This is a genomic window from Streptomyces griseiscabiei, assembly GCF_020010925.1.
Taxonomy (GTDB): domain Bacteria; phylum Actinomycetota; class Actinomycetes; order Streptomycetales; family Streptomycetaceae; genus Streptomyces; species Streptomyces griseiscabiei.
In genome coordinates, this window is record NZ_JAGJBZ010000002.1 from 1,092,711 (window position 1) to 1,318,461 (window position 225,751).

General features: G+C 69.8%; 220 protein-coding genes and 3 pseudogenes (2 of these 223 only partly in view). 79 read left to right on the top strand and 144 right to left on the bottom strand.

Annotated elements, in window-relative coordinates; genetic code table 11:
* A protein-coding gene (locus tag J8M51_RS22175; RefSeq protein ID WP_267299412.1) for a bifunctional nitrate reductase/sulfite reductase flavoprotein subunit alpha crosses the window boundary here: on the bottom strand, window positions 1-126 show its start. Its footprint begins 4,143 nt before the window's first position; 126 of the gene's 4,269 nt are visible here — the first part of the coding sequence; it begins with the start codon at window positions 124-126; its stop codon lies off the left edge, out of view.
* A gap of 367 nt (window positions 127-493) precedes the next feature.
* Between J8M51_RS22175 and J8M51_RS22180 the strand changes: the two genes are divergently transcribed.
* The 4 genes from J8M51_RS22180 (at window position 494) to J8M51_RS22195 (ending at window position 3,319) form a co-directional block, all read left to right on the top strand.
* Window positions 494-883, top strand: a complete 390-nt coding sequence (locus J8M51_RS22180; protein WP_086757216.1) for a cell division protein SepF — start codon at window positions 494-496, stop codon at window positions 881-883.
* Between the two features lie 244 nt (window positions 884-1,127).
* Window positions 1,128-2,303, top strand: a complete 1,176-nt coding sequence (locus J8M51_RS22185) for an AAA family ATPase (RefSeq protein WP_086757214.1) — start codon at window positions 1,128-1,130, stop codon at window positions 2,301-2,303.
* Window positions 2,290-2,640 (top strand): nucleotide pyrophosphohydrolase, encoded by a 351-nt coding sequence (locus J8M51_RS22190; RefSeq protein ID WP_086757212.1) that lies wholly within the window; start codon window positions 2,290-2,292, stop codon window positions 2,638-2,640. Before J8M51_RS22185 ends, J8M51_RS22190 begins: the two co-directional genes overlap by 14 nt.
* A 202-nt stretch (window positions 2,641-2,842) precedes the next feature.
* Window positions 2,843-3,319 (top strand): DUF6099 family protein, encoded by a 477-nt coding sequence (locus tag J8M51_RS22195; RefSeq protein ID WP_086757210.1) that lies wholly within the window; start codon window positions 2,843-2,845, stop codon window positions 3,317-3,319.
* Between the two features lie 150 nt (window positions 3,320-3,469).
* On the opposite strand, the gene J8M51_RS22200 is transcribed toward J8M51_RS22195, so the two are convergent.
* Complete coding sequence (locus J8M51_RS22200; RefSeq protein ID WP_179203173.1) at window positions 3,470-3,637, bottom strand: hypothetical protein; 168 nt, start codon at window positions 3,635-3,637, stop codon at window positions 3,470-3,472.
* Window positions 3,638-3,876: 239 nt separating this feature from the next.
* On the opposite strand from J8M51_RS22200, the gene J8M51_RS22205 reads away from it, so the two are divergent.
* The 4 genes from J8M51_RS22205 (at window position 3,877) to uppS (ending at window position 11,160) form a co-directional block, all read left to right on the top strand.
* Window positions 3,877-4,800 carry an LLM class F420-dependent oxidoreductase gene (locus tag J8M51_RS22205; protein ID WP_086757208.1) on the top strand — a complete coding sequence of 308 codons (924 nt, stop codon included), beginning with the start codon at window positions 3,877-3,879 and terminating at the stop codon, window positions 4,798-4,800.
* Window positions 4,801-4,952: 152 nt separating this feature from the next.
* Complete coding sequence (locus J8M51_RS22210; protein WP_086757206.1) at window positions 4,953-6,539, top strand: 3' terminal RNA ribose 2'-O-methyltransferase Hen1; 1,587 nt, start codon at window positions 4,953-4,955, stop codon at window positions 6,537-6,539.
* Window positions 6,536-9,109 carry a polynucleotide kinase-phosphatase gene (locus J8M51_RS22215; protein WP_086757204.1) on the top strand — a complete coding sequence of 858 codons (2,574 nt, stop codon included), beginning with the start codon at window positions 6,536-6,538 and terminating at the stop codon, window positions 9,107-9,109. The genes J8M51_RS22210 and J8M51_RS22215 overlap by 4 nt, the downstream gene beginning before the upstream one ends.
* A 230-nt stretch (window positions 9,110-9,339) precedes the next feature.
* Window positions 9,340-11,160 carry a polyprenyl diphosphate synthase gene (gene uppS, locus J8M51_RS22220; RefSeq protein ID WP_086757202.1) on the top strand — a complete coding sequence of 607 codons (1,821 nt, stop codon included), beginning with the start codon at window positions 9,340-9,342 and terminating at the stop codon, window positions 11,158-11,160.
* A gap of 193 nt (window positions 11,161-11,353) precedes the next feature.
* On the opposite strand, the gene J8M51_RS22225 is transcribed toward uppS, so the two are convergent.
* The gene (locus J8M51_RS22225; protein ID WP_267299413.1) at window positions 11,354-12,253 is read right to left on the bottom strand and encodes an NAD(+)/NADH kinase; all 900 of its coding nucleotides are present in this window, start codon (window positions 12,251-12,253) and stop codon (window positions 11,354-11,356) included.
* The gene (locus J8M51_RS22230) at window positions 12,250-13,428 is read right to left on the bottom strand and encodes an SPFH domain-containing protein (RefSeq protein WP_216589364.1); all 1,179 of its coding nucleotides are present in this window, start codon (window positions 13,426-13,428) and stop codon (window positions 12,250-12,252) included. The genes J8M51_RS22225 and J8M51_RS22230 overlap by 4 nt, the downstream gene beginning before the upstream one ends.
* 173 nt (window positions 13,429-13,601) lie before the next feature.
* On the opposite strand from J8M51_RS22230, the gene J8M51_RS22235 reads away from it, so the two are divergent.
* Both J8M51_RS22235 and argF read left to right on the top strand, forming a co-directional pair.
* Window positions 13,602-14,825, top strand: a complete 1,224-nt coding sequence (locus J8M51_RS22235) for an arginine deiminase (protein ID WP_179202965.1) — start codon at window positions 13,602-13,604, stop codon at window positions 14,823-14,825.
* Between the two features lie 96 nt (window positions 14,826-14,921).
* The gene (gene argF, locus J8M51_RS22240; protein WP_086754104.1) at window positions 14,922-15,929 is read left to right on the top strand and encodes an ornithine carbamoyltransferase; all 1,008 of its coding nucleotides are present in this window, start codon (window positions 14,922-14,924) and stop codon (window positions 15,927-15,929) included.
* A gap of 114 nt (window positions 15,930-16,043) precedes the next feature.
* Here argF and J8M51_RS22245 read toward each other — a convergent pair whose 3' ends face one another.
* Entirely contained in the window at window positions 16,044-16,496 is a 453-nt protein-coding gene (locus J8M51_RS22245; RefSeq protein WP_398856653.1) for an ATP-binding protein, read from the bottom strand.
* A gap of 352 nt (window positions 16,497-16,848) precedes the next feature.
* On the opposite strand from J8M51_RS22245, the gene J8M51_RS22250 reads away from it, so the two are divergent.
* From J8M51_RS22250 to J8M51_RS22260, 3 genes are all read left to right on the top strand, one after another.
* Window positions 16,849-17,676: an enoyl-CoA hydratase family protein gene (locus tag J8M51_RS22250; protein WP_086754110.1), complete on the top strand. Its 828-nt coding sequence runs from the start codon at window positions 16,849-16,851 to the stop codon at window positions 17,674-17,676.
* 65 nt (window positions 17,677-17,741) lie between these two features.
* Window positions 17,742-20,066, top strand: a complete 2,325-nt coding sequence (locus J8M51_RS22255) for a bifunctional salicylyl-CoA 5-hydroxylase/oxidoreductase (RefSeq protein ID WP_179202966.1) — start codon at window positions 17,742-17,744, stop codon at window positions 20,064-20,066.
* Between the two features lie 226 nt (window positions 20,067-20,292).
* Window positions 20,293-20,820, top strand: a complete 528-nt coding sequence (locus J8M51_RS22260; RefSeq protein ID WP_179202967.1) for a DUF1062 domain-containing protein — start codon at window positions 20,293-20,295, stop codon at window positions 20,818-20,820.
* A gap of 59 nt (window positions 20,821-20,879) precedes the next feature.
* Here J8M51_RS22260 and J8M51_RS22265 read toward each other — a convergent pair whose 3' ends face one another.
* The 8 genes from J8M51_RS22265 to J8M51_RS22300 form a co-directional block, all read right to left on the bottom strand.
* The gene (locus tag J8M51_RS22265) at window positions 20,880-22,103 is read right to left on the bottom strand and encodes a sulfate adenylyltransferase subunit 1 (RefSeq protein WP_086754115.1); all 1,224 of its coding nucleotides are present in this window, start codon (window positions 22,101-22,103) and stop codon (window positions 20,880-20,882) included.
* Window positions 22,104-22,105: 2 nt separating this feature from the next.
* Window positions 22,106-23,008 carry a sulfate adenylyltransferase subunit CysD gene (gene cysD, locus J8M51_RS22270; RefSeq protein ID WP_086754117.1) on the bottom strand — a complete coding sequence of 301 codons (903 nt, stop codon included), beginning with the start codon at window positions 23,006-23,008 and terminating at the stop codon, window positions 22,106-22,108.
* Window positions 23,005-23,565: an adenylyl-sulfate kinase gene (gene cysC, locus J8M51_RS22275; protein ID WP_086754119.1), complete on the bottom strand. Its 561-nt coding sequence runs from the start codon at window positions 23,563-23,565 to the stop codon at window positions 23,005-23,007. Before cysC ends, cysD begins: the two co-directional genes overlap by 4 nt.
* Window positions 23,562-24,806: a glycosyltransferase family 4 protein gene (locus J8M51_RS22280; RefSeq protein WP_267299414.1), complete on the bottom strand. Its 1,245-nt coding sequence runs from the start codon at window positions 24,804-24,806 to the stop codon at window positions 23,562-23,564. The genes cysC and J8M51_RS22280 overlap by 4 nt, the downstream gene beginning before the upstream one ends.
* Window positions 24,803-25,228 carry a hypothetical protein gene (locus tag J8M51_RS22285; RefSeq protein WP_086754965.1) on the bottom strand — a complete coding sequence of 142 codons (426 nt, stop codon included), beginning with the start codon at window positions 25,226-25,228 and terminating at the stop codon, window positions 24,803-24,805. Before J8M51_RS22285 ends, J8M51_RS22280 begins: the two co-directional genes overlap by 4 nt.
* Window positions 25,210-26,106, bottom strand: a complete 897-nt coding sequence (locus tag J8M51_RS22290) for a sulfotransferase family protein (protein ID WP_086754964.1) — start codon at window positions 26,104-26,106, stop codon at window positions 25,210-25,212. The genes J8M51_RS22285 and J8M51_RS22290 overlap by 19 nt, the downstream gene beginning before the upstream one ends.
* A gap of 84 nt (window positions 26,107-26,190) precedes the next feature.
* A complete protein-coding gene (locus J8M51_RS22295) occupies window positions 26,191-27,009 on the bottom strand; it encodes a PaaX family transcriptional regulator (protein WP_086754963.1) in 819 nt (272 codons plus the stop codon).
* A gap of 15 nt (window positions 27,010-27,024) precedes the next feature.
* Complete coding sequence (locus J8M51_RS22300) at window positions 27,025-28,650, bottom strand: AMP-binding protein (protein ID WP_086754962.1); 1,626 nt, start codon at window positions 28,648-28,650, stop codon at window positions 27,025-27,027.
* Window positions 28,651-28,837: 187 nt separating this feature from the next.
* Between J8M51_RS22300 and J8M51_RS22305 the strand changes: the two genes are divergently transcribed.
* Both J8M51_RS22305 and J8M51_RS22310 read left to right on the top strand, forming a co-directional pair.
* Entirely contained in the window at window positions 28,838-29,989 is a 1,152-nt protein-coding gene (locus J8M51_RS22305; protein ID WP_086754961.1) for an acyl-CoA dehydrogenase family protein, read from the top strand.
* A complete protein-coding gene (locus J8M51_RS22310) occupies window positions 29,986-30,384 on the top strand; it encodes a RidA family protein (RefSeq protein WP_086754960.1) in 399 nt (132 codons plus the stop codon). Before J8M51_RS22305 ends, J8M51_RS22310 begins: the two co-directional genes overlap by 4 nt.
* A gap of 20 nt (window positions 30,385-30,404) precedes the next feature.
* On the opposite strand, the gene J8M51_RS22315 is transcribed toward J8M51_RS22310, so the two are convergent.
* The gene (locus J8M51_RS22315) at window positions 30,405-30,593 is read right to left on the bottom strand and encodes a DUF5999 family protein (protein WP_086754959.1); all 189 of its coding nucleotides are present in this window, start codon (window positions 30,591-30,593) and stop codon (window positions 30,405-30,407) included.
* 280 nt (window positions 30,594-30,873) lie between these two features.
* On the opposite strand from J8M51_RS22315, the gene J8M51_RS22320 reads away from it, so the two are divergent.
* Window positions 30,874-31,311, top strand: a complete 438-nt coding sequence (locus tag J8M51_RS22320) for a DUF6299 family protein (protein WP_086754958.1) — start codon at window positions 30,874-30,876, stop codon at window positions 31,309-31,311.
* 85 nt (window positions 31,312-31,396) lie between these two features.
* Here J8M51_RS22320 and J8M51_RS22325 read toward each other — a convergent pair whose 3' ends face one another.
* Both J8M51_RS22325 and J8M51_RS22330 read right to left on the bottom strand, forming a co-directional pair.
* Window positions 31,397-32,218 (bottom strand): carbonic anhydrase, encoded by an 822-nt coding sequence (locus J8M51_RS22325; protein ID WP_086754957.1) that lies wholly within the window; start codon window positions 32,216-32,218, stop codon window positions 31,397-31,399.
* A gap of 144 nt (window positions 32,219-32,362) precedes the next feature.
* Entirely contained in the window at window positions 32,363-33,565 is a 1,203-nt protein-coding gene (locus J8M51_RS22330; RefSeq protein ID WP_216589353.1) for a helix-turn-helix domain-containing protein, read from the bottom strand.
* Window positions 33,566-33,793: 228 nt separating this feature from the next.
* On the opposite strand from J8M51_RS22330, the gene J8M51_RS22335 reads away from it, so the two are divergent.
* Window positions 33,794-35,578: an FAD-binding dehydrogenase gene (locus J8M51_RS22335; RefSeq protein ID WP_086763404.1), complete on the top strand. Its 1,785-nt coding sequence runs from the start codon at window positions 33,794-33,796 to the stop codon at window positions 35,576-35,578.
* Between the two features lie 45 nt (window positions 35,579-35,623).
* Here J8M51_RS22335 and J8M51_RS22340 read toward each other — a convergent pair whose 3' ends face one another.
* The 5 genes from J8M51_RS22340 to J8M51_RS22360 all read right to left on the bottom strand — a co-directional run bounded on the left by J8M51_RS22340 (window position 35,624) and on the right by J8M51_RS22360 (window position 42,116).
* Complete coding sequence (locus J8M51_RS22340) at window positions 35,624-36,322, bottom strand: class F sortase (protein ID WP_267299415.1); 699 nt, start codon at window positions 36,320-36,322, stop codon at window positions 35,624-35,626.
* A gap of 155 nt (window positions 36,323-36,477) precedes the next feature.
* On the bottom strand, window positions 36,478-37,020 hold the full coding sequence (locus J8M51_RS22345; protein ID WP_267299416.1) for a hypothetical protein: 543 nt from the start codon (window positions 37,018-37,020) through the stop codon (window positions 36,478-36,480).
* A gap of 112 nt (window positions 37,021-37,132) precedes the next feature.
* Window positions 37,133-38,128, bottom strand: a complete 996-nt coding sequence (gene meaB, locus J8M51_RS22350) for a methylmalonyl Co-A mutase-associated GTPase MeaB (protein ID WP_216589350.1) — start codon at window positions 38,126-38,128, stop codon at window positions 37,133-37,135.
* On the bottom strand, window positions 38,125-40,308 hold the full coding sequence (scpA, locus tag J8M51_RS22355; protein ID WP_086764031.1) for a methylmalonyl-CoA mutase: 2,184 nt from the start codon (window positions 40,306-40,308) through the stop codon (window positions 38,125-38,127). Before scpA ends, meaB begins: the two co-directional genes overlap by 4 nt.
* On the bottom strand, window positions 40,308-42,116 hold the full coding sequence (locus tag J8M51_RS22360) for a methylmalonyl-CoA mutase subunit beta (protein ID WP_267299417.1): 1,809 nt from the start codon (window positions 42,114-42,116) through the stop codon (window positions 40,308-40,310). The genes scpA and J8M51_RS22360 overlap by 1 nt, the downstream gene beginning before the upstream one ends.
* A gap of 213 nt (window positions 42,117-42,329) precedes the next feature.
* Here J8M51_RS22360 and J8M51_RS22365 point away from each other — a divergent pair, with 213 nt between their 5' ends.
* The 12 genes from J8M51_RS22365 (at window position 42,330) to J8M51_RS22420 (ending at window position 54,631) form a co-directional block, all read left to right on the top strand.
* Window positions 42,330-42,554, top strand: coding sequence for a heavy-metal-associated domain-containing protein (locus tag J8M51_RS22365; RefSeq protein ID WP_086757410.1), 225 nt, complete (start codon window positions 42,330-42,332; stop codon window positions 42,552-42,554).
* A gap of 125 nt (window positions 42,555-42,679) precedes the next feature.
* Entirely contained in the window at window positions 42,680-43,189 is a 510-nt protein-coding gene (locus tag J8M51_RS22370) for an NfeD family protein (protein WP_086757412.1), read from the top strand.
* 89 nt (window positions 43,190-43,278) lie between these two features.
* Window positions 43,279-44,841 carry an SPFH domain-containing protein gene (locus J8M51_RS22375; protein WP_086757414.1) on the top strand — a complete coding sequence of 521 codons (1,563 nt, stop codon included), beginning with the start codon at window positions 43,279-43,281 and terminating at the stop codon, window positions 44,839-44,841.
* 504 nt (window positions 44,842-45,345) lie between these two features.
* Window positions 45,346-46,593, top strand: coding sequence for a cation:proton antiporter (locus J8M51_RS22380; protein WP_086757420.1), 1,248 nt, complete (start codon window positions 45,346-45,348; stop codon window positions 46,591-46,593).
* Between the two features lie 631 nt (window positions 46,594-47,224).
* Window positions 47,225-48,253, top strand: coding sequence for a PucR family transcriptional regulator (locus J8M51_RS22385; protein WP_086757422.1), 1,029 nt, complete (start codon window positions 47,225-47,227; stop codon window positions 48,251-48,253).
* 227 nt (window positions 48,254-48,480) lie between these two features.
* A complete protein-coding gene (locus tag J8M51_RS22390; RefSeq protein ID WP_256965146.1) occupies window positions 48,481-50,631 on the top strand; it encodes an ATP-binding protein in 2,151 nt (716 codons plus the stop codon).
* Window positions 50,632-50,759: 128 nt separating this feature from the next.
* Complete coding sequence (locus tag J8M51_RS22395) at window positions 50,760-51,164, top strand: tautomerase family protein (protein WP_086757418.1); 405 nt, start codon at window positions 50,760-50,762, stop codon at window positions 51,162-51,164.
* Window positions 51,165-51,237: 73 nt separating this feature from the next.
* Window positions 51,238-52,326, top strand: a complete 1,089-nt coding sequence (locus J8M51_RS22400) for a DUF4331 family protein (RefSeq protein ID WP_086761072.1) — start codon at window positions 51,238-51,240, stop codon at window positions 52,324-52,326.
* A gap of 12 nt (window positions 52,327-52,338) precedes the next feature.
* Window positions 52,339-52,581 carry a hexameric tyrosine-coordinated heme protein gene (locus J8M51_RS22405; RefSeq protein WP_086761074.1) on the top strand — a complete coding sequence of 81 codons (243 nt, stop codon included), beginning with the start codon at window positions 52,339-52,341 and terminating at the stop codon, window positions 52,579-52,581.
* A 39-nt stretch (window positions 52,582-52,620) separates the two neighbouring features.
* Entirely contained in the window at window positions 52,621-53,058 is a 438-nt protein-coding gene (locus J8M51_RS22410; protein WP_086761096.1) for a DUF1622 domain-containing protein, read from the top strand.
* The gene (locus J8M51_RS22415) at window positions 53,055-53,303 is read left to right on the top strand and encodes a DUF1622 domain-containing protein (protein ID WP_086761076.1); all 249 of its coding nucleotides are present in this window, start codon (window positions 53,055-53,057) and stop codon (window positions 53,301-53,303) included. The genes J8M51_RS22410 and J8M51_RS22415 overlap by 4 nt, the downstream gene beginning before the upstream one ends.
* A gap of 989 nt (window positions 53,304-54,292) precedes the next feature.
* Window positions 54,293-54,631 (top strand): thioredoxin family protein, encoded by a 339-nt coding sequence (locus J8M51_RS22420; RefSeq protein WP_086761080.1) that lies wholly within the window; start codon window positions 54,293-54,295, stop codon window positions 54,629-54,631.
* Between the two features lie 505 nt (window positions 54,632-55,136).
* Here J8M51_RS22420 and J8M51_RS22425 read toward each other — a convergent pair.
* The 6 genes from J8M51_RS22425 to J8M51_RS22450 all read right to left on the bottom strand — a co-directional run bounded on the left by J8M51_RS22425 (window position 55,137) and on the right by J8M51_RS22450 (window position 58,217).
* Window positions 55,137-55,448, bottom strand: coding sequence for an STAS domain-containing protein (locus tag J8M51_RS22425; protein ID WP_086761082.1), 312 nt, complete (start codon window positions 55,446-55,448; stop codon window positions 55,137-55,139).
* Between the two features lie 68 nt (window positions 55,449-55,516).
* Complete coding sequence (locus J8M51_RS22430) at window positions 55,517-55,792, bottom strand: hypothetical protein (protein WP_086761084.1); 276 nt, start codon at window positions 55,790-55,792, stop codon at window positions 55,517-55,519.
* A gap of 10 nt (window positions 55,793-55,802) precedes the next feature.
* On the bottom strand, window positions 55,803-56,399 hold the full coding sequence (locus J8M51_RS22435) for a DUF5994 family protein (RefSeq protein ID WP_256965998.1): 597 nt from the start codon (window positions 56,397-56,399) through the stop codon (window positions 55,803-55,805).
* 147 nt (window positions 56,400-56,546) lie between these two features.
* Window positions 56,547-56,909: a hypothetical protein gene (locus J8M51_RS22440; protein WP_317852984.1), complete on the bottom strand. Its 363-nt coding sequence runs from the start codon at window positions 56,907-56,909 to the stop codon at window positions 56,547-56,549.
* A gap of 348 nt (window positions 56,910-57,257) precedes the next feature.
* Window positions 57,258-57,809 (bottom strand): DUF5994 family protein, encoded by a 552-nt coding sequence (locus J8M51_RS22445; protein WP_256966000.1) that lies wholly within the window; start codon window positions 57,807-57,809, stop codon window positions 57,258-57,260.
* 156 nt (window positions 57,810-57,965) lie between these two features.
* Window positions 57,966-58,217 (bottom strand): hypothetical protein, encoded by a 252-nt coding sequence (locus J8M51_RS22450; protein WP_086761090.1) that lies wholly within the window; start codon window positions 58,215-58,217, stop codon window positions 57,966-57,968.
* Window positions 58,218-58,368: 151 nt separating this feature from the next.
* On the opposite strand from J8M51_RS22450, the gene J8M51_RS22455 reads away from it, so the two are divergent.
* On the top strand, window positions 58,369-58,854 hold the full coding sequence (locus J8M51_RS22455) for a DUF5994 family protein (protein WP_086761092.1): 486 nt from the start codon (window positions 58,369-58,371) through the stop codon (window positions 58,852-58,854).
* Window positions 58,855-59,768: 914 nt separating this feature from the next.
* On the opposite strand, the gene J8M51_RS22460 is transcribed toward J8M51_RS22455, so the two are convergent.
* A complete protein-coding gene (locus J8M51_RS22460; RefSeq protein WP_086761094.1) occupies window positions 59,769-60,194 on the bottom strand; it encodes a DUF5994 family protein in 426 nt (141 codons plus the stop codon).
* Between the two features lie 787 nt (window positions 60,195-60,981).
* Window positions 60,982-62,160 (bottom strand): N(5)-(carboxyethyl)ornithine synthase, encoded by a 1,179-nt coding sequence (locus tag J8M51_RS22465; RefSeq protein WP_086757986.1) that lies wholly within the window; start codon window positions 62,158-62,160, stop codon window positions 60,982-60,984.
* Between the two features lie 297 nt (window positions 62,161-62,457).
* Between J8M51_RS22465 and J8M51_RS22470 the strand changes: the two genes are divergently transcribed.
* Window positions 62,458-62,841, top strand: a complete 384-nt coding sequence (locus J8M51_RS22470; RefSeq protein ID WP_256965313.1) for an aldo/keto reductase — start codon at window positions 62,458-62,460, stop codon at window positions 62,839-62,841.
* A gap of 71 nt (window positions 62,842-62,912) precedes the next feature.
* Window positions 62,913-64,259, top strand: coding sequence for a hypothetical protein (locus J8M51_RS22475; RefSeq protein ID WP_256965315.1), 1,347 nt, complete (start codon window positions 62,913-62,915; stop codon window positions 64,257-64,259).
* Window positions 64,260-64,296: 37 nt separating this feature from the next.
* Here the strand turns inward: J8M51_RS22475 and J8M51_RS22480 are convergent, their stop codons facing one another.
* The gene (locus J8M51_RS22480; RefSeq protein ID WP_143673261.1) at window positions 64,297-65,814 is read right to left on the bottom strand and encodes a hypothetical protein; all 1,518 of its coding nucleotides are present in this window, start codon (window positions 65,812-65,814) and stop codon (window positions 64,297-64,299) included.
* Window positions 65,815-66,384: 570 nt separating this feature from the next.
* Here J8M51_RS22480 and J8M51_RS22485 point away from each other — a divergent pair.
* Window positions 66,385-67,281, top strand: coding sequence for a DUF5655 domain-containing protein (locus J8M51_RS22485; RefSeq protein WP_086757992.1), 897 nt, complete (start codon window positions 66,385-66,387; stop codon window positions 67,279-67,281).
* A gap of 362 nt (window positions 67,282-67,643) precedes the next feature.
* On the opposite strand, the gene J8M51_RS22490 is transcribed toward J8M51_RS22485, so the two are convergent.
* The 6 genes from J8M51_RS22490 to J8M51_RS22515 form a co-directional block, all read right to left on the bottom strand.
* Complete coding sequence (locus J8M51_RS22490) at window positions 67,644-68,381, bottom strand: class I SAM-dependent methyltransferase (RefSeq protein ID WP_086757994.1); 738 nt, start codon at window positions 68,379-68,381, stop codon at window positions 67,644-67,646.
* Window positions 68,382-68,442: 61 nt separating this feature from the next.
* A complete protein-coding gene (locus J8M51_RS22495; RefSeq protein ID WP_086757996.1) occupies window positions 68,443-69,837 on the bottom strand; it encodes a hypothetical protein in 1,395 nt (464 codons plus the stop codon).
* A 2-nt stretch (window positions 69,838-69,839) separates the two neighbouring features.
* Window positions 69,840-70,604: a hypothetical protein gene (locus J8M51_RS22500; protein ID WP_086757998.1), complete on the bottom strand. Its 765-nt coding sequence runs from the start codon at window positions 70,602-70,604 to the stop codon at window positions 69,840-69,842.
* A gap of 39 nt (window positions 70,605-70,643) precedes the next feature.
* On the bottom strand, window positions 70,644-71,228 hold the full coding sequence (locus tag J8M51_RS22505; RefSeq protein WP_086757999.1) for a CYTH domain-containing protein: 585 nt from the start codon (window positions 71,226-71,228) through the stop codon (window positions 70,644-70,646).
* A gap of 158 nt (window positions 71,229-71,386) precedes the next feature.
* Window positions 71,387-71,686, bottom strand: a complete 300-nt coding sequence (locus J8M51_RS22510) for a hypothetical protein (protein WP_086758001.1) — start codon at window positions 71,684-71,686, stop codon at window positions 71,387-71,389.
* Between the two features lie 80 nt (window positions 71,687-71,766).
* Window positions 71,767-72,276 carry a nucleoside-diphosphate kinase gene (locus J8M51_RS22515; RefSeq protein WP_086758003.1) on the bottom strand — a complete coding sequence of 170 codons (510 nt, stop codon included), beginning with the start codon at window positions 72,274-72,276 and terminating at the stop codon, window positions 71,767-71,769.
* A gap of 405 nt (window positions 72,277-72,681) precedes the next feature.
* On the opposite strand from J8M51_RS22515, the gene J8M51_RS22520 reads away from it, so the two are divergent.
* The 4 genes from J8M51_RS22520 to J8M51_RS22535 all read left to right on the top strand — a co-directional run bounded on the left by J8M51_RS22520 (window position 72,682) and on the right by J8M51_RS22535 (window position 76,341).
* Complete coding sequence (locus tag J8M51_RS22520) at window positions 72,682-73,341, top strand: NUDIX hydrolase (protein ID WP_086758005.1); 660 nt, start codon at window positions 72,682-72,684, stop codon at window positions 73,339-73,341.
* Window positions 73,338-73,751: an NUDIX hydrolase gene (locus J8M51_RS22525; RefSeq protein ID WP_086758007.1), complete on the top strand. Its 414-nt coding sequence runs from the start codon at window positions 73,338-73,340 to the stop codon at window positions 73,749-73,751. Before J8M51_RS22520 ends, J8M51_RS22525 begins: the two co-directional genes overlap by 4 nt.
* 237 nt (window positions 73,752-73,988) lie before the next feature.
* On the top strand, window positions 73,989-75,431 hold the full coding sequence (locus J8M51_RS22530) for a DNA phosphorothioation-associated putative methyltransferase (protein WP_086758009.1): 1,443 nt from the start codon (window positions 73,989-73,991) through the stop codon (window positions 75,429-75,431).
* A 73-nt stretch (window positions 75,432-75,504) separates the two neighbouring features.
* Window positions 75,505-76,341 (top strand): hypothetical protein, encoded by an 837-nt coding sequence (locus J8M51_RS22535; protein ID WP_256965320.1) that lies wholly within the window; start codon window positions 75,505-75,507, stop codon window positions 76,339-76,341.
* A gap of 113 nt (window positions 76,342-76,454) precedes the next feature.
* Here the strand turns inward: J8M51_RS22535 and J8M51_RS22540 are convergent, their stop codons facing one another.
* Window positions 76,455-77,255 (bottom strand): adenine nucleotide alpha hydrolase family protein, encoded by an 801-nt coding sequence (locus tag J8M51_RS22540; RefSeq protein ID WP_086758042.1) that lies wholly within the window; start codon window positions 77,253-77,255, stop codon window positions 76,455-76,457.
* 1,093 nt (window positions 77,256-78,348) lie between these two features.
* Here J8M51_RS22540 and J8M51_RS46300 point away from each other — a divergent pair.
* Window positions 78,349-78,927, top strand: a complete 579-nt coding sequence (locus J8M51_RS46300; RefSeq protein WP_086758013.1) for a helix-turn-helix domain-containing protein — start codon at window positions 78,349-78,351, stop codon at window positions 78,925-78,927.
* Between the two features lie 178 nt (window positions 78,928-79,105).
* Here J8M51_RS46300 and J8M51_RS22545 read toward each other — a convergent pair whose 3' ends face one another.
* The 4 genes from J8M51_RS22545 to J8M51_RS22560 form a co-directional block, all read right to left on the bottom strand.
* The gene (locus J8M51_RS22545; RefSeq protein WP_086758015.1) at window positions 79,106-79,753 is read right to left on the bottom strand and encodes a hypothetical protein; all 648 of its coding nucleotides are present in this window, start codon (window positions 79,751-79,753) and stop codon (window positions 79,106-79,108) included.
* 76 nt (window positions 79,754-79,829) lie between these two features.
* Entirely contained in the window at window positions 79,830-80,684 is an 855-nt protein-coding gene (locus J8M51_RS22550) for a phospholipase D family protein (protein WP_256965322.1), read from the bottom strand.
* Between the two features lie 38 nt (window positions 80,685-80,722).
* Window positions 80,723-82,615: an ATP-binding protein gene (locus J8M51_RS22555; RefSeq protein ID WP_256965323.1), complete on the bottom strand. Its 1,893-nt coding sequence runs from the start codon at window positions 82,613-82,615 to the stop codon at window positions 80,723-80,725.
* Window positions 82,612-84,237 (bottom strand): DEAD/DEAH box helicase, encoded by a 1,626-nt coding sequence (locus J8M51_RS22560; protein WP_256965325.1) that lies wholly within the window; start codon window positions 84,235-84,237, stop codon window positions 82,612-82,614. Before J8M51_RS22560 ends, J8M51_RS22555 begins: the two co-directional genes overlap by 4 nt.
* A 371-nt stretch (window positions 84,238-84,608) precedes the next feature.
* Between J8M51_RS22560 and J8M51_RS22565 the strand changes: the two genes are divergently transcribed.
* The 6 genes from J8M51_RS22565 (at window position 84,609) to J8M51_RS22590 (ending at window position 94,518) form a co-directional block, all read left to right on the top strand.
* A complete protein-coding gene (locus J8M51_RS22565) occupies window positions 84,609-85,871 on the top strand; it encodes a cysteine desulfurase family protein (protein ID WP_256965327.1) in 1,263 nt (420 codons plus the stop codon).
* A 58-nt stretch (window positions 85,872-85,929) separates the two neighbouring features.
* Complete coding sequence (locus tag J8M51_RS22570; RefSeq protein WP_086758023.1) at window positions 85,930-87,036, top strand: DUF4007 family protein; 1,107 nt, start codon at window positions 85,930-85,932, stop codon at window positions 87,034-87,036.
* On the top strand, window positions 87,033-90,608 hold the full coding sequence (locus J8M51_RS22575; protein WP_086758025.1) for a hypothetical protein: 3,576 nt from the start codon (window positions 87,033-87,035) through the stop codon (window positions 90,606-90,608). The genes J8M51_RS22570 and J8M51_RS22575 overlap by 4 nt, the downstream gene beginning before the upstream one ends.
* Window positions 90,605-91,438 (top strand): phosphoadenosine phosphosulfate reductase family protein, encoded by an 834-nt coding sequence (locus J8M51_RS22580; protein ID WP_086758027.1) that lies wholly within the window; start codon window positions 90,605-90,607, stop codon window positions 91,436-91,438. Before J8M51_RS22575 ends, J8M51_RS22580 begins: the two co-directional genes overlap by 4 nt.
* Before the next feature lie 412 nt (window positions 91,439-91,850).
* Complete coding sequence (locus tag J8M51_RS22585) at window positions 91,851-92,030, top strand: hypothetical protein (protein WP_143673262.1); 180 nt, start codon at window positions 91,851-91,853, stop codon at window positions 92,028-92,030.
* A 31-nt stretch (window positions 92,031-92,061) separates the two neighbouring features.
* Window positions 92,062-94,518 (top strand): DUF262 domain-containing protein, encoded by a 2,457-nt coding sequence (locus tag J8M51_RS22590; RefSeq protein ID WP_086758029.1) that lies wholly within the window; start codon window positions 92,062-92,064, stop codon window positions 94,516-94,518.
* A 372-nt stretch (window positions 94,519-94,890) separates the two neighbouring features.
* On the opposite strand, the gene J8M51_RS22595 is transcribed toward J8M51_RS22590, so the two are convergent.
* Window positions 94,891-95,289, bottom strand: a complete 399-nt coding sequence (locus J8M51_RS22595; RefSeq protein ID WP_267299418.1) for a DUF6292 family protein — start codon at window positions 95,287-95,289, stop codon at window positions 94,891-94,893.
* Between the two features lie 32 nt (window positions 95,290-95,321).
* Entirely contained in the window at window positions 95,322-96,356 is a 1,035-nt protein-coding gene (locus tag J8M51_RS22600; RefSeq protein ID WP_086758033.1) for a DNA polymerase Y family protein, read from the bottom strand.
* A gap of 64 nt (window positions 96,357-96,420) precedes the next feature.
* Here J8M51_RS22600 and J8M51_RS22605 point away from each other — a divergent pair, with 64 nt between their 5' ends.
* Together J8M51_RS22605 and J8M51_RS22610 are read left to right on the top strand one after the other, a co-directional pair.
* Window positions 96,421-96,759, top strand: a complete 339-nt coding sequence (locus tag J8M51_RS22605; RefSeq protein WP_256965330.1) for a DUF6233 domain-containing protein — start codon at window positions 96,421-96,423, stop codon at window positions 96,757-96,759.
* 85 nt (window positions 96,760-96,844) lie between these two features.
* Window positions 96,845-97,048, top strand: coding sequence for a hypothetical protein (locus J8M51_RS22610; RefSeq protein WP_086758034.1), 204 nt, complete (start codon window positions 96,845-96,847; stop codon window positions 97,046-97,048).
* 256 nt (window positions 97,049-97,304) lie between these two features.
* On the opposite strand, the gene J8M51_RS22615 is transcribed toward J8M51_RS22610, so the two are convergent.
* From J8M51_RS22615 to J8M51_RS22735, 25 genes are all read right to left on the bottom strand, one after another.
* Window positions 97,305-97,631 (bottom strand): hypothetical protein, encoded by a 327-nt coding sequence (locus J8M51_RS22615; RefSeq protein ID WP_086758036.1) that lies wholly within the window; start codon window positions 97,629-97,631, stop codon window positions 97,305-97,307.
* Between the two features lie 238 nt (window positions 97,632-97,869).
* Window positions 97,870-98,844 carry a non-homologous end-joining DNA ligase gene (gene ligD, locus J8M51_RS22620; protein ID WP_086758038.1) on the bottom strand — a complete coding sequence of 325 codons (975 nt, stop codon included), beginning with the start codon at window positions 98,842-98,844 and terminating at the stop codon, window positions 97,870-97,872.
* A gap of 207 nt (window positions 98,845-99,051) precedes the next feature.
* Window positions 99,052-100,413 carry a DUF317 domain-containing protein gene (locus J8M51_RS22625; protein WP_267299419.1) on the bottom strand — a complete coding sequence of 454 codons (1,362 nt, stop codon included), beginning with the start codon at window positions 100,411-100,413 and terminating at the stop codon, window positions 99,052-99,054.
* A gap of 67 nt (window positions 100,414-100,480) precedes the next feature.
* On the bottom strand, window positions 100,481-101,608 hold the full coding sequence (locus J8M51_RS22630; RefSeq protein ID WP_267299420.1) for a DnaB-like helicase N-terminal domain-containing protein: 1,128 nt from the start codon (window positions 101,606-101,608) through the stop codon (window positions 100,481-100,483).
* Window positions 101,608-102,888, bottom strand: a complete 1,281-nt coding sequence (locus J8M51_RS22635; protein ID WP_267299698.1) for a DNA cytosine methyltransferase — start codon at window positions 102,886-102,888, stop codon at window positions 101,608-101,610. Before J8M51_RS22635 ends, J8M51_RS22630 begins: the two co-directional genes overlap by 1 nt.
* A gap of 5 nt (window positions 102,889-102,893) precedes the next feature.
* Complete coding sequence (locus J8M51_RS22640; RefSeq protein ID WP_086761157.1) at window positions 102,894-103,766, bottom strand: adenine nucleotide alpha hydrolase family protein; 873 nt, start codon at window positions 103,764-103,766, stop codon at window positions 102,894-102,896.
* A gap of 279 nt (window positions 103,767-104,045) precedes the next feature.
* Entirely contained in the window at window positions 104,046-104,759 is a 714-nt protein-coding gene (locus J8M51_RS22645) for a hypothetical protein (protein ID WP_086761133.1), read from the bottom strand.
* A gap of 146 nt (window positions 104,760-104,905) precedes the next feature.
* Window positions 104,906-105,928: an alpha/beta hydrolase gene (locus J8M51_RS22650; protein WP_256966017.1), complete on the bottom strand. Its 1,023-nt coding sequence runs from the start codon at window positions 105,926-105,928 to the stop codon at window positions 104,906-104,908.
* Between the two features lie 68 nt (window positions 105,929-105,996).
* Window positions 105,997-106,848, bottom strand: a complete 852-nt coding sequence (locus J8M51_RS22655; protein ID WP_086761135.1) for a hypothetical protein — start codon at window positions 106,846-106,848, stop codon at window positions 105,997-105,999.
* Between the two features lie 39 nt (window positions 106,849-106,887).
* On the bottom strand, window positions 106,888-107,490 hold the full coding sequence (locus tag J8M51_RS22660) for a hypothetical protein (RefSeq protein WP_086761137.1): 603 nt from the start codon (window positions 107,488-107,490) through the stop codon (window positions 106,888-106,890).
* Between the two features lie 180 nt (window positions 107,491-107,670).
* Window positions 107,671-108,054 (bottom strand): hypothetical protein, encoded by a 384-nt coding sequence (locus tag J8M51_RS22665; RefSeq protein WP_086761139.1) that lies wholly within the window; start codon window positions 108,052-108,054, stop codon window positions 107,671-107,673.
* Between the two features lie 31 nt (window positions 108,055-108,085).
* Window positions 108,086-108,808, bottom strand: coding sequence for a DUF317 domain-containing protein (locus J8M51_RS22670; RefSeq protein ID WP_256966019.1), 723 nt, complete (start codon window positions 108,806-108,808; stop codon window positions 108,086-108,088).
* On the bottom strand, window positions 108,805-109,140 hold the full coding sequence (locus tag J8M51_RS22675) for a hypothetical protein (protein WP_107473820.1): 336 nt from the start codon (window positions 109,138-109,140) through the stop codon (window positions 108,805-108,807). The genes J8M51_RS22670 and J8M51_RS22675 overlap by 4 nt, the downstream gene beginning before the upstream one ends.
* Window positions 109,137-110,933, bottom strand: a complete 1,797-nt coding sequence (locus tag J8M51_RS22680) for a type IV secretory system conjugative DNA transfer family protein (RefSeq protein ID WP_398856676.1) — start codon at window positions 110,931-110,933, stop codon at window positions 109,137-109,139. The genes J8M51_RS22675 and J8M51_RS22680 overlap by 4 nt, the downstream gene beginning before the upstream one ends.
* Window positions 110,934-111,059: 126 nt before the next feature.
* A complete protein-coding gene (locus J8M51_RS22685; protein ID WP_086761143.1) occupies window positions 111,060-111,824 on the bottom strand; it encodes a DUF317 domain-containing protein in 765 nt (254 codons plus the stop codon).
* Window positions 111,825-111,945: 121 nt separating this feature from the next.
* Window positions 111,946-112,470: a hypothetical protein gene (locus J8M51_RS22690; RefSeq protein ID WP_179203368.1), complete on the bottom strand. Its 525-nt coding sequence runs from the start codon at window positions 112,468-112,470 to the stop codon at window positions 111,946-111,948.
* Between the two features lie 72 nt (window positions 112,471-112,542).
* A complete protein-coding gene (locus J8M51_RS22695; RefSeq protein ID WP_086761147.1) occupies window positions 112,543-113,373 on the bottom strand; it encodes a DUF317 domain-containing protein in 831 nt (276 codons plus the stop codon).
* On the bottom strand, window positions 113,364-113,720 hold the full coding sequence (locus J8M51_RS22700) for a hypothetical protein (RefSeq protein WP_086761149.1): 357 nt from the start codon (window positions 113,718-113,720) through the stop codon (window positions 113,364-113,366). The genes J8M51_RS22695 and J8M51_RS22700 overlap by 10 nt, the downstream gene beginning before the upstream one ends.
* 31 nt (window positions 113,721-113,751) lie before the next feature.
* Entirely contained in the window at window positions 113,752-114,552 is an 801-nt protein-coding gene (locus J8M51_RS22705; RefSeq protein ID WP_086761151.1) for a DUF317 domain-containing protein, read from the bottom strand.
* Window positions 114,549-114,911: a hypothetical protein gene (locus J8M51_RS22710; RefSeq protein ID WP_267299421.1), complete on the bottom strand. Its 363-nt coding sequence runs from the start codon at window positions 114,909-114,911 to the stop codon at window positions 114,549-114,551. Before J8M51_RS22710 ends, J8M51_RS22705 begins: the two co-directional genes overlap by 4 nt.
* Window positions 114,912-114,935: 24 nt before the next feature.
* Window positions 114,936-115,097: a hypothetical protein gene (locus tag J8M51_RS22715; RefSeq protein ID WP_179203473.1), complete on the bottom strand. Its 162-nt coding sequence runs from the start codon at window positions 115,095-115,097 to the stop codon at window positions 114,936-114,938.
* A gap of 176 nt (window positions 115,098-115,273) precedes the next feature.
* Entirely contained in the window at window positions 115,274-115,615 is a 342-nt protein-coding gene (locus J8M51_RS22720) for an SH3 domain-containing protein (protein WP_086763014.1), read from the bottom strand.
* Between the two features lie 282 nt (window positions 115,616-115,897).
* Window positions 115,898-116,656 (bottom strand): hypothetical protein, encoded by a 759-nt coding sequence (locus J8M51_RS22725; RefSeq protein ID WP_267299422.1) that lies wholly within the window; start codon window positions 116,654-116,656, stop codon window positions 115,898-115,900.
* A gap of 22 nt (window positions 116,657-116,678) precedes the next feature.
* Entirely contained in the window at window positions 116,679-117,374 is a 696-nt protein-coding gene (locus J8M51_RS22730) for a hypothetical protein (RefSeq protein ID WP_179203571.1), read from the bottom strand.
* A gap of 269 nt (window positions 117,375-117,643) precedes the next feature.
* Complete coding sequence (locus J8M51_RS22735) at window positions 117,644-118,069, bottom strand: hypothetical protein (protein WP_267299423.1); 426 nt, start codon at window positions 118,067-118,069, stop codon at window positions 117,644-117,646.
* A 442-nt stretch (window positions 118,070-118,511) separates the two neighbouring features.
* Between J8M51_RS22735 and J8M51_RS22740 the strand changes: the two genes are divergently transcribed.
* Window positions 118,512-119,189 carry an HNH endonuclease family protein gene (locus J8M51_RS22740; RefSeq protein ID WP_086763398.1) on the top strand — a complete coding sequence of 226 codons (678 nt, stop codon included), beginning with the start codon at window positions 118,512-118,514 and terminating at the stop codon, window positions 119,187-119,189.
* Window positions 119,190-119,499: 310 nt separating this feature from the next.
* Here J8M51_RS22740 and J8M51_RS22745 read toward each other — a convergent pair whose 3' ends face one another.
* The 23 genes from J8M51_RS22745 to J8M51_RS22855 form a co-directional block, all read right to left on the bottom strand.
* Window positions 119,500-119,997, bottom strand: coding sequence for a hypothetical protein (locus J8M51_RS22745; protein WP_179203493.1), 498 nt, complete (start codon window positions 119,995-119,997; stop codon window positions 119,500-119,502).
* Window positions 119,998-120,031: 34 nt separating this feature from the next.
* Window positions 120,032-121,831 carry a hypothetical protein gene (locus J8M51_RS22750; protein ID WP_267299424.1) on the bottom strand — a complete coding sequence of 600 codons (1,800 nt, stop codon included), beginning with the start codon at window positions 121,829-121,831 and terminating at the stop codon, window positions 120,032-120,034.
* On the bottom strand, window positions 121,828-122,970 hold the full coding sequence (locus J8M51_RS22755) for an AAA family ATPase (RefSeq protein ID WP_267299699.1): 1,143 nt from the start codon (window positions 122,968-122,970) through the stop codon (window positions 121,828-121,830). Before J8M51_RS22755 ends, J8M51_RS22750 begins: the two co-directional genes overlap by 4 nt.
* Before the next feature lie 194 nt (window positions 122,971-123,164).
* The gene (locus J8M51_RS22760) at window positions 123,165-123,386 is read right to left on the bottom strand and encodes a hypothetical protein (protein WP_267299700.1); all 222 of its coding nucleotides are present in this window, start codon (window positions 123,384-123,386) and stop codon (window positions 123,165-123,167) included.
* Window positions 123,387-123,553: 167 nt separating this feature from the next.
* Window positions 123,554-124,738 carry a hypothetical protein gene (locus J8M51_RS22765; RefSeq protein WP_267299425.1) on the bottom strand — a complete coding sequence of 395 codons (1,185 nt, stop codon included), beginning with the start codon at window positions 124,736-124,738 and terminating at the stop codon, window positions 123,554-123,556.
* Window positions 124,739-124,740: 2 nt separating this feature from the next.
* Entirely contained in the window at window positions 124,741-125,076 is a 336-nt protein-coding gene (locus J8M51_RS22770) for a hypothetical protein (RefSeq protein ID WP_086764604.1), read from the bottom strand.
* 436 nt (window positions 125,077-125,512) lie between these two features.
* Window positions 125,513-125,821 (bottom strand): hypothetical protein, encoded by a 309-nt coding sequence (locus J8M51_RS22775; protein ID WP_086764606.1) that lies wholly within the window; start codon window positions 125,819-125,821, stop codon window positions 125,513-125,515.
* A gap of 87 nt (window positions 125,822-125,908) precedes the next feature.
* Window positions 125,909-126,436: a hypothetical protein gene (locus tag J8M51_RS22780; protein WP_086764609.1), complete on the bottom strand. Its 528-nt coding sequence runs from the start codon at window positions 126,434-126,436 to the stop codon at window positions 125,909-125,911.
* Window positions 126,436-126,654, bottom strand: coding sequence for a hypothetical protein (locus tag J8M51_RS22785; RefSeq protein ID WP_086764612.1), 219 nt, complete (start codon window positions 126,652-126,654; stop codon window positions 126,436-126,438). Before J8M51_RS22785 ends, J8M51_RS22780 begins: the two co-directional genes overlap by 1 nt.
* Before the next feature lie 66 nt (window positions 126,655-126,720).
* Window positions 126,721-127,218, bottom strand: coding sequence for a hypothetical protein (locus tag J8M51_RS22790; protein WP_256966370.1), 498 nt, complete (start codon window positions 127,216-127,218; stop codon window positions 126,721-126,723).
* Window positions 127,219-127,290: 72 nt separating this feature from the next.
* Window positions 127,291-128,079, bottom strand: a complete 789-nt coding sequence (locus J8M51_RS22795) for a hypothetical protein (protein ID WP_179203553.1) — start codon at window positions 128,077-128,079, stop codon at window positions 127,291-127,293.
* Between the two features lie 18 nt (window positions 128,080-128,097).
* Window positions 128,098-128,526: a hypothetical protein gene (locus tag J8M51_RS22800; protein WP_267299426.1), complete on the bottom strand. Its 429-nt coding sequence runs from the start codon at window positions 128,524-128,526 to the stop codon at window positions 128,098-128,100.
* Entirely contained in the window at window positions 128,523-129,179 is a 657-nt protein-coding gene (locus J8M51_RS22805) for a hypothetical protein (protein WP_267299427.1), read from the bottom strand. The genes J8M51_RS22800 and J8M51_RS22805 overlap by 4 nt, the downstream gene beginning before the upstream one ends.
* A 203-nt stretch (window positions 129,180-129,382) precedes the next feature.
* The gene (locus tag J8M51_RS22810) at window positions 129,383-129,889 is read right to left on the bottom strand and encodes a hypothetical protein (RefSeq protein WP_086761316.1); all 507 of its coding nucleotides are present in this window, start codon (window positions 129,887-129,889) and stop codon (window positions 129,383-129,385) included.
* Window positions 129,886-130,530 carry a hypothetical protein gene (locus J8M51_RS22815; RefSeq protein ID WP_455568184.1) on the bottom strand — a complete coding sequence of 215 codons (645 nt, stop codon included), beginning with the start codon at window positions 130,528-130,530 and terminating at the stop codon, window positions 129,886-129,888. The genes J8M51_RS22810 and J8M51_RS22815 overlap by 4 nt, the downstream gene beginning before the upstream one ends.
* A 209-nt stretch (window positions 130,531-130,739) precedes the next feature.
* Window positions 130,740-132,251 carry a VirB4 family type IV secretion system protein gene (locus J8M51_RS22820; protein ID WP_086761320.1) on the bottom strand — a complete coding sequence of 504 codons (1,512 nt, stop codon included), beginning with the start codon at window positions 132,249-132,251 and terminating at the stop codon, window positions 130,740-130,742.
* 49 nt (window positions 132,252-132,300) lie between these two features.
* Window positions 132,301-132,843 carry a hypothetical protein gene (locus J8M51_RS22825; protein ID WP_086761322.1) on the bottom strand — a complete coding sequence of 181 codons (543 nt, stop codon included), beginning with the start codon at window positions 132,841-132,843 and terminating at the stop codon, window positions 132,301-132,303.
* Window positions 132,844-132,868: 25 nt separating this feature from the next.
* The gene (locus J8M51_RS22830) at window positions 132,869-133,333 is read right to left on the bottom strand and encodes a DUF6238 family protein (RefSeq protein WP_086761324.1); all 465 of its coding nucleotides are present in this window, start codon (window positions 133,331-133,333) and stop codon (window positions 132,869-132,871) included.
* Between the two features lie 76 nt (window positions 133,334-133,409).
* Window positions 133,410-134,882: an SCO6880 family protein gene (locus J8M51_RS22835; protein ID WP_267299428.1), complete on the bottom strand. Its 1,473-nt coding sequence runs from the start codon at window positions 134,880-134,882 to the stop codon at window positions 133,410-133,412.
* Between the two features lie 87 nt (window positions 134,883-134,969).
* Window positions 134,970-136,331: an SCO6881 family protein gene (locus tag J8M51_RS22840; RefSeq protein ID WP_086759065.1), complete on the bottom strand. Its 1,362-nt coding sequence runs from the start codon at window positions 136,329-136,331 to the stop codon at window positions 134,970-134,972.
* 18 nt (window positions 136,332-136,349) lie between these two features.
* Window positions 136,350-137,036: a hypothetical protein gene (locus J8M51_RS22845; RefSeq protein ID WP_086759063.1), complete on the bottom strand. Its 687-nt coding sequence runs from the start codon at window positions 137,034-137,036 to the stop codon at window positions 136,350-136,352.
* Window positions 137,036-137,347, bottom strand: coding sequence for a DUF6112 family protein (locus J8M51_RS22850; RefSeq protein ID WP_086759062.1), 312 nt, complete (start codon window positions 137,345-137,347; stop codon window positions 137,036-137,038). The genes J8M51_RS22845 and J8M51_RS22850 overlap by 1 nt, the downstream gene beginning before the upstream one ends.
* Window positions 137,348-137,446: 99 nt before the next feature.
* Window positions 137,447-138,553 (bottom strand): C40 family peptidase, encoded by a 1,107-nt coding sequence (locus J8M51_RS22855; RefSeq protein ID WP_086759060.1) that lies wholly within the window; start codon window positions 138,551-138,553, stop codon window positions 137,447-137,449.
* 522 nt (window positions 138,554-139,075) lie between these two features.
* Here J8M51_RS22855 and J8M51_RS22860 point away from each other — a divergent pair.
* The 16 genes and pseudogenes from J8M51_RS22860 (at window position 139,076) to J8M51_RS22935 (ending at window position 149,879) form a co-directional block, all read left to right on the top strand.
* On the top strand, window positions 139,076-139,831 hold the full coding sequence (locus tag J8M51_RS22860; protein ID WP_086759058.1) for a DNA-methyltransferase: 756 nt from the start codon (window positions 139,076-139,078) through the stop codon (window positions 139,829-139,831).
* A 161-nt stretch (window positions 139,832-139,992) separates the two neighbouring features.
* Window positions 139,993-140,550: a DUF4913 domain-containing protein gene (locus J8M51_RS22865; protein WP_267299701.1), complete on the top strand. Its 558-nt coding sequence runs from the start codon at window positions 139,993-139,995 to the stop codon at window positions 140,548-140,550.
* Window positions 140,547-141,026, top strand: coding sequence for a hypothetical protein (locus J8M51_RS22870; protein WP_267299429.1), 480 nt, complete (start codon window positions 140,547-140,549; stop codon window positions 141,024-141,026). The genes J8M51_RS22865 and J8M51_RS22870 overlap by 4 nt, the downstream gene beginning before the upstream one ends.
* 18 nt (window positions 141,027-141,044) lie before the next feature.
* Window positions 141,045-141,740: a hypothetical protein gene (locus J8M51_RS22875; RefSeq protein ID WP_086763290.1), complete on the top strand. Its 696-nt coding sequence runs from the start codon at window positions 141,045-141,047 to the stop codon at window positions 141,738-141,740.
* 17 nt (window positions 141,741-141,757) lie between these two features.
* Window positions 141,758-142,501 (top strand): hypothetical protein, encoded by a 744-nt coding sequence (locus J8M51_RS22880; RefSeq protein WP_086763292.1) that lies wholly within the window; start codon window positions 141,758-141,760, stop codon window positions 142,499-142,501.
* A 349-nt stretch (window positions 142,502-142,850) separates the two neighbouring features.
* Window positions 142,851-143,327 (top strand): hypothetical protein, encoded by a 477-nt coding sequence (locus J8M51_RS22885; protein WP_086763295.1) that lies wholly within the window; start codon window positions 142,851-142,853, stop codon window positions 143,325-143,327.
* Window positions 143,324-143,767 (top strand): hypothetical protein, encoded by a 444-nt coding sequence (locus J8M51_RS22890; RefSeq protein WP_179203487.1) that lies wholly within the window; start codon window positions 143,324-143,326, stop codon window positions 143,765-143,767. Before J8M51_RS22885 ends, J8M51_RS22890 begins: the two co-directional genes overlap by 4 nt.
* Before the next feature lie 19 nt (window positions 143,768-143,786).
* Window positions 143,787-144,200 (top strand): hypothetical protein, encoded by a 414-nt coding sequence (locus J8M51_RS22895; protein WP_086763297.1) that lies wholly within the window; start codon window positions 143,787-143,789, stop codon window positions 144,198-144,200.
* 42 nt (window positions 144,201-144,242) lie between these two features.
* Window positions 144,243-145,091: a winged helix-turn-helix transcriptional regulator gene (locus J8M51_RS22900; protein WP_086763299.1), complete on the top strand. Its 849-nt coding sequence runs from the start codon at window positions 144,243-144,245 to the stop codon at window positions 145,089-145,091.
* Window positions 145,088-145,570: a hypothetical protein gene (locus J8M51_RS22905; protein ID WP_086763301.1), complete on the top strand. Its 483-nt coding sequence runs from the start codon at window positions 145,088-145,090 to the stop codon at window positions 145,568-145,570. Before J8M51_RS22900 ends, J8M51_RS22905 begins: the two co-directional genes overlap by 4 nt.
* A gap of 83 nt (window positions 145,571-145,653) precedes the next feature.
* Window positions 145,654-146,790, top strand: coding sequence for an MFS transporter (locus tag J8M51_RS22910; protein WP_267299702.1), 1,137 nt, complete (start codon window positions 145,654-145,656; stop codon window positions 146,788-146,790).
* 32 nt (window positions 146,791-146,822) lie between these two features.
* On the top strand, window positions 146,823-147,146 hold the full coding sequence (locus J8M51_RS22915; RefSeq protein WP_256964991.1) for a hypothetical protein: 324 nt from the start codon (window positions 146,823-146,825) through the stop codon (window positions 147,144-147,146).
* A gap of 52 nt (window positions 147,147-147,198) precedes the next feature.
* A complete protein-coding gene (locus J8M51_RS22920) occupies window positions 147,199-147,459 on the top strand; it encodes a hypothetical protein (protein ID WP_086756817.1) in 261 nt (86 codons plus the stop codon).
* Window positions 147,456-148,613, top strand: coding sequence for an MFS transporter (locus tag J8M51_RS22925; protein WP_086756816.1), 1,158 nt, complete (start codon window positions 147,456-147,458; stop codon window positions 148,611-148,613). Before J8M51_RS22920 ends, J8M51_RS22925 begins: the two co-directional genes overlap by 4 nt.
* Window positions 148,610-149,254 (top strand): HAD family hydrolase, encoded by a 645-nt coding sequence (locus tag J8M51_RS22930; protein WP_086756814.1) that lies wholly within the window; start codon window positions 148,610-148,612, stop codon window positions 149,252-149,254. The genes J8M51_RS22925 and J8M51_RS22930 overlap by 4 nt, the downstream gene beginning before the upstream one ends.
* A 138-nt stretch (window positions 149,255-149,392) precedes the next feature.
* A pseudogene (locus J8M51_RS22935) lies at window positions 149,393-149,879 on the top strand (hypothetical protein).
* 286 nt (window positions 149,880-150,165) lie between these two features.
* Here the strand turns inward: J8M51_RS22935 and J8M51_RS22940 are convergent.
* The gene (locus tag J8M51_RS22940; RefSeq protein ID WP_086756812.1) at window positions 150,166-150,408 is read right to left on the bottom strand and encodes a hypothetical protein; all 243 of its coding nucleotides are present in this window, start codon (window positions 150,406-150,408) and stop codon (window positions 150,166-150,168) included.
* 164 nt (window positions 150,409-150,572) lie between these two features.
* On the bottom strand, window positions 150,573-151,889 hold the full coding sequence (locus J8M51_RS22945; protein ID WP_086756811.1) for a hypothetical protein: 1,317 nt from the start codon (window positions 151,887-151,889) through the stop codon (window positions 150,573-150,575).
* A 428-nt stretch (window positions 151,890-152,317) separates the two neighbouring features.
* On the opposite strand from J8M51_RS22945, the gene J8M51_RS22950 reads away from it, so the two are divergent.
* Window positions 152,318-154,234 (top strand): serine/threonine-protein kinase, encoded by a 1,917-nt coding sequence (locus J8M51_RS22950; protein WP_060880118.1) that lies wholly within the window; start codon window positions 152,318-152,320, stop codon window positions 154,232-154,234.
* A 319-nt stretch (window positions 154,235-154,553) separates the two neighbouring features.
* Window positions 154,554-154,870: pseudogene (locus tag J8M51_RS22955) on the top strand (hypothetical protein); the annotation flags it as partial.
* Between the two features lie 2 nt (window positions 154,871-154,872).
* Here the strand turns inward: J8M51_RS22955 and J8M51_RS22960 are convergent.
* The 8 genes from J8M51_RS22960 to J8M51_RS22995 all read right to left on the bottom strand — a co-directional run bounded on the left by J8M51_RS22960 (window position 154,873) and on the right by J8M51_RS22995 (window position 168,974).
* Entirely contained in the window at window positions 154,873-155,505 is a 633-nt protein-coding gene (locus tag J8M51_RS22960; protein WP_225615459.1) for a DUF2461 family protein, read from the bottom strand.
* Window positions 155,506-155,730: 225 nt separating this feature from the next.
* Complete coding sequence (locus J8M51_RS22965; protein WP_060880117.1) at window positions 155,731-157,350, bottom strand: ISL3 family transposase; 1,620 nt, start codon at window positions 157,348-157,350, stop codon at window positions 155,731-155,733.
* A gap of 560 nt (window positions 157,351-157,910) precedes the next feature.
* Window positions 157,911-158,276, bottom strand: a complete 366-nt coding sequence (locus J8M51_RS22970; RefSeq protein WP_079088877.1) for a CU044_2847 family protein — start codon at window positions 158,274-158,276, stop codon at window positions 157,911-157,913.
* A gap of 112 nt (window positions 158,277-158,388) precedes the next feature.
* Window positions 158,389-162,657 (bottom strand): nSTAND1 domain-containing NTPase, encoded by a 4,269-nt coding sequence (locus J8M51_RS22975; RefSeq protein WP_159057234.1) that lies wholly within the window; start codon window positions 162,655-162,657, stop codon window positions 158,389-158,391.
* Between the two features lie 200 nt (window positions 162,658-162,857).
* Entirely contained in the window at window positions 162,858-165,023 is a 2,166-nt protein-coding gene (locus J8M51_RS22980; protein ID WP_060880114.1) for a TniQ family protein, read from the bottom strand.
* Window positions 165,024-165,028: 5 nt separating this feature from the next.
* Entirely contained in the window at window positions 165,029-166,150 is a 1,122-nt protein-coding gene (locus tag J8M51_RS22985) for an AAA family ATPase (protein ID WP_060880113.1), read from the bottom strand.
* Window positions 166,147-168,258, bottom strand: a complete 2,112-nt coding sequence (locus J8M51_RS22990) for a helix-turn-helix domain-containing protein (RefSeq protein WP_060880112.1) — start codon at window positions 168,256-168,258, stop codon at window positions 166,147-166,149. The genes J8M51_RS22985 and J8M51_RS22990 overlap by 4 nt, the downstream gene beginning before the upstream one ends.
* The gene (locus tag J8M51_RS22995; RefSeq protein WP_060880111.1) at window positions 168,255-168,974 is read right to left on the bottom strand and encodes a TnsA-like heteromeric transposase endonuclease subunit; all 720 of its coding nucleotides are present in this window, start codon (window positions 168,972-168,974) and stop codon (window positions 168,255-168,257) included. Before J8M51_RS22995 ends, J8M51_RS22990 begins: the two co-directional genes overlap by 4 nt.
* A gap of 561 nt (window positions 168,975-169,535) precedes the next feature.
* Here J8M51_RS22995 and J8M51_RS23000 point away from each other — a divergent pair.
* The 5 genes from J8M51_RS23000 (at window position 169,536) to J8M51_RS23020 (ending at window position 171,860) form a co-directional block, all read left to right on the top strand.
* Complete coding sequence (locus tag J8M51_RS23000) at window positions 169,536-169,826, top strand: hypothetical protein (protein ID WP_267299430.1); 291 nt, start codon at window positions 169,536-169,538, stop codon at window positions 169,824-169,826.
* Window positions 169,827-169,897: 71 nt separating this feature from the next.
* Window positions 169,898-170,662 carry a DUF317 domain-containing protein gene (locus tag J8M51_RS23005; protein ID WP_267299431.1) on the top strand — a complete coding sequence of 255 codons (765 nt, stop codon included), beginning with the start codon at window positions 169,898-169,900 and terminating at the stop codon, window positions 170,660-170,662.
* 24 nt (window positions 170,663-170,686) lie between these two features.
* Window positions 170,687-170,932 carry a hypothetical protein gene (locus J8M51_RS23010; RefSeq protein WP_267299432.1) on the top strand — a complete coding sequence of 82 codons (246 nt, stop codon included), beginning with the start codon at window positions 170,687-170,689 and terminating at the stop codon, window positions 170,930-170,932.
* Window positions 170,929-171,516 carry a hypothetical protein gene (locus J8M51_RS23015; RefSeq protein ID WP_086759558.1) on the top strand — a complete coding sequence of 196 codons (588 nt, stop codon included), beginning with the start codon at window positions 170,929-170,931 and terminating at the stop codon, window positions 171,514-171,516. Before J8M51_RS23010 ends, J8M51_RS23015 begins: the two co-directional genes overlap by 4 nt.
* A 164-nt stretch (window positions 171,517-171,680) precedes the next feature.
* The gene (locus tag J8M51_RS23020) at window positions 171,681-171,860 is read left to right on the top strand and encodes a hypothetical protein (RefSeq protein WP_143673310.1); all 180 of its coding nucleotides are present in this window, start codon (window positions 171,681-171,683) and stop codon (window positions 171,858-171,860) included.
* Between the two features lie 57 nt (window positions 171,861-171,917).
* Here J8M51_RS23020 and J8M51_RS23025 read toward each other — a convergent pair.
* The 10 genes and pseudogenes from J8M51_RS23025 to J8M51_RS23070 all read right to left on the bottom strand — a co-directional run bounded on the left by J8M51_RS23025 (window position 171,918) and on the right by J8M51_RS23070 (window position 180,195).
* Window positions 171,918-172,624 (bottom strand): annotated as a pseudogene (locus J8M51_RS23025) (hypothetical protein).
* Between the two features lie 76 nt (window positions 172,625-172,700).
* Complete coding sequence (locus tag J8M51_RS23030; protein WP_179203281.1) at window positions 172,701-173,150, bottom strand: hypothetical protein; 450 nt, start codon at window positions 173,148-173,150, stop codon at window positions 172,701-172,703.
* A gap of 67 nt (window positions 173,151-173,217) precedes the next feature.
* Complete coding sequence (locus J8M51_RS23035) at window positions 173,218-174,930, bottom strand: relaxase/mobilization nuclease domain-containing protein (RefSeq protein WP_267299433.1); 1,713 nt, start codon at window positions 174,928-174,930, stop codon at window positions 173,218-173,220.
* Complete coding sequence (locus J8M51_RS23040) at window positions 174,927-175,553, bottom strand: plasmid mobilization protein (RefSeq protein ID WP_256966194.1); 627 nt, start codon at window positions 175,551-175,553, stop codon at window positions 174,927-174,929. The genes J8M51_RS23035 and J8M51_RS23040 overlap by 4 nt, the downstream gene beginning before the upstream one ends.
* Window positions 175,550-175,786, bottom strand: coding sequence for a hypothetical protein (locus tag J8M51_RS23045; protein WP_086762052.1), 237 nt, complete (start codon window positions 175,784-175,786; stop codon window positions 175,550-175,552). The genes J8M51_RS23040 and J8M51_RS23045 overlap by 4 nt, the downstream gene beginning before the upstream one ends.
* Before the next feature lie 87 nt (window positions 175,787-175,873).
* Complete coding sequence (locus tag J8M51_RS23050; RefSeq protein ID WP_086762054.1) at window positions 175,874-176,065, bottom strand: hypothetical protein; 192 nt, start codon at window positions 176,063-176,065, stop codon at window positions 175,874-175,876.
* Entirely contained in the window at window positions 176,062-177,792 is a 1,731-nt protein-coding gene (locus tag J8M51_RS23055) for a hypothetical protein (protein ID WP_267299434.1), read from the bottom strand. The genes J8M51_RS23050 and J8M51_RS23055 overlap by 4 nt, the downstream gene beginning before the upstream one ends.
* Window positions 177,789-178,430, bottom strand: a complete 642-nt coding sequence (locus J8M51_RS23060) for a WhiB family transcriptional regulator (RefSeq protein ID WP_086762058.1) — start codon at window positions 178,428-178,430, stop codon at window positions 177,789-177,791. Before J8M51_RS23060 ends, J8M51_RS23055 begins: the two co-directional genes overlap by 4 nt.
* A gap of 161 nt (window positions 178,431-178,591) precedes the next feature.
* A complete protein-coding gene (locus J8M51_RS23065) occupies window positions 178,592-179,299 on the bottom strand; it encodes a zinc finger domain-containing protein (RefSeq protein ID WP_267299435.1) in 708 nt (235 codons plus the stop codon).
* 2 nt (window positions 179,300-179,301) lie between these two features.
* The gene (locus J8M51_RS23070; RefSeq protein ID WP_267299436.1) at window positions 179,302-180,195 is read right to left on the bottom strand and encodes a helix-turn-helix domain-containing protein; all 894 of its coding nucleotides are present in this window, start codon (window positions 180,193-180,195) and stop codon (window positions 179,302-179,304) included.
* A gap of 926 nt (window positions 180,196-181,121) precedes the next feature.
* Here J8M51_RS23070 and J8M51_RS23075 point away from each other — a divergent pair.
* From J8M51_RS23075 to J8M51_RS23090, 4 genes are all read left to right on the top strand, one after another.
* Window positions 181,122-181,559 carry an XRE family transcriptional regulator gene (locus J8M51_RS23075; protein ID WP_143673070.1) on the top strand — a complete coding sequence of 146 codons (438 nt, stop codon included), beginning with the start codon at window positions 181,122-181,124 and terminating at the stop codon, window positions 181,557-181,559.
* A gap of 155 nt (window positions 181,560-181,714) precedes the next feature.
* A complete protein-coding gene (locus J8M51_RS23080) occupies window positions 181,715-182,119 on the top strand; it encodes a secondary metabolite protein (protein WP_256964022.1) in 405 nt (134 codons plus the stop codon).
* Window positions 182,116-183,315, top strand: coding sequence for an MAB_1171c family putative transporter (locus J8M51_RS23085; protein WP_086752094.1), 1,200 nt, complete (start codon window positions 182,116-182,118; stop codon window positions 183,313-183,315). Before J8M51_RS23080 ends, J8M51_RS23085 begins: the two co-directional genes overlap by 4 nt.
* A complete protein-coding gene (locus J8M51_RS23090; protein WP_086752096.1) occupies window positions 183,312-184,733 on the top strand; it encodes an amidase family protein in 1,422 nt (473 codons plus the stop codon). Before J8M51_RS23085 ends, J8M51_RS23090 begins: the two co-directional genes overlap by 4 nt.
* Here the strand turns inward: J8M51_RS23090 and J8M51_RS23095 are convergent.
* On the bottom strand, window positions 184,721-185,728 hold the full coding sequence (locus J8M51_RS23095; RefSeq protein WP_267299437.1) for a hypothetical protein: 1,008 nt from the start codon (window positions 185,726-185,728) through the stop codon (window positions 184,721-184,723). The genes J8M51_RS23090 and J8M51_RS23095 overlap by 13 nt on opposite strands.
* 253 nt (window positions 185,729-185,981) lie before the next feature.
* Between J8M51_RS23095 and J8M51_RS23100 the strand changes: the two genes are divergently transcribed.
* The 5 genes from J8M51_RS23100 (at window position 185,982) to J8M51_RS23120 (ending at window position 191,091) form a co-directional block, all read left to right on the top strand.
* Entirely contained in the window at window positions 185,982-186,470 is a 489-nt protein-coding gene (locus J8M51_RS23100; RefSeq protein ID WP_086752100.1) for a hypothetical protein, read from the top strand.
* Window positions 186,467-186,928 carry a hypothetical protein gene (locus J8M51_RS23105; protein WP_143673072.1) on the top strand — a complete coding sequence of 154 codons (462 nt, stop codon included), beginning with the start codon at window positions 186,467-186,469 and terminating at the stop codon, window positions 186,926-186,928. Before J8M51_RS23100 ends, J8M51_RS23105 begins: the two co-directional genes overlap by 4 nt.
* Window positions 186,929-187,095: 167 nt before the next feature.
* A complete protein-coding gene (locus J8M51_RS23110) occupies window positions 187,096-187,971 on the top strand; it encodes an IS5 family transposase (protein WP_086752103.1) in 876 nt (291 codons plus the stop codon).
* A 145-nt stretch (window positions 187,972-188,116) separates the two neighbouring features.
* The gene (locus tag J8M51_RS23115; RefSeq protein ID WP_256964023.1) at window positions 188,117-189,448 is read left to right on the top strand and encodes a lanthionine synthetase LanC family protein; all 1,332 of its coding nucleotides are present in this window, start codon (window positions 188,117-188,119) and stop codon (window positions 189,446-189,448) included.
* 206 nt (window positions 189,449-189,654) lie between these two features.
* Window positions 189,655-191,091 (top strand): NucA/NucB deoxyribonuclease domain-containing protein, encoded by a 1,437-nt coding sequence (locus J8M51_RS23120; RefSeq protein WP_256964024.1) that lies wholly within the window; start codon window positions 189,655-189,657, stop codon window positions 191,089-191,091.
* 58 nt (window positions 191,092-191,149) lie between these two features.
* On the opposite strand, the gene J8M51_RS23125 is transcribed toward J8M51_RS23120, so the two are convergent.
* From J8M51_RS23125 to J8M51_RS23285, 32 genes are all read right to left on the bottom strand, one after another.
* Window positions 191,150-191,617 (bottom strand): hypothetical protein, encoded by a 468-nt coding sequence (locus J8M51_RS23125; protein WP_086752107.1) that lies wholly within the window; start codon window positions 191,615-191,617, stop codon window positions 191,150-191,152.
* Window positions 191,618-191,733: 116 nt separating this feature from the next.
* The gene (locus tag J8M51_RS23130; protein WP_107473661.1) at window positions 191,734-192,378 is read right to left on the bottom strand and encodes a 2'-5' RNA ligase family protein; all 645 of its coding nucleotides are present in this window, start codon (window positions 192,376-192,378) and stop codon (window positions 191,734-191,736) included.
* 89 nt (window positions 192,379-192,467) lie between these two features.
* A complete protein-coding gene (locus J8M51_RS23135; RefSeq protein ID WP_143673073.1) occupies window positions 192,468-194,246 on the bottom strand; it encodes a hypothetical protein in 1,779 nt (592 codons plus the stop codon).
* A 53-nt stretch (window positions 194,247-194,299) separates the two neighbouring features.
* Window positions 194,300-194,944: a sigma-70 RNA polymerase sigma factor region 4 domain-containing protein gene (locus J8M51_RS23140; RefSeq protein WP_143673074.1), complete on the bottom strand. Its 645-nt coding sequence runs from the start codon at window positions 194,942-194,944 to the stop codon at window positions 194,300-194,302.
* Between the two features lie 650 nt (window positions 194,945-195,594).
* On the bottom strand, window positions 195,595-195,750 hold the full coding sequence (locus J8M51_RS23145) for an NUDIX hydrolase (protein ID WP_179202870.1): 156 nt from the start codon (window positions 195,748-195,750) through the stop codon (window positions 195,595-195,597).
* 323 nt (window positions 195,751-196,073) lie between these two features.
* Window positions 196,074-197,246: a bifunctional class I SAM-dependent methyltransferase/NUDIX hydrolase gene (locus tag J8M51_RS23150; RefSeq protein WP_086752131.1), complete on the bottom strand. Its 1,173-nt coding sequence runs from the start codon at window positions 197,244-197,246 to the stop codon at window positions 196,074-196,076.
* 165 nt (window positions 197,247-197,411) lie between these two features.
* A complete protein-coding gene (locus J8M51_RS23155) occupies window positions 197,412-199,325 on the bottom strand; it encodes an ATP-binding cassette domain-containing protein (RefSeq protein WP_086752114.1) in 1,914 nt (637 codons plus the stop codon).
* A gap of 664 nt (window positions 199,326-199,989) precedes the next feature.
* Window positions 199,990-202,542 (bottom strand): DEAD/DEAH box helicase, encoded by a 2,553-nt coding sequence (locus J8M51_RS23160; protein ID WP_143673075.1) that lies wholly within the window; start codon window positions 202,540-202,542, stop codon window positions 199,990-199,992.
* A 111-nt stretch (window positions 202,543-202,653) separates the two neighbouring features.
* Complete coding sequence (locus J8M51_RS23165; protein ID WP_086752117.1) at window positions 202,654-203,538, bottom strand: hypothetical protein; 885 nt, start codon at window positions 203,536-203,538, stop codon at window positions 202,654-202,656.
* A gap of 365 nt (window positions 203,539-203,903) precedes the next feature.
* Window positions 203,904-205,142, bottom strand: a complete 1,239-nt coding sequence (locus J8M51_RS23170) for an acyl-CoA dehydrogenase family protein (RefSeq protein ID WP_086752119.1) — start codon at window positions 205,140-205,142, stop codon at window positions 203,904-203,906.
* A 56-nt stretch (window positions 205,143-205,198) separates the two neighbouring features.
* The gene (locus J8M51_RS23175) at window positions 205,199-205,735 is read right to left on the bottom strand and encodes a GAF domain-containing protein (RefSeq protein ID WP_256964026.1); all 537 of its coding nucleotides are present in this window, start codon (window positions 205,733-205,735) and stop codon (window positions 205,199-205,201) included.
* Window positions 205,732-206,361 carry a GTP-binding protein gene (locus J8M51_RS23180; protein ID WP_086752121.1) on the bottom strand — a complete coding sequence of 210 codons (630 nt, stop codon included), beginning with the start codon at window positions 206,359-206,361 and terminating at the stop codon, window positions 205,732-205,734. Before J8M51_RS23180 ends, J8M51_RS23175 begins: the two co-directional genes overlap by 4 nt.
* Window positions 206,342-206,707 carry a DUF742 domain-containing protein gene (locus tag J8M51_RS23185; protein ID WP_143673076.1) on the bottom strand — a complete coding sequence of 122 codons (366 nt, stop codon included), beginning with the start codon at window positions 206,705-206,707 and terminating at the stop codon, window positions 206,342-206,344. The genes J8M51_RS23180 and J8M51_RS23185 overlap by 20 nt, the downstream gene beginning before the upstream one ends.
* Window position 206,708: 1 nt before the next feature.
* Entirely contained in the window at window positions 206,709-207,185 is a 477-nt protein-coding gene (locus J8M51_RS23190) for a roadblock/LC7 domain-containing protein (protein ID WP_086752125.1), read from the bottom strand.
* Window positions 207,186-207,275: 90 nt separating this feature from the next.
* Window positions 207,276-208,814 (bottom strand): ATP-binding protein, encoded by a 1,539-nt coding sequence (locus tag J8M51_RS23195; RefSeq protein WP_267299438.1) that lies wholly within the window; start codon window positions 208,812-208,814, stop codon window positions 207,276-207,278.
* A gap of 249 nt (window positions 208,815-209,063) precedes the next feature.
* On the bottom strand, window positions 209,064-209,258 hold the full coding sequence (locus J8M51_RS23200) for a hypothetical protein (protein WP_086755101.1): 195 nt from the start codon (window positions 209,256-209,258) through the stop codon (window positions 209,064-209,066).
* 550 nt (window positions 209,259-209,808) lie between these two features.
* Window positions 209,809-210,864: a phosphotransferase enzyme family protein gene (locus J8M51_RS23205; protein WP_256964375.1), complete on the bottom strand. Its 1,056-nt coding sequence runs from the start codon at window positions 210,862-210,864 to the stop codon at window positions 209,809-209,811.
* Window positions 210,865-210,943: 79 nt separating this feature from the next.
* Complete coding sequence (locus tag J8M51_RS23210; RefSeq protein ID WP_086755103.1) at window positions 210,944-211,834, bottom strand: aminoglycoside phosphotransferase family protein; 891 nt, start codon at window positions 211,832-211,834, stop codon at window positions 210,944-210,946.
* A gap of 124 nt (window positions 211,835-211,958) precedes the next feature.
* Complete coding sequence (locus J8M51_RS23215; RefSeq protein WP_179203033.1) at window positions 211,959-212,459, bottom strand: helix-turn-helix domain-containing protein; 501 nt, start codon at window positions 212,457-212,459, stop codon at window positions 211,959-211,961.
* A gap of 37 nt (window positions 212,460-212,496) precedes the next feature.
* Window positions 212,497-213,927, bottom strand: a complete 1,431-nt coding sequence (locus tag J8M51_RS23220; RefSeq protein ID WP_086755105.1) for a glutamine synthetase family protein — start codon at window positions 213,925-213,927, stop codon at window positions 212,497-212,499.
* Complete coding sequence (locus J8M51_RS23225) at window positions 213,927-215,363, bottom strand: amino acid permease (RefSeq protein ID WP_398857389.1); 1,437 nt, start codon at window positions 215,361-215,363, stop codon at window positions 213,927-213,929. The genes J8M51_RS23220 and J8M51_RS23225 overlap by 1 nt, the downstream gene beginning before the upstream one ends.
* A gap of 174 nt (window positions 215,364-215,537) precedes the next feature.
* Complete coding sequence (locus tag J8M51_RS23230; RefSeq protein ID WP_086755107.1) at window positions 215,538-216,542, bottom strand: hypothetical protein; 1,005 nt, start codon at window positions 216,540-216,542, stop codon at window positions 215,538-215,540.
* A 377-nt stretch (window positions 216,543-216,919) separates the two neighbouring features.
* Entirely contained in the window at window positions 216,920-217,360 is a 441-nt protein-coding gene (locus tag J8M51_RS23240) for a hypothetical protein (protein ID WP_086755108.1), read from the bottom strand.
* A gap of 108 nt (window positions 217,361-217,468) precedes the next feature.
* A complete protein-coding gene (locus J8M51_RS23245; RefSeq protein ID WP_086755109.1) occupies window positions 217,469-218,707 on the bottom strand; it encodes a helix-turn-helix domain-containing protein in 1,239 nt (412 codons plus the stop codon).
* A gap of 414 nt (window positions 218,708-219,121) precedes the next feature.
* Window positions 219,122-219,586, bottom strand: coding sequence for a GNAT family N-acetyltransferase (locus tag J8M51_RS23250; protein ID WP_179203034.1), 465 nt, complete (start codon window positions 219,584-219,586; stop codon window positions 219,122-219,124).
* A 166-nt stretch (window positions 219,587-219,752) separates the two neighbouring features.
* Window positions 219,753-220,220 (bottom strand): PPC domain-containing DNA-binding protein, encoded by a 468-nt coding sequence (locus J8M51_RS23255; RefSeq protein WP_086755110.1) that lies wholly within the window; start codon window positions 220,218-220,220, stop codon window positions 219,753-219,755.
* A 33-nt stretch (window positions 220,221-220,253) separates the two neighbouring features.
* Complete coding sequence (locus J8M51_RS23260; protein WP_256964381.1) at window positions 220,254-221,231, bottom strand: asparaginase; 978 nt, start codon at window positions 221,229-221,231, stop codon at window positions 220,254-220,256.
* Between the two features lie 830 nt (window positions 221,232-222,061).
* Window positions 222,062-222,877: a 3-deoxy-manno-octulosonate cytidylyltransferase gene (locus tag J8M51_RS23265; RefSeq protein WP_179203035.1), complete on the bottom strand. Its 816-nt coding sequence runs from the start codon at window positions 222,875-222,877 to the stop codon at window positions 222,062-222,064.
* A gap of 26 nt (window positions 222,878-222,903) precedes the next feature.
* On the bottom strand, window positions 222,904-223,479 hold the full coding sequence (locus J8M51_RS23270; RefSeq protein WP_086755112.1) for an NUDIX hydrolase: 576 nt from the start codon (window positions 223,477-223,479) through the stop codon (window positions 222,904-222,906).
* Window positions 223,476-224,597 carry an adenosylhomocysteinase gene (locus J8M51_RS23275; RefSeq protein ID WP_086755113.1) on the bottom strand — a complete coding sequence of 374 codons (1,122 nt, stop codon included), beginning with the start codon at window positions 224,595-224,597 and terminating at the stop codon, window positions 223,476-223,478. The genes J8M51_RS23270 and J8M51_RS23275 overlap by 4 nt, the downstream gene beginning before the upstream one ends.
* A 26-nt stretch (window positions 224,598-224,623) precedes the next feature.
* Window positions 224,624-225,625, bottom strand: coding sequence for an NAD-dependent epimerase/dehydratase family protein (locus J8M51_RS23280; protein WP_256964383.1), 1,002 nt, complete (start codon window positions 225,623-225,625; stop codon window positions 224,624-224,626).
* Between the two features lie 32 nt (window positions 225,626-225,657).
* A protein-coding gene (locus tag J8M51_RS23285; RefSeq protein WP_086755114.1) for an aminoglycoside phosphotransferase/kinase family protein crosses the window boundary here: on the bottom strand, window positions 225,658-225,751 show its 3' portion. 743 nt of this gene lie beyond the right edge of the window; 94 of the gene's 837 nt are visible here — the last part of the coding sequence; its start codon lies beyond the right edge, outside the window — the gene reads right to left on this strand; it ends in the stop codon at window positions 225,658-225,660.

The window sequence follows — 225,751 nt, forward strand, 5'->3', positions numbered from 1 at the left end:
CCTCAGGACCGTCCGCCGGCCGTCGGGGCCCATCCCGACGTCCAGGAGCATGCCGCAGCCGACACCGCAGTACGAGCACACGGTCCGCACCCGGGTCGTGGTGCTCTGCGGGCCCTGTGCGGCCACGGGCGGCCCCTCTCTGTCGGCGTCCGGGGTCTCCGGTCGGTCGTCCTGGCGGTCCTCTCGGCGGTCTTCCCGGCGGTCGGTGCCCTGTGTGGTACGGCCGACGGTCGGCTTCCGCTCAGTGCCCGGGGCGCCGCCCGGCACGATCGATCGTACGAATTGCCCGTTACGCCTGTGTCACATGACCTGATCATGGAGCGTTACGCCCGCCACACACGGCGGCGCAAGGGGCTGTGAGGGCGGGTTCCGGCCGTTGTGCGGGACAGGGGCGTCGCGGTCCGTGTCGCTGTTGGGCCGAACGGGTGACCATGCGTAAGAATTGGCTGATGCAGTCATTCAGTGCGAGCCAGGGGGAGGGCCGGTGAACAGGGTGAACAGCCACGATGTCACCGACGAACAGTGGGAGGGGCTCGCCCAGGTCGTGCCGCTGCGGGGCCGGGACGCCTGGCCGTCCGCGGTCGGCCACCGGACCATACCCGAAGCCGAGACCGAGGCCCGGCGGCGCTTCGTGGTGCTGCGCGTCAACGTGTTCGCGGACGCCCGCGAGGTGGCGGAAACGCTGATGGCGGGCATCCCGGTCCTGCTCGACCTCTCCGGCGCGGAGACCGACACGGCCAAGCGCGTCCTCGACTTCAGCACAGGAGTCGTTTTCGGCCTCGCCAGCGGAATGCACCGCGTCGACCGAAACGTGTTCCTTCTCACGCCTCCGGGGACCGAGGTGCGGGGGCTGATGGAGGGCGCGGGGGTTCCCGGGGTGTGACCGGCGGTGCGCCCGGTATCCGGTCGGGTTCGGCGTGGTGGTGGTCGGCGTCCTGTGGCTTCGGCCGGTTCGCGGTGCGGGGGGTCGGCGTCCGGTGAATCCGCCCTTTCCGGGGCGCTCGTTCGGTCCTCGGCGCTCCTGGCCTGCCAGGGGCGCCCTCGTCTCGGCCGGGCGCTCCCTCGATAGCGGGAAGATCCACTCGGCGGAACGGTTTGCCTGAGACACGGGCGCCTAGTGTCCGCATATGACCGTGTCATCCCTGTCGCCGACGGTGCCCGGCGCGGACGCCGGGGCGCGTCCGGAGCGGCCCAGCGTCACCGAACTGCGGCTGTCGGCCTTCGCGGGACACCGGGGGGCCTACCTTCCGCTGGGGCCGCTGACCCTTCTCGCGGGGCGGAGCGGCAGTGGCAAGACCACCGCGCTGCGGGCGTACGAGGCGCTGGCGAGACTCGGTGGCGGCGTCCCGCTCGACGAGGTCTTCCCCGACCCGCTGAGCTGTGTCCCCGAACGGGCCCGTCCCGACGCCGGGCGGCGGCGCGGCTTCCGCATCGGCTGCACGGCGGACGGACCGGAGGGCCCGGTGCAGCTGGACGTCGCTGTCCAGGCCGAGCCCGAACTCCGCATCGTGGGCGAGCGGTTGAGGTGCGGCGGGCTCACCCTGCTGGAGACGGCGCTCGTCGACCCGAGCCGCCCCGTAGTCCAGGCCTCCTGGCACACCGCCGGCACCTCCCCGGTCACCCGAGGCCCCCTGCCGGACGACCGCCTCGGCACCGCACTGCTCCCGCTGCGCGTCGCCGGCAAGACGGACGGCCAGCGTCAGGTCCTCGCCGCCGTCGAGCAGATGGTGGTCGCCCTCCGCTCGGTCTACGTCTGCGACCCGCGCCCCCGCCGGATGCGCGCCGCCGTGCCCCTCGGCTCCGGCCGGCTGCTCCCGGGCTGCGACAACCTCGCCGACGTGCTGTGGCGTACGCGCACGGAGTGCGGCCGGCGCCACGCGCTGCTCGTCGACGCCGTACGCGACGGCTGCGCGGGACCGGTCCTCGACCTCCTCGCCGAACCGCTGCGCGACGGCGCGGTACGGGCGGTGCTGGACCGGGGCGACGGCGTACGGACGGCCCTGGGGCTGCTCGGGGACGGGGAGTTGAGGTATCTGGCGCTCGCCCTCGTGCTGTTCACCGGGCCCGGCGTGCTGGAGATCGACCCGGTCGTGGAGGTGCCCGCCGCCCTGCAGACCCTCACGGTCCTCGCCGACGGCTTCGACCGCGCCCTCGACCCCGGGCAAGCCCTGGAGTTGGTGCGGCTGGCGGCCCGGATGTGCGAGCGGGGGCACATCCGGCTGGTCGGCGCGGTGAGCGACGCGTCCTGGGCCGCCGGGACGGCGGGTGTGACGGTGGTAGACCTGAACCGTGAACGATCCTGAATCCGGGCGCGCGCCCGACCTGGCGGCCTTGCAGCGGCGGCTCGTCGAGTTCGCCGCCGCGCGTGACTGGCAGCCGTACCACACGCCCAAGAACCTGGTCTCCGCGCTGAGCGTCGAGGTGTCCGAACTCGTCGAGATCTTCCAGTGGTTGACACCGGAGGAGTCCGCGCGCGTGATGGCGGACCCGGAGACCGCGCACCGGGTCGCGGACGAGGTGGCCGACGTCCTCGCCTATCTGCTCCAGTTCTGCGCGGTGCTGGGCGTCGATCCGTTGTCGGCGCTGGATGCGAAGATCGACCGCAACGAACGGAGATTTCCGGCGCCGGGGACGTCCTGACCGTGTTTCACCGCCCTTGATGGTGACCCCGATCCTCCGTTTGTCACTCTCCGGAGTTGAAATGTTGTCCACAGCCGACTTGTTATCCACAGATTTCCGGCTTCCTCTGGCTTTCTGTCTCAGCGGCCCTCACTGTGGGTAATGAACAGGCAGGAGTTCGGGCGGACGTGTGAGAGCGCGTCGGGACAGTCGGGGGCAGCGCATGGATGCGGTGCGGCTCATCATGGCGAGCAGGCGTGCTCTGGCGGGCAGCGCCGAAGGACCTCAGCTCATGGCGGAGGCGTGGCAGTCCTATGCCCTCGCCCAGGCGATCGGCAGTCGTCTCGCGGTCTCGGGGCCACCCGAACTACGCGGTGAGGCACTGGGGTTGACCGAGCTGGCCGGCAGCGGCTGCGGCATACTCGGCGCCCCGCCGCTCGGCGTGGGCGACTTACGCGCCGCCCAGCTCACGGAGTTGGGTGACGCCCACGACTCCCTCGTGCGCCTCGGCATCCTCCTCGGCGAGGTCGGCATCGCGCTCGTGGGGCTGGCGAGCGGAGCGGACGACGAGGCGACCTACTGGCAGTGCATGGAGGCGATCGACGCGGCGGACGAGGCCCGTGACCGGGTCCTGGAGATGCTGCGCCGCCTGGCCGTGAGAGACCAGGTCCTGTCGGAGAGGGACGCGGCGACGGGCTGAGTCGACGAGGGCCGGGGCGGGGGCTGGGGCTGGGCGCGGCCCCGGTTTCCCGAGGGGTGCGCGGACCGGGCGAGCGGCCCCCGCCGGGCCCGCGTATGACGAACGCCCGGCCGGAAGGGCCGGGCGTCGGGCTTCATGGCTCAGGGAAGGTCAGGCTGTGTCGCTCTCCTCCGCGACAGCGGTACGCGGTGCCGACAGATCCGCGTCGAGCTGGGACAGGTCCGCGTTCAGCGCGGCCATCAGCTCCTCCATCTGCTGGAGCAGACCCTTCGGCTGCGCAGGCACGGCAGCCTGCTCCGGCACGGCTTCCTGGGACATGTGACGGCCTCCTCGGCCCTCGCCCCCCGAGGGGGCACGTGGTGCGGGCGTCCCGGCAGCGGCCGCCGGCGACGGGTGCCGGGCGGTCCGGCTCCTCCCGAGCAACGATCATCGTTCCGGCCGGTCACTGGCCCGAGCCCGCCCCATGCGCCGGATTGACGGATTTCACCCGACCGTGGGCCCGTGGCGCCGATGGGACCGGTGCCGTTGACCGGCGGGTGAGCGTGCAGGATGGAGGCATGGATCTTCGCATCTTCACCGAGCCCCAGCAGGGGGCGTCCTACGACACGCTCCTCACCGTCGCCAAGGCCACCGAGGACCTCGGTTTCGACGCCTTCTTCCGCTCCGACCACTATCTCCGCATGGGTTCGTCGGACGGCCTGCCCGGCCCCACCGACGCCTGGATCACCCTGGCCGGACTCGCCCGTGAGACCAAGCGCATCCGCCTCGGCACCCTGATGACCGCCGGCACCTTCCGGCTGCCCGGTGTGCTCGCCATCCAGGTCGCCCAGATCGACCAGATGTCCGGCGGCCGTGTCGAACTCGGCCTGGGCGCGGGCTGGTTCGAGGAGGAGCACAAGGCGTACGGCATCCCCTTCCCCAAGGAGAAGTTCGGCCGCCTGGAGGAGCAGCTCGCCATCGTCACCGGCCTGTGGGCCACCGAGGTCGGCAAGACCTTCTCCTACGAGGGCACCCACTACCAGCTGACGGACTCGCCCGCGCTGCCCAAGCCCGCACAGGCCAAGGTGCCGGTGCTCGTCGGCGGTCACGGCGCGGTCCGTACTCCCCGGCTGGCCGCGCGCTACGCCGACGAGTTCAACATGCCGTTCGCCTCCATCGAGGACAGTGAGCGCCAGTTCGGCCGGGTCCGCAAGGCCGCGGAGGAGGCCGGCCGCAAGGGCGACGACCTGGTGTACTCCAACGCCCTGGTCGTCTGCGTCGGCAAGGACGACGCCGAGGTCGCCCGCCGCGCCGCCGCGATCGGCCGTGAGGTCGACGAGCTGAAGGCCAACGGCCTCGCCGGTTCCCCCGCCGAGGTCGTCGACAAGATCGCCCGCTACCAGGCCGTCGGCTCCCAGCGCCTCTACCTCCAGATCCTCGACCTCGACGATCTGGACCACCTGGAACTGATCTCCGCCCAGGTGCAGTCGCAGCTGTCGTAGACCGGGTCGCGCCCCGCGCCCCTCACAAGGCGCGGGGTGCGCAACCCCGAGGGAGAAGGGGCGGCGGGGGCGGAAAAGCCCGGGTGCACCCGCCCCCTGCCCCTGTACGTTGGGATCTCCGCAGCTCAAACACTTACTACGAGGCACCCACCGTGTTCCTGACGATCAGTACCACCGGTACCCAAGAACGCCCCGCGACCGATCTCGGCTGGCTGCTGCACAAGCATCCCGACAACGCGCAGGCGTTCTCCACCTCCTACGGCAGGGCGCACGTCCTCTACCCCGAGGCGGACGCCGAGCGGTGCACGGCCGCGCTGCTGCTGGAGGTGGACGCGGTGGCGCTGGTCCGGCGCGGCAAGGGCAAGGGCCGCGGCGGAGCACCGGACGCGGCACTCGCCCAGTACGTCAACGACCGCCCGTACGCGGCCTCGTCGCTGCTCGCCGTCGCGCTGAACGACGTGTTCTCCAGCGCGATGCGCGGTCACTGCAAGGCCCGGCCCGAACTCCCTGAAAAGGTCCGCCCGTTGCGCGTCGAGATACCGGCGCTGCCCGCACGCGGCGGCCCGGACCTCGTCGTCAAGCTCTTCGAGCCGCTCGGCTGGACGGTCACCGCCGAACCGGTGGCGCTGGACACCGCGTTCCCGGAATGGGGCGCCTCCCGCTATGTCCGGCTGGTGCTGGAGTCGGAGTCGCTGACCCTGGCCGAGGCGCTGCGCCACCTGTACGTCCTGCTGCCGGTGCTCGACGACGCCAAGCACTACTGGGTGTCGTCCGACGAGGTCGACAAGCTGCTGCGGGCGGGCGAGGGCTGGCTCCCGGCCCACCCGGAGCACCAGCTGATCACCAGCCGCTATCTCTCCCGCCGCTGGTCGCTGACCCGGCAGGTCATGGAGCGCCTGGAACTCGTACGTCTGGCCGAGGCCGACGACAGCGAGGTCGAGGAGATCGACAACGCCGTCGAGGACACCGAAGAGCCCGAAGAGCCCGAAGAGACTGAAGCGACCGAGGGGGCCGGGGGAGCCGGGAACGGCGGGGACGGGACCGCGAACCGTCACGAGGGCGAGACGAAGGCCGAGGAGAAGGCCAAGGAGAAGGCCGTACCGCTCGCGGTCCAGCGCCGGGACGCGATCATCGCCGCCCTCAAGGAGTCCGGGGCGTCCCGGGTCCTCGATCTCGGCTGCGGGCAGGGCCAGTTGGTGCAGGCGCTGCTGGGGGACGTCCGGTTCACCGAGATCGTCGGCACGGACGTGTCGATGCGCGCGCTCACCATCGCCTCCCGCCGGCTCAAGCTCGACCGCATGGGCGAGCGCCAGGCCTCCCGCGTCCAGCTCTTCCAGAGCTCCCTCGCCTACACCGACAAGCGGCTCAAGGGCTACGACGCCGCCGTGCTCTCCGAGGTCGTCGAGCACCTCGACCTGCCCCGGCTGCCCGCCCTGGAGTACGCGGTCTTCGGCTCGGCCCGCCCCCGGACCGTGCTCGTGACCACCCCGAACGTCGAGTACAACGTCCGCTGGGAGACCCTCCCCGCCGGGCACGCCCGGCACAGCGACCACCGCTTCGAGTGGACCCGCGAGGAGTTCCGCGGCTGGGCGGCCACGGTCGCCGAACGGCACGGCTACGACGTGGAGTTCGTGCCCGTCGGCCCGGACGACCCCGAGGTGGGACCGCCCACCCAGATGGGCGTGTTCACCCGCCGCGACCCCGACACGACCAGCGAGAAGGAGGCGAAGGCAGCATGAGCGAGACGAACGAGACCACCGAGGGCATCGTCGAGCACACCCCGAGGGGCCGCACCCTGCCCGTCACCGACCTCTCCCTCGTCGTGCTGGTCGGCGCCTCCGGCTCCGGCAAGTCGACGTTCGCCCGACGTCACTTCAAGCCCACGGAGATCATCTCCTCCGACTTCTGCCGGGGCCTGGTCTCCGACGACGAGAACGACCAGAGCGCGACGAAGGACGCCTTCGACGTGCTCCACTACATCGCGGGCAAGCGCCTCGCGGCCGGCCGCCGTACCGTCGTCGACGCGACCAGCGTGCAGCAGGAGTCCCGCAAGCAGTTGATCGAACTGGCGCGCAAGCACGACGTGCTGCCGATCGCGATCGTGCTCGACGTGCCGGAGGAGGTGTGCGCCGCACGCAACGCGGGCCGCACCGACCGCGCCGACATGCCGCGCCGTGTCATCCAGCGACACACCCGCGAACTCCGCCGCTCCCTGCGGCACCTGGAGCGCGAGGGCTTCCGCAAGGTGCACGTCCTGCGGGGTGTCGAGGACGTCGAGAACGCCACCATCGTCACCGAGAAGCGGTTCAACGACCTCACCCACCTCACCGGCCCGTTCGACATCGTGGGTGACATCCACGGCTGCGCGAGCGAACTGGAGGCGCTGCTCGGCACGTTGGGCTACGTCGACGGCGTCCACCCGCAGGGCCGTACGGCCGTCTTCGTCGGCGACCTCGTCGACCGCGGCCCGGACAGTCCCGGTGTGCTGCGGCGCGTGATGTCCATGGTCGGCTCCGGCCACGCCCTGTGCGTACCCGGCAACCACGAGAACAAGTACGGCCGCTACCTCAAGGGCCGCAACGTCCAGCACACGCACGGACTCGCCGAGACCATCGAGCAGATGGAGGGCGAGAGCGAGGAGTTCAAGAAGGAGGTACGGGAGTTCATCGACGGGCTCGTCAGCCACTACGTCCTCGACGGCGGCCGGCTGGTCGTCTGCCACGCCGGGCTGCCGGAGAAGTACCACGGCCGTACCTCCGGCCGGGTCCGCAGCCACGCCCTGTACGGCGACACCACCGGCGAGACCGACGAGTTCGGGCTGCCCGTGCGCTACCCGTGGGCCGAGGACTACCGGGGCCGCGCGGCCGTCGTCTACGGTCACACCCCGGTGCCCACCGCCACCTGGCTGAACAACACCATCTGCCTCGACACGGGTGCCGTGTTCGGCGGCAGGCTGACCGCGCTGCGCTGGCCGGAGCGGGAGCTGGTCGACGTACCGGCCGAGAAGGTCTGGTACGAGCCGGCCAGGCCGCTGGCCACCGAGGCGCCCGGCGGGCACGAGGGACGGCCGCTGGATCTGGCGGACGTGTACGGACGCCGGGTCGTGGAGACCCGGCACGCGGGCCGGGTGGCGGTCCGCGAGGAGAACGCGGCGGCGGCCCTGGAGGTCATGAGCCGTTTCGCGGTCGACCCCCGTCTGCTGCCGTACCTGCCGCCGACCATGGCTCCCACGGCCACCTCGCACGTCGAGGGCTACCTGGAGCACCCGGCGGAGGCGTTCGCGCAGTACAAGGAGGACGGTGTCGCGCGGGTCGTGTGCGAGGAGAAGCACATGGGCTCGCGGGCGGTCGCCCTGGTCTGCCGTGACGCGGACGCGGCCCGCGAACGCTTCGGCGTCGACGGGCCCACCGGCTCCCTCTACACCCGCACGGGCCGCCCGTTCTTCGACGACGAGGCCCGTACCGAACTGGTCCTCGGCCGCATCCGGGAAGCCGTCACGGCGGCCGGGCTCTGGGACGAGCTGGACACCGACTGGGTGCTGCTGGACGCCGAGTTGATGCCCTGGTCGCTGAAGGCGTCCGGGCTGCTGCGCACCCAGTACGCGGCCGTCGGCGCCGCCTCCGGCGCGGTGTTCCCGGGCGCGCTGGCCGCCCTGGAGGGCGCGGCGGCACGCGGTGTCGATGTGGGGGACCTGCTGGGCAAGCAGCGGGACCGGGCGGCCGACGCCGCCGCGTTCACCGAGGCGTACCGCCGCTACTGCTGGCCCACGCAGGGCCTGGACGGCGTCCGGCTCGCCCCCTTCCAGATCCTCGCCGTCCGGGGCCGCAGCCTCGCCGCGCTCCCGCACGACGAGCAGCTGGCCCTCATCGACCGGCTCGTCGAGTTCGACGGCAGCGGTCTGCTGCAGACCACCCGGCGCCTCTTCGTCGACACCGCCGACGAGGCGTCCGTACGGGCGGGCACCGACTGGTGGCTGGAGATGACCGGCCGGGGCGGCGAGGGCATGGTCGTCAAGCCCGTCGGGGCGGTGGTGCGGGACGGCAAGGGGCGGATGGTCCAGCCGGGCATCAAGTGCCGGGGCCGGGAGTACCTGCGGATCATCTACGGCCCGGAGTACACGCGGCCGGAGAACCTCGCCCGGCTGCGCGGCCGGTTCCTCAACCACAAGCGGTCCCTCGCCCTGCGCGAGTACGCCCTCGGTCTGGAGGCCCTGGACCGGCTCGCCGAGGGGGAGCCGCTGTGGCGGGTGCACGAGGCGGTGTTCGGGGTGCTGGCCCTGGAGTCGGAGCCGGTCGACCCCCGGCTGTGAGCCGGTGGGCCCCCGGCCGCGAGCCGGTGGACCCGCGCCTGTGACGTGACAATGCGGCTGATAATGTCGCGGACAGGCGTGGCCGCGCACTGCGTTCGAACGGTGCCCATGGTTCCGGCGGTTCCGGCAGTGCTCGGGGACAGTGGTCGCAGATGATCGCTGTCACCCGGGTCGGTCCCATCCGTCCCGTCGGTCCTGTCGGTCCCATTCGAAGGTATGTGGGGTTCCCCATGCGTCGCAGCACCACGCGGTCCGTCACCCGGTCCGTCTCGCGGTCCGGGCGAGAGCGATCGGCACTCGACGCCGCGTACGACGAGTGCCGCCGCCTGGTCCGTACGACGCGTCCCACCGAGCACGCCCTCATGGCGCTCATGCCTCCCGCCGCCCAGCCCGTGTGCTGGGCGCTGTACGCCGCCTTCGGTCACGCCGACGATCTGCTGGACCGCTCCGAGGAGGCCCCCGAGGAGCGGGGCCGGCTGCTGCGGGAGTGGCGGGCCGCGCTGGAGGCGGACCTGGCGAGCGGGACCAGCGACGACCCGATCCGGCTGGCGGTCACCGACGCCGTGTGGCACTGGGGCCTGGACCTCGGGGATCTGCTGGGCGCGCTGGACGCCGTCCAGCGGGACGACGACCGCAAGGGCGTCGCGACCTGGGAGGAGTGGCGAGAGCGGGCGCACGCCCAGAACGTCAGCTGGCCCGAGCAGCTGATGCGGATGCTGGTGCGCTCGGGGCTGCCCGTCCCCGTACGTCTGCGGGACCTGCCCGGCTTCACCCGTTTCGTCGAGGGCCTGTTCCTCACCGACATGCTGCGCGACCTCCCCGAGGACCTCGACAGCGGGCATGTGTGGTTCCCCACCGAGGTCCTCGACCGTTTCCAGGTCACCGAGGACGATCTGCTCGCCCGGCGGCGGACCCCCGCCGTCCGGGACCTGATCGGCCACCTCGTCGGCGAGGCCCGCTCCTGGCTGGAGGCCTCGCGCCGGGCCCTGCGCCACTCGCTGCCGCTGGGTCCCGCCATCGTGCTGGACGCCACCGTGGAACTGTTCGGCGCGGAGCTGGACGCGATCCTGCGGGCCGGACCGGCGGTCCTGCACCGACAGATCCAGGTCCCCGCGCGCACCCGGCTGCGCATCCTCGGTCCGGCCCGCGCCCAGGCCGCCCTGGTGTGGCGGCTGACGCTGCCGCCCGAACGCCCGGCGGCCGGCGCGCCCGCGAGGACGGCCGCCCCGGACCGTACGGCCGCTCCCGCGCCCACCGGCCCCGAGCAGCACATCCCGAAGATCGCCGAGCCGCCCCTGCCGCCCCGCCCGCACCGCGACGGGGCCCGCCCGCCGGCCATAGCCGGGGACCATCTCCCGCAGCACGTGGCGATCGTCATGGACGGCAACGGCCGCTGGGCCACCGGCCTCGGGCTGCCCCGCGACGAGGGCCATCGCGCCGGCGCGGTCGCCCTGCGGGACGTCGTCCAGGGCGCCCTGGAGATCGGCCTCGCCCATCTGACCGTCTACGCCTTCTCCACCGAGAACTGGAAGCGGTCGCCCGACGAGGTCTCCAAACTCTTCGCGATCATGCGCGCGGAACTCCTCGACGGGGAACTGCTCGACCACGACGTACGGCTGCGGTGGGTGGGCTCGCCCGACGGTCTCCCGGACGACGTGGTGGAGGTCCTCAGCGCCCAGGAGCACGCCACCCGCCACCGCACCGGCCTCACGCTCAATGTCTGCGTCAACTACGGCGGCCGTGCGGAGCTCGCCCGGGCGGGCGCGGCGTTGGCGCGGGCCGCGGTGGCGGGTGAGGTCGACCCCGCGCGGGTCTCCGAGCAGCTCTTCGCCGCGTACCTGCCCCACCACGCGCTGCCGGACGTCGACCTGCTGTGGCGCACCAGCGGGGAGATCCGGACCTCCAACTTCCTGCCCTGGCACGCGCATTACGCCGAACTCCACTTCACCGACCAGCCGTGGCCCGAGGTGGACCGTCGTGATCTGTGGGAGGCGGTGGTGGCGTACACCCACCGCAAGCGGCGCAAGGGGGCGGCGTCGGTTTCGGAGTGACATGGGGTGGGTCGTCGGGTGCGGGTCCGGTGGGGGCTGGTCGCGCAGTTCCCCGCGCCCCTGAAAAGCAGGGGCTGCGCCCCGTGCTTCTCAGGCCCGCAGGGGCCTGGGCTCTTAGGGGCGCGGGGAACTGCGCGAGAAGCCCCACGCACCCGCACCCGACAACGCACCCCCACTCACCCCCGGCACCCCCTCACCCCACCAACCGCAACCGAACCCCCGCCACCCCCACCCGCACCGTCTGCCCCCACGTCAGCTCCAGCGCATCCCCCTCCATCCCGTCCCCGAAGACGATGAGCCGATCCGACTCGACGGTGAGCGACAACCCCCCGTCCCCCGCGAGCACCCCCGCCACCAACGACGTCCCCGTGGCCGGCGACGGCCACGCCTCCCGTACGAACCACAGCAGCCGCGCCTCCGTGGCCCCCGGCAGCACCAGCTCGCTGGCCCGCTCCTGCCACACCGACCGGATCCACCCGCTCGCCCCGGTCCCGGTCCCGACGAGCACCCCGGACGAGGCCTGGGACTCGACGGCACCCCTGTCGCCGTCGAGCCCCAGGCGGTACCGGGCCGTCTGGTGCCCCGCCGCGCCGAGGTAGACCTCGTTGAGCGCCACCAGCCGCTGGGTGTCGTCGGCGACGGCCTCGACCATGGTCAACTCATCCGCCCCGGAACCCTGTCGCAGCGAGGAGGTGAGCAACTTCCCCGCCTGGTCGGGCCGGTGGCGCACCAGCACCCCCGGATTGCGCCGGGGATCGGGGTTGATCCCCACCACCGGCTGCCCCGCGAGGTACTTCGCGGCATTGGCCACCAGCCCGTCCTGCCCGACGACCACCACGACGTCCTCGGGGGCGAAGAGGAACCGGTCCAGGTCGGCCCGCTCCACCCGCGCCTGACGCCACGTCAGCGGCACCGACGACGTGACCTCGGCCAGTGCCCCGCGCTCGCGGCGGTGCCGCTCGGCCACGTCCTCGATGTCCCGCCGCCGGGACCGCAGGAAGAAGGCGGCCTGCCCGTGCGTACCGTGCCGGGCCACCAACTCCTCGTACTCAGTGGTGCGATGGACCAGCACCACCCGGGGCGCGAGGCTCACGTCGCGTCCCCGCCCGCCGCCGCCCCGGTGCCGGTGGCCGCCCCGCCGCCGGCCCCGCCGAGCTTCGCCAGCAGCCCGGTCAGCACGTCCGGCGACACGGTCACGCTCTCGATCCGCGGCAGGTTCTCCGCGAGCCGGGTCCCGGTCAGCGCGTGCAGCGTCGCCGTGTCCACCTCGGCGTGCACCCGCAGCCAGGCCGCCTGAGCCTCGGCCCGTGCCTCGCCCACCACCCGCGCGGCCCGCGCCTCGGCCTCGGCCAGCTTCACCTGCCGCACCGCCTCGGCCTCGGCGAGTCTCACCTTCCGCTCGGCCGCGGCCCCGGCGAGACGGACATCGCGTGCCGCCTCGGCCTCCGCGAGCTTGACGGTCCGCTCGGCCTCCGCCTCGGTCAGCCGGACCGTCCGGGCCGCCTCCGCGCCCGCCTTCACCGCGTCCGCGGCGGCCCTCTCCTCCGCCTCCCGCCGGGCGTTGGTACCCCGCTGCTCGACCAACTGCTCCTCGCGCCGGGCGAGTTCGATCTGGCTGGCCAGCTCGTTCTCCGCGATGGCCCGCTCCCGCTCGACGGCCACCGCCCGGCGCTCGTACGTCGCCCGGTCCGCCTCCTGCTGGATCTGCTCCCGGGCCGGTGTGCGCAGCGCCCGCTCCACCTCGGGTTCGGGTCGCAGCGCCACCACGCGGACGGCCACGATCTCGATGCCGGTGGCCGGCAGCCGGGGCTCGGCCGCCAGGCCGCTCGCCACCCGCTCCCGGACCGCCGCGACCCCGTCGACGAGGGCCGACGCCAGAGTCGTACGGGCCAGGACGTCCAGTGCGTGCTGCTGGGCCGTCTCCGTCAGCAGGGTCGACAACTGCTCCAGGGGAGCGCCGCGCCAGACCCCTGTGTCGGGGTCGATGGAGAAGTCGAGGCGGGCGGCTGCGATCGCCGGGTCGCTCACCCGGTAGGTCACCGTCGCCTGCACCGCCACGTCCTGGAAGTCGGACGTACGGGCATGGAAGGTCATCGCCAACTCCCGGTCGTCCACCGGGACTTCGGAGAGGGCGGCGCTCAGCGACCGGTACCAGAAGCTCAGCCCCGGGCCGTCGTGCGCGAGCCGCCCGGAACGGTGGTGGCGGATGTGCGCGGTGGGCGCGCCGCGCAGATGCCGCCAGCCGAGCCGTCTGGTGATGTCGGCCATGGATGATCCCCCTCGTGCACGTCTGGGCGACACCGATTAGTGTCACTCAGACGATAAGAGGTCGGACTCGTTATCGTCAAGGGGACGAGATGAGGTCTTCCGGGGTGGGGTCGAAGCGTTCCGATTCGGTCGACCGGCGGGTGAACACGCGCCCGAATGGTCAGGATGAGGACATGGGATTCCATGTCGACTCCGAGGCCGGGCGCCTGCGCCGCGTCATCCTGCACCGGCCCGATCTTGAGCTCAAGAGGCTCACCCCCAGCAACAAGGACGCGCTGCTCTTCGACGACGTGCTGTGGGTGCGCCGGGCGCGCGCCGAGCACGACGGATTCGCCGATGTGCTGCGCGACAGGGGCGTCGCCGTCCACCTCTTCGGCGACCTCCTCACCGACGTGATGCGCGTCCCCCAGGCCCGGGAGCTCGTCCTCGACCGCGTCTTCGACGAGAAGGAGTACGGCCCGCTCGCCACGGACCACCTCCGGGCCGCCTTCGAATCGCTGCCCCTGGCCGAGCTGGTCGAGGCGCTGATCGGCGGCATGACCAAGCGCGAGTTCCTCGCCGCCCACATGGAGCCGGCCTCCGTCCGCTTCCATGTCATGGAACTCGACGAGTTCCTCCTCGACCCGCTCCCCAACCACCTCTTCACCCGCGACACCTCCGCCTGGATCTACGACGGGGTCTCCATCAACGCCATGCGCTGGCCCGCCCGTCAGCGTGAGACGGTCCACTTCGAGGCGATCTACCGTCACCACCCGCTCTTCCGCGCCGAGACGTTCCATGTCTGGTCGGAGGGGCAGGCCGACTATCCGTCCACCATCGAGGGCGGCGACGTCCTCGTCATCGGCAACGGCGCCGTCCTCATCGGCATGAGCGAGCGCACCACGCCCCAGGCCGTCGAGATGCTCGCCCACAAGCTCTTCGCCGCAGGCTCCGCGCAGACCATCGTGGCCCTCGACATGCCGAAGCGCCGGGCCTTCATGCACCTCGACACCGTCATGACCATGGTCAACGGCGACACCTTCACCCAGTACGCCGGACTCGGCATGCTCCGCTCGTACACCATCGAACCCGGCGTCGGCGAGAAGGAGCTCAAGGTCACCGACCATCCGCCGGAGCACATGTACCGCGCGATCGCCGCCGCGCTCGGCCTCGACTCCATCCGGGTGCTGACCGCCACGCAGGACGTGCACGCCGCCGAGCGGGAGCAGTGGGACGACGGCTGCAACGTCCTGGCCGTCGAGCCCGGCGTCGTCGTCGCCTACGAGCGCAACGCCACCACCAACACGCATCTGCGCAAACAGGGCATCGAGGTGATCGAGATCCCCGGGAGCGAGCTGGGCCGGGGGAGGGGTGGTCCGCGCTGTATGAGCTGCCCGGTGGAGAGAGCGCCGGTGTGACCGTATGAACGATGCGACCGTATAGAAATGTGGAACATCGTATAGACTTCCAGCCTTCCCGATGCTGTCCCTGTCCCGCCGACCCAGGAGCGCCCCATGGCGACCGTTCCCCACGCCCTCGCCGGGCGCCACTTCCTCAAGGAGCTGGACTTCACCGCGGAGGAGTTCCGCGGGCTGATCGAGCTCGCCGTGGAGCTGAAGGCGGCGAAGAAGGCCGGGACGGAGACCCAGCGGCTGCGGGGCCGGAACATCGCGCTCGTCTTCGAGAAGACCTCGACGCGCACCCGCTGCGCGTTCGAGGTCGCCGCGGCCGACCAGGGCGCCCGGACGGTGTACCTGGACCCGTCCGGCTCGCAGATGGGCCACAAGGAGTCGGTGAAGGACACCGCACGGGTGCTCGGCCGGATGTTCGACGCGATCGAGTACCGCGGCGACAGCCAGGCGAACGTCGAGGAGCTGGCCGCGTACGCCGGTGTGCCGGTCTACAACGGCCTCACCGACGACTGGCACCCCACCCAGATGCTGGCCGACATGATGACCATGACCGAGCACAGCGACAAGCCGCTCGGCGCGATGGCCTTCGCGTACCTCGGTGACGCCCGCTTCAACATGGGTAACTCGTACCTGGTCACCGGGGCCCTGCTCGGCATGGACGTCCGGATCGTCGCCCCGCGGGCCTACTGGCCGGCCGAGGAGATCGTGACCCACGCGCGCAAGCTCGCGGAGATCAGCGGGGCGCGGATCACGCTCACCGAGCACATCCACGACGGCGTCGAGGGCGCCGACTTCGTTGCCACCGACGTCTGGGTGTCGATGGGGGAGCCCAAGGAGGTCTGGGACGAGCGGATCGGGGCGCTGTCCCCGTACGCGGTGACCATGGACGTGCTGCGGGCCACCGGCAACCCGGACGTGAAGTTCCTGCACTGCCTGCCGGCCTTCCACGACCTCGGCACGAAGGTGGGGCGCGAGATCCATGAGCTGCACGGGCTGGACTCGCTGGAGGTGACGGACGAGGTGTTCGAGTCGGCGCACTCCGTCGTCTTCGACGAGTCGGAGAACCGTCTGCACACGATCAAGGCGGTCCTGGTGGCGACGCTGGCGTGAGCCCTGGGTCTGAGGCTCCGGAGGTGCCTGCGGCAGAGGCTCCGGCGGTGCCTGCGGCGTCCGATGCGCCCGGTGTGCCCGTCGCGCCTGCCGTGCCCGGTGCGTCCGCCGCGCCTACGCGTGCCGGCGCTGCGGCGGCACCGTCGGCAGCCTGAACCACACCGCCTTGCCGGAGTCCGTGGGCCGGTGCCCGCAGGCGGAGCTGAGGGCCCGGATCAGCAGCAGGCCGCGGCCGTGCTCCTGCCAGGGGTCGGGGTCGATGTGACCCGGGGTGGTGAGGTCGCCCGGCGGCGCCGGGTCCGGGTCGTGGACCTCCACCTTGCAGCCGGTCGGCACCAGCTCCACGACCAGCTCTATGGGCCCGTCACCGGCCGCGTGCTCGATCGCGTTCGCGACCAGTTCCGCCGTGAGCAGCTCCGCCGTGTCGCAGTCCGCCCCGTGCTCCAGCTCGGTCAGCGCCGTACGCACCAGGGCACGGGCCACGGGCACGGCCGCGGCGGTCTGCGGCAGCGCGATGCGCCAGGAGGCGGGGGCGGAGGGTTCTTGCAAGGCGGCGGATCCGTTCATGGAGCAGGTCATGGGTCGTCCTGCTTTCAACGTGACGAATGGTACGGCGAGGACCGGCGAAGTCGCGCGGCGGGAGCCGTGGGGGACCGTCGGCCCCGTTGCGGGCGGTCTACCCAGGGCAACGCCGCGCCGCGCCCGGCCGATCCCGTCGTTACCGGCTTGTCGAACGTCCGTGACCGAGTCACGGGCGCCTGCTCACCGCGAACAGTCCGTGCGGTGCCGTGAACCGTCCTATCGCGCACTCGTGACGACAGTCAGATATCAGTGATAACTTCGAGGGGCAGGGAAGCAAGGCCAGCAGAGGCAGGGAAGTAGCCGCAGCGCAGCGGCAGCCCCGAGGAGGCCGCCCGTCATGAGTCCCTTCACCGGCTCCGCCGCCCGCACCCCCGACTGGCGACATCTGCGGTGCGCGATCACCGACGGTGTCGCCACCGTCACCCTCGCCCGCCCCGAGAAGCTCAACGCCCTCACCTTCGGCTCCTACGCCGATCTGCGCGACCTGCTCGCCGAGCTGTCCCGGGAACGGTCCGTACGGGCGCTGGTGCTGGCCGGTGACGGCCGGGGCTTCTGCTCCGGCGGGGACGTCGACGAGATCATCGGCGCCACCCTCGCCATGGACACCGCCCAGCTGCTCGACTTCAACCGGATGACCGGCCAGGTCGTCCGGGCCGTACGCGAATGCCCGTTCCCGGTGATCGCCGCCGTGCACGGCGTGGCCGCGGGCGCCGGCGCGGTCCTCGCCCTGGCGGCCGACTTCCGGGTGGCCGACCCGACCGCCCGCTTCTCCTTCCTCTTCACCCGCGTCGGCCTCTCCGGCGGCGACATGGGCGCCGCCTACCTCCTGCCCCGCGTCGTCGGCCTCGGCCACGCCACCCGCCTCCTCATGCTCGGCGAACCCGTCCGCGCCCCCGAGGCCGAACGCATCGGCCTCATCAGCCGGCTCACCGACGAGGGCGGCGCCGACGAGGCCGCCCACGCCCTGGCCCGCCGCCTGGCCGAGGGCCCGGCCCTGGCATACGCCCAGACCAAGGCGCTGCTGACCGCTGAACTGGACATGCCGCTGTCGGCCGCCGTCGAACTGGACGCGGCCACCCAGGCGTTGCTGATGAACGGCGACGACTACGCCGAATTCCACGCCGCGTTCACCGAAAAACGCCCCCCGAAGTGGCAGGGCCACTGATGCGGCCCTCACTTCACGGGCAGAGCCCAGAAGCACCGGAGTCAGGGGCGCGGGGCGTTGTCGATATGCGGCTCCGCCGCGGGGCGCGACCAGCCCCCACGGACCCGCAGCCGCCGACGAACCCCACCCGTATCGCGATCATCGGCGGCGGCCCCGCCGGCCTCTACGCCGCGGCCCTCCTCAAACGCCTCGACCCCACCCGCGAGATAACCCTCTGGGAACGCAACCCCCCGGACCACACCTTCGGCTTCGGCGTGGTCCTCTCCGACGAGACCCTCGGCGGCATAGAACACGCCGACCCGACCGCCTACGACGCTCTGCGGCCCCACTTCACCCGCTGGGACGACATCACCATCGTCCACCGGAACACCCGCCACACCTCGGGAGGCCACGGCTTCGCCGCCCTCGGCCGCCACCGCCTCCTCCGCATCCTGCAAGACCGCTGCCGCACCCTCGGCGTGGAACTCCGCTTCGGCACCGAGGCCCCCTACCCCGCCTGGCTCTGCGAGACGTACGACCTGGTCATCGCGGCCGACGGGGTGCACAGCGCGACCCGCGAGGCGTACGCGCAGGCGTTCCGGCCGACGGTCGAGGAACACCGGTGCCGCTACATCTGGCTCGCCGCCGACTTCGCCTTCGAGGCGTTCCGCTTCGAGATCGCCGAGACCGAGCACGGCGTGATGCAACTGCACGGCTACCCGTATGCGCCGGACGCCTCCACCGTCATCGTGGAGATGCGCGAGGAGGTGTGGCGGGCCGCCGGGCTGGACCTCGCGGACGAGCGGGAGTCGGTCGAGCGGTGCGCGAAGCTCTTCGCGGACGTGCTCGGCGGCAGGCCGCTGCGCTCCAACAACTCCACCTGGACCACCTTCCGCACGGTCGTCAACGAGCGCTGGTCGCACGGCAATCTGGTGCTGCTCGGCGACGCCGCGCACACCGCGCACTTCTCCATCGGCTCCGGTACCAAGCTGGCCGTCGAGGACGCCCTGGCGCTCGCCGCCTGCCTGGAGGAACAGCCCGACCTGGCGACGGCGTTGACGGCGTACGAGGCGGAACGGCGCCCGGTGGTCGCCTCGACGCAGCGGGCGGCGCGGGCCAGCCTGGAGTGGTTCGAGAACATCGGGCTCCATCTCGACCAGCCCGCCCGGCAGTTCGCCTTCAACCTGCTCACCCGCAGCCGCCGCGTCACCCACGACAACCTGCGGATGCGCGACCCGCACTTCACGGACGCGGTGGAGCGCGAGTTCGGCTGCCCGCCGGGAACGCCCCCGATGTTCACCCCGTTCCGGCTGCGCGGGCTGACCCTGCGCAACCGGGTCGTCGTCTCCCCGATGGACATGTACTCGGCGACCGACGGCGTCCCCGGCGACTTCCACCTCGTCCACCTCGGCGCCCGTGCCCTCGGCGGCGCCGGGCTCGTGATGACGGAGATGGTGTGCGTGAGCCCCGAGGGGCGGATCACCCCGGGCTGCGCGGGACTGTGGAACTCCCGGCAGGCCGAGGCATGGCGCCGCACGGTGGCGTTCGTGCACGAGCGGGCGCCGGGCACGGCCATCGGCGTCCAGCTGGGCCACTCCGGCCGCAAGGGTTCGACCAGGCTGATGTGGGAGGGCATGGACGAGCCGCTCGACGCGGACAACTGGCCCCTGGCGGCGGCCTCCCCGATCCCCTACAAGCCCGGCAGCCAGACGCCACGCGCCCTCTCCCGTGCTCAACTCACCGACATCCGGGAGCAGTTCACCGCGGCCGCCGTGCGCGCCGCCCGCAGCGGCTTCGATCTCCTCGAACTCCACTGCGCCCACGGCTACTTGCTCTCCGGCTTCCTCTCCCCGCTGACGAACCACCGCACCGACCGCTACGGCGGCCCGCTCGACCACCGGCTGCGCTACCCCCTGGAGGTCTTCGACGCCGTACGGGCGGTGTGGCCGGAGGACCGCCCCATGACCGTCCGGGTCTCGGCCACGGACTGGGCCGCCGGCGGGACGACGGCCGAGGACGCCGTGGCGATCGCCCGTGCCTTCGCCGCGCACGGCGCCGACGCGATCGACGTCTCGACCGGGCAGGTCGTCGCCGACGAGCACCCCGAGTACGGCCGCTCGTACCAGACCCCGTTCGCGGACCGGATCCGGCACGAGGCGGGCGTCCCGGTGATCGCCGTCGGCGCCATCTCCTCCTGGGACGACGTCAACTCCCTGATCCTGGCGGGCCGTACGGACCTCTGCGCCCTCGGCCGCCCCCACCTGTACGACCCGCACTGGACCCTCCACGCGGCGGCGGAACAGTCCTACGAGGGCCCGGGCGTGACCTGGCCCGCCCCCTACCGCGCCGGCAGCCGCCGCCCCAACACAGGCCGCACGGACGCCCCCAAGCCACGGCTGACCCTGTCCTAGGGCCTGGGCGGGCCGTCGGCGGGCCCGAAATCCGGTGGAGCGGCACCGCCGTGCGCCACTACCGTGCTGCCGAACCGAGTCGTCTGGGCAAGGACGTGCCGTTGTACACCGTGTGAGACCCCCCGAGCGCTGATCTGTCGCGCGCCGCACCTGTGCGCCGCGCTGCTTCCTGCTGCGGACTTCTCACTGAAACCGGTGTACTTCTGTGCTCACCACCTGGGTGGTCATGCCCACCTGCCTGCCGCTCGTCCGGCGTCGCTGCCACACATGCGGGTCCGACCGCTTCCGGGCCGACGGCAGGTTTCGCGTCAACGCCCACCACAAACTCCTCGACGCCTGGCTCCTCGTCCTGTGCGCCGGGTGCGGGGAGACGGCGAAACTCACGGTCCTGGAGCGCGCGAACGTACGCTCCGTACGGCCCGGACTGCTGGACCGCATGCACGCCAACGACCCTTCCCTGGCGGCCGAACTGCTCCGGCATCCGGTCCTGCTGCGGCGCAACCGTGTCGCCCTGGACTGGGGCGGCGCCTGGCGTCTGGACACCGGCGGAACGGATCAGCTGGACCATGAGGTGCTCGACGTCTCGGTCCGCTTCGCGGCGCGGATCCCGGTCCGCCCGGTGCGCCTGATCGCCGAAGGCTGCGGACTGCGACGGGCCGACGTCGAGCGACTGATCACGGACGGGAGACTCGTCTCGACGGTCCGGCTGAACGGCCGGGTCTCCGGCGACTTCACCTTCACGCTCAAGCGCTGAGCCCTCCCCGCGACGCCCTGTCCGGGGAGGGCGTCGCGGGGAGGTGGAGGGCGTGACCGCTACGGCAGTTCCGCCATCCCCGCCGTCAGCGTCGCCCCGTCCGCCGGGTCGACCAGGATGAACGCGCCCGTCCGCCGCACCGCCGCGTAGGCGTCCAGCGCCAGCGGCTCCGCCGTGCGCAGCACGATCCGGCCCAGGTCGTTCGTGGTCAGCTCGGGGGACGCGCCGAGGTCCCTGACGATCGCCTTCACGGTGCGGGTGGTGTGGCGGAGCAGGACGCGGTCGCCCACCCGGAGGGGCCGCTCCGCGAGATGGCAGACCGCCGCCCGGACGTCCCGCGTCAGCGTCGGCGCGTCCGGCGCGTCCGGTCCGCCCGCCGTGATCATGTCCCCGCGGGAGATGTCCCGCTGGTCCGCCAGCCGCACACTGATCGACTGCGGCGCGTACGCGGCCCGCGCCGCCTCGCCCAGGACGTCGATCCCCGTGATCTCGGAGGTCTCCCCGGACGGCTGCACGGTCACCCGGTCACCCACCCGCAGCGCCCCCGACACCAACTGCCCCGCGTAGTGCCGGACTTCACCGTGCCGGATCACATACTGCACCGGGAAGCGGACCGGCGCGTCGGCCGCCGCCACGCCCACCGGCACGGTCTCCAGGAACTCGAGAAGCGCCGGGCCGTCGTACCAGTCCGTCCGCCCGGACCGCTCGACGACGTTGTCACCGGCCAGCGCCGAGACCGGGATCGGTGTGAAGCCGGGCAGCCCCAGCTCGTCCGCGTGGCGCCCGAAGTCCTCGACGATCCGCCGGAACTCCTTCTCCTCGTACCCGACGAGGTCCATCTTGTTGACCGCGAGGACCACGTGCGGCACCCGCAGCAGCGCGGCGACGCCCGCGTGCCGCAGCGTCTGCTCGACCACGCCGTTGCGGGCGTCGACCAGGATGATCGCCAGCTCGGCGGTGGAGGCGCCGGTGACCATGTTGCGGGTGTACTGCACATGGCCGGGGGTGTCGGCGAGGATGAACCGGCGCTTGGCGGTGGCGAAGTAGCGGTAGGCCACGTCGATGGTGATGCCCTGCTCGCGCTCGGCCCGCAGCCCGTCGGTGAGCAGGGCGAGGTCCGGGGTGTCCTGGCCACGGCTCGCCGAGGCCCGCTCCACGGCCTCCAACTGGTCCGCCAGCACCGACTTGGAGTCGTGCAGCAGCCGCCCGACGAGGGTGGACTTGCCGTCGTCGACCGAACCGGCGGTCGCGAAGCGCAGGGTGTCGATGGTCATCGTGCTCATGCCTAGAAATACCCCTCGCGCTTACGGTCCTCCATCGCGGCCTCGGACATCTTGTCGTCCGCGCGCGTCGCGCCCCGCTCGGTCAGCCGGGAGGCCGCGATCTCGGCGATGACCTGGTCCAGCGTCACCGCGTCCGAGTCCACGGCGCCCGTGCAGGACATGTCACCGACCGTCCGGTACCGCACCTGCCGCTTCTCGACCGTCTCGCCGCCCTTCGGGCCGCCCCACTCACCGGCGGTCAGCCACATCCCGCCCCGCATGAACACCTCGCGGTGATGGGCGAAGTAGATCTCCGGCAGCTCGATGCCCTCACGGGCGATGTACTGCCAGACGTCCAGCTCGGTCCAGTTGGAGAGCGGGAAGACACGCACATGCTCACCGGGAGCGTGCCGCCCGTTGTACAGGTTCCACAACTCCGGCCGCTGCCGCCGCGGGTCCCACTGCGAGAACTCGTCCCGCAGCGAGAACACCCGCTCCTTGGCGCGCGCCTTCTCCTCGTCCCGGCGCCCGCCGCCGAAGACCGCGTCGAACCGCTCCGCCTGGATCCTCTCCGTCAACGGCACGGTCTGCAGCGGATTCCGCGTCCCGTCCGGCCGCTCCCGCAGCACCCCCCGGTCGATGTAGTCCTGCACCGAGGCGACATGCAGCCGCAGCCCGTGCGCGGCCACCGTACGGTCGCGGTACTCCAGCACCTCGGGGAAGTTGTGCCCGGTGTCCACGTGCAGCAGCGAGAACGGCACGGGCGCGGGCGTGAACGCCTTCAGTGCCAGGTGCAGCATGACGATGGAGTCCTTGCCGCCGGAGAAGAGGATCACCGGCCGCTCGAACTCACCCGCCACCTCACGGAAGATATGGACCGCCTCCGACTCCAGCGCGTCCAGATGGGACAGGACGGGGGCGGTCATACGAGGCCCCGTCCGGCCAGCAGCGCGTACACGGAAGCGGCCGACTCGTCGGGCGTCCGGTCCTGCGTGGGGAGGACGAGCGCGGGGTCGGCCGGCGGCTCGTACGGGTCGTCGACACCGGTCAGGCCCTTGAGCTGTCCGGCGGCCTGGCGGGCGTAGAGACCCTTCACGTCGCGTTCGCTGCACACCTCGACGGGGGTGGCGACATGCACCTCGAAGTACGGGGTGCCGCTCACGTCGTGGCGTTTGCGGACGGCCTCGCGGCTGTCGGCGTACGGCGCGATGACGGGGACGAGGGAGAGCACGCCGTTGCGGGCGAGGACCTCGGCGACCAGCCCGATGCGCTGCACGTTGGTGTTGCGGTCCTCGCGGGAGAAGCCGAGACCGGCGGAGAGGAAGCGGCGGATCTCGTCACCGTCGAGCACCTCCACCCGGTGCCCCTCGGAGCGCAGCCGGCCGGCGAGGACGCGGGCGATCGTGGTCTTGCCCGCGCTCGGCAGTCCGGTGAGCCAGACCGTGGCTCCCTGGGCCCTGGGAGCCCTGGACGAGGTGGTCATGCGTGGGTTCCTTTCGCGGCGCCGGCGGCGATGCCGTGCCGTTGTTCGTGGAGGGAGGTGAAGAGGGACTCCCAGCGGTGGTGCACGGAGTCCGGACCGTAGGAGGCGGCGGTGAGGACCGCGGCCACGCCCATGTCGGCGCGCAGCACCTCGTCGGCCATCAGCCCGGCCATCGCGTCGGCGAGCGCGTCGGGGTCCTCGGGTGCGACGAGCAGCCCGTCCACGCCGTGCGTGAGCACGTCGGCGGGGCCGGTCGGGCAGTCGAAGCTGACCACGGGCAGGGCGTGGCTCATCGCCTCGATCATCACCATCGGCAGTCCCTCGAAGCGTGAACTGAGCACGTAGAAGGAGGCCTTGGCGAGTTCGTCGTCCAGGCGGTCGGTGTGTCCCATGAGGAAGACGTGATTGTAGAGATGGTGTTCTTCGATGAGATGACGGAGTTCCGACTTCTTCTCGCCGCTGCCGTAGATTCTGAGGCGCCAGTCGGGGTAGGTCTCGACGAGCTTCGCCCAGGCCGGGATCAGCAGGTCGAAGCCCTTCTGCGGGAAGAGCCGGCCGGCCGCCACCGCGATTTTCGACCGGGGGTCGGCGGGGATCTGGTCCAGGGAGTGCACGGCGTTGGGGATGCGCACGACCTCGGTCCCGGGCAGGAGTTCGGCGTACTCCTCGCGGTCCCGTTCGGTGAGCACGGCGACGGTGGCGAAGCTCGGGTAGGTCTCCCGGATGCGCTGCCGCACGTCCCGTTTGTGGGTGCCGAGGTTCATGTGCTCCTGGGCGATCCGGACGACCCCGCCCGTGGCGTGCTCGGCGGCCAGGAAGTTCAGCGCGGGCCGGGTGGTGACCAGGACGCCGTCGGTCAGCGACCGCAGATAGGCGATGAGCCGGTCCTCGACGTACCGGTTGAAGTAGCGGTAGCCGAACTCGCCCTTCGGGATGTGCCGGGCGGGCGCCTCCAGCAGTTCGCCGCGCCTGCGGTCGCGCCAGCGGGCGAGAAGGCCGGACGGCGGGGTGTGGGCGCCCTCGCGCATGTCCACGACCGTGGAGACCCTCACCCGGGGGTCGAGCGGGAACTGGATGTCGTCGCGGCGGCGCAGCGCGCTGACGATCTCCACGGTCCAGCCCGCCGCGACCAGGGAGTTGGCCTGGTTCATCACCGTGCGGATGGTGCCGCCCCGCCCGTAGGCGTGGAGCAGCAGATAGCGGATGCGGGGGCGCTGGGGGAGCGGGCGGCGGTCGGTCATGCGGAGCCTCCCGTGCGGCACTCCAGAGACAGGTTGTCCTTGATCGTGTAGTAGGGGCGCACCCGGAGGTCCCCGGTGCGCTGCTCCGGATACACGAAGATCTTCTTCTTGCCGCGTACGTCGTCGAGGTGCTTCCCGGCGCGCAGTTCGACCTCGCCGTCGGTGAGGTGGATGTCCCACTCCTCGACGGCCGCGTGGCCGGGGGCGGCGAGGTCGGCGACGGGCAGTTCGCTCTCGAAGCGGTCGTCCCTGACGTCGGCGGCGTAGCGCAGGGTGTGGCCGGCCCGCGCGCGGCGGGTGAGGACCAGCTGCCAGGTGCCGTCCGCCGGGACCCCGTGGATGCGTCCGATGAGTCTGATGCGTCCGTCGCGCGGCCAGACCTCGGTCATCTCGGCGTGCGGCTTCACTTGCTGTAGCCCCATGCCTCGCACATCGGCCGCAGGAGATCGGGGATGTCGTCCTCGGCGGGCAGCGCCCGTCCGGCCTGCACCTGACCGGTCCTGATCTTGTCCCGCCAGTCGCCGAGGCCCTTCACGACCTGGGCGTCGTCCTTGCGGCCGTAGTCGAGCATGGCCGGTTCGAAGTCGATGCCGAGGAAGTCGCACAGGCCCCGCATCTGCTTCTCGGGATCGGCGGTGATGTCCTCGTAGCGCACGGTGTGCCCGCCGGTGAGCCCCTCACGTGCCTTCTCGACGGCCTTCATGTAGCGCAGCGCGTCGGCGGCGGCCTCGTCGTAGTCGCGCTTGTCGGGGTCGCCCTCGTGCCAGGACTGGGCGATGGAGACCGGGTGGCGCAGCAGGAAGACGAAGCGGGCGTCGGGCCAGCAGTCCCGGATGCGCTCGTACACGAAGGCGTTGCTGGGGGTCTTCTCGACGACGAAGTCCTTGCCCGATTTCACCAGTTCGCGGTGCATGACCCGGTCCCACAGCAGATGCTCCAGGTCGCCGCGCTCCAGGTCGAGGGCGCTCATCGCCTTCTGCGACAGCTTGCTGCCGTAGCCGACCTCCAGCCTGCGTATGTGCAGTTCGTGCGGGGAGTGCAGCCGCGAGTGCGCGTTCATGAGCATCCGCAGCAGGGTGGAGCCCGACCGCACGGGCGACATGATGAAGACCGGCTGCCTGAGCAACCGGTCCGTGGCGAGGTCCTCGGGAGCCGGACATCGGTACACCGCCGTGGGCTTCTTCGCGGCCGGCTTCGGCGCCGTCGCCCTGGGCGCGGCGGGCGCCGCCGTGGGCGCCTTGCGTACGTGCAGACCGGTGGTGGCGGTGAGTGCACGGTTCAGGTTGCGCATGAGGCTCATGCGTCAGGATGGTAAGTAAGGATTCTGAGAAGATTGAAGGAGAACCCTGAGGGTTCCCTAAGTGAACGAGATTGTTACAGGTCTTTACGATCCGGTGCCCGCGAACCCCGCCCCCGCGTCCCGCAGCCGCCCGTGCAGCGCCCGGAACACCGCGGCGGACCGCACCCCCGGCCAGTCCGCCGGAAGCAGCGCGGAGGGCAGCCCGGGGTCCACGTACGGCAGGTGCCGCCAGGAGTCCAGGGCCAGCAGATAGTCCCGGTACGCCTCCTCCGAGGGGGTGTCCTCGCGGCGCTCCCAGTCGTGCAGCACGGGCGCGTGCCGGTCGAGGAAGGCCTCGTGCTGCTTGGCGATCCCGGCCAGGTCCCACCACCGCGCCACCGCCTCGGCGGTCGCGGCGAACCCCAGGTGCTCGCCCCGGAAGAGGTCCACGTACGGGTCGAGGCGCAGCCGGACCAGGGTGTGCCGGGTCTCCTCGTACAGCCGGGCCGGCGCGATCCACACGCCCGGGGCGGCCGTGCCGAAGCCGAGCCCGGCCAGCCGGGAGCGCAGCACGTGCCGCTTCTGCCGCTCCGACTCCGGCACCGAGAACACGGCGAGCACCCAGCCCTCGTCCTCCTCGGGCGCCGTCGCGTAGATCCGCCGGTCGCCGTCCTCCAGGAGCTGCCGGGCGTCGCCCGACAGCGCGTACCCGGCCGCCCCCGCCGCCGTACGGGCCGGCAGCAGCAGGCCGCGCCGTTTCAGCCGGGACACGGAGGAGCGGACGGAGGGCGCGTCGACACCCACCGCGGCGAGCAGCCGGATCAGCTCGGAGACGGGCACCGGGCCCGGCACCGAACGTCCGTACGCGCCGTAGAAGGTGACGATGAGCGAACGGGGTGCGTGCTGTTCGGACACGTTGATCATTTTAGGTCTTCGGCATCACTGCTGGTCACCCGGTGTGCGCAGTCGGAACCGCTGGAGTTTGCCGGTGGCCGTGCGCGGCAGGGCGTCCAGGAACACGATCTCGCGCGGGCACTTGTACGGTGCCAGCTCCGCCTTGAGGAAGGCGCGCAGCGCCTCGCTGTCCCGGCGCGCGCCCGCCGCGACCACCACATGGGCGACGACGACCTGGCCGCGCGCCTCGTCGGGCCGTCCCACCACCGCCGTCTCCACCACGTCCGGATGGCGCATCAGGGCCTCCTCGACCTCGGGTCCCGCGATGTTGTACCCGGCCGAGATGATCATGTCGTCGGCGCGGGCGACGAAGCGGAAGTACCCGTCCGGCTCGCGGACATACGTGTCCCCGGTGACGTTCCAGCCGTCGCGGACGTACTCCCGCTGCCGCGCGTCCGCCAGATAGCGGCAGCCCACCGGACCGCGCACCGCGAGCAGCCCCTGCCGTCCGTCCGGCACCGGCCGCCCGTCCTCGTCCTGCACCCGCGCCCGCCAGCCCGGTACGGGCACTCCCGTCGTCCCCGGCCGTATGCCGTCGTCGGCCGCCGAGATGAAGATGTGCAGCAGCTCGGTCGCGCCGATGCCGTTGATGATCCGCAGCCCGGTCCGCTCGTGCCAGGCCCGCCAGGTCGCCTCGGGCAGGTTCTCGCCCGCCGACACACACCGCCGCAGCGACGAGACGTCGTGTCCCTCCGCCCCTCCGGACCCGTTCAGCTCGCCCAGCATCGCCCGGTACGCGGTCGGCGCGGTGAACAGCACCGACACCCGGTGTTCGGCGACCGCGGGCAGCAGCTGTTTCGGCCCCGCCTGTTCGAGCAGCAGCGCGCTGGCCCCGGCCCGCATCGGGAAGACGACGAGACCGCCGAGACCGAAGGTGAAGCCGAGCGGGGGAGACCCGGCGAAGACGTCGTCGGCGCGGGGCCGCAGCACATGCTTCGAGAAGGTGTCCGCGATCGCCAGCAGATCCCGGTGGAAGTGCACGCACCCCTTCGGCCGCCCGGTCGTCCCGGACGTGAACGCGATCAGCGCCACGTCGTCGCCCGCCGTGTCCACCGCCTCGTACGGCCCCCGCGCCCCGTCCGCCGACGGCAGCCCGACCAGATCGCCGGACCCGTCCCCGCCGAAGGTCGCGATCCGCAGCCCCGGTACGTCCGCCTTCACGAGGTCGTCCACATGCCGGGCGTCGCACAGCGCGTACGACACCCGGGCCAGCTCGCAGACCGTCGCCAGCTCCTGGGGCCGCTGCTGCGCCAGCACCGTCACCGCGACCGCCCCCGCCTTCAGCACCGCCAGCCAGCACGCGGCCAGCCAGGGGGTGGTGGGCCCGCGCAGCAGCACCCGGTTGCCGGGGACCACCCCGAGGCCGGAGGTGAGCGCGTGGGCGACCCGGTCGACCCGGGCGCGCAGTTCGCCGTACGTCCAGACCTCCCCGGCGGGCGTACGGAAGACGGGCCGGCCGGGAGCGCCGCCGTCCAGCAGCGCGGCGGCGGCGTTGAGCCGGTCCGGATAGCGCAGCTCGGGCAGGTCGAACGACAGCTCGGGCCACTGTTCCGGCGGCGGGAGACAGTCCCGGGCGAAGGTGTCGACATGGGCGGTGACCCTGGAGTTCATGATGTTCGCCCCCTGCTGTGGTCCCTGTCGAGGTGGACGCGCACGTGGTGGTGGGCTCGCATGCCGTGGGTGCCCGGCTCAGCGAGCGTATCGCCTTGGTGACGGCAGTCAACAGTTCGCGATAACCTCGGTGAGGGTCCCGGGGGCCTGTCGTGGCGGCAGGTCGCCGGGGGAGAAGGGACGGGCAATGACCGCATTCTCACTCGAACCGGAGCAACTCGCCTGGCGTGCCGAACTGCGTGCCCAGGCCGTCGAACGGCTGCGCCCCCTCGCCGACAAGGGCGAGCCCGGCCGGGTCAACCGCCCCCTCCTCGCCGAGCTGGGCCGTATGGGGCTCCTCGCCCGGCTCTTCACCTCGGGCGCGCTCGACCTGTGTCTGATGCGCGAGTCCCTGGCGTACGTCTGCACGGAGGCCGAGACGGCACTGGCCCTCCAGGGCCTCGGCGCCCATCCGGTGCATGCCCATGGCACGCCCGCCCAGCGCGCCCGCTGGCTGCCCCGGGTCGGCGACGGCGACGCGGTCGCGGCCTTCGCGCTCAGCGAGCCGGGCGCCGGCTCCGACGCGGCGGCCCTCGCCCTGCGCGCCGAGCCCGACGGCCCCGGCCGCTGGCGGCTGACCGGCGAGAAGTGCTGGATCTCCAACGCCCCCGAGGCCGACCTCTACACCGTCTTCGCCCGCACCACCCCCGACGCCGGCTCGCGCGGGGTGACCGCCTTCCTGGTCCCGGCCGACCGCCCCGGTCTCACCGGCACCCCGCTCGACATGCTCTCCCCGCACCCCATCGGCGCCCTCGGCCTCGACGCCGTCCCCGTCACGGCCGACGACGTCCTCGGCGCCCCCGACCGGGGCTTCCGTGTCGCCATGGCCACCCTCAACCTGTTCCGCCCGAGTGTCGGCGCGTTCGCGGTCGGCATGGCCGAGGCGGCTCTGGACGCGACCCTCGCCCACACCGCCGAACGGGACGCGTTCGGCGGCAAGTTGAGCGACCTCCAGACCGTCGCCCACCAGGTCGCCGAGATGGCGCTGCGCACGGAGGCGGCCCGGCTGATGGTCTACGTGGCGGCAGCGGCGTACGACTCCGGCGATCCGGACGTGCCCCGGCGGGCCGCGATGGCGAAGCTGCTGGCCACGGAGACCGCCCAGTACGTCGTGGACGCGGCCGTGCAACTGCACGGGGCGCGGGCGCTGCGCCGCGGCCATCTGCTCGAACACCTCTACCGGGAGGTGCGGGCGCCGCGTATCTACGAGGGGGCGAGCGAGGTGCAACGGGCGGTCATCGCGAAGGAGTTGTACCGGCGGGCCGCGTCGCGGCAGTCGCGGGAAGGGCGGTCGTCATGAGCGTCGAGCGGGTGAACCCCGCCGGGCTGTCACCGCCCACCGGCTTCTCGCACGCGGTGGTCGCCACCGGCACGCGGGTCGTGTTCCTGGCGGGCCAGACCGCGCTCGACGCGGACGGCAAGGTCGTGGGGGAGACGCTGGAGGAGCAGTTCGAGCGGGCGCTCGGCAATCTGCTGACCGCGCTGGAGGCCGCCGGCGGCACACCGGCCGACCTCGCCCGGGTCACCGTCTACGCGACGGATGTCGCCGACTACCGGCTCCGGGCCCCCGAACTCGGCCGTACATGGCGGAGGTTGGCGGGCCGGGACTTTCCCGCGATGGCGGTGATCGGCGTCGTACGGCTGTGGGACGAGCGGGCGTTGGTGGAGCTGGACGGCTTCGCGGTGCTGCCGTAGCCGTACCTGCCCGTCGGGTGTCAGGCGGCGACGGCGAGACGGCTCGGCGCGACGACGCTGCCGTCGGGCAGGATCTCACCGGTGTCGTCGAAGACGATCGCCCCGTTGCACAGCAGGTTCCAGCCCTGCTCGGGGTGGAAGGCGACGACATGCGCGGCGCCGCGGTCGGAGTTGTCTGCCGAGGGGCACAGGGGCTGGTGTGAACACATGGCGCGCCTCCACGTCGTTGTCGAGATCCGGCGGTGTGTCACCGCCTCGCACTACTGACGATGCCCGCGCCCGGAACTCATCGCCACACCGTTTCCGGAGACGTGACAGCACCCGGACGTCCTGTGACAGGACGCGGACATAACCCCCGGTGCGCGGGTCGTACCCGGTAGTGAGGACGGCGGAACCGACGCGCCGACGATGGGGTGATGATCACCTGAACGGACAGGCGCGCCCGGTACCCCTGGAACCTCATGAACCCCAGTTCAAGGAGGTCGACGGATGTTCCGTACCCCTGTTCCCCGGGCCGCCGGCGCGGTCCTCGGCGCCGCGCTGTTCCTGCTCGCCGCCGTCCCGTCCGCCGGTGCCGCCACCGAGCCGTCCGAGACGGTGACCATCGACCCGACCGGGACCGTCGCCCCGGACGGCAGGCTCACCCTCTCCGGCACCTATCGCTGCCTCGGCGGCAACGGCCCCGTCTTCGTGTCGTCCTCGCTCCAGCAGGGCGACAGCCGGGTCCGCAAGGGCGTCGGTGGCTCGACGGCGGTCTGCGACGGGGCGGTGCACACCTGGACCAACACCGACCGGGCGCAGCCGGGCCGTTTCCTGCCGGGCACGGCACGGGTGGAGGCCACGATCACGGAGCTGTCGGGCAGCGGTCTGCCGCTTCCCAGGTTCCACGCGATGCGGCAGCAGGACATCACCCTCGTCGAGGGCTGAGCCCGGCGCACGCCATGACACACACGAAGGCGGCCCCGGTGGTGGGTGGTTCACCGGAGCCGCCTTCCCCTTGCCAGGGCCTGTGTTACTTCAGCAGGTGCACACGCTGCGTCGTCAGGTCGTAGCGGGCTCCGACGATCGAGACCTCGCCCGCCTTCAGCTTGGCGGCGAGATCGGAGTCGGCGGCCAGCTTGGAGCGGACCAGCCGGACGTTGGCGTCGATGGTCGCCGCGACCCGGGCGTCACCGGTGACACGGTGGTCGATGGCCGGGGCGATCTCGTCGGCGATGTACTGGATGCCGCTGGGCAGTTCCTCACCGCTCTCGTCCACCGCGACGGCCGCCTTCACGGCGCCGCAGGACTGGTGACCGAGCACCACGACCAGCGGGATGTCCAGTTCGAGGACGCCGTACTTGACGCTGCCGAGCACCGACTGGTCCAGCACCTCGCCCGCGCTGCGCACGTCCATCAGATCGCCGATGCCCTGGTCGAAGACCAGCTCCGGGGGGACCCGGGAGTCGATGCAGCCGAGGATCAGGGCGAAGGGCTGCTGACCGGCCGCCGCGGCCTTGCGGGCCGCGGGGCCCTCGTTCGGGTGCTGCTGGCGAAGGGTCCGCCAGCGGCGGTTGCCCTTCGACAGCTCCTTCAGCGCCTCGTCCGCCGTGCTCGGCCGCGTGCGGGTGGCGGCGGAGGGCTTGGAGGTGGCGCGGGTGGAGCGGGAGACGGTCTCGGCGTCGGCCGGGAAGGCGCCGACCGCGAGGCCGCCGCCGATGACGGCCGTACCGGCCAGCGCGGCGCGCAGGAGTGAGCGCCGGCCGCGCGGCTTCGCGTGGGCTATCGGGGCGTCGGCGTCGGCGGCGGTCGCCTCGGCGCCGTCACCTCTGGGGGGTGTCGCGTCAGAGTTCACGGGCAGGAACGTACGTCCGGCTAAACGCTCAAACGTTCAAGTTGCCCAATCATGGACGAGCGTTGATCAAACATGGCTGTCCCTTGAAGGGTTCTTGGCCACTTCGGGGAAGGTTTTTGGACAGCCGGTCCCCTGTTGTTCGCTTTACGGCGTGGGAGCGCTCTCTGCGCCCGTGTCCAGCCAGGTCGTCAGCGCCCACCACCAGTGCAGCGTCGCCAGCGTCCCGGACGGACCGTCGAGCGAGCCGTCGGTGAGCGAGGTACCGGTGAGGTGGTGCAGCCGGCCGAGGCGGTAGCGGACGGTGTTGGGGTGGGTGAACAACGCCGTCGCGGTCCGGTCGAGCCGTCGGCCGCTGTCTAGGAACGCCAGTGCCGTGAGCGCCAGTTGACGGTGGAAGCCGTCCGCCGGATCGAGTCCGCCGAGGTACCGGCCGCTGAGCGCCGCGCCCAGCACGGAGTGGTCCGCCATCGCGATCTCCCCGGCCAGATCGGTCAGTTCACGCACCCCGCGCAGTCCCCGCCGCCCACCGACCTCCAACCCCCTTACGCACAGCCGGTACAGCGGACGCAGCCGCTCCGGCGTGGCGACCGGGGACGCGACGACGAGCGCCGTCCCGTCCCCGCCCCACCCGGTCAGCTCCTCGTGCCCCGGCAGCCGGGGACACAGCCCCACCGCCCGGCCGTCGACGACCCCGAAGACCCCGGGCAGTGCGGAGAGCCGGGCGGCGAGCGCGCGGGCGTGCGCCGGATCGCCGGGGTCCGCCACGAGACAGCGGTACCGGCCGTGCGCCCGAAGCCCCTCCCGCGCCAGCTCCTCACGGGACGGTACGGGGCTGTCGTCGCCCTCGGTCAGCAGTCGCCGCAACAGCCGGGCGCGGGCCTCGCCCGCCCCGCGCGGGGTACCCGACTCGGCGGCGCGGTAGCCGCCCACGACATGCCGCTCCACGGCGTCGCCGTACTCCTTCAGCCGCAGGACGACGGTGAGCAGATCGGCGTCGGACACCCCGGCCGAGCGGCTGCGCTCCACGGTGATCTCCACGACCCGGGTGAGGGCGGCCTGCACCCCGCGCAGCACGGCGGTCATCGGGATGCCCTGGGCCGCGCGGTCGGCGCCGAGCAGCAGCGCGGCGGCGAAGTCATGGTCCTCGACCCGGCCGAGCGTGGTGAGCCAGGTCTCCGCGGCGCCGATCAGGGCGTTGACATGGGAGAGGGTCTCCGTCTCGCCGAGCCGGGCCAGTTCGGGGGAGCGGCTGCGGGCCGCGCGGACCAGTTCCGCGCAGACGTCCGTGTCGGCGGCCATGGCCCGCAGGACGCCGGTGACCGGCTCGCGCTCGTGGACGACCGTCATGGGCGCTTCTCCCCTCCCGTGCCCACCCTTCCGTTCCGTCCCCGGTGCTGTCGCCGGGCCACAACGAAGGGTGGATGTGTTGATCCCCGGCCACTACCCCACGGCTGTGTCGAGCTGGTTTCCTTGAGGGCTACCGACGGTAACAGCGCTGATGTCGCAGGAACAGCCCCCGTCCCGCGCGTACTTCCCGTCCCTCCCCTCGGAAGGTCCACGCCTGTGTCCATTTCCATGGAGAACTCCGCCTCCCCGGACGGGGTCAGCCGTCGCCGGGTCCTGACGACGACCGGTGGCGTGCTCGCCGGCGCCGCCCTCGCCGCGCAGGCGGGGACCGCCTTCGCCGCGACGTCGTACGACGCGGACGCGATCGTGGTCGGCCACGGCCTCGCCGGTCTCGTCGCCACCGCCGAACTCGCGGCCGCCGGCCGCAAGGTGCTGCTGCTCGACCAGGAACCGGAGGCGAGCCTCGGCGGCCAGGCCTTCTGGTCCTTCGGCGGACTGTTCCTCGTCAACTCCGACGAACAGCGCCTGATGGGCATCAAGGACAACAAGGCCCTGGCCTGGCAGGACTGGCTGGGCACGGCCGGCTTCGACCGGGGCGTCGACGACGCGTCCGGCCAGGACCACTGGGCCTACAAGTGGGCCGAGGCGTATGTGGACTTCGCCTCCGGCGAGAAGCGGTCCTGGCTCGCCGGGATGGGCATGCAGTGGTTCCCGATCGTCGGCTGGGCCGAGCGCGGCGGTGGCCTCGCGGACGGCCACGGCAACTCGGTGCCCCGCTTCCACGTCACCTGGGGCACCGGCCCGGCCGTGGTCGAGCCCTTCGAGAAGAAGGTACGGGCGGCCGTGTCGGCCGGGAACGTCACCTTCAAGTTCCGCCACCGCGTCGACGGCCTGGTGACCACCAACGGCACCGTCACCGGTGTCCAGGGCGCGATCCTGGAGCCGAGCAGTGTCTCGCGCGGCAAGCCCAGCTCCCGCACGGTCGTCGGCTCCTTCGAACTGAAGGCCCCGGTCGTCGTCGTCACCTCCGGCGGCATCGGCGCCAACCACGACCTGGTCCGCGCCAACTGGCCCGCCCGGATGGGCGCCGCGCCCAAGACGATGATCACCGGTGTGCCCGCGCACGTGGACGGCCGGATGCTCGCCATCACCGAGAAGGCGGGCGGCCGGATCGTCAACCCCGACCGGATGTGGCACTACACCGAGGGCCTGCGCAACTACGACCCGATCTGGCCCGGCCACGGCATCCGCATCCTGCCCGGCCCGTCCTCCATGTGGTTCTCCGCCACCGGCAAGCGCTTCAACACCCCCGACATCCCGGGCTACGACACCCTCCACACCCTCAAGACGATCACCGACACCGGGTACGACTACTCCTGGTTCGTGACCACGCAGAAGATCCTCGCCAAGGAGTTCGCGCTCTCCGGCTCCGAGCAGAACCCGGACCTCACCGAGAAGAACATCTGGATGCTCCTCTCGCGCATCTGGCAGACCCCGGAGCCGATCGAGAAGTTCAAGAAGAACGGTGTGGACTTCGTCGTCGCCTCGTCCCTGTCCGAGATGGTCCGCGGCATGAACAAGCTGACGGGGGAGAACCTGATCGACCTCGCCGACCTGACCCGGCAGATCGAGGCCCGCGACCGCGAGATCGACAACGAGTACACCAAGGACGTCCAGGTCATGGGCATCCGCAACGCCCTCAAGTACCCGGGCGACACGCTCAGCCGCACGGCCTCCGCCCACAAGATCATGGACACGGGCGCCCACCCGCTGATCGCCGTACGCCTCAACATCCTGACCCGCAAGACCCTCGGCGGCCTCCAGACCGACCTCTCCGGCCGTGTCCTGAACGCCTCCGGCAACCCGGTCCCCGGTCTCTACGCGGCCGGAGAGGTCGCCGGCTTCGGCGGCGGCGGGGTCCACGGCTACCGCTCCCTGGAGGGCACCTTCCTCGGCGGCTGCCTCTTCTCGGGCCGCCAGTCGGGCAAGGCGGCGGCGGAGGCCACCGGCTGATCCCACGACGGAGGTGAGGGCGTGCCCGCGCGCGCCCTCATGCCGTCACACCCGGTGCGCGAACACCACCAGGTTCTCCGTGTAGTCCTTGACCTTGCGGTCGTAGGCGCCGGCGCAGGTGATCAGCCGGACCTCGGGGCGGGACGCGTCGGCGTACACCCGCTCGTCGGGGAAGTCGTCCTTCTCGAACGTCTCCACGTCGTCGACCACGAAGGACACCCGGCTGCCGTCCGCCCGCGCGACGCGGAAGACGTCCCCCTCCTCCAGTTCGCTCAGCCCCGCGAAGACGGCCGGCGCGGTCGCCGTGTCGACGTGCCCGGCGATGATCGAGGTGCCCCGCTCCCCGGGCGCGGCGCCGTCGGCGTGCCAGCCGACGAGGTTGGTGTCGTCGGCTGGCGGGGCGTCGAGCTGCCCGTCGCGGCCGACGGCGAGGGGGACGAAGGGGGCGCTCACACCGATCTTCGGGATGAGCAGCCGGATCGGTCTGGCCCCGGGGTCGCGCGGCCGTCGCTCCCGCGGCCGTTCGGCGGGGGCGGTCTCCTCGGCGGGGGAGGAGGCGGGGGCGGCCTGCGGGGCGTGCCGGGCGTTCGGCGGGCGGGAGGCGTCGGACGAGGAGTCCTCGCCGCCGAACAGACTCACCGCCAGGATCATCAGCACCACGCCGCACAGCACGGTCAGATTGACGCGGGCGCCGGGGCGGGCCGGCACCGGGTCGGTGCCGGGAGGAGGAGTGTGGGCTGCCATCGGAACCACCTCACCAGGTACGGCAGCGGAACGGGCGCGGCCCCTGCTTCTCAGGGGCGCGAGGCACTGCGCGACCAGCCCCCACCGGGCCGCCGCACGACACACGGTGCGGCGGCCCGGTGGCTATCGGGCCAGGTATCGCGCTCGGCACGGGATCAGGCCACGCTTCCCGCGGTCTTCTTGCGGCGCAGGGCGTACATCCCCGTGCCGGCCACCGCGAGGACGGCCATACCGCCCGCGGTCGCCGTCGGCGAGGCGAGGGCGCCGCCCCCGGTGTGCATCCCGCCGCGCGGCTTGTCGTGGTCGGCCTTCCAGCCGCCCTCTTCCTCCTGCTCGTCCTTCCAGGAACCCTTGTCGCTCTCGCCCTTCCACGACTCCTTGCCGCTCTCGCCCTTCCAGGACTCCTTGGACTCCTTGGACTCCTTGGTGGATTCCTCCGCCTGGTCGTAGCCCCCGGCGTCGGGCTTGGCGCCCCGCTCGGAGTCCCACTCCTGCGCGTCGGTGAGCGAGGTCAGCGCACCGCCACCCGTGTGAACCCCGCCGCGCGGTCCGTCGTGGCTGCCGTCCTTGTCGTGCTCCTTGCTGTAGCCATTGTCCTTGTGCTCCCACGCGTCACCGTCGGCGAACGCGCCGGGCGCGGTGACGCCGAGGACGGCGGTGGCCGCCGCGGTAACGAGCAGCATGCGGGCGATACGCATCTGATGGTCCTTCCGCCGCAGCGCGGGCAGCTGGTGCTTCGTCAGCTGACGTGACCCGGCTCCGACGTGATCCACCGTCAGCCGGATCGCACTCCACCACCACTCAGGGCGCTCAGCCGGGTGAACCGGGGGCCTGCTCCCCGAAGGCCTCCAGGATGCGTTCCGCGGCCCGCGTCGCCGTCAGCTCGCCCTCCCTGACCTGTTGTTCGAGTCCGGGCGCGAGGGAGCGGACGCCGGGGTGGGTGCGCAGCCGGTCGAGGAGTTCGTCGCGGACCATCGACCAGGTCCAGTCGATCTGCTGGTCCCGCCGCCGCGCGGCGAGCCGGCCGGTGGAGTCCAGGAGCGCGCGGTGCTGCTCCAGCCGCTCCCAGACCGTGTCCAGGCCGGTCGACTCGCGGGCGCTGCAGCTCAGCACCGGCGGTGCCCAGGCCGCGTCCCTGCCGTGCATCAGCCGCAGGGCGCCCGCCAGCTCACGGGCCGCCGTCCGGGCGTCGCGTTCGTGCGGGCCGTCCGCCTTGTTGACGGCGAGCACGTCGGCCAGCTCCAGGACGCCCTTCTTGATGCCCTGGAGCTGGTCGCCGGTCCGGGCCAGGGTGAGGAGCAGGAAGGAGTCGACCATGTTCGCGACGGCCGTCTCGGACTGGCCGACGCCGACGGTCTCCACCAGCACCACGTCGTAGCCCGCCGCCTCCATCACCACGATCGACTCCCGGGTGGCCTTCGCGACCCCGCCGAGCGTCCCGGCCGTGGGCGAGGGCCGTACGAAGGCCGCCGGGTCGACGGCCAGCCGCTCCATACGGGTCTTGTCGCCGAGGATCGAACCGCCCGTACGGCTCGACGAAGGGTCCACCGCCAGCACCGCCACCCGGTGCCCGAGCGAGGTCAGCATCGTGCCGAACGCGTCGATGAACGTCGACTTGCCGACCCCCGGTACCCCGCTGACCCCGATCCGCCGCGCCCGTCCGCTGTGCGGCAGCAGCGCGGTCAGCAACTCCTGGGCCAGCGCCCGGTGCTGGGGCCGGGTGGACTCGACGAGGGTGATGGCGCGGGCGATGACCGCCCGCTTCCCGTCGAGGACACCCTTGGCGTAGGCGTCGACATCGATCACCGGGCGTGCCCGAGGTCGTCCGACAGCCGCTCCACCAGGTCGTACGCCGCGTCCGGGATGACCGTGCCCGGCGGGAAGACGGCCGCCGCGCCCATCTCCAGGAGCGTCGGCACGTCCTGCGGCGGGATCACCCCGCCGACCACGATCATGATGTCCTCGCGGCCCTCCTCGGCCAGCTGCTCCTTCAGCGCCGGGACGAGGGTGAGATGCCCGGCTGCCAGCGACGACACCCCGACGATGTGCACATCCGCCTCGACGGCCTGGCGGGCCACCTCGGCCGGGGTCTGGAAGAGCGGGCCGACGTCCACGTCGAAGCCCAGGTCGGCGAAGGCGGTCGCGATCACCTTCTGGCCCCGGTCGTGGCCGTCCTGCCCCATCTTGGCGACCAGGATGCGCGGGCGGCGGCCCTCGGCCTCGGCGAAGCCGTCCACCAGACTCCGGGTGCGCTCCACGTTCGGGGACTCGCCTGCTTCGTTGCGGTACACCCCGGAGATCGTACGGATCTGGCTCGCGTGCCGGCCGTAGACCTTCTCCAGGGCGTCGGAGATCTCGCCGACGGTGGCCTTGGCGCGGGCCGCGTTCACGGCCAGCTCCAGCAGGTTGCCCTCGCCGCCGGCCGCGCGGGTCAGCGCGTCCAGCGAGTCCTGGCAGGCCCGCTCGTCGCGCTCCGCGCGCAGCCGCCGCAGCTTCTCGATCTGCTGGGCGCGGACGGAGGAGTTGTCGACCTTGAGGACGTCGATCTGCTCGTCGCTGTCGACCCGGTACTTGTTGACACCGATGACCGGCTGCCGTCCGGAGTCGATCCGGGCCTGGGTACGGGCGGCGGCCTCCTCCACGCGCAGCTTGGGGATGCCGGCGTCGATGGCCTGGGCCATGCCGCCCGCCGCCTCGACCTCCTGGATGTGCTGCCAGGCGCGGCGGGCGAGGTCGTACGTCAGCTTCTCGACGTAGGCGCTGCCGCCCCACGGGTCGATGGCCCGGGTGGTGCCGGACTCCTGCTGGATGAGGAGCTGGGTGTTGCGGGCGATGCGCGCCGAGAAGTCGGTGGGCAGCGCGAGGGCCTCGTCGAGGGCGTTGGTGTGCAGCGACTGGGTGTGGCCCTGGGTGGCCGCCATCGCCTCCACACACGTACGGGTGACGTTGTTGAAGACGTCCTGCGCGGTCAGCGACCAGCCCGAGGTCTGCGAATGGGTGCGCAGGGAGAGCGACTTGGAGTTCTTGGGGTCGAACTGCCTCACCAGCTTGGCCCACAGCAGACGGGCCGCGCGCAGCTTGGCGACCTCCATGAAGAAGTTCATGCCGATCGCCCAGAAGAACGACAGCCGGGGTGCGAACGCGTCCACGTCCAGGCCCGCCTCACGGCCCGCGCGGATGTACTCGACACCGTCCGCGAGGGTGTACGCCAGCTCCAGGTCGGCCGTCGCCCCGGCCTCCTGGATGTGGTAGCCGGAGATGGAGATCGAGTTGTAGCGGGGCATCTTCTGCGAGGTGAAGGCGAAGATGTCGGAGATGATCCGCATCGACGGCTTCGGCGGATAGATGTAGGTGTTGCGGACCATGAACTCCTTGAGGATGTCGTTCTGGATGGTCCCCGCCAGCTTCTCCGCCGGCACCCCCTGCTCCTCGGCCGCCACGATGTAGAGCGCGAGCACGGGCAGCACCGCGCCGTTCATCGTCATGGACACGGTCATCTTGTCGAGGGGGATGCCGTCGAAGAGCTGCCGCATGTCGAGGATCGAGTCGATCGCCACGCCCGCCATGCCGACGTCACCGGTCACGCGCGGGTGGTCGCTGTCGTAGCCCCGGTGGGTCGGCAGGTCGAAGGCGACGGACAGGCCCTTCTGACCGGCCGCCAGATTGCGGCGGTAGAAGGCGTTGGACTCCTCGGCCGTGGAGAAGCCCGCGTACTGGCGGATCGTCCAGGGCTGGTTGACGTACATCGTCGGGTACGGGCCGCGCAGATACGGGGCCACGCCCGGGTACGTGCCCAGGAAATCCAGGCCCTCCAGGTCCTGCCCGGTGTACAGCGGCTTGACCGGGATGCCCTCCGGGGTCTCCCAGAGCAGATCATCCCCGTCGGACGCCTTCTTGACGGCCGCACGCCAGTCGTCGGCGCCGCCGTCGAGGGCCGGGGAGCCCAGCTCGATCCCGGAGAAGTCGGGGATGGAGGGGACGGTCATCAGGACACTCCCATGCGGTCGAGGGTCGCGGAGAGCACGGCCACGGCGTCGCAGCCCGCGAAGACATGGGCGTCGACATCGGTGTACTGCCCGGGACGGCCGGCGAGGAACACATGCGCGGCCCCGGCGGCTTTCAGCTCGGCGGCCACGGTCGCGGCCCGCTCCTCGTAGAGCGCGTCGCTGGAGCACAGACAGACCTCCGAGGCGCCGCTCTCCTCGAAGGTGCCCTCGGCGACCGGCTCGATGCCGCCCGCCTGGAAGAGGTTGGCGGCGAAGGTGGTCCGGGCGGTGTGGGCGGCGGCGGGGCCGAGGGAGGCCAGGAAGACCCGGGGCCGGGAGCCGGTGGCGGCCAGATGGGCGTCCGAGCGGGCGCGCAGCGCCTCGTACGCCTCGTCGCGGGTGACACGGGGGAGACCGCCGGACAGCGGTTCGGGGGCGGGCTCGCGGAGCACCGGCTTCTCGGCCAGATGCGGGAACTCGCTGACGCCGGTGACCGGTTCGCGGCGCTTGGCCAGCTTCGCGCCGCGGGCCGCCCAGGTCTCGGCGAGGTCCTGGCCGAGCCGCCCCGAGCGCAACGCGGCCGACAGCCCGCCGTGTCGCTCGATCCGCCGGAAGAAATCCCAGCCCGCGTGGGCGAGTTCGTCCGTCAGCCGTTCCACGTACCAGGAGCCGCCCGCCGGGTCGATGACCCGGGCCAGGTGGGACTCCTCGATGAGGATCGTGGAGGTGTTGCGGGCGATACGCCGGGCGAACGCGTCCGGCAGCCCCAGCGCGTGGTCGAAGGGCAGCACGGTGACCGAGTCGGCGCCGCCCGCCCCGGCGGCCAGGGTGGCGATGGTGGTGCGCAGCATGTTCACCCACGGGTCGCGGCGCGTCATCATCACCGGCGAGGTCACCGCGGCCTGCGTCTGCGCCCCGGCGGCGGGCGCCCCGCACACCTCGGCGACCCGGGCCCACAGCCGCCGCGCGGCCCGCAGCTTGGCGATCGTCAGGAACTGGTCGGCGGTGGCCGCGTACCGGAACTCCAGCTGCCCACAGGCCTGTTCGGCGCTCAGCCCGGACGCGGTCAGCTCCCGCAGATACGCGACACCGGTCGCGAGCGAGGCGCCCAGCTCCTGGGCGGCCGAACCGCCGGCCTCGTGGTACGGCAGGGCGTCCACGGTCAGGGCGCGCAGCCCCGGGTACCGCTCCGCGCACAGCCGCGCCAGGCCGGCGACCGGGGCGAAGTCGTACGCCTGTCCGGTGCGGGCCTGGTGGCCGAGGGGGTCGGCGCCCAGGTTGCCGCGCGCGGCCTCCCCGGTGACACCCCGTTCGGCGTACAGCCGCAGCAACTCCCGTGCGGCGGGCTCGAACTCGGCGCCCGCGTCCAGGACGACCGGGGCGAGGTCGAGGTAGACACCTTCGAGGACCGGGGCGAGCGACGACACCGGCATACCGGACGCGCCGACCACCAGCCACAGGGAGGTGACGCCGTTCTCCAGGTCCGCGAGCACCGCGTCGTGGTCCGCCGCCGTGTGCCGCTGGCGTACGTCCCAGCCGCCGACGGTGTTGCCCGCGGCCCGGCCTCCTCGGACGAAGGGCGCGAAGCCGGGGAGACCCGGCGGGGGCGCGATGTCGTGCGCGGTGTAGAGAGGACGGGTGCGCAGCCCGTCCTCCAGCGCGGTGGACAGGGCTTCCTCGGCCTGAGCGCCCTCGACGTCCTTGCCCGACTTGCGCAGCACGCCCGCAACAAGGCGCTGCCACTGCTCGTGGGTTGCGTCAGGGAACTCGGCGGCCAGCTCAAGCCCGTCGTCAGGCAGGACCGTCATGCTCGGATGCTAGGCCAGAGACACAAAGGAGCAGCAGGGGACGCGGCTGTGACCTTGCCCTCCCTGGGGTGACCTTGAAATCGGGCCGGTTACCTGCCGGTCACTTACGGGCCTGGGATGAACGTCGTGGGGTGGTCCGCCGTACCTCGTGCCACGCGGCCCGTGCGCCTCCGCGGCGCGGTCACCGGGCCGACCGAGGACAGGAGCGACCCCATGGCCGAGAAGTACTTCACCGTGTTCGGGATGAGCTGCGGCCACTGCGCCGCGAGCGTCACCGCGGAGGTCGACGGGGTGCCCGGCGTCACCGAGGTCGATGTCGACATACGGGCCGGCCTGGTGACCGTGCGCGGGGAGACGGTCGACGACACGGCCGTCCGCACGGCCATCGAGGAGGCGGGCTACGAGGTGGCGGAGGTCGTGCGGCGGGCCGCGGCCTGAGCCGGGAAGCAGCAAGGGAAGGCGCGGCAACGTTGCCGGAACACGGCAATGAACCGGTCCCCCTACCCGTGTGAGGATCCCCTCAAGCCGGGGATCGGCGGCGGGGCGGGAGGGGGACGGCACGGATGACCTGGTACTTCGGACTCGGCATCACGGGGGTCGTGCTGCTCGCCCTGTCGCTGGTCTTCGACGGGGCGCTGGAGGGTGTGTTCGACGGCGTTCTGGACGGGGCCCTGGAAGGGTGGCTGTCGTTGCCGGTCGTCGCCGGGTTCCTGGGGGCGACCGGCTTCGGCGGAGTCCTCGCGACCGAGGTGCTGGACGCGGGTCCGGTGCTCGCCACCGGGTGCGGAGTGCTCCTCGGAGCCGGTGCGGCCTGGGTGACGTACCGCTTCGGGCGGGCCCTGATGCGCGAACGGACGGCCGTCGCACCGCGGGGTGAGGATCTGGTGGGCACCGCGGGCCGTGTGGTGACCGCCATTCCGCCCGACGGGTTCGGCGAGGTGCTGCTGCGGCGCGCCGGCCAGCCGGTGAAGTGCGCGGCGCGCAGCGCGGGGCCGGTCGCCCGGGGCGCCGAGGTGTGGGTGGAGGCGGCGCCGACCGCCACGTCGGTGGTCGTACGCCCCGTGGACGGCTGAGCCCTTCCTGCCCTCCTCCCTTCCCCTCCCTTCTTCTCTTCGTCTTTTCCTTCTCTCTTCTTTTCTTGTGTGATTCGGGGGTATTTGTCATGAGTTCTGTCGTGCTCGCGGTGCTGGGGGTCGTCGTACTGCTGGTGCTGCTGGCTCTCGTCGTGGTCACCCGTTACAAGGTGGCCGGTCCCAGTGAGGCGTTCATCGTCACCGGGCGGCGGGGCAAGCAGGCCACCGATCCGGAGACCGGGCGGGTGTTCACCGACAACAGCGGGCAGAAGGTCGTGGTCGGCGGCGGGGTGTTCGTCGTGCCGTTCGTGCAGCAGCGGTTCACCCTGGACCTGTCGTCGCGTCATATCCCGGTGGCGGTGCGCGGCGCGGTCACCCTGCGCGGGATCAAGGCGAACCTCGAAGGTGTCGCCATCGTCAAGGTCGGCGGCACCGAGGACTCGATCCGGGCCGCCGCCCAGCGGTTCCTGATGCAGCAGGACGGCATCGTCGGCTTCACACAGGAGGTGCTGTCGGGCGCGCTGCGGGCCATCGTCGGCCGGATGTCGGTGGAGGACGTCATCCGGGACCGGGCCGCGTTCGCCGGTCAGGTCGCCGAGGAGGCGGAGGCCAGCCTGTCCGGGCAGGGCCTGGTCCTGGACGCCTTCCAGATCCAGGACATCACCACCGAGGGCTCCTATCTGGAGGACCTCGGCCGTCCGGAGGCCGCGCGCGCCAAGCAGGAGGCCGACATCGCCGAGGCCGTCGCGCGGCGTGCCGCCGAGCAGGCCCGGCTGAAGGCGGAGGAGGAGATCGCGGTCGCCCAGCGGACCTTCTACCTGAAGCAGGCCGAGATCAAGGCCGAGACGGACTCCGCCGCCGCGCAGGCGAACGCGGCCGGGCCGCTCGCGGAGGCCGCGCGTCAGCAGGACATCCTCACCCAGCAGGAGAAGGTCGCCGAGCGGCAGGCGGCGTTGAAGGACCGTCAGCTCGACACCGAGGTCCGCAAGCCCGCCGACGCCCAGCGGTACGCGGCCGAACAGGAGGCCGAGGCGCGGCGGGTGGCCCGGGTCAAGCAGGCCGAGGCCGAGCGGCTGGCCGAGATCGCGGGCGCCCAGGCGGAGGCGGAGCGGGCGCGGCTGACCGGTGAGGGCGAGAAGCAGCGGCGTACGGCGCTGGCCGAGGCGGAGGCCGTCGAGGGGCTCCGGCAGGGCGAGTCCGAGCGGGCGCGGCGGGCCGCCATCGCGGAGGCGGTACGGCTGGAGGGCGAGGCCGAGGCGGCGGCGATCGGTGCGAAGGGGGCGGCCGAGGCCGAGGCGATGCGGCAGAAGGCCGACGCGTTCGGGCGGTACGGCGAGGCGGCGGTGCTGCAGATGCTGGTCGAGGTGCTGCCGCAGGTCGTCGCCAAGGCGGCCGAACCGCTGGCCGCGGTGGACAAGATGACGGTGATCTCGACCGACGGAGCCGCGCGCATTCCCCGCGCGGTCGCCGACAACGTCGCCCAGGGGCTCGAACTCCTCGGCTCCACCACGGGGGTTGACCTCGCGGAACTCCTGAAGGGCGTCGTGCGGGGCGGTTCGGCGGCAGGGGGCCGCGAGGCGCGGGGTGGTTCGGCGGCAGGGGATCGCGAGGCGCGGGCCGGTGACAACGGCAAGGTGGAGATCGGCGAGTGACAGGATGAGCCTGAGGTAAAGGGAAATGGGTAGCGCTTTACCTATTGTGTGATTTTACCTTTTCGTATTGCGCTAGAATCCCTTACCAAGCGCTAACGCTCTGGTGAGCGCTTATTTGCTCATTCGTTCGAGTGGTGGTCGGCGGTTCAGCCGACGGCGTGTTGGGGGGCGTGACATGGGCCGAGTACTCCGCGTGCGCGTCGTGAACGCCGCTCGCGACGCCGTTCCTGATACCGGCCGCGCCGCGGGCCCGGGCGACCGCCCCGCGCACTGACACCCTCGCCGTCCCAGAACCCCGACAGCGGTTCCCCGACTGCCCGATCCCCTCGGGCAGTCGACGGCATGTCACGCATGCGAACGCCACCCCTGTGGGAACCCGTGTGCCCGTACCCGTAGCCGCACGTGACCCATGCGATCCACGTGACCCACGCGCTCTTCCGCGCATCCGAACTCGCACCAGGCACAGACGCCGTCACCGCACTCGTCAACGGAGGACAGACGCCCGTGCACAACACCACAGCCATGCTCATCGAACTCGGGGCGATCATCCTCGCCCTGGGTCTGCTGGGCCGCCTCGCCGGACGGGTGGGCTTCTCACCCATACCCCTCTATCTGCTCGCCGGACTCGCCTTCGGCCACGGCGGCATCCTTCCGCTGCAGGCCAGCGAGGAGTTCGTCGCCACCGGTGCCGAGATCGGCGTCATCCTGCTGCTGCTTCTGCTCGGCCTGGAGTACAGCGCCTCCGAACTCGTCACCAACCTCAAGACCCAATACCCCTCCGGCGCCGTCGACTTCGTCCTCAACGCCGCCCCCGGCGCCGCGATGGCGCTGTTGCTCGGCTGGGGGCCGGTCGCCGCCGTCGCCCTCGCGGGCGTCACCTGGATCTCCTCCTCCGGCGTCATCGCGAAGGTGCTCGGCGATCTGCGCCGCCTCGGCAACCGCGAGACCCCGGTCGTGCTGAGCATCCTCGTCCTGGAGGACCTCTCCATGGCGGTGTACCTGCCGATCCTCACCGCCCTGCTCGCCGGGGTGAGCCTCGCGGGCGGCGCGCTCACCCTGCTGATCGCGCTGGGCACCGTGGTCACCGTCCTCTATGTCGCCCTGCGCCACGGCCGGTTGATCAGCCGCGCCGTCTCCTCCGACAACGCCGAGATGCTCCTGCTCGTCGTCCTCGGGCTCACCCTCGTCGTCGCCGGGATCGCCCAGCACCTCCAGGTGTCGGCCGCCGTGGGCGCGTTCCTGGTCGGCATCGCGCTCTCCGGCGAGGTCGCCGAGGGGGCCAGCAGCATCCTGACCCCGCTGCGGGACCTCTTCGCCGCCGTCTTCTTCGTCTTCTTCGGCCTGCACACCGACCCCGCCGACATCCCGCCCGTCCTGCTCCCGGCCCTCGCGCTGGCCGCCGTCACGACGGTGACGAAGATCGCGACCGGCTACTGGGCCGCGCGCCGCGCCGGGATCTCGGTCAAGGGCCGCTGGCGCGCGGGTGGAACGCTGGTCGCGCGCGGCGAGTTCTCCATCGTCATCGCCGGCCTCGCGGTCGGCGTCGAGCCCCGCGTCGGTCCCCTCGCCACGGCCTACGTCCTCATCCTGGTCGTCCTCGGCCCCCTCACCGCCCGCTGGACCGAGCCCCTGGCCCACCGGCTCACCCGCCGCGCGCCGGCCCGCGCCCGGGAAGAGGCCCGGGAAGAGCCGACGGTGCGACCCGAGTCCTCGCCCGAGCCCTCGACCGAGGCCGTGCACGCGAACGCCTGAGCCCGACGCGCCGCCCGTCCGGGGCGGCGCCACGGCCACCGGAAACCGATCGCCCTCGATCGAACGGAACGGGGAGGACATGAACGGTCAGCAAGCGAACGGTCAGTACGCGAACGTTCAGCAGATGAACGGCGGGAACAGGTACACCGGGAACGGGGGAGGGGGCGGCCGGGCCGTGAACGGTCGCGGCACCGGTGCCGGGAGTCCGGGGGCACGGAGGGCGGCCGGTCGTCAGGGTGCGACGGCCGACGAGGGTGCGGTGGGCGGACAGGGCGGGGCGGCGGCGGGTCGAGGCGCGGTAACCGGGCAGGGAGTCGTGGCCGGTCGTCCTCCGACCGCGAGGCCGTCGGCCGGTCGTGTCCCGGCCGACCGTTCCTCGGCCGGTCGTGTCCCGGCCGACCGCACTTCAGACGGTCGCACTTCAGACGGTCGCACTCCGGTGGGTCGCGATCCGTCGGTACGCGATGCGTCGGGTCGCCATGTGGCCGGCCGCACCCCGGCCGCGGGCCCACCGGCCGAGCGGTGCCTGTCCGCGCCCGCACCGGCTGAGGGGCGTCCGCCCGGGGCCGTCCAGGTCGACCGGAGTCCGTCCGCGTCCGCCCCGGCCGGGTTTCTCGACGGCTTCGAGCAGATGCTCGCGGACGCCGCGCCCACCGGCCGGCGGCTCACGCGGGACGAGATCGAGTCGCGGCGGGCGCTCGGGGCGCGGGCGGCGGAGGCCGGGCACGGCTGGCGTTCGCTGGTGCGGGCGCATCTGGCGGCGGGCCGGGACAACTGGCCGAGGGCGGCCGACCCGGACAGCGTCCTCGCCGTCATCGAGCAGGCCGTGGACGCCTTCGCCGACGGCTACGAACGCGCCCAGCGGCTCGTCGTCCGCAAGGAGGAGGCCGCCCGCCGGGAGTTCATCGACGACCTCCTGCACGGTCGCGGCGACCAGGGCCAACTCTCCGCCCGCTCCGAACGGTTCGGCCTGCGGCTGTCCCGCGCGCATGCCGTCGCCGTGGCCGAGGGACCGGAGAAGTACGACGAGACCGACCCCGTACCCCGCCAGGTGGCGAGCGACCTGTTCGCCCGCTTCGAGAACCGCCGCATCCTGTTCACCACCAAGGACGGCCGGATGGTGTGCATCGCCCCCGGCGACCAGGACGACGTCCTCACCCACTTCGCCAAACGCGTCTACGCCGCCACCGGCCGCGCCCAGGTCGCCATCGGCCGCTCCCGGCCCGGCACGGTCGGTATCGGCCACAGCTACGAGGAGGCCCTCAACGCCCTGGACGTGGCCCAGCGGATGGGCCTGGAGGAGCCGTTGCTGCGCGCCGCCGACCTGCTGGTCTTCCCCGTGCTGGCCCGGGACCGGCAGGCACTCGTCGACCTGGTGGGCAGCACGCTCGGCCCGCTGGAGCAGGCGCGCGGCGGAGCCCAGCCCCTGCTGGACACCCTCACCGCGTACTTCGACACGGGGTGCGTGGCCGCCTCGACCGCCCGGCGGCTCTCCCTCAGCGTGCGGGCCCTCACCTACCGGCTGGCCCGCGTCCACACCCTCACCGGCGCCGACCCGAGCGACCCCGTCGACCGCTACACCCTCCAGACCGCGGTCCTCGGCGCCCGTCTCCTCGACTGGCCGACCAGACCCCTGAACCCCATGGAAACGGCTCCCTAGAGCCGGGGGACACCGGCCACCGGTGGCCGGTGTCCCCCGTGTCCTGGTTTGACAGGGCGGGCGGCAGGGGGCGAGGGTTTTGGCGTACCCGCTGGTAGCTCCAAGACTGGTCCGTGACCGATGTGTTCCGGCGGAGTGCCGTGCCGGGGACTCGGGTGCCGGGTGCTCGGTTGCTCGGGTGCCGGGTGGTCGCGTGAGGAACGCGAGGAATACGGGATGGGCCGGACGTGACCAGTGCCATGCGCGAGACGGGTGCCCTGCCCGCCGTCTTCACCAGTTTCGTGGGGCGGCAGCGGGAGACGGCCGAGGTACGCCGGCTGCTCGGCAGCGCGCGGCTGGTGACCCTGACCGGCGCGGGCGGGGTGGGCAAGACGCGGCTGGCGCTGGAGGTGGCCACGGCGTCGGCCCGGACGTTCCCGGGCGGGGTGTGGCTGGTGGACCTGGCCCCGGTGCGTGATCCCGCGCTGGTGGCGGAGGCGGCGGCGGTGGCGCTCGGGGTGGTGGACCAGGGCACCCGGCCGGTGCTGGAACTGCTGGCGGCGCGCGTGTCGGGGCGGCGGCTGCTGATGGTCCTGGACAACTGCGAGCACCTGGTGGAGGCGTGCGCGCAGCTGGCCCAGCAGTTGCTGACGGTCGCCGCCGAGGTGCGGATCCTGGCCACGAGCCGGGAGACGCTGCAGCTGACGGGGGAGCATGTCGTCGCCGTCGCGCCGCTGCCCCGGGACGAGGCGGCCGAGCTGCTGGCGCAGCGGGCGGCGGCCGTACGGCCGGGTTTCCGGCTGACGGAGGCGAACCGGGCGGCGGTCCACCGGTTGTGCGCGGACCTGGACGGATTGCCGCTGGCGATCGAGCTGGCCGCCTCCCGGCTGCGCACCCTGGCCGTGGAGCCGGCCATCGAGCGGTTGGCGGACCGCTTCGCGCTGCTGACGGCCGGCAGCCGCGCCGCCCGACCGCACCAGCGCACCCTGCGCGCGGCGATCGACTGGAGCTGGGAGCTGTGCGGCCCCGCCGAACGGCTGCTGTGGAGCCGGCTGTCGGTCTTCGCCGGCAGCTTCACCCTGGAGGCGGCCGAGGGCGTCTGCGCGGGCGAGGGGCCTGTGGTGGGTACGGGCGGCCGTGCCGGCGAAGGGTCCGCGGCGGGCGCGGGCGGCCGTACGGGCGCCGGTCTCGCGGCGGGGGAGGTGCTGGACGTGCTGGACCGACTGGTCGCCCAGTCCCTGGTCGAGCACGCGGGCACCGAGCAGCGGCCCCGCTACCGGCTGCTGGAGACCATCCGCCAGTACGGCTGGGAGCGGCTGGCGGACGGGACGGAGAGGCAGCGGATGCGGCGACGGCACCGCGACCACTACCTCGCCGTGGCCGAGCGCTGCCACCAGGACTGGTTCGGCCCCCGCCAGGCGGAGGTCCTGACCCGGCTGCGGGCCGACCACAGCAATCTGATCGCGGCGCTGGAGTACCCGACGACGGCGACCGACGAGGCGGCCCACCCCGCCCCGGACGAGGACCGGCAGGCCGCGCTGTCCCTGGCCTCCGCGCAGGCCGTGGCCGCGCACACCGCGCTCGGCGACCGCTCCGGAGTGGTCGCCTGGCGGTGCGCGCTCGGCGCCGCCCAGACCCTGGACGGAGACCCGCGCGCGGCCGACACCTGCGCACAGGCGCTCGGCGACACCGAGGAGCACGGGGAGCGGTGGGCCCGCGCGCATCTGCTGATGGTGCTGGGCAGGCGGGCATGGGAGCTGGGGGAGCAGACCGAGGCCAAGGAGCGGACCCTGTCCGCCCTCGCCACCCTGCGGGGTTTCAGCGACAACATCGGTGTCGCGAACATGGCCGAGCAGCTGGCCTGGATCACCGCGTCGGCGGGTGACCACCGGCGGGCCGCCCGGCTGCTGGGCGCGGCACGGGCCCTGCGCGAGGACATCGGCCTCACCGTCGCCGCGGGCGGCCCCCACCACGAGAAGTACCACGCCCGGTGCACGGCCCAGGTCCAGGAGGCCCTGGGCCCCGCCGGCTGCGAACAGGCGCTGGCGGCCGGCGCCGCGATCGACGGCGCCGACCGGATCATCGCCTACGCCCTCGGCGCGGGGACGGGGACGGGTCCGGGTCCGGGTAGTACGGGGGTGGGCACGGGGACGGTCACGGGCGCCGGCACGGGCGTCGGCATCGGCACCGAACCGGCCGTTTCGCAGGCCGGGGCCAGCGGGCTGACCCCCCGGGAGGAAGAGGTCGCCGCGCTGGTCGCCCGGGGCATGACCAACCGCAGGATCGCCGCCGAGCTGGTGCTGTCCCCCCGCACCGTCGACAACCACGTCAACCGCATCCTGACCAAGCTCGGCTTCTCCTCCCGGGCCCGGATCGCCGCCTGGTGGGCCGCGAAGTAGGTACCCACGGGCCCCGGACAGGTACCCGTTGAGCAGAACTGCTCACGACCCGGGGCCGTCCCCGGGCCGATGCTGGTGACACGGCGCCAGACCGGTGCCCGACCAGCAGACCGCCGAGGAGTTCCCCCATGCCCCTGGCACGCATCGACATGATCCGCGGCCGTGATCCCGAGTCCGTCCGCGCCGTCGCCGACGCGGTGCAGCAGGCCCTCATCGAGGTGCTGCACATCCCCGAGCGCGACCGGTTCCAGATCATCACCCAGCACGACCCCGACGAGATCGTCGCCCTGGACGCGGGACTCGGCTTCCAGCGCACACCGGGCACGGTCATCGTCCACATCTTCACCCAGCGCGGCCGTTCCACCGGGGACAAGCAGCACCTGTACAGGAAGCTCGCCGAACGGCTCGCCGCCGCCGGAGTGGACGGCAAGGACCTGTTCATCAGCTACTTCGAGAACGGCCCCGAGGACTGGTCGTTCGCCGACGGCCGCGCCCAGTACATCGAGGGCGACCTCCCCGTACCGGGCCACTGAACCCCGTACCGCGCCCCCGTCCTGCCACCTCCCCCCCCCACCTCACCCCGGACCCTCCACCGAAGGAATCCGCATGTCGCACCACCTCGACTCGCCCGCCGCCCGTCAGGACGTCCGGCTCGACATCACCGACTTCTACGTCTTCCGCGGTGAGCGCGGCACCGTGTTCGTCCTGAACGTCAACAACTCCATCACTGGCCCCGACGCCCCGCACGGCTTCCACCACGAGGGCCGCTACGAGTTCCGGATCGACACCGACGGCGACGCGCGCCAGGACCTCGCCTACCGGTTCACGTTCGGTGAACCCGGCGCCGACGGCGAACAGTCCTGGACGCTGCACCGGCTGACCGGCGCCCCGTCGTCCGACGACGCCACCGGGATCGGGGCCGGCACCGAGGTCGTCACCGGCGTCACCGGCGTCACCGGCAGGGAGGCCGCCGGGGGCGGTGGCGGGGGCGAGCGGGTCTGGGCCGGTCGCGCGGGCGACCCGTTCTGGATCGACCACGACGTCCTGGTCGCCGTCGGCGAGGCGTTCGGCCACGGCGAGCGCGTGGACCTGTCCGGCTGGGACCGCGGCAAGGCCACCAACGTGTTCGCCGGGCAGACCGTGCACTCCATCGTTCTGGAGATCCCCGACGAGGAACTGCTCCGGCAGACGGGCGGCGCGCACACCCTGGGCACCTGGGCGGTGAGCATCCTGGCCACCGACGCCGGGGGCTGGCGGCAGATCCAGCGCGCCGGCCACCCGATGTTCCAGCCGCTCTTCAGCCAGCACGACCCGGACCTCGGCGACCGCTACAACACCACCCGGCCCGACCAGGACCGGGAGCTGTACGCCGACCTGATCGCCGGCCGGATCGCCGACGTGGTCGCCGCCCACGGCGCCGCCGAGGACGCGCGCACCGCCGAGGACGCGCGCGCCTACGGGGAGGTCATGACCGGCTTCCTCTTCCCCGACGTACTGCCCTACCGCGTCGGCAGCCCGGCGGTGTACGGCTTCGCCGGATGCAACGGCCGCACCCTGACCGACAGCGTGGTCGACGTGATGTTCAGCCTCGCGACCAACACCCCCTTCGACGCCGGTCTGACCAAGGACTGCGTCACCGCCCGCCCGACCAACACCTTCCCCTATGTCGCGCCGGTCGCGCGCACGGCCGAGTGACGGAGCGATCGAATGACACTCGTACCCGACAACAGCCTGATCACCGCCACACCGGAGGAAGGGCGTGCGCTGGCTCTGAAGATGGCGCGTCTGGTGATCAAGGCGACCCAGCCGGACGACGCGGTGCGCGGCAGACTGCGCCCGGTGTACGCCGAGAACCCGGACTCGCTCATCGCGATCGGACATGTCGTGGCGGTCGAGTTCGCCACCATCGCCGCCGCGAACGGCTACTGGCGCGAGGCGGCGGCGGAGTGATGTGCGGTGGGTGAGGTGCCGGGCCGCGCGAGTGCCCTCATGGCGGGCGAGCTGCTTCCGGAGCCGCTGCTGAAGGAGACCGTCGACACGATGGTGCGTCTGGTGGAGTTCGCCGGCGCGCTGGTCATCCTCGTCGGCGCGCTGTGGGCGTTCGCGCGGCTCCTGACGGCGGGGGCGCGGTGGGGACGGCGTACCAAGGCTTCCCCGGCGGGGGCGTGGGAGCCGCGGTGGGAGTTCAACCGCGTCCGGCTGTCCCTCGGGCGCTTTCTCGCGCTGGGCCTGGAGTTCCAGCTGGCCGGGGACATCCTGCGTACGGCCGTCGCGCCGACGTTCACGGAGATCGGGCAGCTGGCCGCGGTCGCCGCCATCCGGACCGTCCTGAACCACTTCCTGGGCAAGGAGATCGAGCACGAGCGCAGGGAGGTCGAGCGGATGCCGGGCGACGGACCCGCGGTGATTCCGGCGCCCCCGTCATGACGGGGGCACTGCATCAGGCGGCCTCGCTGGTGACCCTGCTCGGACTGGTCTCCGCCGTCCGCGTCGGTCTCCGTCTCCGCCGGGTCCAGCCCACGGTCGCGCTGCTGTCCGACTTCCTCCTCGCGGCGGGGCTGATCCGCCTCGCCGCAGAGCCGTCGTGGCGGTCCCTGGCCACCGCCGCGGCGACCGCCGCCGTCAGAATGCTGCTCAACGCGGGCCTGCGCGCCTCGGCTTCCCGCCGGTGACCGGCTCCCCCCAGAGATGCCGCCGCACTCCACCCTGACCCGCTAAGTGGCAGGTCAGGCGAGGTGCGGCGGCATTCGCTCGTCAGATGTCCCGGAAGAGACCAGCCAGGGCCGTGACCTGCCTCGACGGGCGGTCGCGAGTCGCTGACCTGCGTGAATGACCTTTCGACTGTTTCACACTCGTACTCGTCGATGCAGCCGGAAGTCCCAGAAAAGTCCCAGGGAACTCCCACGGCCCCTCGCCGCTCTTTCGGCTCTATATAGGACGTGTGGGTGCGGGTGGGCTGGTGTTCCCCACACACCGCTGGGCCACCCTTGGCGCACCCAGTGCAGCACAGCGACCAACGAGCGAAGGCGTGGCCAAGAGACGAGGGAAGTCGAAACGTGCACAGGGCTCCGGTGGTTGGTGGCCCAAAGGATCGCCTTACAAGGTCTCGGTTGGAGCCTGATCGGCTGCTCATGGCATGGCGAAATTCGTGCGCTCTCCACGGCGTGACTTCGACGCCGTCGGCGTACCCACGGCGAACGCACCGACGACCACCTCGCAGCCCATGGCCCTGCCGACGCGGCGTCGCGCCGACTTCGACGCCCGTTCACGACACTGCGCGACGCACACTTGGGAGTGCCTCCGGTTATCCCCGGCGGATCCAATCGATGCCGAGGTGGCCGAAGAGCGCGGTGCCGGCGCGGAAGGTCAGGTCGTGGGTGCGGCCGGTGGTGTGGGAGCGGGCGGCGTGCGCGTGGTTGTCGTCGTGGAGGGCGCTGTTCTGGCACGAGCCGGCCCACGGGCGCGCGGCGGGCTGCCGCTGGGTGACCGGCGGGGCGGCCAGGCCGGGTCACCAGGGGGCCGGGCCGCTCGCGCCGGGGACGTTCTCGACGGCCCCGTGCCTCCCTTCCGACAGGTCAGCCGGACGACCGACCGGGCCGGCCTGGCACACCGCGCGAGGGATGATGGGGATGGAATAACGGACACGAGGTCAGGAGCTTCCATGGCGACGCGGGTTCACCGACCCCGCGAGGACGCGGAGTTCAATTTCATCCTCGGGATGAGCGGAGTTCCGGTCCTCGCATACTTCACCGGGACATGGCCCAAGGCAATCGAGCCCTGCCGGGTGATGGACCTCGTCATGGGTGGCATCGCCGACGACTACACGGGCCGCCTGACGGCCGTCCGCGCCGACATCACGCGTTGTCCGGCCGCAACCGAGCGATACGGGATCACCGGCGCCCCGTCCTACGTCCTGTTGAAGGAGGGAGAGGCGGTGGCGTCCGGCACGGGACCTATGACCATCGCCGAGGTACGGAAGTTCCTGGACGGCCACCTCTGAGCGGCCGCTGCGGCACGTGGCCGCGACGCCCGTCACGTCTCGTCTATGGGAGCGGCGCCGCCTGAGACCCCTTGGGGCTGAGACACCCCCGCAGGTCACATAACTCCGTCCAGCACGGTGGCGTCCGGCGGCACGGCCCCGGCCACGACCTCCGGAAACGCAGGCCCCATCTCGGTGCCGCGCCTGGAGCGCAGCACCGCCCGACCCGCATCGACGGAGACCAGCGCGCCCGGAACCCATCCCATTTCGGTTCTGCGTTCCGTCGTGTCCAGGGCAGTCGTACGAGGCGGTGTCGGGACGGTGGCCCGGCCCGGCCAAGGAGTACGTCATGTCGAAGAACCACCACCGCCGCGCAGAATGCCCGCAAGGCGAGCCGGAGCACGCGCCCGGCATCGCCACGATTCCGCCCCCCACCGCACCACCGATAACAGCAGGTACCGGGTGCCGGACTATCCGCCGTGTCAAAGCGGCATCTCCGCACCGTTGTTCTGGCTGGCCTGGTTCATCAGAGGAGCGCTCGATCGGAGCCGGTGTCCGCGAGGAGTCGTGCGGTCTGCGGGGACGGGTAGTGCAGTCGCAGGGACGTGTGGGTCTCGGCGGCGTGCCGCGACGCGTCGAGGAAGACGCGCAGGCCGCTGGTGTCGCAGAGGCCGACGGTGGTCAGGTCGACGTCGATGGTGGTGATGCCGTCATACAGGCACCGCTCCAGGACGGTCCGCACCTGGGGCGCGGTGACCGGGTCGATTTCGCCGGCCAGGGTGATCAGTGCTCGCGCGCCCCGGTCGTGCCGGTAGATGTTCAGCTGCGGAAGAGTCATGATGCCTCGGTTCATGGGCCCCGGCCGCCACTCGCAGATTCGATGGCCTGGTGACGGAAACCGGCTGGTCACCTGTGGTGAGTGGTACGGCTGCGTCGGCGGCGGGGCGGGAAGCGGCCACGGCCCCCGTCGCGGTGGTCCCAATGCTCGCCGGAGGTCGGCGACTGGGACCGGCCGGGTTCCACCGGTGGTAGCGGCGTGCCGCATCCGCGGCGGCCGGGCAAGGCGGCGCTGTAGCGGTGCGCGGCGATTCTGTCGGCGTGCTCGATGTTGAGCCGGTGGATCACGTATGCCGCCGCTGCGATGAGGACGATGAAGGCGGCGGCCGTCAGGAAGGCGTTCATGGCGGCCGCCTCACATACCGACGATCAGGCGACTGGGCCGACTGGTCCGACTGGGCTGGTGGGGGACGGCCGCGGACACCGTCCAGGCGCCGCCCTCGTATTCCCATGCCTCGTCCGGGTCCAGTTGCTCGTCGGTCGCGCCGACGCCGTGCCGGGCCTCGTCCGCGGCGATGAGCGCGCTCGCGGTCAGGGGCGGGCCGTCGTAATCGGACGCGGCAGCCATCAGCCGGGCCGCCGACTCCGCTCCGGTCTCGGGCGGGATGATCAGCAGGTCCCAGCGGCCGGTGCCGTAGGAGAGCAGCAGCAGTTTGTGCGGGTCGATCTCCGGGGTGAACCAGCCGACCTTGACGATGTGGCCGTCCACGGGAACCTGGCGCGGGATGACCGGCCAGTACGTCGGGTTGACGGCGATGCGCGTGATGCGGCCCCACAAGGGGTCCAACACGTCGGTCAGCGCGGGCAGTTCACTCAGCAGATCCCGGGAGCGGGGCCACCAGGCACCGTCCAGGAGTCCACGGGAGGCGCCGTCCGTCTTCAGGGCGAGACGCGTGGCCGGGGTTGCGACGGGCTCGGGGTGCGGCAGGGTTGGGTGCAAGGTCGCCGACATGATGCGGACCCGTCTCCGGGCCGCCGCTGCGGCGGCCCGGGTTTCATGGTTCGCCGAGAACGACCCGGCGTGGAAGCCGGTGTGCGAAATGCCCTCGGTACTGTCGACACTACTCCGCGCTCGGCCGCGACGCGGAGGAGTGGCCGCCTAGATGTGGAGCAGTCTCTGGGTGATCTCCCGGTACTGCCTCAGGGCGTGCCGAAGTTCGTCGGACTGTGCGTCGGGGTTCTGGCCCTGCCAGCCGGAGCGCAGGAGACGCCGTCGTTTCGCGGGAGCGTTCACGAGCTGTGCGCTGGCTTCGTCGTAGGCGCTCTCGGCCTCTTCCAGCGCATCGAGCGGGGTGTCGGCGAAGGTGTTGAGGGCGTGCCGGAGGCGGTCGGCGATCTTGTCCTGTTCGTCCGACGGGAGCAGCGGCTCCGGGCTCGGGCTACGGCGTCCGGCCCGGCCCGGCCCGGAGTCTGACCGGCGGACTGCCGGGCGCGTATCTGGTCGTACATCATCGGGGGCCACTTCCGTTCCGCCTGAAGGCGTCCTTGGTCTTCTCGACGGCCTGTTTCAGGCTTCCGGAGACGCGGTCGTTCCTGCCTCGGCGTTGCAGTCGCCTGTTGCGGGTGACCCGGCCGAGCTCTTCCGTGATCCTGCCCTTCATCGTCTGCGCCTGGTTCCTGATGCTCCGTGCAACGATCATGGCCGGCCTCGCTATTGTCCGGTGGGTGGCTCCTCGCGGGGAACGAGCGAGGCGGAACGGCGGAGTGCTTCGCCGTGTGTTCGGCAGGTGCGTGGCCCGGCGCCCTGCGGCCTTCCGCGTCCGGCGACGGTCCGTGGCAACGCGGTGGTTACGCGATCCGGGCCGCCTCGTCACGGCCGGGGCGGCGGCGCACATGACCGCATCTCCGCTGCCGGCCGGTCGGGCCGTCCGGTGTCGGCGTCGGACGATGTGGAGGGGGTGTCGACCAGTTCCGCCGCCAGGAGAGCGGTCGCGGTCGACTGCGGGGTGGTGCTCGCGCTCGCGGCGGCCATCAGCCGGGCGGCCGACGGGGCGCTGACCTCCGGAGGTATCACCAGGAGGTCCCAGCGGCCCGACGTTCCGGACAGCAGCAGGATCTTGTGCGGGTCCCGCTCCGTGGTGAACCAACCGACCTTGACCACATGGCCGTTGACGAAAATCCGTTGCGGGATGACCGGCCAGTAGCGGGGGTTGACGGCGATACGGGTGATCCGCCCCCACAGCGGGTCCAGGACGTCGGCCAGCGCGGGCAGTTCGTCGCTGAGGTCACGGGAGCGGGGCCACCAGGCGCCGTCCAGCTCGACCTGCCCCGGGGAGGGGCTCACGGGTTTGAGGGCGAGGCGGGCGGTCGGGATCTTGAAGGGCACCGCGCGCGGGGAGGAATGGTCGGTGATCGCGGACATCGTGCGAACCCGTCTCCGAACCCCTGCGCGTGAACAGTTGTCCGGTGCCGTTGCTCACCAGGAACGGCACCGGTATCGAAGCCGGTGCGCGAATTGCTCCCGATGGGTTCACGCTACTCCCCGAAGAGGCCGAACGGACCGCTCCCGGAGATCCCCTCACGTCCGGCGGCCGTCCTGGCCAGAGGAGCGGCTGGTCTCCAGCCAGGACCGCGCCGGTTCTGCCGCGCTGGTGGTGTCTACGGTGAGCTCGAGGCGGGTCCCTCCCTCGGTGTCCGCTGGATAGCTGCGCTGCTCCGTGGTGGCGAAGCAGCGACGGAGAACCTCCGCGACCCGGCGGGCGACCTCGGGGGAGGCGGCGACGATACGGACGTCGACGTGTCCGTCGGGGGGCGTTTCCTGGGGCTGCATGACGACCGTTCCCTCTTGGGCGTGGATCCGTGGACTGGATCTTTCACCCTACTCCGGCCTGTGTGACCAGCGAGCTTTCCGACTGCTGCGGGCCGCGGAGTACCGTGAAGCGAGGAAGTCACTCCGTATCTCTCGCAGACAGGCGGGCGTCATGTCTGACTCCGGTTCCCCGCGTGTGACCAGGCTCCTGCCGGACGCCGTCCATCAGGCGGTGAAGCCGGGGACGGCTGTCGTACGGCTACAGACCACGCATGACCGGCGGGGCGTCCTCGACGGGGCGTGGTGGCCGTGCTCCCGTGATATCGCAGCCGAGCTTCCCGCCCTGATCTCCGCTCTGACCGAGTACCTCGGGCCGCTCACGCGCGTCGGTCTGGACGCCGGAGCCTGGGACGCGCTGCCGACGCGACTGCTCGTCGACGACCGCGTCGTCCGCATCGACTCCTTCCCGATCGGCGACGACACCGTCCTCATCACCAGGGGTGATCAGGACTACTTCTCCCTCCTCGTCATCCCGCCGCACGCGACGCCCGAGGCGGCACGCACCGCGATGGCCGAAGCCGTCCGCGCCGACAACGTCACGCGAGCCGAACAGATCCTCATCAACACCGGTACCGGCCGGGCGGCGCCGAAGACTTGACGCCGGTCAGCCGAGGCGGCCGTCGTGTCAGTCCGGTGCCGGCGCCGGGATGACCGTGCTGTCGAAGGCGCCTGGGGATTGTCGGCGCACACTGGTGGGTGCCGGATGGATCCGATTCGCGTCCGTGACGTGCTCGTGGGACCGGGTGCCACCCGGCCCCACGATTGAAGGAGGCGATTCACGGTTCAGCCAACCGTGAGGCCCACAGTCCGGGTTCCGCGAACCGGCACCTGCAAACAGTCTCAGGGCAATCCAGCCGCCTGCCATAGCGGCCCGGTCTGCCGCGAGCCGCCCACGCACGCACCATGTAATGACCGGCAACGAGCGCATCCCGCTGAGCGACACGGCCGCGTCACCCGGCAGCACGCTCTCGCGAGACCATCGTCGGTCGCACGAGCACGCCAGCCCGTGGCTCTGTTCCGAACCGCGAACTCGATGCCAGGGTTCCACGGTTTCGGCGTCCCAGACCCGCCGCCCTCGGCGGCGAGGAGACGCACGCCTGCGGAAAACTGCACGACGGGTCAGCAAGAGGACGTTCGAATCCTGGGGTCCGGGGCAGGCGTCCCCTGGCGGACCGGAGCCGCCTTCCGCGGGGGAGCCGATTGCGGCCCCGGCCCCAGTCCTCAGGGCCCGGTTGCGTTGAGGCTGAATCCCGCTCGCCCCAACGGCCGTGAGGACCATCCCGCGACGGCTCGCGTTGGCGGGAAGCGCGGGTGTCCGCGCACAGGGTGACCGCCGAGTTCGCCGGCCCAGGGCGGTGGTCGTCCCCTTCACCTGTCCCAGCTATCTGGCTGGCGCACCCGCCCGGCGACAAACTGGTCCGTACGGCATCGGCCTCTCTGTCCGCGCTGGGCAGCGCAGTCCGCACCGGACCGCTTGCCGCACGCGCTTGACCCCCGCCGGGACCCACGAGATCAACATCGAGGTTTCGTCACCTCTTCTCGCGCCTGACCGTCCGCCCCGGCCGCCATGAGCGGTTCCGCGGCCTCCTCGGTCGTATTAGGTGGCACGACCATCAGGTCCCAGCGTCCCTGGCCGGGTGCGAGAAGGACGATGGTGTGCGCGGCAGACGCCGTGAGGGTCCGGTGCAGCTGTACGACCTGGTTGGAGACGAGCATCCGGCCGGGCACCGCGGACCAGGTCGCCCCGTTGACCGTGACGCTGGTGATATGGCCCCACGCGCGCGGCAACCCGGCGAGCAGCTGGGGGAGTTCGGCGAGCAGGTCGTACGAACGAGGCCACCACGCTCCATCGATGGGGCGGGGCATGCCGCCGCGCGGTGCCAGGCGCAGGCGAAGGAGAGGATGGGAGGGAAGCGGGGGCTGTAGTGCGGTGGTCATGAGATCTCCTGCCAACTGCCGTACATGGGTGAATGGTTGATGTCAGGCGCGGCGGGTGGCGACGCGGACCGGACTCGGCCGACGGGTCGAGCCGGCCGCGGTCGACGCCGCTGGTGGGGTCGGCGTGGTGGTGGTTGTGCCCGCTCTCGCCGAACGAGAGCAGGGTCAGGGCGACGAGGCACAGCGCCGGGAAGGGGGACGTCCCTGTCGTAGCCCTGGGGCAGCGGGACGGTGTCCGACGGCGTGACCGTCGTGGACGTGGTCGGACTGAGCGGCATACGGGGCTCCTCGGCCTGGATGCCGGTGGCGCGGCCGGGCTCGCGGGCTGCCCTGGGAGGACGGGTGGCGTGCTGCGGAAGGAAGGTGGGCCCGGTGGACCCGAACACGAGGCGACGGTCCGGGGCGGCCGGTCTCAGTTCCGGCATACGGAAGTCCTCGTCTTCTCCACCGTACTCCCGCCCGTGTCACAACCGCGTCGGTTCGCAAGCGGCATCGCGTTGACACGGGTTGGCAACGGGTTGACCGCCCTGCACGACTGGGGGCCATGCCGCTCCGCGAATCCGGCACGACGCACAGGAAGCAGGAAGCGCACGATGATGAACGACCAGACATGAGCCCCACGGCCGGCGGACCAGACCCGCGGCGTCACCGAAGGCCGAGCCCCTGATCTGGCATCGCGGTTTCCGTCGGACGAGCGGGACAAGATCACCCAGAGCTCCGCGAGGCGCCGCCGCGCGGCGGCTCGGGACATCGGTCGCAGGAGGGCTGGGCACCGGACGCACCGACGCTACGGCCGCGACTCCGCCAGGATCTCCTCGTGGGCGTGCGGGTACTTGGCGGTGCGGTGCTGGAAGGCGAGCACCTTGGGGTTTTGGACGACGCCACGGCGGATCTCGATGGCGTGCCGGATCGTGTCGTCGGTGTCCCAGCCGTCGGGGCCCTGGAGCACGATGTCCAGATAGGGCAGGAGGGCCGCGCTGTTCTCCCAGGTCGCGGAGTTCCACAGGTAGGAGGGGCTGTGGTCCACCGCGTAGTACCTGACGTGGTCGCCGACGGTGAACATCGGGTCGGTGAAGGTGGTGGGCCGGGCCCATTCGAAGCCCATGCCCTCGTCGCAGGAGACGTCGATGACCAGGGTGCCGGGGGCCAGCTTGGGCAGGTCCTCGTCTATCAGGAACATCAGCGGCGCGTCGGTGTCCTGCAGCACGCAGTTGACGATGATGTCGTGCCCGGCGAGGAACTCGGCCAGCGGCAGCGGGCCGTCCTCGGTGAGGGCGACACTGCGTCGCGGGTCGAGGGTGTCGTCGGCCTTGTCGTGGTCGAAGTGGACGATCCGCGCGGAGTGGATGGGGGAGCTGACGGCGGTGACGCCACGCGCGGTGAGCACGTCGACGTCGTGCACGCCCAGGGCGCTGAGCGCGGTCACCGCGCCGCGGGCGGTCGCGCCGAAGCCGATGACGACCGCGCGCTGCCGCCGCCCGTAGTCGCCTGTCACCCCGGTCAGCTGCATGGCGTGCAGGACCGAGGAGTAGCCGGCCAGCTCGTTGTTCTTGTGGAAGACGTGCAGGTTGAAGGCGCCGCTGCGGGTCCAGTGGTTCATTGCTTCGAAGGCGATCAAGGTCAGCTGCCGGTCGATGGCGGTCTGGGTGAGTCTCTCGTCCTGGACGCAGTGCGGCCAGCCCCACAGGATTTGACCCTCGCGCAGTTCCGCCAGGTCTTCGTGGAGTGGTTTGGCCAGCAGGATGACATCGCAGTCGGCGATGAGTTCCTCGCGTGTGCGGAAGCCCGCGACGAGCGGGGCGAGCCGGCTGTCCGGGACGCCGAAATGTTCTCCGTAGTTTTCCTGGAGGTAGATGCGCTTGCGGAGACCGGCGTCGATGCGGTCGAAATGGGCGGGGTGAACGGGCAGACGATGCTCGTTTTCCTTGCGGGTCTGCGACATGATTCCGAGCGTGAGCTGCTGCAAAATGCCCCTTTGGTTACTCCCTGTGTAGCACACCGGGGCAAGCCGGCAGCCGGCCGCGACGGGCGGGGCCAGGGGCAGGCGCACGGGCGGGAGCCGAGTCCGGGCGACATATGCGTGTCTCCGTTCGCTTCCGAGCGGCGGCATCCGTCTCTGCGGGGATCGGGGTCGCCCGGTGCTGGTCAGCACCGTCGGGTGCGGCCTCGGTCGACGCTCGCGCGGGCCTGAAGGCGCTACGGCCCGACGACAAACAGCGATTCCCGTGAGAGCGTTTGCCGGAGGACGTCCGGCACCATGCAGATGAGAGGGCCGATTGGGCTGTCCCGCTGTTCTCCCATCCTGCCAAGCCCGCCGACGAAATACGACGACACCGACATGCGCAACGTCGACCCCCGCTGGCAGCCCGACAACTTCGAGAAGAACGTCGAGGCCGAGGGCAGGCTCGGCGACCTGGCCGCGGCCAAGGGCGTCATAGTCTCCCAGCTGGCCCTGGCCTGGCTGCCCACCCGGGGTGAGCACGTCGTGCCGAGCCTCGGCGCCCGCAGCGTCCAGCGCATCGAGGAGAACGCCGGCGCCGTCGACGTCTCTCTGACCGGGACCGACCTCGCCACGACCGACGAGATCCTGCTGCACGACGGCTTCGGCGCCCGCTACGCCGAGGAACACGCGCCCGTCTCGATCTGAATCCGCGCCAGGACCCGAGCCGCTCTTTCGGGTCTGTACAGGGCGTGCCTATGTGGTGTGGGCTGGAGGCTGTGGAACGACGGCCTGCTCCGAACGAACGGCAGCGCGAGCTGCTTGAGCGGCTCGCGACCGGTGAGGAATCCGGAGCCTTGACGCCGCGCGATTGGCGCTCGGCGTATGCCCTGCGTGACCGTGGGCTTTTGACGGTGGACAAGGGCGGCGGCGCTGCTCGTGCCGAGATCACGGAGGCCGGCCGGTTCTACGTCCGTCATGGCCGCCATCCTGACGACGCGGAGTCTGCCGACCGCGGTGAACCGTCTGCGCCCGTGGAGCCTTCGGCGTCGTACGGCGAGCGGCCCGTCGCCCGCGCACGGCAGGCGAAAGCTCGTGAGTTGGTCGAACGGCTCCTCGCTGAAGGGCACGTCCGCTTCGCCCATGCCGATGATGAGGAGATCGCGGAATGGCGGCGGGTCGTCAATTACGCGAAGCGGCACGGCATGGAGCCGGAGGGGAAGCGCATCGAGAAGGTGCCGTACGGTCGGCTCGGTCTGGAGTTCTTCCTCGCGAAGGGCCCGCATCCCAATGCCCGGAGCCAGAGGCCGAAGGCGGACGCGCCGACGGTTCGGGTACCCACACGGCTGGCGTCCCTTCATCCGGTTGTGGCTGCGCTCAAGGATGATGTGAGGCGGCTGGTGATGCCGCCTGCGCTGCGCCGCAGATCGCTTCTGATGCTCCAGGGGCTGGCCTCCGAGGCGGCGCGGCGCGGGCACGAGGTGCGGAAGGCCGGGTCGTCCTACAGACCGCGCGAGGGTGGGATGGACGTCGTTGTCGAAGGCTTCGCGTATCCGGTCACCATCAGGCAGGAGTTTCCCGAGTCCACGGATCCGGAACGGTCCTCGCGTCTCGTCGTGGAGGTCGCCCACGGGCTGACCGGGAGACCCGGCCGCTGGCGCGACCGCAAGAGCCGGACCCTTGAACAGTCTCTGGGGCTGGTCCTCGGCGAGATCGAGGCGCGAGCGGTGGAGGACGCTCGGCGTAGGGAGAGCGAGGAACGCGCGAGAGAAGAGCGTGCAGTGCGCTGGCGGGAGGCCATGGAGGAAGCGAAGGAGCTTGCCGTCCGGGAGCAGTTCGCCGAGGTGCTGCGCGAGGAAGCCGGGCGATGGCGGGAGGCTGTCGTGATCGGTGAGTACTGCGATGCCCTGGAGCACCGTCTCATTGAGCTGGATGGGGGCGCGGACGAGCAAGCCCTGGAGTCCGTCCGGCGCTGGCTGGAGTGGGCACGTGGTTACGGGCGGGCGATCGATCCTCTGGGCCAGCCTCAGGGGATGCCGATTCCTCGTGACCCGACAGCGGATGAACTGAGGCCGTATCTGAGGGGATGGAGTCCGGAGGGGCCCGAACGGCGGGCAGGGCGATGACGCGTGCTCGCCGAGCGGACGGCGTCGGGCACAGGGACTACGCCGAACCCGCGGTCGACAGTCGGCCGGTTGACCAGGGGTAGGACGCCCATCCCTGGTCGAGGATCGGGTTGCGGGCACCCTTGTGTCCCGTGAGGCATTCGTTGAGCGCCCAGGTAGAGCGTTGAGGGTCGGCTGCCCGTTCCAGAAGCAGGCAGTTGGGCGTGGTGTCGGTCAAGGTAACCAGGCGTTCGACTTCCTGGGCTGCGACGACTGTGGTCGGGATGTTGCTGGTCGGCAGGTCGACGTGGGGCAGGTTGGCGTTGGCGACGGGGAACGGTTCAAGGGTGACGATCAGTGCCTGCCGTGGACGGTCGGCCGGGATGCCGGCGAACGCCGGATGGCGCTGTTCGATCAGGGCCGAGGCGGCATTGACCTGACGGTAGGCGCGGGCCAGTTTGCCGTCGCGTTCGGCCACTCCGCGTTCCAAGCCGAGCCGGGCGTTCTCGGTCGGCATCATGGACTTGACCTCTACGAGCAGCACGAGGTCGTCGAAGATGACAAACCAGTCGACACTGTGCCGATCGTTGCGCTTGACCCGGTAGGTGATCTCTCCGACGACGTCGGCATCCGGTATCAGCCGGAGTTGACGGCCCACGTACTCCTCGAAGAGGTAGCCGGTCTCCTCCAGGAAGGCACTGCCGAAGTGTTCAAGCCCCGTGTGGTAGATGCCGGGCGGGGTTGCTTTACGCCAGACCAGCTGCGGGGAGGGGCACAGCAGGCCGGCACCGAAGCCCGTGACCGCCGGCCGGCCGAGCAGTGGGTTGTACGTGAAGCGCCGTAGCTGGGCCGCCTTGCCGCCGGCCACCTTCGCCAGGTTTTCCATGGTCTGTTTCTCAGTTGCTTTGATGGAGGCCACGTCCGTGGCGAAGTGCCGTTCGACAACCCGCAGGACAGTCTCCCGGCTGACGACACGTTCGAACTTCTCCCCGTCAGCACTGTCGAAGATGGCGGCATCGAAACGGCCCGCGTTCAAGAGTGCGCTTCCCCATAGCAGTTGTGTCGTGCCGACGTAGTCGGGCAGCGGGCAGCCGAATACCTCGGTGTCCCATCCTGGGACCAGGCAGCCGGGCTGTCGACGAGCGGGGAATGGGGTGTGCAGGTACAGCGCCGCGGTGCGGGCGAGACTGACGAACTCCGGCGCTTGCCAGGCCATCTGCTCGCCGCCCAGGCGCATCAGGAAGTCGCGTAGGCGGACTGCGTCCTCGTCCGCGCCGTGCAGGGTAGGTTCCTTCAGGCTGGAGTACGCCGCCAGGATCGCCAGCAGGTCGCGCTCGGTGGCTTCGGAGCGCAGGTGCTCGGTGCCATAGGCCAGGCAGACGCGGGCTGCATCGGCGAGGGCCCACGGCGTGTACTTCAGAGAGGGGCTTTCCAACCACGACTGCGGCCGCTGCGGTGAGCCGTAGCGGGCCGCTGCAGCAGCGATCAGAGGCAGGAGCGAGCTGGGACGGTGCCGCCGGACGCGCTGGCGGTACTCGTCCTCCGTCACCAGCCGGTCATACATGTACGCAGCCATTCCGCCATGATCCTCGCCCTGGCGAGAGAGCGCGAAGCATTTGTCCTGAGAGCTGGCCGGTTTCAAGGTGTCCGTCACTTGGGCCCGCCGATTCACCGCTGGTTACCCGTAGTGCTCGGGACCGTCCGGCCTGGGCGTCGTACCTGCCGCGGCAATGAGGTCAGGACTGCATCGCCCGAACTAAATGGGTCGGGAAGGGAGTCCAGAGAACCGTTGCGTTATCCCGTCACAGGGCGCGTTTCCAGGGAATCCCGTCAGACTTATTCACCACCAAGAAGCTCACGGTTTTGATGTGGACGCGACATGCCGAATAGAGTAGGTGCTTAGAAGGCGCCTGCTCTATCCACTGAGCTACGGGGGCTGACCTGTATAAAGGCAGCTTCCTTGCGCTGTCCCCCGGGGCCCGGGGGACACATGGGGGAATCATAGATTCCCGGTGGCCGGGGGACGCGTGCGTTCTCCGGCCGGGCTGTACGTACGATCTCGCACAATCTTCGCGCCTCCGTAGCTTCTCGCGGAAACAATCCCGCACCCCTCGGCGTTGATGATCTCTGAGCCGAGGAGGGGAAGGTGTCGGGCCTGAAGCTGTTCCGCACGGATATGACGAAGGGCGGGGTGACCGAGGTTACGCCGCGGCTTGCTGAGGTCGAGGCAGATGTGCAGGGTCTCGTCGAAGCGCACATGGAGACACTGCTGGGGGTGCGGTTCCTGGCGAGCGAGTACGGCACGGGGCCGGTTCACGGGGGTCGGATCGATTCGCTCGGGCTGGACGAGAACGGTTCGCCGGTCATTGTTGAGTACAAGCGCGGTGTCGACGCCGGCGTCATCAACCAGGGCCTGTTCTACCTGGCGTGGCTGATGGATCATCGCGCTGAGTTCGAGCACATGGTCCGCGACCGGCTCGGGGTGACGGCCGCGGCCCAGGTCCTGTGGAGCGGACCGCGGCTGGTCTGTATCGCTGGCGACTTCACGCGCTATGACGTGCATGCCGTGCGTGAACACCGGCGGTCGATCGACCTGGTCCGCTACCGCCTCTTCGGCAGCGACCTGGTCGGGCTTGAGACCGTGGCGTCTGTGAGCGGCGGCATGCAGGTGGGCCGCTGGGCGCGTCACCCGGCGGTTGCCCGGGCGGCGGCCGACCTCCAGGGCGAGTCGATGGTGGAGTTGGCGGGCGCGGTCGACGAGGTCCTGCTCGGGCTCGGGGACGGTGTGAACCGTGTCGAGCGCAAGCAGTACCGGGCCTATCAGCGGCTGCGGAACTTTGCCTGCCTCTGCCCGCCGCAGCGCAGCAAGCTGCTGGTCTACCTGAAGGCTGATCCGAAGAACGTCGACCTCATTCCAGGCTTCACCCGTGACGTGTCCGGTCTCGGTCACCACGGTACGGGTGATCTGGAGGTGCAGCTGCGTACGCCGAAGGACGTGGAGCGGGCGCAGGATCTGTTCCGGGCCAGCTACGCGGCGGCGTGATCGCCTGCCGGCCTCTGGCTGCTCTGTGGTCGTGGGGCGGTGCCTTTCGACGTGGGGGCAGGGCGTGTGGCGGTGGACTACCAATGATGCGCGGGATCGCCGGTTTGGCCAACCGGCGATCCCGCGCTATGTTTCGCGCCGACTCCATGGCCGCGCGATGCGCTGAGTGGCGTGGCTACACCAGCATCACTCGTAGGTCTGGTGAGCCTGTGCGCCGTGTGGTGGTCCGGCGGTGGCGCGGATACAACGTGCCCCTCCCGGCTCAGATCGGCGGAGGGCTCAGCGTCGGAGGAGCCTCGTGGCGTGTGTTGGGATGGCCAATGTGGGGTGTCCCAGTCTTCGCCGACTGCCGAGTGGGGGCGCTACTTCGTCGCGATGACGTACACGCTGCCCCACCGGCGCTTCGGGTTGGCCATGGCGGGGTCGAACGTCCAGGGTTCGACGGTGGTGAAGCTGGCCTCGGTGAAGAGTTGCACGAGCTTGTCGTGGTCGTAGGCCCACAGGTGTGGGGTGTACTTGGGGTTGTCGTCCTGGTCTCGGAATACGAGGTTGACGAGATCGAGCCGCGTGTTGATGTCCCCGCGGCAGTTCCGCTTGGCGTACCAGCGGTCGATCATTTCGTCCGAGGCGGACAGTGGGCTGGGGTACTGGTTCAGAGCGAAGGCGGCGTCGGGGACGCCGGTGATGATCCGGCCGCCCGGCACGAGGACCCGGTACGCCTCTCGGGCGTAGTGCTTGGCCGAGCGTGGGTAGTCGATGTGCTCCAGGAAGTGCTCGGAGAAGATCTCGTCGGCGCTGTCGTCCTGGAGGGGGATGCCTTCGCGGATGTCCCAGAGGAGGTCGGCCGGCGGGACGGCATCGATGTTGAAGTAGCCGTCGATGCGGTGGGCTCCGCCGCCGATCTGCACCTTGGCGGGATTGGCGTCAATGCGGCCACTGGGCCAGGCGCTTCGGCTGGCGTGGTGGTAGCGGTGGAGTTCGATCTCCTTGGCGGCGGCCCGGAGGGTGCGCGCGAGGCCGTGGGTGGTGGCGGGGTCGGCGAGGACGGCGTTGATCTGCTCGCCGAGAAGGCCGACGGAGGGCATGCCGGAGGGACTCATCACGGATCTCCTGCGGGTGAGGTTGCTCGGTGTGGGCTGGGCCGTTGATGGCGGCGGCGTATCAGCCGACGCTGGGCGCGGGGGCGGTCCACTGGTTGTTGCGCATAAGGGTGTACTTGATGTCCACCAGCCGCGGGGCGATGGTCAACTCGAGCTCCTCGGCTGGCTGAAGGTGGCCGGCATCGTCCTGCTCGGCGCGCCACACACGGTAGTCGAGGTTGGGGTAGGCCGGGTTGATGCCGATCTCGCCCTTGGGCATCGTGCCGTTGAACGGGGCGACGATGTCCATGTGGTTCCAGTAGTTCCAGGCTTGTAGCGCCTTGTGCTGGTCGAAGTAGAAGTAGAAGTCGGGGTAGCGGCCGAAGGTGCGCAGTTCCCGGTGGATCAGGTGGCCGAGCAGGGGGCCGAGCTGGGCGGAGAGGGAGTCGAACTCCCAGCGCGTGTGGTGCCAGGCTTCGGGAACGTCGCCGGGCGCGAAGAGGCGGGCTGCGGCCAGGTAGCTGATCCGTTCGACCAGGTACGAGCTGGCGTGGTTGGTATCGATGGTCGGGTCGACTCGGTGGATGAGCGCGGACAGCTGCTTCGGGCGGGGTCGGAACCTTGCGAGGTCGAACTTGCCGGCCATGGTGGGGAAGGAGGCGAACAGCATCTCCTTGTAAAGCCAGTTGTTCAGCTCGCCGAGCTCAGCCAGGCGTTGGGTGTGGTGCGAGGTCGAATGGAGCATCAGGTACTCGGCGACCGCTTCGAAGTACAGGTAGCCGAGGATCGGCAGTCGGGGGATCGTCTCGTCGAGCAGCTTGAGAAACGGATCGGCGTCGACCTTGGTGCCCTGGTAGGCGACGGCGGCAGCGGTGGCGAGGAACGCGGCCGAGTTCTTGACCCGGCTGACTACGGTCTCGCGCAGTTGGTGCCGTTCGTTCTTGCTCAGCAGGTATTCGAGGTGGCTGTAGATCTGCAGGTGGATGAGGCCCAGCCGCAGGTAGTCCACGCCGGCGAGCCCGCGGTACGCCTGCGGCGGGGTGTCGACCTCGAAGATCAGCGGGGTGGGGACGCGGTCGGTGACGCCGAGCTTGGACAGGAAGGCCGGCGCTTCCTTTGTCAGGACGTAGGCGCCCAGGTTATGCATGCGAAAGCCCTGGTCGGTTGCGGTGAGCGGCGCGCAGTAGATGCTTCCGACGAGGCAGCCGCCCGACGGGTAGAGCACGCCCTGCCGGCTGATCTCCTCCAGGGCGTGGGTGACGTGCAACAGGTGCAGCTTGTCGTTGCCGCTCAGGGCCTCAAAGAGGGCGTTCTGCCGCAGCAGGTGGCCGTTCGGAGTGTCCTCGGCGAGCCGTCTGTCCCAGCCAGCGGCCCGGGTTGCAAGCGGGTCGGTGTGGTCGGCGGGACTGGAGATGAGGTTGGAGTCGAAGAAGGCGTGGGCGTCGGCCCATAAGTGATAGGCGTCGAGGAAGTCCATGGTCAGAGCAGGCCCTTCTCAGCGAGCGCGTAGCGCACGGCCACGGCGCCGCTGGCCCCGGCGAGGTAAGCCCGCTCGGAGACGAGGACCAGGTCGAAGGCGAGGCCGCGTAGCTGGTCGAGGGCGGGCTCGCGGACGTACCGGGCATCCGGCCACCACTTCAGCTTCGGCAGGCGGTAGCGGTCCAGGGCATCGGCGGCCTTGACCACGTCGGTGATGCGTTCGGCCCGGGCGTGGTCGGCCTTGTCGTCCCCGGTGAACGCTTCGTACGGGATGTCGTGCAGGCGGACGGCGGTGGCCGCCTGCACGATCCGCCGGGGTGTCGCGGTGAGGCCGAAGTGGCCCCAGACAGCGTCGGCGTTTGCAGCAAGCCAGATGGCCGCGCGGGCGCCATGTCCGCGGTCGTCCTGGTCGTGGCGCCGCTGGCAGTCGTGGACGGCAGCGGCGAGGATCGCCGTGGCGGCGTCGGCGTCCCCAAGACCGTTCGCCTCGGCAAGGACGGCGGCGAGCGCCGCTGTCCTCATGGCGTGCCGTACTCCGTGGAGTGACGTGTGCAGGCCAGGGTCTGCCCACCACCGCGTGGGCAGACCGCCGTGCGCAAGTAACTCCTTCGACTTCGGGCGCAAGGCCAGCTGCGGCGCCGGCGGGAGGTCGGGCCTGTGGTCGCTGATCCACCCGATGGTGGCGTGATCCATGTGCTGGTGGAGCGGGAGCTGCCCTTGGGCGGCCAGGTCGATCAGACTTGCAGGCAACGGGGTCGTGCTCATTCGTGCCCACCCCCTTGGTGGTCTCCGCGGTCATGTTGACTACCGGATCGGCGCGGCCTGCTGCTCGCGCTCCTTGCGCTCCTTCTCGGCGGCCTCGAAGGCCGCGGTGAAGTCGGCCAGCTCCTGCTCCGTCATCAAGGTCACGCCGAGCGCCGTGGCGACGTCTGCGATCTTGGCCTCCGCCTCGGCGAGGGAGGCGTCCGGGGCGCCGTCCTCCAACAGGACCTCGAACTCGGCGTGGTAGCCCCACGCCTCACTCCACTTGACGGCGATCTCGACGCCGTCGAAGCGGAAGTTGTGACGGAAGTTGAACGCCTCGTGCATCGCCGTCTCGAACCCCAGGGCGTTGAACACCCTCACTGCGGAGGGAACGTCGGCGGGGGCGATGGTGAACTCGGTCTCAGGGAAGGCCGCGCCCTGCCCGATCTTGCTCCCCTTGAGGGTGATCTTGGCGGTGCCGGCAGCGGTGTTGTCGGTGACCTTCAGGAGCTGGCCGGGGAGCACGTAGAAGTAAATGTGCTTGTCGTCGGGGCCCAAGTCCTCCCCGTCCGCCTTCAGGCGGGCGACGAGCTGGTCGTGGAACTCCTTGGTGAAGCGGGCTCGCATCTCGATCTCGACGGCCACGGGACTGCTGCCTCCTCGTTTCAGGCATGGCGAAGCCAGCCGGACCCTGCCGTGTGGGGGCCTGTCCGGTCGGGCGATCGCTATGGGGTCGGTGGTCGAACGCGGGGTGATGCGGCCGATACGGTCCCGGCCACATCACCCCGGTGGATCGGTAGGTGTCAGCCGAGGGAGCCGAAGCGCTCCTGAACGACACCCGAGTGCAGGTAGGTTGGCAGCTGGACGCCTCCCACCGACGTGCGGCCGGTGGCGACCTGCTCTTCCGTCTCGCTGGGGAAGCCCTCCAGCAGACGGAGACACTGCTCGGCCCACTCACGCGACGCGGGCCAGTCGCCCAGGTCGCGGTGGCGCACTGCCAGGGCGTACGCGGTTTCGGTAGCCGCCCACAGATCGCTCGCCAGATCACGCTGGAAGATCGACTCCAGCTCGTCGGTGGAGGCCAGGCGGGTCTGGTTGGTCATGGTGCCCTCTCGGTTCAGACGGTCGTGCCCCAGTGGTGAACAACGCGACGGCGTCTCCACAGTGACGCCGTGACCCGCCACTAGTACGTGTAGATCTCGGCCAGCGTCTTGTAGTCCTGCAGCTCGCCCTTGTCGAACCACAGCTCCACCTCCTGCTTGGCCTCCTCCGCGTTGCCGGAAGCGTGCACGAGGTTCGCGACCGCCTTGCCAGAGGCGATGCTGGCCGCGGCGCTGTAGTGCGAGAAGTCGCCCCGCACCGTGCCGGCCGGAGCCTGGTTCGGGTAGGTGCTGCCGACGATCTTGCGGACGGTGGCGATAGCGTCGAAGCCCTCCAGCACCAGGGCGATGACCGGGCCCTGCTGCATGAACGTCGACGTGACGCTGTAGACCTCCGAGCCCAGCCGCTCCTCCAGGTCGAAGTAGTGCCGGCGGGTGAACTCCTCGTCCATCCACTTCATCTTGGTGCCGACGATCTTCAGCGCGGCGTCCTCGAACCGCGTGATGATCCTTCCTGCCAGGCCACGCGCCAGCGCATCGGGCTTGAGCAGGACGAGCGTGCGCTCGACAGTGTGTGCCTGAACCTCGGGCATTGACTCCCTTTCGCCTTGCTAGCAAACGAACATGACGGACGATCAGCCGTCATCTTCTGAGGTTACCGGCGCTGGCAGGGCGGTTCGGGCCTGCGTGCGATGCCAAGGACGGGTGAACGCCGGCAATGGTGTCGACGCCTGGTTGACCGAGAGGTCCGATTCGGCCAACCTCCCTGCCCCTGCAATCTGATGGGGGTACGCACCTAGAATCTCCCTGTGGTCGGCTGGTGCTCGCGCGCCTCTCACGTGCCTTCCAGGGACTGAGCCTTCAGCGAATGGTTTTTGGCCCCTGGTGACTCCGATTCTCCCGGGGCCCTTCTCGCACGACCATGAAGTGCCAGTGCAGTGGGAGTGCATTTTCGGCGTGCGGGTTTCTGCACCGGAGCGGCGACGAGGGGCAGTCTTGTGGACGTGATCGAGAGCTGGAGCGGCCGCTACGCCTGCCTGCTGCAGTCCGCCCTGCGGCTCGGCAACGAACAGTTCGCCGCGCACCTGGGCATCGCCGTGAGGACCGTGGCCGCCTGGCACTCCGACGCGTCTGTCGTGCCTCGCCGAGAGATGCAGCGGCTTCTCGACACGGCCTATGAGCGGGCTTCTGCGGCTGCGCGACAGCGCTTCGCGCTCCTGCTGGCGAAGGAACGGGCCCCAGCGGACTCGACGCCCCCGGGCGCGCAGGCATTGCGGGTGGCCATCGCGGTGGTGGTCCGCGACAGCGATGTCCTGCTTGTGTGTCGGCGGGATGACGACGTTGCTGGGATCACCTGGCAGTTCCCGGCCGGGGTCATCAAGCCGGGAGGCAAGGCGGAGACCACCACCGTGCGGGAGACCTTGGACGAGACTGGTGTCCACTGCGCGGTTCGCCAGCGCCTCGGTAATCGGCTTCACCCCGTGACCGGCGTGCTGTGCGAGTACTTCCTCTGCGAGTACCTGACGGGCGAGGCCACCAACAACGACGCCATCGAGAACATCGACGTCATGTGGGTCCCGAGAAAGTCGGTGCCCCGGTTCATCCCCATCGATACGATCTTCCCACCCATTCTGGCTGTCCTGGAGGAGCAGACGTGACGCAGCACAACGCGGAGGAACGACCGGGCATCGCCGCGGCTATCGTCGTCCACGAGGGGCGCGTGCTCATGGTCCGCCGCCGGGTCAGCGAGGGGCAGCTCTCCTGGCAGTTCCCGGCTGGTGAGGTCGAGCCCGGAGAGGCGCGTGAGGACGCCGCCGTGCGGGAGACTCAGGAGGAGACCGGCCTGGACGTGGCCGCCGTGAAGCTGCTCGGCGAGCGGGTCCATCCGAACACGGGCAGGCTGATGTCGTACACGGCCTGCGAGGTGATGGGCGGCACCGCCCACGTAGCCGACACCGAGGAGTTGGCCGAGCTCGCTTGGGTCGCCCATGCCGAGATCCCGCAGTACGTGCCGTACGGGTTGTTCGAGCCGGTGCAGGAATATCTCGACGCAGCCCTGACTACCTGAGCACTCCTCTCGAAGTGGCGGGCTCATGATCCCGAATGAGTGTGCTGTTGTCGTCGGGGCGGAGCGCTGGCACTGACGATTGCCGTCTTTCTCTCCGCCGGGAAGTGTCCGGTCGCAGTCACCACGGGACGGGTGGTCTGGACATGCGGCTCCGCGTAAGCCGGGTCGCAAGAGCGGGTGTCACGTAGGCTCCGGTGCTGTCGCATGCTGGCCTGTCCGTGGAATTAGGGGACGCCGATGACGCAGCAGCCTTGGAGCAGCCAAAGGCATCAGACCGCGATCGGCCGAGTCGGCCTCTCGCTGCCAGCTCGTCGCGCCGTCGGCGACCTCCAGTTGGAACCCGACACGGGAGTGCTGGACTACGGGTGCGGACGTGGCGGAGATGTACGGGCACTGCAGCACCTCGGCCTCGATGCCGCCGGGTGGGACCCGGTCCACTTCCCGAACGGGCCGCGTGAGCCGGCCGAGGTGGTCCTTCTCACCTACGTCCTGAACGTCATTGAGAATCCCGCCGAACGACGCGAGACGCTCCTACGAGCCTGGGACCTCGCTAAATCGGCCCTGGTCGTGTCCGCGCGGTTGAGGTGGGAGCGCAATCAAATCAAAGGCGCGGAGTACGGCGACGGCATTCTCACGCAGCGCCGCACCTTCCAGCGCCTCTACGCCGCTGGTGAGCTGCGCGACTACGTTGAGGAGGCCACCGGCGTCCGCTGCGTGTCGGCGGCGCCCGGCATCGTTTACGCGTTCAAGGACGATGCGGCCCGCCTGAGTTACCTCGCCCGACAGGTCGCTCCTGACGGAGGGTGGCTGGCGTCCGAGGACACCGCCTCGGCGATCAGCTCAGTCGTCGCTCACTTCGAGCAACGCGGCAGGATGCCTCAGCTGGAGGAAATGCCGCAGCCCATCATCAGCCTCCTTGGCCACCTGCGCCCCGCTGAACTCAAGCGCCTTGCCGAACAGGAAGCTGACCTCGCGAAGGTAGAACGAAGCGCCGAGCGCGGAGCCCTCGACACATTGCAATTCCTCGCGCTGGAGCTGTTTCACGGCCGAGGCCCCGTCAGCAGTCTGCCCTTGCCGGTTCAACTGGACATCCGTGCCTTCTTCCCGTCGTACACCGAGGCGTGTCATCGAGCGGATCGGCTGCTGTTCAAGCTGCGCGACGACACCTATGTCCGCCGGGCCATGAACGGATCGATCGCCGGCAAGTTCACCGCGACCGCCCTGTACGTTCACCGCCGCGCGCTCCACCGGATCCCGGCCGTGCTGCGCCTGTACGAGCAGTGCGCGAGCATCGCTGCCGGCCGGCCTGGCGAGTGGTCCGTCGTCAAGCTCCGCCACCAGGGGCGCGGCGTGAGCTGGCTCGACTATCCCGAGTTCGACACGGACCCGCACCCGCGCATCGCGGCCTCGTACGCCGTCGACCTGAAGACGCTCAAGTCCTCCTTCATCTCGTACGCGGACTCCACCAACCGCCCGCTGCTGCACCGTAAGCACGAATTTCTGGCCGAGGACGATCCCGAGGCACCCAAGTACCAGAGGCTCACGGACGCCGAGGTCCGCGCCGGCCTCTACGAGAGCCCGCACCTGATCGGCACGGAAGAGGGCTGGGAACGCGAACTCGTTCGCTGTGAACGGGAGTTGCGAGGCCACCGGCTCGTGCGGCGGACCACCGGCACCTGAGCTTCGCCCCGGCTCTCGGCGCCGGAGTGAATGTCAGTGCCGTGTGTCACGCTCACCCGTGACCACTACCCGGGTGGAGGGCCCCTGCCTGCCCTCATACCGAACGCTGTCCAACCTCGCGCTGTCCGAGCCCGAGGACCATGTCCGTGAACTCACCGACTGGGTGGAACATGCCTCCGCTGTCACCGGAGTCCCCGGGGCACAGAACGGCTGGGACGTGGCCTACAAGTGGCTGCGTCTCGCCCAGGGCCTGCGCACGGTGACGTTCGACATGTCGTACGACGACGGCGGCATGTGCTCGGCGGGCCTCGACTTCGACGACGTCTGGGCGGAGATGATGGAGGAGTGGCAGCAGCACCATGTTCGTCTCGGCTACTTGCGCGCGGCCCTCGAAGGATTCGTCCGGCTGCTGTACCCGGACACCGCGGAGCCGGGTCTGGCGGTGGAGGCCGCTGAGGAACAGTTGCAACACAACGCCGAAGTATGGCCGGTGCACGCGCATGCGGTCGCCAACCATCTGCGCACGCATGCCTCGGACGGCGTGCCGGGCGCTGGCCCCTCGGTGGCGGCAGCAGTGGCTCAGGCGATTGTCCTGCACGAGATGGCCGTCCGGGGCCGTGCCGCCATCCCTGAGCCGGGAAGCGACGAGGACGGAAAGGTCTTTCCTACCGGACACGCCGAGGTCTGTGCAGTCAAGGAAGCCTGCACAGTAATGCTGCTGGGGATCCAGCTACTGATGGCCGCGGCGGTGAAGGAGGACCGCGTCGCCGTCTTCGACGACAAGTACCTTCTCGACGGCATGTGGATTCCCGACGCCTCAGGCGGCAGCCGCTGGGTGGACGAAGAAATGCCCTACGGCGAGTACCTCGCCGTTCTCCATCTCCAGCCCGGCGAGCCGCCCGAGCTCTGATTCTGCCACCTGCAGGACTCCTGCGCGGCCACATCGGCACCCCTGAGGCAAACGACGGGTGGGCCCGACGCCAATGGGGTCGGGCCCACCCGTCGTGGCCTGCTAGGCAGGTATCAGGTCATGCACCAGCCGGAGTCGCATGCCCCGTCATCCTCATCCGCTTCGTCCTCTCCCGGGCTCTCGTCGGGGATGGCTTGGGTGAGCGGGATCCCGTACCTCGTGAGATAGACGTCGTCCCGGCCGAGTGCGGCCCGCCGTCGGTTGATCGTTTCCTCCAGCCGGACCGACTGAGCGAACAATTCGGGCTCGTGGCGACGCTGGTGGCGCCAGGCGCCGACGGTGCGGAAGGGGCAGAAGAAGCAGGAGCTCTTGGGCGGTACGGGCAGGTCGGCCTCGGCGATGAGGCGCTCGCAGTCGTCCCGGCGCAGCCCGAGGTCGAGGAGGGGGTATTCGATGACCTCGTGTGCTTCCCTCCGCCGGCGGTTGGCGCGATGGATTTCGTCGAGCGATATGCCGATGCCGACCGCCGCCGGGGCCGCCGCGGTGGCGCCATGCTCCCGAAGCCACCGCCCGACTACCTTGATCTTGAAGTCAGCGGTGCAGTTGCGGCGGCCTGGAGCGCCGTTCGACATGCGGACCGGGATGGGGATCGACCGGGTGTCCGGCCGGTTCAGCCGCTGCATGAGCGTTTCCGTGGCCCCGTCGCGGCGGCGCCGCTTGAGCTGGTGAACATCCAGTCCCGCACGTGCGGCGTACGGGATGGCGATCTCGCGCACGTACGAGAGGGTCGCGGGATGCTCGCTGTCGTCGCCGACGTTGGCGAACAGGAAGGTGCGGAAGTCGATCTCTCCGCGCGCGGCGAGCACGAGCAGGGCTGTGCTCTGTACACCGCCTCCGTAGGAGATGACCTTCATCGTGTGGTTGGGCTCGCTGGAAGCGGCTCGAGCGATGGAGTCGGCGGGATCGGCGTGATGGGCTCCGGAGGTCTGCTGCAAGATCGACATATGAGAGACAGTATGGATGGACTGATTGAGAAGCAAGTGTTTCTCTCACAGCTGCTGGCGAACAGCTGCCACAGTCCATCCGAGGGCATTGGTGATCGCGTGTCATGAACGGCACCCAAGCCCGGCAATTTCGCTTCGGGCGGCATGGGCTGAGCTGATCGCGTGGGGGCGGTAATACTGGCTACTGGCCTGCGCGTGGGCATGGCGGGGCTCGGTGGTGATCGGGTTCTCCGGGGTCCTTCGAGCCGTGGCCGGACTCTCGTGATGGCGCTCCGGTCCCACCCCAACCGAAGCGACGGGGTGGGGGGAGGTGCCTTCGGTGCGGCAACGGGTTAGGGCTGCGGTGCTGCTCCGGAATACCGGAGCAGCACCGTGAGTTGAGCGGCCCTCGCGGCAACGCGGCCAGCTCGTTGATCCCGAATCCGTGGGTGGAGTCCGCAGTGAACCCGGGTATCCATGAGCGCTTGATAAGCCACTCCTAGTGATAACGCCATCGTTCGACGTGGTTGAAGTCGCGGTCAACTGTTGATGGGACAAAAATGAGATGATTGCTCCGTCGCACGCACGCTGACCTGCGGTGGAGCCCCCCAGGTTTTTTGTCCCCAGATCGGGACGTCGGTGCAACAAAACGGGCAGGGTGAGGCCAGCGATTGGCCCTCGCGCTTGGGCGCCTGTCACTATCGACCCCTGCGTACGGGTGGCGACGGCAACCGCTCCCGAGACGCGTGCAGTTGGAGTCCGCAGCAGACAATGAGAAGGGATATCCCTTGAATCGCAAGCCGCAGCGCGCACACTGCGCCGAGCCCCAGGTTCGCCCACTAACGTTCCCGGAAGTGACCCTCATCATCGTGGTCATCGTCGTGGCGGTCACTCTTTCGCTGTCCGGGATGACCACGTTGGGGGTGCTCGTTCTACTGGGGGAGGCGTGCTCCTTGGGTGCAAGTCTCCTGCGTCGCATGCGGCGTACCGCACTGTTGATTCCAGGGATCGCCCGCAATTAGCGATGGGGCGTCGAGAGAACCCGATCGACACGCCCAACAAGTCCCTGGCACTCCTGGCGTCGTGGCTTCGGGCTACGCGCCGGGAGGCCGGCGTCACCTACGTGCAGTTGGCGCAACGCACTCTCTTTAGCGCGGCAACGCTGGCCCGGGCTGCCTCCGGACAGTCCGTGCCGACACTAGAGGTAGTGGCTGCCTTTGCCGAGGGGTGCGGGGGTGATGTCCGTACAGCCAACTACATGTGGAAACGGGCTTTCCTTGATCGGGTTCAGGTGAATGATGGTCGTCGTCGAACCCGTACCGTACACATATCCTTCGTGCGGGACTTTTCAGAGCTTCACGAGGCAATGCTTGACCTGTATCGAGGGGAAGGCGCGCCCTCTTACCGAGAGTTGGATAGCCGTGCACGCAGCCACGGTGATCGGATTCCTCGTTCAACGCTCGGCAGGTTCTTGAGCCGTACCAATGTTCCGAGTCGGGGGTTCGTTATCGCGTTCTCCCGAGCATGCGGAGTTCTGGACGGTGAGGTCGAGATGTGGGGGCAGGCATGGGATCGTGCCAAACTCCCGCGGAGAGCGAGATGACCCCTCCGCACGGGCGGCGGTGGGTAGTTGCCTTCCGCTGTTCCGTCTGTTGTCGCCAGGGCCGGGCCTGGGCTCAGTGTGAGCACTGTGACTTGTGGACGGGAGGCAAGTGTTTCTCTCACTGTTGCCGACGAACGCGGGGGCTCGTAAGGGGTAGGCGGCATTCAAGAGCTGCGGGCTACGGCTGAGGCGTGATGGTGACGGAATATCCCTGGGCCAGGATGGATGCCAGGAACTCGGCTGCGGCTTCATGGTCGGCGTTGGTGAAGGTCTGCGCGGCAGGCGGTGGCTGTCGAGACAGGCGCGTCACCGGGGCGTTGAGCCGTCGGCCACGAGGTTTCTGAGGAGGGCGCTGTCCTGCACGGAGGGCGGTGACTTCGGAAGCGACGATCGGTCGCTGCCGCTGTCGCCCGTCGTCCAGGATCGTCTCAAGGAGCCAGAGGGGCGAGCCGGACAGGAGCAGGTCGGCGTCGGCGATTCGCTGCCGGTTTCGCCAGCGTGAGATCGCCTGTGCGTCCTGCCCGAGAACGCGTGCTGCCTCCTGGATGCCAACGACGACGGGGAGTCGCTCCTTTTCCGAAAGGTCATAACCGAGAGGGACACCGGCCTTGTACGTCGCTAGCCGATCCCGGTCGACTGCTCGGTCGCCCTCGCCGTCGAGCCGCAAGATCGTGCTCAGCAGCCAGTACGGATTGCCCGATGCGATCAGATCGGGCTCGTCGAGCGTGCCTTCCGTCCGCCACCGTTGGGACGTCTGCCGCTCCACGTGGAAGAGGAAGGCAATCTCGGCGTGCCCGAGGAGGAACGGGACGCGTACCTCTGCCATGAGACGGCCTTCCCCCCATCACCCTGTGCCCGTGTTCGTCGGCGATGCGCTGGCGGGCCGCGCCGTGGCTGTGATCTTAGGCGTGCTCTACGCCTGGTCGCAGCTCCCACGAGCCCACTTCGGTGTAGTACCGGCCGAAGTGCCGGAGCCAGGCCGCGAGCGTCTCGGTCGTTCTGCGCGCCTGCTCCTCTGTCTCACCTGTCCGCTCGGCGATGGCACGCTGGAGCTCGATGTTGCTGAGACGCTGTTCTGCGGTCAGTCGACCGAGTACCGGGATCGTATGCAGGCGGGCTTCGACCTCAGTGTTGAAGGCGTCTTCAGTGAGGCCGGCGGGAACATCGAGCATGGCCAGGTCGCGCACGATGCCAGCCTCTACCAGGGAAGTGAATCTCTGGCGCCCGCCGTAGAGGGCGTAGACGTTCTCCGGTCTCCTTGTCTCCGGGAACCAGTACGGGGCTGCTTCGTCCTCGGACGGCGGAGTGGTGCGCTCGCTCCTCAGGAGCTCGGCCTGTTGCCGTACGAGGGCTGCGGCGTGGGGTGTGGCTATGGTCGAGCGGGCGTTGATCTGGCCGAGGACCCGCTGTACTTCGGGGTGGTCGACCGGCACCTCCAGCAGGAGTTCCACGTTGGCGTTCGGGACGCGTCCTGTGGCTTTGCCGGTCAGGTTGGCGGAGCCGACCAGACAGCGAGTGTCGGCACGGTAGAGCTTGGCGTGGAGGGACGGGCACAGGGCAATGGAAATGCGTTCGTCGCTCTGGACAGCTTCGATGATCTCCGGGTCGGAGACCCCGGCGGCCACCTCCGCCGGGGTCCAGCGCGTGACGCACGTGATCTTCTGGACGGAGGAGGGCACCGCGGCGATGGTCGCCTCGAAGATCGCCTTCTTGATGAAGGGGGCGATGATGACCACCTCGTCGGTGGCCTCCTCCATCAGGTGAGCGATCTGCTGCCAGACATGGTCCGGCTGTGTCACTCCTCTTCGCTCCCGTCCTCGATGAAGTCACGGGCGTAGCGGCCCCAGTCGCTCCGGGCATCCGCGATGACCCGGCGTGCCTTCTTGTTGGGGATCTCGTCCTCCATCCGTGCCCAGGAGAAGACGAGCAGCTTGAAGGTCTCCGTCGCGCGGGCGAGTCGCTGGCGGAGCTCCGCTTCGTTCGCGTCTTCGGGCACGTCCTCAAGGACGGCCATCAGCTTGCTGTGCAGGGGGTGTTCCGTGTTGAAGGACACCTGGAGCATGCCGGCGAGCAGGTCGATGTTGAAGAAGGCCGACGAGTCCTGGGGGCTGGAGATCCAACGGACGCGCCAGTCGTTCTCCAGGGCCTCGTCGACCAGGGTCTGCGCGGTGTCCTCGTCGACGTGGTGTCGCTCGGTCAGCGCGGTCAGCTGCTCCTGGCGCTTGTCGGCGTCCGTCGCGTCCTCTGCGAGGAGGTCGGTCGTACCGGTGTACCCGTCCTCCTGCCGGCGCTTGACGGCGTCGGTGGCCTTGGAGGTGACGTCCTGGTCGTACCGCTTCTTGCCCTTCCGGCCGCCCAGTGTCTGTTGCCTCAGCTTCTTGCGCATTTTGCCCAGGAGGCCCTTGAGGTACTGGGCGAGGTCGATCAGCGGCAGCCGGGGGTCGCCGAGTTCGCGGAGGCGGTCCTTGAATTGCTTGGGTGTCTCGTCAGGGTCCTGCTCGGCCGACCAGTCGAAGTCGGCGAGGGAGGAGAACACGACGGCGGTCTGCTTGTTGTTGGTGACGCCGAACACTTCGTCGAGCTCGGGCGGGAAGTCCACCTCGACGCCCCACCACCGCTCCACGGGGTCGTAACCGATCGCCCACGAGGTATCGAGGTCGAGCTCGCGGCCCTTGCGGACCAGCGAGACGCCGACATTCCGACGGGCGTGCTTCCCCCACTTCTGGTCACCCGGAGCCCGGTTCGGGTTGGCCGTGCCGGGCCACGGGTGGCCGGACACGTCGGAACGGCGGGATTCGGGCCGGGCGATGGACGCCCGCACCGTCACGGTGTGTTGCGTGCCATCGACCGTGATGGGATAGCGGTAGACCCCCGGTTCGGCCTCGTTGCCCATGTGGAAGGGCTCGAACATGGGCGTGCTGTTGAACGGTGCGGGCGTTCCCGTTTTCGTCATGAGGTACAGAGGGTCATTGGGCTCGGCGTAGTAAGCACCATTGTCCCCTTCGGCGACCTTTTCGATGACCTTCCCGTCGCGAACAGGCGCCATCTTGATGTCCACGGAGCCGTCGTGCAGATAGTGCCGGTACACACGGCCGATCAGCTCGGCGGTATTGCGCAAGGTGGCCCCGGCACTGTGCCACTTGACGCGGTCCAGGTTCGTCCAGACGACGAGGGTGCCGCTGGTACCTAGTGGCACCTCGCTCAAGTCGTCCCAATCATCAGGCACTCGGCGAGGCACGGGGTCGGGAACCTCATCCTGCCCGTTCGTGATCTCGTCCAGGTCAAGGTAGGTGTACAGCGCGTTCGCAGGGCCGTTCTTCCACGACCAGACCTCGACCTTGGTGCACTGGGACATGCTGGAGTTGGGCAAGCCCATCCCGAAGCGGCCGATGCGGTTGCGGTCGTCGCCGAGACCGTCTCCGTATTTCAGGGCGCGGCGCAGGAGTTCGCTGTCCATGCCCTTGCCGTCGTCGAGGACGGCAATCTTGTCCACCCGGTAACGGGTCTGGGTGGCACCTTCGATGGGGCTCTCGCAGGCGAAGACCTGCACCAGCGTGGCTTCCGCGTCGATGCTGTTGTCGATCAGCTCGGCGAGCGCGTAGGCGGTGTTCTTGTAGCCACTGTCGCGCATGGCCTTGACAGTCAGCGAAGGGCTGACGATCCGGTAGTTGTTTCCTTCGCCGGTCACGCTGTCTCCCATACGTCTTCCCAATTGGTGAATGCTTCGGCGACGTCGCCGAAGCCGGGGAGCTCCGGGTCGACGACGGTGACGATCTCGCAGGTTTCGGTTCCGCCAGCCTTGGGGCCGCGGATGACCCTGCCGACCATCTGGCTGTACAGCACCAGGGACTTGGTCGGCCTGGCGATGACGGCGGCGCTGGCTGCGGGTGCGTCGAAGCCCGTTGTCAGGACTCCGAAGTTGCACAGGATCATGGGCCGTCGTGCCGCGCTCTTGAAACGGCGGATGGCGTCGCTTCGGTGCCGCGGAGACGACTCACCGGTCACGAACACCGCGTCGAGTCCGGCCGCGGACAGCACGGACGCGATGAGTCGGCAGTGTTGGACCGATGCCGCGAACACCAGGATGCGGCGGTGCTGCTTCTCAAGCAGCTCCATGATCGTCTGGACAACCTTGAGGTTCCACTGCTCGTCCTTCGCGAGCTCGGCGATGATGTTGTCCGGGATCTCGAACGCTCGCGCCAGACTCTGCTGATCCCGGGCCGACAGATGCATGCCGGCTTCTGCGGCAACCGTGCGCATGATCGGTTTGGCCAGGTAGCCCTGGTCGATGAGGGCTGTCACGGGGTTCGTGTAGCCCTCGATCTCCAGCATGACCTTCTGGCGGGAGAAGAAGTCGGCGAGTTCTTCGTCCTTGGCGATGTCCGCCCACGTGCGGCCCGGGGTCGCGGTGAGGCCCAGCAGGCTGGAGTCATGACGTACCGTCAGGTCATCCACTACGCCCTGAAACGTGGGGGCGATGATCTGATGTGCCTCGTCGAACACGGTCAGAGTGCTGCGGGCGGCCAGCGTGCGCAGGAACTGCGGGTTCGATTTCCCGATGGAGACGGCCTTCTCCAGCCCGAGGACGACCAGTCCGTCGTTCACGTCCGCGAGGTCCGGGGAAGCGCTGCCCCACACGCGGAGGACCGGCAGGGGGCGGTCGCCGACCTTGCTCCAGGCGCGCTCGAACTCGGTCGCGGCCTGCTCCAGCAGTTCCTGCCCGTGAGCCAGCCACACCACCAGGGCGGGTCCGTGCTGGCGGAGATGGTCACAGATCATGCTCATACCGGTGCGCGTCTTGCCCACGCCCGTCGGCAGATGGAGCACGGCCCGGCGGGGGCCGTCGTACAACAGCTCCTTGGTCCGGCGTGCCGCGCGGAGCTGATGGGGGAACAGGGCGTATTCGGGAGTCGTTTCCCGCTTGAAGGAGGGGAGTTGAGGCTGTGCCCGCTCGACCGTGAAACCGAAGAACTCCAGAAGCACTCTGCGCTCGTCGGGGGTCCACTTCAACGAGCGCAGGTACTCCAGCGGTTGCCCGTCGCCCAGCGACCCGAGCCGCTGAGCCAGCTCCCCCTGCTTGGGTGCGGGAACGAGACCGATCAGCGCGGCACGCTCGTCCTCATCGGCCACCAGGAGCTCGGCGTCGATCGCGATCGCGGCAACGGCTCGCAACCGCTCGTCACCGGCCGTGCCCCCTTCAAGGAGGTCGAGGAGGCCGCACAGCTCCTTGCCTAGGTGCCGGCGGATGTAGTCCATGGGGGCGTTTGCCAGGAGTGCCTCGAAGGGCATTCCCGGTGACCACGTCGTCACAGCCTCACCTGACCGATGCGACTGACGGCGAGCCGTAAGCCGCTCGCACAGGACCGACCATCATCGTGAAGTTCCTCTCCAGCTCGACGCACCCCAAGCAGCGCCCCAACGTGCAGAAACTGCGCCGTTGCAGCGTGCGGACCACCCTAATCGGGACCACTGACAACAGGAGCACCATCAGGCGAAAAGCCCAGCCAGGGACGGCATTTGGCCACAGAGCTGCCCATCTTCCCGGCCACGAAGCGGATCCTGCGGCGTGCGGGTAGCGTGCAGAGGGAACGGCATAGAACATTCGTTCGGTAAACGGCTTGCGACACCACGCGTTCGAGTGATTCAAAGAGCGGATCACGGCTCGCGGCTAGGATCACCTAGTGCTCCTGGTGGAACCCCGGATGCGAGAGAAGGTTTCCACCAGCAGTACATTGGTGTGCGACACGAGCGAGGCGGGGTGGCAGATGATGAACGGGTCAAATGGGTCGGATATGGCCTATCTTGACTACAATGCCACTGCCCCGATCCGGCCTGAGGCTCTTGCGGCCGTCCTTGAGGCCATGCAGTCGGTTGGCAACGCGTCGAGCCTGCACCAACCGGGGCGGGAGGCGGCCCACCGGGTCGACGGTGCCCGTCGGCAGCTAGCCGATCTCATTGGCTGCTCGCCCGGCGAGATCATCTTCACATCAGGGGCGACCGAGGCGAACAATCTGGCCCTCCGTGCCGCGTTCGCCGCCGGAAATCCCTTGGTTACCAGTCCTGTTGAGCATCCGGCTGTCCTGGAGACGGCCCGCGCGGTCACCGTCGAGAGCCCCGGGGATCTTGTGCTGCTGCCGGTCGGCAGCGGCGGCCTGGTGGATCTCGGCGCGCTGGATCAGGTCTTTGCATCACGCCGTGGGGGTGTGGTCTCCCTGATGGTGGCGAACAATGAGACCGGGGTTCTCACCGATCTCCGCTTCGCGGCCAAGGCGGCCCGGGAGGCCGGCGCTCTCGTCCACACGGACGCCACGCAGATCATCGGCCGCCTCCCCGTGGACGTTGCTGAACTCGACGTCGATCTCCTGTCGTTGTCGGCCCACAAGTTCGGCGGGCCGCAGGGAGTCGGCGCCCTGTATGTGCGGCGTGGATCTCGGCTCCCGCACCGGCCGCTTCTTGTGGGTGGCGGGCAGGAGCGGGGCTGGCGCGCGGGCACGCTGAACGTGGCGGGGATCATCGGCATGGGGGCGGCGGCCGACGCCGCGCGCCGCAATCTCGGCGAGGAGGCCGAGCGGATTGCGGGCCTGCGTGACCGCCTTGAAAACCTCGTGACCGCGGCCCTGCCCGACTGCCGTATCAATGGCCGGCGCGATCAACGCCTGCCGGGCGTGACGAGCATCACCTTCCCTGGTGTGCTTGCGGACGCGGTCCTGGCGGCTATGCCCGACGTCGCTGCCTCGGAGGGCAGCGCGTGCGCGTCCGGTGCTCCCACGCCGAGCCATGTGCTCCTGGCGATGGGGCTGTCCCGGGCGGACGCCGACAGCACGATCCGCTTCTCGCTGGGCTACGCCACCACGAATGCCGAGATCGAGCACGCCGCCCACGCCGTCAATCGCGCCGTGACGCAGGTTCGTGCCGCGCTGGCCGCAGCCGATGGTCCTCGCTGACCGTTATCCCGTTCACCACCTCGTGAGAGCAATCGCATTGGACACAGAAAGGTCCCGAATGTCAGACAGCCGGCTTGGGGAAGCCGCCCATTTTGCCTTCGCGCGACACGAGACGTTCGCGCCCCGCTTCGGCTGGCTGCACAAGGCGTACACGCAGGTCAAACGTGATCAGGGTGCGTTCCTCGCGGACGATGCGCCGGTGTTGTTCGGCGTGGGCAAGAACATGGTCAACGCGATGCGCTACTGGTCGCGTGCGTTCAAGCTGACCCGCGAGCACTCGCCCGCGCAGCGCACGCAGGCCAAGTTCTCCTATCCCACCTGGGAGGCCCGCTGGCTTCTCGACGAGGACGGTGCGGACCCGTATCTGGAGGAGAACGGCAGCCTGTGGCTGCTGCACTGGTGGCTGGTCTCTTCCCGTCCCGGGGCCAAGAGCCACGCGCCGGCCTGGTACACGGCCTTCCATCTGGCTCCGTTCTCCCGCTTCACGACTGCGGAGATGACGCAGGTGGTCACCCGGCACGTGAACTTCTCCTACAACCGGAGCCCGGAAGAAGCGTCGATCGTCCGTGACGTCGACTGCCTCACCAAGATGTACGCGCGCAGCTCCCCGGAGAAGGCCGGTTCGCCGGGCAGCTACGAGGACTTGCTCGCCTGCCCCTTCCGCGATCTTGACCTGCTCACCTTTGTCGGGACGCGCGGCAAGCCCGAGTGGCAGTTCACCAGCGGGCACCGGACCTCCCTGCCCGCCCGGGTCCTGGCCTACGCCTGCCTCGACTACGCCGCCAAGTTCTCCCGCCAGGCCAACTCGATCTCCGTGGCCCGTCTCGCCAACGAGCCGGGTTCCCCGGGGCGCGCCTTCCGCGTCCGGGAGAACGAGATCGTCAGTGCGCTGCAGAAGATCGCTGCCGATCACCCGAAGCTCGACCTGACCGAGGCCGTGGGACAGCGCAGCCTCGCCTTCACGGCCGACCCCTTCGAACTGGCCTGGGAAGTCCTCGACGAGCAGTACGACTTCGTCACCCGCCGCCCCGGCTTCCCCACCCGCGACGAGTGGGCCGCCACGTTCCCCAATCTCGCCAAGGCCGAGCAGAAGGAACTCACCACGAAGGCCGCGGACACTTCCGATTCCACCGAGACGCTCTTTGACGAGGAGAACGCCGCGTGACTACCGCAACCCCCACGCGGACCCCGAGCAGCACGTCGAGCGCCGCCCCGCAGTTCCCGGCCGGCATCGAACTCGTCGGCTCCCAGATGCGCTCCACCAACCTTGAGCGCGACGTCGAGGACGCCCTGCACGACCCCTACGTCGGCGCCCGGGCCGTCGACGTCCTGGAACGCATCGCGAGCGCGCTGGCCGACCAACGCCGCACCCGGGCCTGGTCGTTCACCGGCCCCTATGGCTCCGGCAAATCCACCCTGTCCAACATCATCGACGCTCTGCTGGGACGGGACACCGAGCGGCGCAGCGAGGCCGAGCGGATCCTCGGAGAGGCCAGTCCCGCCCTCGCTCACCGCCTTGCCGCAGCACGCGACGCCATCGCCTCCGAGGGATTCCTTGGCGGCGTGGCCACCGCGCGCCGGGAATCCGTCGTCGCCACGCTCTCCCGAGCCCTGCACACCGCGGCGGCACGCCGCTGGGGCAAGCGCGTCCCGAAGGCCATCGCCTCCGCTCTGGAGGCGTGCGCCGATCCGGAGCGCGCCGGGGCCAAGGAGATTCTCGGCGCCGTCACGGCACTGACCGCAGGCGGTCAGCCTCTGCTCCTCGTGATCGACGAATTCGGCAAGACGCTGGAACACCTCGCCGGCCACAACGAGTTCGCCGACGCCCAGCACGACCTGTTCCTGCTGCAGGAACTTGCCGAGAAGGCGGCCGGCCCCAGCGGACTGCCCGTCTACCTGATGACCCTGCAGCACCTGTCGTTCATGGACTACGCCTCACGGTCCAGCGAACTCAAGACCCGCGAGTGGGCCAAGATCCAAGGGCGCTTCGAAGACATCACCTTCGTCCCCCACCACGGCGACTCCCTGCACCTGCTGCGCCGCCGCCTCGACCGCTCGGCCGTCACCACCGCGGGACAGGCCCTGATCACCGCACACGCCGAGACGTCCGCGGACATCTGGACGCGGCACGGTCTCGGCGTCCTGGCCGAACTCGGCCCCGACCACTTCGCGGACCTCTACCCGCTGCACCCGATCACGGCCCTCGCCGCGCCGATTCTCGCCGCTCAGATCGGCCAGCACGACCGCAGCCTGTCTGGCTTCCTCAACAGTGGAGAGCCCGACACCGTCCGTCACTCGCTGTCCCTGCACAGCAGCCACAAGGCCGAGCACGCCAGCACGGTGCGGCTGCCGCAGCTGTGGGACTACTTCCTCAACTCCGGGCGCACCACTCTGCTCGCCTCCGCCAACGCGAGCCGGTGGATCGAGGTCGACTCGCGTATCCGGGACGCCAACGGACTCCCGGAAGCCGACCAGGACGTACTGAAGGCCATCGGTGTCCTCAATCTGATCGACTCCGACGGGGCCCTCAGTGCCACCGCGCCGATGATCCACTTCGCGCTTCACGACCCCACCGCCGTCGCCGACGCCGGCGTCTTCACCGCGCTTAAGGAGCGGCTCGCCGACCTCGTCCGGCGAGGCTTCGTCGTGTATCGCGAGTTCAGCGGAGAATACCGGGTCTGGCAGGGCACCGACGTCGACATCGACGGACGGCTCAAGGACATCATCAGCCACCTGAACGACGCGGCGGTCATCGACCGGCTCGGCAGCCTCGTCCCGCAAGCATTCGTGGCCAGCCGGCACAGTCAGGTCACCGGCATGATGCGCGTGTTCTACACCGCGGTCAGCGGTCCCGAGACCGAGACCGTCACCGCCCCGGACGAACTGAGGGAGCCCGCCGACGGCCTGGTCGTCTTCCACCTCGGCACCGAAACCGACCGGCCCGACGTCCACTCTCCCCTGCCGGTACTCGTTGGCACCACTCCCGACCCGGACATGGTGCTGACCAGGGCTACCTACCTCGTCGCCCTGAAGGAACTCAGCGACCAGCAGGACATCGACCACGTCGCCCGCCGCGAAGTCATGGAGCGGTTCGTGCAGGCAGAGGCCGAGCTGCTGGAACGCCTGCAGGACGCCTTCTACCCGCCGTCCTCCGATGCCTCCTGGAGCCTGTGGCACAACGGGATCGCCCCCGGCGAAGAACCCGCAGCCTCCGCCCTCACCGCCCGCAGCCTGAGCGGCCTGGTCAGCCTCGCCTGCGAATCGGTGTACCCCAACACCCCGCACATCCGCAACGAGATGCTCGGCCGCCACGTCCTGACCAGCCAGGCCGCCCAGGCCCGCGGCATCCTGCTGACGGCCATGCTTGCCGCCTCGGGTGAGGAGAACCTCGGCCTGATCGGGTACAGAGCCGAACGGGCCATCTACAGCGGTGTCCTGGCCTACCTCGGCCTGCACCGTCAGAACGGCGTGGCCCAGGCCGAGAGCCAGCAAGAAAGCCTGCTCCCGTACGGCTTCTCCCCGCCCGGCGAGGGCCACGAGCACGCCCAGCCCGCCTGGAACGCTCTCAACGAGGTCCTGACCGGCGCCACCGACCGGGTCAGCATGGAAGACGTTGTCCGTATCCTGATGAGCCCGCCGTACGGGCTCAAGGCTGGCGTGGTCCCAGTCTTCCTGCTCCCGGCCTTGGTCATCCGCCGCCACGACATCGCCCTGTTCGAGGAAGGCACTTACCTCCCCCGCCTGACGATCGACGCGGTCGAGCGCCTCGTCAAGGGCCCCGCGCGTTTCGAGGTGAAGTACACGCCAGCCGGAGACGGCCAGCGCGGCAACGTCATCAAGAAACTGATGGTCTCGCTCGGCGTGGAGGCGCCGCGGTCCAAGGCCCTGCGCAACCCCGACCTCCTCGCCGTGGCCAGCGCCCTCATCACACGCGTGGCCGACCTGCATAAATACGCCCGCGCCACCAGGAACATCTCCGCGGACGCGAGCACCGTGCGCACGACGATCATCCGGGCATCGGACCCCGACGACCTGATCTTCCACGCGCTGCCGAAGGCCCTCGGCCTGCCCGAGATCCCCGCCCGCGCCCGCGTCAACGCGGAAGCGGCGAACACCTACGTCGAGCGCCTCACCGCAGCAGCCGACGAACTCGTCGCCATCGACGGCCAGTTGCGCACCGAGGTCGTGCACGTCCTCGCACAGGAATTCCGTCTGCCGGCCGAACTGCCGCAGCTGCGCGCACAACTCGCTGCCCGTCTGCGAGGCTTCGCCGGCGCGGTGCTCACCCCGGAACTGCGGGGCTTCGTGGACTTCGTCCTCAGCGACAGCCTTGAGGACGAGGACTGGCTTGAGCCCATCGTCGTACGCCTGACCAACTCAGCCCTCGGCGACTGGGACGACCACGAAGCCAAGGTATTCCCGCAGAAGGCCCGGTCGATGGCTGCGGCCCTCGACCGAGTCGGGCACCTGCACCACGCCGGAAACGAGGCCGGGGGCCGGGAAGAGAAACTCGACGCGCAGTTGTTGACCTTGACGGACAGCGCCGGTGTGGAGCAGCGCACCCTGATCTACGTACCGGAACAGGCCCGCACCGAGGCCAACAGCCTCGCTGTCGACGTCCTGAAGCAGGCCGAAAAGGCTCTCGGACCGGACGGAGCGCGGATCCTGCTTGCGGCCCTCGCTCAGCGCGTAACCGATGCCGCGACAGCGGCGAGTGAAAGGAAGGCACAGGGATGACCGACGAAGCCGACACCCAGAAGGTCCGGCACGTTCTCGGTATCTCCGGCGGCAAAGACTCCTCAGCGCTCGCCGTCTACATGCGCAACCGGGTCCCCGAGATGGAGTACTTCTTCTGCGACACGGGCGCCGAACTGCCCGAAACCTACGAGTACTTGAACCGGCTTGAGGCCGCCCTCGGCAAGTCCATCGTGCGGCTGAACGCCGACCGTGACTTCGACCACTGGATGGAGGTCTACCAGGGCACCCTGCCCAGCCCTCAGATGCGCTGGTGCACCAAGAACCTCAAGATCAAGCCGCTGGAAGACTGGGTCGGCGACGACAAGGTCATCTCCTACGTCGCCATCCGGGCCGACGAGAACCGAATCGGCTACGTCAGCACCAAGCCGAACATCGATGCCGTCTTCCCGTTCCGCGAGGAAGGCATCGACAAGGAAGGTGTCATGCGCATCCTCGACGAGGCAGGCATCGGTCTGCCCGGCTACTACGAGTGGCGCACACGCTCCGGCTGCTACTTCTGCTTCTTCCAGCGCAAGCACGAGTGGGTCGGCCTCAAGGAGCGCCACCCCGACCTGTACGACAAGGCCGTGGAGTACGAGGACAAGGTCCGCTTCCGGCACACCGCCATGAAGGGCCGCAACTACACGTGGTCTCAGGGCGAGTCGTTGCCGGAGCTGATAGAGCGCAAGGACGAGATCGAGGCCAAGCACGAGGCGGCTCTTGAGCGAGCGGCCAAGCGCATCAAGCCCAACCGCCCCTTGCTCGAGGTCCTTTCTGACGCGCTCGACTCAGACGACGACGAGGCCGGCTGCTCCGTCTGCCACCTCTGACGCGCACCACACACAGCGGCCCCAGCATCTCGAGCTGGGGCCGCTGTTGCATTCCCGACTTCTAATCAAGTTTGTCCCGCTTGAGGTTGTGACCTAGCGCATCCTCTGTCCCCGGCCTCGTGATGGAACGCCGCGCACCCGCCCACGACAAGTCGAGATTCCCCGTGATGGAGTGACGCAACGTCACATGTGGGGCATGATGGGCGCGTGCCCGCTCCTGCTACCTCTGACGACCACTCATATGCCACCATGAGGGACGACTCACCCACGGGCGCGGATCGGCAACGGAGGGAAATCGGGGAATGGAAACTCGCGAGATTTTTGACGCGGAACCGTGTGAGTTTTTCAGTTCCTCAGTGAGCCCAGTCAGGGGCTCTATATTCCTCCGTGATAGTGCGCGTACACCTGAAAGTTGCCCGAGATCAGGTGGCTTCTCGGCGGTGTCGCGCACGGCCTTGAACGGCTTGCCGAGTTTGATTACTCGATCTGTTTCCTCGGTGCTGTAATCATGCTTTGCGACATCAACTACATTACCGTTGAGCCGAAATGCAGGTCGCAGGTCCCGTCCAAGGTGATTCCGCATCTGATCTGACCGAACCTGCTGGACGAAAAAGGGACTACGCATGCCTACGCAGGCCAAGGAAATATTCGAGGCGCAGAGTAAGAGTGTCCGCGAGTTGCTGTCTGACAATGGTCTGGGCCTCTACCTGCCGCCTTATCAGCGTCCGTACGGCTGGGGCAAAGACAAGGTCGAGAAATTGCTCGACGACACGCTGCATGGTCTCAAGAATCTAGGCAAGGCGCCGGACAGTTTCACCTTCTTGGGGACCGTCATCACCATCCATGACGTCAACCACGTCACGGTGAAGCCAATCGTCAAGTCCGAGGTCCCGTCCAAGGTCCTTACTGTGATCGATGGTCAGCAGCGTTTGTCGAGCCTTCTTATCCTGCTGGTCGGCCTGCACAACCTCATTCGTCAGCGGGCATGGAAGGTCTTCAAGGGCAAGACGCCGGATCCGGCCGACAGTGCTCGGACTCACCTCTACTCGGAAACGAGTGACATCCTGCAGATGCTTGCGGCGGCGTTCTATGAGCGAAAGAACTTCGGAAGTACGCCGATCTACCCGCGCCTCATTCGAGCCTTCGTGGATCAGTGGGCCAGGGACGAGAAGCTCAAGCAGTATGAGTCGCCGATCGCCAACCTTATTTACACGTACTCTTTGCTAGTCGATAGTGAGCCGGCAGAGTCTAAGCCGACGGACTTCAGGCCGACGGCGCGACAGAACGCGGGTGAAGGAGAAGGCGACCTCATCAAGAGGTTCAACGAGATCCGTACGGGGTTGACCAAGCTGTCGCAGCGAAAGTCCATCGAGGAGCTGGAGGATCTGCCGCCGCTAGCCACCCTTGCCACCAACATCGAGTTCCAGCGTGCGCTCTTCAACCACGAACTCGACCCCGAGCTCTGCGCTTGGCTGGGGGAGTTGGAAGACGAGCCCGAGGCTGAGCTGATGCGACTCGTCATGTTTGCTGCCTATGGCTTGAACCGCATCGCTCTGACGGTCGTGCAAGGCAAGGACGAGGACTACGCCTTCACGATCTTCGAGTCGTTGAATACCACGGGCGAGCCTTTGACCGCCTTCGAGACCTTCCTCCCTCGGGTGGTGATGGCAGAGAAGATTCAGGACTACCAGGACTCGGACGCGCACGCGTACATGAAGGCGGTTCAGGGATACCTGGACCGTTTCGACGTCGGAGACAAGCTTCAGAACGCAACTCGAGACCTGCTGGTCACTTTCGCGTTGACAGAGACTGGGGAGAAGCTCTCCAAGCGCCTCCCGGATCAGCGGGTCTACATGCGCGATACCTTTGAGCGCCACAAGGACTCGGCCGATGATCGAAGCGCGTACTTGCGCCATCTAAGCGACACGGCGGCCTTTGTCGGGAATGCCTGGGGGCCCGCGGCCAACGCTCCTCGCACGCTAGCTGGGCTAGAAGCCACTGCCATGACGGACACTGTGAAATTGTGTCTGGCCTTCCTCAATTCACTCAATCACACCATTGCCATCGCGCCGCTCGTGCGCTTCTACTCTGAAGCTGTCCACGCGGACGAAGGGGAAGCGAGGACCGAGCGCATCGCCGAGTTCGAGAAGGCGATCAAGGCAATCACTGCCTTCACGGTCTTCTGGCGAGCAACCCGCCGCGGCACGGGCAACATCGACAGCCAGTACCGGGCGGTCATGGCCGGGGACTCACTCACGGGCATTGGACCCCTAGCCCGGCAGTGGGCAGAGCCCGATGCTACGAAGCCCGATCCGATCGTCGACGCTGAGGCGTTGAAGAAGGAACTCGCGGAGCGTTTGTTGCACCCTAAGCTCGGCGGTGTCCAAAACTTGGCGTCGTTCCTGGCATCTGCTTCCGCGCTGCCGCTCTACAAAATTAGCCGCCCCCTGACGCGTTTCCTGCTTCTGGCTGCATATCACGACACAACTGAAGATCTGGAGAATCCGGGACTGATTATCCAAGGCAAGGCGGGGGTCGCCTCCTGCTTCACCGCAGACGGTTGGGCGGACGAGCCGCACTTCACGATCGAACACATCGCACCACAGCAGGCCACGAGTGGGTGGGATGAGGAGTTCTACAGCGAGAAGGAGACCGTCCACAAGCTGGGCAATCTGGTCCTGGCGCCAGGCGCTGCCAACGCGTCCCTCAGCTCGCGGCCTTGGAACGAGAAGAAGGTCTTGTATGCGGCACTCGGTGCCCCGACGGCCGACGACGGGAAGTCGATCCTCGACAGTTCTGGCTTGAATTTCGCGCAGGCGACTGAAGATCTAGCGGCCATGTCGCGCTACCTCCCGCACCTGCGGGCACTGGGGCAGCGTGAGGACAAGTGGGATCCGACGTTCATGGATCAGCGTGCTGACGTCCTCCTGCGTCTGGCCTACACGCGACTCAAAGGCTGGCTCGGCCTGGAGTTGTCTGAGGCTAGTGGTGATCCGGTGGTCAAGGTCGAGGATGTGGAGATCGAGAACGACGAGCTCGACGAGAGTGAGGATGCCGGAGGAGCGGTTGGAACGGCGTAGCTCCACAGGCCAGTTGGGCGTCGGAGTTCCCCAACAACGAAACGCAATACCAGCTTTGTGCCGATGGGTTCGGGCACCGCAGAGGCGAGGCCATGGACTGTCAGGGTGGTCAGCGATGCCGGTCACGTCGGCGAGACGGTGCGGATCGAGGAGGGCCTGCTCGACGTAGCTGGCCGCAGCCGCGCGAAGTTACGCCACCGAGCTGAAGCTCTCCCTGGCGCTCGCCGACTACGCTCGCGGCAGCCGCGTCCACGTCGTCACCACCACCCGGCCCATGGCAGAGCTCGGACTGGCCGGCAGCGAACCGTAAGTGATCTTCCGGCCCTGTCGGCCTTGGCTAGGGCCGGAACGCGGCGATCGCCGCCCGTACGTCTACCGCGTGTTCCCACTCCGTGTCGTACTCGCCCGAGGGCAGATGGCGGGTGCGTACAAGGGTGTCAGCCGCTTCGGCGACCGCGTCAGGCAGCGCGTAGATGCGGCGGAGCGGGGTGATGGGGCCGCGGGGAGGATCCGCTGGCATGGTCCGAGGAAGGCATAGGCCCAGCCGGAGTCCTCCTTCCAGGTGAGGCGGATGCCTGCGGGGCGCACGGTACGGCTGATGTCCCAGCCGAGGACGAGGTACATCGTCTCGCCGTGTTCGCGGCCCGTGCGCTCGACACGGACGGCCCCCGGCGGGATGCCGCGCTCGGTGAGGGCCTGGTCTACGGCGCGGGCGTAGGGCCAGTGCGGCAGCAGCTCGTACGGCAGGAGTCCGGGCGGGTGGAGCGGCATGTCCCTCGCCTCCCGGCGAGTCGGGGGCCGGTTCAGGAGGCGGGGCGCAGGCGGGTGGCGGCCGGGCCGATGGCGTCGGCGCCGAACTTGGCGCGGATGCGGTCGCTGACGGCCTCGGCGGTCAGGCGGGCCTCGCGTTCCCGGTCGAGGCTGATCTGCAGCGTGACCTGCCCGGCGTCGGCCAGGTCCTGGCCGGTGAGGGTGAGGCCGGTCAGGCGCCCGCGCTGGAGACCCGCGGCGTCCATCATCCGGTAGGCGAGGGTTCTGAGGTCCTCGTCGTGCCCGGAGGGCTCCGGGAGTCGGCGGGTGGTCTCCCACGTGCCGCCGCCGGCGAACCGGAGCGTCAGATGCAGGGCGCGGGCGGCCTGGTCGCGGTGGCGCAGGAGCTGCCCGAGCTGGACCACCAGGCCGAGCAGGGCGGCGCGGACTTCGGCTCCGTCCAGTGTGTGCCGGGGGAAGGCGCAGCGGACCGCGGCGGAGGCTGGCAGGGAGCGCGGGGTGACGGGGCGGGGGTCGATGCCGCGGGCCCGGTCGGCGGCGAGCCGCCCGGCGCGACCGCCCAGGAGTCGCTGGACGGTGGCGGTCGGCACCGCGGCCAGCAGGCCCACGCGGTCGATGCCGTACGCGCGCAGTACCTCCGCCTGCCGGGGGCCGATCCCGTGGAGGGTCTCGACCGGCAGCGGCCCCAGCCAGCCGGCGACCTCCGCGGGCTCGACAACAAGGACGCCGCCGGGGGCCGGGACCTGCGCGGACGCGGTGGCCGCGATGCTGACACTCGGGCCGATGCCCACGCGGACGTCGACACCGAGCCGGGAGATCGTACGGACCCGCAGGACCTCCCCCAGACGTCGGGAGTGAACGCCGTGGTAGCGCAAGGCCCCCTTCAGCTCCACGAGAGCGGCCGACGGAGGGAGCGCCTGGACGATCGGGGACAGCTCGGCCAGCTGCTCCAGAACCTGCCGGTAGACGTCTTCCCGCACCCTGTCCGGGCAGCGCACATGCATCACCGTCGACACTTCACGCACCCTTTCACCCGCGGTCACGAGACCCACCTCCTCCTCATCCATGATATCGAACTAGAATTCGAAGTGTGAGGGTTCAAGCCCTGCGACGAGGAACCTAGGACCGACCGTGCTCGATGACCTGCCTCCCGACCTGGCCCGGCTGCATACGCTGAGGGTCTGGCATCTGATGTGGGTATCGCGCATCGAAACCAAGATCGCCGCTCTGGAAGAGCGGGAAGCCGAGGTCGCACGCGGCAGGCAGAGAAAGCCGGCGGAGCCGGACTGGCTCGTCGAGCTGGGCATCGGGGTCGGCCGCCCGGCCGTCGAGCTGCACGTCGGCGGCTGCTACGCCGCCGGAAAGCGACGCCGCCCCGTCGGCCGCGACGAAGCGCGACGACTCCTCGCATCGGGCCTGCGCGCCTGCACACACTGCCGGCCCGACCAGCACCTCGGCATCCTGGAGTAAGTCCCAGAGAGGGAGACGCACCTTCGCGAGCCGTATGCTGCCTCGCGGGCCGAGCGCGCCCATCACCCGGAACAGGACACCGCCGATGACCACCATCACCGTGTCTCCGATCACCGAACCCGACCCGTCCGCGCTGGTCTGCCCCGGCGACCGGGTCGGTCTGTGCTCCGGCTGCCAACGCAAGACGCACAAGTACGGCGCTGGCGGGGCGCCCTTGTGTCAGTGGTGCCTCTCCCCTGTGCAGGACACATGGGGCGCGGCCGTGCGCTACGTCAACACCCGCCCGTAGCCCCCGGCACGTCCCAGAGCGTCGGCACTTCAGGCACTCCGCCTCGGCTTCCGGGTGGCCGCCCTTGCCGCGGTCCTCTTGGCCTGCGTCGCCTTCTTGGCCGTGGCGTTCTGGGAGCGCCACCATCGCCTGCCATCAGGAATCCGCACCACCTCAACATGCCCGCTTGCGGGGGCATGACCCAGATATGCCAGGAACCCCGTCACGGGGTGACCTTGCCAGTGAGGGCGGTGACGCGACTGACGGCGCCGCCGGGTTACCCCTGCCTCTTGATCCCGATCGCCGGGTTCAGGTCGTCCAGCTTGACCTTCAGGCCGGCCGGGGCATGCAGGAGCGCCGCCGCGATGAACGCCCCGTTCGAGACGTAAGTGCCGGTCGTGGTCTCCATTGCATGCTTGTGGGTGTACGAGGAGATCTCCCCTGGCGCATTGAGCCATGGCTGCTCAGCGATCCAGGCGTGGGCGGCCTGAACCTCGTCGAGCGTGACAGGCGTCGGGGCGAAGGCGCTGGGGCCGTAGCCGTTCCCGCTCAGCTGCGGGTGGGAGGCGGTGAGGGTGTCGATATCGGCCTGTGTCACGGTCATATCGGCTCTCCTTGTGGTTAGTCGGGCTGGGGCCATTGTGTCCCCATCTGCGGGGTGACGTTTGCTGGGATTGGGTTGCTGGCCTCTGCGTCCTCGCGATCGTCCGCGACTGCGGGGCGGCATCTGGAACCGAAGTGCCCCTGGCGACCACACACGGTGACGCCCCTATCGCCCGTCATAAGGAATACGCGGCACCTCAACATGCGCACCTACCGGGCTCCTCCTCCCGGACACGCTTCTACGAGTGGCTGGCGTCAGACGGGTCGTCGGGGGCGAGGTCGGGGCGGAGCCGGTGCCAGGAGGGGTGGCGCAGGTATCCGGCTCGGGTGCGGGTGGTGTAGGTGATCTCGGCGACGAGGCGGGGCAGGACCCAGCGGGCTCCAAGCACTTTGGGGGCGGGGGCGAAGGGGCAGGTGGTCCAGGCGGCCACCGCGAGCAGGTCGGCGAGTCGGCGGCGTTCGTCGTCGCTCCAGCCGGTGCCGACCGATCCGATGTAGCGCAGCGGGCCGTCGCGGAGTTCGCCGAGGAGGACGGCGCCGGGCAGTCCGGCCAGTCGGCCGGTGCCGGGCACCCAGCCGCCGATGACGGCATCGGCGGTCTGTACATTTTTGATCTTGAGCCAGTCGCTGGAACGTACGCCCGGCCGGTAGGGCGAGGTGAGCCGTTTCGCGATCACGCCCTCCAGCCCGGCTTCCCGGGTCGCCCGAAGTGCGCTTGCGGCGTGGTCGACGACAGCCGCGGGCACCGACCAGGCCGGACCGTGCAGGCCGAGGCCGGTCAGGGTCTGGCGGCGTTCGGTCCAGGGCAGGCTGGTGAGATCCCGACCGTCGAGGTAGAGCACGTCGAACACCACCAGGAGCACGGGTACCCGCAGTGCCAGGCGGGCGGCGCGGTCGGGGCTGTGCGCCAGGCCCATGCGGGACTGGAGGAGTTCGAAGTCGGGGCGGCCGTCCGTGTCCGTGGCGATGATCTCCCCGTCCAGCACCGCCGACCGGCCGCCGAGCGCGGCGGGCAGGCCGTGCAGCTCGGGGTAGGCGGCGGTGACCGCGTGTCCGCCCCGGGAGCGGATCGAGACCGTGCCGTCGCCGGGCAGGAAGGCCAGGGCGCGCTGGCCGTCCTGCTTGGTCTCCACCGCCCACCGTTCGTCGCCGCCGGGCAGCGGCAGACTCCCGGCGGAGGCGAGCATGGGTGCGAGGGCGGGAAGCGGGTCCATGGGCCAGGTGTGGCCGCAGGCGGGTGCATCGTCACCTGAGCGGCCCGACATTACCCCGGACAGCCCCGCCGTCAGCGCTGCGGATCACCTTCGCCCGCGGCCCCCACGTAAGGGCTGAGGCGGGCGTCCGCGCGCCCGCTGGGAGTCGCATAGGCCGCGTTCCGAGGCTGATTCGGCGGGTCCCAGTCGGCGGACCGCTGGGGCGGCTCAGGCGCGGGTTCGTCGCGTGCCTCGTGCGGGAGGAGGGGGTGCGACCTGTGGGGTCGGGGAGGCGTGCGCGGGGCGTGCGGGGTGGGTGTGTCGTGTGCCGGTTGCGTGGGCGAGGGTCTCGGCGAGGCCGGCCAGCATTGCGCTGGGGGTGGAGGGGGAGGCGGTGATGGTCCAGGTGGGGTGGTCGATGCTGGGGCCGGCCCAGATGGTCCAGGTGGCGAGGGTGCTGTTGGGCTGCTGCGCGGCGAAGGCGTCGAACTGGACGCCCGCGTCTGCGTCGGGGGACGTCCAGCGGATCCATCGGCCACTGACGGTGTGCTTCCATCCGGCGTCGGAGAGCGGCTGGGTGGCTGCCGTGACCGTCCACTCGTCCACCGGGGTGCCGATGACCGTGTCCCAGCCACTCCCGTCGGCGAGGTGGATGAGCAGATCCTGCAGCACGGGGGCGGGGGTGGTGCCGGTCGCGGTGAGGTGCCACATGCGGTCGGAGACGGGGGTCTCGTAGACGGCGACGGTCCAGGCGGTGTCACGGGGGTGGGTTTCGTGGACTCGCTCGATGCGCAAGGTCTGTGACTCGTGGATGGCGTGGGTCGTCTCGTCCGACCAGGTCCGCCACTTCTGGAACGTGCTGTGCGTGTCGAGGAAGGTGTCGAGGAGTGCGTCGTGGTCGCCGGTATCGGCCAGGTAGGCGGGGACGGTCTCCCGCGCTGTGCGGGATGGTTCGGGCTTGGCGGTGGTGACGTCGAAGACGGAGCGCGCTGCGATGGCGGCGCGTTCGGTATCCGTCAGGGGTGCCGGGCCGGGGCGCATCGAGGCTGCGTGGACCTTTTCGAAGGCTGCCAGCGCCTGGGCGGGTGAGTCGAAGGTGTCCGCGACCTGGCGCAGGTGGTCCTCGCCGTGGAGGTACACGGACGTGCCGCCCTGGTGGAGGTAAGTGCCGACCGCGACGGTGGTGTGGCCGTCGTGGGCGTGGGCGTGGATGAGGAGATGGCCGTGGCGGATGTCGTCGTGGATCTTCTGCGCCTGCTGGGACACCTCGCGGATCTCGCTGCGAGTGCACCAGGACATCGGGTAGTTCGGCCAGGTCCATTCCTCGTCGATGGCTTCCTGGAGCCGCGCGGTGATCTCGACGGTGATGCCTTCGGCCCTCAGGTGTTTGGCCGCGTCGCCTGCCCAGTGGGGTTCTTCGTGATCGATGCGGGCCAGGACCAGCACGTTGGTGGCGGCGACGTGCCAGTCGGCGGCCTCCAGAGCGGTGAGGGCGATGTGGGCCTGTGTGCCGTTCAGGACGGCCTGCACGGCGCTGGGGTGGGTGGGGTGGGTGTCGAGGCGGACGTGGGCGTCGATGGCGGGAGTCACGGTGGGGTCTCGTCTGTTCTGCCGGTGGCCGGACCCTTCGGCCCGGCCACCGGCGTGTGTGCGGGGGCTATCGGGTTGCTCGTGTGGAGCGGGCGGGGTGCGCGGCCGTGGTGGTCGGTGGGCCGGCGCGGGTGGTGACGGCCGGACGCCGCCGTTGGGGCGGGGTGGGTGAGGTGGCGTGCTGCCAGCGGGTGCGGACGGCGGCGATGTCGGCGAGGGCGCGTCGGGCGCCGACGACGAGCTGGAACGGGGTGTTCGCCGGGTCGCCTGTGTACGCCTCGATGCGCCGGCCGGTGTGCTCGGCGGTGGCCAGGAGGGAGCGGCGCAGGGCCCGTTCGCCCCAGCGCTCGATGGAACCGGCCGGTTCGGCCAGCATGCGCAGGACCTCGCCCGCCTCACGACCGTCGTCCAGCAGGCCGCGCTGCTGGGCCTCCCACAGGACGGTGACGGGGTCGACGGGCTCGCGTCGGTGGGCCAGGGCGGTCAGGCACTGCCACAGGCCGGCGTGCAACGGAAGGGTGAGGTCGCCGGGGAGCAGCCACCGTACGGCGCCGATCTCGCCGGGATAGGCCGTCGCGGTGGCGAGCAGGACTTGTTCCTCCTCGACGGCCTCCGCCGGGTCGTGCGCGGCGGGAGGCGGCGGTGGCGTGGTGCGGGGCAGCACGCCCGCGCGGGGCGGGAACCGGCCGGCGATGTCGTCCACGACCGCGGCGAGCGCGTCGGCCTCGGCGAGCACCGGCTGCACGGGATCGGGGAGGGAGATGCCGTGGACGGTGTGGACGAGGCGTTCGGCGGCTTTCCGTATTCGGCGGCGGGCGTGTTCGGCCTCGACCAGCCGGGCATAGGCCGGCGCGTGACGGGGCCGGGGGCAGACCTGCACGAGGGTGTGCAGGTAGGAGGCGGTCAGTGCGCGGGCGTGCTCGCGGGCGGCGTTGAGGACCGCGTTGAGCCAGCTGGTGTCCTGCGTGTGCTGGTTCGGGTCGGGGGCGGGCAGGACGCGGATTGCGTCGAACAGGGCGCCGTGCGCGTAGTTGGAGAACGAGTCGGATGTGATCCCGTCGACCTCGTGGAGGCGGTGGGGTTGGAGGAGGAGAGCGCCGAGGAGGGCCTGCTCGGCGTAGTACACGGGCTGCGGCGGATACGTGTCGGGCAGATCGTCGAGGTCGTCCACCGCATTGTCGGGGGTGGGGGGCATCAGGCGGCCAGGGTGAAGTCGTCGGGGTCGAGGGGCACGCGCAGGTGGTCGGCGAGGAGGTGGGCGGCGAGCCGCGGGGGGACGGCGTTGCCTATCTGGGAGAACTGCTGTCCCTTGTTGCCGGCCCAGGGGTAGTCGGCGGGGAAGGTCTGCAGCACGCCCGCTTCCCGGGCGGTGATCCGGATCGGCGCCGGGGACACGGGTGCCGCCACCCCCGTTGCATCCACCCGCGGAGTGCCGACCCGTTCAGCGATCCAGGCGCATTCGTTGGCGCGACGTCCGAAGAAAAGCGTCCCGGCCGGTTCCTCGATCGGTCTGACGGTGGCGTTGGCCTGGTTGTTGTTGCGCAGGGACCAGGCCCAGCGGTGTGCTTCGACCGTGAGGGCGGGGACGGGTGTGTCGGCCGGCTGGTTGCCGTGGACTCCGTGCGGGGCGGGCCGGCCGGTTCCTGCCCGGTGGGTCGTCGGGGCGTCCGTGTCGGGGCGGGGTGTCCAGGTGCCGCGGTCGCGGGCGTTGACCAGGGTCTTGCGGGAGCCGGAAGGGAAGGGTTCGGGGCCGCCTCCGGGTCCGCCGCCGGCGCATACGGTGGGGACGGGGCGGTCGGTGGCGCCCCAGCCGAGGGCCTGGGCCATGGACACCCAGCGGGCGCGGCCCGGCCCGAACAGCGACTCCGGTTCGGCGACCGGGGCGTGGGTGGGCGCCGGGGGTTGGGCGGTGCGGGTCCGGGAGGCGATCAGGATCGCCCGCCGCCTGGTCTGGGGGACGCCGTAGTCGGCGGCATTGAGGATCCCGGTCCACACCGAGAACCCCCAGCCGCGCAGGACGGCCGCGTACTGCCGCCACAGCGGCAGCACGTCGGGGACCTCCTCCATGACCACCCACTCCGGCTCCCCGGCCAGGTTGAGGGCATGGAGGTAGCGCATGGGCTCGGCGGCCAGGAGGGAGCGCTCGTCCGCGCACGCGCCGAGGAGCTGCTCGCGGGTGTCGCGTCCGGCGGCGAGGTCGGCGACGGCCTGGTGGACCAGCGGCTGGTCGACCAGCCCCAGGCGCTTGCCGGCCATGCTCCATGCCTGGCACGGAGGAGAGGCGATCAGCCCCAGGACACGGCCGGAGAAGATCCACGCCGGATAGGCGGCGACATCCGTCCGGATCGTCAACTGCCCAGCCGCAGACCGGGTCCTGCATGCCCACTCGTCCCACTCCAGGCCCACATCGCGGGCGCCGAGAACGGTGAGAGCGTGGCTCCAACCGCCGGGCCCGGCGAACAGATCGAGGATGATCCCCCTCAAGTGGCCAGCCCGAAGTCGTCCTGCACTGCCTCGACTTCACCCCGGCACGCCCACGGTGAACAGCCGTCGACGACTCCCTGCTCCAGCACCTCAAGTTCCGCTGCGGTGCCGGGGAGTTCGGGCTGCATCGCCGCCCGTTCGGCGGCGGTGACATGGTCGATGGGGGCCCGGCTGAGCGGGACGCGGGAGCGGTGGAGGAACGCCTCGCCGAGCAGCGGGTTGCCGGAGGCGTTCGCGCGGGCGTTGCCCTGACGGATCGCCGCGTCGAACGCGACCACGTCCGCCCATTCCCCGGGAGAGTTGTCACGGATATTCCGCCACTGCGCATTTCCGTGAAATGGGCATCCCAGGCAACTCGATTTCGGCGTGTTATCCAGGCCGATGGATTCGAGGTAGTGGAGGCATTCCGTGCGGGTCCAGCCGAGTTCGATGAGCGGGTGCCGGTTGCGCATGTACTGGACGTCGGCGTCCTTGGCCCGGTGGAACTCGTCCGTGGAGATTCCCACCCACTGCTCGACGAATGTACTCTTGGGGATGCGCTGCGGGTAGGGGTGGCCGAGGAGTTCCCGGACCTTCTTCTTAATTGGTTTTATCTTGTATTCCCCGGTGCACTGGCGCCTGGTCATACCTGGTCTGCCGTCCTGGTTGAGGACATGCAGTGGCATGGAAGCGAAGCGGTGGTCCGGGTTCAGGGCGTCTTCTCGGATGTTTCCCGAGGAGACACGCAGAACGGGTATGCCAGCCGGTTCGGCTATCTCGCGTTCCAGGCGGTCCAGGTGGGAATAGACGGCCCTGGGTTCCCATCCTGTGTCGGCGAAGATCGCGTAGTCGACCTTCGGGAGAATGCCTTGGGCTGACAGGGCGAGCATAGCGCTGGACTGCACACCGGCGCCAAGAGAAATGATACGGAGGGCAGGTTCGGGCAAGAATGAATTCCAGTTCAGGGAAGGAAGGGAGTGCGGTGGCAGCGGATTTCCCGGGGACACAGCGAGGCCGCGTTCGGTACCAGGAGAGCGAGGACTCCTCCTGGATCGCGGGGCGATGTGTGCCGTTGCGACGCCAAGGCGCTGCCGGCGGGTGGGAGCTGGAGGGCCGGGTGCCGGCAGCAGCTGGGCAGGGAGCCGTGCCGGTCAGTGGCCCGGCGGGCGTCAGCGCCGCGCGGAAGGTGCACGGGGCGTGCTGGGCTGTGGGGGTGCCGGCATCGTGTGCACGGAACCTGTGGGGGAAGGAGGCGTACGGCCCGGGGCGGGATCCGGCGGTGCGGGACTGGTGTGGCTGCGGCGGATGGTGAGGAACTGCCCGCTGGTGCCGTGGGGTTCGACGCCGAGGATGTGGTCGCCGGGCTGCAGTTGTGCGGTGGTGATGCGCAGCAGGTCGGGCTCGGGGTGCTCCTCGGGGTGGGGGGTCCATCCCAGGCTGGTCAGTACGGCTTCGAGTGGCAGTTGGTGCTGGTGGATGCGGTGGCGCAGGTCGCCGGCGGGGATCTGGGTGTGGCGTGCCCAGTCTTCGAGTCCCATGCTCAGCCCGAAGGCGCGGTGCGGGAGGCCCGTGCCCAGGGTGGAGCGCTCGTGCGGTTCCTGGGTGATGGCCTGTTCGGGGTCCCAGCCCTGGAGCAGGCGGCGGCGGAGTGTGGCGTACGCGCAGGCGGCACGGGCATCGACCGCCCAGTGGCTGAGGGGCTTCGTCTCGCCGAACGCGGTGACGTGCAGGGTGAAATGGGGTCCGTCGCCGCCCTTGCTCAGTGCTTCGCCGAACGTCATGCCCGACCTTTTGATCCGGCCGTAGAGCGTGTGGTAAGCGATGCCGCTCTGGTCGGCCCAGCCGCGCAGTGAGAGCGTCCGCCCTGCGTGGGTGAAGGTCATGTCCGGTCTGTCGTGGCGGGGTGTGGTGAGGGCTGCTTCGGGGTCCCACCTCAGCGCCAGTCGGGTACGGAGGGCTTCGTGGTTGACGGCACAGCGTTCGTCGGCCGCCCACGCGCGGAGCGTCTTCGACTGTCCGAACGCGGTGATCAGCCCGCGGGCCAGTTCCCAGTCGTAGCGGTCGGTGCGCCGGCTCTCGGGCTGGTGGGTACGCCCTGGTGCGGGCTTCTCGGGAGGAGGGATGGCAGGTCCTTCGGGCGGTGGGAGTCGGAGGGCGGCCCAGCGGCGAGGCGTGCGATGCGGGCGCTGATGAGTGCGTGGTGGCGGACGGGCAGGCGGTGGGTGGTGCTGGGCAGGATCTCCAGGCGGGCGACGGTCAGATGGCTGGCCAGGTGTGCGGTGTGTGCGGCGGGGATGTGCCGGTCGTCCGCACCGGCCATCAGCAGCAACTGCCCACCGAGCCGCTCCAGTACGGAAAGGTGGCGGGCCCGGTAGCGGCGCAGCGACTGCCAGAGCGCGGCGAGATCGGCGGTGGGGGTGTGGCGTACGCCGTCGCGGCACGGCGGCGGACCGTCGTGCGGCCCGGTGCCGGCGTGTGGGGTGAGGGTGTGGCGGTGGGTGTCCGGTAGTCGGCGCCGTACGCGGTCCACGGTCTGGGGTGCGTGGGTGCAGGTCAGGGCGGTGAGGCTGCGTCCGGCGGCGAGCAGGAGGGCGCGCGGGCTCCGGCCGGTCAGGACGCTGGTGCCGTGGGCGGTGGCCGACAGCAGCACCATGCCCCGGATCCGGGGCAGGAGCGAGGGGTGCAGAGCGGCGAGTTCCTGCAGGACGAGGGCGCCCAGGGAGTGGCCGGCGAGCACCAGCGGTCCGGTGGGGGCGAGCGCGTCGAGGACGTGGTGGAGGTCGTCGGCGAGCTGGGCGACGGTCAGCGGGGCTCGGCCGCGCGGGGTGTGGCCGTGTGCGCGCTGGTCGTGGCGCAGCACGGCGTGGCCCAGGCCGGTCAGGTGCCGGGTGTGCAGGCGCCACAGGTCCGCGGTGACCGACGCGCCGTGCACCAGCACGATCACCGCTCCGTCGGACCGTGGGCGGGCCGGGGTGTCGCGGTAGACGGCCAACGGGGTGCCGTCGGCGGCGGGGACCGACAACACCTCCGTGGAGGAAGTCGGATTGAGCACGGAGGGACTCCCGGGAGAAGGTACGAGGCCGGGCGTGTGCCGCCCACCCGGCTGAGGGGCGAAGCCGGTCAGCGAGCACCCCTGACTGCCCGTGATGCTGCTGTGAGCTTCGGTGGGCAGGGCGTGGATGGTGTCGCGGTGCGGGCGGGTGTGTGGTGGGCCAGAGCACGCCGCCCATTGGGGGTGACGGCGATGCGTCGGCCCTGGTGTCGGGTGGCGGCGGTGGGGTGCTCCACTACGCGGACGAGGCCACGCCACTGCAGCGCCCGGAACGTGGCGATGTTGATCCGGGCACCGCTGGTGTTCAGGATCGCCTGGAGGGTGTCGCGTCGGCCGGTCACGTAGAGGGTGCCGCCCTGCTCCGACAGCGCACGGAGCGTGGCGTACTGGAAATCGGTGATCTTCCGTACGGGGGCGGCCAGTTCCGGATGACTCGTCAGGTCTGCCGTGATGCCGGTGAGTGCCCGGGACAAGGATGTGGGGCACAGGTCGAGTGCCCCGGCCGCATCGTCCAGATACTCGGCCAGGCCGGTGCTGGCTGTCTGATGGTGTGTCTCGCGGGCAGCGGTCTCGTCCGCTGCGGGGCGGTGGGGGATGGTGATGGTGTCGGAGGAGTTGCCGTATGCCACGTCGGCGAGGGTGCTGGCGGAGCGGGAGGCGTGGGCTGCTGCGGCGGCCAGCGCGTTGAGGGTGGGGCGGCTGCCGGAGAGGGTGCGGTAGTGGCTGCTGTCGAGGACGGTCAGCCGTGCCAGGGTCTGGGCGACCAGCTGGTGGATCTGGCGGATCCTGGGGGCGAGCCGGTGCAGAGCGTCGCTTCCCGGCATCACATCGAGGCTCTGGACCTCGGTGTGAAGAAGGTCAGCATCGGCTGCGAGCCGCGTGAGGTGGCCGGTCTCGGCGGACAGGTCGATCCGATCCATGGTGCTCCGGGAGAAGAAGAGGAGAAAGAAGGGGGCCGGTCAGCGGTGGCGGCGGCGGTGGCGGGTCTGGTCCGGTGGGAGCGGTGTTGGCGTGGCCGCGGGGCGCGAGGACGGGGGCGGGATGTCCTGCACGGTTGGGATACCGAGGCCGACGCGCACGGGGATGCCGCAAGAGTGGAGGTGGGTCTCGGCACGGACGAGCGCGTTCACAGCGTCGTGTTCGCTCAGTCCGGCGGGCAGCGTGTACTCGCGTGATGCCTCTGCGGGGGCGAAGCCGTTCTGGGCGAGGACCTCGCTCGCGCGGTCCGTGCGGGCGGTGGCGGTGACCGTCCCGTCGTGGAACCGAACCACCGCCTCGTACGGGGCACCGTCGGCGCTGGCGTGGCGGGTGGTCCAGGCGAGGTCGACGAGGTCCATGGTGTGGGCCATGAGTCCGTAGGCGGCGATGCCTGCGCGTTCGTGTGCGTCCTCGGCGGTCTCGGGCGGCAGGAGGTAGAGGGTGCGGCCCTCAAGTGTCCGCGTGGTGAACCCTGCACCGGTCAGGATGCGGGCGGCGTTGCGGATCGGCCGGTTGACGACAAGGAAGGTCCAGCCGTCGTCGGTCGAGCCGATGAAGATGTCGTGGTGGTCGGTGACGGCCATGGAGTTCCGGGTGGTCGGTGCGGGGGAGTTGGGGTTCAGCGGGTTGCTGCGCGTGCTGCGGTCGCGGCCGGGCGCGGGGTGGTGGGTGCCGGGAGGCGTGGTCGGCCGAAGGTGGCGGCGAGGTGGCGGGATCGACGTACAGTTCGGCGGTCGTCAGGGCATCAGGGGCGCCGAGGGCGGTCAGGTTCTGTGCGAGGGGCACGCGGTTGCCGGCTTCCGCCAGGGACGGGCTGTCGCCCTGGCGGGGGACTCCGGCGCGGGTGTCGTCGATGATGTCCACGGCGATCCGGAGGTAGCCGGCGGCGTCGGTGGCCAGCTGGGCGAGTTGCTGCACCCGCGCGTACACGGGCGGATCACGCGGCTGCGGTACATCGGCCGGGCGTTGAGGACGTTCACGATGTACAGCGCCGACTCGGCCAGATGCTGGGTGAGGTCGGTGTGGTGGGTGAGGGCGGTGGCGGGGCCGGAGGTGCCCAGGTGTATCCCGGCCAGGGCGTCGTTGTGCCGGGTGAAGTCGGCGGCCGGCAGCAGAAGGTGTTCGGCCGGCGCGGTCGGGTTGGTCATCGCGGGTGGAGGGCCCTGTTCGGTGGCGGGGTCAGCGGCGGCGGAAGGCATGGCCGAGCTGGGCGGCGGCGTGGTGCAGGTGTGGATTCACGGCGGCTGCCCGGACCGGGGTGATGAGCGCCTCGTCCAGGCTCTGCACGAGGTGGGGAACGTCACCGAAGACGCGCTCGACCGGCGTGGGCGTGGCGAGGTGGGTGAAGAACTGAGCGACGAGCCGCTCGGGGGTGTCTTGCGTGAAGGCGGCATACCAGTGAGTGTCGAAGCCCCCGTGCACGTGGTGCCGGAATCGCCACGGGGTCTCCTCCCCCACGATGTGCTTCAGATGGCAGTAGCCGTCCGGCGAGGCGAAGGTGTCACCCTCGCGAGTCCAGTGGTTCAGGTCGGCGATCTGCGCCAGGGGAGTGGCGGTGAGCGGGATCCGGTCGATGTGGCGGTCGTCGCCGAGCAGCTGGGGCAGGGTCTGGGCGACGGCGGCGATGGCCTCGATCGGGGTCTGCCGGGTGAACCGGGCCTCCCAGAACGGCTCGTGGTGCGCGACGGTCCACCAGTGACCGTGGGGCTCTCGGGGGTCGAAGCTCACGAACGTGCTGCCGTCGGGGCTGTCGAGGCGGATGCGTCCGCTCGCGCGCTCGTGCTCGTAAGGCCAGCCGAACAGGTGGATCAGCGGGCCCACCGCATCGGTGAGCCGGTCGCCCGCACCCGCCAGATAGCGCGGGGAGACCAGGACCCGGTCCTGCGCCGTGAAAGGCGTCACCGGCAAGCTCCTGGTATCGCGGGCGGTGTGGAGGCGGCCTTCGAGGGCGCCGTCGCCAGGTCAGTGATCTGCATGGAGAGCTCCGGGACGGTGAAGGGGACGAACGAGCGTGTTGCGAGGGGCTGGGGGCGGGCGTTGTCCGGCGGTGCCGTAGGTGTCTGGCTGGGGTGAGTGCTTGGCGACGATCGCGACCGCGCGCGGATGCCTGTCTCGGCGGCGTCGACCGCGAAGATCTGCCCTGCGGGCGGCGGGTGGTGGCGGTGCCAGGTCCGTACGAACTCCTTCGCCTGGAGGGAGCGGACCGGTACCAGGTGCAGCGGGGTGTCGCTCACGCGGCCGTCTCGAAGTCGGACTGCGGTGGCGTGTGCTTCGCGACGGCGCGGGCGGTGATCGCTTGCGAGGCGCGGGAGGATGCCGCGGACAGTTCCTGCGCGCCGGGTTCCGTGTACCAGGGGCGAAGGTCGAGCATGGCGGCGCGCAGGCCGGTGGCGAAGACGAGGGCGGTGCCCTTGGGCAGGGCGCGGATCGCGTCGGCGGGCAGGATCCGCTCCTGCCGCATCGATACCGATGTCGACTTGCCCGACTCGGAGACGGAGGTGGAGGTGGTCTCCACGTCGTGGTCGCCGATGAGGCGGGAGAGTTTGTCGGCGAAGTCGGGGTCGTCGATGCCGGAGCCGATGACCTTGACCGTGCTCGCGGACCACATGGCGTCCATGCCCGCGTCTCCCCACACCTTCTGCCCCTGCCGGTAGGACTGCAGGATCGTGATCGGGATGATTCCGCGCGAGCCCAAGTGGGAGTACAGGTCGGGGAGATCGGAGATCTTGCAGACGTTGGCGGCCTCGTCGAGGATCGCGAGCATGGGCGGGTCCAGGCGTCCGCCGGCACGCTCGGCCTGGGCGGTCGCGGCCCGCATCACCGAGTCCGCGCACGCCGCGATCAGCGCACTGGCGCCGCCGCCGCCGTCCTTCGACAGCAGGTACAGGGTGTCGGTGCCGACGACGAACTCGGACGGGACGAACTCCCGCACGCCCGGCTGGGGGGTGACCCAGGCGGCGATCTCGCTGTTCAGGAGCGCGGCGGCGTACTGGCGGGCGGTTTCGTAGATGCCGTCCCGGGTTTCGGGTGGGCCTTCGACGGTGCCCTTGAGCTGGGATGCGACCGCGCTGAAGCCGTGGTCGCGGAGGATGTCGAGCGGGGTGCGGTCGGCGGGGAACGCCAGCCACTGCATGACGTCGGTGATGGGCCGGTCGTCCAGGGCGGCGGCGAGGAACAGCTGGGAGAGGATGTTGGACCCGGCCTTGGACCAGAAGTCCCCCTGCTGGGAGGCGTCCACCGACGCGGCCAGGAAGTGCCCGGCCAGCCGCCCGGCGCCGTCGAGGGTTTTCGCGTCCGCGAGCGGGTTCCACCACATCGTCCGTTCGACGTGCGCGATCTGCTGCGGGTCCATCGACCACACCCGCCCGACGCCGGCGCGGGCGTCGACGGTGGCGGTGAAGGCGTCGCCGGCGGCCTTGTTACTGGTCAGGAGGACCGGGCCGGGGGCGTTGAGGATTGAAGGGATGGCCAGCGAGGTGGTCTTGCCCGAGCGGGGCGCCATGATGGCGACGGCTACGTCCTCGTAGCCCATGCGTACCTCGTGCCGGGTGCCCTGCAGATTGCCCAGCAGGATGCCGGTGTCGGAGGCGTCGATGTGCTTGGCGTTCTTCAGGCTCGGGCGCAGGGAGCGGGCTTTGGCGGTGATCGCCTTGGCCATCAGCGGTTCGATGTCCCGGGCCTTGGCCATGCCGGTGACCTTCTTCTTCCGGCCGCCACCGTGGTTGTGCCGCGACCAGACGACCGTGATGGTCACGGCGAGGGCGACCAGCACGGTGACGGGGAGGATGCGGGCCCCTATGAGCAGGGGTGTTTCCCCGACGGACGGCCAGAGCTGTTCGGGGCGCAGCAGTGCGTCGATCGGCTGATAGGGGGCCCAGGGCCCGGAGTCGGTGATCCGGCTGGTGAGGTTGCCGGTCAGCCAGGCGAGGTTGGACAGGGGGACGACGACGGCGAGTACGCCGAGGAGGGCCTTGAAGGCGAGGTCATAGCCGTCGCTGCTGTGCGGGCTGGTCGAAGAGTTCGGCAAGGGCAGGATTTCCAGGTCAAGGAAGGGCTGGGCAGCGCATGCGGTATGGCGGCTGCGGAGTGCGGCGCGGTAGGACAGATGCGGACATCTCCCGATGCAGGAGGGGACCGGACGCGAGGGGGCTGGTCAGCGGGTGCGACGGAGAGGCAGCCGCGTGGTGGACGGCGGTTGTGCGGCGGGCGATCCGTCGGCGAGGCGGCGGGCGCGGGCCTCGGCGATGCGTGTGTCGAGGAGCGTCTGCTCGGCGTCGAAGTCGTAGGAGGTCGGGCTGGTGCGCGTATAGGGCGCGCATTTGTACAGCGGGGTGCCGATGGCCATCCGGGGCAGCGGGGCGTCGGAGGCGAGGCTGCGGGTGAAGGCGGCGACGACGTCGGGCGGAGTGTCGGCGCTGAACGCGGCTGTCCACCACTCGAACCCGTCGACCGTGCAGTCGGCACGCCACCGCACGAAGCCGGGTTTGGCCGTGGGATCGTCGCTGACGTGGACCAGACCGTCCGGAGACACGACGCTGAGACCATCAGCCTCCGCAACGGTCCATCCCGTCTCCCGCAACGGGCCGAGAACATCGCTGTCGGGCACGGAGACCGGCTCCAGCATGGCCTCGACGACGGTGGTGACGTACTCGACCGGCAGGTGCCCTCCGAGCACCGCCGCGCCGCCGCCCCGGCCGTTGACGGAGGCGGTGCACAGGCTCCAGGTCCAGGCATACCGGCGGTCGAGGGCGACAGCCGATCGACCGTCGGGACTGTGCAGGACGGTGTGCTGGTCGATCCTGGACACATCTCGCCAGCCATGGCCGTGCCGCAGCCACTCGGTCAGCTGCTCCCAGGCCCCGCCTCCCACGAGATAGCCGGGAGCCGCCAGGACGTAGGGGACGGCGGTGTGGGACATGTGCTCCTGTGAAACGGGGTTGGGCGGGGCGGGTTCACCCCCGCACGACGGGATGGCGGAACGGAGCCGCAGTGCGGGCGGCGGGCGCGTCCGGCGTGTTCTGCTGAAGGTGAGCGCAGGGTCACTTCCGGGCCGGGGCCCGCCGGTCGGCGGCAGAAGTCGTGGCCTGGACCGGCGCGGGCGCCAGGGGCGAAGGGGCTTTGCGGGCGGCGGTGTTGATCTCGCGGAGTGTGTGGCCGTGGGAGGCCCAGTCGTCGAGGTAGCTCCACGATTCGGCGTGGTACGCGGCGAGGGCGTCGTCGAAGACCGGGGTGCCGGGCGTGGCCGTGGCGGGGAGGGCGTCCCGGGTTTCCCGCCACTGCTGGTGGAGTTCTTCGAGTCGGTCGAGGCCGGCGTGCAGGACACCCAGCTGGTAGACCCAGCGGCTCTGCACGGCGCCTGCGGGCAGGCGGCCCAGTTGGGTCTCCGCGGTGGCCAGCAGGTGACGGGCGCCGTGGCGGAGCGGCTCGAACGCCTCGGCGGTGTCGGCGTCGCGACGGCTGGCGCGCAGGCCGTAGGCGTGGTCGTCGTGGGGCCATCCGTCGAGGTCGGTGTGTTCGTCGGTGTAGGCGTCCCAGGCGTCGAGGATCTTCTTGCTGTCGCTCACGTAGCGGTCGAGGTGACGCAGGAGGCGGCGGTGTGCGCGGTGATCGGAGGGAATCAGGGGAGTCCTGTCGGTTCAGCGGCGGGCGGCCGGCGGGGAGGCGCGGGTGTGGGCCGTGGCCGGGGCCGGTGCGGGGTTCGTCTGCTGCCGGCGGGCGGAGCGGGCCCGCGCGCGCAGCGAGGCGATACGCGCGGTGTGCGCGTCGACCACCTGCTCGGGGCTCCGTCGGCTCGGTTCCTTGACGGCGCTGTGGTGGGCGGTGCGGTCGAACATCCCGCGCTGGAGCGGGCTGTTGTCGGTCAGTACGGTGAGGAACGATGCGGCTAGGCGGGCGGGGACGCGCTCGTCGAGGAAGGCGTGCCAGATACGCGGGCCGGGGTAGCGTCCGTGGCCGGGCTCGCGGGTCTCGACGTGCCAGGACGGCCGCTCGTGGAATTCGCTCAGCGGGCGCCGTTCGATGTGGCACATGGCGTCCGGTGAGTGTGCCGTGTCGTCGGAGTCGCGGTGCCAGCCCGCCGCCGTCACCGGCTGCCACGGGTCCGTTTGGCGAGGCGGGGGCGGGGCGATGAGGGCGTCGGTGAAGCCGGCCAGGACCTCGGCGGGTACGAGTTCACCGAACTCTGCGTACCAGCCCGGCTCGCTGCCGGTGGGTTCGGCCCGCAGCCGCCACCACGCGGAGGTGGCGGGCTGCGGATCGAACTGGAGGCTGTGATGGAGATCGGGGCTGCGCAGGACGATCTCGGCGCTCAACGGGTCGGAGACCGTACTCCATCCGGCGGCGGCCAGGCCGTGGGTGATGTGCCGGGCGTCGCCGGGGCCGGCGAGGTGGCGGGGGCTGGTGTCGAAGGGGATCTGCCAGGCGTGCTTGTCGGCGAACTGGGCGAGTTGCCGCTCGCTCACCGGCATCGGCTGCCCTCCGGTATGGCCGGGGAGGTGTTCTTGAGGAGGGTGCGCAGGTCGTCGAGGGTGTAGTGGAGGGTGTGCTGGTCGGACTGTTCCCACGCGGCGGTGCGCAACTCGTCGACCAGGCGGCGCAGACCGGCGGTGCGGGGAGTGTCCGGGTGCTCCTGGACTGCGCGGGCCAGGGCGCGCAGGGTGTCGCCGAACTGGACGGGGATGCCCGTGTACTCGTCCAGCAGCGGTTCGACCAGGGCGAGCGCCACGCTCGGGTCGGGGGCGTCGCGCAGGTACTCAGTGAGCCGGGACAAGGTCTCGGTGGCGGTGCGGAGGTCGTCCATGGTCGGGGCGGGCACAAGGCTCCTTGGAGAGGCGTGAAGGGGCGGGTCAACGGCGGGCGCGTGCACCGGGGTTGGTGTAGGGGCGGGCAGTGGTGCGGGGGCGGCCGGACGCCTGGGCTCCGCGAGCCCAGGTGGCGGCGCGGGCGGCGTGGACGCGCGCCTGCTGCCAGGCGCCGAGCTGGGAGGGGAGGACGGAGACGGAAGTGGTGCGGATCCGCGCGCTGAACGGGACGCGCCCGCGGGGCCGCATGACGGGCTCGGGACTGGCGAGGGCGTCGGAGAAGGCTTGGACCAGGTGCATGGGCGTGGTCGCGGTGAACGTCGCGTTCCAGCCGTTACCCTGCTCGTCCCGGGCCCCGGACCACCACAGGGCCTGACCGTCCGGGTCGTGACGGAACTGCATCCACGCCGCCCCGTCGGGGCTCGTGGCACCGAAGTATCCGTCGCGGCGGCTGGGCTTCCAGCGCTGCTCCCGCAGCGGGGCCCAGACGTCGGGGGCGTGCGCGGCGCGGGGGCGGGTGAGGGCGTCGGTGAGTCCGGCGACGATCTCCACCGGGGTCTGCCGGCCCAGCGACACCGTCCACGCCTCCTGGTGCGCGGTGGCCTTGCTGTGGATCGTCCAACCGCCGGGCAGGACATGGGGGTTGTAGCCGATGCGGATCGTGCGGTCGGGGCTGTCGAGGACGAGCGGTCCGTTGCGCCGGGATCTGTCCTGCCAGCCGCTCGCCCGCAGGAACTCCGAGACGTGCCGCAGGTCGCCGCCGCCCGCCAGGGCGCGGGGCTGGACGAGGTAGTGCTGCTCGGCCTCCTCGCCGGGCCCCCACCCTTGCGCCTTCTGTCGCTTCACCGGTGGCGCCGTACGACGAGCGGGGAGGCGGGCCGGGTGTGGAGGCGCTGGAGGGTGTCGGTGTGCTCGTCGAGGTCCAGGCCGATGTCATGGAGTTCGTTGGCGGCCCGGCCGAGAGCGAGCCACACCTCTGCGGGCAGGGAGCCCTCTTCGGCCTGGGTCTTGGCGAAGTAGCTGCCGGTGATCACGAGGTGGGTGAAGCGGCCGAGGACTCCGTCCTCGGGGTCCAGGACGCGGGCGATGATCTGCGTGGCCTCACGGGACGGCAACATCGAGAGGCGGTCGGCGAGTTCGCTGAGGCGGCGGGCGATCTCGTCGGCCAGCCGGTCCGGGGCCGGGTTCGGGGCGGGGTGGGGCATGGTCCTCCGGGGCGGGGTTGAGGATCAGTGGTGGTGGCGGTGGCCGAACCGTCGTGCCGTGTCGAGACCGGCCTCGGGGTGTTCACCGGGCGGCGGGACGATCCGGTGGGGGCTGGTGGGGATACAGGAGCGTAGATAGCGGCGGAACAGGGCTGTGGCGAGGCAGGGGGTGAGGTGGCGGGACATCGGCGGGGGCGTGTGCGGTACTACGGGTGCTCCGGTTCGCTGATGGAGTTCGAGGGTGCCGGCAGATGCCGGGGATGGTGACGGCGCGCAGCGCGGTGAACCCGGGGGCTCGACTCCGGGAAGCGAACGGAAGGCCCCGCTCCGCACCGTTGCGCGCACGGTCCTCCGGACGGGCTCTAGCCCGCGAGTTGGAGCAGCATGTCCTTGCGGATCCAGCCGTAAGTGCCGGCCTTCAGGCCGCTCTTGGACCGGCTGGTGAGCTTCGTGTGATACCAGGAGCCGTTGCCGCAGTAGACCCGGAGGTCATCGCCGTCGTACAGCAGGCCCTTGCTCGCGTACGCCGTGCTCGGGCCGGTGCGGTAGTTGATCCCGTTGCCGTCGACGACGGCGTTGTGGTCGGCGACGTTGTAGGTGCAGGAGGGCGTGGCGGCTGATGCGGTCGGCGCCAGCGCGGCGGCCGTGCCGCCGAGGAGGGTGACCGACAGGGCGACGGTGGCGAGGCGGCGTAGGGCAGTCATCAGGATGTGTGTCTCTCCGGGATGTCGAGGGGCGCTGTGCAGGTGAAGGGGCGCTCGGTGAGGGTGTGCATGTCCGAGGTCAGCGGCTGCGGGATGCCGGGGTCTGGACACTGCTCGGCGGAGCGGTGGCGCCCGTCGGAAGCGGGGTGCGGGCGGCGTGATTGCGGGCGTGGAGGATGACGTCGCTGGCCTGGCTCATGGACTCGGTGCACTTCCTCAGCCGCGCGAGGGTCCTTGGTGACGGTGACGTACTCCAGCACCAAGAAGACGGGTCCTTCACCGTCATCGCGTCCGGCCAGCCGGCGTACGGGTACCGGCTGTGACCGGCGGCGTCGCGGCGGGGGCGGCGGTGGGCGATGTCCGGCCGACGGGGTGCTGGAGGGCGGTGCCAATGCCGAGCGTGTCCAGCTGCGGGCCGATCTCGCGCAGGGCGAGTGCCTGGGCCTGGGTGTCGTCACCGTGGAGGCGATAGATGCCGCTGTGCGGGTCCTGGACGAAGCCGTGGGCGAGGAGGACCGCATCGGCACGGTCGTCGACGGGGGCGGTGGCGATGCTGCCGTCCGGCTGCCAGGTCAGGACCAGCCGGTCCGGCTGGGAGGACCGGCCGCCACCCAGGGCATGGTGGCGGACCTGGGCGAGCGCCCGGTTGTAGCGGGCGAGCAGGTCACCGGCTATCTGCTCGGCGCTCAGGAACGGATCGTCGGCCAGGGCGATGCCGTTCGGCTCGGGGACCGAGCGGTACGCCTCGCCGGGCAGGGCTCGGGGAGCGACGGCGGCGATGAGGAAGCCCTCGCGGGCGCCCGGCCGGTCCAGCAGGACGAGCTGGGCGCCGTCCGGGCGGTTCAGAACGATGGCCTGCTGCAGCGGGTGCTCGGCAAGACGGGCGGCGACCAGGTCCAGGTCCCAGATCCGGTCGGCGAGTTCGGCGAGATCGTCCTTGGCATCCGGCGGCAGGCGCAAAGTGGTCCAGGCGCCGGGGAGTTCACCGGCGAGGACGTCGGCGTACGAGGCGAGGCGCTCGGAGATGTCGTGATCGTGCATGGTGTCCTTGGGGAAGTGGGAATCAGCGGCGCGGTCCGGCAGCCGCCGGGGGCGGTGGGGCCGGGAGGGTGCGCGGCGGGGGAGGGCAGGCGCACACGGCGGAGCGCTCGCGCTCGGCGGCGGGCACCTCACCGGTGCAGGTGCGGCGAGCGGGGTGTTGGGCGTGCCGGTCGGCCAGCTCGTTGCGGGTGTGCACGAGGCCGGTGCGGATGACGCTCAGGTACGCGTCGGCGAGGTGGCGCAGCCGCCGGGCGGTGTACGGGTCGGCCGGTGCGCCGAGTCCGTCGTGGAAGTCGGCGGTGGCGGTGAGGACTTCCTCCAGCGCGGCGAGGAAACCGTCATGGGCGGCGGTCAGCTCGGTCAGGGCGTCGGCAGCCTCGTCCGAGGTGACGGCCGCGCGGATGCGCTCGGCGAGGTGGGCGACCGGTGAGGCGAGCGGCGGATGGCTGGCCGGGCGGGCGTCGGTGTCGAAAGCCGTGTCGCAGTCGACGTGATACCCGGCGGCCCGCAGACGGGCGACCGCGTCGGTGCCGAGACGCCTCTCGTCGTCCTGGGTGAGGCCGACCGGGGCGCGGTGGTAGGTCTCGTGGAGACGGACGACGGCGATGAAACCCGCGCGCTGCAGGACGCTGTGCGCCTCAACGTCCCCGCCACGAGCGAGGAGTTCACCGGAGTGAGGGTCGCGGCGGACGTCCAGGAAACGGTCGGTACGGGGCAAAGAGACGTCTCTCCTAGGGTGATCGGCCGGTGGTGTCTGGGGCGGCGGGCGGTGCGGCGGCGATACGGCCGGTGCGCCGGTCGTCGTCCGCACCCGGCGGTGAACGGATCCTCAAAGCAAGGGTCTTTGAGGCGCTCGGCCCAGCGGACGGACATCCGGGGTGTCCGGGCCTGTGGGTGACGACCGTGTTCTCCGTGAGGCCCTCGTTCGTCGAGACCAGCGGCCCTGCGAGTGCCCTGGACTGCGGGGCCGCTCGTGAGGGCGGGGTGTCACCGGCCGTTTCGGATGTCGGCGATGTGGACGAGCTGGCCCAGGGCGGTGGTGGTGTACCAGCCGCAGTCGATCAGCTCCTCGCGGCCGGCGAACCGCGTACGGAGGGTGTCCTCCATGGCCCGCAGGTGGATCAGGCAGTCCGGGCAGCGGCGAGAGAGGTGCACGAGGTAGCGGGGGTGGGCGGTGATGTAGGACTGGGCTCCGCCGGTCGCGTCGTACAGCCGCCAGCCGTCCTCGTCGGTCGGGGTGTGCCAGGACGGGGCTACGACGCGCATCGCGTCTCCCCACAGTTCTCCACCAGCGACCCCCTTCACGACGATGACGGTGTCACCGGTCTGGAAGTGCTGGTGGGTGATGTCCCGGGCGGGCGTGAGCGGGTCGGGCGTGGGCGCAAAGGCAGAGGTGGGTGGGGGCTGGGACATGGGTTCCTTCCACGCGATGGGTGGCGGGGTGGGAGGAACAATGGTCCGTAGGAACGCCGGTTTGGCTAACCGGCGCTTCCCGGCTATGTTCCCTCGCCACCAGCGCAGCCGGCTCCGTGTACCGCACTCCGCCCCGGTAGTTGCGTCGAGGAGTTCGAGCAGGTCAGAGGCTTCCTTGGCGTCACGGACAGCTTCGAAGCCCGCGAAAAGAACGCCTGCCCTCAAGCGTCTCCTGCTGTGCCGAGGCGAAGCTCCGGCATAGTCGGCTCACCGCGTTTCATGCAGCTGGGGGCTTGTGCTCGGTGGGCTTCGCCGTCACACCGCCCGGGGGCGCGAGGGAGCGTTGCGTGCCCGGCGGGTGCACGCCCCACGGCAGGGTGAACCGGGCCGAGCACCGGGCGTGTCACCGTGCCCGGCTGACGGCGGCCGATATCCCAGCAACATGAAGACTTTGCGCATCGCGCTGGCCGGCATTCTGACCGTGTCAGCCCTGGCCCTGGCCGCACCCGCCTCCCCCGCCGTGGCGGCGCCGGGCGAGACCGTCACCGCCTCTCTGTCCGACCTCATCACCGCTCTCCCCGTCCACGGCGAGGGCCCCCGCGACGGCTACTCGCGCGAGCAGTTCCGGCACTGGATCGACGCCGACCGCGACGGATGCCACACCCGAAATGAAGTCCTTTTGCACGAGGCGATCGTGGCGCCGGAGGTGACCGGCCGCTGCAGCATCACCGCAGGCACCGGCCAGTGGTGGTCCTGGTACGACGAGACCACCCAGACCGACAAGGAGCAGGTCGACATCGACCACATGGTCCCGCTGGGCGAGGCATGGGACTCCGGGGCCGCAGCCTGGAGTGCGACCGAACGCCGTGACTACGCCAACGACCTCGACGACGAACGCAGCCTCCTCGCGGTACGGGACAGCGTCAACCAGTCCAAGGCCGATCGCGACCCCGGCGAGTGGATGCCGCCCGCGGCATCCGCGACCTGCCGCTACATCGCCGACTGGGTCACGGTGAAGACGCGCTGGGGCCTCACCGCCGACCCGGCCGAGCACGCGGCGATCACCCGGATCGCCGGCGGCTGCGACGACCCCCTGATCACCGTCACCCACGCCCGCTGAAGCCACGGTTCGCAGGCGCGCAGTCGGCGCCCTCGAACCGGTCGGTGGCCCTGAACGGGGCCTCTCCCCGTTTGATAGCGGTCAGTCAGCGGTCCAACCGGCAACCTTTCCCCGAAGTGCCGCTACCTGGCCGAGCACGTGGCCGTCAGGCTCGGCTGGGCTCTGAGTGCGGACCCGGCCGAGCAGACCGCGATGCGCGGTGTTGCCGACGTGTGTCCCCGGCGGGCGGAGTCGGCTTCGGTGAAGCCCGTGCGCCCGCCGTCGGTGGGAGACGGCTGCAGCGGACGCTGCAGACCGGCCGCAGGCTGCTCTACCGGTACGGGTTTTCGGTACCGCGGTCGCCGTCGGTTGCGGCGTCGAGGAGTTCGGGCAGATCGGTGCCGTCGGCGTCCCTCTGGTCGATCCACCAACCGGCGCGGGTGACGGCACGGGCTTTCTCCTCCAGCTCCGCCCAGTCCGCCTCGTCCCAACTCCCTTCCACGACCAGTGCGGTGTGTGCGGCCGTCATCAGCTGATGACGCGAGCGCTCGCCCCAGTCCAGGGCCCTCTCGGGGCCTTCCAACTGAGGCATGTCGAACTGGGTGGCCCAGGCGAGGGCTGCTTCCTGTTCGGCGGCGCGCTTGGTCGCCAGCCATTCCTCCTTGGATTCGGTGTCGGTGTCGCGTGCCGCCTTCCAGCAGTCGGTGCAGTCACGTTCCTGCAGCCAGCGGGCGAAGGAGGCACGCCGGTCGGCGGGACGGTCGGACAGATCATGTTCACGTTCGTGCCCACAGCGGTGGACGATGGTCCAGGTCTTACGGATTGCCACGTGGTTGTTCCTGCTTTCTGTCTTCTGTGTCGTCTCAGCGTGTCCTGCGGATGGCGTCTGTGGCCGCCGTGGCGATGGCGGCGGGAGCGCTGGAGGGCTGGGGAAGGTGCAGCAAGGTGGTCCCCGGCAAGTGGCGGGACTTCGCGGTGAGGGTGAGCTGGAGTACGGCGCAGCCGACGGTCGTGAGCTGCTTGACGCGGGTGACGGCTTGCGCGGTTTCGTCGGGGGTGTAGACGGCGTCGGTGACGATCACGAGAAGGCGGCCGGTGCCGGGGCGGCTGAGTTCGAGGCCGTGGTCGAGCGCGTCCAGGGCGTTGGCGAGGTTGTGACTGCGCCCGTTGGCGCCGAACGTGGTCACGCGCTCCGGTGCCCGGTGGGTGGGTCGGGTCAGTGCGGTCAGATGCGTGTCGTAGGCGATGGTGGCGGTGCGGGAGTCGGGGTCGGTCAGGGCTGCTGCGCGTGCCACGATCCAGGCAGCGGACGCGACGGGCGCGCAGGCGGCACGCATGGAGCCGGAGACGTCGACGGCGATACCCACACGCAGCGGTGGGGTGGGGGAGTTCCGGCGGCGGGTGCGGGTGAACGGTTCCGCGGTGGGCACCGAACCGGCCGCGCGCTGAGCGTCGCGGGCGAGGGCCGCGCGCATGTTGAGGTGGCCGGGCGGGGTGGGGCTGGTGGTCCGCTCCTCGGTCCGCTCGCGGTAGGCGGCGGCACGCAGAGCGCGGCTCAGGCGCGCGGCGGCACTCTGCTCGGCGGCGGTGGGCCTGCGGGTGCCGGTGACCGGGTTGCTGTAGGGCGCCGGTGTGCCGTCGGGGGTGACGGTGGCGCTGCCGGAGTTGAAGACGGAACTCGCGGTGGCGGCGGCCTGGCGTCGCCGACTGGCCTGCTGGGCACGGTCGTTGGCCTGTGCCCTTGATCGGGTGGCGATGGCGTTGGCCGCTGCGGCCTGTGCCGCGAGGTCGGCGGCGTCGGTGGCTGCCGCGCTGTCCATGACGGCCCCCACGGCGCCGGACAGCAGATCGGTGAGGTTCTGCGGCAAGGGCAGGGCGGGGGCTGCGGTGTCCAGAGCGTCGCACCATTCTTGGGCGTGCGCGAGCATGGTCGTGGCGTCGTGGTCGGCACACTGGTGGGCTGCGGTCCAGATGCGGGTGAGTGTGGCCAGCAGGTCGGCGCCCAGCACCTTTTTGCACAGATCGGCGACGGCCCGGCTCTCGCCGGCGTCCAGGATGCCGACGTCACGGCGGCCGAGGACCAGGGCCGCCACGGCGGCGGCGTGCTCGATGCCTTTAAGGGTGGGGTGAGCGATGTCGGGCATGACCAGGGTTCGGGCACTGGTGCGCAGGTACATGCGGTCCGTGGGCCGCCGGTTCAAGTGTGCGCCTTCGACACGGCTCTCCTCCAGCAGGAGCGCGGCCTCGACGACCCGGGGGTCCGCTCCGGCAGGCGCCGTCCAGACGGAGTGGGCCGCGTGCGCGGCCTCGTGGACGAACACGCCCCAGGCGGCGGGATACCGCTCCTCGTCGCCCACGATCCGCGGATGGATCTCGTGGGGCTGAAGCGGGGCGAACAGGGCGGCGTCGAACTCGACCTCACCCAGAGTGGGGAAATAGGCGGCCGGTGCACCGCTGCGCGTGCCGGGGCGGCAGGTGACGAGGAGGTCCTGGCGGCCGGAGAGGGCGACGAGCCGGTCGCCGAGTTCGGCTCCCACGCGCACCCAAGCGTTGGGGGAGGAACGGGGGAGCGCGGGCGGGGCGCCGTCGTCGTCCCATCGCGCGAGGTCGGCGTCGTCGTCCGGCGTGGTGGTGGGGGACTGGACGTGGTGGTGGGCGCTCATCGCGAGCGGCCCCGGTGTGCGGCGACGGTGCTGCCCGGTGGCTGCCGGCCGGCTGAGGCGGGGAGCTGTTTGCCGAGGGTGAGGGGAGCGATCTTCTTGACGCCGACAGTCTTGATGATGGCGGCGGCGACGGCGTCGCGATCCTCCTCAGGGGCGATGCCGACGAGGTTCGCGAGCGCGGCTTTGGTGCCGAGGACGGCCTCGGTCTTCTGGTAGCTGAGCAGTTCCCGCAGTTGGGGGGCCCAGCCCAGCTCGCCGAGTTCGACCTGGTGGGCGAGGTGTCGGGCGACCCGGACGACCCGGGCATCGATCCTCAGCGCGTTGGCGAGGTCATAGTCCGTGCCGATCTGGATCTGCACGCTGAACCGGGACGACAGCGCTTCCGTCAACACCGCGCCGTGGACGCCGGGATTGTGGCCCGCGACCACGTAGAAGCCCGGCTCGGCCTTGATGGTCTCGCCCTTGTGGGCCTTGACCTGGATCTGCCTGCGCCCGTCCATCGCGGGATACAGCGCCGCCAGGACCTTCGGTGAGATCAAGGTGGCATCGTCGATCAGCAGGGCGCGGCCCTCGGTCATCGCGGTGACCAGCGGACCGTACTGGAAGACGTAACCTCCGCCGTCGGCCTGCGTGTACTCGCCGATCAGGTCCCCGACCGTGGTGTCGCCGTCACCGGCGACGGTGAGCAGGTCCTCGAACGCCGCCTCCACCAACGACGTTTTACCGGTGCCCGGAGGGCCGTAGAGCAGCACCGGCACGTCGGCGTCGCGCAGCCGATTCAACGCCTCGACGTCGGGCAGATCGGCCAGCTCCCGGGGGTGGTAGACCTGGCCCCCCGCGCGGCGGATCGGGCCGGTCCGCCTGGGCGTGGCTGCTGCGGGAATGGTCGTGCGGGCCGTGGCCGCCTGGGCGCGGGGAGCGTGAGTGCCCGGTGGGCTGATCACAGCGGTCTGCGCGGCTGCGGCGGTCTTCGCGTTCGCGCGGAACTCCGGTTGCCCCCTTCCGCCTTGGTCGGCCTCGCCGCGTCGCACCAGGGTGAGGGCGGCGTTGCGGACGGCGCCGTGGGAGTGGCCCAGCTGCCTGGCCATGTCCCCGATGGTGAGCGTGTCCGCCGGCCGGTCGGCCAGCAGTCGGGCCACCTTGGCCCGTAGTTCGCCGCCCTTGGTACGCGCTGGACTGGCAGGCGTTCCGGGAGTGGTCAAAACGAGGATCCTTCAACAGGTACGGGTGCGGGCGGGGTTGGCGATGCGCTGGAGAGGCCGGCGGCGCTGGGAGCGGGTCACGGACTGTGCCGACATCGGCGAACGGACCGGCCGGGGCGTACCGTCGGCGCTCATCGGCCGGCCGAGGGCTCGGCCCAGGGGCACGAGGCGGCGGGCGACGAGCAGCTCGCTGGCTGCCGAGCAGGCCCGTGCGTCCGCTCCGTACCGGGTTCCGTCGCTCGGCAGGCGCAGCCGGGCGTCTCTTCGAAGCCGGCCTGGAGCAGGATCCGCCGGGCTGCCAAGTTGTAGCCGGTGGTGGTGATCTCGCCGGTGATGGCGTGCCGGATCGGTATGAACGGCTCTGCTGGTGCTTCGGGCAATGCGGATCTCCTATCGGTGGTGGCGGGAAAGCGGCGGTGTTGGGCGAAGGCGAGGCGGGCCGAGCCCGGAGCTTCCAGCACATCAACGGTGCGTGGCTGGACCACGAACGAGGGATGGAGGGGTAGCCGAAGAGGCGGCTCTAGCGGTGCCGCGCGGGTGCTGGGCCGCGGGCGGGAGGTGCGGGAGGGGTTGTGCCTGGGGCCGGGCGCGGGCGGATCCGCAGGGTGGGGGTGCGGTGGGGCGGCAGGACCGAGACGCTCGCGCCGAGGTCCTCGGCCGTCTCGCGCACTTCCTGGGTGAGGAAGTCGAGGTGCCGGCCCAGAGCGGCGAGCTGAGCGGCGACCTGCCGACCGCCGACGGTGTCCAGGGCATTCGCGAACTGCCCTGCCGTTGCCAGGAGTTCCTGGAGACGGACCAGCGGGCCCGCCTGATAGCCGTGCTGGGTGGCGGTGAGCAGGGCCTCGGCGACCTCACCCGCCGCTCGCGCTTCGGAGACGTCGCAGATCAGTTCCTGCACGGATACCTCGGGTGCGGGCTCCGGGCGGTCGAGCGGGGAGACGTCCGGGCGCAGTACGCCCGGCGGGACCGGAGACGGCAGGGCACGGTGGGCGACGCCTTCGTCGGCGTAGTGGCCGATCACCTGCCATCCCGGCGCGTGAGGATCGCCGGACGCAGCGACCACGACCGAGGAGTCGCCCTCGGCCAGGTGGGCGAGGGTGATGGACCGGCCGTCGGCCGCGTACCACGACTCGAGCAACTCCAGCTCACCCCGCCGCTGCGCCGCGTGGGCCATGTCGGTCCACCGCCGCTGTTCCTCGTCGGTCAGCGGGATCTCACGGTGTTTGTCGGGGTCGGTGATCTCGGTGGCGAGGTAGCTGTGGTCCGCCCAGAAGCCGAGGTGCGGCCATGCCGCCTGCTGCTGGGCGCGTTCGGCGGGGGAGCCGGGCTCGGCGGGCTGGCTGAGGATCTTCGCGATCTCGGTGTGGGAGGCGGCGAGATGGTCGAGCTGGGCCTGCCAGGCGGTGGTGTGCCGGGCGGGCGGCAGCGCATCGAGGACCCGGCGGGCTGCGGCGAGCAGATCGTCGGCATACGGGAACAGGTACGTGGCGTACGCCTGGAGGGCTGCCTGGTCGCGGTGGGCGAGGGCGGTGGCTGCGGTGGCGTGGCGGACGGTGCGCCCGTGGCGGTCGCGGGTGACGTCGAGCGCGGTCTCGCTCTCACGGCCGATGCGCTTCATGCGCAGCCGGAACTCGTGTGCGGTCGCCGCGAGTTCACGCAGGGTGGAAGGGGGTGTGCGGGGGATCGGCTGCTCCTTGGCGGTCATGGTCAGCGGCGTGTCCGGTGTCCTGTCGGCGCGTCCGGCGCCGGCCGGGCGACCGGAGGCGAGGGTGTGGGCCGGCCCGGGGACGGGATCTGGAGGTCGGGGTCGAGGTGGACGGGGTAGCGGGCTGCACTCAGCATCTCGGCGGCCCAGGACGCGTGACGGTTCTCCCAGTCGCGCCCGAGGTCGAAGGGCAGCCGGACCCACTGCCCCCGAAGGGCGGAGAAGGTCATGAACCCGGCCCGGGCCAGGAGCCGCGCGGCGAACTCGTCGTAGGCGCCTTCGACTTCGACCTCACCACCCGGACCGCGCAGGATACGGATCGGCGCGGCGGTGTTCATCGGCCCCGTCCCTGGCGGGGGAGCGACGTGGTGACGGTGAACGCAGGAGGCGCGGAAGTACCTCGGGCCAGGGCGGTGATGCGCGAGGGAAGCCGTGCTGCGGCCCGTGCGATGCGCGAGCGCCGCTCGGCCCGGTCGTTACCGGCCGACGGCGGTGCGGGAGCCGGTGCGGGGCCGGGGCCGAGTGCGCTGTCGGCCTGTACGGCGTAGCCGAGGGTGCGCAGGTCGCGGACGGCCTGGCGGGTGCGGCGCACTCCGTCGCGGTCGGGGTCGGTAAGCCGGTACAGCCCCGGGGAGAAGGGGACGGGCTCGAACTGCTCGCGGGTCAGAAACCATTCGGCCAGATGCGGGGTGAAGGTCGGGCCGGCGGTGGCGATGTAGCCGTGCTCGGGGTCGGTACGGAAGCGGAAGTGGTGGAACAGAGACGGATCCTCATCTACGGGTCACCGGCGTGGAGCCGGAGGCTCGGGTGGGCGTCGCACGGCGGGGGCGCCGAGGCAAGGGTGGTGCCGGGCAGTGCCCGGGTGGGGCCGGCGGGTTCAGCCGCGCGGGCGATGCGTACGAAGGAATCGCGCTCGGTGAGCCACGTTTCGATGGCCGGCACCGCCTCCAGCCCGAGCCGGACGCGTACCTCCTTCGGCGGCTGCACGCGGGCGGCGGGCTGGACGGAGACAGGGAGGTTGCTGCGGCGCCAGGTGTCGAATGCCGCATGGCTGGGGGCCAGCGCCTCACTCAGCCGCGCCACGATCGCGGCGTCGGTAGAACCGTCCGCGAGCGTGGCACGGCACTGGTGGAGCAGGCAGGGCGCGTGGGTGAGGGTGGCTCGACAGGCTCAGCGGCGGGCGGGCTGCCGGGACTGCGGGGTGGTGGCCGGCTGGGTCGGCGGCCTGGATGCTTGTGGTGCGGACGGCCGGGACGGTGCGGATGCCTCGCGCAGGGCTGTGGCGGTGTCACGGAGGCGGAAGCGGGCGGTGACACAGTGCTCGGCCGCCAGGGTCCGCAGTATCTGGGGGTCGCTGCGCAGGTGGGAGGGGATGGGTTTCCCTGTCCCTTCGCGCTGGAAGCCGGTCGTGGCGTAGGCCAGGGCTTCGGTGAGGGTGTGCAGGGCGTGCGCGATGCCGGCGGTGGCCGTGGCGAGCTGGACCAGGGTGGCGCGCTCGGACGGGTGGACCGTCTCGGGTGCGGTGAACCGGGCCTGGGCGCGTTCGACGGTGCGCTGCAGGTGGTGGGCCAGCACGCTGATGTCGTCGGCGAGCGCGACCGGATCGACGGCCTCGGGCGTGGACGGAACCCGGTCGGCGAGCCCGTCCAGGCGCCGCGCCAGACGGTCGAGCGTCCTCGGTGTGACGGATGAGGGCATCAGATCACCTCGGCTGCTTGCATACTCGCCACGCCGTGCGGGTCTGGGTGGCGGTGATGACGGTGGACGTCGTCGGTGAAGAACGCGGCGTAGGGCAGGGGGCCGCTGTCCCAGATCCGGTTGCTGGCCGGATCGTCGGCGGTGAGCACCCGCGTGGGGGAGGGCTGCCAGCCGGGCAGCCGGTCGGCGAGCGCGTGGGCGAACTCGGTTATGTGCAACGGCGGTTCCTCGGGCAACGGCCGGAGACGTCGAGGGGGATGGGGAAGGCTCCGGGGTGTGAGCGGCTAGCGGGTACGGGATGTGGAAGCTGTGGCGGCGGGGGGTGTGCGGACCGGGAACGTGTGCGGGGTCGTGCGGGTGTCGGCGGTGGCCCGCAGTTCCTTCGCGGCGCGGGCCAGATGCATACGGACTTCGCCCATGCGCTCCGCGAGCGCCTGCTGCACGGCGATGGTCGCCCGGTCGCGGGCGGGACCTCTCGGCTGGTGGGTGAGGTCGGCGAGGTGGCCGAGGTGGTGGACGGCGGCGCCGAGGGCGGCGAGCGCGGCACCGGTGGGTGCGGCGGCTGAGGCGAGCGCCAGAGCGGTGCCGCGGCCGGCGGTGGTGACCCGGCTCGGGTAGCGGACGGCGGCCCGGTGGCGGACGGCATGCTCCCCGGCGAGGTAGCCGAGCAGGTGGGCGAGGTGGCGGATCTCGTCGTCGAGGATCTCGCTCACTGCCGGATCCGGGCCGATCCGGTCGGGGAGCGGCAGGTGATCGGCGACGGTGTCGAGCCGGTCGGCCACGAAGTGCAGCAGCAGGCGCTGGTCAAGATCGGACTCGGACAGCGGGAACTCCCGAGTGCAGGGGTGGAGGGGCTATCGCCTTACGGTGGGCGGCGGTTGCGCGGGCCGCAGCGGTAGGCCGGGCCCGGTCGGGTGCGGGCGGGATGGCGGGGCGGGGATGTCCGGGGTGGCGTGGCGGAAGTCGACGCCGATGCCCTGGGCAGTCAGCAGGCGGATGACGCTCTGGAGAAGCAGGGCACGCTCGGCGTCGGAGGCGGCGGTCAGCACGAACGCGCACTGGTCCAGGTCATAGGTGAAGCGGCAGCCGTACAACACCATGTGGGCGTCGGCGGGCACCGAACCGTACGGTGCTCCGACCACGCCGTCGGGATACCAGATGAGGGTGAGGGACCGGGTGACTGCCGGAGCCGGCGGACGGTGAGGCGGCTCGGGCCGGGCACGGGCATCGCGGCGTACGGCCTCCAGAGCCCACAGATAGCGGGGCAGCAGTCGGCGCGAGACGGCGTAGGCGGCACGGACCGGATCGTTGGGGACGCTGATGCCCATCGGTTCGTCCACCACGCTCAAGTTGTGTTGCTGAACGCCCTCGGGCTTCAGCGCCGCCACCAGGAACCGGCGCGGACGGCTCGGCCGTACGGTGACGGAGAGCTGCGTACCGCCGGGTCCGTGGAGCACGGCGCTGTGCCCGAGAGGGTGGTCCAACAGCGCGGAGCGGGCGGGCCCGGCGTCCCACAGCAGACCAGCGGCGGGCCACTGGTCCTCGAAGGTGGCGAACGTCTGCTCCTGGCTGCGCCAGGTGCCGCCGGGCAGACGGCGGGCGAGAGCGGTGGCGAAGCCGGGCAGGCCGGTGTGCTGGGGCATGGTGTCCTGGCGGGGTAGTCAGTGGGTGCGGCCGGTGGAGGGTCCGCTGTTCGGGGCTGCCGGGGCCGGGAGCCCGGGCGAGCGCCTGCCGGCCTCGGCCGTGGAGTGCCGTCGGGTGTGGGGCTGCGGCGGTGCGAGGGCCTTGAGACGGTCGACCGTGAGATGCAGGTCCTCGCCGAGGGCGCGCACCGTGGCGGCGGCCTCCTGGAGATCGTCGTGCAGGTCGAAGCCGTCGTCGGCCTCGGACTCCTTGGCCTTCTCGGCTGCTGCCTCGAAGAACTCGGCGAGGCGTTCCAGGAGACCGTCGGTCGGTTCCAGAATGTGATCGACATACTGGGCGGCTGTCTCGAACGACTCGGTGGCGTTGAGCCGGTCGGTCAGGTCCAGGACGATGCGGCCATAGACGTAGTGGCTGGTCGGGTCGGTGGGAGTGCGGGGCTGGGTCATCGGCGCCTTCTCGGTGTCGTGGCGGGTGGTGGGGGCGGCAGGGGTGTGGCGGTGAGGGTGCCGACGAGGGAGGGGCGGCTGTCGAGTTCGTCGATCCACCGCAGGAGCCGGGGCAGGTTCTTGTCGGGCCCGTACGCCAGATACGTTCCGTCGGCGCTGTCGCAGCCGAACCACTCGGCGATCCCCAGACGGGTGCGGGAGTTGACGCGTCCCATGTGCACGGCCTTGCCGCGCGCCTTCGCCTCACGGGCCAGCCGCTCCGCGACCGCGCCGAGCTTCCATTCCGTCGATCCGGCGAGGAACAGGACGTCGAAGGCGTCCCACGGCAGCAGCCCGGGCTCCTCGCACCCGTCCTGCGCCGCGTAGGCGGCGGGGACGTCGAGGGCGCGGATGCGAGCCAGCCACGGCAGCGACTCCGTGAGGGTGCCCGCCGCGTCGAACGGCTGGTCCGGGGCGAGCGCCCACAGACAGCGGTCGGGCCCGTACCGGTGGACGGTCCGGCTCAGCCAGTCGAACCATGCCTTCGCGCCGGGCCAGTAGCGGCCCTTGCCGTCGCTGCCGAACTTGGAGTTGTCACAGGCGTACAGGGCGCCGTCGGGGATCCGGGCGCCTTGGGCCGGGGTGGTCATGCAGCCGATCCGTCCGGCGCTCATCGCCGCCCGTATCTCAGGCCCCGACGGTGTGCCGAGGTACAGCACAGGGCACCAGGCGAACGGTGAGGCGGGCCGTCATCGGGCCAGCCCCGAAGCCGTCGGAGGGATGAGGAGCGGAGACGGCAGCTCACGGACATCTTGCCGACGGGGTCGTGAGCTCACTGTCGGCTGGGCGGGATGCCCAGTCCCGCAGATCATGGAAGTCATGGTCCGAACAACTCGCCCTGGTCGGTGTGGCCTTCGCTCCAGCCGAAGACAGTGCGTTCGAGGTCTCCGAGGTGGACGAGGTCGGTGTGGGTCCGGAAGGCGTCGAGGACGTCGTCGGTGTAGTCCTGGATCTCGTTGTCCGCCAGGTCGACGCGGGCCCGGTTCTTTCGGGAGAGCCGGCGCCATTCCAGGACGTCGGAGTCGGTGGCGCGGTCCATCCAGACCCAGATGCCGTTGCCCAGCTTGATGACGTCCTGGGGGTGGAAGAGGCGCCCGGTCCGTCTGCGGCGGGGGTTGCGCTGTTCGCCGAAGCCGGTGACCAGGCTGTGGGCGAGTCGGTCCAGCGCGGCGGCCCTGATACGGGGGTCGAGGTCCTCGCGCACGAGTTGCTCGCGCACCGTATCGGTGAGGCGGCGTCTGTGGAAGCGGCCGGTGGCGTCGGTGAGCGCGACGGCGCTCTGCTCGACGAGGTGCTGCAGACGGATCTCGGCGGGGGAGGTCACGGCAGGTCACGCTCCTGCCAGACCTGGTCCATCTCGGCCAGCGCGGTCATGGCGTGCGCGATGATCTCGCGGGTGATGGGGGTTCCGCTGGCGTACTCGGGGTCGTAGCGGCCGAACGTACGGGTGCCGCGGGCCTGGGCGAGGGGCGGCACCACCTCGTCCAGCAGCCGGGTGGCCACCCGCCGCTGCCGCTTGTCCTCCTCCACGCGCTCGGTGCGCTCCGCCCACGCGCCGGTCAGGGTCAGGGCGCCCTCGACGACCCGGTCGGCCAGCTCGGGGTCCTCCTCCCGCAGCCGGGCGAGCTGGACCTCCGCGGAGTTGGCCTTGGCCTTGTTCTCCCGGGCGACGGCGTACGCCTCGTCCAAGCCCATGGCGCCGCTGATCACTGGGTCCACGAGGTCGGGCGCGTGCTGCAGAACGGTGCTCGCGCGCCCCATCACGGCCAGGGCGACGCCGAGCTGTTCCGCAACGGAACGCGCTGTCTGTTCCGAGCCGGAACGGCCGCCATTTTCCGAAACGGAACGGGCCTTGACCGTGATCATCGCGGACTGCCCCTTGGTCAGGCTGCGGCGCCGGAGATTGACCGACAGGACGTAGACGTCGGGGGTGTCGCCCTCGAAGGTGACGAAGACCGGTTCCATGCCGGCGCGTTCGCACGCGGTGAGCCGGCCGCGTCCGTCGAGGACGCGTCCTTGGCGGTCGAGGACGATGGGCTGCAGGAGCCCGTTCTCCTGGATGTCGTGGGCGAGGGCAGCCAGATCGTCCTCATCGAGCAGCGGGATGAGCGAGGCGGTCGGGTGTGATTCGATGATGTCTCCGTGGCTTCAATTTATGCTTATTTATGCGGGATTCAGTGCATGCGGGCGTCGGTGTCGAACAGCGCCAGCTCGCGGGGGTGGAGTTGATGTTGGACGATGAAAGATCGTCCGGCGACGCGCCAGAGCCCTCGTCCGCGGTTGAGGTGGGCGATGGCCTGGCTCTCGACCGAGGTCAGGCCCAACAGGGATGCGGCGGCGTGGAGCTGGTCGGTCTCCTGCCGGTAGATGATGCGGGTGGAGCAGTCGGCGAGGAGGCCCTCGGCGAGGGCGCGGCCTTGTGATCCGGCGTCGCCGGCAGTGAGCAGGTCGGACAGGCGGTGGATGACCATGAGGTTGGCGATGCCGAGTCCGCGGCTGAGTTTCCACTGGGACTGCATGCGCTGGAGGAGTCCGGGGTGGCGCATGAGGCGCCAGGCTTCGTCGTAGACGATCCACCGTCGGCCGCCGTCGGGGTCGGTGAGGGCGGATTCCATCCAGGCGGAGGCGCAGGTCATGGCGAGGACGAGGGCGGTGTCGTCGCCGGAGCCGCCGAGCCTGGACAGGTCGATGGTGAGCATCGGGCTGCTGGGGTCGAAGGCGACGGTGGACGGGGCGTCGAACATGCCGGCCAGGTCACCGCGGACGAGGCGGCGCATGGCGTGGGCCAGGTCGCGGGCGGCGTCGCCGAGTTGGCCCGCCATCATCCGGGCGGCTTCGTCGAGTACGACGGGGTTGTTGAGGGTGGCGGCGACGTCCCCGAGGACCGGGGTGCGCCCGGTGGCGGCGGCGTGGGTGACGACGGTGTCGAGGGCGATGTCCAGGGCGGTGTGCTCCATCGGCATCAGGTCCCGTCCCAGAACCGTCCGGGCCAGGGAGCCGAGCAGGAGCAGGCGCCGTTTGCGGATCTCGCCGGCCCAGTCGGCCTCCGCCACACTCTCCGGGCGCGGGGCCGCGTCCAGGGGGTTGAGCCGTCCGGGCAGACCGGGGCCGAGTGCGACGGACCGGCCGCCGAGGGCTTCGGCCACCGGTGTCCACTCGCCCTTGGGGTCGCATGGGACGTATACGCGGTAGCCGAAGGCCACCGAGCGCAGCGCGAAGGACTTGGCGAGGGCGCTCTTGCCCTGTCCGATCACTCCGGCGAGCAGCAGGTTCGGGTTGGTGAACCCCTCGACCTTGCCGTACAGGGCGAAGGGGTCGAAGACGAAGGATGCCTCGGCGTGGACGTCGCGGCCGATGTAGATGCCCTCGGCGCCGAGTCCGCCCTCGGCGAGGAAGGGATACGCGCCGGAGGCGGTGGCCGTGGTCATACGGTGGGCAGGCAGCTTGAGCCTGTTTCCCCGTGCCGAGGCGGGGCCGGGGCGTCCGCCGGGCGGATGGACGGGGGGCGGCATGTCCTGCCCGCCTCCGGTGGTCCCGGCCGGGGCGGTGGATGCGGCGCGGGCCTTGGCGACGGCTTCGGCGGCTTGCCGGCGGGCGGCCTTGCGGCTGGCGCGGTCGGTGCCGTGCGGGGTGAACAGCGGGCTGGCGCTGGCGCGTCGGGGGCCTCGTACGGGCCGGTGGGTCATGGCAGGACGGCTTTCAGACGGCGGTGATCACGGCGCGGAGGGTTGTGGATCACACGGTCGGTGAGGCGCTGAACAGGTGCTTCCAGTACCCGCGCCCGTCGTTGTTCCAGTCCAGGCGCAGTTCACCGTCGGCCAGTGCACGGCTGGAGCCGATCGTGTAGCTGAGGACGGGAGTGGTGTAGCTGTTGTTGTAGTTGGCGTCGGAGCCGCTGCTCTCCAGCCGCGACTCGATGCCGTAGTACTTCTTCGACTTCTTCACCGGGTCGGTGCCCGCCTGCGACTTCTTGACCTGCAGGTTGAAGTAGGCGCCGTCGAGGATGGTGCTGTCGTCGGCGTAGGTGTAAGCCGGACCGTCCCAGCTGAGCTTGGCGTACGTGGAGACGGTGGAGCCGGAGCGCTTGGCGCACAGGCGGACGGTGACGTCCCAGTTGTCGGCCCACGGGCCCGAGTAGGCGGGATCGTCGATCGACTTGGTGCTGGTGGTGCACCGGTAGTCGGCGGCGGCGGCCGGGTTGGCGGTCGCGAGGGCGGCGGAGGCGACGAGCGCGGCGGCTATGGCCGCGGTGGTGGTGGAGCGCTTCACGGTGCGCATGCAGGGCCCTTTCGGCGAGGTGGGGTTACTGGCTGCAGGTGGTGGTGTGGCCGTGCGGCGGTGTGTGGAGGTCGGTGGGGGTGGTGGTGCGGCGGATGGTGTGTCCGCAGGAGAGGTGGCGCTGGCAGATGGTCAGTACGGGCGGTCCCTCCGGCAGCCGTTCGGGCCGGCACCCTGCTTCTGGGATCTCCTCGTGTGCGGGTGGCAGGAGGTGGAAGGCGTCGTGGGTGGCGGCGGTGGCCTGCCACAGCCGCAGGTGGGCGGTGGCGAGGTGCCGTCCCGCTGCCGGATGGGGCGGGCGGGTTGTCTCGGCGAGCTGGTTGAGCAGCTGAAGCAGCGCGGCGAGGTGGGCGTGGATCAGATCGAGATGGACGCGATCTGCCGCAGGAGCGGGGCCGGTTCGGGCCGGTGCGCGATGGTGGTGGCGCAGCCCGGCGGACGCGGCGCGAAGGTAGGGGTGCGCCTCGCTGGCGGGGGAAGAAGAGGTCAAAGAGAAGGTCCTTCCTGCCTGATGGCAGGACTGTGTCGATCAGATGCGGTCGGGCGGTACCAGGCCGGACGGGTGGTCACAGTGCGGTGCGGGCCAGGGGCAGTGCGCCGAGGGTGAAGGCGTCCGGTTGTTGAAAGTTCAGGCGGCGCAGGTCGACTTGGGCGGTGACGGCGGCAGTCTCGATCTGCGCGCAGGCCGCGTCCAGGAGAGCGTCGGTCTCGGCGGAGACGGTGAGCAGACCGGTCAGGGCCACGTCGGCGTGGCCGGCGATCAGCTGTCGCTCACGCTGTTTGACGTCGGCGTACTCGACGGAGTCGGCTTCGGAATCGACCTGCCCGCGGCGGGCGCGTTCGTTGGCGTCGGCGATGATCGCGGCCTTCTTGCGCTGGACATCGCGCAGTGCGGACTCCAGCTGCTGGGGCGCGTAGATGAGGGAGAGGGTGCGCCGGACGCCGGCGGTGAACATCAGCTGGTGCAGGAACCCGGCGTGGGTTTCGGTGCGGGGCCAGTTCTCGATCCAGTAGGTGGCGTGCCGGGCGGTGTCGGTGGCGAGGCGGTCGTACTCCTCGACCTGGACGACGGGCCCGGCCGCTGCCGGGTCGGCCTCGGCGCGTCCGGAGGTGGACCATTGCTGCAGGCCGGCCAGGGCCTTGGGGTCGTAGGCGGTGCGGATGACGGCGGCGATCTCCCGCGCGGTCAGCCAGCCGGTGACCGTCAGTCCGGCGCTGCGGGCGGCCTGAGCGATGGCTGAGGTGGTCTGCTCCATGACCGTGAACGCTCCGGGAAGGCCCCCGCCGGCCTGGCTGATGAGGCGCTTGGCGGCCTTGAGGTCCAGGGAGATCGCCAGATATGCCTCGTGCGGGGCGGCGGCCGGGCCTGCGGATGCGACCAGTTCGGAGTACACCTGGCCCGCGACGGGGGTGTGTGGGTGTCCTTGGCGGGTCCAGTGGCGGGTGAGGGTGTCGCCGGAGTCGGGGACGGTGCGTTCCAGGACCTGCACGGTGGCGACGTGCCCGGTCCGGGCGATGCCCGCGAGGGCTCGGCCCCAGCCGGTGACGTTGTGGTTCTGGGTGGCGGCGTCGAGCAGGGCGAAGGCGCGGGAGGAGACGCGGGCGACGGCCGTCAGGGTCTGGCGGTGCGGGTCGTGGACGGCGGCGGCGCCGTTGGCGGAGTCGCCGGGGGTGACCACGCGTAGTGAGGCGGCGGTGCCGGGCAGGTGCAGGGTGCCGTCCTGGCGGGGGCGGGAGACGGGCCGGGCGAGCCACAGCGTCTGGCCGGTGCGGCGGCGCAGTGTGTAGCGCAGGACGATTGGCGCCCAGTCGATCAGCGGCCGGCCGTGGCGGCGCACGGCCACCAGCGCGACGACCGCAGCCCACGCGGGGGCCAGTGCGAGGGCGCCGAGGAGTCCGGTCGACACCACGGTGATCAGCAGCAGCGCCAAAGTACAGCTGACCAGGACGAGTTGGGGCAGGGTGAGGCCGAGGAGGATGCCGCGGCGGGACCGGTGGGGGAACTTCACCGTGACCGGCGCGACGGAGAGATCAGACAAAGGGGGCTGGTCCTGAGGGGCGCGGGTGGGTCCCCGGGGGCGGGAGGCGATCGGCGCCTCCCGCCCCCGAGGGGTTCGGGCGGATGGTCACGGGCCGGTCGGGGACGGCGGTGAGGATGCCGCGTTACTGGTCCCGGTGGTCTGCGAACTGGAGGACGGCGGGGTGCCTTGCGGCGGCGGGGTCGTGGTCGGTGGCGCGGACCGCCATGTGTCGGCCGGACCGGCTGTGGAGCCGCCTGCTGCCGGGCTGCCGCCGACCTGGGAGCTGGTGTCGTCGGTGACGCTGGTCGGCGGGGGCTGCACGGCCTTCTCCAGATCAGACTTGAAGTCGCCGCCAGGCGGGGCACCGGTCCCGTTGCTCGGAGAACCCTCCTGGCCTGTGTCAGCGTCGCTCGGGCCGGAAGCGATGTCGCCGGGGAAGCCGCCGTCCGCGATGGCGTCCGGGCCTTGAGGGGCCGCACCGGCGCCTGCTGCGGCGCCGCCGGTCGCGGCGGTGGCGGCCATCGCGGCTGCCTTCTTTGCGGCTCGTTCGACGTGCTGCTTGGCCAGCTGGGCACCGGCGCCGCCGGCACGGTGAAGGGACTCTCCGTCGGATCCTTCGGCTGCCCAGTGGACGAACTTGAAGGTCGCGTACGGGCAGAGCAGGACGAGGATCATGATGACGATGCCGGCGAGGACGTCGGCGAGCGCGGCCAGACCGTCCTTCGATTCGGTCTTGCCCATCGCGGCGATGCCGAGCACGAAGATGATCGTCATCAACAGCTTGGAGACGACGAGGGTGGCGGTGGCCTCGATCCAGCCCCTGCGCCAGCGGCGGGCGACTTCCCAGCCTCCGCCGGCCCCGGCGAACACGGCGAGGGTGACCATGACGAGGATGCCGACCTTGCGGACCATCATCACGCCCCAGTACAGGACAGCTCCGAGGGCTGCTCCAAGGGAGGCGAAGACGGCGACGAGCCAGCCCATCGCCGACAGTCCGGGGAGCGCGGCGACCTTGATGATGCGGCGGACGGCGGAGGCGATGTCCAGGTTCGCGGCCCTGAACAGTCCGGCGGACAGAGCGTCGACCACTTCGATGGCGACGGTGGTCAGGGCGATGGCGGCGAACGCGAAGATCACACCTGATGCGGTGCCGGTGAACGCCTGGGTGAGGGCCTGGCCGTCGCGGCGGATCGCGGCGCGGACGAGCTGGGCGCAGAACGTGGCCACCAGGACGACCAGGCCGATGGGCAGGATCGTCTCGTAGTTGTCGCGGAACCAGGCGGCGTTGAGGTCGACGCGGGTGGTGGAGTCGACTGCCGTGGCGGCGAGGTCGGCCGAGGTGGCGGCGAGTTCGCCGGCGCTCTTGGCCATCCAGTCGCCGATCGCCTTGCCGGGGTCGGAGGCGAAATCCACGGCTTCCCCGACCATGCAGACCGTACTTGCGAGAGGGAGATCACAAAACCCCATGCGGGACTCTCCTTTCGGTCAGGGGGCGACGTTCGGGGCGATGGCGACGAGCGAGCAGTCGGACGAGGGCCGGCACTGCACGGCGAGGGTGAGAGAGCGGTCCTCCGCGCCCTGGCCGCCCTTCGCCCAGCGAATCGTCTGCTTGCCGGTGACGGTCACGGCGTAGATGTACGCCTCGGTGATCGCCGAAGGATCATCGGCAAAAGCCTGCTTGAACGCACTCGGGTAATGGCCCTCGGCGACGATGGCGGCGGCGTTCTGCTGCTGATCGGCCATCCGTGCCCACAGCGCCGGGGTGGGCATCTGCGCGGAGACCGAGGCCCAGTCGCTGTACTCGCCCTCCTTCGTCATCCACGCCTGCATGCCGACGAGTTGCTGGGCGTGGCTGGTGGAGCGGGTGTCGTAGGACCAGAGCATCCCGGCGGCAGCCCTGGCGAACACGAGCGGATCGGAGACTCGCGGGGGCTGCGGTACCGACCCGTTCCCAGTGGCCGGTCGCCCGGTGTTGCCCGAGGAAGCCGGAGCGGGCGACGAGGGAGCAGGGCCGCTGGTGGAGGAGGCGTGCGGTTCGCCGCGGCCGGTGAGGTAGGCGGTCGCTGCGGCGACGGCGAGCAGGCAGGTCAGTGCGAGGGCGATCAGAGTGATGCGACGGTTCGCCGACCAGCCGGCGCCGTAACGCGACAGGGCGAAGGGCGGTTTGCGCATCAGCGGACCTGGGAGCCGAGAGCGGAGAAGAACGCGACGATGCCGTTGGCGGCACCGAGGCCGAGCGCGGCACCGGCCGCGACCACCGCGCCCTTCTTCCCGTTCGCCTCGGCCTGGTGGCCACCGCTGTGGTGGCCCCATGCCCAGACGCCGAGGGAGACGGCGAGTGCGCCGACCACGGCCACGATGCCGAACAGGTTGATGCTGTTGACCACGTTCTTCAGCACGGACAGGCCCGGCAGCCCGCCCCCCTTGGGAGAGATGCCCGGGTCGTAGGCGAGCTGGATGACGTGGTCGGCGAGGAAAGTCATGGGGATGGTGAGACTCCTTGCATGCCCAGGCCCCAAGAGGGCCTGGGCAGAGGGGAAGAACGAGAAAGAGGTGAGGGCGAGGCGCGGGAGGGGCCGGCGTCAGATGACGCGGCGCGCCGCCAGGACGGCCCAGTCCTTGATCGCGGTGATCCGGACGGGCTTGGACGTGCGCGGGGCCTCGATCACGAGGCCCTCGCCGAGGTACATGCCCACGTGCTCGGGACGGGCAGCGCTGCCGCGGCTGAAGATCAGGTCGCCGGGCTTCAGGGCCTTGGCAGAGACGGCCTTGCCCTCATTGACCTGGGTGTAGGTCGTGCGGGTGAGGGTGACACCGGCGTGCGCGTATGCCTGCTGCATCAGGCTGGAGCAGTCGCAGCGGCCCATGGGGTCCGCGCCGCGAGGGTTGGTGCAGGAGCCGCCCCACTGATACAGCGTGCCGAGCTGCTGCATCGCCCAGACGATCGCCTTCCGGGCACGAGGGTCGGTCCCTGCGGGGATCTCGTAGCCTTTCGGGACGGCGCCTTCGGGGATCCGTCCGAAGGACGAACCATCGTCCGTCGTGCATTGGGGCGCTGAAGGCGTGGCCTCGGTGTCGTCCTTGTCGGCGGAGGGGAAGGTTCCGGCGATGGCCTTCTGCAGCGCGGTCGCGAGCGGTTCCCACGGCGCGTACGCGTCCGGATACCTGGACATCTGCACGGCCTGGGCCGCCTGCGTGAGCGTCATCTGCTGCCAGCCGCTCACCTCAAGGAGCGCCTTGTAGAAGCGTTCGCTCGCGTAGACGGGGTCGCGGATCTGCTCAGGTGTGCCCCAGCCCTGCGAGGGGCGCTGCTGGAACAGACCGAGCGAGTCGAGGTCCCCAGAGGAGAGGTTGCGCAGCCTGGACTCCTGCATCGCCGTCGCGAGCGCGATGATCTGGCCCTTCTTGGGCACGTCGAGGCTGATGCCGGTGGCGACGATGGTCGCCGCGTGGGGGATCTGGATCTCGGGCAGGGCGAGGCCCTCGATGTGGACGTCCTTGCCGGAGGAACCGTCGAGGATCTCGGTCACCTGCTCGCTGACCTTGTCCGTATCGGGGCTGGACAGGCACTGGAGGGCGGAACTTGCGCCCTGGGAGGCTTCGCTGGAGGAGGCCATCAGCATCGCGGCGCCGCCGAGGAGGAACGGGCACAGGACGACGACGCCGATGCCGGCGGCGAGGGCCTTCAACCGGTGCGACCCTCTCGGGTGCCGGGGCTTTCGGGCAGGGGTGGGTGACGAGGCGTCAAGGACGTGTCCTTCGGGAAGCGGTGTCCGGAGTGCCGCGCGGCGCGGGGAGGCGTGGTGGAAGGGAACGCGGCGGCCGGTGGTGGGCGATGAGAGCGGTCCGGCGCAGGCGAGTTGCCGCTCGCCGAGCGGGCCGGAGCTGCGAGTCAGGTGTGCCGGGGCAGTGGAACCTCCGTGAGACGGGGGAGAGGGAAATGTGCCAGCGGCGGTGTGCGCCGGGCGGTTGAAAAACTGTAGGACCGGATCGCCGGTCGACCAAAAAACTGGTGTGAGGTATCGGATTCCGGCACATGGCAGACCGCTTTTTTGGCTGACCGGCGTTATCCGTCTACGGTTTTCGGACTCCCCCTTTGCTCTTCCCCGGTCTGCGGCCTTGGGCTTCTGCACGCCCAATTCCTGTCCGCGGGGTGTCTGCTGTGCGATGGGGGTTCTCCCGCACTCTCCCACCCGAATCGGGGTACCTCTTTGTCTTTTTCCCTGCATCAAGGCGACGCGCTCAGCGTTCTCGCCGGCCTCCCGGACGACTGCGTCGACTCGGTCATCACCGACCCGCCGTACAACTCCGGGGGGCGGACCGCGAAGGAGCGCACCTCCCGCAGCGCGAAGCAGAAGTACACCTCCGCCGACGCCGATCACGGCCTGGCCGATTTCACCGGCGAGAACATGGACCAGCGCTCCTACGGCTTCTGGCTCACCCAGATCATGACCGAGGCCCAGCGGCTGACGACGACGGGCGGGACGGCTCTGCTGTTCACCGACTGGCGCCAGCTTCCCGTCACCACCGACGCGATCCAGGCGGCCGGCTGGCTGTGGCGAGGGGTGCTGGCCTGGCACAAGCCGCAGGCCAGGCCCCAGAAGGGCCGGTTCACGCAGAACTGCGAGTTCATCGTCTGGGCGTCCAACGGGCCCTTGGACGCCTCCCGCAACGCCGTCTACCTGCCGGGCCTCTACAGCGCTTCGCAGCCCTCGGGCGCCAAGCGTCAGCACATCACGCAAAAGCCCGTCGAGGTGATGCGCGAGCTGGTCAAGATCTCCCCTCCCGGCGGTACCGTCCTCGACTTCTGCGCCGGGTCCGGCTCCACCGGTGTCGCCGCGCTGCTGGAAGGCCGCGACTTCATCGGAGTGGAGAAGACCAAGCACTACGCCTCCGTCGCGAATGAGCGGCTCGCGGAGACCGTCCGACAGACCCTCACCCAGGACGACGTCGTCCTGACCGCCTGAGTCAATGCCGTTTTGCTGAGCACTTCAGTTTTTCCCCGGCTTCGAGGAGGCCCGTCTTTTCCATGCCCGAATCCGTAGAACCCCACGATGATGGGGAGTTGGAGCCGATCAGGATTCCGGATACTCACCTCGAAGGAATCGAGGCACGAGTCCGGAAGCTGATGGAGCAGTCCGCCGAGCAGGCCCAGCAGCTCGACCATCTCGCCACCGGGCCGGCTCCACGCCCGTCACCGTTCGCCGCGTTCGGTATGCCGGGGCTCGGCGGACCCGCACTTTCCGTTCCGCCCGAGCCGCGCCCGATTCTGGAGCTGGAGGGGGAGGAGTACGAGGACGAACTGGACGCCCTGAGCGACTGGGTCGACGACTTCCTGATGCCGGTGTACGGGGCCGAGGTCACCACGGCGGCGCCCTGGTGCCCGCAGTGGCAGGAGCACGACGCCGTCGTGGCCTGGCTCCACGCGCTCTGGCTCGCCTACCAGCAGCACAAGGACCCCGAGGCCGGCCTGAGCGGATTGCTCGTGTGGCACCGGGACTTCCTCACCCACGCCATCACGGCGGTCCGGGCGCCCGACGGTCCGCTGTCGGCGTGCATGACCTCACCGGAACGGCCCGCACACCGGATCCTGCCCGGACCGCCGCCCTCGGCCCGCACGAAGGAGACGGGCACGGCCGGGGCGGTGACGCCGGGCTCCGGTGAGCCGGACGAGCCGACGTCATGAGCCCGGGGCAGCCGGCGTTCGGCCTCAGCTTCGATCCCCGGGCCCTGACCGACCTTCTCCAGGCCCCCGGCGACATCCGCGACCTGACCCTGTCGTATCTCCAGGAGGTGGTGAACGCCGAGCGGTTCGGCATCAAACTGACCGGTGACCTGGAGGGTCACCGCAAGCTGCTCGTGGACTCCCGCAAGGAATGGCGGGTCGTCTACACCGTGCGCCCCGCTCCGCCGACGTCCGCGCACCACCACGACATCCATGTCGTGGCCGTACGGCCACGGGCGGGCAACGACGTCTACGACACCGTCGGCCAGCGACTGGGCATGACCCGTCGGCCCCTGAGCGCCCGCACCCACGCTGCCCGCTCCCGCCCCCCACAGCTCACCGCCCGCGGGCCCGCGCCGAAGCCGGGACCGCCGCCCACCACACTGCCGGGTCTGCCACGCCCCGCCCAGGCTTCCTCGCCGCGCCACACTCGATGACACCAGGAGCACCCGCCCATGCCTGAACCCACGCCGACACCGGCCCGGCGTGCGGTCTCCCCGCTCGACCACCGCCTCGAAGCCGTCACCGGCCACGACATCGACACCCTGTGGACCTACCGCGACCGGGGCATCCTCGACGAGCCGCACGCCCACCTCGTCGACCGGCACCGGGAGCTGGCCCAGGCCCAGACCGGCGTCACCTTCCACCTCCGTCTCCTCAACCGCCTGTCCAGCGGCGAGTTCGACGTCGACGACGCCCTGTTCACGCGCATCGACCGCACCGTGGACCAGTTGGAGGAAGCCACCGCCGTACGGGACGTCGCTGCCCGGCACGTGCTCGCCGCCCTGGAACCCGTCGAGGCCGCCGCAGCGGCCTTGACATCCGGCGCGAAGCCGCTCTCGACGGACGACCATGCCGTACTGCTCGCCATCGCCGGCGGAGCCAAGCTCCACGAACACCTGCTGACCGGCCGGCTGTCCATCACCGCTGCCTCCGGCACCCGCATCCCTCACGCAAAACTCCAGCGGCTGGAGGACGCCGGGCTGGCCGTCCGGGACACCACCCACCCCGTGCACGCCGGCCAGCCGGTCGCGCTCACCGATGCCGGACGCGCCGCGCTCCTCGCCGCCCGCCGGACCCCCACCGCCCCGGCGCCGAAGGTCCCGCAGCAGCCCGGCACACCGCCCTCCACCCCGGCGCAGCGACGCTGAACCCCACCGAAAGGCCCTTGTTGTCTCCCACCGAACCGGCGCCGCCCCGCAAGCCCATCCCTCACGTCGACTTCGCCCTGGACGACTTCGCCGCCGACGAGGAGATGTACCGCGACTTCTACCGCAAGGTCGCCGTCAACGAGGACATGCTCGTCCCCCTCGCCGAACACCACAGTGGCGGGCACAGTTACTACGTCCTGTTCGACCGTACCGCCACCTGGGGCCACCCCGGCATGGCGCAGGTGCTCGCCGTCCATCTGCAACGAGACCGTGAGAAGCGGACGTTCACCTTCGACCACGCCCGCCTGCCGCTGCCCGCGATGGCACAGTCCTGGCTCATCCACCGCGGCTGCCCGCCCGACGCTGTTGGCCTCAGCCCCACGCTAGGCCCGCCGCCGGCGGACGAGGCCACGCGCGCGCTGGAGCGGCGCCTCGCTGGCGACGGCGACCGCTACGCCATGGGCTACTCGTATACGAGCGACAACCCGGACGACATGGTCACCGTCGTGGCCCTACGAGCCCCGGACGAGCGAGCCCCCTCCCCGTTCCGCGTCCTGGTGGAGGAGGTCGACACCGAAGCCTGGACCCACACCCTGCGCGAGGGCGGCTTCACCACGGTGGATGAGGCACTGCAGTGGTGCAACGACCGGCTCACCGGCGAGGCAGGCCCTCTCCCATCGGTCCGCCCGGCAACCGCGGCCGTCCGTCCGGCCGGTGCAGCACATCCCCCTGCCTCACGTCCGCCCGGCCGCTCGCGCTGAGCGCCACGGGCGACGAGAGCGGCGAAACATAACCGACGATCGCCGGTTAGCCAAACCGGCGATTCTCCGGACCCTTAAACAGCCGCCGGGGACAACCCCGCAGCGCCAATCCATGCAATCCCCATGCCTTTGCGGAGGGTTCTTCCCCATGCGCTCCACCCGAGTTGCCGTATCCGCCGCGCACTCGCACTGCCGGTCCTGTCCGCAACGCCCGTGAGCGCGGTCCCCGCAGCCGCCACCTCAATGCAAACACCCTGCCCGGAACACAGGGATCCGGCCGCGGCTGAAGTCCCGGTTACGGCCGCCCCTCACCTACCCGCATCGACCTTTCAGAACAGGAGAATTCCCTTTGTCCGACGGCATATCCGATGACGCCGAGGATGTCGTGGGCGTGCTCACCGAGCAGATCGAGCGACGCTTCGAGATGAGTATGAGCGAACTGACCGCGGCCGTTGCCGCGGCGCCGGACGCGAACCCCGCAGCCACCGACATCGTCAAGTGGCACGCGCTCCTCACCGAGTCCCAGGCGGCGCTCGACCGCGCCGAGGACGACCTCCTCGCCGTGCTCCAGACACAGCCCCGTGAGGTCGACGGCCCGACACTGGACGTTGCACACCGCGTCAATACGGCTGTGACCGCGCGGGACGGGCGTGCCCTGGTCGTGCGCTGGCTCCTCGACCCCGACGCTCCGGGCAAGACGGGCCTTGCCGCCGAACGACTGGCCCGCCTCAGTCGTGGGTCCCGTCCCGGCCCGGCTGTGCCCACCAGCGCGCCGGCCTCCCGGCCTGCGGCGGCGCCCGCCACTGGCCGAGGAGTCTTGCGGTGAGCGTGAGCGACAAGCCCTGCAGTCACGACGGCCGGCTCGGGGAAGTATTCGGCGTCCCGGTCGCTGAGCTGTACCGGATGGCCGTCGGCCCGGACGCCTCCGCCGCCCTGACCCGGGCGCTGGAGATGCGCTCGTTCCTGGCCCTGGCCGAGGAACAGGTCGCCCGGATCTGCACGCGCGTGCACGAGGCGATGGCGCCGAAGCGCGACATGGACGATCTGTCCGCAGACCAGTTGCGGATGGACGCGCAGTGGCTGGAGGCGGCGCTCAGCGCCCGCGACGGCTATCGCACCGCCCTCGACGACCTCCTGCGCACCATGCCGCCGCCCGGCCGGCGGAGCCGCCCGGTCACCACAAACCAGCAGACGATCACCACCACCCTGCCTCCCGCCACCGCCGTCCCGGCACCTCAGCGTGCCGGGACAGCCCGGGGGAGCTGACCGTGAAAGACCCCGCCGATTGCCCCACCCCACGTCCGCCCAGATCGGCTCCCGCATCGAGGAGTTGTACGGCGCGTCGCTGACCGACCTTGACGCCCACGCCCAGGACCAGCCCCCCGGCATGCTCGCCGCCCTCCTGGCCGCTCACCACGCGCTCGCCCTTGCCGAGCAGACCATCACTGTCCACCGCGAGCGCCTTGGGCAATTGGTCCATCCCGAACGGCAGATCAGCGCCTTCGAGGTGGTCCACATCGTCGACTGCGCCCGCCGCCTCTCCGAAGCCGTCGCCGTCCGCGACACCCAGGCCGTCACCACCCAAGCGGTCCTGCAGAGCCTCGGCCGCACCAACGCGCCGGCACCGCCCACCGCTTCGACGCCTTGCGCTGTTCCCGCTGCGCCTGTGCCGACGGTGAGCACTGTCCCGAGCCGCTGACCGATCGGGTCCCAGCCCTTTCTCATCCAGGAGTTCCCCCCTTTGGCCACCACCGGTCTGCCACCCGCCGTCGACGCCGACGTCGCCCGGGTCACCGAAACCCTCCACATGATCACCCCGCGCTGGAACGTGCGGATCCTGCTGGCCCTGAACGAGCCTCCGCAGCGCTACACGCAGATCGCGGCCAATCTGCCGTTTCTCCACAGCGGCCAACTGCACCCCAAGATCCGCTCGCTGTGCGACGCCGGCCTCATCGAGCGCACCGAGCACTCCGCCCACCACGTCACCTACCATCTCGCCCAGCGGGGCCGTCAACTCCTGCCGGTGTTGGCGGCAATCGCCGCCTGGGCCGAGGAGCACCTGGAGAAGCCGGAGCAGCCGCTGTCCGCGATCGAGCAGATCGAGGACAGCCTCACCCTCCTCACCCGCCGACAGGCCCCCGCGATCCTGTGGGTGCTCAAGGCACGCCAGGAAGCCAGCGCCCGGGCCCTGGCCAGCATCGTCATCCCCGACGGCTACTGGACCAGCATCTACCCGCCGCTGCGCCAGCTCATCGACGACGGCCTGGTGGTGACCGCGGGCAAGGGCCGGCCCTACCGTCTCTCGCCGGGCGGCGACGGACTCGGTCATGTCTTCGGCGCGCTGTCGATGTGGGCAGCTGGACGACCCGTGGACAAAGCGGCGCGGCACCCGCTGTGGGGCCGACCGGAACCCAGCGCCACGACCCCTGCGGGGAGGTGGATCAGCCACCAGAGCCGTCCTGCGGCCCGCTCCGCCCGTCCGGCACCCTCCGAGCGCCGCCCCACCTGGCAGTCGGGCGACCTGTTCTCCCACTCCACGCCCGCTCGTCCGACACCGGCTCTGCCGGCGGCCTCTGGAGTCCGCCGATGATGCCCGTACTTTCTCTCCGGCAGGTGCAGGCCGCGAGCATGGAGCTGTCCTCGGCCGGGCTGATTCGCCTGGTGAGCGAGATCGACGACCACGGGGCCATCCCGCCCCGCACGCTGGCGTGCACGCTCGCCGATCTCACCCGGGCCCAGATCCGGGAGGCGATCGGGCATGCGGACCGGCTGGGGCTCCTGGACCGCTCGCCTGCCGGACTCGGGCTCACCCCCGCCGGAAGGGACCTCGCCGACCTCTACGACGCCACCGCCCGCTGGGCCCGGCGCCACAACCACCCGGCACCGCTCTGTGACTTCGCCGAGCGGATCCGCCATACCCTCGCCGTGCTGGCGGAGACATCCGCGGACCCTCGCCCCACCGAGGGCGAGGCTGATGCCGAGTTCGGCCGTGTCCAGCGGCTGCTCGCCGAGTGGATCCGCACGCACCGGCCCCGGCAGGTCTGCGGCGATCCCGGCATGGCCGCGTGACGCCGGACGCCGTGGCCCTTTCGGCGGCCGGTCTCAGACGCCGGATCTATCTGCCCCGAGGGGCGGATGCCGCCGCGTTCGCGATGACCACCTACGGCATCCCCCTGCTCGTCCTGGCCATCACCGGCTCGGCGGCCCTGACCGGACTGGCCTTCGCGCTGGAGTGGCTCCCGCGCATCGGGGCGTTCACCGTGGCCGGCACGCTCGTCGACCGCTACGGCACGGCACTCATCTTCCGTGCCGCCTGCCTCGCGCGGGCCCTGGCCGTGCTCGCCGCCGTCGTCGTCCTCACTGCCCTGGACGCTGGAACGACGGCGGCGACGGTCACGGTGATGCTGCTCGCCGCTACGAGCGGGGTCCTCACCGAGTTCAGTTTCGTCGCGGCGGAAACCGCCGGAGCCGAGGCGAGCCGGATGGCCGGGGACGGGGCGCACCGGGTGCAGTCCGTGCTGATCGGGATCGACCAGACCGCCACCCTGGCCGGACCGGCGGTCTCCGGGCTGCTGCTGGAGCACGGCGGACCGGCCGCCATGCTCGGTGCCCTCGCGGGCCTGTCGCTCCTCGCCGCCGCTCTCGGCCCCCGCACGGGCATGGCGCCGGTCGGCGTGGCTGCCATGCGGGGGCTGCGGGCGGGCTGGGCGACACTGGGTTCGCTGCCGCACCTTGCCTGGCTGGTGGGCGCACTGGTCGTCTCCAACACCGCGATCGCGCTCCTGCACGCGGCCGTCCCGGTCGTCATCGTCACCGAGCTGGACCACTCCAGCGCGGATGCCGGACTCATCTGGTCCGCCGCAGCCGTCGCCTCCCTGCTCGCCATCACCGCATCCCGCCGCGCCATCGACCGATGGGGGCTGTGGCCGGTCGGCGCCGTCGCCGCAACCCTCGCAGCCGCAGCGACGTTCGCCGTCGCCCACGCCGACACCTACCGCGGCTACCTGCTGCTGATCGCCGTCGTGATGGCCGGCGAGGGGAGCCTCACGGTCGTCCTGCGCACCCTGCGCTCCCGCCTGATCCCACCCGAGGCGTTCGCCAGCACCCTCGCCGTGACGATCCTGCTGCTCCTGCTGCCCTTCCCCGCCGCCGGCCTGCTCGTCGCCGCCGTCCCGCCCGCCCAGCTCGGGCACGCCCTCACCATCGCCGCCGCCGCCCAGGCCCTCGGCTTCGCGGTCGCCTTCGCCCGCCTGCGCACCCTGCCCCCGCCACCCACCTCACCGGCCTGACCCACCCCGGTACGAGAGGACCCTTCACGCTCATGCCCACCCTCACGCAGCCCGCACTGCCCTGCCGTGACCTCCCGCACCACGATGCGCGGCCCACGATCACCCAGCAGTTCCATGCCTTCGACGCCGGCCACCCCTGGGTGTACCGGGCCCTGGAACAGCTCGTTGTCCAGCGCCTTGCGACCGGTGCGACACGGGTCGGCATGAAGGCCCTGTTCGAGGCCCTGCGCTGGCGCCACCCGCACGGCGTCAAGGGCCTCAACAACAACTACACCGCCCTCTACGCCAGACGGCTGCTCGACGCGCACCCGCAGTGGGCCAGCGTCATCGAGGTTCGCCGTCGGCGCAGTACGTGACCACCGGCCCGCATACCCCGGACCTCCGCCAGATCATTTGAGGAGCCCTGTTTTGTCCGACCGCCCTGTCGTTCTCACCGTGGCCGGCATGGGAGCCGAGGCATATCGCCGCTATGGCCTTGAGTCCATGGCCGCCGCCCGTGACGTCGTCTTGATCACCGGTGATGAGCCCTCGTGGGAAGTGCCGTTCATCCGGGACCGCGTGGTCGTGCCCGACCCCACCGGCCAGTCGGCACTGTCCGCCGCCGGCCGGACCTTCGACGTGGTACCCCATCAGGTGGGCCGGGACACGGGGACGGATCTGCTCGGATGAAGACGGCACCCGTGACTATCCGCCGCAGCCGCGTCCTGCTGACCGGCTACTTCTTCGGTCTCGGCGTGGTGATGGCCATCTTCGGCGCCCGGATGCCGGCCGTTCAGCAGGCCGCCCACCTGAGCACCGCCCGCCTCGCCTTGGTGCTGCTGGCCGCCGCGCTCGGCATGGTCGCCGGACTCCAGGCCGCGGGCCGACTCGCCCGGCCGGAGCGCCTTCCAGCACTGCTCACCTCGGGCGCCACCAGCCTCGCCGGATGCCTCGCCCTCCTGGGCCAAGGCGACACACTGCCGATGCTGCTCACCGCCGCCCTCGCGTTCGGTATCGCGCACGGTGTCCTGGACGTGGCCGTCAACTCCGCCGCAGTGCGCTGCCAGAACGCCGCCGGCAGACCCATCATGTCCTCCCTCCACGCCGCCTACTCCATCGGCGCGCTCGCGGGAGCCGCACTGGCCGCCGCCACCGCCCACACCACGCACAGCACCCTCTTCCTCGCCACCGGCCTCGCCCTCACCTGCGCCACGCTCGCAGCCGCCACCGCGACCCGATCCCTGGACGGCTCCGATGAACCGCCCGAATCGGCGGGCCTTCCACCGAGCCGGACGCGGCCGGCACTTTCCTCCACACGACTGTGGCTGCTGGGCGCCCTGGCGGCCTCGTGCCTGCTGGGAGAGGGAGCGGCAGCCGACTGGGCCGCCGTCCACCTGCACAGCCTGGATGCATCGACGGCCGTCAGCGCAACGGCGTTCGCGCTCTACAGCGCGGCGATGGCGCTCGGACGGCTCACCGGCGACCGGCTCACCGCAGCTTTCGGCACCCCCGCGGTTGTACGGGCCGGCGGGATCCTCGCCGCAGCCGGACTCACCGCCGGCGTCGTCACCACCAGCACGCCGGCGGCCCTGACCGGCTGGGCCCTGTTCGGGCTCGGCCTGTCCATCACCGTGCCCTGCCTGATCACGGCCGCAGGCGTCGGTGGCCCTCGGGCCGTGGCCACGGTCTCCGTCACCGGCTACCTCGGCCTGCTCGCCGGACCCGCCCTCATCGGCGCCCTCGCCACCCTCACCACCTTGTCCACGGCACTGCTGCTGCCCGCCCTCCTCGCCGCAACCGTCGCCGCCCTCGCCCCCAAAGCCCTGGAGAAACCCACCCCGTGACCCACACATCCACCTCCCCGACCGGCGTGGACGCCGTGATCCTCGACTACAACGGCGTCATCGGCCTCCAGCCCAGTACGGCCATGTGGACCCGCCTCGCCGACCTCGCCGAATGGCCCGACGGACACCTCCCCTCCTTCCAGACAGTCTTCTGGCACGCCCGTGACCGCTACGACGCGGGCGAACTGAGCGACCTCGCCTACTGGGCCACCGTGCTCGGACACCACCCCGGCCCACGCTGGCTGCGCACCCTGCGCGACGCCGACACCGCCATGTGGACCCGCACCGACCCACACGTCCTTGACACCCTGTACCGCGCCCGCGCCGCCGGGCTGCCGATGGTGCTGCTCTCCAACGCGCCCGCCCACCTCAGCAACGTCCTGGACGTTACCGACTGGCGGCGCGAGCTGATGGACGACGCCCTCTACTCGGCCCGCCTGGGCCTGTGCAAGCCGCATCCGGCCGCGTACGAACACGCCCTGGCCGCCACCGGCGTCACCAACCCCGAACGCGTGCTGTTCGTCGACGACCGCGACGACAACTGCCAGGCCGCCGCCGACCTGGGCCTGCGCACGCTCCACTACACCGGCCAGCCCACCGACCTGGCCGAACAGTTGCTCCCCGCCCTCACCGGTTCCTGAGCACGCGCCCTGCCGCTCATCGCCCAGCCGTGCTCCCCGCAGCCAGCGTCCCGCGCTGGAGCACGACGCCCCGCCCGGCGGCCCTGCCCGGTCCGTGCCGATAGACCCGGGCCGACCCCTCTACTGGAGACCTCTTCTTTGTCTCTCCAAGCCCGCGAGTTCTTCGCTGAGTTGTGCCTCCCGTTTCGCGTCCATGCCGTCGTGGGCGACACGTACTACGCCACCCCGATCCCGGGTACGCCCCTGCGGCTGCGGATCGACTTCAATGCCACCATCCACGCGGACACCTACGGCGGCCTGCGCTTGGCGGTCCTCCACCCGGACCGGGGCGAGATCGACGCGGTCGCACTCGTTCGTGGAGCACGGCACTTTCCACCGCCGCGACGAAGCGGCCAGCACGCGCCCCAACACCAAGCGGTACGGCACCTTCGACACGTACCGCCGCCCCGGGCGGCCCCCGTGGGACGGAGCCGTCACCACCGGGTTGCGCGACGCCATCGAGCAGTACACCGCCATCTGGTTCCCCGGCGCCTGGACCGCGAACACACCGAGCCGAGCCGCCGGCCGAACCAGGCACACGGCCCCCGCTACGACTACCTCCCGCAGCGGTGCCCGCGCCCGCTGAAGAGCGCCCACACCGCAGCCCCTGACGTACCGCACCCTTCAGCAGGAGCCCTGGCGCGACCGCCTCGAAGACCCCGGCCGGGTTCCTCACCGACACCGGTGCCGATGCCAGCCTGCGGCTCGTCGGCGGCGCAGGAATCCTTGTCGCGAGCGGTATCGGAGTGTGCGTGGCCGTCCGCTTTCACCGCGGCGACGAGAACACACCGGCCGGTGAAGACTGACACAACCGCATCAACCTGATGCCAGAGCCCGCGAGTCGTACCGACTCGCGGGCCCTTCGTGTTGCCCTATCCGGCCCAACCGATCTCGCGTACCTCGATGGCCCCGTCGTGCGGCATGTACTGGATCCAGCAGCGTGCCGAGAACGCTTCCCGGATCTCCTCGACACTGCCGGGATCCCGTACGTCCGGCCACGCGGCCGGTGCCAGGCGCACAAGCTCGACGAGTTCCAGGACCTCGCGCCGTGCGTCCGCGGACAGTTCTCCCATCACGTCGGACGCCAGTTCCTCCACCACTACCCCGCACCTCATCGTGCACCCCCGTACTTGTGATCGTTTCGCAGCACCGTACGGCGTAGTCCACACCCGTGCATCAGCCTGTGGATAACCCCTGTCAGGGTCCGTTCAACGGATGCGGAACGGTGAAGGGGCGATGTCCGGGCGAGGACGTCCACGGCGGATGCCCGGAGTGGTCGTCATGTTGATGCGGCCACCGACCTGGGGGCCATGATGTCAGCGAAGGGGGTACGAACGTCTGGCACCGCCACAGGGGTGATGTCGGCGCCGGCGGTCTGCGCGGCTCGGAGGACGGTGGCGAGGTCTCCACGGGCGATGGTTTCCACAGAACACTGCCCGCACTCCTTGGACTGGGAGTGTCTGTTTGCCGCGGAAGACAGGGCGCGCACGTGGGCGAGTACCTCGTGGGGCCCGTCGGCGCGGATCGCGTACCAGGCCCCCTGTTGCTCCGGTGTGTGGAGCGCTGCGCCAACGCCTGGGTACATCGGCAGGTGGATCCGGCCGCCGTGGACACGGATCACGAAGATCTGGTCGAGCGTGTCGCAGCAGTCCGGCTCGGGCCCATCCCTCTCGAACCAGGCGATCGCCTCCGCGCGGCTGCCGGGACCCCACAGGTACTGCGCGGGGTAGCGGGTGGTGGCGTTGCGGGCGTCGTACTCCATCAGGTGGGGATCCTCACGCTCGCCGGGCCAGAAGACCGCTCGTGCCAGCACATAGGTGAAGTCGTCATCCTCTTCCGGCTGTTGGTGGACGAGGTACGCGGCGTGCGCGGCGTGCACGGTGGTGCTGTTCCAGCTGATGGCGACTACGTCGCGGGTGATCGGCGCCGGGTAGAGGCGGCCTCCCGGGGTGGAGTGCCCCCACAGATGGTTGATGATCTCCGCGAGGTCGGACAGGTCTCGGTAGGCGTCGACGGGGCTGAGGAGATGGAATGTGCCGTGGGCCGTCAGGTTCCGCAGTGCCTTCTGGGCCCGCTCGATGCCACGGTTGCGCTGGCCGCGCAACAGGCCCTCGCGTCGTGCCCACAGCAGCAGGCCGTCGAGCATTCCGTTGAACCCGGTCCAGGCGCGCGAACTGCCCATACGGATCTTGGATCCGTCGGCCTTCCTGTACTGCTCGAAGAAGTCCGGGTAGGTGGTGCAGGTGATCTCCTGCTCTATCTGCGAGCGGCCCCGAACAGTGATCGTGCCACCGTGGTGGGCGACAAACCGATCCCGTAGCGCCTGTTCGAGGGTCAGCTTGGCGACGTCCGCGACCAGCGTGAAAAGTTCGTAGCACAACAGGCCCTGGCTGTAACAGGTGCGCAGTTGCTGGAACTTCTGCAGGGTTGCCTCCGCCACGTCATCGGCCAGCACCAGATTGGAGATCAGTCGCTGTTGGTGTTCGGCTGCGTCTTCGGGGCGCATGGCTCCGCCCAGGCCGAAAGGCGTGAAGTGCAGCACGCGGCGGTCCACGGCCTGGAGTTCTGCGAGGATCTGGCTGCCGGTCATCGCCATGGGTCGGCCCTTCTGACGCGAATGTGGCGAACGCAGCAGCATCGGGCTTCAACGCGGCTTGACGCAAGCCGGTATTCCCCGCCTGTAGGTTCTCGTCGCTCGTGTCCTACGGCGAGGCTGTGACCAGCGGCTTCTCGCGGTGTCTCACGCCGTGGCCAGCCGCTCAATCTCACAGCTGTGTCCAAATCCTCGGCCTTTGCCACAGAGGGCACGGCGCTGACCTGCGGACTCTCATTGCTGGCCACCGAGTGGCCACGGTTCGTGTGAAGTGGCCACGGGTTCTGGGAACCTACACCGCTGTGGGATCTCATTGCGCTCGGCATGCACCAATGCTGTGACCTGCCGATCTCGGCTCTGTCTCACACCGGTGGCCATGCTTCTGTCTCAGGAGCGTGGCCATTTCCTAGGTCGGTTCTGACGCGGGAACTATGCCGGGCGTCCGGTGCGCCTTCTGGGAGCCGTGGGCGGGCGGTCATGGGTACGCTTCCGGACGGGTGGGCCGGGACTTGGGGGGTGCTGTGCGGGCAGGCGAGCAGGTGGCGGGGAGATATGCCCTGGTGGAACAGATCGGCCGCGGAGGCATGGGGGAGGTGTGGAAGGCCCACGACCTGGAATCGCGTGCGTTCGTGGCCGTGAAGCTGTTGCTGGCCGAGGTGGGGGACGAGGAGGCTGTGGCCCGGTTCCGCCGCGAGGCCCGGATCGGTGCGCGGATACGGCACCCGGGAGTCGTCCCCGTGTACGACGCGGGTCAGGACGCGGGGCAGCCGTTCATCGTCATGGAACTCCTAGAGGGCTCGGACCTGAGTTCGCTGCTCGACCGGACGCCCGGGGGCCTGCCTCTGCACGAGGCCGTGCACTTGGCCTTGGAGATTTCCGAAATACTCGCTGCCGCGCACGAGGAAGGCGTCGTGCACCGGGACCTCAAGCCCGAGAACCTCTTCCGCGAGGCCGACGGACGCGTGAGGATCTGCGACTTCGGCATCGCCCGAACCGCCGACTCGACCACCGGCCTAACGGTGACAGGACAGGCTTTCGGTACCCCGGCATACATGGCTCCCGAACAGTGGAGCGGCGCCCAGGTCGATGCCCGCTGCGATCTGTACGCCTTCGGGTGCGTGCTCTACACGCTGCTCACCGGGTCCCCGCCCTTCAGCGGTCACCCGCACTTCCTGATGCGGCAGCACTTGGAGGTCACGGCACCTCCACTACGGAGCCGGCGCGCCGATACCCCCTTCGAACTGGACAGGCTCGTAGCCGCGCTGCTGCAGAAGGACCCGGCACGGCGCCCGGATTCAGCGCGGGAGGTGTCGGCGGTGCTGTCGCGGATCCGGAACCTGCCCGGCGGGATCCTCCCCGTGGCCCAGGCGCTCGGCGGCCACCCGATCGAGGGCCCACTCGTGGCCGGGCTCCTGGCGCGGGTCAGGACCTCGACGGAAATCTTCACTCTCGCCCAAGCGGCCTATCTGGCGACCCGGGTGAGTCCCGGGCTCGCCCTGGAGCTGGTGGAGGCCGCCGAGTCACGGATGTGGGAGCTGGAATCCGATCCGGCAGCCTTCATGGCCGCGCTCCGCGAGGTATCCCTGTGCTGGAACACTTTGGCGCCGCGACGGGTGTCGAGCCTGGTGGCCGCAGCGACGGAACGGTTCGGCCACATCCAGTGGTTCGCGCGCAAGGTCTCCGAGTTGCCGAGGTTCGACATGAACCGCGAGATGGCAGCGGTCCGGCGTCGTCCGCCCGGGAAGGAGGCCGACCAGGCGTGGGCCAAGCTGATGATCTGTATCGGGGACACCAAGCTGGCCATGTCCTGGCTGGGCAGAATCTCGGATCCGGTCGCACGCGAGCAGGCCCTGATCCATATCGCCGAGAACGCGTCGGACAGGGACATGGACGAGGCCATGAGGACGCTCTCCATGCTCTCCTTCCAGTGGGCCTTCATCCAGGGCCTGGCCGCCATTTCGTTCCGCCGGGGAACCCATTGGTCCGATCCGGCCGGGGCCGGACACTTCCTGGAATGCGCCCGCAAGGAAGAGGCCGCTTACCTCCCTGAGTCCGAGCCCGACCAGGAAGACGGCCGGGCCCTCATGTCCAGCGCCATCGAGCGCGCCGACCGGTGGGTCCGCCTACATGAAAGAGATGTCCACCGGCGGGCCCCGCTCGACGGAACCACTGCGCGTGCCCGGGGAGCAGCGATCCCCAACCCGCCTGTCAGCCACCAGGTGCTGCTGGACTTGGCGTACGAATGCTTCGGAAGACCCCTCCCGGGCCCGTTCGGCACCGAGCTGATTGACGCCGTGAGCACACGTGCGCCCGTTCCGCTGGAGCTCTTGGACACCATCACCGCGTAACTTTCCGGAGCAGGTGCGGATGGCCTATCTCGTCGAAGAGCTCCTAGCAAGGCTGTTGGAGGCTCCACCAGAGGTTCGAGCGTGTGTCGGCCCTTGCTTCGAGCACCAACACGTGGGCGACAGAGAGGGTGTCGCAGATCCCACAGTTGTGTAGGTCTCGCGCTTCGCTGCATACGCCGAGGCTGTGATCTGCGACTTCTCGCGGTGTCTCACGCTGCTTCATCTGCGGTTGTCTCGGCTCGCGGCGCATCCCCGCCCACATTTGCTGAGGCCGCTCCGGACGGGCAGATCGCTGACCTGCGGTGTCTCACGGCCCGCTATCACCCGGGACGGCTGTGCGGTCGGCTGTGTGGGGGTGCCGTACGGCGGGAATGCGGAGGTCGTTCTGCCGCCGGATGTTCGACCGCAACATCACGTTACGCGGGGGCATCGCCCCGGTCCGCGCCCGCATTCCCAAACTCCCGCCGGATGCGTTGTCCGGGGCCCGTCTTCGACGGTGCCGTCCCCCTGGCCGAGATGCCGGACGGTTCTCGGGCGATGGACGACCGGTCGGCGCTGAAAGTGCGCATCACCGTCAGATTGCGGGGGCCGGCCGCACGGGTGTGGTTCCTCCCATGCCGCGTGGCGCCCTCGTGATGTCAGGCGGCGCGCTTCACGTGGCGGACCAGCCACATCAGCAGGGCGTCTAGGTCGGCGGCGGCCGAGAGGACCCGGTCGACCGCCTCGGGGGTGTGCAGCCACTCCTCGCAGCCGAGTGGACGGGCGGCGATCAGTGAACGGTGGCGCAGCAGGTTCGCACGGGAGTGGTCCGTCGGATAGCCGCGCGGGGGGCGTTTCATCACGTCCCCGGAGATGTCGTAGCCCTTCTTCCGCACGTCCTCGACGATGGCGGACAGTTCGCGGCCGCTCCTCTCGGAGGCCACTGCTTTGCGGAACATGTCCACCTGGCCGGGGTCGGGGTACCACCAGGCGCCTTGGATCCGCAGGCCGTCCAGGGAGAACCGGAGACCGATCTCGATCTTGCGGCCGAGCCGGATCACCGCGCCCTGGTGCTGCCACCACCAGGAGTCGGTGCGGTAGTGCCAGACGGAGAAGTCCTCGTACCGGGGGTCGGTGTCCGCGACCTCGTTGAGCAGGGTGATCATCGGCTGCCGGACCATGCGTTCGCGGTCCGCGCGGTAGCGCTCGCGGGTCGCGTGGGTCGGTTCGCCCTGGAGCTGCCATAACACGTCCATGGCCTGCTCCGGCCAGCCGGTGAACTGTCCGCGCATGCGCGCAGATTAGCTCACCCGTGATCCGCGCGCGCCGAGAGTGAGAAGGGCAGGGAGGCGTAACCCCAGACAAGGTGGGAGGTGCTGCGGCGGGGCTCACCGGCGAATTCGATGTGCCGTGCGCGGTGGGCGACGTCGAGAAGCACGGAGAGTGTCGGCGACGCTTGAAATGTGGCTCTGGATCACTTTCGGTGCTCGGGCCACGGAGGGTTACCGAACCCGCGATCATGAACGGCCTCGCGCGGCGAGGAGGACGCGTTTGCGGAGTAGGTCGAAGTTGGCTCGGCCGAACATCTGCCGCTTCAGCATCTTGATCTTGTTGTTGTGACCTTCGACGGCGCCGGAGCTGTAGCGGAGGCTGAGGCCGGCGACGACGGCGTCGAGGTCCTGGCCGAGGCCGGTGACGAAGGTGTGCAGGGCCGGCAGGTCATCGGCCTGGACGCCGGCGATCCACCGGTCGAGGTGTTTGCCTTGGCGGTCGTTCATCAACTCGGCGAATGCGCGGACGTGGTGGGAGGTTCGGTCGAGCGCGGGGCAGCGGGTCAGGATCGTTTTGAGCTGCTGGGCCTGGTCGTCGGTGAGGCGGTCGGGGTGGCGGGTGAGCCAGCTGGTCACGTCCCGGGTGGACGGTGCTTTGCGGGGCGGGTTGTGCGGGAAGTTCTCGCGGAGCTTGGCCACGTACTTCTTCACGACGCTCTCGCCGCCGGTGTAGCCGCGCTCGCGGACTTCCTCGAACAGGCGGCGGGCGACGGTGCAGCCCTCGTCCCACCGCCGGTGCAGGTGGGGCTTGTAGGGGTCGAGGATGCTGGTGCGGCCGGTCCACCGGCCGACCAGGAGCTCGTCCGGGTCCGCGGCGCCTGCGAAGCGGCGGACCGTGTTGCGGGCCAGCCCGAGCTGGCGGGCGATCGCGCGCAGTCCGACGCCTTGGTCGAGGAGAGCGTGGACCGCCGTGTGCTGTTCACGGACGCGGTCGGAGAGCCGGCCGGTTGTCCGCGGCCCGGTGGGAGGGGACGGTTCGAGGTTCGTGTTCTCCATGTCCGCGGCGACCCTGGTAGTGGAGGGGGCGTGCGGTTCCCGCAGCAGAGCTCGGTGCTGGACGACCGTCTTCTCGACGGCCTCGGCCAGGTTCGACCAGATGTGCCATCGGTCCGCGACGTGGATGGCGTTCGGGGCGCCGAGCCGTCCGGCCTCGGCATAGGCCGTGGAGCGGTCTCTGCAGATCACCTCGACGCCGGGATGCTCGGCGAGCCACCGGGCGACTGTCGACGTCGTCCGGTCCGGCAGCAGGTCGATGGGCTGGTGGGTTTCGATGTCGATCAGGATCGTGCCGTAGTTGTGGCCCTTGCGGAGCGCGAAGTCGTCCACCCCGAGCACCCGCGGTGTCGAGGTCTGGGGCTCCGGCAGGCGGCGGATCAACCGCAGCAGCGTCGACCTGCTCACCCCAGCCGCCAGAGCCTGAGACAAGCGGGCGCCGGGGCGGCCGGCCAGCATTACCGCCACGCGCTCCAGCACCCTCTGCAGGCCGGTGCTGCGTCTGCCGTGGCGAACCGTCAGTCCGTCGACCTGCTCGGCAAACGTCGCCTGTCTGCAGGAACGTTGACCACAGCGGAAACGCCGCACCTGTAACTCGATCAGCACCCGGCGCCCGCCGACCGCGCTGTCGGCGAGCCGACGTACGTATCGGCTGTGCACCCGGGACGAACGTGTCCCGCACGCCGGACACACGGCCCGCTCGGCAGCAGCCCGGGCCCGCACTGCCACCAAATCGCCGTCAGGCACGACGTTTTCGATCACGACACCTTCGACCTGGTGGAACCACAGGTCCTGGAGGAGGACATCAACCACGGCCGTTCATGATCGCGGGTTCGGTAACCCTCCGTGGCCCGAGCACCGAAAGTGATCCAGAGCCACTTTTCAGCCGTCGCCGACAGGAGAGTGCAGCCGATATGAAGCGGGTGGTGAGATTGTGCAGCCGAACTTGAGATCCCACACGCTGTTGTAGGATCTCGCGGCTCGTGTCATAGCGTCGTGTCTCTGACCTGGGCGTTCCGCAGGCGTCTCACGCCATGTCACCCGTCGGTTGTCTCAGCTTCTGTGTCATTTCCTCAGCTCTCCTATCCGGTGCGAGCCGCTGACCTGCGACATGGCATCCGCGTGAGATCGCGGCGGAGAAAAATGGCACGGAGGCTGAGCCCCTACAACAGCTGTAGGTTCTCATTCGGAATGTCCTGTTCCGATGGGGCGACCTGCGTTTCTCCTGACTGTCTCATTCGGGGGCCACGGCACTCTGTCTTACGATCTCGTCTTTTGAGTTCGCCTCGTTGCCCACTACCGGGTTGGCCAGGAACGGTGCAGTGTGCCGAGGGGCGCAGCATGCGCCCCCCGGGGACGAGCCCAGCGGACCGTCACGCCCCGGGTTTCCAGGTGGCGGTGACCGTAAGATGCGCCTGCCCACTGCCGTTCACGATTCCCAGTTTCAGATCCTGCCCGAGCTGCACGCCGAAGGTCACGGCGACCTCGGTGGGTGGTGTGGGCCCGGCGTTCACTGCGTCGTGCACCTCTTGGACCAGGGAGCCGAGCGGCTTGAGTGTGGTACGCAGCACGTCGGTGGCGATGGCAGCAACTGCCTCTCCGCGTCGGGCCACAGGGATAGGCGGGCCGAGGCCATCCGGGAAGTCCTCCTCCTGGCCAAGGTGGCCTTCTCCTGCTCCTGAGACCAAGAACCGGACGGTCGTGCCGTCGTCGAGCGGGAATTCCTGTGCACCGGTCATGGGCATGATTGTGCAGAACGAGCGTGCAGAGGTTGGGCCGTACGCTACTCGGTTACAAGATCGTGGCAGTCGGGGTTCGCTCCTGTGCGGCCCACGACGCGTGCGGGCTTGTTCAGGCGCAGGGCGGTTCCGACGGGGTTCCCTGCGGCAGGAGTTTGCGTTCGGCCTTGGTGTAGGCGCGTCCTGCGGCGGCGCACAGGATGCGGAACTGGGCTTCTGCGCGCAGGTCGAGGGTCTGTCGCAGCCCGGGGGTGTCGATGGCCAGGCGAGGCCCGTCCATGAAGGCCACTGTCCATGCGTCGTCCACCTGCATGGTGGTGGAGGCACCGTCGCCCATCAGGTCGTAGATCTGGATCTGCTTCTTGTCGTAGAGGTACGTGACGACGCTGTTGCCGGGTCCGAACCCGACCTGGATGTCGGAAGACGAGCGTGGCGCGCTGCGGGTCAGCGGTTTTCCGCGGTCGACATCCCACACGCGTACCAGCCCGTCGACGTTCTGCACGGCGAGGTACGTGCCGTCCGAGTTGAATGTGAGGGATTCAGCGACCGCCTGGAGGTCGCCCCCCTCAATCCCCGGCCCGGAAAACGTGGTGATCCGGCGGGGGCTACGGACATCCCACAACAGAATCTCACCGCGGACGGATCCTACCCTGGTGATCGCGGCTACTTGTCCGGGGTGCCCTGGGCGGGCCACGAGCTGACCGTGCGAGGCCGCCTTGCTGCCGTCGAAGTTGTCGCTGGACACGGGGTGGACCAGGAACGGCTGGGAGAGCAAGGCCGCGTCGACCGCATCGAAGCGGGCGAGCATACCGTTGCTGGTCAATAGAGCCATCTCGCTGCCCCCCAACGCGGCCATGCCGTCCAATTCTTTCATGTCCGGGACGACGTCCTTGAGTGGCACGCTGTCGCTCAGGTCTTTCACGGAGTACGACCGGTAGAGGCCGCGGGTCGTGCTCCACACCACGATCCGCTGCGAGTCGGCGGTCCAAGATCCAATCCAGTCGATGTTGTGGCCGGAGGCTGGAAGCTTCACGGACTGGAGGCGGGTGCGGGAGGCGTCCATGACCTCAAGGCGCTGTGCGGTGGTGTGGGCCACGAAGCGTCCATCGGGCGACGATGCGTAGAGTTCTCTCGCGGTGTCACGTTGCTGGAAAACTTCGTTGCCTGTCGCTTCGGTCCGCACCGCCATCAGTGTCGTGCCGATGGGCACGAGCAGGGTGAGCCCGCCGCCCGCGCGCGGCACCGCCGCCATACCCGTGTACTCGGCGGGAGTGTTGCCGGCGGTCGGGATGCGGGTGCGGTAGGAGTGCCCGTTGCGTAGGTCGGTCAGGATCGGCTCGGCGTAGCCCCCGTCCCCTACCCCCGGGCCGAGTGGGTATGGCGCATTGTCGATGCCGTAGCCCAGGCTGGCGTCCAGTTCAAACACGCCGTCGGTGGGGCGCAGGTCGGTCTTCCGGCCTGGGATGCGGCCAAGTGTTTGGCTGTACCTGGTGTCCCCCTCGCCAGTGATGGTTGTGGTTGTCATGAGGATCTCGCCTCCGGCCCGCAGCTCCGCGGCGTTCTTATCGCGGGTCGTGGAGGTGTACCACAGTCGGCCGGTGGTGAGGTCCCTGATCTCGATGCGCTTTTGCAGGTCGGCGTTGATGTAGCTGGTCGTCACGATGGTGTCACCTCTGGAGGTGAACGCGGCTTCCTTCAGCCCTCTCACAGGGAGGAGCTTGTCCGCTACGCGGATGCGGGAGCCCGAGGATGTCTGCCACGCCTCGGCAAATGCGGGGACGCACTGCTGTATGTCTTCGGCGCACTCAAAGGTGTTGTCGGTCATCGTCAGCAGCAGCCGCTTCCCGTCGCTGCTGAAGTCCAGGGTGAACCTCAGCTTTTCGGGGACATCGTGATCACCGAGATCCAAAAGGATGGGCTGCTTTGAGCCGCTCAGCTGCCACAGTCGCACCGCGCCGCCTGCTGCGGCCGCTGCGAAGAAGCGGCCGTCGGGGCTCAGGGCGGTCACCTCTGTCTCCTCCGGAAAGCCGCTCAACTCCTTGGCCCTGGGCTTGCCTTGTAGAGCCCCCGTCACCACGCTGATCGTTGCCTGGCCGCCGCCACCGCGCGTCGACCGCACGACGAGTACGCGCCCGTCCGGCGTGGCGTCCATGCCAAGTACCCGCCCACGCCACACCGACGGATAGCTGCCCACCACGTACTGCCCTCGCGCGTACTGGTGCAGCAGAGTCTGCCGGGTCTCGGCGGTCGGTTTCGCATTCCACGCAGCCAGGGCGAGCTGCAGCGCGGTGGCGGGGTCGCTGTGCGGCCGACCTTCAGCAGCCTGGGCCAGCAGGCCGGCGGCCTGGGTACGGAGTTGTTGTTCGGTGCGCTTGAGGCTCTGCCACGTCGAGAGCGCCAGCACTACGGCGAGCACCGTGAGAACGGACAGTGCACCGACGGCGCCCTGCTTGAGGCGGGTGCCGCGCCGCGAGTGGCGACGGCTGAGCTGTATGTAGCCGCGCTCGTCGGGGGAGATGTCCTGGGGGTGATCGGCCAGCCTGCGCTCGGCTTCGGCGAGGTCGGTTCCGTTCAACAGGCGGGCGGGCTCGTGGTGTGTCTGCCAGCGGTTCAGGTCGGCCCTGAGCTGTTCCTGCCATACGCGGAAGTCCCGGGAGCCGACGAGCCATTGCCGCAGGCGTGGCCACAGCTGGATCAGAGCCTCGTGCGCCAGGTCGATGATCTCCACGTCCCCCGCACGGCCAGTGGCTCGGGAGAGAACGACGAGTTTGCTCGGAGCCAGCTCCTGTGCCAGGTCACAGAGTTCGTCGGCTAGATCGTCGGCGGGCGTGGGCCTGCGGGAGAAGACGTCGCCGTCACCGGGTCGGGCCAGTTGCACGAACAGCCGTTCAGCAGAGGACTGTTGAGCTCGCGTCAATCCTGAAATGGTCTCTTCCGCGTATTTGACGAGAGCACCCGCGACGCCTCCCAGCTGGTCGTAGGCGGCATGGGTGAGCATCGAGGAGGCACGCCGCTTCCACAGCTCCGTCAGGGCGAACTGGACCAGCGGCATCCGCCCGGGTTCATTGCCCGCGTCCGCCACGATCCGCTCCGGCAAACCCTGTTCGAACCACAACCCCGGCACGGCATCGACCGGCGCGGTCACCGCCCGCGCCAGCTCATCGGCGGCCAGAGGCGCGAGGAACTGCACGGCGTCGCTGACCAGGTCGGACGTACCGGGTGTCACCAGGACGTCTAGGGAGTCGGGCCGGGTGGTGGCGACGACCCGCAGCACAGCCTCACCATCCTTGCCCGCCAAGGTGGCGAGCAGCCCGAACAGCACACGTGCCTCGTCCGGTTCGGCGCCCGCGTACTCCTCCAGCTGATCGACGAAGAGGACGTGTCCGGCGCCGTCGGCGCGGGCGAGGACCCGACTGCGCAAGGTGACGGGATAGCCGTTGCGGGTCTTGAGACGCTCCGCCCACTTGTCGACCTTGTCGGACCTGTCGGACTCGTCGAGGTCCGGCTCCAGGATCCCGATGAGAGACCCTGCGAGCAGGTCAGAGGCGGGAATACCGGGCACCGGTCTCAGCTCGGTCACACTCATACCCTCAGCCCGCAGCCGGGGCAGTACCCCGGCCCGCACGAGGGACGACTTCCCGCACCCCGAGGGCCCCGCCACCAGCGTCACCGGCCGCCTGCCAACGGCCGTATACAGACGGTCGATCTCGCTGTCCCGCCCGTGGAAGAACCCCGCGTCGTCCTCCGTGAACGCTGAGAGCCCCTTGAACGGGCAGCGCGGCTTCAGGATCCCTTCGTCGACCAGCGCGGCCGACGGCAACAGGTACGCGGTGCTCGCACCCTTGTGAGCGGTGACCGTCATCCCGACGACGCCGCCCTGAGCGTCGTCCCAGACCGGCCCTCCGCTGAACCCTTCCAGGATGCGCGGCCCCGGCTGGTGTGCCTCCATCTGCAACAGGCCCGAGCCCTGCCTGGCACGCAGCGTGCCCCAGGCCCATACGCCGTGGTCGACGTGCTCCGGGTAGCCGAACGCCCTGAACGTGTGCCCCCATACGCCGGTCCCGTCGACGAGCGGCGCTGGCCGCGCGCCCTCAACAGGGGCGTCGAGCCGCAGCACCGCGACATCCGCCCCGCCGCGTTGCCAGGACTCCACGATCGCCCGCACCCGGGGGCGGCCATCCACCAGCGGGAAATCGAGGTTCACCGGCTTGCCGGTTCGGTCTGCGTCGTTCGGTCCCCCGAGCGCGCGAACGACGACATGGGCGCAGGTGCACACCACATCGGGGGCTATGAGAAATCCCGCGCCAACCACTTCACCGGCGCTCGACCGGATACGCACATGCGACGGCTCAAGGACGTCGCTCTCCCATGCCGCAGTCACGGACTCCCCCTCTGACGTGTCGCGTGACACGCCAGCCTTCCCGGTGCGTCCTCTGCGTACAACTCGACATGCCCATACGTAAATTGAAGTTTCACTCGGTGTAGAAGTGTGTCTCTTTGCGAAGACATCCAGGCCCCAGGAAATGCCGCTGTCCCCGGTACGGCGGAAAGTCCCGGACGGGCGCGATCGGTGGCAGAGGCTCACAGTTGCGTTGCCTGGGTCCGTGAGAAGCGCATGGCGACGCCGTTCTTGATGAGGGCGAGGCGGACGGCGGCCAGGCTGGTTCCTTCGCGGTCGGCGATGTCTTGCAGGGAGACATTGCCTTGTTCGTACCAGGTGCGCCATTGCGGTACGCGGGTGGCGGTGTGCTGGGTACGCCGGAAGCGCGGCCCGCTCCAGTCGACGGGGTGCTGGGACAGCAGATAGATGACGTGGGCGGGGGTCGTTTGCAGGGTGTGCGCGAGCTGGGCGATGGAGAAGCCGCCGCCGGGCATGGCCTGGTGAAGCTGCGCGGGGGTGATGCCGTCCGGCTCAGGTCCGGGGAGTGCAAGATGACGGAGCGCGCGGGCGGGTGATGGTGGTGTCCACTGGACGGGTTCGTCGATGCCGTGCTCGTCCAGCAGGGTGCGTGCGGTGTGATGGAGCAGTTCGTGCTCGGCGGGCAGGATCCGCCAGCGAAAGCGCTCGTACTGCGCGCGTTGTGAGCGGGTGGCGGGCGCGATGTCCGGGTGCGCGAGGCGCGGGGGTGACCCGGTCAGGGTGTGGAAGATCCAGCGCTGGGCGTGCCTAGTGTCGAGGCTCGGGGCCGCGCGCAGTTGCTTCTGCAGATCCAGCCACGTCTCCGGGTCGATGAGACGGGGGCAGGCGGTGAACAGGGCACGGCGGCGGGCATAGTCGATGGGGGAGCCGTGCGTATCGAGGTGCTCGGCCAGCAGGATCAGTGCGTGCAGGACGCCGGCGCAGTCGCGGCGGCGGGTGAGTTCGGCGAGGAACGCCGACACGGTGTGCCTGCTGAAGGTAGTGCCGGTCAGGCGGGTCGCGTCTTGGATCGAGGTGGTGTTGCCCGCCAGCAGGCAGGCGACGGTGAGGAGTTCGTCCGTGCGTTGGGCTGCGGGACGGCCATCGGCGTGCCGGGGCGACAGACGCAGGGCCCACGCCGGCCACAGAGCCGTCGGCAGCATGTCCGCCCTGGAACTGCGCGCGGTCGGCGACTGTGTCGAGCTGAGCGTGGTGCGGTGGCGCAGCCGGGCCACAGGGATGAGCGTTGTCTCCCGGCTGCAGCGCAGGGCCGCTTCGAGTACTGGGGAGACCATGCTGCTGCGGGCGACGAGGCTGGCCGGGTAGAGCCGGCGGCCATCGGCGGTCACGCGGTCGGTCAGCCACCGCACGGCCCCGCCTGCGGCGCGGATGCTCTCGGCGCGCAGGACGCGGATCGCTGTCGTGGCCGCCACGGCCGCGGCAGCGGCGTCGCCGGGGGTCACGCTACTGGGCGGATTGACACCCCGGGCGTCCGGCGGGTGCTGGGCACTCTCGGACAGGGGTTGGGCGCGGTAGCGCTCCAGGCGGTCCAGGACATCGGACGGGGCCACAAGGCGCAGGTCCTCGGGTGTCGCGTGGTGGAGGACCAGCGTCGCCAGAGCCTTCACGTCGCGCAGCACCATCGCCAAGGACACGCCGGCCGGCCCGTACAGCGGCCAGTGCACCGTGCGGCCTGGGGCTTGGAGGAGGGTGTCGATGAGGCGTTGGGTCTGTGCCACGGGCCCGTCGGGAGCGATCGCGGTGACCGGGGTGTCGGTCAGGGGGTGGTGGCAGCGCGGCGGTCGCGGCCCGCCGTCGGGGGCGGGGCTTGAGCACCATCCGGGACGGGGGGTTTGGGTGCGAGGATGCGCGCGGAGGCGGGGGATGCGCTGGCAGGCCGGGCAGCGGTCGGCCAGCAGCACTTGATGCCGGGTGCAGGCGAAGGACCAGCCCAATCGCCAGGTGATCTGCCAGCGTCCGCCGCTGTCCGTCAGGCAGGCGGGGCAGAATCGGGACCCTGCCTTGCCCCACAGCACCTGTGGGCGCACCCGTCGTTGTTCGGGCAGGATCACCACCGCATGCCCGTCGAAGGGCTGCAGGGTCATCCCGGCGAGTACGTCTTCGCCCACCCCGGTGACCTCGGTGATGGAGGACAGCTCGTCGCGGGTGGTCAGGATGGCCCAGCGCGGCAGCACCAGTGCCGCCATGGCCGGGTCACGGTTGGGCAGGCCGAGCGCGTTGAGCACGTCTGTGAATGGGCAGTTCAGGCGGGCGGCGATGAACTCCAGCCAGGAGTCCAGGGCCTCCCCGGGATACGGGGCGCACCGGATCGGCAAGGTTCGCCGCATGGCACTCACCTACGAGTGGTCCGCGCCCTGCGGGGACGGCTGGTGGCCTTGCCCGCGCGAAACGCGGATTCCAACTCCCGGCGGGCGTGTTCGGCGGCCTCGTCATTCTTGACCCCGTCGAGCAGGTCCCGGGTGAGGCGTTCGGTGCCAGTGCGCTGGGCCCGCTGACAGCCTCGGTTGATCAACGTCATCAGCGAGCCGATGTGCCCGGTGCTACGGGCGAAGAGGTAGTCCGACAGGTCATCGGCGAGCATGCCGGGATACTTGTCGGTCAGAACGATGCGCTGTTCCAGGGCCAGCAGCAGCTGTCGCCAGTGATGGCGGCCCTGGTCAGTGTCGATGGTGAAGGGCGGCATGTCCAGGCGGGTGGTACGTCGGCCGGTCTGGGCCAGCGCGGTCTCGCCGACCGCCTCGCCCTCGCTGAACAAGCCTTTGTCCGCGAGCCCTACTCCGACCTTGAGGAGGGTGACGGGGAACTCGTTGGCGATCCATTTGAGATGGTTGCTGACCTCGATGCCGCTGGTCTTGCGCCATTTGAGGAAGTGCAGGTCGTCCAGTACAAGCAGGCGGACGTCGCAGGACAATACGCAGTCCAGGGCCTGGAGACCGAGCTGGGCGGCGGTGGAGGTCTGGCGTCCGGGGTGACCGAAGAATTCGAGCATGGCCCGGTTGAGGTCCTTCATGCCGGTGTTGCCGGTGAGTCCCACCCGGCACACCGGCCACCGCTCGTGCCCCTGCGCGGTGAACGTCCCGTGCTCGGCGATCTCCCGGCGGTGGAACTCCCGGGCGAAGGCGAGAACGGCGGTGGTCTTGCCCAGCCCCGGAAAAGCATCAACGGCCACGGCCCCCTTGGCCCTGTCCCCGTCCTGCAGATTGCTGTCCACGATGTCCCACAGGTCCTCGTGCAGCGCGGCCAGCTGAGGAGTACGGATCGGGCCCAGGTTGGCATGCCACTGCCGCCGGGCACGGTTGTAGGCATCCCGCTCGGCCGCATCCAGGATCCTCAGCTCATCCCGGCTCAGTACCGGGGGCTGGGAGCGGCCCGGTGCGTCGCAGAACGCCTGGAAATCCTCCTTCCGCGACAGCGTCAGAACCGCCGTACTCACCTGTTTCGAGGGAGCGTTCACACGTCCTCCAGCGCGTCGGCGTAGAAGTCGTCCACGTCGGTCTCGTCGTCATCGCCCATCTCCGCGGCCGGCGCGAGCCTCTCAGACGCTGCCGGTCTCGGCTCGTGGCCCAGGGCCCGGCGTACGGACGGTAGCGAGGCTGCCTCCGATTCGCCGGTGTCGGGCAGGTCGATAGCGGCTTGTTCACGGGACAGGCGCAGGGCCATACGCCGTTCGGCCAGCGTCGTGCCCAGTCCGAGGTTCCAGCGTTCCAGGAGGTCCGCGACGGCGAGCCGGTCATCGGGGTAGCGGTACTTCGCAGCGGCCAGCTTCCGGGCGAAGAGCAAGGCGTCCTCACTCAGCGGCATGCGCGCCGCCGGTGCGTGCTCCCAGGTCAGCGTGTGCCACGTGCGGGTGGCGGGATCGCGGAAGTAGATCCGGGTGATGTCGTCCGGATCGACCTGGAACGGCCAGCCGTTCTTGCCCGGCCCGTCATAAGGGCTGCGGATCCCGGGATCCGGCAGACCGGGTCCGCGATAGCGTCGGCGACCGATCTCGACTCCGTAGTGCTGGATCGTGCGCCACTTCGTGGGCAGGAACTCAAACGCGAGATCGGGGTCCCGTGGGGTCTCGATGTAGCCGGCCCGGGCCATGCCGTGCTCGAACATCTGCGCTGGGGACATCCGCAGACCTGGCAGGCCCGGGTCGACCAGGCTGGTGTGCGGCCGACAGTGGTAGACCGTCGCTGTCCACTCCCGGACGATCGACTCCAGTTCGTCGAGGAAAAAGAACGCGTCTCCTTCCGGGTTCTCTCCGCGGGAGTGGATGTCGGGGCCCTTGTAGGCGGGCAGCGCCTCCAGCAGCCCCTCACGCAGGGTTCGGAAGTAGCGCTCCACCGGTCCCTTGTCGCGGCCCGTCCGCAAACGCCCGGGCTGGATAGATATCCCCATCCGGCGGCAGACGCTGGTCAGATGCTCCGAAACGTAGACCTTGCCGTGGTCGACCACCAGCGTCTCAGGCACCAGCGGCGGCGAGGCCAGCCCGGGCCCGGTGGCCCCCTCGACGTCGACCAGGACCGTCCTTGGAATGCCGTGCTCGGGCCAGACCGCGTGCCGCGGCCAGTCCCGCCCTGCCGGCCGCGGGCGGAAGCACTGATAGAGCACCGCGCTCACGTCCACCGCCTTCGTGGACACCGGCGTCACCCTGATCCCGGTGATGCAGCGGGTGTACCAGTCCATCGCGACCGTTAGCTCGGCCTGCACCCACCTCAGCGTCAGCGGATCGAACGCGAATACATCCAACCGCGTGGTGTCCATCAGCAGGTACTCACCCGGCCTCGTCGGCTGCAGCTTCCCGTAGGGTCCCTCCGGCCTCTCGGCGATATCCCGGTTCCGTTTCGTACTCAGCCGGAACAACGGGTGGCGACGCTCCAGCTCCGCCAGAATCCGGTAAGCCGTCGCCTGGCTCGGCAGATGAACCGCATCAGGGCCATAACGGGCGATAACGCGTGCTCGGGTGCGTTCGATCACTATCTTGCGCGAAGGCTTCGACTCTCCGGTGTGCTCGACCATCACCTCCAAAGCCGTCTCCACCCACCGCTCATCAGCTCCAGCCGCCGCCCCGCCAGACTGCTTCCTCTTCGCAACCAGGCCGGCCTCTCCGTGCCGCCGGAAGTCCGCAACCCACTGCTTGACGGTGCGGACATGAACCCCCAGTTCCATCGCCTTAGCGGCGTACTTGGGCTCCACCGGCCCGCCGGGCGGATAGTCGCGACGCGGTTCCCCGTCGTGGGCCCACTCAGGACTTCCAGAACGGAAACCTGTCAACAGTTCACGGACATGTGCGGCCCGTTCGAGGACCTGGAGCCGTTCACCTTCCTGCAGTTGGTCCAGCACCACCGAGGCGATCTCCTCAACATCGTCAGCCTCTGGGCCGGGCTGGTCGGGAATCACGGCCGCCCGATCGGAAAACAGCAGTTCTTTCAACGACAGACGCAGAAGTCGGCCCCGACTGTCCCTGAGAACCACCTCATTACCTGCCGTGGTCGCAGCCATCTCCACCATCTCGACGGTCTCCCCGTCGTAGCGAAAACGCGTTCCGACCCCCACCCGGGCCCCGGCCCCGCTCACGCTGGCTGCCTCAACACATTTGCAGGGCTGAGCGGTTGGTCGAGATCCGTGCGGAGATCGTGCGCCCAAAGCAAGTGATAGACCGCGGCACGGACGTGGAGTTCGGGCCAACCAGGCAGGCACCGGACTGCCTCATCCAGCAGGACGCCGTCAAGGTCGGCTCGGCGTAGCGCATCCAGGATCTCGGGTGAGAATAACCAGTCCCGCCGGTAGCCGGCCAGAAAGCGGATGTTCTCCAGTTCCGCGTCCGGCGGCTCACTCCAGACCTCGTACCGCCAGCCACGGGACTCCACCGCCCGCCGGGTCCAGTCGAAGGTGGATGCCACCTCGGGCCGACGCAGCCGTTGACGTGGCTTGACGTCAACCACGATAGGTCCCTGGCTGGTGATCAGCAGATAGTCCGGGATGTGCTTGCGGACCTTGTCCGCCGCCACGGTCTTCATCAAGAACGGCTGAGCCACGATGCGGTGTACGGACGGATCGAAGTCAGCAAAGAGAAGCCTCGCCAACTCCAGCCGCGACTCATAGATCACGTGGTCACGCATCGTCGCCGACCAGTAGGCCCCGGAGTAGTGCTTCTGCCCGCGATACCAACGGAATGTGCGCCACGGGGTCGCCGATCCCAGCAGGTCGATAGGCACTGTCATCCACGACAGATCGTCGACACACTTGCCGTCTCGCGAGCGAGCACTGACTACTGCGGTGGGACTTTCCATGGCGTATCCCCAACTGGGTGAGGCCCCGTACGCCCACGATGCCCACCCTCCGTGAGGAGGGCGGGCAGAACCTGCCCCTATCACCCGAATGAGTGAGTACGGCGAGCTGGAGGTCTCAGCACAACGCCATATATGGCCCTGATATGCAGTCAGCTCTGAGAATGTGGCGCAGTTTTTGAGAACCTACAACCGCCGCCCTGGGACACCGTTCGCCGGGGGCAGACAGGAAAGAGTCGAGAAGGACTGGCCAACGCGCGTAGAGCCATGTCAACGTAGACGACCTTCCCCGCAAATACCCAGGTCAGATAGGTGACTGGTCCGTGGCTCCGGTGAGCTGCTGAGTCGCTCGCGCCGCTGGCCGTCTCATTCGAACCAAGACCTAGACCGATGGCTTCTGGAGTCGTCGAGCTACACGTGCTGGAGACCCCGGCCTCTGCCGGGCATCGGATCCAAGGAGGACTCAGGAGGTTCCACACGACGCCGCTCCTTACTTCCGCACCTTGGACGATGCGATCCCTGCCGTCCCGTACCTCTGCTTTCCGAACCCAAGGAGACCTTCCCGTGGAACCCTCGGAGATGACCGTCGGTGACGCCATCGACCTCCTGTCGGCGTGTGACCGGACCGCGCCCCTGCGGCTGGCGATGAACCCGTTCTTCCCCATGGCCCACCGCCCGGCGCAGGTCGTCGAATCCCGCGACGAGACGGGACGGCCCGTCGTCTACCTGGCCGAGGGACGGGACGCGGACAGCCAGCTCGGGCATCTGCCTCCCGAGGTAGCCGTCGCCCTGACCTGGCAGGCGCCCGTCCAGGCGCCCCCGCGCCGCCCCCGCCGCACCGCCCGCGGCCAGTAGATCCGCACCCAGACCCGGAGGCGCCCCTGAACCCCCACGACCCGTTCGACCCGTCCACCCCGAACCAGGCTTTGCCCGCGTACTGGGTCGGTCCCCGGCATCTGGCCGGTGACGGCGGACGTCTCTACGACACCGTCGCCGACGCACTCGCCGGCCTGAACTGGACGAGCCTGGTGATCATCCGCGGACGACAGGAGCCGGACGAGGCGCCGGAGGACCGGCAGGTCCTACGCAGCACCGTCCTGCACATCAGCCCCGACACCCTGCGGTGGGCCCAATGGGTGCTGCCGGACGAGCCGTTCCAACTGGGTGACCTGCCGATCGCCTGGCAGGTGTGCGCCCGCGAGGAGGCGACCACGCCGCTCGCGCAGTGGTCCGCCTACTTCACCCCCGACGTCCCTGGCGAGGCCATCGTCGACTTTCTCTTCGCCCTCGACGCCCGCGAGCAGCCCGCCGCGCAGTTCGCCCCACCCGAACTCGTCCTCGATGCCGTCACCGCCAACGGCTGGCTCCGCGACATCGATCAGCCCGGCACCGCCGCGATGGACCCGACGTTCACCTCGCACCTCGCCCTCGGCGAGGTACCGGCCCTCATCCAGGACGCCGACCCGCGCACCCTGGATACCGGAGGGGATCAGGCGGGCCCGGCCGGATGGCAGGCGTGGGCAGAGCTGACACTCGGTGCTCCGTGCCTGTGGGCAGCGTCGTTCAGCGGAAGCGTGCCGCACGACCTCGTCGCCGCGTTCGCCGGCTCCCTCAGTTCCACAGCCCCGGTCCTGCGCCGCGTGCTGCCCGAGAGCACCCGGGATCGGCTGCTCCGCGCACCGGCCGGCTGAGCGGTACGACCCTGCTCAGTTCCCTTGGCGCGCATCCTCGACGGCAACGGCACCCGCGCCGTTTCCGGCCCTGCCACCGCGATGGCCCGAATAGAGGCTGGCGGCCCGGTCGTGCGGCACGACCGCGACGGCGGCACGCACTGGATTGCCGAAGCCGGTTCGGCGGACGAGGGGCGCGAGCACACCCCTGACCTGATGGGGCATCGCACCCCCTGCGCCTATTCGCACTACAAGGTGCAATTTCAGAGAACAAAGGAGGACTGCACGTGATTGCCGAACAGCAGGACACGCTCAGTCGTGCACACAAGGCCGTACCTGCCCATGAGCCGCTTCCCAGCCCCAAGGCGGCCCTGGTGGGAGTTGCGGCGACGGTCTGGGTGCTGCGCCGTTGGGGTCGGCAAGACGACGTGGTGACGCTCCACTCCACGGAGGATTCCGCGCTCGCCGATCTTGCCGAGTACGTTGGGCTGTCGTGGAGTAACGTCGCCCATCAGAACGACGTCCCTGACCAGCCGCCTGGCGACACCCGCAAGGCCGTCCAGCTCTACTACGGGCCGGCCCGTGACAGTCGCCCCGATGAGGGCTACAGCCTGTTTGAGCAGGAAGTCACGGCTCACGCGGAGACTCGTATCGTTCAGCTCGACAGCACCGTTCATCCGCCGCTGGACACCGACGCCTGCCATCGCTGCGGTGGTATCGCCTTCCTCGCCCGCGCCGCCGAGTGGGTCAGCACCCCCCCCGCGCTGTGCGTCGACTGCCATGAGGCGCTCGGCACCCAGCAGGCCCGGGACGGACACCAGTGTCTTGACGGCTGCCCGCAGCCCGCCAGTCACACCGGCCTCTGCCGCCCCTGAGCACGCTGTTCCTTGCCCGGCGCATCGGAACCTGACCGAGCGCCTTCGCCACACCAGAGCCCTGCCTCCCGGAAACGGGACGCAGGGCTCTGGCGCTGTACCGCCTACGGCTTTGATGAGGAACGCGGGTCTGCCAGCGCGGACGTCGTGGTTCGAAGGCGGTCGTGACCTGGTGTGACACCGGTCGGCAACAGGACGCCTGGTTCTGGAACTGGCACGTTCCCCCAGGCGCGTACCTCCTCGTCAACGCCTCCAGCGGCCACGGACCGCACAGCCACAACCCGGACGTGCTCTACGTACAGCCCGGCCAGGCCGCCCGCGCCGCTCAACGAGCCGGCCGGTAACGCTCTGCTGCCTCCGACCCACGCGGGCCGGAGGCAGCAGCACGTCGTGCGGGCAGGTCAGCTCGTCGCTGTGGCCTTGGCGAGGGCCTTGTCGAGGTGGCGGTCGACGAGAGCCGGGGAGCCCGACACGATCAGCAGCAGATGACCGTCGCGTACTGCGGTCTGCTTGACCACGGTGCTCCGCCCTCCCGTGGAGAATGTCAGGAGCTGGCTCCACTGCTCATCACCGCGGTCGCGGGGAGCGGGCAGCTTCTGTGAGGCCACGTCGATGGGGGTGCCGCCCGAGACGACCTGATAGGCCGGGCAGCCGGTCATCGCGTCGAAGATCCGGGCGACGCCGTCGGACAGTTTGTTCGCGCTGTCGCTGTACAGCTCCTCGGAGATCTCCAAGGAGTCGGCGCCGTAGGTGAAGTCCGCCGTCGCCTTGTGCGGGAAGGCGAGTGTGCCGCCGGTCGCCGCGTCGCCGCGTCGCCGCCCAGCTTGCTCAGGGTGGGGCAGCCGATGACGGTGACGTCGTCGTGCTCGGCGGGACGCTCGGGCGTGCGGACGTAACCGCTGCCGAGGTCGCCCGCGTCGAGCAGGAGCTTGTCCAGGGCGGCTGACGACAGCGGCGATGTCTCCCGCTCGCCGTTCACCGGGGTGCCGGAGCGAGAGGGGGACGGGGCGGTGGGCGTGGGCTGGCTGGAGGTGGTGGAACAGGCGGGCAGGACGAGGAGGGTGACGGCGGTGAGGCCGAGGACGGTGGTGGTGACGCGGACGCGCACGGACGGACCCCTTGTACTGGACGGCAGGCTGGGCAGTACGGGCCCGCAGGCCCGGTGGGGTCGTAGGAGTTGGGGGTCAGTGGCCGAGGTGGCGCAGACAGTCCTGGAACGAGGCGTGCGTCGCGTCCGAGGGGCCGGAGTGCCGGTTGTACCAGGCGGTGTCGAGGCGCGTTTCGTGCTGTTGGTGGCCGGCCCGGCAGCGCAGCCAGATCTCGCCGCGGGTGGAGATGATGAGCCAGTCCCGGTAGGCGGCGCACTCGGTACAGGCGACGACCTCGTCGTCGAGGACGATCGGCCAGGGCCAGGGCATCACCTGGCCCGCGACCTGGTCGTGGCTGGGCACCCGCAGCTCCGGCGGCAGGAAGTCGTCCACGACCGCCGCCGGCTCAGCAGGCGGTTCCGGGACGGTGGCCGCAGGGTGTGGCCACCCCTGGTTCGCGATGATGCGCGCCTCGAATTCCGCGTGCCGGCGCTGTATCTCGGCCATCTCCGCCTCCGCGCGGCGGCGCCCTATCCGGTGGAACAACCCAGGTCCTCCTCGTCTCGTCCTGCACACATGATGATCGTGCCGCAGCTTCCTGACCAGCGTCCATTCACAAAGTCTGTAGTCCTTGCCTGCGGTTGTGAGATCCGCTCCGTGCCTGTGCTGGTCCCGTGTCCCGGCCGGTCCCGTGGTCGTCGGGCACCGTCGTGGTGGTGTCCGCGGGGAGGCCGGCGGCGCGGCGCAGTCGCCACACGAGCACGTCACTGACCGACGCCGCACTGTCCAACTCCCGTTGTCCGACTGCTTCGGTGAGAAGGGCGGCCGGGTCGTGGCCGGCGCGCTCGGCGTCGGTGAGTGTGGCGGCCAGGGCGTACCAGCCGGGTTCGGCAAGGATCCGCTGCGCCAGATCCGGCAGCGCCTCGCGCAGTACGGCAGTCTGCCGCTGCCGCAGGGAGCGGCTGAGGGATCGACCGCGCTGGTAGAGGGCGCCCAGGGGTTGTGCCGCGGCGGTCTCGTAGGCGGTCCGCAGACGCCCGGCGGCCCGGCGGGCGGCTTCGGCCTGCTGGGCGTGGCCCTTCTTCGCGTGCCAGTGTGCGGCGGCGGTGATGAGGAAGAACAGCATGTCGATGGCCATCGCGGTGGTGGCGCCGTCCTCGCCGCGGCCGAGGGCAGGGCCGCTGTGGACGAGGTCGTGTGCGGCCTGCCGCAGTGCCCGGTCGTGTCCGCGTACGGCGCGGATGTGGGAGCGGGAAGCCCGCTCGAACGCCCAGGCCGCTTCGCGTAGTTCGCGGCGGGTGTGGGCGGCGGACGTCTTCGCCAGGGCGTCCAGGATTTCCCCGGTCGCCGCGATGTACGCGGCGGCGACCGCGTCGTCGCCGTGCTCGATGACCAGCACCGCCTGCCACGCTGCCGACGCCGTACGCCGGCGCGCAGCGGCCGGCCCGCCCGACACCGCCTCACCGAGCGCAGTGTCCGAGGCATGAGTGCCGACGGACCAGCGTTCCCGGATACGGGGCAGCGACAGGTCCGGGGCGAGGCGTGCGCCGGGGTAGAACACCGGCTCGCCGTCCTTGTTGAGGTCGTCGGGCAGGGCGACCTTGTATCCGAGGATGTCGCCGGAGGGCGCGGCGCGCTGACGGATCAGGAGGCCGGCGGCAGCAAGCCGGTCGAAGAACTCCTCCTCGCTGCTCGCGCCGGCCACCGCCCGTCGTACCGTCTCGCGCAGTTCCTCGCGGGCGGTGCGTTCGCGGCCCTGGCGGTGGGCCTTGTGGCGTTCGGCGCTGGTGGGCCGGGGGGCGGCGGTGCCGTCGCCGGGCGTGACCTGGTGGAGGCCGAGTTCCTTCTCGATGAGTCGGCACTCGGCCTGGGCGCGTTTGCCGGAGCGGTAGTCGTCGGGGCGGCTGCCGTCCTCGCACACCAGGGTGGCGACGATGTGGATGTGGTCGTCGGCGTGCCGTACGGCGGCCCAGCGGCAGCCGGGCTGCCCGCCGCCGGGGTCGATGCCGGTGGCGGCCACGATCCGCCGGGCGATCTCACCCCATTCCTCGTCGGACAGGATCCGGTCGTCCGCCGTCGCGCGCACGGAGGTGTGCCAGACGTGCTTGGCCGGGCGGGCATGCTTAGGCAGGGCCATCACGGGCTGGTCCAGGAGCTGCTGCAGGTCTTCGAGGGTGGCGTTGGGGTCGCGGCCGGGGTCGGGGGCCATGCCGTCGAAGGAGGCCACGAGGTGGGGGTCGGTGTGGTCCTCGTACTTGCCCGTGTCGTAGAGGTACTTGAGGAGGCCGAAGGTCCGTGATCCGGCGTTGTTGACGCTGGGGATCATGAGCCGTGGCGTTCGATCAGGCGTGTGGCGGCTTCGTGCGCGGTGTCGGCTGCCCGCCGTACGGCGGCGACGGCGGCTTCGAGCTGGGGGGCGTCTGCACCGGAGTTGAGTGCTTTGACGGCCTGGTTGAGGTTGCTGCCGGCCCAGCCGAGCCGACGCCGGCTGTCGAACAGGGCTGTGATCACTTCGCGTTCGTCGGCGATCTCGGCGCTGGTGCGGTCGAGGTCGCGTGCGGCGGCGAGCGCGGCGCGGGCGAGGAACCCGGCGACGGACAGATTGCATCGGGCGGCGGCGGACTTGATCAGGGCGAACTCTTCGTCGTTGAAACGGGTGTTGGGCTGGTGCAGGCGCTTCGAGGCGCGTGGCTGACGCGGACGCTGACGGGCACGAGGAGCGCGCTGTCGGCGTACGCGCGGCTCGCTCGGCTTCTCCTCCTCACCTGGCTTCGATCCGCCCCCGGTCGAAGCCTCCAGGACCTGCGCCCCCTGGTGCAGGTTCTCCCCGTCCCCCTCGGGGGCGGGGTTGGCGGAAGCTACGCTTCCGCCCCAACTTGCTGGCCGCGAGACTGAGTTGGAGTCGGGAGCGGGTTGTGAGGTGTTGCGGTTCCGGGCGGGGTGCGTCATCGGGATTCGGGCCTCGTGATGCGGGTCTGGTGCTGGATGGTGGCGGCGAGTGCGAGGATGTCGGCCGGTCCGGGCAGGACGCGCACGGCTCCGTCGGGGTGGTCCTGGACGAGCCATTGGCCGTTCGGCGTACGGACGGCGGCGTGCAGGAGCCGCCGGCGGACCAGGACGTCCGCCCAGGCGCCGGCCTCGGCGGCGGTGGGCGCGGATGAGCGAGGGGAACGCGGAGTCATGGCGTACCTCCTTGAACGAGGGCGGTGGCCCGGCACGGAGCCGGGCCACCCTACGTGGATTGAGGGTTGAGCTGGGGTTTTGCCGGGTCAGCCGCACTCGGGGCAGCGCCCGACGTGGCTGGTGAGCGCACGGGCCATCCGCTGCTTCGTCGCGACAGCCTGCTTGGCGCTGGACTTCGACGCTGGCCTGCCCGAGTGCCGCTGGGAGTGGGCGAGCATGAAGCCGATCTCCCGCTCGTACTCCGCGCGGACGGTGTCGAACTGGCGGCAGGTCTTCATCGGGTGGTGCTCCTTGTCTTCGTGGTGTCGTCGTGCCGCAGTTCCTGCAGGACGAGGCTGAGCCGGTCGTTCCGGCCGCCTGTTAGGCCCTCGCGGCGGAGGATCTCCCTCAGCTGGACCCGGGTGACGGACGCGTTGCCGTCCCGGGCGAGCAGGGCGGGGACGTGGGGGCGGACCTGCTGGACGAGCTGGTCCACCGACTGCTCCGGCTCGCGTGCCTGGCGCCGTGTCTGCTGGGTGTGGGACCGGCCGCGCTTCCCCTTGTTCTTGGCCCTGGACTTCCTGGGCACTGTTCGCCGGAGGGGGACCGTGTGTCCCCGGTCCCCGGTGGTGTCGGTCCCCGTGTCGGTGTCGTTCGGTCCCCAGTCCCCGGTGGTGTCGGTCCCCGTGTCGGTGTCGTTCGGTCCCCGGTCCCCGGTGGTGTCGGTCCCCGTGTCGGTGTCGTTCGGTCCCCGGTCCCCGGTGGTGTCGGTCCCCGTGTCGGTGTCGTTCGGTCCCCGGTCCCCGGTGGTGTCGGTCCCCGACTCGGCGGCGTTTGGTCCCCGATGCGACTCAGGGCCCTGAGCAGGCACTTCGCGTGCCAGTTGCTCGGTCCCCACCTCTCGGGTGTCCCTTTCCGTAGCGTTCGGATCGGCGGGACCGGTCCCCGGGACCGCAGCTGGTTGTGGGGCCTCGGTCCCCACTCCGGTCCCCGAGTTCTCGCCTTCGGTCCCCGCGCTGACCAGTGCCTTGGCGACCGCATTCCCGGGGACCGGTCCCCTCGGAGCCGTCGGTCCCCGGTCCCCGTTCAGCTCGTCGGGACTGTAGGGACCGTCTTCGGGGACCGGCGCCTTCGCGACCGATGGAGCGGGGACCGTGGCTGGTGTTGTGGTGCCCGGCAGCGGGGACCACGGTGAGGGCAGGGGGACCGTGGCGAGGCCGAGTGCATGTCGGCGGGCGGCGAGCTGGTCGAGCAGTCGCGCGCGCTGGAGGGGGTCGGTGCCGACCGACGCCGTGGCGACGGCCTTCGACAGGCGCCGCGTGAGGCGTCGGCCAAGCCGGTTCCGCTGCTGTTCGGGTGTGCGCTCCGCGAGGCGGGCGGCGAGGGCGACTGCACGGGTGGTGGCGCGGTCCCGGGTGATCTGAGCGGCGTCGCGGTCGCGCGTGGCGATGCCGAGGCGGGACAGGAGCCGCTCGCGTGCTTCCCGGCCCAGGACGGCGATCAGTCCGTGGGAGGCGGCGTCCGGGGTGCGCAGGCGTAGTTCGATGCCCATCGCGAGGTGCCACAGCATCGCCGCCATGACCGGTCCGACGAAGGCCCTGACCGTGCCGCCGATCGGGCCGCTCTCGGCGTAGGCGGGGATCACCTGCACCCCGGTGATGACCCAAACCAGCGTGCCCGGCAGGCCGGGAGCGCCCTGGGTGGCCAGGTTCTGGCGGGCCATCAGCGCGGTCGCGAAGAGCGCCAGTTCGGCGGCGGCGAACATGGCGGCGCGCTCGGCCGTGCCCGCCATGTCGAGGTAGTCGGCGGCGAATCGCCAGCTGGTGTCGGCGCTGTAGGCGGTGCAGCCGAGCGCGGCGAGGGCGGCAACCCTGACCGCCGGACTGCCGAGACGTTTCTGCGGGAGCGGCTTCCGGCGCCGGATCGTCCAGACGATCAGCACCAGCAGCAGGGTGGTCGGCACTCCGGCGGCGAGGAGGAGAGGGAGGTCCGGAGCGGAGCCGAGGGCCAGGACGGGGTGGGTCATGCGGCCTTTCCGAGAGGGGCAGGCACCGGTGCCGGTGTTGCCGGGCGGGCTGCCGACGGCTGTGTGCCGGGGGCGGCGGGCGCGGGGCTGCCTGTGGCCGGGGTGTTCTTCTTCCGCTTCTTCTTGGGGCGCGGGACGCCGTAGGTGCGGTCGCGGTCGAAGACCTTGTTGGCGGCCTGGCGGAGCAGGTCACGGGCGTGGTTGTGGCTGATCTGCAGGGCTGTGGCGAGCCGGTCGGGCCGCCAGCCGCGTACGTAGGCGTGGTCGATGACGACCTTCCGCTCGGCCTCGGTCAGGTGCACGTCGCGTCCCTGGAAGAAGGCCGTCACGCGCCGGTAGTCGAGGCGTTTGTGCAGTCCGTCGTGCCAGGGGCGCCGCTCGGCTTCGGTGAGGCCGCCCCAGATGCCCTCCTTGAGGACGTTCTCCAGGGCGAAGTTCAGGCACTCGCAGCGCACCGGGCACCAGTCGCACAGCTCTTTCGCCTCCGCGATGTCCTCGTGGTCCCGCGGACCGGGGAAGAACACCGCGTCGGCGTCCTCCACGTCCATGCCGTGGCACGCGCCGTGGATGTGCCAGTGGGTGTCGGCGATGCCGCGCAGGCCAGTGGCCGGCGTTTCGTGGGTGGTGATGTGGCGCAAGGGGTTCTCCGATGTGCTGCCGTATCGCCGGCGGGGGCGGGACTTGGCGGCGCTGCGTCGGGCGCCGACTGCGGCGCGTGGGCGGGCGCCGGGGCCGGGGCGGGACGATGAGGGTGAGGGGCGCGGTGCATTGGGAGGGGTGCGCCCGCCGGATGCGCCGGTCAGGCCATGGCGGGCTGCTGGGCCTGCTCGGTCTGCTGGGCGGCGGCGCGATCGAGGCGGCCAGGGTGCGGGATGGCGCGTGGAGCGGTTGCGAGCACTCCGTCGTCGGGGCCGATCCGTCGGCGGCGACACGGCTCACCGGGCTGGGCCTTGCACCACTCGCATCCGACGCTCAGGGCGTCGGGCTGCCCCAGGGCGACGGCTGCTTCGCGGGCTGCGCGGGCGGGCCGGTAGGGCGCGAGTGCGTCGCGGGCGGCGGGCGGTATGCAGGAGCCGACTTCCCGCAGTCGTGCCTCCAGCCTTGGGTCGATCCCGTCGCGCACGCTGGTGATCGCCCGGGCCTGTGCGGGCTGTGCGGTGCCGGCGGCGACGGCGCGGCGGGTGCCGGCCAGTTCGGCGGTCCAGGCGGCCTGGTCGTCCGGATCGGCCGACGGTGTCGGGTCGGAGTGGCGGGCCAGGCGGTCGCGCCGGTAGCTCTCCCAGGGGCGGGCGATGTCCGCGGGCAGGATCTGGTACGGCGAGATGCGGATGTGCCGGTGGGCGGCGACGCGGGCGTCCCAGCCGTGCGGGGTGGCCATCGGCACGTCGCCGAGCAGTTCGTGCCACTGGGCGAGCTGGTCGCGGGCCTCGCCCTGGTCGGTGCGGATGGTGCGGGGGTCGAGTCGGCCGATGTAGGCCAGCAGGGCGGCGGTCTCGCGGCGGTCCATGGTCAGCCCTCCGTTCCGGTCGGCTCGTCGAGGGCGGCGAGGAGAGCGGCGGTGTGGGCCTCGGCCCGCGTCATACCGCCCGGCGTGCCGGGGTGCTTACCGGGTGCGGCGTGGGGGTTCGGGCGGTGGGGGGCGTGCTCCCGGGCGATCCAGGAGCGCCAGTCGGCAGCCCAGGCATCCGCCGTCCTCGGCTTGAAGTCGGCCCGGTGGGCACGCCACTTCGCGTCGGCCGCCTGCAGACCCTGCTCGCCGAGACGGTCGAGGTGCCCTTCCCGGCGAGCCCAGGCGTGGGTTGCGGGGTCGGTCTGCCACTCGGCAGCCGAGAGGACGGCGGCACCACTACTGCTGTACCTCCGGTTCAAATCAGGTTCACTACGGTTCTGTGTGCCGGTGGCCGGTACACCCCCATGCCGGTTTCCGGTACGTCGGGGTGCCGGTTTCCGCCGGGACCTGCCGGTTTCCGGTACTGCCGGTTTCCGGGCCCTCGCGGGGGATTCCGGCACCTCCCGCAGGCGGATCCCGCACCGCCGCAGAGCCGAGAGCCGGAGCTCCGCCGGCGCGGCGGGCCCCTGTGACACCGTCGCATCGCCCTCTTCCTGATGATCACGAAGGGCCTGCGCGATCGCTTCGGCGGCGAGAGGCATGCGGTAGACCGTGCTGCGCTGGGGGCCTACGAGGTCGTCGAGCTGCTCCAGCTCACCGGCGAGGACCAGGCGCTCGACGGCTTCGCGGACCGTGGAGACGGAAGCGCGCGTGCGCTTGGCCAGGCTGGAGAGCGAGGCCCAGGAGACGCACTGCTCGTCGGCCACCCGGTCGGCGATCGACAGCAGGACCAGACGCGCGGCCCCCTTGCTGGAGCTGTGCTCCCACACCCACTCGCGGGCTTCGCTGCTCATCGGCCGCTCCTGGTGAGCGGGCGGGACCGGCGGTCCGCCGGGGCTGTGATGGTGTGCTCCGGCTCGGGGCGCTGAGGCGCCGAGGTGGAGGTGGCTGCCGCGCAGGCCGGGCGGAAGGGCCTTTTGCGCAGGGCAGGAGGCATGCGACACTCCTTTTGCAGTGTTGCCACGCTGAAGCGCCCCTTGGAAGGACTCAGCGTGGTGATGGTGGGCAGTCGCCGCCCTTGCCGGGGCGGGAATGCCGCTTAGCGTCCGGCGTCCGTGAGTTACCGCTCACGGACGCCGCCGCTGTCTTGCGGGACCGTTCCGTCCGGTCCCTGCGTGCTCCTCGTGTCCGTCGTTGCGGGCGGGCTGCCCGGGGACGACGAACATACGCACGACCCTGCGTCAAGATCCAGAGTTGGTTCTCAAACTCTGTAGTAGTTGCAGAGCGTGACGGGGTGGTGGAATCTCGTGACCATCACCCGGCGCGGCCGTAGCCGCCGAAACCTCCGGACGGCCGTTGCCGCGGTCGCCCGGAAGGTTTGGCGAAACGATGCGTCCGCGTCCGGACGGGATCACGGAAGTGGCATTGCGAACGGTGCGATTCTCCGCGTTCTCCGTGAGCCGATCGGACGCGAATTAGGCCCCGATTTAGCGCCCTAACGCTATTCCTGGAGCGGCTCGAAATTGAGCTTTATCAGAGGTTTCGCATGCGACGTGATGCGTGTGTGAAGAGAGGGTGAAGCCTGCCGCGGCTGTGTCTCCCGTCACTCTATTGAACTGATTGCGCATGGAAATGCGTTTCTCATGGGAACGAGCTTCCGTTTTGGCAGAAGGGTGCTGGCGATGGAGAACTTTTCACATCCGGGGAGCGCCAGTCAACACCAGTCAGCGATGGCGTACGGTGGTGGTGTCGCAAGGGTCGGATATAGGGGAAGTTGATCATGGGTGACTTGACGGGGCGAACGTCTGCAGATGAAGGGGCCGTGTTCCGTGAACGGCTGAACTGGCTGTTCGAGCACGTCCATCCGCCTCGGCGAGGGGTCTACAGCAACAAGGAGGTGGCCGCGCGGATCGCCGGTTTCGGGGGCTCGCTCTCCGACTCCTATATCTCGCTGCTGCGCACCGGGAAGCGCCTCAATCCGTCCGCGGAGAGCAAGGCGTGGCTGGCCAGGGCGTTCGGGTTCCCGCATGTCTTCTTTGACGACGACGACGTCGCGACCGAGGCGGTCCGGCAGTTTGCTGCGGTCAAGTCGAAGCAGGCCGGTATCGAGAATGTCTTCTACCGGATGATCGGCCTGTCTGAACACGGATTTGCCCAGGTGCTCAAGGAAGTTGACAGGGTGAGGCAACTCGAAGGGCTCCCCCCAGAGCCAGAGTGACATCCCGTCAAAAAGACTCAGAAGAACGAGAAACAGAGAGAAATATGTGGTCGTCTGCTCGCCAACAGCCCAGTCTCTTGGCGGAATTGAAACTCCCTCAGGTCGCCAGCGTCCGCGACCTCCGGCACGAAGTGACCCGCCGGACAGGACGCACGGTGCACATCGAGGCCGCGACCACTGATCCGGGACGGCGCTGCGGTGTCACGTACGTGACCCGGACCGCCTTCCACATCTTCTTCGACCCGCAGATCAGCCGCGCCCACCAGGACCACGTCATCGGGCACGAGCTGGCCCACCTGTTTCTCGGCCACTACGAACGCGGCCCGGCGCCCGAGGCGCAGCCGCAGGACATCGCGCCGCTGCTCGACCCGGACATGGTCGAGATGATGCTCGGGCGCAGCAGCTACGAGGAGACCGAGGAACACGACGCCGAACTCCTCGCCTCCTACCTCTCCGGCCGCATCATCGAACACCGGCTGCGCACCACGTCCCCCACGGGCGACGACATACAGGAACGGATTGCGCACACCCTCCTCAGCCGCAGAGGGGACGACCGGTGAAGGACCTCCTGCACCCGATCAGCCTGACCGTGGCACTGGTCGGCCTCGCCTTCCTGCTCAGAGACCTTCCCGCCCGGCGCAGGGACACCGCATGGGCAGCGCTGACTGCCGTCTACCTGCTCTCGGCGCTCAGCTTCCTCTTCTCGATCAGCTCCATGTGGCGCGCCATCGACGACACCCTCGGCACCCGGAACCTCGCCGTGCCCCTGGCCCAGAGCTGCGTGGTAGCACTGCTGGCCTGCCAGCAGGTCGTCCTGAGCCACTGGGGATCACCCGCCGACCGGGCACGGCGCATGTCCCGGTACTGGCTCGGCTCCGGCCTTACCGTTATCGGCGGGCTGTTCGTGCTCTTCTTCCTGCTGACGCCCGCCGTCCAGAGACCGACGGACTTCACCCTCTACTACGCGCACGACAACATCTACGCGACCTACCTGACCCTCTACATCAGCGCCTACACCTTCGCCGAGCTCTACCTGACCGTGGCGTGCTGGCGCCTGGCCGGCCGCAGCCCCCGCTCCGCCGTCCGTGTCGGTCTGCGCATCGTCTCCATCGGGGCCGCGGTCACCCTCGGCTACAGCGCTGTCCGCATCGGGAACGTGATCGCCGCAGCCCTGGGAACGTCCCTGGCCGACTGGGAGGACTTCGCCTGGATCTGCGGTGACACCGGCACGATCCTCACCCTCGTCGGCTGGCTCGTCCCCACCCTCGCGGCCCAAGTACGGCGCACCGCCTACGGGATCGGCCTGCGACGGGCCCACCGCCAGCTGCACCCGCTGTGGCTGGCCTTCCACCGGGCCGTACCTGAAATCGTCCTCACACCCAACAGCAGCACTCCAGGCAACCGCCCGCCCGCACAGGGGATCTCCTTCAAGGTCTACCGCCGCGTCGTGGAGATCCGGGACGGACAGACAGCCGTCCGCCCCTACCTCGACCACGACGTACGCAAGGCCAGCGAACAGCGGCACCGGGCTGCCGGCCTCACGGGAGACGAACTCCACGCGGCGATAACCGCCGACCAGATCCGCGCCGCTCTCACCGCGCACACCCACGGCACGCAACCGGCCCGGCTGACCGACTTCGCCGACCAGAACATGAACTCCTCCCACCCCATCGAGGACCTCACCGTCCTGAGCGCCGTCGCCCGCCACTTCGCCCGGCACGACCACCGAGCAGTCTCCGAGGCCGTCAGCACATGAGCACCGACTACCCTGATCTCCCGGCCCACGCCCAGCTCGACGCGCTACGACAGGGCGCCGTCTCCAGCCGGACCCTGCTAGATCTCCACCTTGAACGAATCCAGGCCAGCACCCTCAACGCGGTCGTCACCCTCGACATCGAAGCCGCCCAGCGGGCCGCCGACGCCTCCGACGCACGCCGGGCCCGCGGCGAGTCCGTCGGCGTGCTCGACGGACTGCCACTCACGGTCAAGGACTCCTTCGAAACCGCCGGCCTGCGCACCACCTGCGGAGCCGCAGACCTCCGCGACCACATCCCCGAGCGAGACGCCGACGCCGTCGCACGGCTCCGCCACGCCGGCGCCGTGATCATGGGAAAGACCAACGTTCCCGCCTACTGCCAGGACCTCCACACCGACAACACCCTCTTCGGCGCCACCCGCAACCCCCACGACCGCACCCGCACCCCGGGCGGTTCCTCCGGCGGGTCCGCAGTAGCCGTCGCCGCCGGGCTGACCCCCCTCGAACTCGGCAGCGACCTCGCCGGATCTCTCCGCCTGCCCGCCCACTACTGCGGCGTGTACGCCCTGCGCCCCACCCAGGGCCTCATTCCCGCCCGAGGACACATCCCACGGCCACCGGGATGGCTCACCAGCAGTGACATGATTACCCCGGGCCCTCTGGCCCGCCACCCCCGAGACCTCGACCTGCTGCTCAGCGCGCTGACCACCCCGGCACCAGCCGAGAGCACGCCGTGGCGCATGGATCTCCCGACGGCCGGCCCGAGTGTGGAAAAGCTGCGCGTTGCGATCTGGGCCGAGGACCTGAACTGCCCCGTCGACCAGGAAACCGCCCAGGCCCTCAACACCCTTGAGGAAGCACTGACCGCAACCGGAGCCCAGGTCCGCCACACCCCCGGACCTGTTCGCTTCGCCGACTCCACCCAACTGTTCGAACAGCTCCTGCACGCCACCGCCACGGCCACCGCCAGCGACCAAGCCGCTGACGCTGAACTCACTGCCGCGCGACGAGTGCACGACGACGACTCCAGCCCCCGCGCGACCTTCCTCCGCCACCGGACCCAGACCCACCGCTCCTGGCTGCGCGCGAACGAAGAACGTGCCCGGCTCCGATCCGATTGGCAGCGGTTCTTCACGGAACACGACATCCTCGTCACACCAGCCGCACCGACCGCCGCCATCCCGGCAGGCAGTCGCGCCCTCACAGTCGACGGCCAGGAGCGGAACTTCTTCGACCAGACCGGCTGGGCCAACCTCACCAGCCACATCGGCCTGCCCAGTCTTGTCGTACCAGTGACCACGACCGCCCAGGGACTGCCCATCGGCGTCCAGGTCATCAGCTGGCCGTACGCAGACCGCGTTCTGCTCGATGTAGCGGAGCGGCTCGCGACGCTGCTTCGTACGGCTCAGGGGTTGTAGTTTGATTCCTCCCCCGCGTACCACGCCGGATCGATGCGTTCGGAGTCCTGGTGGTCATAACCGAGATCGACCAGGCGGAACAGAGCCCTACGGGTCTGGTAGGTGTCGTACGAGAGCCATGTGTGCTGACGTCGGATGTGGAAGGAGGCGACGTGGAGGGCGCCGGTGCACCAGCGGTCCCACTCCTCGGCTGTGCAGTTCTCCAGCCGTGAGACATCGGTCAGTCGCAGCCGCCCGCCCCGGATCTTGGCTCCGGCGGGACGAAGGGATCGCAACAGTTCCCGCTCGTTGACGCTCTGGGACGGGTTCTCGCCCCGCCCGAGCAGGTCCAGGACGTCCGGCAGGGGCACGTTCTCGATCGGGTGGACTCGGCTGCGCCAGGCGGCCTCATGCAGAGCCAGTCCCAATGCCACGCTGATCATGTGGGCGTCGAGGGCGGACTCGTTACGTGGGCTGAACACGGCGTCGAAGAGCAAGCCTTCATGCATCAGCGCCCGCACCAACAGATTGCGGGACCAGGCCATCGCCATGTCGAACGGCGCCAGCGAGCTCATCGTGTGCCCGATCGACCAGGCGACCTGTTCCCCGGCCTCGTCGCCAGTATTGGCGGAGTGCTCGACGATACTGCGGTCCTCGTCCAGCGAAAGCGGGGTGATCGGGCCCAACTGCCCCACGCGCAGGGGATCGAGATCCAGGGGGCCGTTCGGGCTGTGGTGCATCACGAAGAGCTTGCGCACGAGGCCCGCGTCGATCTGCGCAGCACCGAAGGCGCGCCCGTTGGGGCACACGAGGTAGGCGAGCTGATCCCGTGCGGCCAGTGTCAGCCCGGTGGTCGCCAGACACTCGGGACAGGCGAGGGTGGCCGTGAAGGTTTTGAGCACGGCCGGATCCTGGTCCTCTACGAGGATCTCTCCAGGGACCTCAAGAGCGACCCGACCTGCACCGGACAGGTCCTGCTCCCTGGTGACTCCGTTTCGTACCACCTGAAACCGCACCCCATTCGCTGTGCCGCACGCTCGCCCGAGCGGCCGTGTCAGGATAAAACAGTTCCATTTCACCAGAGTTGATCTCACCCGGGCCTTCGTTTCGTCAGACCCGGCTGATTCGGCACTCGTGCCTCGGGATTGGCCAGTCTGCCGGCCAGCCTGGACGTGCGACCAGTCACTTCGGCCAGGGCATCGGGGTGAAGCCAGCGGCACGAGCCGGGTAGCGCGCCGTCAGGCAGTCATACACGCGGAGGGGTGGGACGTGGAGAGCTTTTTCTCCCGGAAACGCACAGGAGCGGACGGCCCGCGCCTGCCCTTCGTCGCGGTGCCCGACGGTCCGGAGTACGTGGCCTTCACCCAGGCCCACCACGGTCTGCCGACCGAGCACGGCCGACAGGTCGGGACCGTGCAGGGCGTCCACTACCAGCTCGGCGAGGAGGAGGCGGATCACACGGTGTGGGCCGCCAGAAAGACGGCGCAGCACGCGGCGCCCGCAACCGCCACGATGGGCCCGGTGCGGCCGGGCCCGAGCACCGTGACCGTCGTCATCAACGCCCTTGTACCTGACGTGGTTTCGGCGGCGCCTGGGCTGCAGCCGCGCCAGGCACTGCGCGTCGGAACCGATCCCGGCTACGTACGCGGCGCGAATGTGGTGATGCAGCTCGCCCTTGCCCGCCCGGAGCTACAGCTCCGCACCACGCTGACGGACACGATCGAAGCGAGCCGCGCCACTCTAGGGGCTTCCCGGTGATCGCGGTCTGGGCTCTGCTCGGGGTCATCGCTGCCCTGTTCATCGCGGCGGTCGTCCGCGGAGCTGCACGTGCAGCCCAAGTTTCCATTCGGCAGGACCTGGTGTCGCTGGGCGACGTGCAGCAGCTCGCCGGCGCACTGGCGCAGATGACGACCGTTGCCTATGCCTTCGCGGCGCCTCTGCTGAAGGAGCGGCAGTCTTGGATCGGCTGGCTATGGTGGCGTACTCGGGTCGGACCGGACGGCAAGCCCGAGCGGGACATGGGCTGGGCCCTGACGTACCAGCGGGCGCGGAAAGCTGCCGGGGTACCTCTCGACTGGCGACTGTTCAGCGGCAGTGAAGTCGTTGTCGTCCCCAGGGACGCGCGGCTGCAGAATCTACGGCACGACGAGGAGCACGAACGCGGTGACCGCGAAGGCGGCCATGGTGTAGATCATGAACGCGAAGCTTGTCACTGAGCATGCCAGGAACGGCACGATCACCGGGCCTCGTCCAGGGGCAGCCGGTGCCCGGTCGTCATCTGCACGAACTGCTGGTGCGTCTCGTGGGTCTGGATCCGCTCGCCGGCCGGAGGCGCTAGGGCGTGTATCGAAAGTGGATCTTGGGCTGTGAATGATCACAGTTCATGGGTCGGGGTGATCTCACGGACGAGCAGTGGGCGGTGTTGGAGCCGTTGCTACCGAAGGGTACGAGGGCGGGGCGGCCGCCCGTCTGGTCCCGGCGGCAGTTGATCGACGGCATACGCTTCCGAGTTCGGACCGGGGTTCCGTGGCGGGACGTCCCCGTCAAGTACGGACCGTGGGGCCGGGTCTACGACCTTTTCCGCAGGTGGCAGCGGAACGGAACCTGGCAGCAGATCCTTACCCGGCTCCAGTCCCTGGCCGACGCGCAGGGTGCGATCACGTGGGACCTGAGTGTCGACTCCACGGTCTGTCGCACCCACCAGCACGCGGCCGGAGCCCGAAGGCAGAGTGGCCTGCAGAAGGAACCGCCGGGCGGTGTCTTCACCGAGCCCGGAGACCACGGACTGGGACGCTCACGCGGCGGGTTCACCACCAAGCTGCACCTCGCCGTCGAACAGGGCCAAAAGCCCATGTCGATCGTGATCACGGCCGGGCAACGCGGGGACTCGCCGCAGTTCGAACCCGTACTGGAGAAAGCCCGCGTGCCCCGCATAGGGCCGGGCCGGCCACGTGTCCGTCCCCGTCGGGTCCGCGCCGACAAGGCGTACGCCTCCCGCAACAACCGCGCTTACCTGCGGCGCCGCGGAATCCGCTGCACCATCCCCGACAAGGCCGACCAGGCACGCAATCGCCAGAAGCTCGGCTCCCGCGGCGGCCGACCACCACGTTTCGACCCGGCCGACTACCGCAAGCGCCACGCGGTCGAGTGCGGGATCAACCGCCTCAAGCGGCACCGCGCCGTCGCCACGCGCTACGACAAGTTGGCGGTCCGCTACGAGGCGACCGTCCTGATCGCTGCTATCAACCAGTGGCTGTGATCGGCACCGTCGCACGATGGCCTCGAAGCAGGGCTGCGTGACCTGAAGGCGGCCGCGGAAGCCGGTACCCAGGACCGCCGGAACCGACAGACCGGCGACACCCCGCCGAACGGGCTGCTCATCCGGGGGGTTGTAGCGTGACCGGATGAGGAGCGACGTATATCGGGACGTGGGCGAGGCCGCCTGGTCGTGGGTGCTGGACCACGTGCGCGAGGCCGAGGGCCCATGGCTCGTGCAGGCGGTGGTGGAGGGCGGTCCGGAAACCGTGTCGCCGCCACAGGACCGCGATTCGCTGTACGCGGGGATCGCCGGCTTGGCCCCGGTGCTGGCCGAGATCGCGCAGTACCGGGAGCTGAGCGCACGAGAAGCGGCACTGGCGACCGGCATCGTGACCAGGCTGTCGGCACAGGCCGGGCAGCGAACGGAACCCTCGCTGTACGACGGCCTCGCAGGCGACGCGACGGCGCTCAGACTGCTCGCCCCGGGCGAGGAAGCGGTGGCACTGCGGCGGCTGGCCGCCCTGGCGACCGGCGACGGATGGGAGACCACCCTCGATTTCGAACCGGGCTCGAACGCGCCTCTCACCGACGTCATCATGGGGACCGCGGGCGTCGTGATGACGGCGGTCTGGGCGAAGAGTGAGTTCGCACAGGCGATCGCGACGACGGGAGGCGAGGCACTGCTGCGGGCGGCGGACCGTACGGATGCGGGCCTCGACTGGGGCATGACGCCGGGGAGGCCGTCGAGGGCACCGAACTACTCGCACGGAACCGCCGGCATCGCGGCCGCACTGGCGGTCGCGGGCACCGCCCTGGACCGTCAGGACTTCATCGAGGCCGCGGTGGAAGGCGCCCGGCACGTCCTCTCGGTGGGGTCCTTGGAGGACGCCGGTTTCATCGTCCCGCACACGATCCCGCCGTCGAAACGGGAGGTGGAACCGGTGACGTACACGTGGTGCCACGGCCCGGCGGGTACCTCGCACCTGTTCACCGCACTGGCGCACGCAGGGGTCGCCGAGGTGGCGGGCCATGACGTCGACGAACTGCGGCACCGCTGTATGACCTCGATCCTCACCTCGGGCCTGCCGCAACGTCTCCGTCCCGGCTTCTGGGACAACGACGGCCGCTGCTGCGGAACGGCAGGCGTCGGAGACGTCCTGCTGGACGCTGCCCAGGACTGCCGGGCGCCGGAGCGCAGGCAGACCCTGCTGCGGGCCGCGCACCGGATGGGCGATGCGCTGGTCGACCGAGTCATCAGGGATGATGCGGGCGCCCGTTGGCGCTTTCTGGAACACCGCGAGGACCCGCCGCTGCTGCCGCCCCAGACGACGTGGATGCAGGGCGCGGCAGGCATCGCGGCCTACCTTCTGCGCCTCGCCCGGTACGGCGAGAGCGGCCCCGACGCCCCGGTCGTGGACCGCCCGGAACAGTGGTGGGCCGTGCCGGCGCACCTGCGGAGTACTCGCACGGACTCATGAGCGGATTCACTTCCGATACACGGCCTAGGGGCCACCGCCCCAGCGAGGGCGTACGGTCTGGGGATCCGGGCGCGCCCAGGGTCGTTATTGGGAGGCTCGATGTCAGTGCCTCGTGTTTTGATCGCGTCAGTTCGGCGTGGACACGCCAGCTGGAGGTGTCCGCGCCGGTTCTGACCATGCGTCGAACACGGGGATAGAAGATGAGAATGCGAGAACTGCTGTGTACGGGCGCCGTCGCGATGACGGTGCTCGGCAGCTGTCTGACCACCGCGCAGGCGGCGGACAACGGTTCGGATGATCTGCGGGTGGAGTCGTACGTGCTCCCGGTCGGAGCCGCGAAGCCGTCGCTCCAGGACCTGCAGAGCGGGCGGGGAATGGAGCGGCTGCGGCAGCTGGCAGGTCAGTTTGAGCCTGGGGTGGGTCTGGCAGCGGAGACGGTGGGGCCGGCGGCCTCGTACGCGCCGCTGTCCCGCAGGGCATCCGGAGCCCCGGAGCCTGTGGAGCAGACGCTGGAGGGGCCGTCGGTGGGACCGATGGCGACCACTGCCCCGGAACCTGCGCGGACGATGACGTTCGAGGAGTGCAAGAAGGGACTGGGCAGCAGCAAGGCGTTCTATGTGAAGTCCCGGTTCGCGGTGTGCAACGGGGCGTCGTTCCTGCAGACCTGGGTGCGCAACAACCAGCCGGTCGGCGAGAGCATGTTCAACGTCCGGGTGGTCGGCACGATCGCCAAGAACAGCCGCACGATCAACTTCCAGTACTACTTCACCGACTTCGTCACGACCGGCACGACCGGCGCGGCCGCGATGCCGATCACGACGAAGGGCAACATCCCAAAGAGCTGGCCGGCCGGAGCACGCTACACCCGGGGCGGCAACAAGCCGGGCACACAGACGTTCACCCAGCTCAAAGCGCTGCGCACGTTCAGCGAGACGGTGAACGCCAAGCCGGGGCAGGGCCAGAAGGGAACGGGCCTGAAGGGCAAGACGGACCTGCTCTTCGCGGTGTACGAGCCGGCCATCAGCTACACCCCGCCCGCGGGGTGGACGCTGAGCGGGAGCCGGGGCGGCAAGCTGTTCATGCTCGCACCGCGCTGGGAGACTGCGCCGTACCTGGCCAACTCCACCGGCGGCGGCAAGCCGGACAAGAAGGGCGCGGCCACCTTCAGCTACGTGCCGACGCTCACCCTGAGCGCCAAGGCGGGAGCCGACGAGCGCGCCGAGGCCCAGCACATCAGGCAGGCGTTCCTGGTCCCGCAGGACACCAAGCCGTACATGTCGGCGAAGAAGGTGCCCGGTCAGACGGCCAAGGATCCGTTGCACCGGACGGTGAGCGAGGCTCGCAACGACAAGAACCGCGGAGAAGCGGTCAAGCAGTGCAAGCGCTACTGGGGAGCCAACTACACCGCCGGCGGGACGAAGGAGTGCGACGAGTACCCCTTCGCGAGCACCTATGAGGGTGCCGCGGAGAACTACTACGACGAGGAAGCGAAGAAGTTCAACTTCTCCGCGAAGCCGATCGCGAAGGACGACAACCGGGCAGGCGGGCTCATTCTGAAGAGCTTCTACGCCAAGAACCGCATCCTCGACGGCCTCGACGGCAAGGACGATCTCGACGGCTTCATCGTGAAGATCGTCAGCTGATCCAGTTCAGAATGCGGCGGCAGCGGACCACTGACAGGGGCCCGCTGTCGCCGTCTGTTCACGATCGGGCCGGCCAGAACTGCACGAGGTAGCGCTCGACACCATGTCCGGTGCCCTCGCCCTCCGACAGAGCCGCAGCGGCGGCGCGGCCCGCACAGCTGACACGCACCCGCCACGATCCGCCGACATCAGCCAGCGTGATCAGGGCATCAGACCGGCCGGTGTGCATGGACCACACGGCCACCTCACCACTGGTGGAGGCGAAGTCGGCTTCGGCCTGCTCGTCCCAGCCGGCCGGATCCGGCGCTGCCGGAGGTCCGTCCCACACTTCGACCGCGACAGCGGCGGTGTGAGTGTGACCGCCACTGGTGATGTCCAGCCGCCCGGGATGAGTACTGAGAAAAGCATCGAAGTCGAAGTCGTCCGGGAACGGGACGGGCAGGTCGGCGTCATCGCTTTCCTGCAGCCCGAAGGCGTGAAACCCCACATAGGCATCCACATGCTGCTTCCGGACAAGCTCAGCCACGAGCCCCCCTCACCTCAGACAACACGTCACCTTCGAAACTCTAGCCCCATCGTCGACTTCGCTGCGGTCTCCAGAGGTCATGTCATGGTCTACGGAGGTGGTGTCTGCGGCGCCGGTCAGGAGGCGCCCAGCGGCAGGACGGCGACGGGGTCCCAGTCCATCTCCCACCGGACGCCTCCGTCCGCTCGTGGGTGTGCGGTCCAGCGCACGTCGAGCAGGTGCAGGCGCGACACGGTCAGCAGGGCGTGACTGGGGCTGATCCGGCGCAGTGTGCTCTGGAGCGGGTCGGAGTCGGCACTGCCGTAGGCGTAGCCCACAGAAGCATGCGCGCGAGCACCCTCATGGGCGATTGCTGAGGTCGCGCGCGCCTCCCACAGCGCACGACGCGCCAGGTTGCGCAGGGCCACGAGGCTCTGGTCGGGGTGGGTGTCGAGGACGACTCCGGCACGGTTGGCCAGTGGGCTGCCGCACAGAACGGTGAACGGCTCGATATGTTTCAGCGCATCCTTGAGAGCGGTGATCAGGCGCGTACGCTCGGCGGCGCTGATGTCGCTGCTGGGGGCGGAGGCGTCCATCTCAACAGTGATGTGTACGAGATCGTCGGGCACGCACCAGACGGGATAGCCGCCCAGGGCCTCGCGGCAGGCCGCGACGAGGTCGTGGAATGCTGTATCAGCTCCCTCCGGCCGGACGTATAGATGGAAAGCTCCTGCTCCGGATTCCCATTCCTGACCTCTGAAGGCCGGCGTGAACGCTTTCATGAACCCTTTCCCTTTCTTTGTCCAGTGCGGTCGAGGTGAATCTCCCGGACGCGGTCAAGGTGCAGTTGACCCGCCGACAAGCCGGTTTCTTAGGCGTCCAAGGCGTACACCTGCAGTGGATCTGCACGGTTCAGTTCCCCCAGATCGGATCGGTCCGAAGAAGGCGAGGGCGTCGTGGCTCTGGGCTGAGTTGCCTCTTCGGAGTCGCCTGGTGGGATGGCGACGGCCGTGGGAACGGCGAGCCGTGGCTCTTCCGACTCACCTGAACCGCCGTGCGGGTCGGCGAAGAAGTAGAGCCGCTGAGTCTTATCGCAGACCACGTGAAGATGGCTGGGGCGAGGAAGATCGAATCCTGTGGCCAACCCCTCGATGCTCACGAGCATAGAGTTGGCGAGTTGCTCCGCGTGCCTGATGTCGACGCCGTCACACATTGCCGTGGCCAGGATGAGTGCCCTGTCCGCCGCCGGGTGCTCCCGCGCCCTCTCATGCAGTTTATGCCCCCGAGCGCGTCGAGCAACAAAGCCTCCGTCTTCCGTGCAGGGCAGGGATTCCATGCTGCTGTGCAGGTATTCCTGGAAGGTGCGGTGTGTGAAGCCTGGGATATTCCCGGGACTTGAAACCGAATGCTGCGAACACACTGCCATGCGTGTCTCTGTGGGGAGGCAGGGCAGATCGTCCAAAAGACGTGCCATGTAAGAACCATGCCCGACTCCCGCAGGGAGTTGAGCGGGCTCTTGTGTCCTGAAAGTTTGTCGCACGGTCTCAAAGAGACGCGGAAGTGAGGTCGATGACGACTGCTGGTCTGTCCCAAGTGCCTCGATCAGAGCGGCGGTGAAGGGCGGCTCGTTGGAGCAGTGTGAGCAACGCCGCTGGCTCACAGGGCGACCCCATGGCGTGCTCGCTTCACAGCACGAGCGGGGCCAGAGCACGATGGGGAACAGGAACAGCTGCGCCTCATCGTCGTCAGGCAGGCCCGAGGCCCACCGCCTCGTGTGCGAACCCGGCCGCCCGCGAAGGCTGATATCGCCTAGGCCATCACTAGTCAGCGAACGCCAGCGAGAAGGCCAACGCTCAGCAAACAACTCCCCAGAACCGTAAGCTTCTTGACCGTCGTCAGTATCGAGCAGCCTGCGGACAGTGAGTGTCTGGTGCTCGGCCCCAACTGGCTGTTCCAGCAGAGCAGGCGGCGCAGGGGGGCGAGGAGCAAAGCACTGCTCCAGCAACACCTGCATGGTGGGGTAGAACTCGGTATCCTGCGGCTCCCACGGCACGGTGTCCGCCATCAGTACCAAGCCAACGAGGTCATTGTCGTCAACGACAGTGGCCAGTTCTCCTGTCGGCTGTGGGAAGCCGGCGGCATGCTCTCCAGGACCACTACGCAGACGGCTGATCAGGCGCTGGGCATCGCCATGCCCCCACTTGGCTGCTGCGGTCAGAAGAACGATCACACGGCCCTTTCCGCTCCCCGCGGGACGAAGGACCGTACGGGTTTCGTCGCTCTCCATCTGAGCAGGCATCCGGGCAGCACCCGCACGGCTCTTGCCGCTCCCACCCAGACCTCTGAGGACGATCTTGGGACGAAGCGTGGACAGCAGGCGGGTCAGTGCGGCCCGGAATGCAGCGCCGGGGTGCTGCTGATCGCAGGCAACCGCGAACCAAGCCTCGGCACTGTCGAGTTCATTGCGGCGCAGCGCGTTGGTACCCAGCAGATAGGCGGCGTTGGCATCCTGCCGTGCCTCTCTCACGTCATGCTGGATGTCCTCGGCACCACTGTTTCGCGCTGGCCAATCGCCCGTGGGTCGGTCCCAGAAATCGGCTGGCCCCGCCAGCAGCGCGAGCAGCCCGTCGTACCCTCCAGACTCGTTCACACCGTTCGCCCCTTCCTGCCCGTCTATCCTCCAACCCTGCATTGCGTTGTCCGTCACTGCTCACCACCCAAGGTCCGCCGAGGCTTCAGGTGCCTGGGCCGGATGTACTGCTTCAGTCGGTCCTGTACGGAGTCAACCCCGTGCGTGCGGCCCTGTTGAACCGCGTTCGTCGTTCTGCCGGTCTCCGCTGCAATCGTGGCGTCGTCCTGTCCGATGCTCTGTCGACGCAGCACCTCGCGCTCCCGCTGTCTGGAGAGGCGGTCGATGGCCTCATCCAGGAGGTCCCAAAGGTCCGAGTCCTCCTGGAACCGGCCGGAACCATCTTCCCGCTCGCTCTCGGGAGTCGGCACGGAGTGACATGCTTCGGGATAGTCTCCAACGAGAATTTCTTTGGATTTCTTCTTCTGGTGTTCAACGGCCAGCCGTCTGGCTGTCTTTTTGAAATATGCAGAAGGCTGCCGTGAGGGGTCGACTAGGCCGCTGCGCAGGGCCTCGGAAATGGCAGCACCAGCGATCTCATTGCGCTCGTCTTCGCTGATGTGGAAAGGGAGCGCTTTGAGTGACTCGGCGACCTTCTGTTTGCACGCCTCGTACCGGGCGCGCCCATCGCGGGGGTCCAGGAATCCGAGGGCTTGCGCGATCGCGGTCGCCGTGCTCCCGGGGGCCGCCTCCTGGACCCCGTGCGCGGCTTCGCTCACCACAGGGCGTACCCCTCCGTCCCGCTGCCTTCAGCGGGCGGAGCCGCTATCCACCAGACCGTCACCTTGCTGCCGTCCGGCCCCTCGTATTGTGCGATAGCCCCCGGCGGCAGAGTCCGAAGCAGTTCGGCCGCCACTCCCGCGACCGGGGGTGTCGACAAGACCGAGGGAGCCGACTCGGATGGTTCCGGGGGTGGAGGCTGGCGACGCAGACGCGTCCGAAGCCGCGCGACGCCGGGGAGGTTCCAGAGGTTGTACGCGACGGGGATCAGATTGACCGCGTCGGTCACGTACTCGGACAAGAACGTCATCTCGGTGGTACCTCAGCGGATGGTAGGCGGATGCGTGAGTGGCCTTCACCCCTTATAGGGACGGCAGGGACTGCTTCTTACGCGATCCGGGATTTTTCTTCGAGGGGTGAGACGGGTGCGATCTGTGGGGATCCATGGCCCCGACCGCACGACCTGCTCCCGCAGCACAAGGCTGACGGCCGGGCGCCGCTTCCGTGACACCGGCCAGCCGCCGCCAGGCCGCCCGCAAACCCCTCGCCACCCTCCGCTCGGGCATCACCGATCCGGCCCAGGCGATCTTGTTCGCTGTGGGGTGGCGTTCAGCTACCCGCCCTCGCCTGGGTCCTGGCCGCCCTACATCTACCGGGCGCCGCACGGTAGGTCCGACGGTTCGTCAGGGTCGACGAAGTCGATCGCCTCGGTATCCACGCCGCCACCGGGCAGGAGCCGCATGGTGCGGTGGGTGACGCGCTGGAGCAGGATGCGGCCGACCGTGTCGGTGATGAGTACGGACACACCGGTCCACAGGGCGGGCCAGGGAGGCCCCGTACGCGGCGGGCGACATCGCGGTGCCGTGTGGCGCGGGGTCGCTGGACGGTGGAGAGGTCATTCGGGCTCCGATTCATCAGAGGCATGCTGGACTTGGCGGTCGACCGGGCGGCGGCGCAGGGAAGTGCCGGACGGTGGCGAAAGTCAGTCGCGGGGGTGGGGAAGGGCGTTTGCTGGTTCCGGGTGGGGATGAGCCGGGTGTGGTGTTTGTCCAGTGGGGTGGTCTTGGCGAAGTCCGTCGCTGGTGCGGGTTGCGGGCCGGACGGCGACGTGGGCGGCTGTCTGCCACGTCATTCCGCGACGGTTTCCGCCGTATCGGCGAAGGGGGTGAAGTGTGCTGGCGGGTGGTCGATGTTCAGGTCGGGCCGCCAGGCGGTCAGGACTTGAGCGCTGCACTCGAACAGGCCGGAGGGCAGTGCGTCCAGGGGCCACCAGCGCCAGTCGCTCACGCTCTCGTCCTTCTGGTCGGCGGGGGTTCCCTGCCAAGCGGTGAGGATGGCGGCCACGGTGATGCGGACGACGTCGCCGACGTGGTCGACGAGCGTGCCGAGCAGTCGTACGTCCTCCGGGCGGCCTGTGAGGCCGGTCTCCTCGGCGAGTTCGCGCACGACGGTCTCCCGCAGTGATTCGCCGGGCTCAACGGTGCCGCCCGGCAGCTCAATCGTGCGCCGGCGGTGCCGGCCCAGTAGTACGCCGTCCGGCCCGGACAGGATGATGCCGACGCCGAGTGCCGCGTGCGCTACAGGCGGTCGGGTGGTGCGCGGGCGGGACGTGACGCGTACGGGGCGACGGACCTGGAAGAGCCGGTAGGAGGCGTGGTTGCCCTCTTCCGGGGCGTCGAGGACGGTGATGCTCTCCACTCGGAGCCCGTATTGGACCAGTAGGTCCTCCCACAACTCGGTTGTGAGGACCCACATCTGGACGGTCAGTTCCGGGCCGTCGGCCAGCCGCAGGGTCTCCGGCCGCGGGACGAGCGCGGTGGAGGGTCCCTCGCCATGGGAGTTGGTGTGCAGGACGGTGAAGCACAGCCGGCCGCCGGGTTTGAGCGCGGCGCTCAGGGCGGGCAGCAGCCGGTGCGGGTCGATGTAGGGGACGGAGTGGACGGAGTAGATCACGTCGTACGGGGCGGCGGCGCGCAGGTGCTCGACGGCGTCCGCGAGTACCACGTTCAGACCGGGCAGCTGGTCGTAGCGGGTGCGGGCGCGTTCGATCTGCGTCGGTGAGGAGTCCACGGCGTCTACGAGCGCGCCATGGTCGCGGGCGAGGTGGGCGGCGTGCCGGGTGAGCCCGCAGCCCAGGTCCAGCACCCGTCGGCCGTCAAGGTCGCCGAGGATCGCATCCCCCGGACCGGTGGCGCCGGGGCCCCAGTCGATCCGTTCGACTTCTGGCAGGGGGGTGCCTCGCCGGAGGTGGTGGTGGCCGTAGGCGGTCCACGCCTCGGTGTTGATCTCCTCGGGCTTCATCGCGCCGTCCTCCCGGCCGGCGTCGACCAACCGAAGGCCCTGCGGCTGCCGGGCGTCATGCTCGCGTCGTCTGGTCACTATCAGAGTCCTTAAGGGAAGGGGGAATCCGAGATCGGTACGAAGGCGGGTGCCGCCCCGGCCCTTGACGAGGCGGCACCCGGTCGGTCAGCGGTCTTGTGACAGGGCCAGCAGCCGCGCGAAGGTTCCGCCGCCGCAGGCGAGGTCCTCGTAGGTGCCGTGCTCGGTGACCCGGCCTTCCTCCATCACCACGATCTCGTCAGCGATCTTCGTGTTCTCCAGTCGGTGCGTCACCACGATCGTGATGCGGTCCGCCGCCATGGCTTTCAGCGTCTCGAATGCCCGGTGTTCGCCTTCCGGGTCGACCTGAGAGGTCGGCTCGTCCATGATCAGCAGCTCCGGAAGCCGGTGCAGACCCCGGGCGCACGCCACCCGCTGCCACTGTCCGCCGGACAGCTCCACCCCGCTGAAGATCTCCCGCGCCAGCAGGGTGTCGAGCTGGTCGGGCAGGTCCTCGACCGCCTCACGCAGTCCGACGGCGTCGATCGCCTCCCACACCGGCACATCTCCCCCGGGGCGGGGCTGGCCGAGATTGACGTTCTCCCGCAGCCTGAGCGGCCACTGCGCGAAGACCTGCGGGACCAGACCGGTCAGCGCCCACACGGTGTCCGGATCCACCTCGGCGAGGTCGGTCCCGTTCCAGGTCACCGTGCCCTCGTCGGCCAGGAGAATCCCGGCGAGCAGGCGAGTCAGGGTGGTCTTGCCGGAACCGTTGACCCCGACCAGCGCCAGGATCTGCCCGCGCTTGAGCGTCAGCGACACCCCATCGAGGGCCGGCTTGTCCTTGCCCGGGTAGCGGTACACCGCCCCCCGCACACAGACCTCGTCGATGGGCGCCCGCACCGTCAACTCCCCGCGGTGAGGGGCCTTTTCCTGGGCCTCGTCGAGGAAAGTGGTCATGTCGCCGAGGTAGAGGCTGGTGTGGAAGACCGCGGCGGCGCTGCGGACCAGCTGGGTCAGCGCGCCCAGAGTGGTCCGCACGGCGAAGACCGCCGTCGCGGCGATCGCCACCGCGATCTGGCCGGTGGCCGCCAGCCAGTACAGCGCCACCCAGGTGGCCACCAGGAACAGCCCGCCGCACGCGGCTGAAGCGAGGTTGATCCGCAGGATCCGGGGAGCCGCGGCCAGCGAGCGCTCGTCCGCCTGCAGCGACAAGGTCCGGTACCAGTACAGCAGGTAGCCGGACATCGAGTTGGCGCGGACCTCGTCCCCGTATTTCGGGCTCGTCGCCCACCAGCGCATCATCCCCCGGGCGTTGCGATTGGCGATGTTCGCGTAGTGGATCTCGTAGTCCACGCGCGCGGTGAGCACCGAGCCGACGCCGGCCGGGAGGACGGCCATCAGCAGGAACGGCAGCAGCCGCCAGTCCAGCACGGCCAGGACCGAGCACGCCGTGACCAGCTGGATCAGCGAGGACATCAGCTGCTGGGCGTCGGCGACCATCACATGGGTGCGGATCACGCCCATCTCGGCGGCTTCCTGCCGGTCGTGGAATCCGTCCTCGCTGTAGGCGGCGGCCTCCACCCGGCACACCGAGGAGACCAGTGTCGTGTCGGCCTCGGTGGTCAGCTTCGGGGTGATGCGCCGGTCACCGTAGGCCGAGACCGCACTCGCGGTGCGGGACAGGGCGGCCATCACCGCAACGAAGATCAGCGCCGGCAGCGCCTGGTGCAGCCGCTCCTGCACCGTTCCGTCGCCGAGGAGCGAGCGCATGACGTCCGACGTGGCGGTCAGCTGTCCGGCCGCGGCCAGGCCGACCGTCACCTGGCATGCCACCAGCAGGACGACCGCCGTCCGGTCGACCGCCCATGACATGCCCGCGATCCGTTTCATCACCGACGGGATACGGGCGCACAGGGCCCGGAACGAGACCCCGTCCATGGGGTTGACCGAGTACTGACCGGTGTACTTGATCTCCGCGGGTGTCGGCGGCGCAACTGCGGTCCTGGCGGCGTCGGACGGGGGGCGGGAGCTCTGCGCGGGCACCGTCGGCTGCGTCATGACGTGCCTCCGCTCGCCGACACGGTGAGAGCGGTGTATCGCCGCCCGGCGGAGAAACTCTCCAGGACCTCTCGCTTATAGGGGTGGCAGCCCCCGGGCGGGTTCATGGCGGCGCTCATGCCCCCCACCTCGGATCCGGGTGTGACATAGCCGTGATGCCGGCCGGGGCGCTGTCGCACATCGTCACAAGGGGTCGAGCAGAAGCTGCCTGGACGGCCCAGGGCTCTCCAGGGAGGGGAGGAGGGACGATAGCGAGGGAGGGGTTCATTGAGACTCCTGAGGTTGACCGGACGGGAGAACGGAGGTGTGCCGGTGGCTGGCGCGGACGGCGGCCACCGGCGCGCATGACCAACAGGGCAGCCTGCAGGCCGGGTTGGGGATGACTGATGATGACCGGGACAACGAGTCGGCCACCGCTTTCGAACGCGCGTGTTTGAGTCGTGTCCGTGCCCCACGGTTGTGGGCCGTGGATGTCGCACATCCCTGAATTGAGCGGCGGATGAGGGTCCTGGTTGTGGCCGAATCGCTGCGGACCGGTAGCCCTGTGCCAGGCAACGTGACGGCGCTACCGGACTGGACACCCGGACCGGTTAGAGTCTTGGCCCTCGGAGCCTTCGAGGAGTGAGCGGTGGGGTTCAGGGGGCTGCGGATGCGACTTCGTCGATCAGGCCCTTTTTTCCGCTGTGGCCAAGGGGCGGCTCTGCTGCTGAAGAGCGGATTTCAGGTGGGCGTCGAACTGGGTATCTTTCTTTCGTGCCGTCGCAATGGAGGAAGTGGTCAGGGAGAGAATTTTGCGGGCTTGTCGGAGTGAGGTTCCGGATGTGACTTCGTCGATCAGATCTTGCTTTTCCGAGGCGTCCAGGACTCGGTAGTGAGCCTGTCGGGCGGCTTTCAGACGGGCATCGAACTCCTTGTCTTTCTGCCGTGCCGTGATGACGGCAGAATCGCTGATGCCGAGTGCCTTGCGGGCGTCCTTGAGTTGCGTTCCGGCCTGGACTTTCTCGAGCAGGGCCGTCTTGAGGTCCTGGTTCAGGGCGGTGACCCGGAAGTCCAGGACAACTCCACGTCTCTCCAGCTCGGTACGCTGGTCGGCATCCAGGGTTCGCGCTTTTCCGTCCCGGTCTTTGACGGTGCCCTGAGCGACGGAGCGCACGTAGGAGAGGGCCGGTCCGAGGCGGTAGCCGTCGGCGTCGACGTATTTGACCGGTACTTCGAGGTTTCCGAAACGCTGGAGGTAACGGTCGCAGGCGTCCAGCAGTTCCTGCTTCTTTGCGGCTTGCGGGTCCCAGCGCATCCCCATCTCGTCCAGCGCGTGGATCAGGGGCTGGTGCAGGCGGCCTTCACGGTAGGCGGTGCGCAGTGCCTTGAACTGCGAGCCCAGCAGCCTCCCTTCGGGCGTGACATGGCTGTCGGGCACGTCGATGTTGCCGTGCTTTTGCTGGTAGGCGCGGACATCGCTGATCAGCTGCTGCCGCCGGGCATCCAGTGGTTCCCACTCCATGCCGATGCGGTCCATGGCGTCGATACGGTCCTGGGGAACCCACCCCTTGCGGCGCTGCCTGCGCAAGGCGGCTATCCATGCGGTCAGCTGGCGGCCACTGGCGCCGAGCTGGTTCTCCGGCACGTTCAGGTGGCCGTGCTCCTGGTGGAAGACGCACGCGTCCGCGTATCCCTCCCACCAGGAGGAGGTGGAGTTGCGTACCGTCAGCAGACGCAGCTGATGGAGGATACGGTCGGATGTGCCCTCCGGCAGATGGAAGGTGATCCTCTTCGGCAGGTCCGATTCCTCCCCTTCCTGCTCTCCGGGTCCCTCGGCGCCCTCCCTGCCGGCGGTACGCAGCGACCAGTTCGCGCGTTCCCGGTCCAGTTCGGCGCCGAAGACGTCGTCGTGGGCCCTGAGGGCACGTACGACTTCGAAGAGGACTTCGAAGTCGCCGGCGTCGAGTTCGTCGTCGACCTCGGCGGTGGTGTCCGGAACGATGACCGGCACGATGACCGTGGCGATGGAGGCTGTGTGGCGGCTTCGGCGCATGGCCCGGCCCACGGCCTGGGTCACTTTGGCCGCGGACCGGGACGGGTGGGTGAAGACGATGGTGTCCACTGCCGGAACGTCAACGCCTTCGGTCAGGCACTGCGCGTTGGAGATCACCGTCCATCCGCCGGCGGGCGGCTGCGCCAGGCGCGCCATGATGTCCTCCCGCTCGGCGGTGTCCATCGCTCCGCTGATGTGGGTGGCATGCACCATGCCCGTCGGCTGCTTGGCGGCGGGCAGGCGGGCGATGGTGGCGGGAAGGGTGCGTGCGAAGTCGGCGGCCTGCTGCACCCGGGGGTGGAAGGTGATGGCGCGCTCGGTGCCGTAGGTGTTGCGGGCGTGTGCCAGCGCGGCCTGTGCGACGACGGTCCTCAGAGCGATCTCGCCGTCGACGTAGTCGGATGCGGTGTCGGCGAGCAGGGCACGGGCCTCGGCGTCGCTGATGCCCAGCACCACCAGCCGGTAGTCCTTCAGATACCCCTCGGCGATCCCGCGGGCGAAGGGGTACCGGAACAGCACCGGCCCGAACAGTTCCTCGTTCTGCCAGGTCAACGCATCCCCGGCCTGGCCGCCTGTCACGTTCGGGGTTGCCGTCATCACCAGACGGCGGCGGTGGGGCAGGAAAGCCGAGTGGGTGACGATCCGACGACGGGCGGCATCCCGTTTGCCGAACAGGTGGTGTCCCTCGTCGCACACCAGCATGTCGACTTCGAGACCGGCCTGCCGCAGACCTGCACCGATCCGGGCGGCCGATGCGTAGGTGCCGAAGATGATCCGGCGCCTGCCACCGCTCATCCAGGAGGCGATCACGTCCGGATCAGTACTGACCGGCACCTCGAAATCCTCGGTCCGTACCGGGACGTCGGAGACCTTCTCGTCCGAACAGACCGCCATCGCAACGAACCCGACCACGCTGGCGTCCTGCCACTCCCGCAGGATCTGCGCGACCAGAGCCAGGGACGGGGCCAGGACCACGATCATCCCGTCTCCCGGGACCAGTTCCTCCACCGCACGCAGCGCCATGAAGGTTTTGCCGGACCCGCACGCCGCGTGCAGCTGTCCCCGGGTCCCGTTCGTCAGCCCGGTGACAACCGCGTCGTGCACCTCCTTCTGATACGGACGCATCGAGGGAAGCTTCTGCGGGGCGGAACGACGGGGTCTGTCCGATTCGGTCAACCGGGTCACTGACGATCCTTCCGTGCTGGTGTGGTGTATGGGAATGGCGTTACGTGGGGCACAGCCCAGAGGGGGCCCGGCCGGGGGAGTAGGGGCGAAAACTCCTCAGTGCGGCGGCGGTTACAGAAGCGCTGGTCCTTCGATGCTGACGCGGCTGAACCATGCCTCGGGATGGGTGATTTCCCGGTACGTGGGGGCGAGCGAGGGGTCGGTCCAGATCCGGTTGAACGGGGCGACGCTGCCGGCGACTTCGATGACTGCCTGGACAAAGCTCACGCCGCTGCTGCGGGCCGGTGGACTCGGATCCGCTGCTCGCGCGCACCTCAGCGAGGTGAGATCCGCGGGGGGCTGCAACCAGGGGAGCAGTCGGGCATGCTGCCGGTAGCGCCATGAGCGCGGCACTTCTCGGGGCCGGTGCTCACGGCAGAATCCGAAGTAGGAGCCTGCCACCGTCTGCTCGGCCCAGGCGGCGTGCCCCTCCATCAGGGCGCTCGTGGCCGAGTCCTCGTGCACCCGGGCGGCAGCACGGATCGGGGGCGGGGGGAGCGTGCCTGTGCTTGCCGCGATCTGTGCGTGGTGGACACAGGCGTGGACGACGAAGCGGATCAGCGCGGTGCGGTCGTATCGGACCCCCGTGTGGTGCAGGGCCTGCGGTGTGATCAGCGTGCGGGGTTCGCCGTAGTGGTCGGTGATCGTCAGGCCGGGGTTCATCGGCCAGCCCGGGCGCAGGTCGGTGGCGGCCCATGCTGTGAGCTGGCCGCGCACCCGGTCGGCTTCCGGCCCGGTGAGGCGGGCATGTGCAAGGTCTTCCTCCAGCGACCGCTCGGCCCATGCCCGAATCTCGGCCCTCCAGGCGCGGGGAGTGAGCAGCCGGAACACCAGCGTCGGACAGGACAGGTCCGTGACTTCCTCGATCAAGGACACGGTGTCCCGCAGGATCTGCTCGATCTCCTCGGCGAGCCCGGAGCGGCCCCGGGTCTCATCGCGGACGTCGATGATGGTCACGCCCCTGTCCCCCTGGTCGTGACCGGTTCCGGTCCGGGCTGTGGATCGATGGGGGCGGCTGCGAGTGTGACCACGAGGTTGCTGGTCGGTGTGGCGCCGGGGTGGAGGTGTCCTGCGAATCCATGCCCGGTGCGGGCTTTGGGCTGCCACCGCGGCAGGGGAGGCAGGGGCTGGCTCTTCATCAACTGGCTTTCGGTGCAACGGGCAGGGAGGCGGCTGGTGGCGGGTACCGGGACCGGCCGCGCGGTTGGCAGGCCCCACGTGGCGGTGGGGCCTGGAGGCGGGCGGTAGGTCGCGGAGACAGACACTGCGGGCGGGGGTTCCCGCAGCTGGTTGTTGTGCCGGAGGGCGCGGGCGCCTGGGGGTCAGGCGGCTGTGCTGGTGGGGAGGAAGAGCGAGGTCTTGGCGGCGAGCCGTTCGGACCACTGGATGGGAGGGGCACCGAGCTCGGTCTCAGCCAGGCGCTGGCGCTGTACCTCACCGGTTCCGGCGGGCGAGTAGGTGTGCTGGATGTCCCGCCACAGCCGTTGGAGGGGGTAGTCCGAGCGCAGGGCGTGGGCGCCGTGCAGTTCCATGGCGTCCTGGCCCGACTGCACGGCCCATTTGTGGTTGAGGTACTTGGAGTTGATGAGGAGGTCGTCGCAGGGGCGGCCGGAGTCGAGCATGCGTACGGCGAGGTGGGCGAGGTCGCGGCTAGCCATCAGCCGGGACTTCATGTCGCCGATCCGGTCGCGCAGGACGGGAAGGTCGGCGAGGGCGCCGTTGTAGCGGCGGCGGCCCTCAAGGAATCCGGCCGCACATTCCATGATCGCTTCGTGGATGCCGAGGGACACCGCGGCGAGGTTGGGTCGGCCGTAGAGGATGCTGCTGCTGTAGGCGATGTCTTTGCCGTCGCCCACTTCGCCGATCACGTTGGCCTCGGGTATGCGTACGCCGTCGAAGGTGAGCTTGCCGAAGGTGAAGCCGTGCAGGCCGAGGGCGGGCCGGTGCGGTTCGACGGTCAGCCCGTCGCGGTCGTGCTCGACGAGGAATGCGGTCAGGGCACGGGAGCCGGCCGTGTCGGCGGAGGCGGTGCGGGCCACGACGCAGTGGAAGTGGGCGATGTGGCTGTTTCCGATGTGGACCTTGCTGCCGTCGATGATCCAGTCGCTGCCGTCGCGGCGGGCGGTGGTCTCCATGCCGAGCACATGGCTGCCGGTCTCCTCTTCGGTCACGGCGATCGACAGCAGCGTGTCCCCGCAGGAGACCTGGGGCAGCAGCAGGGCCTTCTGCTCGTCGCTGCCGAAGTGGATGATCATCGATACGGGAAGCTGGCTGGCCTGCAGGATGGCGCCGGCCGCGCCCGAGGCCCGCGCCATCCTCTGGATCATGAGGGTTTTGGCGAGATGTCCCGCGTGCATACCGCCGTACTGGCGGGGGATCGTGGCGCCGAAAAATCCCTGTTCGGCCATGAGCAGGGCAAGGTCGCGTTCCACGGCGTGGGGGGAGGACTCCATGCGCTGGACTCGGGGGGCGACTTCCGCGGTGGCGAACTCGTCGAAGTGCTGGACCAGGGTTTCGTGGTCGGGCGTGAGATCCGGCGTCGTGGACGACATCGTGGGCATCGTGGTCTCTCCCTTGGGGTGATGGTCGCGAACGGTGCTGCTGGGCGCGGGTCCTGCTACGGGCTGGTGCGGCGGTAGAGCTCGGTCATGAACAGGTCGCGCATGTGGTCGATGACCGTCCACACCGGGCGGCCTTGCGAACGGTCGCGCGGCTCGATGTCGATCCCGCAGACGGTGCCCCAGACGTGGTTCGTCCGCTTGTCGATGAGGGGGGCTCCTGCGTACATGCGGACCCCGAGCTCGTCGACGACCGGGTTGCCGGCGAAGGCGTCGAAATCGAGGACGTCGGTAAGGACCAGCGAGCCGCGGCGCTGGACGACGTGTGGGCAGAAGCCGTGGGTCAGCGGCAGGGTCCGGTCCAGCACGGGCAGTTCGCTGTCGGCGGGATTGGCGAGCCCCAGGAAGTACTGTTCCTCGCCGACCCAGTTGAGCATGGCGTAGGGAGTGCCGAGCGCGCTGGCGACCTGCCGGGCGAAGGCGTCGAACGCCTCCACGGGCGGAGCCATGGGGTCGAAGAGGTCGGGCAGGTGGCTCTGCCAGTCGGTGTCGTGCCTGGTGGTGGACAGGAGATCGGACGGAGCGTGAGGGTTCACAGCTGTGCTCCCTGGAGAACGGTGGCAGGGGTGTACGAGTGGGTGAGTACGTGGTCGATGAGACGGGCGAGTACGCCGGTCGCGTCCGTGGTCAGGCGGGCGTCGCACAGCACGACCGGAACCGTGGACGGCAGCGCCAGGGCTGATGCGACTTCGTCGGGGTCGTAGTGGCTGGCGTCGTCGAACACGTTCACGGCGACTAGGAAGGGCAGACCGAGCCGCTCGAAGTAGTCGACCGCGGGAAAGCTGTCGTCGAGGCGGCGGGTGTCGACGAGGACCACCGCGGCGAGGGCTCCTCGCGTGAGCTCGTCCCACATGAACCAGAACCGGGTCTGCCCCGGGGTGCCGAACAGCATCACGACCGCGTTCAGCTGCGGGAAGGTGATCCGGCCGAAGTCCATGCCGACGGTGGTCGCTGTCTTGTCCACCAGCAGGCTGAGGTCGTCCACGCCCTCGGAGACCCTGGTGATCACGGCCTCGGTGCGCAGCGGGGTGATTTCGGAGACGGCGCTCACGAACGTGGTCTTGCCGACCCCGAACCCGCCGGAGACGACGATCTTGACGGGGGTGGGCTTCGCGCGGCTGGAGCGGCGCGCCGGGCCGGGGTCAGATCTTGAGGAGTCCATTGCGAAGTGCCTTCAGGAGAGCGACGTCGGGAAGGTCTGCGGAGTGCGGGGTGGTCACGGCGCTGAGTGCACGGATGTCGATCAGCCGGGACATGAGGATCCTGGTGATCTGGAAGGGCAACCCGATCAGGGCGCTGATCTCAGCGACGGCCAGGGGCTGCTCCCGGCACAACGCCATGGCCTGGTCGGCTTCCGGCGGCTGCCCGGAGGGCGGTTCTCCCTCGGCCCACAGCAGCGTCTCGATCTGCAGGTCGTGTGTGGGCCGGGTCTGGCCGCCGGTCAGGACGTAGAAGCTGGGGGCCTCAGTGTCCTCGACGGTCCAGGCCGGGCTGCTTGCGGACGCCATCTCACTGGCCGCCACCGGAAGGAGCACCGCCCACGCGCGCTGGCGTGGCCAGCAGCTCACCCATCCGCCTGATCAGGTCGACCATCGCGAAAGCGACGGTTCCCTCGTCCGCCCGGGTGCTGGTCAGCACCCCCAGGACGCTGTCGACCTTGTCCGGGTCGCGGCCCGCGTTCCGGGCCACCGCGGCCGGCGGGCTTCCGGCGCTCATGATGAACAGCAGGAAGTTGCTCTTCCTGATCAGAACCTGTTCGACACGGCCCTCGCCGTCGTCGACTCCGTGAGCGATCGAGTACAGGCCGTTGATCACCGCGGCCAGGCGGTCCGCCATCTGGCCGTCCATGCCCGGTCCCGCGTGAGCCAGCCGCAGACCGTCCTGCGAGCCGAGGAGGACGCCCATCACCTCGGGCACCTTGGCCAAGTCGTTGAGGAGCTCGTCCACAACCAGGTCCGGCTGGGCTGCCGTGGAGTCGGTGGTCATCGCTAGTTCTCCGTATCTTCGTACGTTGTACGGACTGGTGCTCAGGCGCGAAGCCAGGCACGAAGGATGGGCGGATTGCGCTGCGAGGGGTCAGCTCGCGCTTCCCTCGGGCGGGCGGGTCTCGCGCCCTGCCGCGGCTTGCTCGGCACGATGCACGCCCTGGGCGAAGTTGCTGACGAAGGCCGGATCCGGCGGCGCCAGCGAGACGGCGGCGGTCTCAGGCCCTGCAGGGGCCGCGCGATCATGGACCGTGGCCTGTGGCGTCCGCTGCGGCAACTGGGGGCGAGAGTCGGGCGCTGCTCCCGGGGGAGGCGTTGTCCTGGTCGGGGCCGAAGCGGCGGGTTGCTGAACCGGGGAACGCTGCGCGTCACGATAGGGCAATGACGCAGTCCCCGCCGGGGCCGGGGGGCTGGGCCTCGGCCCGCCAGCCGGCCGGGGGCCGGGGCGCCCTGCGGACAGCGCCGATGGGCCCGATACCGTGACAACGTAGGCGGCAGGCTCGGCAGGGGATGCGGGCGCCGCCGATTCGCCCGCCCAGAGCAGGAGCTTGTCCGGCACCACCACCAGCGCTGTCGTGCCGTGCATGAGATTCTGCTGCAGCTGCACGTGGATGCCGTACCGGCGGGCGAGTTTGGCCACCACGAGCAGGCCGGTCTGACGCTGGGCCAGCTGCTCGGCCAGGTCCCTGTCCCGCGGATCGGCCAACATCCGGTTATAGCGGTCGAGTTCCCCCTGGGCCATACCGATGCCCCGGTCCTCGATCTCCACAGCCAGCCCCGCGGTGACCCTCGACGTGCGCACAACGACCTTGCTGTCCGGCGGCGAGCAGAGGGTGGCGTTCTCCTCCAACTCGGCCAGCAGGTGGATCAGATCGGGTCCGGCGAAGCCCGGTATCTTCACATCCAGGGTGGACGCGTGCATGCGAACCCGGGCGTACTTCTCGATCTCGCCTGAGGCGCCACGCAGCAGCTGAACCAGCCCGAGCGGCTGGTTCAATGTGCGCGCCTTCACGCCGCCCAGAACCGCGAGGCGCCCGGCCGACCGCCGCATGCGCTTGAGCAGATTGTTGACGTCGTACACGCGATACAGCAGATCCGGGTCCTGGACCTGATTGGTCAGCTCGGTCATGATGCCCAACGCGCGTACGAGCAGCAGGGTCATGCCCCCGGCGATATAGACGAGCGCTTGTGGCAGCTCCGCCTGCCGCCCGTTCACCACCGCCCGCCATGCCTCCGCGTGCAGCTGGAAAAGAGTGGCCTCCGCTTCGTTCCACGGATTGCTGTCAGAGCCTGCCTGTCCCGCGCTGGGGGCGGGAGGAGTGGGCCGCTCACCCCGGTTGAGCTGCTCAACAGCGGCGCTGATGCTCTTGCGTCCTTCGTTCACACCGGACTGGAAGTGCCGCAGCCAGCCGTGCACCGAATCGCTGTACTCGCTGCGCTGCCGGTGCAGCTCGGCCGCCGTGCGAACGGCCAGCCAGTCCGCGCAGACCAGCACGGCCAGGCCAGCGGCTGCCACCACCGCTCCGGTGATCCAGCCATCCATACGGACGGGGGCCGTCGCGCGGGTGGCACCCGCCATGCACAGGATCGCCGTGACCAGGACGGCGGGTACGAGTACCAGAAGCCGCAACCGCAGGCGCAGCCCCTTCTCGGTGCGTAGCGGCTCAGCGCCGCGCGCACGCAGGGGCTGGCCACGTCGGTGACCAACTGGTCGCGGGCATGGCAGATCAGACATGGGTGACCTCGTGGAACGTGGCCTTCACAGGGATGGGGGAGTGGTCGGTATGTGGGAGTGGCCGCTGGGGCACGCGCGCCAGTCCGCAACCAACTGCGGCGGCGGCGTACGGCCCGGGCCCACGAGGGTGCCCCGGCGGCCGGCCTATATACGGAGCCCGCTGATCATCTCCACCACACTTGAAACGCCGCGGCTGATGGACGGAGCGAGCGAGCTGTCGTGGAGATAGAAGCCGAGGAACACGGCCGCTATTGCGTGGCCGGCCTTGAGACCACCTTTGCGGATCAGCAGCCACACCATGACGGCCAGCACAACAACCAGGGAGACAGAGATGCTCACGAAATTGGGTTTCTGTCGGGCGATTACGTCCGAGGGGTCCCGCGTTCCCAATCAGGTAGGCGGCAATGGCCTTCATAGTTGCGGGATGTGAGGCGTCAGCGCGCCTGAAGGAAGGCGCGCCTGCGCAGCTGGTGACCGCATCGGTCCAGGCGCGGCCGGGAAAGGCCGTCACGCTGACCAAGGCGGGAAACGGGGCGGGCGCGATGTCCTCCAGGGTGCAGACTTGTCGTCTCGCGTCATGTCTGTGACGCCCGGGTGACCGTTTGCCGTGGCGAGCCATGGCGCGGCTGGTGATGGTGTTGATCGCCGCGATCCGGCCATCGCCGGGGATGCTGAAGTTCAGCTCCTCGTCCGCGCCCGCGTTCTGTGCTTCGGCGAACGGGCAGGTCGGGGAATCGGTTTTCGGTGTGGTCGTCACCGGCGCTTCCATCCCCTCGGCGTCCGGTTTCCTGTGTTGTGTTCGGCGTCGGCTGGCACGGAGTACGGTCCTCCTCCTGTCAGGAGCGGCCGGTCGGAACCGCTCCTCGGCACGATGTGCAGGTGTTGTCGGTCAGCAGCCGCGTGCGGGGCCTGCGCCTGGAAGGAGGTCGCCGAAGGCGTCCTCCAGATCCGAGAGACTGTTCAGCAACCGGCGGATGGTTATCTGCTTCTCGCTCCAGTACCGCTTCAGATCGACCTCCGCTTCGGGGTACAGGTCGTACTCGGTGGTCGTGGCGCCGGAGAAGCTGAACAGCATGTGCAGCAGCGCGGCCCGCGCGCAGGCGCGTACGTCCGCGAGGGGGAGGCTCGGGCTTTCGGCGTGATAGGCGCTCACCATCGCCATCGCGCAGGCGTCCCACTGCGGGCTCGTGGCTACGGTGCGCGGGTCGAATGCGGCCCGGCCCAGCTCCCAGGCCGGCATGCCGCTCGCGCCCCGGAAGTCGATGGCACCGGTGACGGCGTCGGCGAGGACGATCAGGTTGGTGCGGGTGAAGTCCGCGTGCAGTGCCTGTTCCACCAGTTCGCCGGGCAGGTGCTCGCGCAGCCGGTGGACATGCTCGTGCAGGTCCTCCCGACGCTGGTCGAGGTCGGCGCGCAGACGCTCGGGATTCTCGTGCCCCTGCCGCAGGGCCTTGCCCAGTACCCGGTCGGCCTGGGCGAGGGCATCGTCCACCGTGCCGGTACGCCAGCGGGACTGCTGCACCCTCCTCGGCATCGGGTAGGCGGCGAGCACCCGGTGCATACGTCCCAGCACTGTGCCGGTGTGCTCGGCGAGCTCCACCGTCATCGCCGAGGCGGTCACGCGTCCGGGCGCCTCGTCGGCCACCGCCCAGGCGCTGCCCGCAGCGATGGTGATGAGGTTGCCGTTCAGGTCGGGCCAGACCCTCGGAATGGGGAGCCGGGCGGCCCGGCAGTACTCGGACATGTCCCACGCGGTGCGGGCCGCCTCCACGTCCGCACCCGAGTGGTACTCCTTGACGAAGAGCCGTGCCCCGTCCTCGGTCAGGACGCGTCGGTTGCTCGTGTCGGTGCCCATGCGCACCGGCTCGACCATCTGCACGACGATTCCGTACCGCTCCCCCAGCACGTCTGCCGTCACCGCTTCGTCCTCGTCGGCCTCGCTCACACCGACCACCGGGAGGCGGAAGAGAGCCGACAGACGACGAGTACGCGCGAGCAGGACGAGTAAGTCCTTGGCTTGGTGTTCACGAGACTCGCCCGCCCCACGCGCGCGTCGCGTTCTCCCGGCGCAGGTTGTCCAGCATCAGGTGTGCCTCGTCGACGAGCCCGAAGTCGTGGTGCTTGATCCCCCAGCACAGGGCGTCCAGCGCGTCCACGGACGCGTACGACCGGCACGCGGCGAGCTCTTCCTGCGTGGGCCGGCGGCCGTAGCCGTAGTGGAAGGCGTCATCAAGGTCAGGGCGGTTGAACAGGACTCGGTAGCGCAGACGGCTGAAGTCCCGGCGGGCGGCCGTCTGGAGTTCGGCCTGTTCGAAGTCGATGATCCGCAGCCGTTGTTCGGTCTCGTCCCACAGCCAGTTCCTGGGCATGTAGTCGCCATGGGTCGCCACACGGAGGAGGCTGGGCGGAGCCTCCTCGATGAAGGCACAGACCGCAGCCACCTCCTGCGGCACATGGCGCGCGGCACGCTCCAGCAGCGCCTGCGCATCCGCCTCCCACCGTTCCTCAGTCACCTGCGTGACAGGCTCGTCGACCGTTGAGGCGTGAAGCCGTCCGAGGAGTACGCCGGCCTGCTCGTACGCCTTGCGCTCCTGCTCAGCCGTTAACCGCTGCGCGTCCAGACTGCGGCCGGGCACCGCGGTGAGCAGAATCGTGTGGGTCTGCGTGTCGTACGTGACCAGTTCGGGGGCCCGGCCGGTGCCGAGACAGGTAGTCCACGCGCGGTATGCGTCCACTTCACGACGGTGTGGCAGCGCACCCGCGTGCTGTTTCGCGTACCACCGCTCACGGTGTGGTCCGCCGATTTCCCAGACCGAGGCCCTGGCATGACCGGGCCGGGGATGCTCGGCGAGCACGGTGTAGGTGTCGGTCACCGATGAGACGAGCTGGTGGAGTGCGCTGGGCAGTTCGGTCACGCGATGCGCCCTTCCTCTGGGCGAGCCCCGACGTGATCACTCTTCATGATCAATGGGGCGCTCTGGGTCTTGTCTTCTGAATCGGGCGTGTGCCAGGGGACGCTGGCAGGGCGTTCTGAGCTGGTCATATGTGTGCGGCGGCGGTGAGGACGGCGCCGGAGAGCGTCTCGACGAGGGACTCGTCGAGGACTCCATATGCCCAGCCGAGTGTCACCAAGCGGGGGTCGTTTTCAGCCCGGGTACGTTCTCGAAGTCCTCGCATCCGCTTCAGGGCTTCGTCGCGGCTGATGCGGGCGCGGTCGGCGTAGTCCTTCGAGTCGGCGCCGATGGCGATCATCCGCCAGGTCTCGGTCTCGGCGTCTGAGAAGGCCCCGGGAGGGACCGTGCCATGAGGACGTCTGAGCTGCTCGGTGACGTAGCAGGCATGGACGATGGCGGCCCGGCCCTTGACCCCGAGCTTCTGGCCGCAGTGCTTCATCTGCACGTTGATGGTCCCGCCGGTGATCGACAGGTCGGATGCGATCGCCGACGTGGCCTTGCCCTCGGCGACCTGCTGAGCGATCCGAATCTGTGCGGGGGTCAGATCGAGGTGCTGGGCGGTTGGACGTGCCGGTCGTGAACTCACGGGAGTCCTGGACCCTTTCCTGATGGAAGGTGTGTGATCAGGCATGAGCCAGCCATCGCTGCCGCTCGGAGTCGGTGACCAGGTACTGGTGGTGGCCGAGTTCCAGGTGGGCGAGGTGGGTGTAGTGCTCGACGATGTCGATGCCGAACGCGTTGTGCGCCAGGTCGCTGTTGTAGAAGGCGGCCAGGGCGGCGGCGAGTGTGGGCGGTGCGAGGGATCCGCCGCTGCGGTAGGCGTTGCCGGTCTCCGCGGGCTGGAGAGCCAGCTTGCGTTCGAGACCGTGATCGATGGCCGCCAGTACGGCGGCCAGAGCCAGATACGGGTTGGCGTCCGCTCCCGGGGTGCGGACCTCCAGGTGGAGACCTTCACCGCGGCCTACGACACGGACGGCGCAGGTGCGGTTGTCCCGGCCCCAGCTCGCGGTGGTCGGGGCGAAGGAGCCGGGCGTGAACCGCTTGTAGGAGTTGACGTTCGGCGCGTAGAGCAGGCCGAGTTCCGGCAGGCCGTCGAGCAGGCCGGCGATCGCGTTCCGGCCGGTCGGGGACAGTTCGTACTCGTTGTCGGGGTCGTGGAGTTGGCTGATGGCCTTGGACCACAGCGACACATGCAGATGCATGCCGTTCGCCCGGCCGGTCTCAGGCGCTGCCATGAAGGTGGGGGCCAGTCCGGCACGCGAGCCGAGGGTTCGTACCGCGTGCTTGAAGAGCAGGTGCTGGTCGCAGGCGGCGAGCGCGTCGCCGTAGGGGAAGGTGACCTCCACCTGGCCGGGGCCGGCCTCGGTTTTGATGGCCTCGATGGGCAGGCCGGCGCGCGAGAGTGCCCTCTGCAGGCGGCGGAAGAACCGCTCGGAGACCGGATCGTGGTCGAGGGCGTAGTCCAGGTTCTGCGACGTGACCGGCCGCATCCCCTGGTATCCGGCGTGCTCGGCTTCGGTGTAGGTGCCGTGGTAGAGGACGAACTCGGTCTCGATCCCGACCTTGGGGTGCAGGCCGTGCCTGGCCAGCCGGGTCAGCTGCTGGTGGAGGATCTGACGCGGTGCGACAGCGACAGATGTGCCGCACTCGTGAACAGCGTGGCCGAGCACTACGGCGGTACGCGGCATCCATGGCACCACGCGCACTGTCGCGAGATCCGGCCGCACCGTCAGGTCCTGATAGCCGGTCTCCCACGAGGCCAGTTCGAAGCCGGCCGCCGGGCTCATCCCGACGTCGGTCGCCAGGGTGTAGGCGCACATCTCCGCGCCGTGATGCGCGACGCGCTTGAGGAAGTGACCGGCGTCGTACCGCTTCCCCTTCAACCGTCCCTGAAGGTCGGGCATCGCGAGCAGCACCGTGTCGATCGCGCCCGCCTTGACCAGGTCGCGCAGGTTGGCCAGCGCGACCGGCTTGTCGTCCCCCGTGGCCGGCGCGGCCAGGGACGGGAGCACGGGGTGCGCTGTGATGCCGGTGTCCGTCGTGGTCCGCGTCATCAGACGACCGCCTCGTCGTCCTGGCCGGCGGCGCGATCGAAGTCACGAGCCGGGACCTCGTACGATCCGCCCTGCTTGTGCCACCACCCCCACGCCAGCGCGAGCACGACGAGCAGTGCCACGGGGGCGTAGTTGAATGTGTCGACGGTGATGAGGGCGCCGCCCTCGGGCCGCGTCTGCGGCAGACAGAACAGGACGGTCACGAACGCCACCCAGATCACCGCGACCGTGCCCACGATCACGCCCCAGCTGCCGAGGTTCCACGGGCCGGGCCGGAAGCGGTCCCGGTTTTTGACCCGCAGGAAGATCGGGATCGCGTACGCCGGTGTGATGCCGATGACGTTGATGCTGGTGATTGCCGCGTACGCGACCGGGCTGTACAGGCTCGGCAACGCCAGCACCGCAGCGCACACAACCGACAACACGACGGCCTTGCGGGGAGTACCGGTCCGGTGGTCCACCTGCCGCCACAGGCGCGAGCCCGGCAGCGCCCCGTCACGTGAGAACGCGAACACCATCCTCGACGCGGCGGCCGTCTCGGCGTTGCCGCAGCACAGCTGGGCGACGATCACGACCAGGAGCAGCGCCTTCGCGCCCGCCAGGCCCAGGGCATCGAGGAAGATCTGAGCCGGCGGCACCCCTGTCGCCGTGCCCACGGTTCCCGCGTAGTCCTGGATCGCGAACGTGAGCCCCGCGAGCAGTACGAACCCGGCGAGCCACGACCAGCCAATCGCGTGGATGATCCCACGGGAGGCGGAGACCTGCGCGTCCGTCGTCTCCTCGCTGAGGTGGGCGGAGGCGTCGTAGCCGCAGAAGGTGTACTGGGCCAGCAGCAGGCCGAGGGCCACGACGTACACCGAGCTGGACCAGCCGGTGTTGTTGACGAACTCCCCGAACACGAAGCCGGCGGACTGGTGGTGGGACGGCACGACGGCCAGCGCGCCGACGATCAAGGTGACGCCGGCCAGGTGCCACCAGACGCTGATGCTGTTGAGGATGCTCACCAGCCGGACACCGAAGAGGTTCAGCACCAGGTGCAGGGCGAGGATGCACAGGAAGATCACCATGATCTTTCCGGGCGTCGGTACGAAGCCCCACTGGAGATTGAGGAAGGCGCCCGTGAACAGGGCGGCCCCGTAGTCGATGCCGGCGATCGCGCCGAGCAGGCCCAACAGGTTGAGCCAGCCCGTGTACCAGCCCCACTTCCGGCCACCGAGCTGCTCCGCCTGGTAGTACAGGGCCCCCGAGGTCGGATACGCCGAGGTCACCTCGGCCAGCGCGGCACCGATGAACATCACCATCGCGCCCACCACGACCCAGCCCCACAGCATCACCGACGGACCGCCGGTATTCAGGCCGAACCCGTACAGGGTCATGCAGCCGGACAGGACGCTGATGACGGAGAAGCTGATAGCGAAATTTCCGAACGGTCCCATGCGCCGGGTCAGCACCGGCTCGTAGCCGAGCTCTCTCAGATACGCCTCATCCGACTTCCGGGATGCCGCGCGATGACCGGGCCCAAAACGAGACACGGAACAACCTCCATAATTCTTGAAATACAGGACAGGGCAGGTGTGTGACAGTCGCCATGCGCGAGGGATTGGTCTTCGTCAGGGATGCGGGCCAGCACGCTGTCCATGGGACTGGGCGTAGGAGAGGGACTCGGCTCGAGCTCGAAGCAGCAGTGCCTCGCCCGGGTCCGGGCCCGCAGCGCCCTCGTGCACCGAGGCCCACGGCTCACGAGCCGCGTACGGGCCCGTCGCCAAGAACACCTCGGCCGCCTCCAGATACTGGCTCCCCGCCCACAACGCGTAGGCCAGACAGTTCAGATCAGCGACCGAACACAGCTCGGTCGGCGTCTGGCGGAACCACTCGTAGAACGCGCTGAGCGTGCAATCGAGCGTCGACTCCTGCGACCACTGCTGACGCCACAACGGATCAGCCCGCGATCGGCGCCGCTGCTCGATCTGCGCGTACGCGGGGAGAAGCAGCAGGGGCGATGCCGGTGGCCGCTGCGAGACCACCCATCTCCCGAAATCGATACCCGCGGCCAACGAAGCGCCAGCCGGCCCCTCCAGGGCGAGCAGAAACTGCAGCAGCCGGTGGTACGCCTCGCGGTTGTACGGATCCCGCCTGTTGACCTCGTACAGCAGCCCCCACGGACCGTGCGGCAGCATGGGCTCGGTGGGCACGAGGCGATGCTCCGGACGGCCCAGTTGAGTATCGATCTGCGCCAGCGCCACAAGGCACACCCACGGCACAGGGTCGCCAGGTGCCCGGTTGGCGGCCAGCAGCACCTCACGTCGCGCCCTGCCCTCGAACTCCCAGGTATACGGGTGCTGTTGACGATTAGCACGCAACGCCCGCTCCACCGCCACGCGGGCACTCATCAGCTGAGCGTCATAGCTGTTGGGTTCCTCCCCCAACCACACACTGACCACATCCGACCGCGCAGCCGCCACAGCCAACACCTGAGTACGCGAGGTTCGCAGCGCCCAATGCGAACCCGTCTCCAGCAGCAGCTTCCTGGCGGTGCGCCAGCGGCCCACCCCAAGGTCCTCTAAGGCCGCATGCAGAGCATCGTCGTGACCGGCAGGGTGATACACGAGGCGCATCAGGGCCCCCCGCCGTGAACGGGGCGGTGGAGGAAAACGAGAACGAGGCTGCTCGTTCCGTGTGTTCGAACTGTGCGACGTGGCGTCGTGTTCTCTGGAGTGCACGTCAATGTCATTGGAGCCTCAGGCGAGTTGGGGGGAGTGGGGCCGCGAAGCGGACGACTTGGCCATCGAGTGGGGTGGCCTAGAGGCGAATCTGTCCGATCAGGTCCCTTATGCCGTTAATCATATGATTGACGCTCGGAGTCATGGACGTGCTCGGTAGGGAGAACCCGAAGAGCATCAGACGGACGCGGGTCCAGGTTTCACGGACTTGCTGCGGATCAGAGCGACAACGATGATGCGGAGCAACAAAACGAAGGACATGCTCAGGGCCGTCAGGGGGCTGCTTCCTCCGCTGACCCTTGTTGTTCCCTGCGGGCCCGGCTCAGGGCGCGGTGCAGGACATCGGGCTGGTTCAGCGACCGAGGGTTGCGGGGGAAGATGTGCCAGTGCATCCCCGGAGGTGTCGTGCTCTCGGTGGACGGTACGACGACGTGGCACTTCTGTCCCAGCGCAACGGTCCCGGGCTCCCTCCAACGGGCCGCGGTGCCCACTGGGACCAGGAAGTACAGCCGGGGCTCCGGACCCTCGTGGTCCAGGATCACCGGACCGACCGGTTTGTCACCCTCGCTGAGGATCTCGATCGCGCGCCGACCCACGGCCTCCATGGCGCGTACGGCATCCCACCACTCGCCGGCCGAGCAGAGCTCGGGCTCCTCGCCGACGGGCATCCAGCGCGGCGGGACCGCGCGAGCTGCGGGATTGTCTTCGGACATGGAATGGTCTCCTCGCCACTGGGTGTGAGGAGACCATTCCATTCTGCAAGCTATTGTGCGCGGACAGACTGTCCGTGGGGTTCTCCCACCAAAGCCCTTGACGCAGGTTCAGGTTGTGCTAAGTCCCGTCCAACTGCCGAACGCAGACAGTTCGTTGGAAGGGTGAGCGTCCATCCTGAGCAGCGCCGCAGTCGTCTCGCGAACGGATGGGTGGAACCGCGTATGGTTCGGCGCGACCTTCCGCGCGCGCTTGAGATCCGCGAAGGCGCCCGGCCGATCGCCCACAGCGAGCTTCGCGGAGGCCACGTCGATGAAGTGGTGGCTCGACCGCTCGCCGACGGTCGTACTGGGCGGCGCCCACTCGCCGCCGGAAACCGGAGACCATTCGGTGAGGCGGGCGAGAGCCTGCTCGGTGTCACCCATGTCGATCATCGCGTGCACCTCGTGGATGCGGATGTTCGTCGGGCCGAACGACATCTCGTACGCAAGGGAGTCGCGGTTGCCTGCCATGCCCGCGACCTGCTCCGCCTCCCGCAGGTGCGCGTCGGCGCGATCGGGGTTGTTCTCACGGGCTTCGAGAACGGCCAGCTTCAGCAGCAGCGCACCGTCGACGGCAAGCGCGTCCTGCGTGAAGGAGCGTTCCGGCTGGAACCGCTCCAGCTCGGTCCGCAGCGCGAGGAGCTTGCGACGTGCCGGCGAGTACGCGCCCTGGCGGAGCATCGCTCCCGCGACTAGGTAACCGGCCGTGAACTGCATCAGGGGGTCGCCGGAGCGGTCGGCTGCCCAACGGACGCGTTCCAGCGCCGTGTTCGACAGGTCATGGTGACCCATCTTGTGGGCCAGGGAGTTCACGGCACGATAGGCGCGAGCCAGGTGCCAGAACGCCTTGCTCTGGTCGCCGTTGCCGCCGCCAAGGGCTACATGCGTCAACTCGGTGATGATCGGCGGCAGCAGGGGGCCCATCGGCGCGTAGCGGGCGTCACGGCGCAGGGCCGCCACCTGGTCGACTTCCGAGGCGAGCACGGGAAGCGCACGGGGTGCGATCTCCAGGTCGTCGGGGCTGTCGTAGCAGAGCAGGAGGCGGCGAAGTTCAGGGATGACGGCGTGGACGCTGTCTTCGGCTTCCGGCTCACCGTAGTAGGGCTGGCCGGTCAGGACCTCGGGGCCGAAGCGCAGCGCCTTCGCGAGTGCCAGCACCAGCGACGGTGAAGCCTTCCGCGCGCCGGACTCCAACTTCTGCACGTAGCTCGGGGAGACTGCGACCTTCTGTGCCAGTTGAGCAGCAGACAGTTTCCGTGTCCTGCGTGCTGTACGGAGACGATCTCCCAGCGTCAGGTTTTCACTCATCGGTGGATCTGTCCCTTCGCGATGGAGCACTCGCCTCAGGGTACGGAAAACGCCCTACCGCGCGCCCCTGGTCACCAAGTGTTAACGGAGCTGGCAGCGTGGCGACTACGGGGGAGGCCCCTTGGTGTCGCGTCCGAGACACCCAACACGGTTCAGAAAAACTACACAAAAGCGGCAAGTTGGGGTGAAATGTCCCAGATTTGAGGTTCATTGCGTCTCGGGCGTCAAGAGCTTGGGGAACAACTACTTACGGACAGATTGTCCGCGCTTCTCTTCGACTGCCGCGATCGACAAGCCGCATCCGTTACGGATAGTGCTCACGCACTTCGCATGACGGGACTACTGAATGTGTTGCCTCATGTCTTTGGCCAGCCGCCCTCTGAACCGTGGACGCCAGGGCCAACATCCCGTGAATCAGGTGACGGCCCGGCGATAGATCTGCCGGGAACCGCCTTCCGGTCCTGGACCGACAGCCTCGGCAGGGGTGAAGCCGAGACGCTCGTAGAAGACACGCGCGCCGCTGACGAAAGCGCCGGGGTGTTCGGCGCCGAAAGTGACGACCTCAATGCTGCCCGGACCCTGCACCCACCTACGCATCGCGTCCGACATCAGTGCACGACCGACACCCTTCCCCCGTGCCTGCTCCGAGACGACAAGCCAGTGAACGTGGTAGGTCGACGCCTTCGCTCCGAACAGCAGCCCGCCGAGGAGATCCGGCCCCGAGGAAACAGCGACGAGCGCCGTGGACCGACGCATGTGCTTGCGCACAGCGTCATGGAAGCCGACTTCCTCGACCATCGGACCGAACCAATGCTCAACCTGGGCCGCCAGGCCAAGGAAGCCAGGGAAGTCTTCATCTCCCGCGAGTCTGACGATCATCCGAGCAGTCTGACAGGAACGATGCGAACGGTGCCTGATGCGGCACCAGATGCTGGCACGTCACGCCCCTCTACGGCAGCCGACTCCGCACCGAGCTCGACCTCGTCGAGTTCATGCGCGTGCTCGCTGTCGTCCACGATCACGACCTTGTCTATCCACGAGGGCATCACTCCGGAGCGCCGAAAGTGAGCAGTGGCACGTCGTACAGTTCAGGATTTCGAGGCCGGGTCATGACCGGTGAGATCACTTCCACGATGAAGAGCTCGCTGAGGAACTGCACCTTGGCGCTCAGGAGGTGACTGGTACGGCCGTCGGCCGACTGCGACTTCAGCCCGGCGGAGACGTGGATGTGCGGCAGGATGCCTCCCGTCTCCGGATCGTGGGCGATTGTCCCAGCACCGAAGGCTTCGACGTTGGTGACATACGTCTTGGCCCAGACCGGGGCGTCCGGGTCTTCGAGTTTCTCGCAGGCGCCGACGATCTCGGCTTCGGCGAACGCACCGATGAACGAGGGAATGTAGCCCTGCCGCACTCCTTGGTCACGGCAGAACGCGGAGAGCGCGTCGAAGAAGTCCTCGCCGTGGTCGAAGGTGACGCCGAACGTCCGGCCGGTGTTCAGTACATGGGCACGCATGCGGGTCTTCTCGGGCGGGGCGGACGTGCGGAATCAGCGCGCGAAAACGGCGAACTTCTCAGCGATGCTCTCGCGGGCCACGTCCTGGGCGAGCAAGGCATGGAGCAGGAGGCGCGCCTGGTACGGGCCGAGGTCGCCGGCCGGGATGAGCCCCCGGCTGATCAAGTCCTTCTCCGATCCGGGGAACCCGTACGTTCCGGTCAGGGCCGGGCCGTTGCCGATGCGCGAGGCGAGGACCACGGGAATGCGTACGGCGAGCCGTTCGAGACTCTCGACGAGTCGCTGCGGGACGTGTCCCACGCCGAAGGCGGCGACGACGAGCCCGTCGCACTGGCCGGACCAGGCTTCGAGCAGCGTGCCGTCGTCGCCGAGGCTGACCGTGTAAAGGCCCACGCGTGTGTCACGGACGGCCGGTGCCAGGGGAACGAATCGTTCGGGCAGCGGGGAGGCCAGCCGTACCCGGTCCTCCGCGATCCGGCCGATGGGTCCGGTGGCGGGTGACGCGAAGGCGGCAGGGCTGGTGGTGTGCGCCTTACGGACATGCCGTGCCGCGTGGATCTCGTCATTCAGGACGACCAGCACCCCGGCTCCACGCAGTTGCGGGTCGGCTGCCGCGACAACGGCCGCGTATAGGTTGGCCGGTCCGTCAGGGCCGGCCATGGTGGGGTTGCGCATGGCACCGGTAACGACGACCGGCTGGTTGTGACCGTGGCGGAGGTCGAGGAAGAACGCCGTCTCCTCAATGGTGTCGGTGCCCTGTGTGATCACGATCCCGTCGACATCGCCGCCGTCGAGGACCTTGTCGATCTCGGTGCCGAGCTCCGTGAGGTCGTCGAAAGCGAGAGAGGCACCGGGCACCCGGCGGAAGTCGTGCACGCGCAGGTCGATGCCGTGACCATCCAGGCCGGGGACAGCCGCCAGAAGGTCATGGGCGGAGAGAGCCGGCACGACTCCCCCTGTCGCAGGGTCGGTGGTCATGGCGATGGTGCCGCCGAGAGAGTAGACAGCCACCGTTCGTGTCACGCCTGCTATCGCCCCAACTTCCGGTCCATGCAGCCTGGTTGGATCTCGCCTCAGGATCTTCCGTGCATGCTATCGGGTCGCTCCACAGGGGCACCGGCCTCGGACCGCAACTCGGCCGCCACGTACGTGCAGGCCCGGTCCAAGGCATCAAGGCTGAGATGGCGGCTTCCGGCCTGGCGAGGCCGGTGGTTCCCACAGAGCCGGGCTGAAGCGCTGCCTCGTACATCTGGACCGAGACGGACGTCCCGTCCAGGATCCGCAGGCCGTCCATGTGCCATACCCCGCCGGCTCCTGGAGCAGGTGCCGCGACGGACAGGAACGAGGTGTCGAACCTGATGTCCAACCGGGAGGCTCCTGGCAAGGACCAGCTCCGGCGCCGGACCGAATAGCTCTTTCACGCTATGCCCGAACCAGAACTCCATGACAGCGGCCGTGTCGCCACGCGGTTCCTGCGCACCGGCGCACCACCGTGCGAACGTGGTCCGGCCGACGCTCTTCACCCTGGCCAGACGCGGATTCTCGTAATGCTTGGCCGCCCTGGCTCCTGCACTGGCAAGCTGCGTCATGAATACCTCGTAGCGCCGCCACCCTCGCTTGTCGAGGATGGCATCGAGGAGCGTCGGGTGACGCATGATTTTCCTTTCCTTGCGCGAGGTAAAGACCTCGCCTGGGGCGGAGTCCTTAATTGGCCGTCGCGGAGGGCGGGGCATCCGGTGACCCGGATGGTTCTCGCTCTCACTCGGGCAGAGTTGACCCAGCAGGGTTGGTGCTCTCGTGATCACTCGGCAATTCAGGCTCTGGTCATTACCGGGGTGCGTCTACCTGTGCGCGGTGATCTGCTGGGAGGCGCGCTTGGGAGCCGGATTAGGGTCGTGCCTCCGACTCCGCAGGATGGTGAAAGCCCGTGCGAGATCCTCAGGCGTGTCAACGGCTACGCCGTCGTCTGCGACCTGAAGCATCCGAACGCCGTGCCCATGCTCGATGAAGCGGAGCATCTCCACGCCCTCGGTTTGCTCCAGCGGCCCTTGCGAGAGCCGCCGGAACTGCCGAAGAGCCTCACCGGTGAAGCCGTACAGCCCCAGTTGCCGCAGATACGTCGGGCGGGCTGCTCGCGGATAGGGGATCGGCTGGCGCGAGAACATCAGGGCGTTTCCCCCTGTCGTCAGCACGACTTTCACGACGTTGTGGTCGAGGACGGCGCCGACGTCGCCCAGTTCCGTGTAGGCGTTCACCGCGAGGGTGCCGGCCGCGAGATGGTGCAGAGCGTCGGAGACGGCGTCGATCGCGGCCGGCGCGATGAACGGCTCATCGCCCTGAACGTTGATATAGCCGTCGGCGGGCACGCGCTGGGCGCACTCAGCGACACGGTCGGTGCCGGTGAGGTGCTCTCGGGTGCGAATGCACTCGATCCCCAGACGGTGGCAGGCGGTCTCGATGCGTTCGTCGTCCGTCGCGACTAGCACACCGTCGAGAAGCGTGGCCTCCAGACAGCGCTGGTACACGTGCCACAGCAGAGGCTTGTCCCCGAGCAGTGCCAAGGGCTTGCCGGGGAAGCGTGAGGCACCCCACCGGCAGGGGATGACCGCGATGTGGCGGCGCACGGTGCGTGGTTGCGCGGGTGAGGCGGTGGACATGGCAATACCCCCGGTCGGTCGGCGTTTCAGGAACGTGCGGGATGTTCAAGGAGTGCGAGCTTGGCGCGGACGGTCGGCGACGCGGTCTCTTCGAACGGCCGCCAGTCGTAGCCGCCGACCTCCTCGGGCTGGAGCGTCACCATGTGCTCAGCCGTGAGCCGGAAGACGAAGCGGAAGTCGATGTGCTGGTGCGCCGGTTCCTCCTTGGCGGGGTTGGCATCGATGTCGTGCACGTCGATGTCCAGGGGAACCGTCTCGAACCCGGGGAGCGGGGAGACCGCGTGGTCGGGGATACCGGCTTCCTCACAGAGTTCGCGGAGGGCGGCGTGTACGAGGTCCTGGTCGCCCGGTTCGGTGTGGCCGCCGGGCGCGAGGTACTTGCCGGTGGCGTTGTGATGGATGTGCAGCACGCGGTCGGCGGCGTCGAGGACGATGGCACTGCACGTGACGTGAGCGGGGAAGGTCTTGCGGTGCGCAGGGATCTGCGCACCGGCCAGAGCGGCGAACAGCGGGGCGAGAAGCTGCTGTTCGCCCGGGTGGCGGCGGAGGTATGCCTCGGCGGTGGCGCGGATGTGGTCGGGGGACGGAGGCAAGGGGGTCACCTGTCGAAGTGGTCGAGCCAGATCCCGGCAATGGTCTGGCGGTCCGTGGTGGGCATGGTGTGCAGGCCGGGCTCGAAGAGTCCGTGGCTGAGGGCGGCGGTGGCGGCGAGGATTTCGGCCTGGACGAGGTGGATGTAGGTGCCGACGGCCGCTCCGTGGACGAAGTTGACGGCGCCACCGTCGGCGAGCACGTAGAAGTAGTGGCCGGTGATCTCGTAGCGCGTCAGCTGATCACCCACGGGTATGCGCTGGTAGAGGTCGTGGAGGGGCGTGAGCTCCAGTTCGTCTTCCGAGGAGGTCACCGATGCGAGGTAGGCGCCGTTGCGCAGGGCGGCAAAGTCGTGCTGGCGCAGGGCGAGATTCCCGGTGGCGCACAGGACGAGTTCGGCGTCCCTGACCGCCTCGGTGGTGGTCGTGGTCGTACGGAAGCCGTGGGAGTGCGCCTGCACGCGCCGGATGGGGTCCTTGTCGTAGACCGTGACCCGCAGGTCGTGGGCGCGCAGGGTCTGCGCGATGGCGCGGCCGACCTTGCCGAAGCCGAGGACGCAGGCGTTGCGGCTGGTCAGGATGTCGCCGCGGGCGCGGACCAGAGCGTCGGTGGAGAAGACGATGGACCGGCCGACCAGGTGGTCTTCGCAGTCCTTGAGGGGTGAGCGGGCTACCGAGATGACGGGGCATCTGAGCTGGTCGAGTCCGGCGTAGCGCTGGTGGCCGTTCTCCGTGTCCTCCACGACGCCCAGGACGCGGCCGGAGAACTTCTCGACCACTGTGGCGAGGCTGGGGGCGAAGTAGCCGCCGATGTCCGCCAGGACGATGTCCTGGCCGCCCGCGGTCTCCTCGACCCACTCCAGCGCACGGGTGGGGTCGGCGAACAGGTCCCTGCTGAGGTCGTGGACGGGGTAGAGATCCCGGACCTCCTCCAGGGTTCGCTGGTGGATGGACTTGGGCTTGGGCAGGACGGCGCCGATGGTCGAGGTTGCGGCCATCGCGCGTAGGAACGCCGGGCGCTCGGAGAGCAAGTGCGTGATGATCAGTGAGGTGATCGGGCCGGCAGCGGGGAATTGCTCGGTGACGCGTCGGAAGAAGGTGTCGAGTCGTGCTCGCTCGGGGCTCTCCACAGCAACTCCTCCTGAATTCCTGCTGGTTAGGCAGCTTGGCCGTGCATGGTGGGCGCGGCGGTGAGGGTCTGCATGTGGGCGCGCATGCCGCTGTGGAGGTCGACTTGTGCCTGCCAGCCCAGGACCTCGTGGGCGCGACCGGGGTGGGCGCGGGTGGTGAGGACGTCACCGTGGCGGGGGCCGTCCTGCAGCACCTCGATTTCGCGGCCGGCGAGGCTGTTGGCAATGTGGATCACTTCGAGGAGGGAGGCGTTCGCTCCTCCTCCCACGTTGATCACCCCGTGCGCGTGGGGCGTGGTGGCCGCGGCGATGGTGGCGGCGACCGCGTCGTCGATGTAGGTGAAGTCCCGGCGCTGGTGACCGTCGCCGTACAGGTGCAGGGGCTGGCCGGTCAGGGCGGCCAGCAGAGCGCGGTGGGTGAACATGTCGGTGCGTTGGCGGGGGCCGTAGACGGTGAAGTAGCGCAGTGCGACGACGGTGGTGGGGCAGTGCGGCTGCGCGGCGTGGGCGAGGCAGAGCTGTTCTTCGGCGAGTTTGGTGACGGCGTACGGCGACGCTGGATGCGGGTGGTCGGTCTCGACGCTGGGCCCGCCGTCGGTGGTGCCGTAGACGCTGGAGGAGGAGGCGACGACCAGGCGAGGGACGCGCAGACGGCCGACGGAGTCCAGCAGGCGCTTGGTGGCCATGATGTTGGAGGCGACGTAGTCGCCGAACTGGGCTCCCCAGGAGGGGCGGACGCCGGGGATGGCGGCGAGGTGGAAGACGGCGTCCGCGTCGATGAGGAGGGGATCGATGGCACAGCTGACCAGGTCAGCTGTGACGTTCATGTACCCGGGCAGCGACCGCAGGGGGGCGAGGTTGGCTGCGGCAGCCTGGTGGGTGGCCGGGTCGCGACGGTCGACGCCGATGACCGTGGTCCCGGCCTGGACGAGGGCGTGGGCGAGGTGGGAGCCGATGAATCCGGCGGCTCCGGTCACGACGGCCCGGCGCGGAAGTTGGGGGTGCTGGGGGCTCAGCTGCTGTGTCACGGTGCGTCTCCAGTAGCGGTGGGGTTGGCGTTTCAGCTCAGCCGGGTCAGGACCGTGCGGCCGTGGGTGGTGAGGGCGAGATCGTCCTGCTCGTTTCCGCGGACGAGGGCCGTCACCGCCTCGATG

What these genes read in the sequence shown, in the direction of transcription:
- J8M51_RS22510 (WP_086758001.1), bottom strand. Translation starts at nt 71,686, where the DNA reads ATGACCAACCAGACCCGCCTGGCCTCCACCGACGAGCTGGAGTCGATC.
- J8M51_RS23130 (WP_107473661.1), bottom strand. Translation starts at nt 192,378, where the DNA reads ATGAAAGCGTTCACGCCGGCCTTCAGAGGTCAGGAATGGGAATCCGGA.
- J8M51_RS23230 (WP_086755107.1), bottom strand. Translation starts at nt 216,542, where the DNA reads ATGCGCCTCGTGTATCACCCTGCCGGTCACGACGATGCTCTGCATGCG.
- J8M51_RS22230 (WP_216589364.1), bottom strand. Translation starts at nt 13,428, where the DNA reads ATGGCCGACATCACCAGACGGCTCGGCTGGCGGCATCTGCGCGGCGCG.
- J8M51_RS22435 (WP_256965998.1), bottom strand. Translation starts at nt 56,399, where the DNA reads ATGTCGGCGACCTTGCACCCAACCCTGCCGCACCCCGAGCCCGTCGCA.
- J8M51_RS22725 (WP_267299422.1), bottom strand. Translation starts at nt 116,656, where the DNA reads ATGCACGATCACGACATCTCCGAGCGCCTCGCCTCGTACGCCGACGTC.
- J8M51_RS23070 (WP_267299436.1), bottom strand. Translation starts at nt 180,195, where the DNA reads ATGAGCAGCGAAGCCCGCGAGTGGGTGTGGGAGCACAGCTCCAGCAAG.
- J8M51_RS22315 (WP_086754959.1), bottom strand. Translation starts at nt 30,593, where the DNA reads ATGTGTTCACACCAGCCCCTGTGCCCCTCGGCAGACAACTCCGACCGC.
- J8M51_RS22595 (WP_267299418.1), bottom strand. Translation starts at nt 95,289, where the DNA reads ATGCCGCTCCACCCGCCCGGACTCCTGCCGTACGAGCTGCTGCCGCAC.
- J8M51_RS22795 (WP_179203553.1), bottom strand. Translation starts at nt 128,079, where the DNA reads ATGCCCCAGCACACCGGCCTGCCCGGCTTCGCCACCGCTCTCGCCCGC.
- J8M51_RS23055 (WP_267299434.1), bottom strand. Translation starts at nt 177,792, where the DNA reads ATGACCCACCCCGTCCTGGCCCTCGGCTCCGCTCCGGACCTCCCTCTC.
- J8M51_RS22320 (WP_086754958.1), top strand. Translation starts at nt 30,874, where the DNA reads ATGTTCCGTACCCCTGTTCCCCGGGCCGCCGGCGCGGTCCTCGGCGCC.
- J8M51_RS22395 (WP_086757418.1), top strand. Translation starts at nt 50,760, where the DNA reads ATGCCCCTGGCACGCATCGACATGATCCGCGGCCGTGATCCCGAGTCC.
- J8M51_RS22800 (WP_267299426.1), bottom strand. Translation starts at nt 128,526, where the DNA reads ATGACCCAGCCCCGCACTCCCACCGACCCGACCAGCCACTACGTCTAT.
- J8M51_RS22260 (WP_179202967.1), top strand. Translation starts at nt 20,293, where the DNA reads ATGCCCACCTGCCTGCCGCTCGTCCGGCGTCGCTGCCACACATGCGGG.
- J8M51_RS22385 (WP_086757422.1), top strand. Translation starts at nt 47,225, where the DNA reads ATGCTCGCGGACGCCGCGCCCACCGGCCGGCGGCTCACGCGGGACGAG.
- J8M51_RS22375 (WP_086757414.1), top strand. Translation starts at nt 43,279, where the DNA reads ATGAGTTCTGTCGTGCTCGCGGTGCTGGGGGTCGTCGTACTGCTGGTG.
- J8M51_RS22750 (WP_267299424.1), bottom strand. Translation starts at nt 121,831, where the DNA reads ATGAGCGCCCACCACCACGTCCAGTCCCCCACCACCACGCCGGACGAC.
- J8M51_RS23050 (WP_086762054.1), bottom strand. Translation starts at nt 176,065, where the DNA reads ATGAAGACCTGCCGCCAGTTCGACACCGTCCGCGCGGAGTACGAGCGG.
- J8M51_RS22345 (WP_267299416.1), bottom strand. Translation starts at nt 37,020, where the DNA reads ATGCGTATCGCCCGCATGCTGCTCGTTACCGCGGCGGCCACCGCCGTC.
- J8M51_RS46300 (WP_086758013.1), top strand. Translation starts at nt 78,349, where the DNA reads ATGGGGCGTCGAGAGAACCCGATCGACACGCCCAACAAGTCCCTGGCA.
- J8M51_RS22925 (WP_086756816.1), top strand. Translation starts at nt 147,456, where the DNA reads ATGAAGACGGCACCCGTGACTATCCGCCGCAGCCGCGTCCTGCTGACC.
- J8M51_RS22340 (WP_267299415.1), bottom strand. Translation starts at nt 36,322, where the DNA reads ATGGCAGCCCACACTCCTCCTCCCGGCACCGACCCGGTGCCGGCCCGC.
- J8M51_RS22455 (WP_086761092.1), top strand. Translation starts at nt 58,369, where the DNA reads ATGTCTGACTCCGGTTCCCCGCGTGTGACCAGGCTCCTGCCGGACGCC.
- J8M51_RS23045 (WP_086762052.1), bottom strand. Translation starts at nt 175,786, where the DNA reads ATGACTCCGCGTTCCCCTCGCTCATCCGCGCCCACCGCCGCCGAGGCC.
- J8M51_RS22405 (WP_086761074.1), top strand. Translation starts at nt 52,339, where the DNA reads ATGACACTCGTACCCGACAACAGCCTGATCACCGCCACACCGGAGGAA.
- J8M51_RS23075 (WP_143673070.1), top strand. Translation starts at nt 181,122, where the DNA reads ATGGGTGACTTGACGGGGCGAACGTCTGCAGATGAAGGGGCCGTGTTC.
- J8M51_RS22200 (WP_179203173.1), bottom strand. Translation starts at nt 3,637, where the DNA reads ATGTCCCAGGAAGCCGTGCCGGAGCAGGCTGCCGTGCCTGCGCAGCCG.
- J8M51_RS22470 (WP_256965313.1), top strand. Translation starts at nt 62,458, where the DNA reads ATGAGAGGGCCGATTGGGCTGTCCCGCTGTTCTCCCATCCTGCCAAGC.
- J8M51_RS23190 (WP_086752125.1), bottom strand. Translation starts at nt 207,185, where the DNA reads ATGACCACCGACTCCACGGCAGCCCAGCCGGACCTGGTTGTGGACGAG.
- J8M51_RS22765 (WP_267299425.1), bottom strand. Translation starts at nt 124,738, where the DNA reads ATGACCGCCAAGGAGCAGCCGATCCCCCGCACACCCCCTTCCACCCTG.
- J8M51_RS22495 (WP_086757996.1), bottom strand. Translation starts at nt 69,837, where the DNA reads ATGGACTTCCTCGACGCCTATCACTTATGGGCCGACGCCCACGCCTTC.
- J8M51_RS22995 (WP_060880111.1), bottom strand. Translation starts at nt 168,974, where the DNA reads ATGGAAAGTCCCACCGCAGTAGTCAGTGCTCGCTCGCGAGACGGCAAG.
- J8M51_RS23225 (WP_398857389.1), bottom strand. Translation starts at nt 215,363, where the DNA reads ATGGGACCGTTCGGAAATTTCGCTATCAGCTTCTCCGTCATCAGCGTC.
- J8M51_RS22960 (WP_225615459.1), bottom strand. Translation starts at nt 155,505, where the DNA reads ATGCGCGGACAGTTCACCGGCTGGCCGGAGCAGGCCATGGACGTGTTA.
- J8M51_RS22290 (WP_086754964.1), bottom strand. Translation starts at nt 26,106, where the DNA reads ATGAGCCTCATGCGCAACCTGAACCGTGCACTCACCGCCACCACCGGT.
- J8M51_RS23255 (WP_086755110.1), bottom strand. Translation starts at nt 220,220, where the DNA reads ATGCGTGCCCATGTACTGAACACCGGCCGGACGTTCGGCGTCACCTTC.
- J8M51_RS23040 (WP_256966194.1), bottom strand. Translation starts at nt 175,553, where the DNA reads ATGACGCACCCCGCCCGGAACCGCAACACCTCACAACCCGCTCCCGAC.
- J8M51_RS22370 (WP_086757412.1), top strand. Translation starts at nt 42,680, where the DNA reads ATGACCTGGTACTTCGGACTCGGCATCACGGGGGTCGTGCTGCTCGCC.
- J8M51_RS22460 (WP_086761094.1), bottom strand. Translation starts at nt 60,194, where the DNA reads ATGACCACCGCACTACAGCCCCCGCTTCCCTCCCATCCTCTCCTTCGC.
- uppS (WP_086757202.1), top strand. Translation starts at nt 9,340, where the DNA reads ATGCGTCGCAGCACCACGCGGTCCGTCACCCGGTCCGTCTCGCGGTCC.
- J8M51_RS22615 (WP_086758036.1), bottom strand. Translation starts at nt 97,631, where the DNA reads ATGACCGTGACACAGGCCGATATCGACACCCTCACCGCCTCCCACCCG.
- J8M51_RS22665 (WP_086761139.1), bottom strand. Translation starts at nt 108,054, where the DNA reads ATGACCAACCCGACCGCGCCGGCCGAACACCTTCTGCTGCCGGCCGCC.
- J8M51_RS22710 (WP_267299421.1), bottom strand. Translation starts at nt 114,911, where the DNA reads ATGCCCCACCCCGCCCCGAACCCGGCCCCGGACCGGCTGGCCGACGAG.
- J8M51_RS22940 (WP_086756812.1), bottom strand. Translation starts at nt 150,408, where the DNA reads ATGAGGTGCGGGGTAGTGGTGGAGGAACTGGCGTCCGACGTGATGGGA.
- J8M51_RS22280 (WP_267299414.1), bottom strand. Translation starts at nt 24,806, where the DNA reads ATGACCGACCGCCGCCCGCTCCCCCAGCGCCCCCGCATCCGCTATCTG.
- J8M51_RS23265 (WP_179203035.1), bottom strand. Translation starts at nt 222,877, where the DNA reads ATGTCCACCGCCTCACCCGCGCAACCACGCACCGTGCGCCGCCACATC.
- J8M51_RS23090 (WP_086752096.1), top strand. Translation starts at nt 183,312, where the DNA reads ATGAGCACCGACTACCCTGATCTCCCGGCCCACGCCCAGCTCGACGCG.
- J8M51_RS23155 (WP_086752114.1), bottom strand. Translation starts at nt 199,325, where the DNA reads ATGACGCAGCCGACGGTGCCCGCGCAGAGCTCCCGCCCCCCGTCCGAC.
- J8M51_RS22720 (WP_086763014.1), bottom strand. Translation starts at nt 115,615, where the DNA reads ATGACTGCCCTACGCCGCCTCGCCACCGTCGCCCTGTCGGTCACCCTC.
- J8M51_RS22735 (WP_267299423.1), bottom strand. Translation starts at nt 118,069, where the DNA reads ATGTCCCAGCCCCCACCCACCTCTGCCTTTGCGCCCACGCCCGACCCG.
- J8M51_RS22330 (WP_216589353.1), bottom strand. Translation starts at nt 33,565, where the DNA reads ATGACGGTCGTCCACGAGCGCGAGCCGGTCACCGGCGTCCTGCGGGCC.
- J8M51_RS22500 (WP_086757998.1), bottom strand. Translation starts at nt 70,604, where the DNA reads ATGAGCACGACCCCGTTGCCTGCAAGTCTGATCGACCTGGCCGCCCAA.
- J8M51_RS22295 (WP_086754963.1), bottom strand. Translation starts at nt 27,009, where the DNA reads ATGATCAACGTGTCCGAACAGCACGCACCCCGTTCGCTCATCGTCACC.
- argF (WP_086754104.1), top strand. Translation starts at nt 14,922, where the DNA reads ATGGCGACCGTTCCCCACGCCCTCGCCGGGCGCCACTTCCTCAAGGAG.
- J8M51_RS22530 (WP_086758009.1), top strand. Translation starts at nt 73,989, where the DNA reads ATGACGCAGCAGCCTTGGAGCAGCCAAAGGCATCAGACCGCGATCGGC.
- J8M51_RS23035 (WP_267299433.1), bottom strand. Translation starts at nt 174,930, where the DNA reads ATGATCCCCAGCGTCAACAACGCCGGATCACGGACCTTCGGCCTCCTC.
- J8M51_RS22410 (WP_086761096.1), top strand. Translation starts at nt 52,621, where the DNA reads ATGGCGGGCGAGCTGCTTCCGGAGCCGCTGCTGAAGGAGACCGTCGAC.
- J8M51_RS22685 (WP_086761143.1), bottom strand. Translation starts at nt 111,824, where the DNA reads ATGTCCCACACCGCCGTCCCCTACGTCCTGGCGGCTCCCGGCTATCTC.
- J8M51_RS22865 (WP_267299701.1), top strand. Translation starts at nt 139,993, where the DNA reads ATGGAGCAGTCCGCCGAGCAGGCCCAGCAGCTCGACCATCTCGCCACC.
- J8M51_RS23250 (WP_179203034.1), bottom strand. Translation starts at nt 219,586, where the DNA reads ATGATCGTCAGACTCGCGGGAGATGAAGACTTCCCTGGCTTCCTTGGC.
- J8M51_RS22335 (WP_086763404.1), top strand. Translation starts at nt 33,794, where the DNA reads ATGGAGAACTCCGCCTCCCCGGACGGGGTCAGCCGTCGCCGGGTCCTG.
- J8M51_RS22310 (WP_086754960.1), top strand. Translation starts at nt 29,986, where the DNA reads ATGAGCGTCGAGCGGGTGAACCCCGCCGGGCTGTCACCGCCCACCGGC.
- J8M51_RS22195 (WP_086757210.1), top strand. Translation starts at nt 2,843, where the DNA reads ATGGATGCGGTGCGGCTCATCATGGCGAGCAGGCGTGCTCTGGCGGGC.
- J8M51_RS22545 (WP_086758015.1), bottom strand. Translation starts at nt 79,753, where the DNA reads ATGGCAGAGGTACGCGTCCCGTTCCTCCTCGGGCACGCCGAGATTGCC.
- J8M51_RS22255 (WP_179202966.1), top strand. Translation starts at nt 17,742, where the DNA reads ATGCGGCTCCGCCGCGGGGCGCGACCAGCCCCCACGGACCCGCAGCCG.
- J8M51_RS22570 (WP_086758023.1), top strand. Translation starts at nt 85,930, where the DNA reads ATGTCAGACAGCCGGCTTGGGGAAGCCGCCCATTTTGCCTTCGCGCGA.
- J8M51_RS22515 (WP_086758003.1), bottom strand. Translation starts at nt 72,276, where the DNA reads ATGCCCGAGGTTCAGGCACACACTGTCGAGCGCACGCTCGTCCTGCTC.
- J8M51_RS22235 (WP_179202965.1), top strand. Translation starts at nt 13,602, where the DNA reads ATGGGATTCCATGTCGACTCCGAGGCCGGGCGCCTGCGCCGCGTCATC.
- J8M51_RS22610 (WP_086758034.1), top strand. Translation starts at nt 96,845, where the DNA reads ATGACCACCATCACCGTGTCTCCGATCACCGAACCCGACCCGTCCGCG.
- J8M51_RS23150 (WP_086752131.1), bottom strand. Translation starts at nt 197,246, where the DNA reads ATGAAGCCCGAGGAGATCAACACCGAGGCGTGGACCGCCTACGGCCAC.
- J8M51_RS22300 (WP_086754962.1), bottom strand. Translation starts at nt 28,650, where the DNA reads ATGAACTCCAGGGTCACCGCCCATGTCGACACCTTCGCCCGGGACTGT.
- J8M51_RS22305 (WP_086754961.1), top strand. Translation starts at nt 28,838, where the DNA reads ATGACCGCATTCTCACTCGAACCGGAGCAACTCGCCTGGCGTGCCGAA.
- J8M51_RS22360 (WP_267299417.1), bottom strand. Translation starts at nt 42,116, where the DNA reads ATGACGGTCCTGCCTGACGACGGGCTTGAGCTGGCCGCCGAGTTCCCT.
- ligD (WP_086758038.1), bottom strand. Translation starts at nt 98,844, where the DNA reads ATGGACCCGCTTCCCGCCCTCGCACCCATGCTCGCCTCCGCCGGGAGT.
- J8M51_RS22695 (WP_086761147.1), bottom strand. Translation starts at nt 113,373, where the DNA reads ATGCCGGTGAGCGAGCGGCAACTCGCCCAGTTCGCCGACAAGCACGCC.
- J8M51_RS22640 (WP_086761157.1), bottom strand. Translation starts at nt 103,766, where the DNA reads ATGCTCGCCCTGTCAGCCCAAGGCATTCTCCCGAAGGTCGACTACGCG.
- J8M51_RS22875 (WP_086763290.1), top strand. Translation starts at nt 141,045, where the DNA reads ATGCCTGAACCCACGCCGACACCGGCCCGGCGTGCGGTCTCCCCGCTC.
- J8M51_RS22660 (WP_086761137.1), bottom strand. Translation starts at nt 107,490, where the DNA reads ATGGCCGTCACCGACCACCACGACATCTTCATCGGCTCGACCGACGAC.
- J8M51_RS22580 (WP_086758027.1), top strand. Translation starts at nt 90,605, where the DNA reads ATGACCGACGAAGCCGACACCCAGAAGGTCCGGCACGTTCTCGGTATC.
- J8M51_RS22770 (WP_086764604.1), bottom strand. Translation starts at nt 125,076, where the DNA reads ATGAACACCGCCGCGCCGATCCGTATCCTGCGCGGTCCGGGTGGTGAG.
- J8M51_RS22480 (WP_143673261.1), bottom strand. Translation starts at nt 65,814, where the DNA reads ATGGCTGCGTACATGTATGACCGGCTGGTGACGGAGGACGAGTACCGC.
- J8M51_RS23110 (WP_086752103.1), top strand. Translation starts at nt 187,096, where the DNA reads ATGGGTCGGGGTGATCTCACGGACGAGCAGTGGGCGGTGTTGGAGCCG.
- J8M51_RS22805 (WP_267299427.1), bottom strand. Translation starts at nt 129,179, where the DNA reads ATGAGCGCCGGACGGATCGGCTGCATGACCACCCCGGCCCAAGGCGCC.
- J8M51_RS22910 (WP_267299702.1), top strand. Translation starts at nt 145,654, where the DNA reads ATGACCACCTACGGCATCCCCCTGCTCGTCCTGGCCATCACCGGCTCG.
- J8M51_RS22845 (WP_086759063.1), bottom strand. Translation starts at nt 137,036, where the DNA reads ATGCGCAAACCGCCCTTCGCCCTGTCGCGTTACGGCGCCGGCTGGTCG.
- J8M51_RS22490 (WP_086757994.1), bottom strand. Translation starts at nt 68,381, where the DNA reads ATGAGTCCCTCCGGCATGCCCTCCGTCGGCCTTCTCGGCGAGCAGATC.
- J8M51_RS23115 (WP_256964023.1), top strand. Translation starts at nt 188,117, where the DNA reads ATGAGGAGCGACGTATATCGGGACGTGGGCGAGGCCGCCTGGTCGTGG.
- J8M51_RS22945 (WP_086756811.1), bottom strand. Translation starts at nt 151,889, where the DNA reads ATGGCGATGACCGGCAGCCAGATCCTCGCAGAACTCCAGGCCGTGGAC.
- J8M51_RS22285 (WP_086754965.1), bottom strand. Translation starts at nt 25,228, where the DNA reads ATGGGGCTACAGCAAGTGAAGCCGCACGCCGAGATGACCGAGGTCTGG.
- J8M51_RS22645 (WP_086761133.1), bottom strand. Translation starts at nt 104,759, where the DNA reads ATGACCTTCACCCACGCAGGGCGGACGCTCTCACTGCGCGGCTGGGCC.
- J8M51_RS22420 (WP_086761080.1), top strand. Translation starts at nt 54,293, where the DNA reads ATGGCGACGCGGGTTCACCGACCCCGCGAGGACGCGGAGTTCAATTTC.
- J8M51_RS22840 (WP_086759065.1), bottom strand. Translation starts at nt 136,331, where the DNA reads ATGGGGTTTTGTGATCTCCCTCTCGCAAGTACGGTCTGCATGGTCGGG.
- J8M51_RS22540 (WP_086758042.1), bottom strand. Translation starts at nt 77,255, where the DNA reads ATGAAGGTCATCTCCTACGGAGGCGGTGTACAGAGCACAGCCCTGCTC.
- J8M51_RS22630 (WP_267299420.1), bottom strand. Translation starts at nt 101,608, where the DNA reads ATGCCCCCCACCCCCGACAATGCGGTGGACGACCTCGACGATCTGCCC.
- J8M51_RS22820 (WP_086761320.1), bottom strand. Translation starts at nt 132,251, where the DNA reads ATGACCCACCGGCCCGTACGAGGCCCCCGACGCGCCAGCGCCAGCCCG.
- J8M51_RS22365 (WP_086757410.1), top strand. Translation starts at nt 42,330, where the DNA reads ATGGCCGAGAAGTACTTCACCGTGTTCGGGATGAGCTGCGGCCACTGC.
- J8M51_RS22415 (WP_086761076.1), top strand. Translation starts at nt 53,055, where the DNA reads ATGACGGGGGCACTGCATCAGGCGGCCTCGCTGGTGACCCTGCTCGGA.
- J8M51_RS23220 (WP_086755105.1), bottom strand. Translation starts at nt 213,927, where the DNA reads ATGACGCGGACCACGACGGACACCGGCATCACAGCGCACCCCGTGCTC.
- J8M51_RS22205 (WP_086757208.1), top strand. Translation starts at nt 3,877, where the DNA reads ATGGATCTTCGCATCTTCACCGAGCCCCAGCAGGGGGCGTCCTACGAC.
- J8M51_RS22980 (WP_060880114.1), bottom strand. Translation starts at nt 165,023, where the DNA reads ATGCGGCGAACCTTGCCGATCCGGTGCGCCCCGTATCCCGGGGAGGCC.
- J8M51_RS22215 (WP_086757204.1), top strand. Translation starts at nt 6,536, where the DNA reads ATGAGCGAGACGAACGAGACCACCGAGGGCATCGTCGAGCACACCCCG.
- J8M51_RS22245 (WP_398856653.1), bottom strand. Translation starts at nt 16,496, where the DNA reads ATGAACGGATCCGCCGCCTTGCAAGAACCCTCCGCCCCCGCCTCCTGG.
- J8M51_RS23245 (WP_086755109.1), bottom strand. Translation starts at nt 218,707, where the DNA reads ATGAGTGAAAACCTGACGCTGGGAGATCGTCTCCGTACAGCACGCAGG.
- J8M51_RS23180 (WP_086752121.1), bottom strand. Translation starts at nt 206,361, where the DNA reads ATGGACTCCTCAAGATCTGACCCCGGCCCGGCGCGCCGCTCCAGCCGC.
- J8M51_RS22970 (WP_079088877.1), bottom strand. Translation starts at nt 158,276, where the DNA reads ATGACCGGTGCACAGGAATTCCCGCTCGACGACGGCACGACCGTCCGG.
- J8M51_RS23240 (WP_086755108.1), bottom strand. Translation starts at nt 217,360, where the DNA reads ATGTCCGAAGACAATCCCGCAGCTCGCGCGGTCCCGCCGCGCTGGATG.
- J8M51_RS22450 (WP_086761090.1), bottom strand. Translation starts at nt 58,217, where the DNA reads ATGCAGCCCCAGGAAACGCCCCCCGACGGACACGTCGACGTCCGTATC.
- J8M51_RS22825 (WP_086761322.1), bottom strand. Translation starts at nt 132,843, where the DNA reads ATGCGCACCGTGAAGCGCTCCACCACCACCGCGGCCATAGCCGCCGCG.
- J8M51_RS22915 (WP_256964991.1), top strand. Translation starts at nt 146,823, where the DNA reads ATGCCCACCCTCACGCAGCCCGCACTGCCCTGCCGTGACCTCCCGCAC.
- J8M51_RS22430 (WP_086761084.1), bottom strand. Translation starts at nt 55,792, where the DNA reads ATGAACGCCTTCCTGACGGCCGCCGCCTTCATCGTCCTCATCGCAGCG.
- J8M51_RS22780 (WP_086764609.1), bottom strand. Translation starts at nt 126,436, where the DNA reads ATGCCCTCATCCGTCACACCGAGGACGCTCGACCGTCTGGCGCGGCGC.
- J8M51_RS23170 (WP_086752119.1), bottom strand. Translation starts at nt 205,142, where the DNA reads ATGCCCACGATGTCGTCCACGACGCCGGATCTCACGCCCGACCACGAA.
- J8M51_RS23120 (WP_256964024.1), top strand. Translation starts at nt 189,655, where the DNA reads ATGCGAGAACTGCTGTGTACGGGCGCCGTCGCGATGACGGTGCTCGGC.
- J8M51_RS23065 (WP_267299435.1), bottom strand. Translation starts at nt 179,299, where the DNA reads ATGGACCGCCGCGAGACCGCCGCCCTGCTGGCCTACATCGGCCGACTC.
- J8M51_RS22445 (WP_256966000.1), bottom strand. Translation starts at nt 57,809, where the DNA reads ATGTCCGCGATCACCGACCATTCCTCCCCGCGCGCGGTGCCCTTCAAG.
- J8M51_RS22250 (WP_086754110.1), top strand. Translation starts at nt 16,849, where the DNA reads ATGAGTCCCTTCACCGGCTCCGCCGCCCGCACCCCCGACTGGCGACAT.
- cysD (WP_086754117.1), bottom strand. Translation starts at nt 23,008, where the DNA reads ATGACCGCCCCCGTCCTGTCCCATCTGGACGCGCTGGAGTCGGAGGCG.
- J8M51_RS22400 (WP_086761072.1), top strand. Translation starts at nt 51,238, where the DNA reads ATGTCGCACCACCTCGACTCGCCCGCCGCCCGTCAGGACGTCCGGCTC.
- J8M51_RS23185 (WP_143673076.1), bottom strand. Translation starts at nt 206,707, where the DNA reads ATGGCGTCCGCAAGCAGCCCGGCCTGGACCGTCGAGGACACTGAGGCC.
- J8M51_RS22850 (WP_086759062.1), bottom strand. Translation starts at nt 137,347, where the DNA reads ATGACTTTCCTCGCCGACCACGTCATCCAGCTCGCCTACGACCCGGGC.
- J8M51_RS22265 (WP_086754115.1), bottom strand. Translation starts at nt 22,103, where the DNA reads ATGAGCACGATGACCATCGACACCCTGCGCTTCGCGACCGCCGGTTCG.
- J8M51_RS22870 (WP_267299429.1), top strand. Translation starts at nt 140,547, where the DNA reads ATGAGCCCGGGGCAGCCGGCGTTCGGCCTCAGCTTCGATCCCCGGGCC.
- J8M51_RS22815 (WP_455568184.1), bottom strand. Translation starts at nt 130,530, where the DNA reads ATGGAACCGGTCTTCGTCACCTTCGAGGGCGACACCCCCGACGTCTAC.
- scpA (WP_086764031.1), bottom strand. Translation starts at nt 40,308, where the DNA reads ATGACCGTCCCCTCCATCCCCGACTTCTCCGGGATCGAGCTGGGCTCC.
- J8M51_RS22715 (WP_179203473.1), bottom strand. Translation starts at nt 115,097, where the DNA reads ATGTCCCGCCACCTCACCCCCTGCCTCGCCACAGCCCTGTTCCGCCGC.
- J8M51_RS22950 (WP_060880118.1), top strand. Translation starts at nt 152,318, where the DNA reads ATGCCGGGCGTCCGGTGCGCCTTCTGGGAGCCGTGGGCGGGCGGTCAT.
- J8M51_RS22905 (WP_086763301.1), top strand. Translation starts at nt 145,088, where the DNA reads ATGATGCCCGTACTTTCTCTCCGGCAGGTGCAGGCCGCGAGCATGGAG.
- J8M51_RS22655 (WP_086761135.1), bottom strand. Translation starts at nt 106,848, where the DNA reads ATGGATCGGATCGACCTGTCCGCCGAGACCGGCCACCTCACGCGGCTC.
- J8M51_RS22600 (WP_086758033.1), bottom strand. Translation starts at nt 96,356, where the DNA reads ATGGATGAGGAGGAGGTGGGTCTCGTGACCGCGGGTGAAAGGGTGCGT.
- J8M51_RS22185 (WP_086757214.1), top strand. Translation starts at nt 1,128, where the DNA reads ATGACCGTGTCATCCCTGTCGCCGACGGTGCCCGGCGCGGACGCCGGG.
- J8M51_RS22425 (WP_086761082.1), bottom strand. Translation starts at nt 55,448, where the DNA reads ATGACTCTTCCGCAGCTGAACATCTACCGGCACGACCGGGGCGCGCGA.
- J8M51_RS22550 (WP_256965322.1), bottom strand. Translation starts at nt 80,684, where the DNA reads ATGGAGGAGGCCACCGACGAGGTGGTCATCATCGCCCCCTTCATCAAG.
- cysC (WP_086754119.1), bottom strand. Translation starts at nt 23,565, where the DNA reads ATGACCACCTCGTCCAGGGCTCCCAGGGCCCAGGGAGCCACGGTCTGG.
- J8M51_RS22590 (WP_086758029.1), top strand. Translation starts at nt 92,062, where the DNA reads ATGCCTACGCAGGCCAAGGAAATATTCGAGGCGCAGAGTAAGAGTGTC.
- J8M51_RS22740 (WP_086763398.1), top strand. Translation starts at nt 118,512, where the DNA reads ATGAAGACTTTGCGCATCGCGCTGGCCGGCATTCTGACCGTGTCAGCC.